This is a genomic window from Bacillus cereus group sp. MG20, from assembly GCF_040459885.1.
GTDB lineage: Bacteria > Bacillota > Bacilli > Bacillales > Bacillaceae_G > Bacillus_A > Bacillus_A cereus.
This window is the reverse complement of the sequence record NZ_JARVHF010000001.1, coordinates 2,537,233-2,767,918: the sequence shown is the minus strand read 5'-3', so window position 1 is coordinate 2,767,918 and position 230,686 is coordinate 2,537,233. Positions and strand designations below refer to the sequence as shown.

Genomic DNA, 230,686 nt, shown 5'->3' with positions numbered 1-230,686 from the left:
CTGCAGAAAAAGAAGAAAATACAGAAATGGTTATTGGACCAATTGTTATTAATCCAAATGCATATAGTGTAACGAAGCGCGAGGAAAATATCGAGCTTACACATCGTGAATTTGAGTTGCTACATTATTTAGCGAAACACTTAGGACAAGTTATGACACGCGAACATTTATTACAAACAGTTTGGGGTTATGACTATTTTGGAGATGTGCGCACAGTAGACGTAACAGTACGTCGTTTGCGTGAAAAAATTGAAGATAATCCAAGCCATCCTACTTTAATTGTAACTAGACGTGGAGTAGGGTATTACTTGCGTGACCCAGAGCAGGAATAGTATATGAAGAAAGTTGGTTTTTTTCAATCTATTCATTTAAAATTTGTGCTTATATATATGCTATTAATATTAATAGCGATGCAAGTTATTGGGGTATATTTTGTAAGGGAATTAGAGAAGAGCCTAGTACAAGGTTTTAGGGATTCTTTAACGCAGCAAACAAACTTATTATCATATAACTTGAAACAAGAATTTAAAAAAAGTTATACAAAAGCAGAAACAGAGTCAACAGATGAAACGATTAAAACTTCCATTCGAAAGTTTGCCTCTGATCAAAAAAAAGTTATACAAGAGGTAAGTGTATTTGATTCGCATAGAAAGTTACTGGCTATTTCAGATGAATCAAAGCAGAATAAGGTGAATAGAACATCAACTGATATAGCTGTTCAGCGAGTGTTGGTGCAAAAAAAGCCAGAAGTGAAAATTGAGAAGGATGGTAGTACAGGCCATCGTGTTCAAGTTATGCTTACTCCGATTCTAGATGATAATGGCAAGGATGCGCTTGGTGTTATATACATCGTTGCATCTATGGAAGATGTATATAAACAAATGAAGGATATAAATCAAATTTTTGCTACGGGAACAGTAATTGCCTTATTAGTAACGGCCGTACTTGGGATTTTATTGGCTCAAACAATTACAAGACCAATTTCAGATATGCGGAGACAAGCAATCGAAATGGCAAAAGGAAATTATTCGAGAAAAGTAAAGGTGCATAGCCATGATGAAATTGGACAACTGGCATTATCCTTCAATAATTTATCAAAAAAATTGCAACAAGCTCGTTCTTCTACAGAAAGTGAAAGGCGTAAACTATCATCTGTTTTATCTCATATGACAGATGGAGTAATTGCTACTGACCGAAAAGGGGATATTATTTTACTAAATGACCCTGCGGAAAAAATGTTAAATGTTTCTCGTGAAACAGCGCTCGATCAATCTGTTTTAGAGGTATTAGGGATACAGGAAGAATTTACGCTCGATCATTTATATGAAGAGCCAGATTCTGTTTTATTAGATTTTAGTACGAGAAATGAACCATATATTTTACGTGCTAGTTTCTCTGTTATTCAAAAAGAAACAGGGAAGGCAAATGGTTTAATTGCCGTATTATATGATGTAACAGAGCAGGAGCGTATAGAAAGGGAACGCCGTGAGTTTGTGGCGAATGTCTCTCATGAATTAAGGACGCCATTAACGACAATGCGCAGTTATTTAGAGGCACTTACAGATGGAGCATGGCAGGATCCGAATATTGCACCACAATTTTTAACGGTTACACAAGAAGAAACAGAAAGAATGATTAGACTTGTAAATGCGTTGTTACAGCTATCTAAACTTGATAGTACAGAGCACCGTTTAATGAAAGAATGGGTCGACTTTACTGATTTCTTTAATAATATTATTGATCGCTTTGAAATGTCTAAAGAACAAAATGTAAGTTTCAAACGATCTTTCTCTAAGAAGTCTAGGTTTATTGATATGGATACTGACAAAATTACTCAAGTGCTGTATAACATTATTTCTAACGCATTAAAGTATTCACCAGAAGGTGGAACAGTAACATATCGCTTACGTGATCGCGGTAATTTATTAGAAATTAGCGTAAGTGACCAAGGAATGGGTATTCCAAAAGAAAACGTTGATAAAATCTTTGAACGTTTTTATCGCGTAGATAAAGCTCGTTCAAGACAAATGGGTGGTACGGGACTTGGATTAGCAATTGCAAAAGAAATGATCGAGGCACATGGTGGCTCTATTTGGGCGAAGAGTGAAGAAGGAAAAGGGACAACTATTTATTTCACGTTACCAATGGCAGCAGATGAAGAGGACGATTGGGAATGAGTATGGAAAACTTTAAAACAATAGTTTTAATTAACCTAGTTGTAATTAGCCTGTTTCTTACTTTTAACCTATGGACGTATGTGCCAGATTCTACATCCATGCAAAACGCAAAATTTGTACAGGGCAATGAAGGAACGAATCAAACTAAAATTTCCGATGTTGTCCGTCCTACTTCTATCATCGTGCATAAAGATAAAAATCATTATGGGAGCAGAAGAGAGGCAGATATAGAATCAATCTATAAGCCTTTGGAAGTAGGGGAACTACATGAGTTTAGAGAGATATCAATCACTAAGGGTGATTTCCTATCCTATGTGCATGGTGAAGGGAAAATTGAACTTGTTTTCCCTACTGATATCCCATTTGATGCAGTTAAATCTATGTTTAACATGAAAGAGAAAAGTACAGATAAACCTAAACATTTTAATCGTATTCTCCTTGATCCTTCTAGGAGTAAGGATCAAGAAATTAAAATTAACTTTGTTTCTGATGGTGATAACTTTAAAATATATGAGGCAAAATTAAGTGGTGTGTATTTAAAAGATATTGTAAATGCTCAAAATCAATTTATAGTATCAGCAAAGCCCTATTTTGATTATCAAATCAATGATATGAAAAAGTTATTTTTACCAGATGGCACGACAGAGTTAAACAATATAACATATATTTCATCTAATTTAGCAGTTGATACGTTTAAGAATGCTCTGTTTAGTGATCCTCGTTATTTAAGTCCGATTACTGAGATATCGAAAGAAACATTTACAGATGGTATTAGATCCATGGAAATTGAAAACGATCGTCACATGCTAAAGTATAAAAACTCTTCTGTCTTAACTGAGAAAACGATAGATAATTTAATGCTGTTACAAAAAAGCTTTGAATTTGTAAGTGGTCACAGTGGAAGTTTGGATTCATATCGTTTGGACTATATGAATAAAGGAGAGACAGTATTTCGCTTACATGAAGATGGATATTCCGTATTCAATACAGATGGATTAGCTGAATTGAGACAAAAATGGGGATCAGAAGAAGTAATGGAATATGAAAGACCGTTGCTGTCTTTAAATACTAAAGGCATAGAACAGAAAGTTACTCTTCCGTCAGGGCATGTTGTAATAGCATCCCTAGAAAATAATCCAGAGATAAAGAAACAAGTAATTAAGGATATTGGTATTGGATACAAGTTATCACTAGATGGGCAAGTAGTTCGACTACAACCAATTTGGTATGTAAAGCTTGTTGAAGGTGAAACGGGTAAACAGCAAATCTATGAGTGGAGTGAGGGAGGACTAAATGGATTGGGATCGAATTAAAACCATATTTATTGTGACCTTTTTTGTTTTGGACCTCTTTCTCATTTTTCAATTCATTCAAAAGCAAGATAGTAATCAATTGGAGCTTATTGCAGAAACAAAGATAGATCAAGAATTAAAAGCAAATAAAATTACTATAGGGAATATCCCTAAGGAACCGAAGAAAGAGTCATTTATTAGAGCGGAAAATAAAGCCTTTAAAGAAGATGATATACAGTCTTTGAAAAATCAAACGGCGCATATACAAAATATGTACACGATAGAAAGTAAGCTAAAAGAGCCTTTTTTAAATACGAAATCATTATCAAAAGATAAGTATAATGAATTTTTGAAGAACTATGTATTGGATGGACAAAAGTATGAATTTGGAGCGGTGAAAGACTCTAAAATTTATTTCTTCCAAAAATATAAAGATAAGCCTATTTTCTATAATAATCAGGCGATGATTGTTGTGGAATTAAATGAAAAAAATGAACTTGTTTCATATACGCAGACAATGCTAACTGATTTAAAAGAAATGGGCGAAGGTGAAAAAACGAAAGAGCAAGAAATTATCACGGCTCAAACAGCTTTAGAAAATTTGTATTTAAAAAATAAAATTCATGGAAATACACATGTTAAAGAAGCGCAAATTGGTTATGCCACTCTTACCGCATCTACTTCTAATAACCAAGTACTTGCTCCAACGTGGAATTTAAAAACGGAGCAAAAGCAGGACTTCTTTGTGAATGCAATTGAAGGACAAGTTATGGAATTAGGGGAAAAGGAAAATCAAGTGGTTGATGAACATACTGGAGTGAGAAATAATGGGGTTGCATTTTAGCGTACTTGCAAGTGGAAGTACAGGAAATATGCTATACGTAGGAACCGATGAAAAAAAATTACTAGTCGATGCAGGTTTAAGTGGTAAAGCGACAGAGGCTTTATTTAAACACGCAGAACTGAATATAAATGATGTATCAGGTATTCTTGTAACACATGAGCATAGTGATCATATTAAAGGGTTAGGTGTATTGGCGCGAAAATATGATTTACCCGTTTATGCGAATGAGAAAACATGGAATGCAATGGAACATTTAATAGGAAATATCCCAACTGAGCAAAAATTCATTTTCTCAGTTGGGGATGTGAAGACATTTGGTGATATTGAAGTCGAATCATTTGGAGTTTCTCATGATGCGGCTGAACCGATGTTTTATGCTTTCCATAATAATAATAGGAAATTAGCGCTTATTACAGATACGGGATACGTAAGCGACCGTATGAAGGGCGTTATTAAGGGAGCTAATGCTTTCGTATTTGAAAGTAATCATGATGTGGAAATGCTTCGTATGGGACGTTACCCATGGAGCATTAAACGACGCATTTTAAGCGACGTTGGGCATGTTTGTAATGAGGATGCTGCATTAGCGATGGCAGATGTAATTACAGATGAGACAAAGCATATTTATTTAGCCCATTTAAGCTTAGATAATAACATGAAAGAACTAGCTCGTATGTCAGTATCACAAGTACTAGAGGAAAAAGGATTTGGAGTGGGTGAATCCTTTGAAATTCACGATACAGATCCAAAAATGCCTACAAAAATTCAATACGTATAATTCTTCATTTTAGTAAACAATAAAGGTGAATATAGTTGTTTTCAGGAAGATGGGTGAACAAATATGTCCTTTATTGATGAAGAAAATTATCGTATGAAACGTGCAGGAAAAAAGAAGCATAAAGGTATAGTTCTTTCTAGTATAGCGGGAACAATTGTAGGAGCTTCTTTATTTGCGTTTGGAGCTCCTTTATTTTCAAATTCTGCTGATACGCTTCCGCAAGCTGAAGCAAGCGGAAGTAATATGGCCGAAGCTCAAGGAATTAAACAGATTAGCTTTGTAGATGCTGTTGATCGTGCATCTGAAGCTGTTGTGGGTGTTATTAACATTCAACGAGATAACTTTTCAGAGGCAGATTCAGAGGCTGGTACAGGATCAGGAGTAATTTATAAAAAGACAAATGGTCAAGCTTATATTGTAACGAATAATCATGTTGTAGCTGGAGCGAATCGTATTGAAGTAAGTCTAAGTGACGGTAAGAAGGTTCCTGGAAAAGTATTAGGAACCGATGTAGTCACAGATTTAGCTGTATTAGAAATAGATGCAAAGCATGTGAAAAAAATAATTGAAATTGGCGATTCTAATACTGTTCGCAGAGGAGAGCCAGTTATTGCGATTGGAAATCCACTTGGACTGCAATTCTCTGGAACTGTTACGCAAGGTATTATTTCAGCTAATGAACGTATTGTCCCTGTAGATTTAGATCAAGATGGACATTATGATTGGCAAGTAGAAGTGTTACAAACAGATGCGGCGATTAACCCAGGGAATAGTGGCGGTGCGCTTGTAAATGCAGCAGGACAATTAATTGGTATTAATTCAATGAAAATTGCTGCAAAAGAAGTAGAAGGAATCGGACTGGCTATTCCAGTGACTAGGGCTGTTCCGATTATGAATGAACTTGAGAAGTATGGAAAAGTAAGAAGACCGTATGTTGGGATTGAACTTAGGTCATTAAATGAAATTCCAAACTATTATTGGTCAAAAACATTACATTTACCAGGTACTGTAACAGAAGGAGTTTGTATTTTGGATGTGAAAAGTCCTTCGCCAGGCGCGGATGCTGGTTTAAGAGAACATGATGTTATTGTGGCAGTAGATGGAAAACCGATTCGCGATATTATTGGATTCCGCACGGCCTTATATGATAAGGAAATTAATGATAAAATGACTCTTACGTTTTATCGTGGTACAAAAAGAGTAACAACAACAGTGAAATTAGGCATTCAAAAGTATTAAAAACAGGAGGGCCTACCTCCTGTTTTCTATTGTAGAAAAGTGAGGTGAAGAAAATGAATTTACCTTGTTGTTTAGAACATGTTGAATTAGCGTTAGATATTATTGTGGATGAGTGTGAAGTTGCGCCGGTTATCAACAGTGTGGATAACTCAGAAAAAGAGAAAAAAACATGTGAATTTTGTCAAAATGAGGCGACATATGTTGTATCGAACACAGATTCTCACACAATATGTGGGTAGTGTTTGTGGATATGTGGATAAGTTTTGTGGATAACATGTTTGTAAGGTGGAGGATACGTGTGAATATCTCGATTATTTCAATTGGGAAATTAAAAGAAAAATATTTGAAACAAGGTATAGCAGAATACTTAAAACGATTATCAGCATACGCAAAAGTAGAAGTAATTGAATTGCCAGATGAAAAGGCACCAGAAAATTTAAGTGAAGCAGAAATGTTAATTGTAAAGGAAAAAGAAGGTATACGTATACTGGATAAAATTTCTGATAACACGCATGTGATTGCATTAGCTATAGAAGGAAAGCAAAAGTCATCAGAAGAATTTGCGGTCAGTCTAGATCGCCTTGCTACATACGGAAAGAGTAAAGTCGCATTTGTAATTGGTGGATCACTCGGACTAAGTTCAGAAGTAATGAAGCGTTCAAACGAATCACTTTCTTTTTCAAAGATGACATTACCACACCAATTAATGCGATTAGTGTTGCTTGAGCAAGTGTATAGAGCGTTTCGGATTAATCGTGGGGAACCTTACCATAAGTAAGGTATTCTATGTAAAACAAAGGTAAGACGCTGATATTATCATATTTATTTTATTATGCCTATAACTGGAGGCTATGTGAATGGTAAGTGATCAGACGAGATATTCTAGGCTCGCGAATATAACAAAAATAATAAATACAAAATTAGAACTACGTGAAGTATTACAGCGTGTGACAATGGCGATATCAGAGGAGATTGTTAGGTGCGATGCTGTTGGAATTTATTTACCCCAGGAAGATGGAACATTTAGAGGGTTTGCAGGAAAACCAGAGACCATAAATGGCGTAACGCTCGATACTCAGGTAATTGATCCTGAAGTAGATTTACTGGCAAAAGAAGTTATTGAAACGAAAAAAACCATCTATATTCCTGATACCTCAAAGGATCATCGACCAGATCCGAGACCCGTTGATGCGTTTAAAATTAAGTCCTTATTAGCTCTGCCTATCTCATTTAGGCAAGAGTTATTTGGTCTGGTTTTTTTATTTGATTATGGGATTCCGATGAACTTAACAGATTCAGAAATTCAAAGTGTTGAAGCTTATGTAAATATGGCCGCGGTCGCAATTCAAAACGCAAATAATTTAACACAAAAGGAAAACCTTATTGCTGAGAAGCAGCTGTTACTAAATGTTACCCGTGATTTATCAATGTGTGCCTCAATACAGGAGAGTTTTGATAAATGCTTTTTTTACTTAGATCAGATTTTAGAAAGTAAAAATATGACTGCCCACCTTCTAGATCCGCTAGACAAAACAACGATTAAAACAACGAAATTAAGTAAGGGCTGTGATTGGACAGAAGCGGATTGGACAGAGAAAAGCTATGAAGCCAAGATCCAAGAGGTTATTCAAACAAAAAATATAGATAGTAAGGATTTATTGATGATTCCATTGGTTTCAATGGGAGAAGTATTAGGGGTAATCGTCGTTGGTAAAGAAGGAAAAGCTCACAATTACGATAATTCTCAAATTCAACTAGCAAAATCTATTGTTGATGCCACAGCCCCTACGTTTTCAAATTTGTTATATATGGATAAACTAGAAAGTATAGTGGAAGAGCGAACGGGAGAGCTAGCTGCTGCTAATGAAAAAGTTACAAGTGTGATTGAATGTATTACGGATGGATTCTTTACTTTAAATAATAAATGGGAATTTACGTACGTAAATAAGCACCAATATTTTCCGCAAAGAAAAACAGCAAAAGATGTATTAGGAAAGAATATATGGGATGTTTTCCCGAGTGACATCGACACAGTTATGTATAAGGAATTTCATCGTGCAATGTCAGAGCGAACTACAGTTCATTTCGAATTTCTTTCTACTGCAGATGAATATTGGCACGAAGTTATTGCATACCCGTATGATGATGGTATTTGCTGTATTTTTAAAAACATAACGGAAAAAAAGAAATATGAACAGGAATTGAAAAGATTATCTAACATTGATTTAATAGGGCAAATGGCAGCAGGTATCAGCCATGAAATTAGAAATCCAATGACAACGGTACTAGGATTTTTGCAGTTATTAAAAGAAGAGAATACCTATGAGAAACATAATAAGTACTTTCATTTAATGATTGAAGAACTTAACCGTGCCAATTCTATTATTACTGAATTTCTCTCAATGGGGAATACAAGGAAATTGGATTTACAGATGTTAGATTTAAATTCAATTATCCGCGATATTATTCCTTTAATAAAGGTTGATACGCACAATCAAAATAAGTATATTCAAGTCGATACAAATGACATTCCGGAATTACTTTTAAATCGTAATGAGATACGGCAATTATTAATGAATCTATATCGTAATGGCTTAGAAGCGATGGATACAGGGAAAGTTCTAACCATTAGAACCTACAAGGAAGGTCAAAATTGTGTGGTGCTTGCAGTGCAGGATCAAGGAAAAGGTATTAGGCCTGAAGTATTAGAGAAACTGGGTACGCCATTTTACACGACCAAAGATAATGGAACTGGATTGGGGTTAGGTGTATGTTATGCCATTGCTGCCCGCCATAATGCAAAAATAGAAATTAAAACAGGATCAGAAGGCACTACCTTTTTTGTTAAATTTAATTATGAAAATAATAAAAAATAAGCTTATTTAGAATAGTTATGATGAACCGTATCATAAATAAATTTATTCTTTGCATATAAAAAGGATAAAGAGACCATTGGACAAAAATTACCGATGGTCTTTTAAATATTATTAGATGGTATGTAGATTTCCTAAAATAAGTATGTTTCTATTTCCATAAAAATATGCTGTAATATGAAGAGGAAAAAAGTATAAGTAGTTAGAGAAGTGAGGAATTAAAGGTGAAGAAGTTTAAGAAGTTTTACTTGGAGATTACGAGTGTATGTAATCTTGCGTGTAGCTTTTGTCCGCCGACGGAAAGGCAGAAGCAATTCATTTCTGTAGAGGATTTTGCTAAAAGATTAGACCAAATTAAACCTCACACAGACTACATTTATTTGCACGTGAAGGGGGAGCCGTTGCTCCATCCGAAAATAGATCAACTATTAGACTTAAGTCATGAAAAAGGGTTTAAAGTTAATATTACAACGAACGGAACGTTAATTAATAAGAGAAGGCATAGGCTGTTAAATAAGCCCGCGTTAAGACAAATGAATTTTTCACTGCATAGTTTTGATGGACACCCAGGTTCGCAAGATAAAGAGGGCTATGTAAGGAGTATACTTTCCTTCATTAGGGAAGCGACAAGTCAATCAGATTTAATTGTATCGTTAAGGTTATGGAATTTAACTCAGGATAATAAAACAAATGCTGAAATTCAGAAAAATAGGGAGTTATTATCCATAATTGAAAATGAATTTGATCTATCTTATCAGATTGAAGAGAAGCTTACACCAGGAAAAGGTATAAAAATTGCAGAACGTGTCTTTATTAATCAAGACTATGAATTCCAGTGGCCAGCATTACATGAAGAAGAGGATGATGGGAAAGGATTCTGTCATGGACTTCGTAATCAAGCAGGGATTTTAGCGAATGGGACGGTTATTCCTTGTTGTTTAGATGGTGAAGGGATTATTAACCTTGGAAATATTAATAACGATTCATTTTCTAACATTATAGAAGGTGAAAGAGCAACAAACATTGTCGATGGATTTTCCAAAAGAGTTGCGGTTGAAGAGCTTTGTAGGAAATGTGGATATCGTAAAAGGTTTGGGAAGTAAATATGAAATAAGCCCTCATAGAGCGAGGGCTTATTTTTTATTCTTGATAAGAATGCTCTAATTCATCAATTAATGAACCAACGTAAGAAACAGCTTGACGGATTGCATCTGGTTTTGACATATCTACTCCGGCATGTTTCATTAGTTCAAGTGGTTTCATTGTACCACCAGCGCGAAGCACATCTAACCAGCGATCAATAGCAGGTTGTCCTTCATCTTTAATCATTTGAGCTACTGCAGTAGATGCAGTGAGGCCTGCGGAATATGTGTAAGAATATAGACCCATATAATAATGAGGCTGACGCATCCAAGTTAAGCCCGCACCTTCATCGATTTCTACAGAATCTCCCCAGAATGTCGAAAGGACATTTGTTTTAATTTCAGTTAAAGTTGTAGCTGTAAGGGGCTGTCCTTCTTCTGCTAGAGCATATACTCTACGTTGGTATTCACCCTCAAGTAAATGAGTAACAAAGTTGTGATAATATGTGCCGAGTAGTTGTAGAATGACCCATCTGCGCATCCTCTTATCGTCAGTAGTCGCTAGTAAATGCTGAGCTAATAGTAATTCATTCATAGTTGATGGTGCTTCAACAAAGTACATAGATGGGCGTACGTTCATGATACGTTGGTTTTTATTTGCTAAATAGAAATGACCAGCATGTCCAAATTCATGTGCTAATGTGAAGCATCCACGCATCGTATTTTGCCATGTAATTAAAATATAGGGATGAGAGCCGTATGGACTTGAGCAAAATGCCCCTGTTGATTTGCCTACGTTATCTGCAAGATCTACCCATCTTTCTTTGAATCCTTTTTCGATTATGGAACTATATTCATCGCCTAATACTTTTAAAGAATCTTGAATGAGCGTGGCTGCTTCTTCATAAGTAATCGTCGGATTAAATTCGGGATCTAAAGGTGCATGTAAGTCGCAGAAAAGCATTTGATCGAGTCCTAATGCTTTCTTTTTTAAATCTGCAAAACGGCGCATATGAGGTGCTAATTCTTTATAAATAATATCAAGTTGGTTGTTATACATTTCAAGTGGAACCTTTTGTGGTTCTAATAGCATATGGGTAACGGATTCATATTTACGTAAACGAGAAAGTGTTACTTGTTTTTTTACTTCGGTAGCATATGTTGTTGCAACTGTATTTTTATATCGTTTCAAGGTGGAAACAAATGATGAGTATGCTTTTCTACGTATGTATGCGCTTGGAGAAAATTCATATTTGCTTTCAAATAATGCGAAAGAAACAGGGAGTTCGTTTCCTTGTTCGTCTTGTATAGAAGTGAAATCCATATCTGCCAATTTAGTCATGCCGTAAATTTTGTATGGAGAACTATGAACTTCGCCAAGTGCAGCAAGTGCTTCTTCTGTTTCAGGAGAGAGTGTGTGCTGCCTTTTTTTGAGTATTTCTAGTAACGACTTACGGAAAGGTTCGAGTTTTGTTTCTTCAGTTAAATATTTTTCAATTGTTCCTTCGTCGAATGAGAGGATTTCATTATGAATAAAGGATAGTGCAGTATGTACTTTCGTCCATAAAGCAGAAATTTTGGAAGAGTTCGCTTGAATAACTGGATTTGTACGATCAGTAGATTCTTTTAAATTTGCATATGAGTACAGTTTTGTTAACTTCATTAAAAGCTCTTCTTCTAAAAGTAGGCAATTTAATAAAGTTGTGGAGTTAGTATGTAAACGTCCTTTAAATGCATCAAGTTTCTGTATATCATTTTCTAATATGTTTAATGCGGTATGCCACTCATCATTGGACTTATACAAATCAGACAAATCCCATTTTAGTTCGTTAGGTACTTCCGCACGAACAAGACGATTCTCAATTATAGTTTTCATGTCTTATATCCTCCTTATTAAAAGCATCTAAAAATATGATACTAGAAAATTCAGTAAAATAAAAATATTTAACATTTTTATATATGAAAAAGAAGGAGAAGCATAGGAATGCTTCTCCTTCTTTTTAAATTTAAGAATTAATATACTTTGTCACCATTAAAAATTGAGTTTTTCACGACAACATAATCTACAGTACGAATAGCATCTAGTTTTGTTCCACCAGCGTAAGAGATAGAAGATTGAAGATCTTGTTCCATTTCGATTAACGTATCTTCTAAAGAACCTTTATGCTCAACGAACATTTTCTTACCTTCAACGTTTTTCTTCTCACCCTTTTGGAATTCAGAAGCAGAACCGAAGTATTCTTTATAAAGTTTGCCATTTCTTTCAATTGTTTCCCCTGGAGACTCTTCGTGACCAGCGAATAGAGAACCGATCATGACCATAGTTGCCCCAAATCGAATAGATTTAGCTACGTCGCCGTGTGTACGAATACCACCATCAGCGATAATTGGCTTACTTGCAGCTTTTGCACACCAACGAAGTGCAGCTAGCTGCCAACCACCAGTTCCGAAGCCTGTTTTAATTTTAGTAATACAAACTTTACCAGGTCCAATACCAACTTTTGTTGCATCGGCACCAGCATTTTCTAATTCTCTTACCGCTTCGGGAGTTCCAACGTTTCCAGCGATAACGAAGCTCTCTGGTAAATGTTTTTTAATATGTTGAATCATGTTAATCACAGCATTAGAATGACCGTGTGCGATATCAATCGTGATATATTCAGGTGTAAGTTGCTCAGCAGCTAATTGTTGTACGAATTCATATTCGTCCTCTTTTACACCAACGCTGATAGAAGCGATTAATCCACGTGATTGCATATCTCTAATGAATGAGATTCGTTTCTCTGGTTGGAAACGATGCATGATATAGAAGTAATTGTTTTCAGCTAAATAAGTTGCGATTCTTTCATCAATAATCGTTTGCATATTTGCAGGCACGACAGGTAATTTAAATTTATGTTTTCCTAAAGTGACAGTTGTATCACATTCAGAGCGGCTATTTACAATACATTTTGCAGGAATTAATTGAATATCTTCATAGTCGAATACGTTTTCCATCATTTACACCCCTAAAATACGAATATTTTATTTTTATTAATCAAAAATGTTCGTCCATAGGATAATTTACATTATTTTTATTAAGAAGTCAAAGGATTTCTTAACATTTTTTTAAAAAGTAGATTTTATATCTGAAAAAAAACGTTAAAAACGAATTTAAAACGTTTTTTCAATTGTATTGTTCGTTTATGAAAAAGGTTGAAAAATTGAGATAATTATACAAGGTTGTATGTATTCTTTTTATTTTTTGGTAGGGTGAGGGTACTATGAAAGGGTTAATGCTAACAATACGAGCAAAAGATGTTATCAATTAGTTGAACAATATATGAAATGATAAGGTTTATTTCTATATAAAAAGATGAATCTGATATGATCCACCTTTTTATGTGAGGTTTCAAGTATAATAAGTAGGGTGATAGTAACGTATACAAAAGATAAAAAAGAAAATAATACAGAATAAAATGAGGTTAATATATGAGTAAAAAAAGTTTTTCTGATTATAAATTAAGTAAGGAAATTGTAAGGGCGCTTACTGGGTTAGGATATGATCATCCAACAGAAGTACAAGGTGAGGTTATTCCAGTCGCATTACAAAAGAAGGATCTTGTTGTGAAGTCCCAGACTGGAAGTGGAAAAACAGCTTCATTTGGTATTCCGCTTTGTGAAATGGTGGAGTGGGAAGAGAATAAACCACAAGCATTAGTTTTAACACCGACGAGAGAGCTTGCGGTACAGGTAAAAGAAGATATTACAAATATAGGTCGATTCAAAAGGATTAAGGCTGCGGCAGTTTATGGGAAATCTCCATTTGCACGTCAAAAATTAGAATTAAAGCAAAAGACACATATTGTAGTTGGGACTCCTGGTCGTGTGTTGGATCATATTGAAAAGGGTACCCTTTCTTTAGAGTGTTTGAAGTATTTAGTTATTGATGAAGCAGATGAGATGCTAAATATGGGCTTTATCGATCAAGTAGAGGCAATTATTGATGAATTACCTATAAAAAGAATGACAATGCTATTCTCAGCAACACTTCCAGAAGATGTTGAAAAATTGTCTCGTACATATATGAATTCACCAACTCATATCGAAATTAAAGCAGCTGGGATTACAACGGATAAAATTGAACATACTCTTTTTGAGGTGATAGAAGACGAGAAGCTTTCACTACTTAAAGATGTAACAATGATTGAGAATCCTGATAGTTGTATTATTTTCTGCCGTACACAAGAAAATGTAGATCATGTATATAGACAGTTAAAACGAGCTAACTATCCTTGCGACAAAATACATGGTGGTATGGTACAAGAAGATCGTTTTGAAGTTATGGATGATTTTAGAAAAGGGAAATTCCGTTATTTAGTAGCAACAGACGTGGCTGCGAGAGGAATTGATATTGATAATATTACACATGTTATTAATTATGATATTCCACTTGAAAAAGAAAGCTATGTACATCGTACTGGAAGAACGGGACGAGCTGGAAATAGTGGAAAAGCTATTACATTTATAACACCATATGAAAATAGATTTTTAGAAGAGATTGAGGATTATATTGGTTTTGAAATTCCAAAGGCAATTGGACCTTCAAAAGAAGAAGTTATGAAAGAGAAAGCTGCATTTGAAGAAAAGATACATGCTAAACCAATTATAAAGAAAGATAAAAATGCTGACATAAACAAAGGCATTATGAAGCTGTACTTTAATGGCGGAAAGAAAAAGAAAATTAGAGCGGTAGATTTCGTCGGTACAATTGCTAAAATTAAAGGTGTTACAGCAGAAGATATAGGCATTATTACGATACAAGATAACGTTTCTTACGTTGAAATATTAAATGGAAAAGGACCACTTGTCTTGAAAGTCATGAAGACTACAACGATTAAAGGGAAACAATTAAAAGTGCATGAGGCAATTAAGTAAATAAAAAACTATCCACTTTAATAGGTGGATAGTTTTTTATTTATGATTTTTTCAAATCATCAACTAGTTGCTCTGCTAAACGTCTATACATATTACTCATAGTCACAAAGGATGTTAGTAGTAGAAATTTTTCTAGCTTTGTATCTTCTAAGGAAGAAATCTCATTTACTTCTGTAACACGTTTATTTACGTCTTGTTTAAAGCTTTCGACATTGCTTTCAGTAAGAGCAAGATAATTTTTATATACCGCATTTAATTCGAATGAATCATCGTTTAATAAGGAGTCATTTATATTTTCTAATGAACTTTTTATATCGTTAATGGAGAGTGCGCCCTTTAATTGGTAAATTAGGCTAATTAAAATCATATGCTCTTTTGAATACTTTTTATTTTTGATAGGGATAAATAGTTTCCCTTTTGCGTAATTATTAATCATCGTTTTTGTTAATACTTTTTCATCGTCAGTTCTTGTTGTATCTGCATAAGTATTCTCAAATAGTTGGACAACTTGGTCTACATATAAGTCAACATTTGGAATATCCTCAAGTTTAATATTTTTTTCTAAATGTAATGTCTCAAGTAATTCATTTATATTTTCCACGTAAAATCCCTCACTTTTATAACTTAGTGGAACTTAATGTTTAATATATCTTTAAATATGGTATTACGAAACAAATGAATTGTAAATGTTGACCTTAAAAAGAAATGTGTATATAATTACATGTAGTTATTAAAACTACATGTAATTATATGAGGGGTGTTATTATGAATACTTATGTAAGGGAACCAGTTAACGCATTTACTCACTTAGGTGGAGCGATATTATCATTTATTGCCTTATTAGCTATGCTTGTGAAAGTTTCTATTAAGATGCCATCATTTGCTGCAATTACAGCTGTTATTTTGTTTGGTATTGGAATGATGGTCCTTTATACGGCATCAGCTGTGTATCATAGTGTTGTGGCCAATGAACGTGTTATTTACTTCTTTAGGAAGCTAGATCATTCTATGATTTTTATATTAATTGCAGGTACATATGCACCCTTTTGCTTAATTACATTAAATTCAGCAAGTGGTTTACTATTATTTTGTTTAGTTTATGCAACTGCGATTTGTGGCATTGTATTTAAGATGTTTTGGTTTAATTGTCCAAGATGGTTATCGACAGCAATTTATATTACGATGGGTTGGTTAATTGTTTTATTCTTTGCACCGTTAGCTGAAAATTTAAGTACAGGAGGCATTATTTTCTTAGTACTTGGAGGCATTTTTTATACAATTGGTGGATTTATTTATGGAACAAAGCCAAAATGGTTAGAGTTTAAATATATGGGGCATCATGAAATTTTTCATGTTTTTGTATTATTAGGTAGTCTTGCGCATTTTCTAAGTGTATATTGTTACGTAATTTAATAAAAAAACGCCACATAATAAAAATTATGTGGCGTTTTTTTATTACCTGATTAGAATCATATATGTTATAAAATTATTATGGGATAAAATGTAAGTTTCTGTGTTCGCATGTTAAACATAGGATAAGAAATATGTGATATACTTTGAGAAGTTTATAATGAATGAAATATGGAGGACTATAATTATGGCAATACTTGTAACAGGTGGAGCAGGATATATTGGTAGTCATACATGTGTAGAATTACTAAATAGCGGTTACGAAGTTATAGTAGTGGATAACCTTTCGAATAGCTCGGTAGAATCTATAAATCGAGTGAAAGAAATAACAGGAAAACAATTTAAGTTTTATAAAGAAGATGTTTTAAATCATGAAGCAATTGACGCAATTTTTGAAGAAAATGCAATTGACGCAGTTATTCACTTTGCAGGGTTTAAAGCTGTAGGGGAGTCAGTAGCGATTCCATTAACATATTATCATAACAACATTACAAGCACGTTAGTGCTATGTGAAGTAATGCAGAAACATAATGTTAAGAAGATGATCTTTAGTTCATCTGCAACTGTATATGGTATTCCAGAAACGTCACCGATTACGGAGGAGTTTCCATTAAGTGCAACAAATCCATATGGTCAAACGAAATTAATGATTGAGCAAATTATGCGTGATGTAGCATTTGCAGATGCAGAATGGAGTATCGCATTACTTCGCTATTTCAATCCATTTGGTGCACACGAAAGTGGGCGTATCGGAGAAGATCCAAATGGAATTCCAAATAACTTAATGCCATATGTAACGCAAGTAGCAGTAGGTAAGTTAAAAGAATTAAGTGTATTCGGAAATGACTATCCAACGAAAGATGGAACGGGAGTCCGTGATTACATTCATGTTGTGGACTTAGCAAATGGTCACGTAAAGGCGCTTGAGAAAGTACTGAATACAACAGGAGTAGATGCTTATAACCTAGGCACAGGCATGGGCTATAGTGTACTAGAGATGGTTAAAGCGTTTGAAAAAGTTTCGGGCAAGAAAGTTCCTTATAAAATTACAGAGCGTCGCCCAGGTGACGTGGCAGTGTGTTTTGCTGATGCATCTAAAGCAAAGCGTGAATTAGGCTGGGAGGCAACACGCGGATTAGAAGAGATGTGTGCAGATTCTTGGAAATGGCAATCAAATAATAAAAATGGCTATTTAGAAGTTTAATGATGAATAAAAAAATGACCTTTGCATAAAAGCAAGAGGTCATTTTTTATTAAGTTTATTAGCGAACCTAGAAAAGAACGTTTGCTGTTTTAAATGATATGATTTTACAATATCTTATGCTAGAAGATAGTAGAATGAGATAGAGGAATGTATTATTTTATTAATTTTTTATAGAAATTGAAAGCGTATTATTGAAAAGTATTCCAACACTTGTATCATTGCTAGAGTCCGTTTATAATCAAGGAATCCTATTTCATATTTTGATAGGATTATTTATTATTGAAAGCGTTTTAAGTTTCCTCTTTTTTGAAGTAGGAGGTCTGACTTATTCAGATGAAAAATTATGTATGTAGTTTTAAATGGGAAGAAAAATAATATCAGTATCACTTTATAGTGTGGGGAGGTTAAAAGTGTGAAAGGTAAAGATTTTCACACGAATATATATGGGTTATATAGGATTATTACTTTCAGGGGCAGCTTTATTTTTAAATAGTCTTGTTATATTAGGGAAAGCAGAGATGAAAAGTGCGGGTGTTTTTAATTTATTTGTGGGTGCACTACAAATTATTATTCCGTTTTATTTGATCATGATTTCTGACCAAAGCAATTGGACAGTGTATTCATATGCGGCTACTTTCTTATTTGGATTAACTTATTTATATGTAGGTGTTACTTTTATAAAAGGAATGGATAGTAGTGGTCTAGGATGGTTTTGTATTTGGGTAGCAATTATTGCTTTATTCTATATGGTTGTTTCATTTGTTCAATTCCATGATGTTGTTAATGCATTAACGTGGTTTATGTGGGCATTACTTTGGTATTTATTCTTTGTATTAAATACACAAAAGAAGAACATCAATCAATATCTTGGAAGGATTGCCTTCGTACAATCATGGGTAACATTGACTTTACCTTCACTATTTTATTTTATGGGAGTATGGGGAGAGAGATTCGTATATGAACTATGGGTTTATGTATCAGTAATTTCTATTTTGTACTTCTGTTATTGTATTTATAAATATCGAGTACGTTAATATATGATCTGCATAAAAGCATGGAATCGTTAAACTGATTTCATGCTTTTTTATATATTAGCGTTTTATAATAAAAGAGGTGGTATCTCATAAATCATGAAAATGGGGATGATGAAATTGAAGAAGGTGTTGGTGCTAGGAGGAACAAGGTTTTTTGGTAAACATTTAGTAGAGTACCTTTTGCAAGCTGGACACGATGTAACAATTGCCACAAGGGGAGTTACTGAAGATTCTTTTGGTAGCGCAGTAAAAAGAATAATTGTCGATAGAGAAGATAGAAAGCTACTAGAAGAGCGTCTAGAAGGAAAAAGTTATGATATTGTATACGATAATTTATGCTATAGTTCAAATGCAGCGAAAATGGTATGTGAAGTTTTGAAAGGAAAAACGAAGAAGTATATTATGACATCTTCAATGGCTGTCTATGAACCTGCATTAAGTTTGTTAGAAGAGGACTTTAATCCATACGAATATGCAATTACATATGGAGATAGAAATGATTTTAATTATAGTGAAGGAAAGCGATTAGCCGAAGCGGTTTTATTTCAATATGCAACATTCCCAGTCGTTGCAGTGCGTTTTCCAGTTGTTATTGGAGAAAATGACTATACGAAAAGGTTACAATTTTACGTTGAATGTGTTGTGAACCAAAAACCTATCGTTGTGGATCATGTAGATGGAACTTTGTCATTTATACATGAAAAAGAGGCAGGAGAGTTTCTAGCTTGGTGCGGAATGGAAAATGTGAAAGGACCAATTAACGCCTGTAGTAACGGGGTAGTTTCTACGGAAGAAATTATTCATTTCATAGAAGAGAAGACGGGAATAAAAGCACTCATCCAGGAAGCTGGAGAAAATATAGCTCCTTATAATGAGGTAACTAACTGTACGTTACATAATGGAAAGGCTCGTAAATTCGGATTTTTGTTCCGAGAGCTGAAACTAGAAATAAAAAATGTTTTAAAACATTATATAAATACAATGAAGTAATCATAAATCCCCCGGTGGCAATCCGGGGGATTCTGGAGGATTTCGACAATACTGATTTTACATTACCAAATTTACCTTATACATACGACTAATGTTTTTGTGATTGAATTGCTTGTAAATACTTCTCGTTTACTTGGTCCCAGTTTACTGTATGCCACCAATTGGTAACAAACTCTGGGCGCCGATTTTGATACTTTAAATAATAAGCATGTTCCCATACATCAATTACGAGTAAGGGGATTTTCCCTTCTTGCAAAGGCGTATCTTGATTTGGTGTACTCATAACAGAGAGTTCCTCACCGTCAAGAACAAGCCATCCATAGCCACTTCCAAAACGACTAATAGCTGCTTTGGAAAGTTGATCTTTTAAGTTGTCAAAGGTATTGAAATAATAATCAATTACTTTTGCAACGTCTCCATTAGGCTCACCGCCACCTCGTGGGCTCATCACTTCCCAAAAAAGACTATGACAATAGTGACCACCACCGTTATTTCTTACAGCTGTAACAATTTCCTTCGGTAAAGCATCTAAATTACATAGCAATTCTTCTAAAGATTTATTATGTAATTCAGTATAATTTTCTAAAGTAGCATTTAAATTGTTTACGTATGTCGCATGGTGCTTTCCATGATGAATGGAAAGTGTATTGCTATCGATATGTGGCTCTAGTTCATCATAGTCATATGAAAGCTTTGGCAATTGAAATGAAGACATAACATTACCTCCTTTCTATTTAAAAAAGTTGGTCTAGGTAAAAATACTTTACCTGAGTCAAAAATACACCCATTTTCCATATAAGTCAATAGTAAGTCTGTTAATTTTCTGAAAAATATTACAATAAAAGTAACACTCTCAATTTCATTTGTGACTCCTATCCTTTTTGCTTATACTGTAAAGTAGCAAGGTTTTGTTGAAATAGAAGGAGATTGTTTATGAGTAAAACGAAACAATTAATAGAGGAAGCAAGTAATTTTATTACGATTTGTTATAAGGAGCTTCATAAAGAACAATTGATAGAAGAACGTATAAAAGAAATTCAAATTGAGATAGAGAAGACAGGGACATATGAGCATACATTTGAAGAACTTGTTCATGGTTCACGAATGGCATGGCGTAACAGTAATAGATGTATTGGAAGACTATTTTGGAGTAAGATGCACATATTAGATGCGCGCGAAGTAAATGATGAAGAGGGTGTATATAATGCATTAATTCATCATATTAAATATGCAACGAACGATGGAAAAGTTAAACCAACCATTACGATTTTTAAGCAATATCAAGGTGAGGAAAATAATATACGAATTTATAATCACCAATTGATTCGATATGCAGGATATAAAACAGAAATGGGAGTGATCGGTGACTCGCATTCCGCTACATTTACGGACTTTTGTCAGGAGCTTGGCTGGCAAGGAGAAGGTACGAATTTCGATGTATTGCCACTTGTATTTTCTATAAACGGGAAGGCGCCTACATATAAAGAAATTCCGAGGAAAGAAATAAAAGAAGTGCCAATTGAACACCCAGAATACCCTATTTCATCACTTGGAGCAAAATGGTATGGGGTTCCAATGATTTCAGATATGCGCTTAGAAATTGGCGGTATTTCTTATACAGCCGCTCCGTTCAATGGATGGTATATGGGAACAGAAATTGGGGCGCGCAACTTAGCGGATCATGATCGTTATAATTTACTTCCGGCTGTTGCGGAGATGATGGATTTAGATACATCGAGAAACGGTACGTTATGGAAGGATAAGGCGCTAATTGAGTTGAATATTGCCGTACTACACTCTTTTAAAAAACAAGGAGTTAGTATTGTTGATCATCATACTGCTGCACAACAATTTCAGCAATTTGAGAAGCAAGAAGCTGCTTGTGGTCGTGTTGTAACAGGTAATTGGGTGTGGCTTATTCCACCATTATCTCCAGCTACCACTCATATTTATCATAAACCGTATCCGAATGAAATTTTGAAGCCAAATTTCTTTCATAAATAATATTTAGTGCAGTTTTTTTCTGCAAAATATATTTTTTTTAATTACTGTTATGTAGCAAATGGAAGCCTTTACTCTCGGTTATTTTTGGAAGAGGATTTTTGAACCAAGGAGTTCCTTATGTTATAATCAAATTTCTGTTTCGAAGACCTTATAGAAATATAAGGTCTTTTGTTTTGCTTTTTTATGTAAGAGAAAGAGATTTTTTCTTTTTAATAAGGGATTTGGCATATTTTTAGGGACAACATAAGTATGTGGGAAGTCGATAAAATGTTATGCATATATAATTATTGTGTTTTGGGTTTAAACAATAAAACATAATAGAGTTGTTTTTTTAGATTGCTGAGGAAGGAGGAAGTGTAAATGAGGATGAAGAGTCGAAAAACTGATTGGCCTGTATTTATTATTAGCGGTGGTTCACTTTTATTATTTGTAATTGCAGTTTTTTTGAACAAGGATTATGTAGAGAGTGCGATTAATAACAGTTTCGCTTTTTCAATTAAATATTTTGGTGCCTTCTGGCAAGTTTTATTATTAGGTACATTTATTGTTGCGATGTGTATGGCGTTCTCCAAATATGGGAGAGTTAAACTTGGGGGATTAGAAAAACCTGAGATTAGTACGGCAAAATGGCTTGCTATTATTATGTCTACATTACTTGCCGGAGGTGGCGTTTTTTGGGCAGCAGCAGAGCCAATGTACCATTTGATGACGGTGCCACCAATACATGATGGTATATCTGCTGGAACGAAAGAAGCAGTTATGCCTGCTTTAGCACAAAGTTATATGCATTGGGGATTTTTAGCATGGACGATTTTAGGTACAATTAGTGCGGTAGTTATGATGTATGGACATTATCATAAAGGTATGCCGCTAAAACCTCGAACGCTTTTATATCCTATTTTTGGGGAAAAATTAAGAAAGAGCCTGCTTGGAACGATAATTGATGCAGCTGCAATTATTGCAGTAGCTGCAGGTACAATTGGCCCAATTGGATTTTTAGGTTTACAAGCAAGTTATGGGTTACAAGAATTATTTGGAATTTCTGATGTATTCACTACTCAATTAACAATTATTGTTTGTGTAGTGGCCGTGTCTACCATATCGGCAGTAACAGGTATTGATAAAGGGATTCAAATTATAAGTAATTTAAATGTTAGATTAGCAATTTTGTTAATGGCATTCATATTACTATTTGGGCCAGGTGGATTTATTATTGATTCGTTTGTTTCTTCGTTTGGATTTTATGTAAGTGAGTTTATACCGATGAGCACATACCGTGGTGATACAAGTTGGTTAGGATCTTGGACAATCTTTTTCTGGGGATGGTTTATTGGATACGGACCGATGATGGCAATTTTAGTGAGTCGAATTTCAAGAGGGAGAACGATTCGAGAAATCATCGTTGCAATTGGAATTATCGCACCTATTATTACAACGTTTTGGTTTACTATATTAGGTGGATCAGGTGTGTTTTATGAGTTAATGAATCCTGGTTCTATCTCGGACGCATTAAGTGAATCTGGTATGCCGGCAGCTATGATTGCAATTACAGGACAATTGCCACTTTCTAATATTATTGGACCAGCATTTCTTTTATTAACAATTTTATTTGTAGTGACAACAGGAGATTCAATGGCGTATTCCATTTCAATGGCAGTGACTGGAGACGGAGATCCTAGAATTAGTTTGCGAATTTTTTGGTCGCTTATTATGGGAGCAGTTGCAGCAATTCTTTTATATATGGGTGAAGGAAGTATTAATGCGCTACAATCGTTTATCGTAGTGACGGCAGTTCCGGTATCAATTTTGTTATTCCCGATGCTATGGTTAGCGCCTAAAGTTGCGGGAGAATTAGCATTAAAACAAGGTATTGTAAAAGAAGAAGATAAAACTGCATTCTTATTTCAGAAGGCTAGTAAATCAAAATAAATAAAAACGTAAAAGAGGAAGCATCTTAAATGAGATGCTTCCTCTTTTACGTTTAATCTAATACTTTTCCCTTTGTTTCTGGTACACATAGTAGCATTGTAATTAACCCGATTGGGTAGATGATAAAAATCAGGGACAATGCTCCAAGTAGGTTGCCACCTGTAGCGAGTAAGCCGATAATAACAGGCCCAAATCCAGCTAATCCACGCCCTGTACCGAAAATAAAGTTTTCTGCGGTAGAGCGAGCTTCAGCAGGATAGTTTTCAGCTAAAATTGCCCCAAATCCTCCCATCATTCCATTTGCAAAGAATCCAAGCAATGCACTTCCCCATAATAATAATGTTGAATCTGTGAATAAGAAGAAGTAAATGAGACAGTATACTGTACCGCCAATATAATAAATTGCAAAAGTTTTACGACGACCAATTTTATCAGCTAGAATACCAAAGGTTGCAATTCCAATTAGCATACCGATGGTAGAAATGAACATCCAGCCACTTGCTTTTGCTAATGTATAGTTATATTTATTTGCTAAAATAGTTGGCATCCATGTGAAGATTCCGTAATATCCGAAGTTCTGGATAAATGACATAATAATAAGACCGATTGTTGTGATTGTTACTTTTTTACTGGCAAATAACTTTCGAAGTGGGAATTTTTTTATATGTTTTAGTTGTTCTGCTTCAGTAGGTGTTAATTTACCTGCAGCTTCTTTTTGCAATAGTTCTTTTTTGTAGCGTTGTTTTTGCTCCCATATTTTCGGTTCACTTAAACTTTTACGGACATAGACGGCTAGTAAAGCTGGAATTAATCCAAATAAGAAAACGGCTCTCCATCCAAAATGCGGGACAATAAATGCTGGAAGGAGTGAAGCAACCAGTACACCAAATTGCCATCCAAGTGCAACAACAGATGTCGCTTTAGCGCGCATTTCTTTAGACCATGTTTCTGTTACAATGGCCATTCCGATTCCGAATTCACCACCAACTCCCATTCCAACTAAAAAGCGAAGAATTAATAATTGCCAGTAGTCTGTTGCGAAATAGATGAGTGCGGTTGCTAGTGAAAACAGTAAGATTGTGAAGGCCATTGTACGAATACGTCCAAATAAATCAGCAATAAATCCAAATAAATAAGAACCAATTAACATCCCTATTGTGGTAGCTAATGTTAAGTTTCCACCTTCAACAGGACTTAAGTGAAACTCTTTTAAAATATAGACAAGTACGAAAGATAATAGCAACATATCTAAACCTTCTGCTGCATATCCTAGCGCAGAACCAAATAATGTTTTATATCTTTTCGCTTTCGTCTCCTCTGTTATTTGTTGTACATCAGTAGTGACGTTCATTATTACTCCTCCTTATTTTCTACAGTCGCTATGGAAGAATAACAAAAGGCCTTCTCACCTGATATGATGAGAAGGCCAAAAAAGCATACGTATCCCAAAAAAAGAACATACGTATATTGTATTCCGACTTCCTTCTCAACCTCACGGGGTTGGGTTAAAGGACTGTATTATATTACTTTATTTTTAGCACTCTTCTATTGTATTGTCAAATAAAGAGGAAGTTATTATGTGTAAAATATTTCAAAAAATATTTCGTTCTTCTTGACGCCGACTTCATTATTTTCCCATAATAAAACTAACTAAATAAAAAGGAATGAATCAAAGATGCTAAATTTAGTACTCATGATGATTGAACGAGTCGGACTTATAGTTATTTTAGGATTTTTACTCTCTCATATTAAAACTTTCAGACGTCTCCTTCATAAACAGGATGGCTATGTAGATAAGCTTAAGCTTATTTGTATTTTTTCGGTATTTACAATTGTAAGCAATTACACTGGGATTGAAATAGCAGGAAATACGATTATGAATGAAAATTGGTTACAAGGTGTTTCTTCGTCAAGTACAATTGCGAATACGCGTATTATGGGTGTTGGTATTAGTGGCTTACTTGGTGGCCCTATCGTAGGGGTTGGAGTAGGGTTTATTGCTGGTATTCATCGTTATATGCTTGGTGGTACGACAGCGCTAAGTTGCGCAATCTCTTCTATTTTAGCGGGGATTATAACTGGTTATATCGGATATATTTTCAAAAAATATAATCGTACAATTACTCCTAAGTTTTCAGCAGTTTTAAGTGTTTTTATCGTATCTTTAGAAATGGTTATGATTTTATTAATTATAGAGGATGGAATTAGCGTTGTGAAAACAATAGCGATACCGATGATTCTTGTAAATAGTTTTGGAAGTTTTATTTTACTTTCTATGATACAAGCTATTTTGCGTCAGGAGGAGAATGCAAAAGCACTTCAGACTCATAAAGTATTGCGTATTGCTGATAAAACGTTACCGTATTTTCGTCAAGGTTTAACAGAAGAATCGTGTAAGCATGTGGCACAAATTATTCACCGCTTTACAGGAACGGATGCGGTATCTTTAACAGATACAGAGAAAATATTAGCGCACGTTGGATTAGCATCAGATCACCATATTCCTTCACATAGTTTAATAACTGGTTTATCAAAAGAGGTTTTACATACAGGGCAAATAATGAAGGCGAAATCACGTGAGGTTATTAATTGCCAACATGAAAGCTGTCCCTTACAAGCCGCTATTGTTATTCCACTAACTTCACATGGAAATACGATAGGTACATTAAAACTGTATTTCAAAAATTCTAACCAGTTAAGTCGCGTTGAAGAAGAATTAGCAGAAGGGTTAGCAAAGATATTCTCCACGCAGTTAGAGTTAGGAGAAGCTGAGTTGCAAAGTAAATTACTTCAAGATGCGGAGATAAAAGCATTACAAGCACAAATTAACCCGCACTTTTTATTTAATGCGATTAATACAGTATCAGCTTTATGCCGAACAGATGTAGAAAAAGCAAGGAAGTTATTATTACAGCTGAGCGTGTATTTTCGTTGTAATTTGCAAGGGGCACGTCAGTTATTGATTCCACTAGAGCAAGAATTAAACCACGTACAGGCATACTTATCATTAGAACAAGCAAGGTTCCCAAATAAGTATGAGGTAAAGATGTATATTGAGGATGAGCTAAAGACAACTTTAGTACCACCATTTGTTCTTCAACTATTGGTTGAAAATGCACTGCGACATGCTTTTCCGAAGAAGCAACCAATATGCGAAGTGGAAGTGCATGTTTTTGAAAAAGAGGGTATGGTTCACTTTGAAGTAAAAGATAATGGACAGGGAATTGAGGAAGAACGTTTAGAACAATTAGGAAAGATGGTAGTTTCATCAAAGAAAGGGACTGGAACAGCTTTATATAATATTAATGAACGTCTTATTGGGTTATTTGGGAAAGAAACGATGCTTCATATCGAAAGTGAATTAAATAAAGGGACGGAGATTACCTTTATTATTCCAAAAAAAGTAGGGGAGGAAGAGCCGGGTGTTAAAAGTATTAGTAGTTGACGATGAAATGTTAGCACGTGATGAACTAAAGTATTTATTAGAGAGAACGAAAGAAGTTGAGATAGTTGGTGAGGCTGATTGTGTGGAAGACGCATTAGAAGAACTAATGCAAAGTAGACCAGATATTGTGTTTTTAGATATTCAATTATCCGATGATAACGGATTTGAAATCGCGAATATATTAAAGAAGATGAAAAATCCACCTGCAATTGTATTTGCTACTGCCTATGATCAATATGCGCTGCAAGCATTTGAAGTAGATGCGTTAGACTACATTTTAAAACCATTTGATGAAGAACGTATTGTGCAAACATTAAAGAAGTATAAAAAACAAAAACAAGCGCAAATAGAAACGAAGCACGAAATAAAGGGGACAGATGTAGCAGCAGAGATGCATAAATTAGCATTACCAATTGAAGAATCAATCGTACTTGTGAATATTGAAGACATTATATATGTAGGGCTTGTAGATGGGAAAGTAACAGTAAAAACAATGAGGGAAACGTATGTAACACATGATACACTTGTAATTTTAGAGAAGAAGTTACCACAAGCAAGCTTCATGCGCATCCATCGTAGCTTTATTGCGAATATTAATCATATTACTGAAATTCAGCCATGGTTCAATTCTACTTATAATTTAATCATGAAAGAAGGATCGAAAGTACCTGTTAGCCGTACATATGCAAAAGAACTCAAGAAGCTGCTTCGTATTTAAGAAGCAGCTTTTGTATTTCATCCTTTTATATTTGTAACTGATTCTGTATATTTGACGTTCTGTTATGTAAACGCTTACTTTAGTGTTTATATCCTATACAATAAAGGTACCAAATCGAAAGAGGTGGCCAAAATGAGTACGAAAAAAGTATATAGTTTCTTATCACAAGCATTTATATTCTCAGCTATTATGTTAATTTCAAATATTATTGCAACGCATTTACCAATTCCAATGCCTTCATCGGTAATCGGGTTAGTTATTTTATTTAGTCTATTATGTTTAAAAGTAATTAAATTGGAGCAAGTTGAATCACTTGGAACAGCTTTAACCGGCATTATCGGATTCCTTTTCGTCCCATCAGGTATTTCAGTTATTAATTCTCTTGGTGTAATGGGGCAATACTTTGTACAAATTTTAACTGTAATTGTTGTAGCAACAGTTATTTTACTCGCTGTAACAGGATTATTTGCACAATTCATTTTAGGAAAAGATGAAAAAGAAACAGAAGATACAAAAGAATTGAAAATAGTAAATAAAGGACGCAAGCACGGAAAGGTTGCGTAACCATTGAATTTATATATTGTTAGGAGGTAATGAACATGGCAAGCACAATGACTCCATATTTCGGAATCGTCGTTTCATTAATCGCATACGGAATCGGAACATTATTATTCAAGCATTCAAAAGGGTTCTTCCTATTTACACCATTATTCGTAGCGATGGTATTAGGGATTGTCTTTCTAAAGGTAGGTAACTTTACTTTTGAAGAATATAATACTGGTGGAAAAATGATTAGTTTCTTCTTAGAGCCAGCAACAATTGCATTCGCTATCCCACTATATAAACAAGTTGATAAGTTGAAAAAATATTGGTGGCAAATTTTATCAGCTATCGTGGTTGGATCTATTTGTTCAGTAATTGTCGTGTTCATTGTTGCAAAAGCAATCGGTTTAGATACAGCAGTAATGAATTCAATGCTACCACAAGCAGCAACAACAGCAATTGCGTTACCAATTTCAGAAAGTATTGGTGGTATTCCTGCAATTACATCGTTTGCGGTTATTTTCAACGCAGTTATCGTATACGCATTAGGAGCATTATTCTTAAAAACATTTAGAGTGAAGCATCCGATTGCAAAAGGTTTAGCACTTGGAACAGCGGGCCATGCATTAGGAGTTGCAGTAGGAATTGAAATGGGTGAGGTAGAGGCAGCGATGGCAAGTATCGCTGTAACGGTAGTTGGGGTTGTAACAGTAGTTGTCATCCCGATGTTCATGCCATTCATTGGATAGTAAAACTTACTTAAAAAATAAGAAAAGCAAGCTATTTGTAGGACAGATTTCTACTGATAGCTTGCTTTTTATGTTACAGTAGTGGTAAGACCTATTTAAAAAAATGTAAGTTTCCTTAAATCTTCATTAATACTATGTAGAATACGTTTTGAATTAGGTCATTGTATTGTAAAATAAGAAGTAAGCTACTATATACCTGTTAAGGTAGGCATATAATGAGTTTATAAAAATCTTAATATGAATGAATAATTAAAAGTAGAAAAGAGAGAGAAATCTACTTATTAACGTTTTAGTTTATAGGACAGGAGAGAGTATTCGTCGATTATGCAAATAAAAAACCTGTTTCAAAGCAAAGGATTTCAGAGGTTACTCGTATTAGTAATACTTGCTCTCGTGTTATACGGGCTGCAAAGTATGTTGAATTTAATATTAATTACGTTTATTCTCACGTATTTAATGGATCGATTCCAAAAGTTTATTTCCCGCAAATTAGATCATTTCATGCCTATTAATCGAAAAATTATTATAGCATTTCTATATGTAATGTTAATTGGTGGAATTGCTATTACACTATTTAAATATTTACCAGTATTAACGATACAAATTTCACAATTGATTTACCAATTCAATGTATTTTTAAGAAACCCACCAGATAGTGAACTAATTAAGTATGCAGTTAATGCTGTCAATCATATGGAGCTTTCTAAATATGTAGGACAAGGCGTAGACATTTTGTATAAATCAATTACGAATGTTGGTAAATTTGGTCTTCAAGTTTTACTTTCTTTAATTTTGAGTTTGTTTTTCTTACTAGAAAAATCTCGTATTGTTGGTTTTACTGCAAAGTTTAAAGAAAGCAGGCTTGCAATTTTCTATACTGAAATTGAGTACTTCGGTAAGAAATTTGCACGTTCATTCGGAAAAGTAATCGAAGCACAATTTTTAATTGCAGTTGTTAACTGTGTTTTATCCGTGATTGCACTATGGATATTAGGATTCCCGCAATTATTAGGTTTAGCATTAATGATTTTCTTGCTTGGATTAATTCCAGTAGCGGGGGTTATCATTTCGTTATTCCCACTTTGTATGATTGCTTACAATATTGGCGGTATTATGTACGTTGTTTATATTTTAGTTATCGTAACAGTGATTCATGCGCTTGAAAGTTACGTATTAAATCCGAAGTTTATGTCGCAAAAAACAAATTTACCGATTTTCTATACTTTTATGGTATTAATTTTCTCAGAGCACTTCTTAGGTGTATGGGGACTGATTATCGGTATTCCAATCTTCATTTTCTTACTAGATGTTTTAGACGTGACAAGTGATGAAATTGAGAAGGATGTTGGAACAAAATAAAGTGAAGTAGAGAAAAAGCATCGATGTTCGATGCTTTTTCTTTTATAACATTATGTTTCTTATGCCATACTGTAAGGAGAATATAGAATAGGGGTGAAGTAATGGCTGTAAATGAAAAGGTAGAATTGGCTACATTTGCTGGAGGGTGTTTCTGGTGTATGGTTTCTCCATTTGAAGAGATGGAGGGAATTATACAGGTTGTTTCAGGTTATACAGGCGGTCATAAAGAGGACCCAACGTATAAAGAAGTGTGCTCAGAAACAACAGGACATTATGAAGCAGTACAAATTACATTTGATGCAAATAAAATGCCGTATGAGGAATTGTTAAATATATATTGGAGACAAATTGATCCGACTGATATTGGGGGACAATTCCACGACCGCGGGCAGTCTTATGAAACGGTGATTTTTTATCATAATGAAGAACAACATAAAAAAGCTGAGGCCTCAAAAGAAGAGCTTGAGCAGAGTGGACGCTTTTCAAAACCAATTGCGACAAAAATACTACCAGCAGCTACATTTTATCCAGCTGAAGAATATCACCAAGGATATCATAAGAAAAACACATTCCGCTATGAGTTATATCGTAAAGGCTCAGGACGAGATGCTTTTATTAAGCAACATTGGCCAAAGGATAATGCTCATTTAAAAGAAAAACTCAATGAGATGCAGTTTTATGTAACACAGGAAAATGGTACAGAACCACCATTTCGAAATGAGTATTGGAACCATAAAGAGGAAGGTCTTTATGTAGACATCGTTTCAGGTGAGCCGCTGTTTACTTCTCTAGACAAATTTGATAGTGGATGTGGATGGCCTAGTTTTACAAAACCAGTTATGTCAGCAAGTGTGAAAGAAAAGATGGATGTGAGTCATAATATGACACGTACAGAAGTGAGAAGTAAAGAAGGAGACTCACATCTTGGGCACGTATTTCCAGACGGTCCAGGACCAAATGGCCTTCGTTACTGTATTAATTCCGCAGCTCTTCGATTTATTCCAAAAGAGGAATTAGAGAAAGAAGGCTATGGCGATTTCCTAATCTTGTTTGGAAATAAAAAATAACCTCGCAGTTAGCGAGGTTATTTTTTTGTTATTTTACTTTTTTCTTTTTGAACTTGCTTAATACTTCATAAACGATTGGAACAATAAGAAGTGTTAATAACGTTGAACTTGTTAATCCACCAATTACTGTTACACCAAGTCCTTTAGAAATTAAGCCACTACCTTCAAATCCTAATGCAAGCGGGATAAGAGCACCGATTGTTGCAATTGCAGTCATTAAAATTGGACGAAGGCGTGTTGCACCAGCTTCTAATAAAGCTTCACGTGTTGATAGACCTTCATTTTCTTTATGAATAACGCGGTCGATAAGCACGATTGCGTTTGTTACAACGATACCGATTAACATAAGCGCACCAATCATTGCAGATACACTTAATGTTTCACCAGAGATTAATAAGGCAACAAGAGCCCCAATAATTGTGAATGGTAGCGAGAATAAAATTGCGAATGGTGCAAGAGCACCGCCAAATGTAACGACAAGAACGAAGTATACAATGGCAATCGCAGCTAACATCGCTAAGCCCAGTTGTTTGAATGATTCTTCAATATCTTTAGTAACACCGCCCATAGAAACATCTACACCGGAAGGAAGATCCATTTTATCTACTTCTTTTTGGACTGCAGCAGATGCTTTTGAAACGTCATCAGATGTTAGTTTTGCACTAACCTCTGCATAAACACGTCCATCTCGGTGTGTTACTGTATTCGATGTTTCACCTTCTTTTACAGTCATAACATCTTTCACAGCTACTTCATTACCAAGTGGTGTTGTAATTTTGCGATTTGTTAAGTCATCGATTGTTTCATAATTTTGTTTTTCAGCTTCTACATATACATTGATATCTTTACCGTCTTTTTTAATTGTTGTCAGAACAGGGCGATCATGTTGATTAGAAAGTCCCATTCCAATTTGAGCAGCCGTTAAGCCCATTTTACTTAGCTTTTCTTGATCTGCGACTAAAGTGTACTCTGCATATGTTTTTGCAATACTAGAATCTATATCTTTTAAGTCTTTATTTTTCTTCATGATATTTTGAATATCTTTTACGACAGGCTTAATGTCTTCTGAGCTATCTCCGTAAACGTATAGTTTAATTTCATTACTACCGCCACTTGCTCCGAAGTCTTGGTTTTTCCATTCGCCTTTGCCAGACATCTTCTGTAAATCTTTAACGACTTGTTCTTTCTCTTTTTCGAAGTTTTTCGTGTCGTTATCATATTGCACGAAGAACATTGCTTGGTTTGATTGACCAGGACTCATTGGATTCTCTCCACCTAATGAGAACTGAATTGTTTTGACGTCTTTATTATCTTGGAAGTGCTTCTCAGCTTTTGTTGCAATTTTTTCAACGTCTTCTAACGTTTGACCTGGTTCAGGATTATATGTTGCAATAATCATTTTTTCTTCTTCAGAAGGTAAGAAACTTACACCGATAACTGGTACAAGTGCAAGACTACCAACCAATAGAAGGACAGCGATACTTGATGTAATAATTTTGTGATTTAAAGCCCATGCAAGTATGCGTTTATAACCATTTGCTAATTTACTTGGTTTTTCTTCATGATGTACTTCTTTTTCCCTCATACTCTCTTTCTTAAATAAAGAGTGAGCTAGCATCGGTACGATTGTAACAGCTACTAGTAATGATGCTAATAAAGCGAAGACGATAGTTAAGGCAAATGGTAAGAACATTTCACCAATCATACCTTTTACTAGTCCAAGTGGTAAAAATACAGCAATTGTTACAATGGTAGAAGACATAATTGGGATAAACATTTCTTTCGTAGCTTCACGAATTAAATCTTTTCCGCGCAATTTCTCTTCTGATAACGACATACGTCGGTAAATATTTTCAATAACAACAATTGAGTCATCGACAACGCGGCCTATAGCAACGGTCATTGCTCCAAGTGTCATAATGTTAAGCGTAATATCCATTTGCTTTATGACTAAAACAGCAATTAATAAAGAAAGTGGTATTGAAACGACAGAGATTAACGTTGTTCGAATATTTCGTAGGAACAGCATAATAATAACAATCGCAAAGATAGCACCGAAAATTGCTTTGCTTAGCATTGTTTCAACTGATTTTTCAATAGGTGCACCTTGGTCGAATGTTGAAATGATCTCTAAATCTTTATATTTTTTCTCAAGATCTTTTACTTTATCTTTTACTGCATTTACAACATCAACTGTATTTGCATCAGAGGCCTTCACAATTTGAATTCCAATTGCTTCTTTTCCATTTGTTCGAGAAATGGATTCTGCTTTCCCAATTTCTTTAATGTCAGCAATTTCGTCTAATGTAACTGTTGGAATCCCGTTCATAGCAGCTGGATTCATTTGCGGCGTTTGTGCACCAGCGCCAGCATTTTGACTACCTTGACCGTTAGGTGAGGAAGGTATAGCTGGAATTTTAAGTTCTTTTAATGCTTTAATCGTTGTAATATTGCCATCTACAACAACTGATTTTTCCGTGTCTTTAAATGTGTATAAGCCAAGTGGTAAAGATACATCCGATCCCTTAATCACATTTTTTACAGTATCTTCACTTAGTCCTAGTTCTTTCATTTTATCTTTCTTGAAGACAAGCTGTACTTCATCTACTTGTTGGCCAGCAATTTGGACAGATGCAACACCATCAAGTCCTTTTAATCCTGGTACAACATTTTTTTCTACATTTTCAGTTAAGGTAGCTAAAGATTCATTCTTGCTTGCTACGCTTAACGAAATAACTGGGAAAGCATTGAAGTTTACTCGTGAAACTTTAGGATCTTTAACACCTTCTGGGAGTTTTACATTTGTGAGAGCTTCTTTAATTTCTGTTTCTGCTTTTTCCATATTTTTATCAAAATCGTATTCTACTTGAATAGAAGATGCGTTTTGAAAAGATGATGAGCTTACAACGTTAACACCGCTTAAATTTTGTAGTTGTTCTTCCATCGGCTTTGAAACTTTATCAGCTACTTCTTCTGGTGTAGCACCAGGATAGACCGTAGTTACTGTTACAATCGGTGTTGTAATATCAGGAATTGTTTCCAGCTTCATATTGAGTCCAGAGTAGATCCCTGCAATAGTAACAATAATGGTTAGTAGCCAAACTGCGAACTTATTTTTTAACGAGAAATTGATGATTTTGTTCATGTTTGCGCTCCCTTTTTATTGTATTGACCAACTGGTCAGTCTAATACATAATATAACTGACCAGTTGGTCAATCGTCAATAAAAAGAGATGGTATAATACATTTATAATAAGATGCGAGATTAAATTTAGGAGAGAAGATATGAAAGAAAAAGAGCGTTTAATTATAGAAGCGGCTATGAAGTTATTTGCGACTAAGGGTGTAAATGCAACGTCGGTACAAGAAATCGTCACCACTTGTGGTATTTCAAAGGGAGCTTTTTATTTGTATTTTAAATCAAAAGATGAGCTTTTATTAGCGACGCTTCGATATTATTATGACAAAATCCAAAAGAAAATGCTGGATATTGAAAAAGAGTCTTTACTACCACGTGAAAAATTTGAAAAGCAATTATACTTTCAGTTTACTGATGTGCAAAAACATAAAGAATTTATTATTATGCATGCAAGAGAAAATGCCATTCCGTTTAATAAAGAAGTAGAAGAGTTTATGCTACGGATGAAGTTAGAATCTCATGCATTTTATCGAGGTAGCTTACTGTCTATTTATGGTGAAAAGGTCAGTCCATATTTATTAGATTTAGTAATTATGGTAGAAGGTATATGCCATGGTTATTTACAATTAATTATTTTAAATGAACCAGAAATTGATTTCGCTCATGTTGCTTCATTTATTTTAAAAAGAGTAGATGATTTAGTAGAAGGGCTTCTAGAATCTTCAGAAGGGCCTGTTTTAAATGAAGAAAAAATGGGAGAGTTTTTTTGTAGCTCAGAGCTTATTAAAGAACAAGTGAAAGAGCATTTTTTAAATGAAATTATTATATTAAAACGAACATTAGCAGACCAACTAGAAAATGATGAGGTTTTAGTTACTTTAGATGTTTTAGAATCCGAAATGAGAGTGCCGAATCCAAGGATTCCAGTTATTCGAGGGATGTTAGCGAATTTAGAAGCGTATAATGATTTGAAGGATTTTAGATTGAGATTAGCTCGATATTACTATATAAATTAAGGCTTTAATCAGTGGGGGTTCATTCCCACTGATTAAATTTGAAAATAGTTTTTATTTTACATTTTGAAATTTATACATGTCACCATAAGCGTTGGTGTCGTTGTATATAAACAATACAATATCTGCATTTTGTTCTTCTAGTTGCTGCTTCACACTTTTTCCTTGCGTGTAACGAGGGTCAATAAAAGTTGTTTTAGCAAAATTACGTGCAAATAAAGGATATGTAGCATCAGCATACGAATCTTTTAAGATAACAAGGTGTAAATCATTGTCCGCCTTTGTATTAATGATATTTATTTCAGGGAAATCTGTTTGATAAACATTAGCATATCCAGGAGCAGGAATATCTTTTTCTTTTCCATAAAACTGATTCATTGATTCCTTAGCGGTATCATCTTTAATAGCGCCGTAGTAAACTGTGTAGTCGTCCCAAGATTCACCGAAATTATAGTGGACATATGGAATTTGTACGGATGAAGTATCGATTAAGCGGTACAATTGATTATTCCAGCTACCAACAAACTTTCCTTTCGGTTTTTCCCAGTTAATAGTGTAGTTGTCTTTCTTTATTGGTTGTCCTTTATATTTGTTTGAATGAGAATTAATAAAGTTCATCGTATCCTCATATGCATAAAAGGCACCTTCCATATTCCAATGATGATCTGTAGTTAAATACATTCGTTCTAGTTTTTCGTTAGTAAATCTTTCTTTAAACATTGGTAATACATCAATAATATGGAATTTCGTTGCTGTCAATTTCTCAGCAAGGTGATCCCTAAGAATTTGTTCGTAACCAAGATTTAGGTAAGAGGGAAGCTTATACTGTAACGCTGTCTGCTTACTAGGAACTAAAGAGAAATAGAATTCTGTTTGTGGAAAATCTTTTTTCAAAGTGTTTAATTCCTGAACACCAGCATCAACATCATTTAAATGATTTTCCATATTAGGTCTATTAAAAATAAATTGATCGTTTGTAACATGAATGTTGTTTACGAATGTTCGATTCATAGAGAGTTGGAATTTTATATAGCTTTCAAGAAAGAGATCCCTAGGTCCAACATGGTCTGTAAAGTGTGTTTCGATACCTTTGAATAACTCTCCAGTTTTTATGGTAGAAGCATTTACAGCAGGTCTAATTGCTAAGTTTCTGTTTTCAAATTCAGAAAATGTTTTTTTATCTATAAGGATAACTTTTGCTGTCCAAATACCCACCCCAAAAATAACTGTAAGGAACCCCATTATTAAAGTGAGGTTTTGAAATTTTTTCATAGTGAACCTCCTTTAAAAACGGAAATAAATAAATGGATTATAAGTTGCATTTGTTAGGAATACTAAAACAATGACTAGAATACTTAAATAATATACTGGCGATAAAACAGCAAATCTTTTTGTCGATAACATTTTTTGTAACCATGGGAATACGGGTGCTGCAGTAATAATAGCTAATAAGAAAATTCCCCAATAATTCATTATATAGAAGTAACTGTTAATATCTGTTAACGGACCGTTAAATCCGAACATGGATTTTAGGAATTCAAAGCAATAACTGAAGTTATCTGCACGGAAAAACACCCATCCAATAATAACTAAAAACATCACGTAAATATGTTGAAGAGGACTCCATAATTTTTGAAGTAGGTTTTCGAGTCTAGCTTTTTCAAGTGCAATTAGAACCCCATAATAAATACCCCAAATCATAAAGGTCCAACTAGCACCATGCCAAAAACCGGTTAGTCCCCATACAATGAAGAGGTTACGGTAAACTTTCCAAGTTGTAACGCGATTTCCTCCAAGTGGAATATAGACATAATCACGGAACCAAGAACCGAGCGAAATATGCCAACGACGCCAAAATTCAGAAATGGATTTTGAGATATATGGATAATTAAAGTTTTCTAGAAAATCAAATCCAAACATCTTACCTAATCCAATTGCCATGTCACTATATCCAGAAAAATCAAAGTAAATTTGTAGCGTATAGGCAATGGCTCCCATCCAAGCTAATGATACACTCATATCAGAAGGATTCATTGCGAAGATCTCATCGGCTATAACACCTAATTGGTTAGCGATTAAAACTTTTTTACCTAAACCAATAATAAATCGGCGGACACCTTCAGAGAATTTGTCGGCATCAACAGTTCGCTCGTGTAATTGATGAGAAATTGTATTATAACGAACAATTGGTCCTGCTACTAACTGTGGAAATACAGTAAAGTATAAGGCCAAATCAAAGATATTTCGTTGAGCATCGACTTTTTTCTTATAAATATCGATAATATAACTCATCGCATGGAACGTGAAAAATGAAATACCAATTGGTAAAGGTATTTTTTCAAGAACAATATGGGTATGTAAGATAGAGTTAATATTATCTACTAAAAAGTTTGCATATTTAAAATATCCTAAAATAGCGGTGTTCATTACAATTGCAAACGTTAGTAATAATTTTCTTTGACCATTTGTGAAGCGACTATTCCCTAATAAAATCCCAAACCAATAGTTAACAAGGATAGAGAACAGCATTAGGAAAACATAAATGGGTTCGCCCCAAGCATAAAATACTAAACTAAAAAATAATAAAACTATATTTTGTAGTTCTTTGCGTACAGCATAATAAATTAAGAGTACGGCAGGTAAAAATAAACATAAAAAGACAAGGTTACTAAATACCATTTCAATTAATTCCTTTCCTATTTTATCTAAATAATACCAAAAATATCATTGAAATGTAATAATTTAAAAACTAGGATATGATTAACATATTTAATTTTTATATTGTGGGACATATAAAAAATCCTTGTTTATAAAAAAAGGCCGTCCCTAAATATTTTTAGGAACGGCTTTTTTACCAATATGAAATAATTTAGTTATTTTTTTCTGACCATTTTTCAACATCCCAAACCTTTGTGATCCAATCTTCATAGAATTCCGGTTCGTGACATACAAGGAGAATTGTTCCTTTATATGCTTTCATAGCCTTCTTAAGTTCTTCTTTTGCTGTAACATCAAGATGGTTTGTCGGCTCATCAAATAGTAGCCAGTTACTTTCTTCACCCATTAACTTACATAAACGAACTTTTGCTTGTTCTCCGCCACTTAATTGACTTAATGGGCGAGAAATATGTTCATTTTTTAATCCGCATTTTGCTAACATCGCACGAATTTGATGCTGGTCTAGGCCAGGGAATGTATTCCATACATCATCAATTGGTGTTATATTATCAGCTTTAACTTCTTGCTCAAAGTATGCAGGCTCTAAGAAGTCACCAAGACTTGTTTTACCGTTTAAAGGTTTAATTTTACCTAAGATTGTTTTTAGTAACGTTGATTTACCAACACCATTACATCCAACAATAGCAATTTTTTCACCACGCTCAATTGTCATTGATAGCTTTGGTAGTAGCGGATGTGTATATCCGATTTCTACATTTTCACCTTCAAAGACGAAGCGACTACTTGCACGACTTTCTTTAAATGAGAATTCAGGTTTAATTGCTGTTTCCGGACGATCAATAAGTTCCATACGATCAAGTTGTTTTTGACGACTCTTTGCACGACCTGTCGTTGAATAACGAGCCTTGTTCTTTGCAATGAAGTCTTCTTGCTTTTTGATAAACTCACGCTGCTTTTCATAAGCGTTTATATGTTGATTTTTATTGATTTCTGCTAGTTCTAGGAATTTTTCATATGTCGCTGTATAGCGCGTCATTTTTGTGAATTCTAGATGGAAAATAACATCAACACATTTGTTCATAAATTCTGTATCATGAGAAATTAATAAGAATGCATGTGGATATTCTTTTAAATAAGTTGTTAACCAATGAATATGTTCAACGTCTAAATAGTTAGTAGGTTCATCAAGCAATAACACTTCTGGTTGTTCAAGTAATAGCTTTGCAAGCAATACTTTTGTACGTTGTCCACCACTTAGTGCTGAAACATCACGATCTAAACCAATAGCATCAATTCCAAGACCACGTGCAGCCTCTTCAATTTTCATATCTAGTAAATAGAAACCACCTGCTTCAAGTGCATCTTGTATTTCTGCCATTTGTTCAAGAAGTTCTTCTAGTTCTTCTGGTGTAGCAGTTCCCATTTTTTCTGTAACTTCATTTAAAGCTGTTTCCTTTTCGAATAACGGTAAAAATGCATCCGCTAGTACGTCACGAATTGTACGTCCAGGTGTTAAAACCGTATGCTGATCTAAGTAACCGTAATGTGTGCCTGGTGTCCATTCTACACGACCTTCGTCATGAATAAGCTGACCAGTAATGATATTCATGAATGTTGATTTACCAACACCGTTTGCACCAACTAATCCAACGTGCTCACCTGCTAATAATCGCATAGATACATCTTTAAATAATGTACGATCGCCAAATGTATGTCCTAATTTTTCAACTGTTAATAAGCTCATAGTATCCTCCGTCCAACTTGAAATAGTACCTTGAATCATGATACTAAATTCTTTCATATAATGCCATCATTTCAAAATGTATATTTTTTCAAAAAAAGGGTTGTATTAATTTTCTGAAAATATATAATATAATTGAACAGTGGTTAATTAAATGTGTGAGGTATGAAATATGTCGCCAAGGAAAGCCGTTAAACAAGAACTAACAAGAGAAATGATTATGAATGTAGCTAGGGGGCTATTTATAGCACAAGGATATCAACATACTTCAATGCGCAAAATTGCAACAGAACTTGGATATAGCCATGGTTCGATTTATTATCATTTTAAAAACAAAGCAGAGCTATTTTACGCAATGGTGGAACAGGATTTTCAATTATTAAATAAAAAGTTAGATGAAATTTGTAATCAAAAATTATCGAGAGAAGAGCAACTAAGAGCAGTTTTATTCGGTTTTATTGAATTTGGTCTAAGAAATCAGAGTCATTATGAAATTATGTTTTTAATTAAAGATGTCGAATTAAAAGAGTGTTTGGCAAATAGTCCTAATGTTAGCTATGAAAAATTTGCGAAGGTTATTTCTTCTTTATGTGATGGGAAATTAAATGCGATGATAATATGGTCTGTTTTTTTATCATTACATGGATTTGTAGCACATTATTGCAGAAGTGGTCAAACGTTTGAAGAACTACAAGGTTTGGCTAAAGTACATGTAGAGTTTATTTCAAAATCGCTTCTTATGTAAGTGATTTTCTTTTTAACATTAATTGAACGGTGGTTAATTAATTTAGGAGGGGATTTATAATGAAGAAGGCTTTAGTATTAGGTGCTTCTGGTTCAATGGGTTATGCAATTGTAAACGAATTATGTGGCCGAGGGATTCATGTAGTTGCTTTTGCAAGAAATAAGGAGAGATTAGGTGCATTATTTTCTGGGAACAAACATGTAGAAGTTGTAGCAGGCGACGTATTTATACAAGAGGATATAATGAATGCTGCTAAAGATGTTGATATTATATTTCATGCTGTAAATATTCCGTATTCAGATTGGGAGAAACAACAAGAGAAATTATTAATAAACATATTAGAGGTATCGAAACATTACGGTATCAAACTAGGAATAGTTGATAATATTTATGCGTATGGAAGGCAAGGGGAAGGGCTTGTAAAAGAAGATGCTAAAAAGAGATCACAAACAAAGAAAGGGAAGATTCGTTTACAACTTGAAGAGATGGCAAAACAAGCTAATGTACGAATGTTTATTGCTCATTTCCCAGACTTTTATGGTCCAAATGCAGAAAATACACTTGTCCATCATACATTAAAGGGAATACTTGCAAATAAAATGTCTAGCTTTGTTGGAGATAAAAAGATTGCCCGTGAATATATTTTTACACCAGATGGTGCAAAAGCGATGGTTGAATTAGCTTCACATGATGAGGCCTATGGACAAAATTGGAACATACCGGGTTATGGTGTCATTACAGGTGAGGAAATGATTCAACACATACGGGAATTAACGGGATATACCAAACGAATAATAGCTGTAAAAAGAGGAATGATCCAGTTCATTGGTCTGTTTGATAAGCAGATGAAAGAATTTGTGGAAATGCTATATTTGACGGAAAAACCAGTTGTATTAAGCGGGGAGAAATATGAGAGGTGTATCGGGGAGATACCAAAAACTTCGTATTATAATGGGCTAAAAGAAATGATTATATCTATGCAAAAAAAGGGTGTGTAAATGTTAGGATATAAAAAAGTTACTTCTACCTATAGAAGTAACTTTTTTGTTATGCCTTTTGTTTAACTTCACTAACTTTCTTTTCAGCTACAATAAAATGTGGTCTACGTTTTGTTTCATAATAAATACGACCGATATATTCACCAATAACCCCTAGGAATATGAGTTGAATACCGCCAATAAATAGTATAGCGGAAATGAGAGTAAAGTAACCAGGAACTTCCACACCACCAAGGATGATTTGAACGAACGTAGTGATTACATATAAAAGTCCAAAAATGGTTGTTAGTAATCCGAGATATATAGATAGACGTAACGGTTTATTATTGAATGAAATTACACCATCAATTCCGTAATTTAATAATTTCGAGAAGGTCCATTTACTTTCTCCATCAGAACGTAATACATTTTCATATTCAATGATTAATTCGTTATAACCAATCCAAGAGAATAAGCCCTTCGAAAATCGGTTGTATTCACTTAAAGATACTAAAGAATCCACTGCTCTTCGGCTTAAAAGTCTAAAGTCACCAATACCATCTACTAATTCAATATCTACAAATTTATTCATTACTTTATAGTAAAGACGAGAGACGAAAGAGCGAACGGGTGAATCACCAGTTCTTGTCCTTTTTGCAATGACTTGGTCGTAGCCGTCGTTATATCCTTCTAACAGTTCTTTTATTAATGTAGGAGGGTGTTGTAAGTCAGCATCCATAATAACGATTGCATCGCCTGTAGCATATTTTAAACCTGCTAACATTGCAGCTTCTTTTCCGAAGTTTCGACTAAACGATATATAGTGTACCGATGAATCTGCACTAGCTAAATCACGTAAAATATTTAAGGTATCATCTTTACTACCATCATTAACAAAAACAAATTCATAATCGGTAGTTAATTTATGAATTTCAAGAGAAGTCTCTGAATAAAAGGCACGAAGCACCTTTTCCTCATTGTAGCATGGTACTACTATTGAAAGGGTCATGTTAGGACCTCCTTAGGTGTAATTTTAAACTGGGCATGAAGTAAAAGTGAAGCAATCATCTTCAACTTTTACTTCACTTCATTTTAATAACTTTTTTTAAAACGATTTTTTAATTTTGAATATCTTTTCGTATCTCCAAGAACTAGAAGCGAGATGCAAATGATAAATGAAATGATAGAAATAACGAGACCCATTTTGAAATAAGGTGTGACGTATTTCATTTCAACTACATGTTGCCCTTTAGAAATAGGAACGCCAATAAAGGCGGAATTAGCCTTCGTAAATTCCGTTTCTTTACCGTCAACTTTTATTGACCATCCTTTACTATACGGTACCGATAAATATAGTAATCCATCCTTAGTGGAATTAATCTCACCTTTTAAGGAGTTACCTTCATAGTAAATGTTTTGTAGACTATTTTCTTTTAAAGTATTTACTTTTTTAGGGACAGTCTGATAGTTAGTACTGTTGATTTGTAAGTCTTTCAACTCATATTGACCAGGAGTAGGAATAGAAATGATTAGTTCGGTTGGCTTCGCATCTTTTCCTAAGTTGTAAACAAATTTTTCTAACGGATAAGCATAAGCTCCATCCTCATTACCTTTTATCATAGATTTGTCATTCACGGTAACTCCAAATGATTCCTTGTTTATATTTCTAATTTTAATTTCAACAAGAAGATCACCTAACATATCGTTATTATCAATAGGTACTATTATACGCCCATTTTCATGAACAGTGAGTATATCTTTCTCTTTCTCTATATTTTCCCACTTCATTTTATTTGGATTAATCTTAATTTGTTTTGAATCTAGCTGTTTTGTATTAAATTGTTTTAATGGAAGACTTCCAACATCATTTACAACTACAGCATCTAATAAAAGTTGATCTTTCTCGGCAAAATTAAGTTTTGAAAATTCTTCATCACTTATTCCAGCTTCGTATACATAGCCTAATGGTAGTGCAAATTCATTTTTATAAATGTTGTAAGGACCTACTTGTTGTAAATGCTTATAGCCATAAGGAATTTCGGTTTTATTAGCACCTTCACTTAGTACATAATATTTTACCCCTAGCATGTTCTCAAGGAATAATCGTTTATCTAACTGGAAGAACATAGATGGGCTATCATATCCTTGGAAAACATTGTACTTATTCTTCATAAAGTCATGAACATGATAATTGACTAAGCTTTGATAAGTACTTGTACCATGATAACCTTGCAACATCGGCGTATTTTTATAATTATTGTTTGGATTGATAATTCGATAAAAATCTTTATCTTGATTTTGTATATAACGAATTGCGTCAATTTCATCCTTATTATCAAGACCTGGCCCATGTAATGATTCTTTTGTCACGCCTGCTTGATTAAAGTGTTTACTAAGAGCAAAATCTGAATAGAAGTAATTAATAAATATTACATTGACGAGTACATTTAATACAATGAAACATTGTAAGGCTACTTTTGATAAATAGCGCCATAGTAATATTGTAATAATAGATAATACAGTAGTGCAAATTAAAATTTTATCAATCGTTTGTAGCGGCTGTGCGTTTATATTTACTTTTCTATAGAATGCGTAAATAAATAATGCTGTTGCTAGCAAAGGACCTATTAAAGAATTGACATTCTTTTTGTGGAGCAGCATCCAATCTAAAATGTAGGCGGCAGTTTGCGCAACCACAAATGCAAATAAGTAAAACCATCTGTATTGCATAGCAGAAAAGCCATTAAATACGGAATACGTATATGGAAGCATATATAGCACTAACATAAACCCAGTAAAGAGCAATTTATTTGTGACAAGTTTATTGCGTATTAGAAGCGCGCTAGTAATAAGGAAGAGGATGAAAACAGGGAATGCAAGCTGATAATCCTCTGTATTATTAATGAAAAAGATACTTTCCATTAAGTTTTTATAAAACGTATCTTCAAAAAATAACGGTATAGTAAATTTTGTAGCAAGTCGATCGGAACTGAATACACCATTTACAGATGGTATAAAGCAAACAGCAGATAAACCTAGTGATAAAGTATATAGAAAAGCAATTCTAATATAATAAATTATAAATGTTTTAATTGTTTTGTCCTGCTGTGTAGCGAAATATTGGAAAAAGGCATAAATATAGATAAAAATACTAGTAATGAAAGCGAAATAGAAATTTGATGCAAGCATAAGTGCTGTTGCAAACAGGAATAGTCCCTTTTTTCGCTCTAAAATATATTTATCTAATCCCCATATTACTAAAGGTAAAAATACTATAGCATCTGCCATGAAATCCCATAATAAAGAATGGCGAATGAAAGTTACACATCCTCCATATATAATGGCAGAAATGAAAGAAGAAAAAATAGTTTTATTGTGATAACGTAAAGAACCATACATGAATAACATCGCTAATGTACTTTTTAAAATACTCATATATAGCTTCATCTCAAAGATTTGGTCAAAATTTAGTTTAGGAAGTAGAAGTGTAAGCCAGAAAAATGGTGCTGTACTATAGTAATAACTAAATTCTCCGAATAAATCTCCACCTAATCCATAATCCCAAGACCAAAATAAATTCCCATCTTTAAATGCGTGTTGTAAAAGGAATGTAAAGAAACTGAATTGTGATAATGCATCTCCCGTACTAGAAAATACACTGTCTGATTTTAGGAAAAAGTAATGAAAAGCAAATGCACATATTATTAATAATGGAATAATAATAAGTGTGCTTTTACTGAAAAATGTTCTTTTATTTACTTCTGAAGTCATTAAATAAATAAGCCTCCTTAAATGCAATTGCCACATTCTTCATCTCTGGATATCGTTTTAGGATGAAGAAAAACTATGTATGAATCGGCGATTTTTAATAGTATTAATAAAGTGTTCATTTGTGCAATTTGTGTTAAATTTAGGGCGTGAATAGTTAATATTTACATGAAGAATTAACTATGAATTACCTTAATAATAGCTGTTGTACATCTAGTGCTGTTCGTTTCCAAGTATAATCATTCCAGAAAGGCAAGTCAATTTAAGATATAGATTGGAAAAGGGCTCATTTTTTAAGTGAAGAAGATAAAAATAAAAACTTCAAATTTGATTTGAAGTTTTTATTTTTATTTATTTTCGAGCCAGTTTTTTATTTATAAATCCTAAAATCAATCCGCGTATTTGTGGATCGATTGCAAGACCGATAATACCGTATAATATACCAGTAATTGTTAAAGCAACTAGTGGCGGTAAGGTAATTAATATTGTACGGTATAGAATATAGCTGATTATAAAGGCTAAGGTATTGAATATAATCCCTTTAAATAGTAAAGAGAAGCCTTTACGAACAAATAGAGTGAATCCGATTAATAACGTAATCTCGGTAAGGATAGCGGCAATAGCGGCTCCCATCATTCCAAACTGACCACCTAAGACGATGTAACTTATAACGGCAACAGCTAGTCCGATTCCCATTGTTGTTGCGCGTTTCCATTGTTGACCAATTGTCGTTAAATTATCAGCAAGTGGATAGTTAATAGATTGTAGAATGACCATAAAGGCTAAAATGGCAAGAGCATCACCAGCTGGAGCATATTCTTCACCTAATAAAGTAACAATCCAAAAGCTTGGATCAGCGATAAATGGAATGGAGATCCCCATTCCTAAGAAAGACATCAGTTTTAATTCAAACTGAGATAGTTTTCTATGTTCATCAATATTCTTTTCATTTCCAAACGCAAATAATTTTGGATAGAAGGCTGCTGCAATTACACCAGGTATTTGATAAAGGACTGCAGGTATTTTCGATGCAGCTCCAAAGAATCCAACTTGCTCATACGTCGAAACTTTTTCTAATATAATAGGGCCTAACTGTGGTAAAAGCATAATGATAATGCCATTGATTGTGAAAATCAGCAGTTGATCTAAAATTCCTTTGTCCCAGCCCTTATGAACTGTTGTATGGCGCAGTACCATTATGAAGGCGATGACTCCTGTTACAAGACTAGATATCCCGTACATGGCAGCGACTGTCATAAGTGACCATTTCAACGACATTCCTAGTAGAAGCGCAGCTGCGGCTGTTACACCTTGTAGTACAGAAATAATCGCTGTAAATTGCATACGTTCTGTTACTTGGAAATAAGCCATTCCAACGCCTTGTAAAGTTGCTCCAAACATTGTCGGTAGTACAACCCAATATACCATGGCACGTAAGTAGACATCCGTATAGAAGAACTGAGCAAAAATAGCGAAGAGTACAGAAATTACGACAGCTAATACGAAACGAATGCGTAAATAACTACTGATTAGTACGCTAATATTTGCATCCTTTCTTGTTCCTTCACGCATAAACGTATGTGTCAAACCTGCATCTGTGAAATAACAAATAACAGCGGAAACTGCTAATGCAGTTGTAAACATTCCATACTCACCAGGAGAAACGTATCTTGCAAAGAGAATCGTCGCGATAGCAAGTACAAATCGAACAGTAATATTTCCTACAAATAGGTAGGAGGCATTTTTAAGAATCTTATTTGTTTTCATGAGAAAAAACCTTTCTATTCTTTAGGACTTTTTTAGTTTGTCCTATTTGTAAATTTGATTTGTTTACGGAAAGAGAGGTGAGTACTATATTTTCGGTTTAAGAAAACAGAAATTTAATTCGCACAAACCAAAGCATTGCATATAGTTTTTTACTACGCTTTCCGTTTTTTGAATAGATTTTACGGCAATATTTCTTTATATCTTTTTTGATTAATTGAACTTGAGCATTATCCAATTGAGAGTTTTCTTTAATGTATATACAAGCATTATTGATAACCGTATAAGGGAATAAATAAGTCTCAAGAATCTCAATAAGTGACTGAGGGTCTTTCGTAATGAAGTCTTGAGATTTATTATGTACCCAGTCTTTCATACGATTGAATACTTCCAGTTCTTTAGTGGTTTTTAATTCGTAATCTTTATATTTAGAAGAAAGATTTCCTTCCGATAAGATTCTATAATATGTTAAGTATTCATCGACATAGCATACATTTGTCACACTCATTAGTTTAAATAAAAACTCCAAGTCTTCTCCCCAGCTACATCCTGGTGTAAAACGGATATTATAATTCATTGCGATAGAGCGTTTGAAAATCCAAGTACTTGTTTGAGCAACAACTTGGTGTGTTAAGAATGCTTTTGCCATATCACCTTTAATAAAGTTTGTTGTATGCTCAACCTTTTCACCTGTTTCTTCGTAGAAATTCATATAACCACAATAGCACGCGTCCATGTTGTTTTTATGCATACTCTCGATTTGTTTCTCAATTTTAGTTGGATGCCATAAGTCATCACTATCAAGGAAAGCGACATATTCTCCGCTAGCATTTTCAATCCCTGTATTACGAGCTACTGAAACACCTTGGTTTTTTTGGTGAACGTATTTTACTTGACCCGGATATTTTTCTGCAAGATTTTTTACGATAGAAGGTGATTGATCTTTACTTCCATCATCTACAATTACAATTTCAATGTTTTTATATGTTTGATCCAGTATTGACTGCATTGTTTCTTCAATATATTTTTCTGTGTTATACAGGGGTATGACAACAGAAACAAGTTGTTTTTGTTCCATCATAGAATTTTTATCTCCTCAAATTTTTTATGTCTTGCACCATATATACAAGCCTTTTGAAAGGAAGAAGATTACAAGAACATCTGTATCAGTTTAACGCATATAAACTTTGTAAATCAACTTTCTATTATTGTACTTTGTATAAAAAGTATTTATTATAGAATATATTGTCTTGTAAAAATATAGAAATATAATTTGAAAATTATGTATTTGAAGGGAGAAGATGAGATGTTAAGGCGATTTACTCGCAAATCTAATGTAATCCTTTTAGGGATTATTATGATAGTCGGTTTTGCGCTTCGTTTTGCAACTTTACAAACACATGGTGCAGATTTGACTCTAGCTAGCGATGATCTAGGCTATCAAAAAACGGCAAATATTTTATTGGAAACAGGAATGTTAACATATCATGAGCCGGATAAACCAACTATTCATATTATGCCAGGTTTTCCAGCGTTTTTAGCTACTGTATTTTACTTTTTTGGAAATGGCAATGAAGGCCTTTTTGTAGCTAAATTAATTATTATCCTATTAGGGGTACTTAGTATTTTACTAATTTATAAGATTGGTACTTATTTATTGAATCCCGCTGCAGGATTAATAGGTGCTTTCTTATTAGCTGTGTATCCTCCAGAGATTGTTGTGGAAAATTTAACTTTAACAGAAGGACCGTTTCTATTCTTTTCGTTGGGATTATTATATTGGAGCTTAAAATTAGCTGATACTCATAAAACGAAACATTTTCTAATTGTATTAATTTTCTACTTTTTAGCATTGTACTTACGCGTACAAGTTGCTTTATATCCAATACCATTATTTATATATCTCTTAATGAAGCGCTATCCATTCCGCATTATGATGAAGCAAGCGATTATAAGTATAGGAATAGGACTTATCGTACTTGGACCATGGTGGGCCCGCAATTACATTCAATTTGATAAGTTTATTCCACTAACTGCTGGGGCAGGGAATCCGTTATTACTTGGAACGTATCAAGGGAAAGGTTACCCAGAAGGTAAGAATATGGCAGAACTTGAAGTAGAATTACACGCCAAGTACCCTAATCTGGAAGCACATGAATTTATGGAATTAGAAGAAAAAATAGCGAAGGATAAAATGAAAGAATGGTGGAAAACAGATAGGAATTCCATGATAGAGAGTTATTTAATCTTGAAGCCAGAAATTATGTGGAAAAAACCGTATTATTCTATAGAGCATAATATTGAAGTATTTAATGTTTCTGCAAAGGATATGAATGAAATACATAATTTTATTAAGACGATGTTTTTAATATGTACAATACTTTCATTTATCTTCCTTTTAAAAAGGTGGAGAGAGACTACATTTTTATGGTCAATTCTTTTACTGCAAACAGCTTTAACCTGTTTTTATGCCGCATATGAAAGATATGCATTACCATTAATTCCATTTTTATTTATTATAATTGGAGTAGGAACTGTGGCAACGGTTATGAAAATTAGTAAATTATTAATTAGTAAAAAATAGTTTGAAATAAAAAAACATCTTAATTTTTTAAAGAAATTAAGATGTTTTTTTATATATATTCATATTTAAATAGAAAACTATTCGTTATCAGTTTCAGTTTGTGTTTGTGTTACGTTTAATTTTTGCTTTAATAATGTATAATCTTGCGTTAATGTTACAAGTTGATGGTGTAGCTTAGAAATTTTTCTTGTTAGGTCAAAAATTAAGATGAAACAGAATAATAATCCAAATAAGAATAAGATGGATGGTGGATATTCTACTTTTAATAGTTTTCCAATCCAATTTATAATTTTATCAGTAGAACTTAAAATAGCCATTGCAACACAAACAAAAATCCACAAAATAGCATATTTTGTTTCTAAAGCCCCGCGACGAATGGAATTAATAATTAAGAAGAATAATAACAAAATAAAGATGAATGAAAAGGTAATTATATGCATTCACTATCAACCTTTCACGATTTTTTGCATCAATATAGCAAGGCTTACTTTAATCATGTAATATGCAGATTTAAGAGGTGTGATGGAAGATTGTCCACCTTGTCGCTCTTGCATATTTACAGATATCTCATTAATGCGAAGTTTTTTCTTTTTTAAATGAATAAGAACTTCTGGCTCTGGATAATCTTTTGGATAATTGTGTGCAAAAATCGTAATTACTTCTCGATTGATAGCACGATATCCAGAAGTTGGATCCATAAATGTTTGTTTCGTTAAAACTTTCAGTAGGGCAGTAAAATAAAAAATACCGATTCTCCTTGAAATACTACCTTTGTAAGCTGTTTTTTCTGTAAAGCGTGAACCTAGCACCATATCACATTGGCCTTCAGCAATAGGCTGTATAATTTTGTATAAATCATCCGGATTATGTTGTCCATCAGCATCGAACTGAATTGCAATATCATATCCGTTCTCATATGCGTATTTATAGCCAGTTTGTACAGCTGAACCGATGCCCAGATTATATGGTAGATTAATAAGATGAACAGGGAAATTTTTTACGATTTGAGCTGTTTTATCTTGTGAGCCATCATTAATAACGCAAATGCTTAAAGCTGTAAAATGTTGTTTTAGTTCTAGTAATCTTGTTAATGTATCTGCAATTGCTTCTTCCTCATTATAGGCTGGAATAATAATCAAAGTTTTTGGTATTGAAATTGGTACCTCGATAGACATTACCGCACCACCCCTTACATATTTAACTATATTATGGTTATTTATAAACAACTTTACTTAATATACCATTAAAAGTATAAGAAAATAAAGGAAAAACTGATGGGTGATTTTAGGAGGAAGCTACTGATACAAAGGCAAGCGATAGTATTTTTTTATAATAAAAAATACATGCAAGGAAGGACCTGTGCATGTATGATGAGAAGATTATGTTAAATATTCCAAGGCTTACTTAAAGTTAAAACTTCAGCCATCTCTTTACTTTTTAAACGTCCCTTTTTTCGGTTTTCTGCGCGTTCTAAACCGGTTGTGTGTAACCAATGTTCTTCCTGAGTTTCAGGTAGTACTTGTGGTACGGACGAAGGTTTTCCATCTTTTATAGCCACAAATGTAATAAAGCAAGTAGCAGCAATTCTACGCTCGCCTGCTAATAAATTTTCTGCGATTACTTTTACGAAAACTTCCATTGAAGATTTCCCTGTATAACACACAAATGCTTCATAACAAACAGAATCAGCTTGGTGAATTGGAGTTAAAAAATCAACTGAATCAATAGATGCTGTTACGCAATGTTTACGACTATGTCTTGCAGCCGCAATTGAAGCAATACTATCAATTTCTGCTAATAATTTCCCTCCAAAAAGTGTTTGGTGATTATTTAAATCGTTAGGAAAAACACGTGTTGTCTTAATTGCTTTAGATTCTCGCATGAATTTCTTTTCCATATATTCAGCCCCTATAGTCTGTTTTCAATCAGAATAATATGTGTAAGTGGAGTACTCATATTAGATATTTAATGAAGTAAAGTGTATTCCAAAAGAGGATTATTTAAACTTCTGTATTTGTATTCATGTAACTGAAAGAAAATTTATTTTATCTAAAATGTAGTGTAAAAGAGGATTCGCTTACATTGCAAGTAAAAAGTAATGACTATGTATTCGTCATAGAAATTCCCTATCAGCCGTGTACCCATTCATGATAGAATCATTTTGTTATGAATGGAAATAGAGGTGCAATGGACATATGAATCATATACAAACAAATTTTTCATCTTTCTTCAATAAAATTACGATCGGTGCGATGCTCGCATTTTTCGTTTATAGTTGTTGGGTAGCATTTGAGACAAGTAAGCAATTCTTTGGAGGAAGTACAACAAGTGTAACAATCATATTGGCAATTTTCGTCATACTTATTTTGTTAGTGGCATCAATTCTACAATATCGTTTTACAGATAAACAATTTCTTATTTTTCTTATAAGTATATCTATAGTTGTGAGGCTTAGTATGCTGTTATTTGTAGATGCTCCAATAATTGGTGATATGAAAGTGATGTATGAGTCTGCAAAGCAGATTGCAATTGGTAATAATATAGGGACTGTAACTCATTTGCCTTTTATTATATATGAGTCAGTAATCATTCGTATATTCGGTGATACATTATTCGCTTTACAACTATTTAATGTGTTATTTTGCGCAGGAACCGCATTTTTTATTTATCGTATTGCGGCAATGGTTTTTGGAGAAGAATGCGGTCGTATTGCTTCTATATTTTATGCTCTGTATATTCCAAATATATTGCTGAGTTCCGTATTAACTCCTGAGTCACTTGCAATATTTTTATTTTATTTTGCTTGTTACATACTTTTATATAAAGGGTTAGATCATCCTTATATGTGGGTGTTTTCAGCGGTTTTATTTGCATTTAGTAATATGATTTTCCCGATAGGATTATTTCTTCCTATTTTTATCACTGTATATGTATTATTAATTGAAGTGTCTCAATCAGCAACGAAACAAAAAGTGTTACTAAAGATGGTAGGGATACTTATTCTATTTTATAGTACTCATTTTGGTGTGAATTATGGAATTAAGGCAATGGGATTGTCACAATATACGATTTCGAATGAGACGTATGTTCAATCTGTCTTAATTGGAAAAACGAAACATGAGGAAAAAATATCGAAAAATCAAAGTGTAACAGAGCATATTGATCAAAAGTTAAAAGAGATTGAGGGAGAAAGATTTAAACTTTTAGAACCGATGATAAATCAGTTTTCAGATGAGGGGATAAATTCTATTCTTTTCAAATGTGAAAAACTGATATATATAGCCGTAACATTGTTTATGACTATAGCTCTATTGCACTTCCTTATTAAGAAACAACAAAATGAAGGGTATATGTTGTTCTTATTTTTAATTAGTGGCTACGTATTGTTAAGGCTTTTCCAAGTAGATATGGCATATTACAATGTAATTATGCCGGCATTGTTTATTTTGCAGAGCTTTGGTGTTTATATGAGTTATGTGTATTGTCAAAAAATATTTTTCAGAAAATAAAAAGAATCCATTCTGGATTCTTTTTTTTGATGGAAGATGAAATTTAGTAGTCAGTGCAAAATGGAAAGTATGCCGGACCTGAATTTTATTCCGCTATTTTCCGGACAGTCAGACCCCACCTCAAAATCAGCGAAAGCAAAGAAGTTAGGTGGGGGCGGACTGCCTGTAAAAGCCCGATTGTTGAGGGCTGATTAAAGTTTCACTTTATCTTATCGATTTAGTTCTAGTTGTAAATTATCGGCTGTTAGAGCCATTTGTGAGGAATCATCTTGAATTCCTTTCATTACTTGTGAAATAGCTTGTAGCTCATGTTCAATTTTCTTATTCTGTTCTTTTGAGTTAGACATATCTTTTACAATTTCTTGGAAGTATCGATCTGTTGCCGACATACTATCCGTTCCTTCTGATACGAGAGAGCTAATTTGTTTCACGGAAGACGAGACACGGATAATTTGTTCATTTGTTTTTTCGACGAGCTTTGTAACGTTAAAGATAGATTCTTTCGTTTGCTCTGATAATTTTCGGATTTCACCAGCAACAACAGAAAACCCCTTCCCAAATTCTCCGGCACGTGCAGACTCGATAGCAGCATTTAGTGCGAGTAAATTTGTTTGCTCCGCGATTGATTTAACGATATCTATGATTTCGTTAATTTTGTTAGAAATATCAAGAAGTTCATGAGTATCTGTAATAATCGTTTCCATATTCATTTGAATAGATCCCATTCGTTTGTTTTGCTGGTTTAATTGTTCTTTCCCTTTATTCGCTTTTTCTTCAGATGTTGTAGCTAATGATGTACCTGTTTTAGCAATCTTTACAATAGTTTCAGACTTAGTGGTTAGTTTTTGAATAGAAGAGCTTGTCTTTTCAGATACAGCAGCTAGTTCTGTTGCGATATGCATAATTGTCATAGCAGTTAGTTCTTTTTCTTTCTCATGCTCTTTTTGCATTCTTTCATATTCAGATTCATAAGCTGCAAGAACAAGTTCTTGTTCAAGAGTGAATAATTTATTTATGACATTTATAGAATAGGAAAAATCATCGATTGTTGTTATTTTTGTTTGCAAAATCTTCATGATAGAGCGGAATAATTCTTGATAAGCAGCAGTATACCATTTTCGATGTAAACCAATTTGCACATGTCTTTTGGCGATTCTAACACGCTGTTCAATGAAATCTTCATGCATATTGCCGCTGAATAATTCTTTAATATGTGTTTTTAAAGTTTGTTTTAGTTTTGGAATAGAGCTGTAACGTTCAATAATAGTAATTAAATTAGGTTGTTTTGTAATGTTGGCATAGAATTTTTCAGTAATCCAATCAATTTCTGCATAAATAAAAGGCTGTAGTACTTTTACAACTTGTAAATCTTCTTTTGAAATATGTAGCATATCCATTTGAATTTTCAATTCAGAATTAGTAGGTACATTAAAAGTTATTTGTTGGTCCTTACTTAATTCGATTATACTGGCATTTGTTTTATTAATATTTTTTCTGAAAACCCCAAGCATCATTCTTCCCCCTGTATATAAAACGTTTTCAATTTTAAAACTAATATAGAGTAATTATATATGCTTATATATAATTACTCTATATTAGTTCGTTGAATAGTATATAAATTAAGAGAATTCTAGATAGAATTCTCTTAATGGCCTTTATTAATTTTAGCATGTGTTTTAAAGAAAACAGGGAAATGCACATTATATATTACAGTGACGACACGAATAACGAATGTTACTAATAAACAAACATAGAAAGCTAATACGTGCGCCCCCATAGCGTATGTGATTAGGAAGCTAATTGCTCCTAAGATAGAAGCGATTGCGTAAATCTCTTTTCGGAATACGTAAGGGATATCTTGAGCACAAATGTCACGCAAAATACCGCCTCCAATACCTGTAATGACTCCCATTGAAACAACTAGAAATGAGGCGTCAACATGATGTGACATTGCCGCATTTGCACCAATAGCTGTAAAAACGCCTAATCCAACAGCATCAGAAAGCATAATAACGACTTGAAGTTTATTGATACGCTCAAAAAACATACAAGTAAATAATGCTGATAATACACTTACGAAAAAGTAAATGGGTTTTACAAATGCGACAGGGGGCAGGTTACCAATCATGATATCACGAATAATACCGCCGCCGAGCGCAGTAGCTACAGCTAAACAAAGGACACCAAATAAATCTAAATCTTTTTTTAAACCAACTAATGTACCAGAAATGGCAGCGGCGATAATGCCAAGAAACGTAAATATATCGATTAATAACATGGCCTTAATCCCTTTCTCTTAAAGATGTTCCAGAGAAAAAATATACACTAAAGTATTGGAAATAACAATTACTTTTCGTTACATGTATAAAAACGGATAAAATACATAAAGAAAGCGTTTGAAAATGCTTAGGAGAAAACGAAGCAAGGTTAATCTTTAGTTGTAGGATAGCCGAGTGGGTGTTTGTATGTAATTATTAAATTTTATATACTTATAAATAAATTAACAAATGTTACTATAATGCTGATAATAAGTGGAAGAGTGTTAGATAGTTTTTATAGAGATAGGGAAGAATAGCTAAAGGATAATGTTTTCTAGCACTACTTAAGCTGGATTTGGTTAGTTTCGGCATAAAAATAAGTTCTCAATTTAAATATGAGTTATGTTATAATTGCTAGGTGTGTTTTAACGATAATAAATTATGATTAAAAGATAATGTTAAGATTTTGTATGGAGGTCTTGGAATGTTAGCAAATCAAGCTAGGGTTAGATTTGAGCATTTTTTGCTCTTTTTTATTATTTTACAGCCTGTTTTAGATTTATTAACGTCTCTTAGCATCACTTTATTAAAGTCAAATGCTACCGTTGGAATTTTAGTAAGATTCCTTATTATGGCTGTTGGTGGTATTTACATTTTAATTCAGGCAAAAGAGAAGGAAAATAGAAAGTTTTTAATTTATCTTATATTATTAGCCGGCGTTTTAGGGATAGGATTTATTAATAACAAACTAGTTAAGGATCCTATTGTACTTGGTGAAGAAGTTAAATTCGTTGCGAAAGCATTATATATATATATTATGCTGGGATCATACATTTTAGCTTTAAAATCATTGAAAACGAAAGTTAATATTAGTGATAAGGTTCGAAATAGTATTGTATATTCTACATTAATCATTAACGCAATTATGGTTATTTCTATTTCAACATCTACTGACTTTGGTAGTTATGAATGGATGAAGGTTGGTTCTCGAGGTTGGTTCTATGCAGGGAATGAACTAGGTTCAATCTTAGCTATTATTTTCCCTATTGTGGTACTATATTCTATTCAAAAAACAAAGAGCTGGAAACATATTTTATATTGGATTCCATCACTTTTAATGATTTACTCATTAATTCAAGTTGGTACAAAAGTAGGAATGGGCTCAATTGGTGCTACGTTGGCAGCAGCAATCGGGATCATTGTACTACAATTATTATTTAATAGAAAAAATCCGAACAAAAAATCTCTTGTACTTAACGCAGTAATTGCTATTGTCCTATTAGCTGGTGTAGTTGGGACGTTTAAACAAACACCATTAGCACAAAATATGGGCATTCATAATAATTATTTATCAGAGCAAAATGTGGCTCAGCAAGGCCAAAAAGAACAAGAAATTAAAGATAAGTTGAAAAAAGAACAAGAACTTAAAGCAAAAGAAGAAAATCATCATAAAGTTGAAAAGCCAGAAGAAAAGGCGAAGATAGAAGAGGAAGTTAAGAAAGAACTTGAGAAAGAGCAAAAGAAAGAAAATCAAGAAAACCTTATTTTCAGTGGACGTCAAGTATATGAAGAAAGACATAAGCAGTTCTTTAAAGAAGCGCCAATGTCACAAAAGTTATTAGGAATGGGTTATGCAGGTAACTTTAAATACAATGAACAAAAGCAGCCAGATCCAAAACTAATTGAAATGGACTTCCATGATTGGTTTTACGATTTCGGAATTATTGGCTTTGTATTACTAATGATTCCATTTATTTATTACGGGCTAAGAATTCTACTAGCATTTGCTACGAGATTTAAGGACATATTTAATATAAAATATGGAATGATTTCAGCAAGCTTATTGTTAGCGTTAGGTATTGCTTATATTGCAGGACATATTTTAACAGCACCAGGAGTTGGAATTTACTTTGTAGTGGTGTTAGCTTATCTAATAGTAGACCTAGAAATTGAATGATAAAAATAAAAGCTAACTTTTGTTAGCTTTTATTTTTTAGTACAGTAAAATAAAAATAGATGGAAACGTAGCGAGGATTTAAAGGAGGAAAAAATATGAGAATATTGCATATGAATGCAGGAGCAGAAGATGGGGGAGGGAAAACACATATTATTTCACTTCTCGATCAGTTTCCAACTGGTGAAGTAGAATTAGCAGTATTTGAAGATGGAATTGTTGCGAAGGAAGCAAGGGAGTTAGGGATAAAAGTCCATGTGTTTTCACAAAAATCGCGCTATGATTTATCCATTTTAAAGAATATAAGTGAATTTATTAATAAAGAAAAATTTGATGTAGTTCATACACATGGTCCTAGGGCTAATTTCTATGTTTCTTTAATGAAAAAGAGAATAAAGGCAAAATGGGTAACGACTATTCATAGTGATCCATTTCAAGACTTTACTAAACAGGGCTTAAAAGGTTGGATTTTTACGAAATTAAATTTGAAAGCCTTAAAAAATATAGACTTATTTTTCGTTGTAACAAATAGATTGAAAAAAAGCTTGGCAGCATTAGGCATTTCAAATGACAAGATGCATGTTATTTATAATGGAATTGAATACGATCAGGAAAAAGCAGAAGGCTATAATAAAAAAGAAATGTTCAATATTGATGAAGATGTATTTACGGCAATCCAAGTAGCACGATTACATCCCGTCAAAGGACATGAAGTTTTATTCGATGCGTTACAACAAACAAAATTAGAGAAAATTAAAGTATTATTAGTTGGCGATGGCCCATTAGAAGAAAATCTAAAGTCATTAGCTACTGAAAAAGGGATTAACGATAAAGTAGAGTTTTTAGGACATCGTCAAGATGTAAAACAATTATTTGCGTCGTCACATGTAAATTTATTAACTTCCCATAGTGAAGGGTTCCCACTAGTTTTATTAGAAGCGGCAAACCAACGTGTACCATCAATTGTGACTAGGGCTGGAGAAATTGAGCCATTAATCGTAGATGAAACTTACGGATGGATTGTGCCAACAGGTGATGGAAAGGCATTAGCATTAGCTTTAGAAGAAGCGTATGATAAGTGGAAAACGGGAGAATTAGCAGCAATGGGTAAACATATTTATGAGCATGCTACTATGAACTTCTCACTTCAAAAACTATATGAAGATACAAAAGAAACATATAAGCAATTAATAGCGAAAAACTTGTAATGATAGAGAGGATAGTTAACTATGGCAGTACAAACAGTTGATATTCTAGGCGTTCCTTTTTCTACAATGACAATGGATGAAACGGTCCAATATTTAAAAGAACAACTAGAAGCGGAACGAACTCATACGTTTCAGGTAGTAACAGCAAATCCTGAAATTGTTATGTGCGCAAAAAAGGATGAAAAGTTCTATCAAACATTATTGAATACAGATTTAATTACACCTGATGGTATTGGGGTTGTAAAGGCAAGTGGTATGCTTGGTACACCTTTAAAAGAGCGTGTAGCAGGTTTTGATTTAATGTGTAATTTACTTGCGAAGTTATCAGAAGATAGTAAACCAGTATCTGTTTTCTTATTAGGTGCAAAGCCGCATGTTGTACAAGCTGCAGCAGAACATTTAACAAAGACATATTCAGCTGTATCCATCGCCGGTACACAAGATGGTTATTTTAAACAAGAAGACGAAGAGAATATTATTTCTCGCATTCAAGAAGCAAAACCAGATTTATTACTTGTTGCACTCGGTTTCCCGAGACAAGAGAACTTTATCCAAAACAATAAGCATCGTTTAGAAACGAAAATGGCTGTTGGAGTGGGTGGAAGTTTAGACGTATGGGCTGGAGAAGTAAAACGTGCACCAAAATGGATTCAAGCGATTCATTTAGAGTGGTTTTATAGATTATGCAGTAATCCAACACGCTGGCGTCGTCAGTTAGTATTAGCGGAATTTTTAAAAGAAGTAATGCGTTCGAAAAAGTAGCGAAATATCGCTGCTTTTTTTATTTGTTCATTTTTAATAAATTGAAACTTTAATCAGTGAGGCATCCCTACTGATTATTAGCCCTCACCAATCGGGATAGACGTTTTACTTTTTGGGAATGATGAAGGAGAAATTTTTTACACAAAAGTATTTTACTTATACAATTCACACATGTAAAATGATGTGTAAAGACACCTGTGTGAGGAGGACTTCTAGTGGGCAAGGTAAAAGAAATTTCGAAGCGCAAACTACTTGGTATAGCTGGGCTTGGATGGCTATTTGATGCAATGGATGTTGGAATGCTTTCATTTGTAATGGTAGCCTTGCAAAAGGATTGGGGATTAACGAGCCAGGAAATGGGCTGGATAGGTAGTATTAACTCAATCGGTATGGCAGTAGGAGCGCTTATTTTTGGGATACTATCAGATAAAATAGGGCGAAAATCAGTCTTTATTATTACATTATTATTATTTTCTATCGGTAGTGGTTTAACTGCGTTAACGACGACACTCGCGATGTTTCTCGTTTTACGCTTTGTAATTGGTATGGGGCTTGGCGGAGAGCTTCCGGTTGCCTCTACACTAGTATCAGAGAGTGTTGAAGCACATGAGCGTGGGAAAATTGTTGTGTTATTAGAAAGTTTTTGGGCAGGTGGATGGTTAATTGCAGCTCTTATCTCGTATTTTGTTATTCCGAAATATGGTTGGGAAGTTGCGATGGTATTGAGTGCAGTTCCAGCACTATATGCTTTATATTTAAGATGGAATTTACCGGATTCCCCAAGGTTCCAAAAGGTTGAAAAAAGACCATCTGTTATTGAAAATATAAAATCAGTTTGGTCTGGGGAATATCGTAAAGCAACAATTATGCTATGGATTCTATGGTTTTGTGTTGTCTTTTCCTACTATGGAATGTTCCTTTGGTTACCGAGTGTAATGGTGCTAAAAGGGTTTAGTTTAATAAAAAGTTTCCAATACGTACTTATTATGACGTTAGCTCAACTTCCAGGGTATTTCACCGCTGCTTGGTTTATTGAACGTCTCGGTCGTAAATTTGTTTTGGTTACGTATTTAATCGGGACAGCTTGCAGTGCCTATTTGTTTGGGGTTGCGGATTCATTAACAGTATTAATCGTGGCAGGTATGTTACTATCCTTCTTTAACTTAGGTGCTTGGGGAGCATTATACGCCTATACACCTGAGCAGTATCCAACCGTTATTCGTGGTACAGGTGCAGGAATGGCAGCAGCGTTTGGGCGTATTGGTGGTATTCTTGGACCACTATTAGTGGGGTATTTAGTTGCCTCAGAAGCTTCACTATCATTAATATTTACGATTTTCTGCGGATCAATTTTAATTGGTGTATTCGCTGTAGTAATACTTGGACAAGAAACGAAGCAACGAGAATTAGTATAAAGTGAAATTTTAAATGTATGCCTGATCGTTTATTACCCTACACTACTCGGCTCTTTCTAGGCAGTTAATGTAGGATAAAGGGGGAGAGGAAACCGAAGGGGTTTCCTTTTTTCTGTTTTTTTAGATAAATAATGGTATAGTAAGAAAAAGGGATTATTTCTTATAAAAGCGAATGTATACAGCAGGACATATGGACAAAGAATTAGGTGGTTGAAGAAATGAAAATTTTACTGATCATGGAAGAGGCAGAAGAGAGAAGAGAGTTAGCTGAAAATTTCACTGAAAATATGAGAAATGTAGAATGTTTTGAAGCAAAGACAGGAACAGAATCTTTATTTATGATGAAAAAACATATACCAGACTTTGTTTTTTTAAGTTCCAAATTACTAGATGGTACTGGTTTTGAATATGCAAGTTTATTACGAGAAATAAATTGCTATACAAAATTTATTTTTGTAGGTGAAAACATAGAGGAATCTATTACAGCTTTTCGTTTCCAAGCATTTTATTATTTATTACGACCATTTCGTGAAGAAGATTTACAATTTCTTTTATATAAAATAGGTAAAGAACAAGGTGAGAAAGCAAAGAGTTATTTGCGGAAACTACCGATAGAAAGTCAAGAAGGTATACGATATATGCTTCCAGAAGATATCGTATATGTAAGTAAAAATAAAGAAAATAAAACTGTTTCAATTTACACAACGAATAATCAGTATATTTCAACATATACACTTCAGGAATTAGAAAATAAGCTAAATGCATATGATTTTTTACGTGTGCATAAAAGCTATTTAATTAATATGTCATATGTAAAAGAACTGAAACCTTATTATAATGGCACGTATAATTTGTATTTAGATAGGTATGATGAGCAACCGATTCCAGTCAGTCGTAATTATGTAAAACGCCTTCGAAATAACATTGAATTATAGTAGGTAATGAGAGTATTTTAACATGATAAACTGAAAATCCTTCATGATAAGGAGGATTCAAGTTAAATATTCAGAAAATTTAGTACAATCTCCACTAAGAAATAGTATTGGGGGAATTGTATGTGAAGACATTGAAATCGATCTTACTTTGGGGCGTTATTACAGCAGTAGGAGCAGGTGCTTTTGGGGTAATAGCTTTATCACAAGGTGAAACCATTAATGCTGTATGGCTCTTAGTAGCTGCCGTATGTGTATATGCAGTTGCTTATCGTTTTTATAGTAGATTTATAGCGAGAAAGGTTTTTAATTTAGATGATAATCGGCAAACACCAGCCCATACATTAAACGATGGGAAAGACTATGTTCCGACAAATAAGTGGGTATTATTTGGACATCACTTTGCAGCGATTGCTGGGGCGGGACCTTTAGTAGGACCGATTTTAGCAGCACAAATGGGATATTTACCAGGGACCATTTGGATTATTGTTGGGGTAGTTGTTGCGGGGGCTGTTCAAGATTTTGTCATTTTATTTGCTTCGATGAGACGTAATGGTAAATCGTTAGGAGAAATGATTAAGGATGAGATTGGACCTGTTACAGGACTAATTGCAATGATAGGTATTTTAGGAATTATGATTATTTTATTAGCAGTATTAGCGTTAGTCGTAGTAAAGGCACTGATCGGAAGTCCTTGGGGAATGTTTACAATAGCAGCAACGATTCCTATCGCTATTTTAATGGGAGTTTATATGCGCTATATTAGGCCTGGTCGTGTTGGAGAAGGGTCAGTAATTGGTATTATCCTACTTATTTTATCTCTTATTGGAGGACAGTATGTAGCAGAAAACCCAACACTTGCAAGTATGTTCACATTTAGTGGTGAAACAATTGCTATTATGCTTATTGTATATGGATTTATCGCATCTGCATTACCAGTTTGGATGCTATTAGCACCACGTGATTATTTAAGTACATTTTTAAAAGTTGGAACAATCGTTGGATTGGCGATAGGTATTTTAATTGTAGCACCCAATTTACAAATGCCAGCAGTTTCGCAATTTATTGATGGAACTGGTCCTGTTTTCTCTGGTAATTTATTCCCGTTCTTATTTATTACGATTGCCTGTGGTGCGGTCTCTGGATTCCATGCTCTCGTTTCATCTGGTACAACTCCAAAAATGATTGAGCAAGAGGGACATGCACAGCCAATTGGTTACGGAGCAATGTTAATGGAGTCGTTTGTAGCAGCGATGGCAATGATTGCAGCTTGTGTATTAACGCCAGGAACTTATTTTGCGATTAATAGTCCGGCGGCACTTATTGGTACGGATGTATCACAGGCAGCTCAAGTTATTTCTTCATGGGGATTTGCTATTACACCAAATGAACTAAAAGAACTTGCTGTAAATGTTGGAGAGCAAACAATTTTATCACGTACAGGTGGCGCACCGACGTTAGCAATAGGTATGGCATATATTTTCTCACAAGTAATAGGTGGGACGGCGATGATGGCATTCTGGTATCATTTTGCCATTCTTTTTGAAGCCCTATTTATTTTAACAACGATTGACGCAGGAACGCGTGTAGGACGATTTATGATTCAAGATATTTTAGGGCATGTATATAAGCCTTTTGCGAAAACAGATTCTACATTAGCGAATGTAATAGCTACAACGTTATGTGTATTAGGGTGGGGATATTTCCTATACCAAGGGGTAATAGATCCGCTCGGTGGAATTAATACATTATGGCCGCTTTTCGGTATTGCAAATCAAATGTTAGCGGGTATCGCATTATTACTTGGAACGACAATTTTGTTCAAAATGGGGAAAAAGGCGTACGTTTGGGTAACACTTATTCCAACTGTGGGATTGCTTATTGTAACAATGACAGCTGGTTATCAAAAGCTATTTCATGAAAATCCTAAAATCGGATTTCTATCTCACGCAAAGGTGTTTCAGGGAGCGCTAGATGAAGGGAAAGTGTTAGCACCAGCTAAAAATGTTGCTCAAATGAAGCAAATTATTTTTAATGATTATATCGATGCAGCGCTTTGTGGGATTTTTATGATAGTTGTAATCGCTGTGTTAATTTCAGCACTTCGAATTTGGATACAAGTATTGAGAAATAAGCCAATGCCGTTAAAAGAGGCACCATATATTCCTAGAGATGAAAGTGAGTCGAGGAACTATGCTTAAAAAGCTGTGGCAAGTATGGGGGAAAAGGAAGCGCTTTATTAGTTTGCTCGTTGGGGTACCAAGTTATGAAGTATACGTAGAGCATATGAAAAAGCATCATCCTGAAGAAGAGGTTGTATGTCAAAAGCAATTTTTTGCTGAGGCACAAGAAGCAAGATTTAACGCAAAGGGTGGAAAAATATCACGCTGTTGTTAATGAAAAAGGGCGAGTTTTCGCCCTTTTTATTTTTTTTGCTGTTTCACGTGGAACAGCAAAAAAATAAACAAAAAACTTTGGGAATTATAGGGATTTCGTATACAATAAAGTGAGGAAGGGGATAGATGGAAAAGTAGGGAGATTATTTTATGTTAAGGGACTTATTTGTAAATACAACAATTATTATTTCCTTTATTTTTGTTGGAGGTCAGCTTTTAAGGGATAAACCGTTAAAAGAAGAATTCTCTTTTTTGCAGAAGTGTGTAATCGGTATTTTTACTGGAATATTAGGTGTACTGTTAATGCATTTTGGTGTACACATTGAAGATATTATGTTGGATTTACGTTATTTAGCCGTTATTTTGGCAATTATAGTTGGAGGTCCGGTAGCTAGTAGTATAACAGTTACTATAATTTTAATTACTCGGCTAATTTTTACTGAGTACTCTTTAGCTTCCGAATTGGCTTGCTATACAATTTTACTAAGTGGAATTGGTGTTATCTTTATTGCAAGAATACAAACTTCGATTACGTTAAAGTTAGTATGGTTACACGTATACTGCCTTTCTATTTTGATAGTACCGATGTATATATTATTTAATGATATATCTGTAGTTGTACTATATTTAATTTCAAGTATTACTACAGGTTACATAACATTCGTAAGTACAAACTATGTTTTACAATCCAATGAGTTATTTCAAAAGATGAAACAATACGCAACGATAGATGCATTGACAGGTCTAGGAAACGTAAGACAGTTTGATTTAGAGATGAATCATCATATTAGTAATAAGAACATGAAAAATGATTCGCTTTGTTTACTCCTTATAGATATTGATCACTTTAAGTATGTAAATGATACGTACGGGCATCCTGCAGGGGACGAAGTGTTAAAACAAGTAGGATGTATTTTACGAGAAACTTCACAATTTCCAGATTTGGCTTTTCGAAAGGGTGGAGAGGAGTTTGCGCTTTTGATACCGAATAAGGGATTAGCTTACGGAATTTGTATGGGCGAGCAAATTCGTACAGTTGTTGAAAGTCACCCATTTCAATTGTTAGATGGAACAAAAATAAAAATTACGGTTTCGGTAGGGGTTTCAGAGTATGAAGGGTCATCAGAGCAATTTATTCAAGCGGCGGATGATGCGTTATACTACTCGAAACGAAATGGTAGAAATAAGGTCAGCTCTGCATCTTAAAGATAAGATGACCAGAAGACATAAAGCTTATAAAAAACACTCACAGAGTCAATGTATGAACCTTGTGAGTGTTTTTATTTATATATTAGACAAGTTCTTTTGATACAACGAATTTACGATATGCACCATGGTGAGTTGGACCTACGTATTCGTTAATTTTGAATGAGTAACGAATAGCAGCTGTGATGAATTCTTTAGCAGTTTTTACTGCTTCTTTCACAGGTTTTCCTTTTGCAAGTTCTGCTGTAATTGCAGCAGAATATGTACAACCTGCACCGTGTGTATTGGTTGTATCGATTTTTTCTGATTCTAGAAGGTCGAATGTTTCTCCATCATATAGGACGTCGATTGCAGTTTCCGTACCAAGTTTGCTTCCGCCTTTAATTAGTACGTATTTGGCACCTAAAGCGTGGATTTTCTTCGCTGCTTCTTTCATGTCCTCAAGAGAATTAATTTTCACACCGCTTAATTGGTAAGCTTCAAATAAGTTTGGCGTTACAACTAATGCCTTTGGCACAAGAACGTCACGTAAGCAATCGTTCGTTTCAGGATGTAATGCTTCATCTGCACCTTTACATACCATAACAGGGTCAACTACTACATTTTTGAAATTGTGCTTTTCGATTGTTTCTGCAACCATTTCAATAATTTCTACCGATCCAAGCATACCTGTTTTTAAAGCATCTACGCCAACACCTTCAATTGTTGTTTCTAATTGTGGTTTTAATGTAGAAGCTGGGATTGGAAATACGTTATGTGCCCAACCGTTATGTGGATCCATCGTTACGATTGTTGTAAGAGATGTCATTCCGTATACGCCAAGTTCTTGGAATGTTTTTAAATCTGCTTGTATACCAGCACCGCCACTTGTGTCAGAACCAGCGATAGTAAGTGCTTTATTTAATGTCATTATGAAAGCCCCCTCAAGTGATATAATGAAAACTATGTTTTCACCATTATATCAATGTTACGAATAAGTACAAAGTGAAAAGTAGATGATTTATTTTAAGGGCTATTTAAAATCTTGTATGCAGGAGACTGAGTATGTTTCGAGATAATCGTACAAATGAATTAGTTATATTAAAGGAAATTGCAGAAACATTAAATACATCAAATGATACGTATCATGTATTGCAAGCTGTCCTAGAGAAATTACTAAGTGTGACAGGCTTAACGACAGGATGGATTTTTCTTGCAGATGAAAATGGGAAGTATACGAAGTTGATTGATTACCAATTACCAGAGGCACTTACATATGGAAATAAACGCCCGATGTGCGAAGGTGAGTGTTGGTGTTTACGAGGTTTTGTAGATGGGAAATTAGAGAGAGCCGTTAATATTATTGAATGTAAAAGAATTAATAATGCAATTGAATATAATTGGGGAGATACGGAGGGCATTCTTCATCATGCTACGGTTCCTTTAAAAGCTGGAGGAGAAAAATTTGGGTTGTTAAATGTTGCAAGTCCGGGTAAAACACATTTTTCGGAAGAAGAATTAGTATTACTCCAATCGGTTGCTTTCCAAATTGGTACGGCTTTAAAGCGAACAAAATTATATGAAAATGAAAAAAGAAGAGCACATTATTATGTGAAATTAGAGCGTTTCATTCAAGATTTAAAAACGATTCATAAGTTTAATGTATTACCTGAAAAGGTGGTAAATCACGTAGGTGAAGTATTTCAATGGAATCAAGTAGCGCTTTTTATTAGGGAGGAAAAAGAATTATCTCTGCGAGCGTCTTACGTTCAGGAAGAGTTACAAGAGGATGTAAAAGAGGCGGCCAACAAGGCGTTAGAGCAAGATGAACCAGTTCTAATAAAACATCAAATAGGGCATAATGTGCATCTAAATCAAACTGTTATTGCTACGCCAATACATATTCAAAACCATATATTTGGTGTTTTATGTGTTAGCTTGAATAATGGAGAGTTTGATGCTAATACAATAGATGTAATTCAAGCGCTATCAAACCATGTTTCGTTAATAATAGAGAATTTGAGGTTAAACGAGCAGCGCCGTGAACTTGTACGAATGGAAGAAAGAAACCGATTAGCAAGAGATTTACATGATTCTGTTTCGCAAAAATTATTTTCATTAACCTTCATGACAAAAGGCGCCGAGGCAGTTTTAAAAGGTAAAAATGAAAAGGTAGATCAATCTTTGCATGAGATGCGTGAACTTGCACAAGGAGCTTTGAAAGAAATGAGGACATTAATTTGGCAGCTTCGTCCGGCAGGATTAGAAAAAGGGTTATTGCCAGCTCTAAAGCAGTACGGTGAAAATTTGGGACTGAAAATTAGGGAGCAAGTTACGGGTGTTCGTGATTTACCTCGTGTAGTAGAAGAAGCTTTATGGCGCATTGGCCAAGAAGCACTGAACAATATAAGTAAGCATGCAGGTGTAAAAGAAGCGACGATTTATTTTACAGTGAATGAGAAAAATGTATCATTAGAAATAGTTGATCAAGGAAAGGGCTTTGTGGAAAAGAATATAAAAGAAAAGAAATCACTAGGTATGACTACGATGCGTGAAAGAGTAGAATTAGTTGGTGGAACAATTAAAATCGTAAGTAGTAATAAACGAACGAGCGTAAAAGTAAATGTACCATTATGATGTGAAAATGAGGGAAGTTTGTGAAAATAAAAGTATTGTTAGTTGATGATCATACAGTTGTTTTAAAAGGATTAGCGTTTTTTTTAAGCACACAGGAAGATTTAGATTTAGTTGGAGAAGCGAATAATGGGAAAGAAGCGTTAGTGAAAGTAGGAGAAACAAATCCTGATGTTATATTAATGGATTTATATATGCCTGAAATGGATGGTGTTGAGGCGACGGCATATATTAAAAAAGAGTATCCAAATGTGAAAGTAATTGTATTAACTAGCTTTTCTGATCAGGCGCATGTGTTACCTGCATTAAGGGCTGGAGCAAGTGGGTATATTTTAAAAGATGTAGAACCCGATCAGCTTGTTGAGGCTATTCGAAGTGCATATAAAGGTAATATTCAATTACATCCGGATATAGCAAATGCTCTTCTCTCTCAAACATTACCTGTAGAAGAAAAGGAAGAAGAACATTCTATTCAAGTGGATGTGCTAACAGCGAGAGAAAATGAGGTGTTGCAACTATTAGCAAAAGGGATGAGCAATAAGGAAATTGCATCTGTTTTAGTTATTACAGAAAAGACAGTTAAGGCGCATGTAAGTAGCATTTTGAGTAAATTAAATTTATCCGATCGTACGCAAGCGGCGTTATATGCAGTGAAAAATGGAATTGTATAAGACAAAAGTCGTAAGACCTAGTTCGCCTTTAGAAGGTGGACTTTTTTTATGGAAAAATACGTCTATGTGAGGACGAAATTGTCTTTATATAAAGATAAAATATGATTGTAAGCAACAAAACAACAATTACAAGGGATACCTTTTTTGAAAGCATATAACAACATAAGAGTGAGTACTAGGAGGAAGAAATAATGGCAACAGTTTTATTCGTTAAAGCAAACAACCGTCCAGCGGAACAAGCAGTTAGTGTAAAATTATATGAGGCATTTTTAGCAAACTATAAAGAAGCACACCCAAATGATACAGTAGTAGAACTGGATTTATATAAAGAAGAATTACCATATGTAGGTGTAGACATGATCAATGGTACATTCAAGGCAGGTAAAGGATTTGATTTAACAGAAGAAGAGGCAAAAGCAGTAGCAGTTGCTGATAAGTATTTAAATCAATTCCTAGAAGCTGATAAAGTTGTTTTCGGCTTCCCATTATGGAACTTAACGATTCCAGCAGTGTTACACACATATATTGATTATTTAAACCGTGCTGGTAAAACGTTCAAATATACGCCAGAGGGTCCAGTTGGCCTAATCGGTGATAAGAAGATTGCATTATTAAATGCACGAGGCGGCGTATATTCAGAAGGTCCAGCAGCTGAGGTAGAAATGGCTGTTAAATATGTAGCAAGTATGATGGGCTTCTTCGGCGCAACAAACATGGAAACAGTAATTATTGAAGGACATAACCAATTCCCAGATAAAGCGGAAGAAATCATTGCTGCAGGTCTTGAAGAAGCAGCTAAAGTAGCAAGTAAATTTTAATTAAAATTATAATCGTCACTCGAAAAGGCAGCATTAACATGTAAACGTTAATGCTGTTTTTTTATATTTTTAGTTCATCAGCAAGTTTTTTTAATTGAATTCGATCTCGTATGTAATAGGTTCTTCCGTCTTTTTTTAAGTAATTTTGTTGGCAAAACTGATTTAATACATATAAAAGATGACGGTAGCTGACATTTAAATATTCCGAGGCCTCAGTATGCTTTTCTATATAACAATTATTTTGTTCTGTTAATAAAATAAAAGCAGCTAATCGATTTTCAAAAGGATAACTATAGTTTTTTGCGTAATTTTCAGTGCGAGTAATTGTCTTTTCTCCAATAAATTTGCATAAGTGCTGTAAAAACGTTGCATCTTGTAATAAAAGTTGCTGACAATCTTTAAGAGGAAGTGCCAAACAAACACAATCTTCTAGTACTTCAACGGACTTAGTAATATTTTCTACTCCTATTAAACCTAATTCCCCGATAAAAGATGGTGCTTGAATAAAATTAATTAATGAAACCTTCCCGTTTTTATGACTCATATATATTTTTGCCTTCCCAGAAATTAAGTAATAGAGATAAGGGAGAGTATTTCCTTCGCTACATATCATCTCTTTCGTTTGAAAAGAATGTAGCTCTACATATGGCAAGACATGAAATGAAAATAGGGTATGGAATTGATGGATTTGCATGTATTGATAAATTTCTTCCTCATTTTTGCTGATTTTCATATTTTCACCCCTATTTATAGTATGAGATATCTCCTATTATCTTTACAAGAAGGAATGATACGATTTATGTAAATTTGTTTTTGTAGAAAAGAGAGTGTGATGAGTTTATGAAAAAATATAAAACATTGCTATTTGATGTAGATGATACATTATTAGATTTCCAAAAGGCTGAAAAAGTGGCTTTACGGGTGCTTTTTGAAGAGAAGGGAATCCCTTTAACAGACGAGATAGAGGCTCGTTATAAAAAAATAAATAAAGGTCTTTGGGATGCTTTTGAAAAAGGGGAACTATCACGCAATGAAGTTGTAAATACACGATTCTCTCTGTTGTTTAAAGAGTATGGAGAAGAAGTAGACGGAATATTATTCGAAAATAATTACCGTAACTGCTTAGAAGAAGGAAATCAACTCATGCAAGGTGCGTTTGAATTTATAAATCAAATTCAAGGGGAGTATGAGTTGTATATAGTGACAAATGGTGTTTCTAAGACGCAAGATAAACGTTTGCGTAATGCAGGGTTACATTCATTGTTTAAAGATGTTTTTGTTTCGGAAGATACAGGTTTTCAAAAGCCGATGAAAGAGTATTTTGATTATGTTTTTGAACGGATTCCTAACTTTGCACCTGAAGAAGGGCTGATTATTGGGGATTCATTAAGCGCGGATATTAAAGGTGGATATGTAGCGGGAATTGATACTTGTTGGTTTAATCCAGAAAGGAAGTTAAATGATAGTGGGATTATACCGACATATGAAGTGCATAATTTTGAGGAGTTAGAAGCGTTATTAAAGCAGCATGTGTAATAAAAAAATAGACAGTGGAGCTTTCGTCTCCACTGTCTATTTTTGTTAATTTGTATTTTCGTTATGTTTTGGGAGTGGAAAGGCATTCCCAATAGCAGCTGCACCAAGCATTGGCAATAGTAAATTAAGCGGGAAAAACATAAGTAATAGCAATGTAATAGCTATTGGCTTTCGTAACGCATAGCTCGAAATTGCTGTCGTTACGATAGCAACGGATGCTACTGGATCTATAGGAAGAATAGATGCTATAGCGTATCCAATACTTGATCCGGAAAATATAATTGGGAATATATGTCCACCCCGCCACCCTGTGTTCAAACAAACGGCAGTAATACACAACTTTAAAATCCCTGAAAGAAGTAGTATCCAAAAAGATAAATGGCTCCATTCAACAACTAACTCTTTTAATTGATGTTCCCCTGAAAATAATGTGTACGGAAGAAAAGTTCCTGCAATTCCTAATAAAATGCCACCGATAATTCCGAGTGTCAGCTTGTATTCCCTAAAAGGGTGAATTAACTTCTCTAAAGTGAATTCTAACTTGAAATAAAAGAAACCAACTATAGCACCGATACTAGCAAGTGGAAGAAATGCAATCCATTCATTGAAAGAAAGTGCACCTTCCCCGAAATCAACAATAAAGGATCCACGATTATCGAGTTTACTCAGTAGTAAATAAACAGAAAAACCTGCGAAAGTAGTAGCTAAGTATACAATTGCCTTTTTTCCTTTAGAAAAAGCAGCAATTTGTTCCCCCTCATTTTCATTCGGTGCTAAATAACCGAATAATGGTGCGTTAAAAATGACACTTAAAGTAGCGCCAATTCCAATCTCGGTTAGCTCATTCATACCCTTTAAGGCAAATTTAAAGCGATCCCCTACCCATGTGCACAGTCCGCCTATAATTCCAACTAGTGCGGCTTCTGGACCAAGACTAGCTCCGAAAATTAAAACAATAATCGCTGTTAAAGTAGCCTGATGGACAAAGCGATATTCGATTCGACCAGTTTTTTTATATTCAGTCATCACTTCAGGCATAAGGCGTGGGTATGTACCGAAATATTTTTGTGATAGACCAACGAGGACTCCGCCAATTATTGTTACGCAAAGGGTGTAATAAGAGGGATAAGAGAGAACTTCAGGCAAGTATCCCCAAATAAAGTGGATTCCAATATTTATTGTGACTAAAAATAACCAGACTGTAGCTCCTACTATAGATCCTAGAAGAATGCCATATAGAGCAAGTATGTACTGCATATCTTTTTTATTTGTCATGTTATACCTCCGTTATGTAAATCTCAGTAGGGAAAAAGTGAAATATACTAGTGGAAAATGGATTGAATATATATAGTATCTTTTTGAGAGGACCGCCTATTCAACATATAGGCTGAATTTTAGAGAATTTGAATTTATAGGTTAAATTACTTATTTAATTTTATAGACTGATTTGAGTTTTTTAAAGGTCTTTTTTGAAATAGACTAGAATATATTTCTTTTGTTGCTTTATATGAAACTGTTAACATTTATTTTAGAACATTCAGAAAAACTGTTTGACATTAGGAAATTATTGCTATAAAATCAACGGTAATTGCATAGTCTTATCAAGAAAAGGTGGAGGGACAGGCCCGATGAAACCTTGGCAACAGCCGTATAACGGAATTGTGCCAAATCCTGCAGGTAGTAATCCTGAGAGATAAGAAAGAGCCTTTAGAGCGTGTTTTCAAACTGCTCCTTTCTTGTTTTCAGGAAAGGGGCAGTTTTTTATTTTGTATAAAAGAAAGGAGAATGAGAGATGGGAGAATCATGGGGAAAAGGAACGATTTGTGTGCAAGGTGGCTATACGCCAAAGAATGGTGAACCACGTGTTTTACCACTTTATCAAAGCACAACTTATAAATACGATACTTCGGATGATTTAGCAGCTCTATTTAACTTAGAGGCAGAAGGATATATTTATACGCGTATTGGAAACCCTACTCTAGCCGCATTTGAGCAGAAGTTATCAGATTTAGAAGGCGGTGTAGGAGCTGTTGCAACGGCTTCTGGGCAAGCAGCTATTATGCTCGCAGTTTTAAATATTTGTAGTAGTGGGGATCATTTACTTTGCTCTTCAACTGTTTACGGGGGAACGTTTAATTTATTTGGGGTGAGTTTACGTAAGCTTGGCATTGATGTTACGTTCTTTAATCCAAATTTAACGGCAGATGAAATTACGGCACTTGCTAACGATAAGACGAAACTTATCTATGCAGAATCATTAGGAAATCCAGCGATGAATGTTTTAAATTTCAAAGAATTTTCAGCTGCCGCTAAAGAATTAGAGGTACCTTTTATCGTTGATAATACATTAGCAACTCCTTATTTATGCCAAGCGTTTGAATATGGGGCAAATATTATTGTTCATTCTACGACTAAATATATCGATGGGCATGCGAGCTCTTTAGGCGGTATTGTAATTGACGGTGGAAACTTTGATTGGACAAATGGAAAATATCCTGAGCTTGTTGAACCAGATCCAAGTTATCACGGTGTAAGTTACGTTCAAAACTTTGGTGCAGCAGCATATATTGTGAAAGCACGTGTTCAACTATTAAGAGATTATGGAAATTGTATGAGCCCATTCAATGCATATATTAGCAATATTGGCTTAGAGACTTTGCATTTACGAATGGAGCGTCATAGCGAAAATGCTCTGGCAGTTGCTAAGTGGCTTGCTAATCATGAACGTATTGAATGGGTGAATTATCCGGGATTAGATAGTAATGAAAATTACTCGTTAGCACAAAAGTATTTGAAAAAAGGTGCTAGTGGGGTTTTAACATTTGGTATTAAAGGGGGATTAGAAGCAGCAAAAGAATTTATCGCAAATGTAAAACTAGCAACACTTGTAACGCACGTAGCTGATGCACGAACTTGCGTTATACATCCCGCTAGTACGACGCATAGACAATTAAATGCTGAAGATCAGCGTTTAGCTGGTGTTACATCTGATTTAATTCGTTTATCGGTTGGTATAGAAGATGTTTCTGATATTATTGCAGATTTGGAAGCAGCTCTAGTTGGAGGCAAAACACATGCCGATCATAATTGATAAAGATTTACCGGCTCGCAAAGTGTTGCAAAAAGAAAATATTTTTGTAATGACGAAGGAGCGAGCAGAAACACAAGATATACGCGCTTTGAAAATTGCTATATTAAATTTAATGCCAACGAAGCAAGACACAGAAGCACAATTACTTCGCTTAATTGGAAACACACCGTTGCAATTAGATGTTCATTTACTTCATATGAAATCACATCTGTCTCGTAATGTAGCGCAGGACCATTTAACGAGCTTTTATAAAACGTTTCGTGATATTGAAAATGAAAAATTTGATGGGCTCATTATTACAGGAGCACCAGTTGAAACTCTTTCTTTTGAAGAAGTAGATTATTGGGAAGAGCTTAAACGTATTATGGAGTATTCAAAAACGAATGTAACATCTACGCTCCATATTTGCTGGGGGGCACAGGCTGGTTTGTACTATCATTATGGTGTTCCAAAGTATCCCCTTAAGGAAAAAATGTTCGGTGTATTTGAACATGAGGTTTGCGAGCAACATGTGAAATTGTTACAAGGATTTGATGAATTGTTTTTTGCTCCGCATTCTCGTCATACAGAAGTACGAGAGAATGATATTAGAGAAGTGAAAGAATTAACATTGTTAGCAAACTCTGAAGAAGCAGGTGTTCACCTTGTTATTGGGCCAGAAGGAAGGCAAGTTTTTGCCCTTGGACATAGCGAATATAGTTGTGAGACGTTAAAACAAGAATACGAACGAGATCGTGACAAGGGATTAAATATTGATGTGCCAAAAAACTATTTTAAACATAATAATCCAGATGAAAAGCCGCTTGTTAGGTGGAGGAGTCATGGTAATTTATTGTTTTCTAATTGGTTGAATTATTACGTGTATCAAGAAACCCCTTATATATTGTAAAGAAAGATTGTGTAACACGTGGCAACGTTTTCCTTGTAAAGATTAACTTATATTTTTCCGAATGTTCAAAATACATTATTTTTCAGATTTTTTACTCATATAATTTCATCTAAACACAATTTTTGAGGGGTGGACAGTACTATGAAAGAAATTCAAGTTGGGTTATTAGGTCTTGGGACAGTTGGCAGTGGTGTGGTTCGTATTATTACAGATCATCAAGAACGACTCATACACCAAGTAGGTTGTCCAGTTAAGGTAACGAAAGTATTAGTGCAAAACATTGAGAAAGAGAGAGAGGTAGAGGTACCTTCTAATCTATTAACACAAGATGCAAATGAAATTTTAGATAATCCAAATATTGATGTTGTCATCGAGGTGATGGGTGGCATTGATGATGCAAAATCATATATTTTACAAGCTTTAAAAAGCGGAAAGCATGTTGTAACTGCAAATAAAGACTTAATGGCATTACATGGAGCTGAATTATTAGCGACAGCAAAAGATAATAAGGCTGATTTATTCTATGAGGCGAGTGTGGCAGGAGGAATTCCAATTTTACGCAGTATCGTAGAAGGACTTTCTTCAGATCTTATTACGAAAGTAATGGGAATTGTAAATGGAACGACAAATTTTATTTTGACGAAAATGTCAGACGAAGGGAGAGCATATAACGACGTGTTAAAAGAAGCCCAACAACTTGGATTTGCAGAAGCAGATCCAACATCAGACGTAGAAGGTTTAGATGCAGCAAGAAAAATGACGATTTTAGCTACTCTCGGTTTCTCTACAAATGTAGAGCTTGGAGATGTGAAAGTAAAAGGGATTACCTCTATTACAGAGGAAGATATTGAATACAGTAAGAGCTTAGGTTATACAATTAAATTAATCGGTCTTGCAAAACGAGATGGTGAAAAATTGGAGGTTACAGTTGAACCAACTTTACTTCCAAATACACATCCTCTTGCGGCAGTACAAAATGAATATAACGCTGTGTATGTGTACGGTGAAGCAGTTGGAGAAACGATGTTTTATGGACCAGGCGCAGGAAGTTTACCGACAGCGACAGCTGTTGTTTCGGATTTAGTTGCTGTAATGCAAAATATTAGATTAGGGGTAACAGGAAATAGTGCTGTAGTCCCACAATATCAAAAAGTATTAAAAGAGCCAGACGAAATTGTCGTGAAAAAGTTTTTAAGACTTCATGTAAAAGACGAAATTGGTGTATTTGCAAAAATTACTTCATTGTTCTCTGAGCGTGGCGTTAGCTTTGAAAAGATTATTCAAATGCCGCTTGAAGAGAAAGGAAAGGCTGAAATTGTAATTGTAACGCATCGTGCGTCTCTTGCTGATTATGATTATATTCTACATACGTTGCAAGGGTATGAAGAAATCGATTGTTTGAAAGCGAACTATCGAATTGAAGGGGATGCTAAGTAGTATCTCTTACCATAAAACAGAAAGAGCCTATTAAGCAGCTTGCTTAATAGGCTCTTTTCTATTTAAAATCTGCGTACCAACTTGAATAAATGCTTGGATAATCCAGCCTGTTGTAAAGGATAAGATGATTGTTCCAAAATAGATAGGTCCATCTAATAAAAAGCTTAACGTTAAAAATAAAAAGGCTAATGAAATCTCTGTTCTTCTAAACGTCCATTTTTTCTTTTCAGCAACCGTTAAAACGAAAGCTTCTTGAGGCGCTGCGCAAAGGTTTGTAGAGACGTAAAGACCAATTCCAGCTCCAACGAATAGATTTCCGCAAATAAGTGTTATATATTTTGGAAGAGAGCGGATAGCATCCATAATAGTTGTAATGGAACCAATCCAATCAACAAAAAGAGAAATAAGAACCATCGTTACAATTGTACCGATTGTAATTTGTTTTTTATTCCAAAAGAGTACGATAAGTGTAAAGGCAAAGTTAATCATGAAAATCCAAAAACCAATGCTTATCCCAAAATTTTGATATAGTGCAATAAAGAAGGAATCATAAGGACTAAGTCCAAAGGAAGTAATTGTTGTCATCATATTAATACCGATGGCAAGAATGAGTAAACCGCCAATGAAAAATATATATTCTAATTTGAATCGAAGCATAGTTGTATATCCTTTCTAAATGTATTTGCTAGGAAAGGATATATTGTGGAAAGCTTACCAGGTCAAGGGAGAATTTTTGTGAGAAGGGGAAAATGAGATGACAAATATAAGAAAGATTGCTGAACTTGCTGGAGTATCTGTTTCAACTGTTTCACGTGTACTAAATAATCATCCGTACGTAAATGAACAGAAACGAAAAGAAATTTTAGCAATTATAGAAGAATTAAATTACACGCAAAACGTGAATGCAATTCATTTAGTGAAAGGAAAAACGAATGTAATTGGCGTTTTATTGCCACACGTAAATGATCAATATTATAGTGCTATTATCGAGGGGATATCAAAAGAAACAGCAAAGAATAATTATAATATGATGCTTTGCCAGACAAATTATAGCGAAGAAAGAGAACTAGAAATTTTAAATATGTTAAAAATGAAAAAGCTTGATGGGGTTATTATTTGTTCTCGGACAAATAGTAAGGAGAAGCTTGAAGAATATACGAAATTCGGCCCGATTGTTATGTGTGAAGAAATAGATTCGAAGTATATTTCAAGTGTCCATATCGATTACTACAAAGTATTTTCACGTGGGATGAAAAGCTTAATAGATGCCGGTCATACACGTATTGGATATTGTATTGGAAGAAGTAATAGCGTTAATAGCCAAAGACGAAAGAAGGCGTACGAAGATTCGCTTCAACAGAGTATCGTAACATCGTTAGAGACCTGGAAATTTGAGGGATGTTTTACAGTGGAAGATGGACGCAATGTAATTAGAGAATGGGCTCATATGTCAGTAAAACCGACGGCGTTCCTTGTATCTTGTAACCATATTGCAGCGGGGATGGTTACAGAAGCAAAAAAACAAGGATTTCGTATTCCAGAGGATATTACGATTATCGGGTGTGATGATCAAGAGGTGGCAGATATATTGGGTATAACGACGATTTCGCATTCTAGTAAAAACGTTGGAGTGAAAGCGTTTGAATTATTATATGAAAAGATTAATGAAGAGAAATTAGATGTGAAGCATATAGAGTTATTACCAGAGTTAGTAGATAGAGAAACGACATAATTGAGAAGGTGTGAAAATCGCTTTTCAAAATTTCGTTTGGTATAATTATGGACAATCTATGAGGGCTAAAAGGGGTTTTGATATGAGATCAAAAGTAGTAAAAGTAATTCTACTCATTACAATTGCATCTTTCTGTTTATTTGCATATGGCTTTGTTTCAGGTGTAAATGATGTATTAAATCCGAAAGCTTCAAATTTAATTAAAAAGACCGATGTAGTGGCAAAAGAGAAAAAGAAAACGGGAACGTTACAAATCGTTAGTTTAGGTGATTCATTAACGCGTGGCGTTGGTGATAAAGAAGGAATTGGCTATGTTGGGCGAATGAAAGAGGATTTACAAAAAGATTATAAGCAAAAAATTGCATTAACAAATTTAGCAGTTAGTGGTGCAAAAATGCCCGATTTATTAAAACAAATTGAGAGTAGTGGCGCTCAATATTCAATTAAGCAAGCAGATGTAATCGTGTTAACGATTGGCGGGAATGATTTGTTCCCAGGCTGGGAATCGCTCGGGAAAATAGATTTAGAGACGTATCGTCCTGATACAGAAACGTTTCAAAATGAAGCAAAGAAAATTATAGAAGAAATTCGTAAATTAAATGCAAATAGTCCGATTTTTTGGCTTGGTTTATACAATCCTTTTGAAGATGTAGAAGATTTAAAAGGGTCTTCAAACATTGTTGTGGACTGGAATGCATCTTTAGAGAAGTTAGCGCTAAACGATAAAAATGTGTATATTACACCGACATTTGATTTATTCCAAAACCGCGGGAAAGATTTATTATACTCTGATCATTTTCATCCGAATGAAGTAGGTTATACGTATATGGCAGAACGTTTAGTTCAAAATGTTGTAAGTAAATTAAAACTAGAACAAGGAGGGGTAAAATGACGACGATACTTTCCGTACGAGACTTGAAGAAGGTAATTGGAAACAAGACTCTTGTAGAGAATATTTCCTTTGATGTAAAGCAAGGAGAAGTGTTCGGGTTCCTAGGACCAAACGGTGCTGGAAAGACGACTACCATTCGAATGTTAGTCGGATTGATTAAGGCGACAGAAGGTAAGATTTCTATCGGTGGTTATTCGATTAAGGAAAATTTCAGAGAAGCGATGCGTCAAATTGGGAGTATCGTTGAAAACCCAGAGTTGTATACATATTTAACAGGATGGGAAAATTTAAAGCAATTTGCTCGTATGTTAGGTGATATATCAGATGAACGTATTATTGAAATTGCTGAAATGGTTCATTTAGATGAAAGAATTCATGACAAGGTAAAAACGTACTCACTTGGTATGAAACAACGCCTTGGAATTGCACAGGCGCTCCTTGGGAATCCTAAATTGCTTATATTAGATGAGCCAACGAATGGTTTAGATCCAGCAGGGATTAGAGAACTTAGGGAATTTATACATAAGCTTGTGAAAGAAGAAAATATGAGCGTGTTTATTTCAAGTCACTTGCTAAGTGAAGTGCAAATGATATGCGATCGCGTTGCTATTATTCATAAAGGAAAGATGATAACAGTTGCCAAGGTTGAAGAATTAATTAAAACAGCAAGTGATCGTGTAGAATGGATTGTTACACCAATTTCTAAGGCGAAAGATATGCTAGAAGCGACCGAGGAAATAAGAGAAGTGAGTGTAAAAGGCGAGCGATTACTATGCCGCATGGATATTGCATCTATAAGTAGTTGGAATAAAAAATTTGTAGAAAATGAAATAGATGTACATAGCGTTAAGGAGCTTGTATTTACGCTAGAAGATTTATTTATTGAACTCACAAGGGGTGAGCAGCATGCGTGAATTTGCGAATCTAGTTTTAAATGAATCAGAAAAGATTTACCGTAAGAAACGTATTTTTGTTGTCATGCTTATTTTAGCAATCTTGATCCCGCTTTTTGTGTACGCGCAGTATCGTGAAATAGAAACGACACAAAAAAGACTCGGTACAACTGATTGGAAGGTTTCATTGCAACAGCAAATTGTTGATTCTCAGAACCGGTTGAACAATTCTAGGTTGCCAGAAGAATGGCGTGATTGGTTAAAGGTAAGAGTTGAGCAACAACAATATTATTTAGATCATGATATTAACCCGATGGCACCGGGTGCACCGACTTTTGTCAGAGCATTTATTGAACAAGGAATTACATTGTTTATTCCGCTTCTCGTAATGATTGTCGCTATTGATATCGTTTCAGGAGAACGAAGTGATGGGACAATGAAGATGTTACTTACGCGGCCGATTCGGCGCTGGAAAATACTCCTTAGTAAATACGTGACGATGTTATTTTTCATTTCGCTCATACTGTTTCTTGTAGGTTTGTTTGCTTACATATTATCAGGGCTTGTATTTGGATACTCGGGATGGAATTTACCTGTTTTAACAGGATTCGTCATTGATAAGGAAACGTTAAATACGAACTTTGTGCATCTGATTCCGCAGTGGCAATACATCTTAATGGCGTATGGACTAGCCTGGTTTGTTGCTATCGTTGTCGGAACTATATCATTTATGGTCTCTGTTTTAATTCGTAATACACCAGCTGGTATGGGCGTTATGCTAGCTGCATTAATTGCAGGCGGTATCTTAAGCTCGTTCGCAACATCTTGGGAAGGTGCGAAATATATTTTTAGCGTGAATTTATCATTAACGGATTATTTATCAGGAAAATTACCTGCATTACAAGGCTTATCAATGGGATTTTCTTTGATGAATTTAACTGTTTGGGCAGTTGTTTCCCTTATTATTTCGTTCTTAGTATTTACAAAACAGGATATGTTGAATTAATTAGACAGGAAGTGACAGTATGGAAAATGTTTTAAAGAATGATTGGGGACCATTATTGGCACCAGAATTTGAGAAAGAGTATTATCGTACTCTATCCAGTTTTTTGACAGAAGAGTACAGCACGCATGTTGTTTATCCGAAGGTAGAAGATATTTTTAAAGCTCTTCAGTATACAAGTTATGAAAATACAAAGGTTGTTATTTTAGGACAAGATCCATATCATGGACCGAATCAAGCGCATGGTTTAAGTTTTTCTGTACAACCTGATGTTAAAACACCACCATCATTGTTAAATATGTATAAAGAACTTCGAGATGAATATGGTTATGAAATCCCGAATAACGGTTATTTAGTAAAATGGGCGGAACAAGGAGTATTACTACTAAATACCGTATTAACAGTTCGTCAAGGCGAAGCAAATTCTCATAAGGGAAAAGGATGGGAGCACTTCACAGATCGTGTGATTGAACTGTTGAACGAACGTGCAAAGCCAGTTGTTTTCATATTGTGGGGGCGCCATGCGCAGGCGAAGAAGAAGTTAATTACGAATCCGAATCATCATATTATCGAATCTGTACATCCAAGCCCATTATCGGCAAGACGTGGTTTCTTTGGTAGTAAGCCATACTCTAAAGTAAATACGATTTTAGCTAATATGGGAGAAAGAGAAATTGATTGGGAAATTCCAAATTTATAAATAGAAAAGGTAGTTAACAGTCGTTAACTACCTTTTTATTATTGTTGTTCGTTCTTTAATTTTGCATCTAGTACAAAAGTACCAAATGGGATAACTGATGAAACGAATGCTCCAAGTGCCCATAAAATTGATTTACGGTGTACGATTGTTACTTGAATTACTGCAAAGATGAATAGAATAAACAGAACACCATGAGCCATGCCTGTAATTTTAACAGCTGTTGCAAATCCTGCGAAATATTTCAATGGCATTGCTACAAATAATAGTAATAGGAAAGAAATACCCTCAACTAGTCCAATTGCTCTTAATCGTCCGATTGGTGTAGATAACATAAAGTAGCCTCCTTTAACGTATGCTTGTATATAGTAAATTTGTATTCTTTTTCAAAATAAAATAGTCTATTTTGTTTCATTATATACAAAAAGAAAGTTTACACTACGAGAATAGTGCAAAGTTCAAAATATAGTCACAAAAGCATGAGAATTTAAATAAAAACCTATTTGAAGTATTTGACTTCAAATAGGTTTTGTGAATGAAAATATTAAACAAGTACATCCGTTTTTAAAACGAATTTCTCTACAACTTTTGCCACACCATCATTCATATTTGTATCTGTTACATAGTTTGCAATTTCTTTAATATCATCAGGTGCATTGCCCATTGCAACACCAAGACCAGCAAATTCAATCATTGCTTGGTCGTTATAGCTATCGCCCATTGCGATAACTTCTTCACGCTTAATGCCAAGCTTTTGAATCAGTTTGTTTAAGCTCGTTCCTTTTGTAACACCGGCTTCAGTAAATTCTAAGAAGAATGGTTTCGAACGCATCACGCTTAATTGGCCTTCTAGTTGTTGTTGAAGTTTCTTTTCAACTTCAACAAGGCGTTCAGCTTCTTTATTCATTAATACTTTTACTACAGGCTCTTTAACTGCGGCTTTAAAGTCATCTACTACAACAATTGGCATACCAGTAATATCGCCCTCAATTTCAGTATAAGGATTATTTTCTTCCGTTACGATACCATCGCCCATATAAGTATGAATCCATACATCTTCAGTTTTACTAATTTCAAATAGGTTGTGAACGATTTCAGGAGATAGTGTACTACTAAAGATTTCTTCGTTTGTTTTACAGTTAATAATTTTTGCGCCATTAAAAGATAGAATGAAACTGCCGTATTCTTCTAAGCGAAGTTCTTTGGCTACATTGCGCATACCAAACGTTGGACGTCCAGAAGCAAGTACAACCTTTACCCCTTGCTCTTGTGCAGTCATTAACGCTTCTTTCGTACGAGGTGAAATAGTATGGTCATCACGTAATAAAGTATCATCTAAATCTAAAACAATCATTTTATAAGTCATATAGAAAATTCCTTTCTTTAATTGAAATCAAAATACATGTTCATGAAGATGTTGAGGAATAATAGTAAGACATCAAACCTCTTTGAAAAGAAGTAGATAAATCATTATGAGTGTGTTGCTCATAATATCGGTTAATAATCATTGGGGATGGATAAAACCCCAATGATTCAAGTTTGATTTTATCGTAACAACTCTAAAGGTAGAGTGCAATAATGGAAGTTTTCCAATTTACGATATTTGTTTTGCTGTGGAACGAGAAAATAGTATTTCTAGCAAAATGGCCATTACAGATCCAAGAACGAGACCGTTACTTAAAAACGATGCTAGAAATGGTGGAAGTGTGGAATATGCTCCTGCTGGAACAAACATAACTCCGACTCCTGTGAAGATTGAAAGACCGGCTACTTTAAATAATTGTTCTTTATCCTGGACAGTTTCGTATTCTCGAAAGGCGAGGCCAATCATGCTTGCGAATACAGGATAAATAGCGGCATAACCAACTGCAACAGGGATCGCTGCAAAGAATGAAGTAATCTTTGGGAATATACTAACGACAATAATAAAGCTTGACCCTAATATAAAAGGGAGACGTTTATAAATATTAGTCGTTGCAATAAAACCTGCTGATCCAGAAATAGCGACAGGTCCAATAGCTGAAAACAGGCCGCCTAGCAATTGGTTGATTCCTGTTATAATGCCGGCTTGTTTAAAACGATCTGATGCAGCATTTTCTTCATATTTAGAGACAACCTTTTGTACAACGCGAATACTTGCTAACATATTTGTTAGAAGTAAGAGTGTAACAAATATGACCGTAATTACCATGTTCCATTCAACACGAGGCATGCCGAAAACAAATAAGGACGGAAAACGAATTATGTCTGTCACTGGTGTTATTGGATTAGATAATCCAAAGCATGCGAATAATATCCAGCCGCATATGATACTGAAAAGAACGGAATATTGTCCAATAATAGGTAGCTTCATGATGAAAAAGGATAGTAAAATAACAATGAGTGAAAGAATAAATACGTTAGGTTGTACTTCTGTATGTTCTCCATCAAGGCCAAACATTCCCTTTAAGAAGGATCCACTGAGTTGCGCGACAAGAAGAAATAAATACGTTCCAATGACTGTCGGTGTAAAATAGCGAACGAGTTTATCAATAAGTCCAAAAACGCTAAGAATAATACAAATAATACCGCTTAATAAGAAAGCATATTGAAGAACTTTAAGTGTCTCATTGCTTGATCCAAATAATACGACGCCTAAACTTGCGTAAAGGGAGAAAATTCCCCACCAAAGGCCAGCAGGACCTTCTTGAATAGGAAGTTTATGCCCAAATATAGCTTGCAAGAGACCAGCAAAGCCTAGAACAAATAATGTTCTTTGTACGAATGCAATGGCTTCAGCGCCATCAAGACCATAACTAGTTGCGACACTAATTGGTACAATAAGGCTTCCAGCTAAAATAAATAGTGCCCATTGTAAGGCGGAAAGAAATGTCTTCATTATATCAACCTCTTTCATAGATTCCGTATCTAGTATATACGTATTTTATTTCCACTGGCAAAGATTGTAGATAGAGAAAAGAGTTGAAACACGGTATGAATGCACGTAAGCAATTATGGATAGCAGTTATATGTATGACTTTTGTTGTAATTCTAGGAACGATAGGATTTATGATAATTGAAGAGATTAGTTTGTTTCAAGCATTTTGGATGACGATGATTACTGTATTGACTGTTGGATACGGAGATGCCGTTCCTGTAACGCAAGCAGGGAAAGTATTTTCGCTCCTTATTATTCCTGTTGGTGTAGGTATTGTTACGTATGCAATTGGGGTAGTGGCAGCTATGATTATTGAAGGGAATTTATTTCATGCAGTACGGAGGAAGAAGATGGATAAACAAATAGCGCAGTTGAAAAATCATATTATAGTATGTGGTTGCGGTAGAGTGGGGCTTCAAGTTGTACATGAATTGCAAGAAAAGAACATTCCATTTGTCGTTGTTGATAAAGATGAAAGTATATTGGAGCAGGAAAAGCTTTTATTTGTACATGGAGATGCAACGGAAGATCAAGTATTACATAATGCCGGAATTTTAAAAGCAGCTGGTTTAGTTGCTATTGTTGCAAATGATGCCGAAAATGTATTTATTACATTAACAGCAAGAGGATTAAACGATACGATTAAAATTGTGGCGAGATCTGAAAAGCCAGAAACTGAAGAGAAATTAAGGCGTGCTGGTGCAAATAAGGTTATTAATCCATCTAGTATGGCAGGTATTCATATAGCAAAAGGTATTGCAAATCCATTAACCGTTCATTATATTGATACAGTGTTGTATGGAGTAGAACAGTCATTTGTCATTGAAGAAATTCTAGTTGGCAAAGATTCAATACTAGTCGGTAAATCGTTACTAGAGAGTAATGTAAGGAATCAGTTTGATGTAACGATATTAGCGATTTCAAGGAATGGTAATATTATACATAATCCAACAGGGCAGGAAAAACTACAAGAACATGATATGATAATAGTATTTGGTTCAGTAGAGAAACTGGGACAATTTGAGAAAGAATTACAAAGTACGAGGTGATAAGGAATGCAAATATCTAGTGACAAGATTTTAAATAAAATGGCGAATGAAATTGCGAAGGCAAAAAGTAGCGAAGGACAAAAGTCAAAAGAACATTTATTAGTTGTGCGTGCTTTATGCGATTTACTATTAGATGAACAGGTTGAATCTTCTACGTATAGGGAGCCGCAAATTCAATCGCAAGTAATTGGATCACAGCCTATAACAACAGTTCAACCAGTTATACCAGTTTCTGGAGAACCTGTGTATATAAAAGAAGAAGGTGCAAATGGTAATTCTTTATTTGATTTTTAAGAATTAAATCGTTTGGCTTATATGAAAAAATTGCTTATGATAAAGGTAAAAAAGGGGAATTAAGATGAAAATTTTCTTTTTACTAGGTTGTATTGCAGCGGGGCTATCTGTTGCGTTAGGGGCCTTTGGAGCACACGGTTTAGAAAATAAAATTTCTGCGAAAATGTTAGAAGTTTGGAAAACAGGCGTTACATATCAGATGTTTCATGCAGGTGGATTATTCGTAGTTGCTTTATTGATGGATAAGGTTCAATCATCACTTTTAACTACTGCTGGTTGGCTAATGGTAGCTGGGATTATTATGTTCTCAGGTAGTTTGTATGCATTAAGTACGACAGGCATTAAGTTCTTTGGCCCAATTACACCTCTTGGTGGTGTAGCGTTTATTGTGGCGTGGATTCTAGTAGGGACTGCAGTTGTAAAAGGATTATAAAAAACAAAAGCTGGCATTTGCCAGCTTTTTTTATGGTCTTGGAGTATAAGTTGCTTGTTGACTAGGTAAATACGTAATTTCTTCTGGAAATTCTACGTAATCTAAGTAGATCATTAATAGTAAATAGCGTTTTCCTGATTGCGGTTCACTAATAACGATATGGTCACGGCCAGCTGCTTCAATAATACCTGTATAAGATTGTGTACCAAGGGAACTGCCACGTTCATAAGTCATTACAACTGTAGCTTGCTTACCTTTGTTTAAACGAAGGATATTTTCAATATAGGATTGCTCTAGAGGTAACATGCCTTGAGAAATTGCATATTGAGCTTGCGCAGCTTGAGCTGTTTGTTGTTGCATTGCTTGCTGTTGTTGTTGAGTCATTTGTTGTGGTTGGACATAAGTTCCAGATGGTTGATAAAAACCTGTTCCATAGTACGGATTTTGTTGCTGTGCCATTCAAAAATCCCTCCTCATTTTCATCTCTTAATATACGCTAGGACAGTCTTCACCAGATGGTTGGAAGAAGCAGTGCTTTTTGAAGCGACCAGAGTTTTGTTGGTTATACCAAGTTGGTGGACAAGGACCTTCAGGTCTAAAGAACCATAAGGCAAAGTTAGCGGGCCAAAAACGTTGTCCTTGAATAGTTCGCCTTGCTAAGGCGATATCTTGTTCACGGGCTCTTTGATAAAAATATCCTTTTTGTGTTGCCTCAAAACCACCAGGATTTTGATACACCATTTGACGTAAATTACGAATACTTTTAAAGTCTAAACAATTTCCGCGGACACGATTTACCCCAACGTTTCCGACCATTAACATTCCTTGTTGCCCTTCTCCTTCGGCTTCAGCACGCATCAGTCTAGCTAACAACTTTACATCTGCTTCGTTATAAGCAATAACACCCATTATGTGTCACCTCTCTTTTTGTAATACCTTTTGGAAAGAGGTTTATTTCTAGATGAAGTGTGGAACAATTACTAGTTCATACGTATGAGAAAAAGGACTCAGATATGACAACCAAACGAAGTTTTACATTGAGAGAGGAAAATAAAAAAAGCTAGCGTGAGCTAGCTTTTCATCATTAAAATACTTTAGACCATAAGTTTGAGAAGAAATCTCCAATAGAGCGCATTGTTAGCACAAACCAATTTGCTTTTTCAACTTCCTCTGTTGTTTTTGCAGTAACTTTCATACTTTTACTACCGTCTAAGAAACCATATTTATCAGTTGATTCTAAAGTAATTGAGCCTACTTTAGCATCTTTCTTAACAGGAGCAACTAAATGTCCATCTTCAGCAAGAGATTTATCTAATTCAGTCCCAATTTTATAAGGATCTTTGCTACCTTTTTTCGCAATTACTGTTATTTCTTTTTCAGGTGTAACCGTTACTTGATCTTCTTTCCCTTTTACTACAGAGATTGTGTTATTTTTATCAACCTTGAGCTTTTGTTTTTCGAAGTTATTAAATCCATATTCGATTAATTCACGAGATTCTGTGAAGCGCTCGTCCATTGATTTCGTTTTAATAATAACCGAGATAAGACGTAAATCACCGCGTTTCGCAGTAATAGTAAATCCATATCCAGCTGTATCAGAACTTCCTGTTTTTAAACCATCAGTACCTTCATAAGCGAAGGCAGCTCCTGGTAACATCCAGTTCCAGTTTTCCATACGAATTGGTTTTGGATGATTGTCTGGGAAGTTTCTAAATCTTTGTTTTGTATCCTCTAGCATTTCTGGATACTTTGTAATCATTACTTTTGAAAGTATACCCATATCGCGAGCTGACATAGAGTTTTCTGCATTTGGATCAGTACCCTCGGGATGTTTCCCTTTTAAGTCAGCGTTATTTAAACCAGTAGCGTTTACAAATTTATATTTCTTTAACCCTAGTTTTTTTGCATGTTCATTTGCAAGATTTAAGAAGTTTTTCTCACTTCCTGCAAGTAGCTCTGCTAAAGCAATACTAGACCCGTTTGCAGAGAAGATAACAATAGAATGATATAATTCTTTTACAGTATATTGACGTCCTTTCTCAAATGGTACGTTAGAGAATTCATTATTACGTGAGACTTCATAAGCGTAATCGGAAATATTTACTTTCGTATCCCAAGTAATTTTCCCTTCTTTAATTGCTTCTAAAACAGCGTAAACAACAATTAATTTTGACATACTAGCAATAGCTAGCAGTTCGTCTGGGTTTTGTTCATGCAGTATTTTCCCTGTATCTGCATCAAATAGAAGTGCAGCAGCAGCTTCTATTTGTATTTTTTCTTCCGCATGGGATGTTGTTACTCCTAAGGAAGAAATTGACAATAGAAGTGCTAGTAAAATAGACAAGATTTTCTTCATATAAATTATCACCTTCGCATCGTTATTAGCATATAGCTCGTACCATTTTAGCATGAATTTGGATATAGAAAAGTTACAATTTTGTAAGGAATTTGTCGGTTTTTGTTCGAATTTGCGGGAAAAAGGAGTTTTTTAAGGAGAAATATAGAGGGAAATAAAAAAAGGAACGAATTTCGTCCCTTTTTCAATATTATATGTGTAAAAATTTCTCTACTTTTTCGTCTGGTAAGATGTTTCCAACGAAGAATGTTCCGAATTCACCATAACGAGCACTTACTTCATCAAATCGCATTTCATATATAAGTTTCTTAAATTGAAGAACATCGTCAGCGAATAATGTTACGCCCCACTCGAAATCATCGAATCCAACAGATCCTGAAATAACTTGGCGTACTTTCCCTGCGTATTGGCGACCAATCTTACTATGACTGTACATCATTTTTTTACGCTCTTCCATAGGAAGCATGTACCAGTTGTCATCACCTTGGCGACGCTTATCCATTGGATAGAAGCAAATATGATTTGCTTTCGGTAATTCAGGATATAAGCGAGCTAAAATTTGTGGATTTTGATATGGATCCTCATCAGCTGGAAGGTAGTTGCTTAGTTCAACAACAGATACGTAAGAATATGCAGGAACCATATATTCAGCTAATGTTGTTTTATTCAATTCTGTCTCAATTTCATTTAACTCTTCCATTGTTGGACGTAAAATCATAAGCATAATATCAGCTTTTTGACCAACAACTGTATACATTGCGTGACTACCTTTTTTCGCAGTAGCTACTTCGTTCCATTTTTCAACGACATTTAAAAATTCAGACACTGCTTGTCCGCGTTCGTCGCTAGATAACGTTTTCCATGCAGCCCAATCAATAGAACGTAAATCATGTAAACAATACCAGCCATCTAACGTTGTTGTTGCTTCACTCATTCTATTCACCTCAGTTAATGATAGTTTTACACGTTAACTATAGCATATATAGTTTTAAAATCATCTATATAAAACCTTGGCGCATAAAATTGTCACATTTAAGTGTTTAAGCGAGGTGAATTTAACGGCTGAATTTTATGAAAATATAATCATTTTTATTTTATCTATTTTTTGGGAGCTATAAGTTTAAAATATAGAAGAAAAGCAGTATTCTTAAAGATAGAGTTTTTTAACATATGTAGGAGGGTTTATTCGTGAGCAACTTATTTACAACAGTAAAAGAAAAAGTTCAAGGAAAAGGCATTTCTATCGTACTTCCTGAAGGAACTGATGAAAGAATTTTAGGCGCTGCAGAGCGTTTAGCAAAAGAAGAGTTAGTAAAACCAATCTTAGTTGGTAATAAGGAAGAAATTAGCGCAAAAGCTGCTAGCATGAATTTAACATTAGCAGGCGTTGATATTTACGACCCAGCTACATACGAAGAAATGGATGCAATGGTAGCATCTTTCGTTGAACGCCGTAAAGGTAAAGCAACTGAAGAAGACGCTCGCAAAATCCTTAAAGACGAAAACTACTTCGGTACAATGCTTGTATACATGGGCAAAGCACACGGTTTAGTAAGTGGTGCAGCTCACTCTACAGCTGATACAGTTCGTCCGGCACTTCAAATTATTAAAACAAAACCAGGCGTTACAAAAACTTCTGGCGTATTCATCATGGTACGTGAAGAAGAGAAATATGTATTCGCTGATTGCGCAATTAACATTGCACCAAACAGCCAAGATTTAGCTGAAATCGGTATCGAAAGTGCGAAAACTGCTGAGTTATTCGGCATTGATCCACGTGTTGCTATGTTAAGCTTCTCTACAAAAGGTTCTGCGAAATCTCCAGAAACAGAAAAAGTTGTAGAAGCAACTCGCATTGCAAAAGAAATGGCTCCTGAGTTAACTTTAGATGGAGAATTCCAATTCGATGCTGCATTCGTACCATCTGTAGCTGAGAAAAAAGCTCCAGGTTCTACAATTAAAGGTGATGCTAACGTATTCGTATTCCCAAGCTTAGAAGCTGGTAATATCGGCTACAAAATCGCTCAACGTTTAGGTAACTTCGAAGCAGTAGGACCAATCTTACAAGGTTTAAACATGCCTGTAAATGACCTGTCTCGTGGATGTAACGAAGAAGAAGTGTACAAGTTAGCTTTAATTACAGCAGCTCAAGCACTTTAATTCTAAAATGAATTAGTATGGAAAATGACCACCCTTAGGGTGGTCATTTTTATTTTTCTAAGCCAAGTGCTTTATTATTACGATCAATAATACGTTGTAAATTCGTCTCATATAAAGGAATCTCATCTATTGTTAATTGAGATGGTGTTAACTTTGGAGCGAATTGCTGCAATGTTTTTAAAAGACGCATCATTAAATCTTGTACTGTAATGGTTTCGCCAAGTAATTCTGAGAGTGAGGCCATCGTACTTGGTACAATTTCAGGGTACGTAAAGCGTGTTTCTTTTCCTTGAATTGCTAGGTTGTAGAAATCACGAACGAGTGCGGCACGCTCAGAGCCACTTCCGGTAGCACAGAGATAAATTTGGACAGCGACACCGCCGCGAATACGACGTTGTGAAATACCAGCGAATTTTTGATCGCGAATACTTAAGTCATAACTACCAGGACAGTAAGAGCCAACAATTTCTTTTGCCTCGATAGTAACGTTGTAATCCTTTAACATCTCCTTAATTAAATGCCACATCGTATCGTATCCAAGATCAATATCGATACCTTTTTCTGTTTCTTGGAATAAAAGTGATACGTTTAAAACACCTTCATCAAGCACGACTGCAAGCCCGCCAGAATTACGAACAATAACATTGAAGTTGTGTTGTTTTAAAAAAGAAATCCCTTCTTCTAAATGCGGAAGGCGTGAATCTTGAATGCCAAGGACAATTGTATTGTGATGAACCCAAGAACGCATTGTTGCGGCTGACTTGCCATTTCCAATGCTTGTGCATAATGTGTCATCCATTGCGAATGACTGAAGTGCGTGGAATGTTGGTCCCAAACTAGACTGATCTACAATGCGCCACTCTGGCTGAGATAAAATGGAACGGGAATTGCTCATATAACTAACCCCTTATCTTTAAAATGACAATCTCTATTATAGCAAAAAATGAAGAATGGAGTTTTCTCACATATAAAGGGGGAGCTTAAAGGTGAAATAATAAAAAGGATGCATTACATGCATCCTTTTTATTCTGCAATTTTTTCTAAATTACCGTTTCGGTCCATTCGGAAAGATGTTTGAGAACGTTCTTCGTCATCCATGACTGCCAATTTACGAGCTCGGTTCATAATGTTCATAAGTGTTTCGTAATCTTCTTGTACAGTATGAGATTGCTTTTCTAACTTTTCTAGTTTCTTTTCTAGTTCCTCATTCCGAAGGATTTGTGCTTTAATTTCTTGTTTCAATCTCGTATTCTCGTTTTCAAGAGCTGTCACTTTTATATTTGAAGATCCGACTGTTTGTAAAAAATAAATAACATCTTGCATTGTCATAGAGCTTCTTGCAGCAGGAGCAGTAGATTCTTGATATGGAATAGCTTCTTTATATTGTACGATTGATTCCTCTTGTACTAATTCTTCATAATCAGTTATCGAATCTGAAGCTGGTGGTGTATAAAGTAAACGTTTTTTCGCTTGTTCACCGCTTGCAGCACGCATTTTATCTTTACGATGTTTTTTTGCTAGTTGAAGAGCTTGTTCATAGCTATAGCGAACGACAGCATTCCAGCGGAAACCACAAGCAGCAGATGTACGATTTAACTGATCTCCTACTTCCTCAAATGCATTTAATTGCGTACTTCCTTCTCGAACATGACGAAGTACCGTTTCAGCAAGTAATAAATCATCCTCATCTGTCCAAGCATCTTGTCTTACTTTCATAGATTCAACTCCCTTTCTTTTTATGAACTTCCTATTTTTATAATGGGCAAAAAAATAAACTTTTATACAAAGCTTTTAAAAATATGGTAGATTTCGATGAAAGGTAAAAATTTTCCCATGAATGGTGAGCGCTTCTGTAGGAGAGCATATAAATATGTAGCATTATGTAGAGAATAGGCTTTGTAGGGAAACTTGCAACGAGCTTCAAAGAGCGGTAAAATACCATTTAGTGTTTATTTTTAAACGAACTTGAGAAAAGTTTAAAATAGAGGAAGTGTTATATAATGGGAAACGAATTTCGCGTGTGCGATGACTGTCAGGCAACGAACGTTAAAACGTTAGTTCCGAAGTTAAAAAAAGTAGATTCATGTGCAACGATTGAAGTTGGATGTCAGTCTTACTGTGGTCCTGGTCGTAAAAAATCATTCGCATTTGTAAATAACCGTCCAGTTGCGGCTCCAACAGAAGATGAGTTAATCGTAAAAATTGAAGCAAAGTTAAATAAGTAAGAAAAAGAAGAGTGAAAAGATTACTCTTCTTTTTTTATGCCCATAAGAGGAAAGATTTATTCTGCGAAAGTACTCTTGTGTGGACGAACGTTTTCTAAAGGATGGATATAACTTTTGTATTAAAGTTCCAATTTATATAAATTTATATTTCAAAATAATGGTTGACAGTCTTTTAAAGCGATAGGTAGAATAGAAGTGTCTGATTCTGAGAATCATTATCAGGAAAATAACAATTCACCTAATTTTTTTATTACTATTTGAGAATAAATTTCATTTTAATAAATATATGTTGTTGGTTAGGATGGTTGAGGGATGGAAGCGAGCGCAAGCAGTATAGAACAGCAAGAAGAGAATGTTAAAGAGATTAAGAGCAGACCGCTCATCGCTTCTATTATTTTAGTAGCGGGTACAGTTTTGTTAGCTTTAAGCATGGCAGTTTCTATTTCTTTTGGGGCTGCAGATATTAGTTTAAAGACTGTATGGCAAGCTGTATTTCAGTTTGATGGATCTATTACACATCATAACGTAATTCAAGAGCTTCGCATGCCTAGAGCAATAGGGGGCGTAGTTGCAGGTGCCTTTTTAGCGGTATCAGGAGCAATTATGCAAGGCATGACGCGAAATCCACTTGCTTCACCATCGTTAATGGGAATTACAGATGGGGCTGTATTTGGAATTGCAATTATGTATGCATTTTTCCCTAATTCACCTTATTTAATGTTTGTTATCGCATCTTTTATTGGAGCTGCGTTTGGTGCAAGCATTGTATATGGAATTGGGTCTTCTTCACCAGGTGGATTAACACCTGTGAAATTAGCTTTAGCAGGTGCAGCTATTAGTGCTTTATTAGGGGCAATTTCATCTGGAATCGCATTGTATTTTAATCTTGCCCAAGAGGTGAGCATGTGGAATGCAGGCGGAGTTGCTGGAGTGAAATGGCAAAGTATTAATATGTTAGTGCCAATTGGCCTTGTTTGTCTTTTTATCGCAATTATGATGTCGAGATATATTACAATTTTGAGCTTCGGTGAAGAAATTGCAATTGGACTTGGTCAAAATACGACATTAATTAAATTTATCGGAACAGTACTTGTTCTTGTTTTAACGGGTTCCGCAGTTTCCATGGCAGGATCAGTAGGGTTTGTTGGTCTTGTAATCCCGCATATGACTCGTTTCCTTGTAGGCTCGGACTATAGATGGGTTATTCCATGTTCTGCGGTCTTAGGCGGGCTGTTAATTGAATGTGCAGATATGTTATCTCGCGTTATTAACCCGCCATTTGAAACGCCAATTGGAGCAATTACAGCGCTAATTGGGGTTCCATTCTTCCTCTACTTAGCACGTAATGAAGGGAGAGGAAAGATGTGAGGACGAGTGTCTTAACAAAAAAGAACATTTCTATATTAACGATTTTAGTAGGACTAATCGTTTCTATATTTCTTATTAGTTTAAATACAGGAACTTTTAAAATACCCCCAATGGACGTATTAAAGTCATTGGTTGGACTAGGGGCTGAAGATCAGTCTGTTATTTTATTTGAATTCCGTATGCCGCGTATGGTAATTGCTATACTAGTCGGATCTGCTTTAGCTATGTCAGGTGCGATTTTGCAAGGTTTATCACGAAATCCACTTGCTGATCCAGGTATTATAGGGATTAATGCTGGAGCGGGATTAACAGTTGTTATATTCGTCTACTTCTTCTTCGGGAAAGTAGGGACTGGTACATTTTTATCTGTATTCATTCTTCCATTTTTCGCACTAGTTGGAGCGATATTAGCAGCGGTAATTATTTATTTATTAGCATGGAAAGACGGCGTTTCATCGACTCGATTAATACTAGTCGGTATTGCCGTTGCAGCTGGATTTGGAGCTGTTAGTTTAATTTTCTCTATGAAGATGACATCTAACGATTTTCGTTTTGCTACGATTTGGCTGGCGGGAAGTCTATGGGGTACAGATTGGAAATTCGTATTAAGTGTACTTCCATGGATGGTTATTTTCTTACCGCTTGCTATAAGTAAAGCACACATATTAAATGTAATGAACCTAGGCGATTCTACAGCAGTTGGCCTTGGTGTAAATGTAGAAAAAGAAAGACGTAAATTATTATTTATTGCAGTTTGTTTAGCGGGTGCATCTGTTGCTGTTGCCGGTGGAATTGGCTTTATCGGTTTAATGGCCCCGCATTTAGCAAGGCGCCTTGTTGGTGGCAAACATCAAATCATGTTGCCCACAGCTGCGCTAATAGGAACGTTTTTACTTTTATTCGCAGACGTAATTTCAAGAAGTGTACTAACAACTTCAGAAATACCAGTCGGTCTTGTTATTTCTGTAATTGGTGCACCGTATTTCATTTATTTACTTATGAGGACAAAATAAAGGGAGGCTTTTCGTATGGCAACTTTAGCGGTTGATGCGGTATCTGTTGGCTATAATGAAGGTTTAATTATTGATGGATTAACAGTTGAAATTCCGGAAGGGAAAATTACAACAATTATTGGGCCAAATGGTTGTGGGAAGTCCACATTATTAAAAACGGCGTCTCGTATTTTGAAGGCAAAACAAGGTACTGTTTATCTTGACGGAAAAGCAATTGAGAAACAGCCAACGAAAGAAATTGCAAAGAAAATGGCGATTTTACCACAAACTGCAGAAGTACCAACGGGTCTTACTGTATTTGAGCTTGTGTCATACGGAAGATTCCCTCATCAAAAAGGGTTTGGCACGTTGAAAGAAGAGGATTATCGCTACATTAACTGGGCACTTGAAGTGACAGGAATGAAAGAATTTGCGAATCGTCCAGCAGAAGCGCTATCTGGTGGTCAACGTCAACGTGTTTGGATTGCAATGGCTCTTGCACAAGGAACAGAATTACTTGTATTGGATGAACCAACAACGTACTTAGATATGGCTCATCAATTAGAAGTATTAAACTTATTGAAAAAGTTAAATGAAGAAGAAGGTAGAACGATTGTTATGGTTATCCATGACTTGAACCACGCTTCTCGTTTCTCAGATCATATGATTGCATTAAAAGCAGGTAAGTTAATGAAACAAGGAACGCCAGATGAAGTTATGACAAGTGAAACACTTCGTAACGTATTTGAGATTGAAGCTCAAATCGTTCCATGTCCAGTAAACTGTAAGCCAATTTGCTTAACATATGATTTAGCGATGATTAGTAATCAATTGCGTAAAAAAGCATAAGTAGAACCCCCTCGTGAAGAGGGGGGACTTCTAATGGACGTTGAGCTTCTTATATAAGAATGGGAAGTTGAACGCCCGTTAGAATGGGGTATTAACAACAATTAATAAAAATATATTGATTAATTGTTATCTTCGTTTCTTATAGTTCATTGCAACTTATAAGATAAATACAGCTAGAAGGAGTGGGAACATGAAGAATTTTAAAATGGCACTATTAGCAATGGTATTAGTTGTGACTTCTGTACTATTTGCTGCTTGTTCTAACAAAGAAGAAGAAAAGAAAGCAGATGCAAAGACTGAAGAGCGCACTGTAAAACATGCAAAAGGGGAAATTAAAATTCCTGCAAACCCAAAGAAAATTGCTGACCTTAGTGGTTCAACAGAAGAATTATTAATTTTCGGTATGAAACCGGTTATTACTGCTAATACATCTCAAGAAAAAATTGATGCACACATTGAAAAGAAACTAAAAGACGTTAAACCAGTTGGTTCTGCTTGGGGCGATAAAATTAACATCGAAGCAGTAGCTGCTGCAAAACCAGATTTAATTCTTGTAAATAATCGTCAAGAAAAGATTTATGATCAATTATCTAAAATTGCACCAACAGTTATGTTAAACACTCCATTAGATCAATGGCGTCCAAAATTCGAAGAAGTAGGTCAAATCTTCGGTAAAGAAAAAGAAACAAAAGAATGGTTCAAAAAGTATGATGAAAAAGCAAGCAAATTACATGACAAAATCGTCGCTAAAACTGGTGAAGCAACATTCATGAAAATGGCTGCGTATCCAAATGCTTTCCGCGTATACGGTGACTATGGTTACGGTAGCGTAATCTTTAATGATTTAAAACTACCAGCAGTTAAAGGTACACCAACTGATAAACCACTAGTACAAGTACAAAAAGAAGCTTTAATCGATTACAACCCAGATTACTTATTCGTATTTACAACTGGTGACGGTTCTCAGCGCTTAAAAGAATTCCAAGAAGAATCAATTTGGAAAAACATGAACGCTGTTAAAAACAACCACGTATTCACAATTAAAAATGAAGACTTAAACAAAGGTTACTTCCCATTAGGGAAAGATATGATCTTAGACGAAGTTGCTGAATTCGTTTTAGGTAAATAATGTATAAAGGAAATCACTTTTACTTCGGTAAAGGTGATTTTTTCTTTTTATAAAGGTAATTAATACAGTCTTTCATTTCTTTCTGTTTCTCATTTCGTTTATAATATAAAGTAAGAATGTAGTAAAGAAAGGGGGATGTCGGAAAGTGGTATATTTAAACGACAAACTCAGCGAAACAAAAGTGTTTAAAGACCCAGTACATAAATATGTGCACGTGCGTGATCGTGTTATTTGGGATTTAATCGGAACGAAAGAATTTCAACGCTTGCGCCGTATTAAGCAGCTTGGAACGACATTTTTTACATTTCACGGTGCAGAGCATAGTCGCTTTACTCATTCGTTAGGTGTATACGAAATTATTCGTCGTATGATTGATGATGTGTTTGATGGCAGACCAAATTGGAATGCTGAAGATAGATTGTTATGTTTATGTGCGGCATTACTTCATGATGTCGGTCACGGCCCATTTTCTCACTCGTTTGAAAAAGTATTTTCATTAGATCATGAGAAATTTACGCAAAAGATTATTGTTGGCAATACGGAGATTAATGATGTATTAAGTCGTGTTGATAAGGAGTTTCCACAAAAGGTAGCAGATGTAATTGCAAAAACGTCTACTAATAAATTAGCAATTAGTATGATTTCGAGCCAAATTGATGCGGATCGTATGGATTATTTATTAAGAGATGCTTATTTTACAGGCGTAAAGTATGGAAACTTCGATATGGAACGTATACTGCGTGTAATGCGCCCGTATGGGGATCAAGTAGTCATTAAAAATAGTGGTATGCATGCTGTTGAGCATTACATTATGAGTCGTTATCAAATGTATTGGCAAGTATATTTCCACCCGGTAACGCGAAGTGCAGAAGTTATTTTAACGAAGATTTTACACCGTGCTAAATCACTGCACGAGAAGTATTATACATTTAAAAATCATCCTGTTCATTTCTATTCTTTATTTGAAGAAGAAGTAACAGTAGAGGATTATTTAAAGTTAGACGAGAACGTTATGTATTACTACTTCCAAGTATGGCAGGAAGAAGAAGATCCAATTTTAAGCGATTTATGCCGCCGTTTTATGAATCGAAATCTATTTAAATATGTAGAGTTTACAGATAAACACGGTTTAGATAATTGGATGGAATTAAGTAGTTTATTTAAAAAGATTGGACTTGATCCGGAGTATTATTTAGTAGTTGATTCAACATCAGACTTACCGTATGACTTTTATCGTGCAGGAGAAGAAGAAGAGCGTTTGCCAATCCTACTTCTTATGCCAAACGGAGAGCTTAGAGAGCTTTCACGTGAATCGGATATTGTTGAGGCGATTACAGGTAAGAAAAGAACGGACCAAAAGCTATTCTATCCACATGATTTAATCTATGAAGATGGAAGAAAAGGAAAATATAAAGAGAGAATTATTGAGTTGTTAGAAGGAAAGAAATAAGAAGCAGCTAGTGGCTGCTTCTTATGAAAAACTTGAAATTATTTGTCGCTTAAGCGTTTTCCGCCAACTGCATAATGATTCTTAGACATTTCTTCGATGAAAACAACGATGTTTTCTTCAGGAGCACCAGTTGTTTCGCTTACTGCTGCTGTTACTTTCTCAGCAAGAGCTTTCTTTTGTTCTTCTGTGCGTCCTTCTAGCATTTTCACGGTTACGTATGGCATGTACAATCGCTCCTTTTATGTAAGTTACACTCTTATTATAGCGGATTATGGGGAAGAACAATCGAAAAAACAAATAATTTCTTTTTTTGACATATGGAAGAGGAGATGAAGTATGGATCAGTTATTTAGATATCCATTGCACGAAATTCCGTTGGTAGCAATGGCGATTATTATTGCATTATCCGTTCATGAATTTGCACATGCATATGTTGCATATAAATTTGGGGACGATACAGCAAAGAGACAAGGGCGTTTAACGTTATCACCGATGGCTCATTTAGACCCTATCGGTTTGATTGCAGTATTAATTCTTGGATTCGGTTGGGCAAGACCGGTTCCTGTTAACCCATATAACTTTAAAAGACCGCGTCTTGCAGGCATATTAGTTTCAATTGCAGGGCCGATTAGTAACTTAATTTTAAGTGCAATTGGTTTAATTATTTTGTATAGCTTAGCAGTATTTGGAGTGTTAGATGCAGTTCCAGTTGCAGTAGCTGAAACATTAGGAAAGTTTTTTGAGCTCTTTATTATGTTAAATATTGTTTTACTTGTATTTAATTTATTACCGATCCCGCCACTTGATGGGTATCGTGTAGTGGAAGATTTAGCACCAGCAAATATTCGCGCGAAAATGACACAGTATGAAAAATATGGAGCGATTGCGTTATTAATTCTCGTTATTACACCGCTTAGTAATTACACAATTCAACCTATTTTCCAGGTAGTTATTCCGCATGTATTAATGTTTTTACAAAGTATCATTGCGCCTATTTTTGGCCTTTTATAATTTTTAAGTGAGGAGGATTTTACATATGACAGAGAAAAAGAAAAAAATCGGTTTTAATATCGTGAAAAATGATTCAACAGATGGACATGGTGGATTTGGTGTTGGGGCATTAAGCCTAGAAAACATTTCACCTGTATTTGTTGATGTACTAGAGAAAACCGCATTCGTTGATATCGGTGCGATGCATGCGCGTAGTACAGTAGAAAAAGGTATTAAGTTTTTAACAAATAAAGATGAAGTTCCAAACGGAAAACCATTTTGGCTTGTTTGGGTAACGATTGAAAGAACTGCAACTGGTGCTTATTACGCAGGTGTAACAGCTTGTGAAATGACAGTAGACCGTGAAATTCGTCGCGGATATAAATCACTTCCAGAACACGTAAACAAAATGGATAAATCAATGAAGCGTCACATTATGGTTGACCATATGGATGAATCATCTAAAAAAGTACTTGGTACGTTCTTGAAAGAACATAATGAAGCGATTTGGAACGAATCTAGTGAAGAATTGCGTCGTGCATTATTAAGTGAATAAAAAATAGCTGACGGATGCCCGTCAGCTATTTTTTTTACCAAGGAAGATATTTTTTCCACCAACTTGTTTTTTTCTTTTCTTCAGTCGTTTTTTCAAATTCTTCTTTATCATCGACGTGATCCATACAATATTCAGTCGGTTCGGTACCTTTAGCGAAATACATTTTCACAGAAATAGGACAATTTTTTGTAGCAATTTTACCGTTCTCTGGGTTGATATTAACCGCTACGACGTCATCTGGTTGTTTAAATTCTTTTTTTGGCTGTCCATCTAAGCCTTTCTCCATCGTATCAGTCCATATTTTCTTCGCATATCCTTGTTCTGCTACGTTTGAAATAGATTTAGGTTGATCATATCCGACCCATACACCTGTTACGATTTGCGGAGTAAATCCGATCATCCAACTATCCGTTTCAGTAGAACCAGATTTTCCGGCATATGTTCTTGATAATTTTGATAACATCGATTGGCCAGTTACAGCAGCATAACTGCTTAGTTTCTTATTAAACATACCGGTCATCATTTCTTCCATTACAAACGCTTTGCTCTTGTCGAGAACTTGTTTACTCTCTAAATGAGCATCGTATAATATATTTCCTTCATGATCCATAATGCGGCGAATGAAAGTAGGTTTTACTTCTTTTCCACCGTTTGCGAACATGCTATAAGCGTTAACCATTTCAATTGGTTTTACGGGTGATGTGCCGAGAGCTAGAGAAGGCACATCTTTTAATGCACTTGTAATTCCAAATTGTTTTGCTGTTTTTGCGAGTGCGTCATCTCCTAAAAATAAATTCGTTTTTACAGCATATATGTTATCAGAGACTGCGAGAGCTTGTGCCATCGTTACAAAATCATCTGCATAATAATCTTTATAGTTTTTTGGTTTATACTTTGAAACGCCGTCACCTAAAGTAAATACAGTATATTCGCTTTTTAAGCGCGTAGCAGGCGTGAATCCTCGTTCTAATGCTGCATAATATAGAAATGGCTTAAATGTAGAACCAGGCTGACGAACGGCTTGTGTAGCCCTGTTAAATTGACTCGTAGTATAATCAGTTCCGCCAACAAGAGCAGCCACTTCACCTGTCGTTGGATTCATAGAGACGAGAGCAGTTTGTATGTTTGTTGTGTCAGGTATATGATCTTTTACAGCTTGCTCTGCTACAGCTTGTAGTTTAGGGTCTAGCGTTGTATAAATTCGCAAGCCACCCCGTTGTAAAGCTTGTTCGTCTAATCCAACATCACGAAGAAGCGAAGCTTGTACAGCATCTTGGAAATATGGTGCGACCTCTGCTACTTTTTTCGTATCTAATGAGGCAAAAGTTAGTGGCTCTTTCTTCGCTAAGGATGCTTGTTTCTTCGTAATATATCCTTGTTCGACCATTTCATCTAATATGAGAGTTTGTCGTCCTTTAGCACGATCCTCTTTCAAAAAGGGAGAATAGACACTTGGCCCTTTCGGGATACCTGCGAGCATACTAGCTTCTGCTAATGTTAAATCTTTTGCTGTTTTATCGAAATATAGACGGGACGCAGCTTCGATTCCATAAGCGCCATGTCCGTAATAAATTGTATTTAAATATCCTTCTAAAATATGATTTTTATTATAGTTTACTTCAAGGCGGACAGTGTACATTGCCTCTAATAATTTCCGTTTCCACGTTTTATCATGATCTAAATACAGATTACGCGCGTATTGTTGTGTAATTGTACTAGCTCCTTGTACCTTTGCCATCGCTTTTAAATCAGCAACAATTGCACCTGCAATCCGTTTCACATCGAAGCCGTGATGTTTGTAGAATCGTTGGTCTTCGATAGATAGTGTAGCCTCTTTTACATAAGGAGAAATTTCATTGAGAGATACATTGTAACGTTTTTGAATTTCATTACTTTGTCCAATAACAGTATCATCGTTTGCGTAAAAGACGCTTGTTTGCGGGACCGCAACAGGAGGAGGTCCCATAATTTTTGCGACTATAATAATAACAAAAAAAGAAAAAACGAAGAAAAGGACGCAAGAAAACATTGCGGTGAAGAAAAGACGTTTATATTTTTTAAGTTTTGGATTCATAGTCTGATCCATCTTTTTTCAGCCCCTCATTAATACAAGCGTTATTGTATTAGTATTGAGGGTTTTCATTTATTTTAAACAATGAAATTTCGAAAATAAAAAGCTCCTTCCATTAAGAAAGGAGCTCAAAGGCACGTGCTGGCCAATCGGTAATGATGACATCTACACCATAATCAATCATAGTTTGTAAATCTTTGTATTCGTTAATTGTATATGGACGGAAAACATATCCTTGCTCTTGTGCTAATTGCACAAATTCTTTCGTTAATAGCTGGAAGTTTGGATGTAATCCACTTGCTTTTCTCTGTTTTGCTTCGGCAATTGGATCAGCAATCGGTGTATCATATAAAATTGCTCTTGGGATTTCAGGAGCAATTTCTGCTAATAATGAAACAGAGTCATGGTTAAATGATGAAAATACAATTTGATTAGAAAGATGATATTCGCGCACAAGTGCAACAGCTTTTTCCTCAATATTTGGGTAATGAATAACATCTGTCTTTAATTCAATATTTAGTTGTAAGTTCGTTGTGGAAAGCCAAATGAAAATCTCACGCAACGTTGGGATTTTTGCTTCATGGAAAGAAGGGTCTTTATAGCTACCAGCGTCCAATGATTGTAGTTCCTCTACCGTTTTTTCCGAAACAAGTCCAACGCCATTTGTTGTACGATCGACGGTTTCGTCGTGAATTACGACAAGTTCACCATCTTTTGATAAGTGGACATCGAGTTCAATTCCGTGAGCGCCAATGCGTTCTGCTTCTTGGAAGGCAATCATCGTATTTTCGGGATGTGTACCTTTTACTCCGCGGTGAGCGAAAATAAGTGGTTTACTCATGTGAAATTCTCCTTATTATCTCTTTTCTTTCATTATGAAACTGCTTTAGGGAAAATACAATTGAATATGATAAACATTTACAAAAGTCTAACAGTTGCAGAAAAGTTAACGTTAACGTAAAATGTAATAATCAAGTGAAGGGAGGAATAAACATGTATAAAATTGATGAAGTAACAAAGCAAGTCGGTTTAACAAAACGTACACTTCGTTATTATGAGGAAATTGGTTTAATTCATCCCCCAGAACGTAGTGAGGGGAATATTCGTCTGTATACGGATGAGGATATTGCCAGAATTAAAAGAATTGTAGAAGCGAAAGAAGTGCTAGGAATCACACTTCAAGAAATGCAGCATTTCTTATCACTAAAAGAAAGAATGGAGCAAAGAAGAAATAGCGAGAACCCTCGTGATCGTGAAGTGATTCAAGAAATTAAAGATATGCTTGAAAAACAAGTGCAAACGTTAGACGAAAAAATGGAGCAAATGCAACGTGTAAAGGCAGAACTTGAAGATAGTTTACATCGTGCAGTAACATTTTTAGAGAGCACAAAAGGAGAGTAATCAAAATGGAGAGCAAACAAAAACTAGGGAGATTGATTACAGTGGTGGCTACCTTCCTTGCCTTTTCGGGTATAGGAGTAGTCGACCCAATTTTGCCGATTATTGCAGAGAAAATTGGTGCAACGCATTGGCAAGTTGAAATGTTATTTACTGCTTATATTTTAACGATGGCAATCATGATGTTACCAGCTGGTATATTTGCATCAAGATTTGGTGATAAACGGATGATGACAATCGGTCTTGCGATTGTGACTGTATTTGCGTTTATATGTGGTATATCGCAAACGATTGCTCAATTATCTCTTTTCCGTGCTGGATGGGGATTAGGAAATGCGATGTTTTTTGCTACAGCAATGACGCTGTTAATAGCATTAAGTAAAGAAGTTCATGAAGCAGTAGGATTATACGAAGCAGCGATCGGCTTAGGTATGGCTGGGGGGCCGTTATTGGGTGGAATATTAGGTGGACATTCTTGGCGTTATCCATTTTTCGCGACGAGTATTTTAATTTTCTTAGCATTTATTTTAGTATTCTTTTTTGTAAAAGAACCGGAGCGAAAAGTGAAGCGTAAGGCTGCTGGCGTAGGAGAATTACTTAACCTGGTGAAGTATAAACCGTTTATGCAAGGTGCGATTTCAGGAATGTTATACTACTACGGATTTTTCGTTGTGTTAGCATATTCACCACTTATTATGCATTTATCAGCTATTCAATTAGGCTTTGTATTTTGCGGATGGGGATTAGCGTTAGCTTACGGTTCTGCAATTTTAGCACATAAGCTAGAAGGGAAATATGAACCAAAAACATTATTGAAGGGTAGTTTACTTGTATTTGCGATTTTCTTAATTGCACTATTCTTTGTGAAAATTATTTGGTTACAAATTACTCTTATCGTTTTATCAGGATTAGCATCTGGCTTAAACAATGCATTATATACAAGTTATGTAATGGATATTTCACCTTATGAAAGATCTGTTACGTCAGGTGTTTATAACTTTGTTCGTTGGTTAGGGGGCGCAATTGCTCCGATTTTATCAGGAATTATCGGTCATACTGTTTCACCACAAAGTCCGTTTTTAGTAGGTGGAATTGTGGTGTTAGTTGGTTGTATTATGATCCTAATTCCAATTCGTAAACCAGTAGAAATAGAGACAAAAACCCTTTCTTAAGAAAGGGTTTTCTTTATACATATATGTTAGAACCCTCTGACTAAAATATATTTTCGGTATTTTTGTACTTTTAACTATACATTTTGGATGTTTTGTTTTATTTTTGTTAGGGGACATTAATGATGTCCCTATTATAAATTTGCATTGAAAGGCGTGATTGTACGATGGAACTATGGTTCACTGAAAAACAAACAAAACATTTTGGGATTACGGCGCGTATTAACCGCACATTACATACGGAGCAAACAGAATTCCAAAAACTTGATATGGTTGAAACGGAAGAGTTCGGAAACATGCTTATTTTAGATGGCATGGTTATGACAACAGAAAAAGATGAGTTCGTTTATCATGAAATGGTAGCGCACGTACCTTTATTTACACATCCTAACCCTGAAAACGTATTAGTTGTTGGTGGCGGTGATGGTGGTGTTATTCGTGAAGTGTTAAAACACCCAAGTGTAAAGAAAGCAACTCTTGTTGAAATCGATGGAAAAGTAATTGAGTACTCTAAACAATACTTACCATCAATTGCAGGCGCATTAGATAATGAGCGTGTAGAAGTAAAAGTAGGAGACGGTTTCCTACATATCGCAGAAAGCGAAAATGAATACGATGTAATTATGGTAGATTCTACTGAGCCAGTAGGACCAGCAGTAAACCTATTTACAAAAGGCTTCTACGCTGGAATTTCAAAAGCGTTAAAAGAAGATGGTATTTTCGTTGCACAAACGGACAACCCTTGGTTCACACCAGAGTTAATTACGACTGTGTTTAAAGATGTAAAAGAAATTTTCCCAATTACTCGTTTATACACAGCTAATATTCCAACATACCCAAGTGGTCTTTGGACGTTCACAATTGGATCTAAAAAACATGATCCATTAGAAGTAAGTGAAGAGCGTTTCCACGAAATCGAAACGAAATACTACACAAAAGAATTACACAACGCAGCATTCGCATTACCGAAATTTGTTGGCGATTTAATTAAGTAAGAAAATCGAGCTTGAACAAATAAAGTGTGAGTAGCTCATTTAAGGTGTTTGTCCAGAAGACTTGAACATGCTAGCTACTTACACTTCTGTAGAGAAAATCGTCTTCTTGTTGTTAAAAAGAAGACCCGGTAAATCGAGAAAGAGGAGCAATTCGCTCCAAATTTGAGAAATAGTGAAAGGTTGGGATACCTTAAGTTCCACATAAGGAGGAAAAGAATATGCGTTTTGATGAAGCTTATTCAGGTAAAGTATTTATTAAAAGTCATCCAAGTTTTGAAGAGTCAAAGGTAGTTATTTATGGGATGCCTATGGATTGGACAGTAAGTTACCGTCCAGGATCTCGTTTTGGCCCTGCACGTATTCGTGAAGTATCAATCGGTCTTGAAGAATATAGTCCGTATTTAGATCGTGAATTAGAAGAGGTAAAATATTTTGATGCGGGTGATATCCCATTACCATTCGGAAACGCACAACGCAGCTTAGACATGATTGAAGAGTATGTATCAAAACTTTTAGATGCCGATAAGTTTCCACTAGGTCTCGGCGGTGAGCACCTAGTGTCTTGGCCAATTTTTAAGGCAATGGCAAAAAAATATCCGGATTTAGCAATCATCCACATGGATGCTCATACTGATTTACGTGAATCGTATGAAGGGGAGCCTTTATCCCACTCTACACCAATTCGTAAAGTGTGTGATTTAATTGGTCCGGAAAACGTATATTCTTTCGGAATTCGTTCTGGAATGAAGGAAGAATTTGAATGGGCGAAAGAAGTAGGTATGAACTTATATAAATTTGACGTATTAGAACCTTTAAAAGAAGTATTACCGAAACTTGCTGGACGCCCAGTCTATGTCACAATCGACATTGATGTATTAGACCCAGCTCACGCTCCAGGAACAGGAACGTTAGAAGCTGGCGGTATCACATCTAAAGAATTATTAGATTCCATCGTAGCAATTGCAAATTCAAATATAAATGTAGTTGGAGCAGACTTAGTAGAAGTAGCCCCAGTCTACGACCATAGTGATCAAACACCAGTCGCAGCAAGCAAATTCGTGCGGGAAATGCTGCTCGGTTGGGTAAAATAAAAGCGGAAGCGGCTCGCTCAGAATGTGAGGGGGATGGAGCTTCAGACGTAGAGGCTCTTTTTGCCTCGAAGGAAGAAGCGAAGCCACCGATCATTCTAGCCGCTGCAGCTAGATAAAATAAAAGTGAAGCCGACTGTTTAGACCCGGTGACTAAGGTTCTTTCCTGCAAAAGGTGCTTTTTACCTTTTGGCAGGGAAGGTTCTTAGACGCAAGGGTCTAGGAGGCGTAACTGGATAGAAATAAAAGCGGAAGCCACCGATCATTAGCCGCTGCAGCTAGATAAAATAAGAGCCCTCTATATGATTAGAGGGCTCTTATTTTGTCGTTATGTGTCGGTAAGTCGATATATTTAAAAAATCGCCGATATAATTTCATTTACCGTTATGTAACACAAAAAAAGCTATTCTCAAACGATGGGAATAGCTCTTTTTCTTATGCAACCTTCTCTTCCGAAGTAACTCCACGAATTTCATCAGCAGAGCGGATCGGATATTTACGGAACACAATAGACCCGATGTATCCGACAATAGTGGTAACGATTCCACATAGTACAGCAGCAATCGTTACTTTTATAACGTCATTAAATCCGAATAGGACAAGAAGACCTGGAATTGGTGATGCTGTTCCTGGTGCATTATTAACAAGCTGGAATAGCGATGTAATAATACCGGCAAGTGCACCGCCAACGAAGTTTGTTGCATAAATTGGAATTGGATTTGCTGAAACAACATCTGCTTGTGTTAAAGGCTCGATTGCTACAGCGATTGTGTCTTTCTTTGAGCAAATTTTTAGTCGCTTAAAGAAAATAAAGTTCATCGGGGCTGAGGCTGCTACGGCAAGACTACCAATTGCCATTGGTAAACCTGTTAATCCAAGCATTGCAGTTAGTGCCATAGAACTCAGTGGAGAGGTAGAAATAACTGTTATTAATCCACCAAGCATAATACCCATAATGATAGGACTTTCTGTAGTTGCAACTGATATCATAGAACCGATTTTACCAAGTGTTGCGTTAACGAGCGGATCCATAAGCATTGCCATTCCACGTGAGATTGGTGCAGCGATAAATAGGATTGCTAAAAATTCCACACCAGCTGGTAATTTCTTTTCGAGAAATTTCACGACGAAGGCACAAACGTATCCGGCGAAAAATCCTGGTAAAATACCGAATCCACTAGTAGCGATACCAATTAAAACAGCGTATACGGGGGAAACACCGATTGCTAATGCGACTAAAATCGCTGCTGCGACACCGCTCATACTACCAGAAGCTTCTCCTACTGATTGTAAAAAGTCATTATGAAACATTTCTCCACCTATATAACGGTGAAATGCTTCAATAAGAAAACTTGCGATTGCTGCATTAGCTAAAGCGCCCATCGCCTTCATTCCGTAAGGCGCACGGTAACTGAAAAGTGTAAATAGACAAAGTACAACAAGTAATAGTGCTAAACCTTGCAAGATAGCCATTTGAAAACTGTCTCCTTTGATTTTTGTAATAAAAATTCGTATCATTCAATAATAATATAAAAGTGTATGAAACGGAAAAATTTTTTCTTGGGAACTTGCTGTAAGAAAAAATCCCTTACAATAATGTAAGGAAAGTGTAAGACTTTTAGATAGAGTATAGTATGCTCTTTTCCGTATAATACAAGTATAGATATAATACTAGTGAGAAAGAAGTGCAAACAGGAGGCGCATGTATGAAATTGGTAATTAAAGTTTTAGCTGTATTCGCCATCATTTTAGGGGGAACAGCATATTATTTAAACACAAAAACAGAAGGTGTACATGCTTTTGTAGACAACTTCTTTTCAAATAAAGAAATACAAGATTATTATGCGGTTGTAGATAAAGGTGAGAAAAAAGACGGTGAATATTTGTATACATTTAAAGGGTATACAGAGGACGGAAAGCAACAAATTATTAAAAGAATGGTAAATCGTGAATTGCATGCAGGTGCTTTTATAAAAATTTATGCAAAAGGTATGCAAGGAAAAGGATGGGCTGAAATAACGAAAGAGTCAATCCCGCAAAAAGCGTTGCAAAAAATAGAAAAATCATAAAAGGAGCGAATCGTTCGCTCCTTTTTTAGTGCGTTAAAATAGTGATAGATGTATTTTCTTTGTTAGAAATGATTTTGGCATGTCCACCAATTGGAAAAGTAAAAATTGGAGTTGTATGTCCAAAATTTGCATTTGCAATGATAGGAATATGTGCAAGTTCAGGTTTTGAAGAAATCATTTCTTGAATGTCCGCTATCGTACATTCTGCTTCTTTTTGCATTCTTCCTATTACAATACCTGTTATATGTTCAAAATCAGGTTGCTGCATAAGGGAATGTAGATAGCGATCAAAAGTTTTAAGCGTTGATTTTCCTGTTAAACTGTCTTCTTCAAGGAATAAAATTTTGCCCTTTAAGTTTGGCATATATGGTGTGCCTTGTAGTAAATTAAGTGTGCTCATATTGCCACCGATAATTTCTCCTGTCGCTTCTCCCTCTTGAATTGGAACATACCCTTCATTTTTTATAAATTCTCGATTTTCCTGATCCATATACCAAGAATCATCGCTCCACGTTTCCGCCGGAATGATTTCAATAGGCTCATTAGTGGTTAAGCATTGTAAAAAGTAATCGTTTGTATACTCGAGCCCTTTCTCCATTCCAAATGAAGAGAAGTGGGGACCCGAATATGTAACAAGCCCTGTTTTTGTGTAAATTGCATTATTTAAGGCAGTAATATCAGAATAACCACAGAAAAATTTCGGGTTTTTACGAATTAGATCATAATCGAGATGTTTCAATAAACCATTGGAGTTGTATCCGCCAAGTGTCGTCAAAATAGCTTTTACATTAGGGTCTCCAAATGCTTCATGGAGGTCTTGAATGCGGGAAGAAATAGAAGAGGAAGCAAATTGATCTATCTCATCGGCATATTTTGAGAATGTAACTTGAAAGCCCATGTCAGTTAATCTTTTTATAGCAAGTTTTCTATTTTCATTTGAAACAATACTTAAACTACAGGATGGTGAAATCACGCGTATTTCATCACCCTTTTTTAACTTTGTTGGTATCACTGAATTCACCTCTATAATTAAAAGAATATTTAGATTTAAAAAATATTTTATCACATGAAATAAAGTAGAAGTGAATTATTTTTTGAAATGGAGTTTTCCTGATTTTTCAGCAGACAGACAGCGTCTTTTTTTGATATGATAGGAAAAGTGATTTATTATAAGTAGTATTTAATATCTATAACATTTGAAAGGTGTGCAAGACGTGAAGAAACAACTTGCAGGCTTGCCGGTACACGTTCATTTCGTAACAGAAATCCGTGAAGGGGCGAGGAAGGAAACCGTTGCTTTTGAAGCAAATGGTCAATACTATGTAAAAGGTCAAGGTACATATGTAACATTCCAGGAGCCGAACGAACAAGGCGAAGTGAAAACAATTATTAAAATTCAAGATGAACAAGTTCTCATTATGCGTTCAGGTGCTATTTCTATGCGTCAGACGCATGTGAAAGGTGAATGGACAACGGGTACGTATACGAGTGAACTTGGTACGTTTGCACTGCAAACGAAAACTGATAACGTTCTTTTTAAATGGTCGGATGAAAAGAAAAAAGGACAACTCTTCTTAACGTACGCATTGCTTCTAAGTGAACAAGAAGCTGGCAGATATACAATTACAATTAATTTGAAGGAGGCAAAATAATGAATTCCTTAGAACAGGTAAAAGGATTGATTAAAGAAGAAATTCAAGCTGCTGTATTAAAGGCAGAATTAGCGACAGAAGAACAGATTCCAAACGTTGTATTAGAATCTCCAAAAGATAAAACAAATGGTGACTTCTCTACAAATATGGCAATGCAACTTGCACGCGTTGCGAAAAAAGCACCTCGTATGATTGCAGAAGAACTAGTTGCAAACTTCGATAAAGCAAAAGCTTCTATTGAAAAAATCGAAATCGCTGGTCCTGGTTTTATTAACTTCTATATGGATAATAGCTACTTAACAGATTTAATTCCAACAATCGTAAACGCTGGTGAAGCTTACGGTGAAACGAACACTGGTAAAGGTGAAAAAGTACAAGTTGAGTTCGTATCTGCGAATCCAACAGGTGACCTTCACTTAGGACATGCACGTGGTGCGGCAGTAGGTGACACTTTATGTAACGTATTAGCAAAAGCAGGATACGATGTATCTCGTGAGTACTATATTAATGATGCTGGTAACCAAATTCATAACTTAGCTCTTTCTGTTGAAGCTCGTTACATGCAAGCATTAGGTTTAGAGAAAGAAATGCCAGAAGACGGTTACCATGGTGCGGATATCATTGGAATCGGTAAACGTTTAGCTGAAGAGTTTGGTGATCGTTACGCAAAAGCTGATGAAAAAGAAAGCTATGAATTCTACCGTGAATATGGTTTGAAATATGAGTTAGCAAAACTTCAAAAAGACTTAGAGAGCTTCCGTGTTAAATTTGATGTATGGTTCTCAGAAACATCATTATACAAAAACGGAAAAATCGATGCTGCACTTACTGTATTAAAAGAGCGTGACGAAATCTTTGAAGAAGGCGGAGCAACTTGGTTCCGTTCAATGACTTACGGTGACGACAAAAACCGTGTATTAATTAAAAATGACGGTTCTTACACATACTTAACGCCAGATATCGCTTATCACCGTGATAAATTAGAGCGTGGTTTCGATAAGTTAATCAACATTTGGGGTGCTGACCACCACGGTTACATTCCTCGTATGAAAGCTGCTATTCAAGCGCTAGGTTACGATAAAGAAACACTTGAAGTAGAAATCATCCAAATGGTACAACTGTACCAAAATGGTGAAAAAATGAAAATGAGTAAGCGTACAGGTAAAGCAGTTACACTTCGTGAGCTTATGGAAGAAGTAGGCGTGGACGCAATGAGATACTTCTTCGCGATGCGTAGCGGTGATTCTCATTTAGACTTCGATATGGACTTAGCTGTATCAAAATCTAATGAAAACCCAGTATACTATGCACAATATGCTCATGCTCGTGTATGCAGTATCCTTCGTCAAGGTGAAGAGTTAGGATTAGCTGCAGATGGAGACGTGAATTACAAACTTGTTACTTCTGAGAAAGAAGTAGAGTTACTGAAAAAACTTGGTGAATTCCCAGCTGTAGTTGCGGATGCAGCACAAAAACGTCTGCCACACCGCATTACAAGCTATGCATTTGAATTAGCAGCAGCATTACACAGCTTCTACAATGCAGAAAAAGTATTGAACCAAGATAACTTAGAATTAAGTAAAGCTCGTTACGAGTTAATGAAAGCAGTACGCACTACACTTCAAAATGCATTAGCAATCGTAGGAGTATCTGCACCAGAAAAAATGTAATTAAGAAAAGCGAAAGCGGCTCGTTTAGAATAGGAGGGGGATGGAGCTCCTGACAGAGAGGCGTACTTTGCCTCGGAGGAAGGCGCGAAGCCACCGAGTATTCTAGCCGCTGGAGCTGGACAATGAAGAAAAGCGGAGCCGATTTTTCGCTTTCAGTAAAAGGCAATCACACGATGTTGTGATTGCCTTTTTGTATGGAGATAATAAAAAAATAAAATTTTATCAAACAAAAGGATAATTTGCGTCGTCTTATATAAATGACAGGAGGCTTATGATGGAAGAAAAGGTAGAAGAATTAATTGATATATATAAGCAGCAAATATATTCCTTATGCTATAAGTTAGCGAAAACGAAAGAAGATGCGGAAGATATTTTTCAAGAGACGTGGATAAAGGTTTTTTCATCAAGGCACCAACTTTCTTATGTGGATAATTATAAAAAGTGGATTACTACAATTTGTGTTCGTACGTTTTATGATTTTTATCGTAAGAAAAAAAGGTGGAAAGATCGAATATTGGATTTGTTTCATAAAGAAGATGGTGGAGAAATAGATTTCGCAGATGAAGTGAATATATCAGAAGAATTTATTCAAAAAGTGGAAGCGGAAATGATACGGGAAGTAATACAGTTATTAAATGAAAAATATAAAACGGTACTCGTACTCTATTACTATGAACAATATTCTTACAAGGAAATGAGTGAAATATTAAATATACCGATTGGTACGGTGAAGTATCGTCTCAATTATGCGAAAAAGAAAATGCGAGAACAATTGGAGGGTTTCGTGCATGAAGGAAGATAAATTTGAACAGAAAATAAAGAGCAGTTTAGCGGGAGAGATGATTCCTAGCGAAGAGCTGATAAATCATACGAAACAGAGCGTGCGAAATGCTCGGAAATTAGAAAAGAGATGGGTTGTTTTCATTCATGCTATTTGGATGATTGTATTAACAGTCACCCTAGAGCAGTTTGTTAGTCATTTGGATCATAAAATATCTGTCATTATAACGATAGTTATTATGATGCACCTATACATTCCTATATACGTTGTCATACAGTCATTTTTAAAGAAGGAGTATAAATTACATGATAGAGTTCGCTAATCCATTTGTAGTATTTGAGATAGCTGGGATTACAATGTTTTTGGCTTTTATAGCACTTTTAGTATGTGTAGCATCATGGGTGTATACAGATGCGAAAACGTGTGGAATAAGTAAGTGGTGGAGTGTTATAGCGATTGTATTGCCATTTTTTATTGGAGTTTTGTTATATATGATACGAAGAAGTAACAAGAAAATAGAAGGCGAACATACGATGAAGGTTATGAAAAAACAAAAGATAACATTAGTTGTCATATTTGCAAGCGCGATGTTTGTATTACTTAGCGGCTTTGCTTTTGTTCAAACGCTAGATGATATGTGGAGAGCTGGTGATATATATTTAGAAAATGAGAAGCGAGGGGAGACAAGTTACGAGGCAAAATTCTCATCATGGGATATTGCTGGGAAAGGTATTGAACTTGAGTATGCAAAAGATACAGAAGTAACATTTTTTTATGAAACAGATGCAAAACGTGGTAACTTATGCTTTAGCTTATATGAAAGGAAAGGAGAAGGTATAAGAGAGTTAAAAGAAATCTGTGAATCGAAAAAAGGTACTTTTAAAGCTACATTAAAAGCAAATGAAAAGTACGTATTTAATATAAGTGGTTTAATGGTGAAAGATGGTTTTGTAAAAGTGAATTGGGAAGCAAAATAAAGGGCCCTTGAGAAAGGCCCTTTATTTTATTGGATTGTATAAGTAACAGAAAAACTAACAGGACTATAGTAAACGTAAGGTGCATGAAATTGAACGTACATATTTCCATCTGTTTTTGCAGTGAAAATTCGGCCGTAACCATCAGAATAACGTCCAATAAGGTTATGATTTGAGTCATAAACACTGTAACTAGGAGTTTTGCTGTTAGGTTGAATTGTTAACTCTTGTCCCTTTTGAAGGAAAACAGGTTCTTGTTCAGAACTACCTCCAGTTTGCAAAGAATAAAATTTTGTAAAGCTTTGTTCTTGAGCGGCAGCAGCGACTTTTGTTTCAGGAATAAACGCGGTAGCGCCGGTAATTCCTGCTAAAGTTAACGCACCTGCTAAAATCATTTTTTTCATAATAGAAAAAGCCTCCTTATAAGTTGTAATCGATATTGTTACAGTTAATATTGTATACGATAATGAGTAGGATAAAATATGCTTTTATGCATATATATTTTTTCTCAATAAAAGACCACTGATAAAAATCAGTGGTCTTTTATTGATTAAGCAGCTTTCTGTTCAGTTTGAGTAACAGGTTTTTGAAGCGAGTTATAAACCCCTGTTCCGATAACGTCTAATGCCATTTTCATTCGTTCAGGTGAAATATTTTCTAATACGTTATCTTGAGGTGTATGGTATACCTTCTCAATATGATAGATTAATGGATTCCAACTATCGACACCCATCCAAATAAATAGAGCAGCAGGAATACCAGCTTCAGCAAATGGAACATGATCACTAGAACCGAATTTACCTTGTAGGACGAGGTCATTATTTAGTTGTTTACCTGCTTGCAAGGCAGCATCTGTTACAAAGTTTGTAGAGCCATCAGGTGTCATAGCGTATAAATTCTTTGCTTTATCATAATTTGTTGCAACCATGTCTGCGTTAAAGACACCTAAAATTCGATTGCGTTCTTTTTGGGATAGACTATTAACGTAATAATCGGAGCCAAGTAAGCCAGTCTCTTCAGAACCAAAGGTAATAAACCGAATTTCCTTATCAGTTTCTACATTTTGAAAAGCACGAGCTAGTTCTAATACTAATCCAGTTCCAGAAGCATTATCATTTGCGCCAGGTGCTCCGACAACACTATCATAGTGCGAACTTACAACGACTGCTTTTTCATTACCGGTACTCTTTTTTGGTTTCTTTTTGGCGATAACATTTAGAGATGTTAATTTAGATTCATGTCTCGCTTTTAGGGAAAGAATTGTTGTCCCTTTTTTAGCGATTTCTTCTTTAAATGCATTTCCTTGCGCATAAGCAAGACCAAAGACAGGGATAGATTGCTTTTTCGTTAGGCGGGGATTGAAGGTTTGTCCATAATTTCCGCGTCCGCCAATTAAACTGTATAAAAGAACACCTTTTGCACCTTTGCTAACAGCATTTTCAACTTGTTTATTATAGTCTGTAATTGTCGTTCCTCTTTCAAATAAAACAATTTTACCGTTTACTTCATTTGGAATATCTTCTAATTTTGTCCCACCTTGAACAAAGATAAGGGGAGCTGTAACAGCTTCTGTAGAAATTAGTGAATTAGGAGCAGCACCAGCTTGCCAATTACGTTTTATTGATAGTGGTGATTCAATGAATCCAACGTACTGATCGGGCACCTGAAATGGCTGATATTCTACTTCATAGCCCATCGATTTAAGCTGCATACCAATGTAACGAGAAGCCCATTCTTCGGATTTTGTTCCACCGGGTCGAGGACCAATTGTTTCAGATAAGAAACGAACATGTTCAATTGCGCGGTTTGGATCAATCTGTTTTGTAATAGATGGAGTTTGTGTAACCTCTGACGTGGAATCCGCTTTTGCTTGCCCAATTGGAGCTAAGCTAACAGCGAGTGATACAGCAAGCAAAGAGCTTACTATTTTTTGTTTCAATGATTTTCTCATTTTTTCCTCTCCTATTCTTCTATTCTCTGTGACTGACAAAAGAAGACGGATAATGACTTTATTTTACCTTCGCGTCTTTTATTTTTCAATATTCTGACATTGAGAAATAAAAACAATATATGCATATTTGCATATTTTTGAGGAAGATATGTATGCTATCATTTTAAACGAAGGTTCGCTTTCTACTCTGAAAGCTCCTACATTGCATGAATCTAGTGTACCCAAACTTTAGATTATGTAGAGAAATGGAACCACTGTAGGGTTTCATTTCTCATGTTTGAATCAGTTGATGGTAATTATGTTTCCGCATTTCATAATTATTATCAGTGATATATGTAAGGCATCCATATGAAAATAAGAGGCTGTTCAAAGGTTTTCCGTACTTTTGGGCAGCCTCACCCCGTTAAAAGGACGATACTTTATGTATCGTCCTTTTTGTATAAAAAAACATCCAATCAATTGAGAGATTGATTGGATGTAAAAACATTATTAATAATGTTTTTTGCGTTTTGTAGCTAAAATACTTAATAATCCAGCTAGTAGAAGGACGATACCTACTGTTTGTGTAGGGTCTTCTTTATGACCTGTATTTGGAAGGTGTTTATCCGTATTTCGATCATCTTGCTGTTTGTTATCTGTTTCATTTGATGTTTCTTCGGAAGTTCCGTTTTTGTGTTTCTCAGATGTTTCATTGCCTTTGTTTTCTTCTTTATTTGGAGGAGTAACTGGCTTGTCATCTCCACCTGACGAAGATTCAATCTTTTTATTTGAAACTGTAATTTGTAGTGGTGTAGCTTGGGCTTTATCAATTGTAAAGTTTATTGGTGATGCATCTAATTGATAGCCTTTAGGAGCCTGTGTTTCTACTAATTGATAATTACCAGGTTTCAAATCATTTACGATTACTTTTCCGTGTTGGTCTGTTTTTAAACCTTCTCGGATGATTTTTCCATCTTGGTCTAAAATATTGAAAATGGCACCTTCAAGTGTTCCATGGTGATCAATATCAACTTTAGTTAACTCAATTGAACCTGTTGTTAAACTATTTAAAGCTGTAACAGAGGTAACCTGAGATTGTCCTTTCGTAATTGTGAAAGGAATTGGTTTAATGTTTAAATCATAGCCAGTTGGAGCTTTCGTTTCAATAAACTGATAATCTCCCGGACGTAAATCAGAAACAGAAATCTTCCCATCTTTATCAGTAGTTAAATCAGAACGAATATCCTTGCCGTCCATATCTACAATTTTAAAGATAGCCCCTTCAAGAGTAGTACCATCGATGTCATCAACTTTAGTTAATTCAACTGCGCCTTTAGTTAAGCTGTTAGTAGCAGTAACAGAAGCTTTAGCAGTTTGACTCTTTTCAATAGTAAACTTGATAGGATTTTGATTTAAGTCATAATGCTTAGGAGCTTTCGTTTCAATGAACTGATAATCTCCCGGACGTAAATCAGAAACAGAAATCTTCCCATCTTTATCAGTAGTTAAATCAGAACGAATATCCTTGCCGTCCATATCTACAATTTTAAAGATTGCTCCTTCAAGAGTAGTACCATCGATGTCATCAACTTTAGTTAATTCAACTGCGCCTTTAGTTAAGCTATTCGTAGCAGTAACAGAGGCGATTTTTTCTTGGCCTTTTTTAACTGTGAACTTAATAGGTGTTTTGTTTAAGTCATAGTGTTCAGGAGCTTTTGTTTCGATAAACTCATAGTCTCCTGGCGGTAATTCATCCACAACTAAACGGCCGTTTTTATCAGTAGTTAAATCGGTACGAACATCGTGTCCATCCTTATTAACAATTTTAAATACTGCACCTTCAAGTGTTGTGTTTTGCTTGGCATCATCAACTTTAATTAACTCAACACTACCTTTCGTTAAGCTATTAATAGCTGTAACGAAGACATGCTTTGTTTGACTTCTTTCGATTGTGAACTTAATTGGTTCTTCATTTAAGTCGTAATGTTTAGGAGCTTTTGTTTCAATAAATTGATAGTCTCCTGGTTGTAAGTCTTTAACGATGATTTTTCCGTCTTTATTGGTAACTAAATTCGTACGAATGTCGTTACCGTTCAGATCAGTAATTTTAAATACCGCACCTTCTAGCATTTCTTTCTTATCTATAGAGTCAACTTTCGTTAATTCCACGCCACCTTTTGTTAGGCCATTCTTAGCAGTAACAGAAGCGTGAGTTAGTTGACTTCTTTCGATAGTGAAGCTAATAGGTGTTTTATTTAAATCGTAATGCTTAGGAGCTTTCGTTTCAATGAATTGATAGTCTCCTGGGCGTAAGTTCGTAGCAGTAATCTTACCATCTTTATCAGTAGTTAAATCAGTGCGAACAATTTTACCTTTCGCATCGATGATGTTAAACACTGCATCAGAAAGTTTTGTATCTGGATTTATATCATCCACTTTTATTAATTCTACAGCACCCTCAGTTAAGCTATTTGTAGCAGTAACTTGGAGCTTTTCTTTTTGGCTTTTCTTAATTGTAAACTTAATAGGTGTACTATCTAATTTATAGTGTTCAGGAGCTTTCGTTTCAACAAACTGATAGTCCCCAGGACGTAAATCAGAAACAGAAATTTTTCCATGTACATCTGTTGTAAGCTCAGTACGAATCTCGTTACCATTCAGATCAGTAATTTTAAATACCGCATCTTTAAGAGCAGTACCATCTACATCATCCACTTTAGAAAGTTCCACAGCGCCTTTCGTTAAGCTATTTGTAGCTGTAACGGAGATAGGATCAGCTTGGCTCTTTGTAATTGTGAATGGAATTGGCTCTTTGCTTAAATCGTAGTGTTTCGGAGCCGTTGTCTCGATGAATTGATAATCACCAGGACGTAGGTCAGAAACGCTAATTTTACCTTGTTGATTCGTAACAAGATTTTTGCGAATTACAGTACCATTCATATCCACAATTTTAAATACTGCGCCTTCAAGAGTAGTGCCATCGACGTCATCCACTTTAGAAAGTTCCACGCCGCCTTTTGTTAAACTATTTTTCATAGTAACGGTAGCAATATCTTTTTGGCTTTTTTTAATTGTAAATATAATTGGTTTTTTGTCTAAATCATAGTGTTCAGGAGCCGTTATTTCAACGAATTGATACGTACCAGGACGTAAGTTTTCGATAACGATTTTACCTTCACTGTTTGTTTTTAAATCTGTTTTAAGTACTTTGCCATCTTGATCCAGTAAATTAAATACCGCATCAGCAAGTTTTGTTTGAGTGTTTAAATCATCAACTTTAAGTAATTCGATACTACCTTGTTTTAAGCTATTTGTAGCAGTTAAAGAAATAGCTTTCTTCTGTCCTTTTTCAATAGTGAATTTGATTGGTGTTTCATCTAAAACGTAATGCTTAGGAGCTTTCGTTTCGATAAATTGGTAATCACCAGGACGTAGGTCGTTAATTTCGATTATTCCTTGTTCATTTGTAACAAGGTCTTTATGAACTACATCACCGTTCATATTAACAATTTTAAATACTGCATCTTTAAGAACAGTGCCATCAACATCGTCTACTTTAGAAAGTTTAACTGCACCCTTTGTTAAAGCATTGGTAGCAGTGATATGAAGAGTTTCAGTTTGGCTCTTTTTAATTGTAAATACGATAGGTTTTTTATCTAAATCGTAATGTTCAGGAGCAATTGTTTCAACGAATTGATACGTACCAGGACGTAGGTTTTCAACAACAATTTTACCTTCATCATTTGTTTTTAAGCCTTCTTTAACTAGCTCTCCGTCTGCATCTAATAAATTAAATACGGCGTTAGCAAGTTTTGTAGTTATATCAATATCGTCAATCTTTGTTAGTTCAACGCTACCTTTTTTCAAAGCATTTTTGCCTGTAACATTGATCTCTTTCGTTTGACTTCTTTCAATTGTAAATGGAATCGTTGTTTCATCTAATACATAGTGCTCAGGAGCTTTTGTTTCAATGAACTGATAGTCTCCAGGGCGTAAATCAGAAACAGAAATTTTACCGTTTTTATCTGTAACAAGATTCGTATGAACTTCCTTACCATTCATATCCACAATCTTAAAGATTGCACCTTCGAGCATCGTACGATCGATGTCATCAATTTTTGTTAATGTTACTGCACCTTTCTTTAAACTGTTAGTAGCAGTAACAGTAATATTCTCTTTTTGACTTTTTTCGATAGTGAACGGAATAGGGTCTTTGCTTAAGGTATAGTCTTTTGGAGCTTTTACTTCAATAAATTGATAGTCTCCAGGACGTAAATCAGAAGCAGTAATTTTACCGTTTTTATCAGTTGTTAAACCTTTTCGAATTACCTTTTTAGTATCATGAGCGTCAACGATTATAAATTCTGCACCTTCAAGAGTAGTGCCATCAACATCATCAACTTTTGTTAAAGTGACGCCACCTGTAAGTAAACTATTTTTTACAGTAACAGGGATAGGAAGATCTTCCTTACTACCTTTTTTAATTGTGAACTTAATAGGTGTTTTGTCTAATTTATAATGTTCAGGGGCTTTTGTTTCGATAAATTGATAATCCCCTGGTGCTAAATCAGGAATAACTAATACTCCGTAATCATCTGTTGTTAAATCTTTCATAATTTCTTTGCCAGTTGCGTCTTGCAAGGTGAATACAGCGCCGGCAAGAGCTTTACTACTTTCCACATCATCTTCTTTAATAAGTTTAACTTTTCCTTTCGTTAAACTATTTTTAAATGTAAGTGGAAGGAGTTTTTGTTGTCCTTTTTCGATTGTAAATTCAATTGATTCTATATTTACATCGTAATAAGTTGGAGCCTTTGTTTCGATAAGTTTATAGTTACCAGGACGCAAGTCATCTACAACTAGCATTCCTTTACTATTCGTAACAAGGTCCGTACGAACATCTTCATTAGTATCTCTATTAACGATTTTAAATACTGCACCTTCAAGTGTTTCCTTTTCATCTGCAGCATTCACTTTTGTTAACTCAATACCGCCTTTTGTTAAGCTGTTTTTAGCGGTAACAGTAGCCTGAGTTGTTTGACTTTCTGTAATTGTAAATTTAATTGGTTTTGTATTTTTGTCGTAATACTTCGGTGCTGTTACTTCGATAAATTTATAATCGCCAGGGCGTAAGCCAGTAGCGATAGCTTTACCATCCGCACCAGTTTTTACATTTTCGCGAATGACTTTCTTTTCATCATTTGCATCAACAATTTTAAATACAGCACCTTCAAGAGCTGTACCATCGATATCATCAACTTTTGTTAATTCAACATCTCCTGGTTTTAAAGCATTTTCAGCTTTCACAAGTAGAGTTTCTTTCTGACTTCTATCGATTGTAAATTCAATAGGTTCTGCTCGTAAAACGTAATGTTCAGGAGCAGCTATTTCAATAAATTTATACGTACCAGGACGTAGGTTACTAACTTTAACTTTACCGTGTTTATCAGTAGTTAAGTTAGTGTGAGGGGAAACGTCATTATTATTTGTATCGACAAGTTTGAATACTGCACCTTCTAGTGGTTTTTTCTCACCAAACTCATCAACTTTTAATAATTCAACTTCGCCGGTTTTTAAGCTGTTATTTGCCGTAACAGTAGCAAGAGTTTGTTGGCTTTTATCAATTGTAAACTCGATAGGGTTTGTACTTAACGTATAATCTTTAGGAGCTTCTGTTTCGATAAATTTATAAGCACCAGGCTCTAGATCTTTAACAGTAACTTTTCCATCTGAACCTGTTTTTATATTTTCACGAATTACTTGTTTCTCGTCATTCGCATCGACAATTTTAAATACAGCACCTTCAAGGGCAGTGCCATCGACATCATCGACTTTTGTTAAAGTGACACCACCTTTAATGAGGTGATTCGTCGCAGTAACAGTAACTGCTTTCTTTTGACTTTTTATAATTGTAAACTCAATTGGTTTTTTATCTATGTCGTAATCTTTAGGTGCTTTTTCTTCGACAAATTGATAGTCTCCAGGGCGTAAATCTTTTGCTTCAATTTGTCCTTGATCATTTGTCGTTAATTTTTCATATCCACGAATTACTTTGTTATATCGATCGCGTACACTGAACTCCGCACCTGCTAAAGTTTTTCCATCTTTATCGAATTTTGTTAAAATGGCCGATCCTGGAATCAAACTGTTTGTTGCAGTTCGGTTTATTACTGTTGTTTGATCTTCTTTGATTGTGAATTGAATAGGTGTACTGTCTAATTTATAATGCTCAGGAGCAGTTGTTTCTTGTAAGTAGTAAGTTCCTGGTTTTAAATTATCTACAGTAATTTGTCCTTGATCATTTGTTGTTAATTTTTCGTGTTCTGAAATTATTTTTTTGTCTTTATCAAGTAGTGTGAAAACGGCACCTTGCAGTGTGACGTTTTTATTCAGGTCATCAGACTTTGTTAAAACTACTTTACCGACAAACTTCTTATTTGCAAGTTTATATGTTGTAGTCTCTTGTGTACCAAGTTCAACAATTTTCCCTTGTTTTAAATCCCAGCTAATTACATAGCCTTCAGGAGCCTTTGTTTCTTTTAATAAATATTTATCGCGTTTTAAATTATTAAATTTAGCGATACCGTCTTTGTCTGTTGTAATTTTACGGATAACAGTTTTACCTGTACGATCGTATAAAGTAAATTCTGCCCCAGCTAATAGTGCGTTCTTATTGTCGTTATCTACCTTTATAATTTCAAGGTTTCCACGGCCTTTAGTAGCAGATCCTCCGCCTGAACCAGAAGACATTCTCACTTCAATCGTTTCAGTAGTTTCTGTGTTTTTAACTGTCAACTTATTGCCTGTGATTTTCGCTTTATTACTTACTTTTTCTTTATCGTCTGCATTAATAAGTGAGCGATATTCTAAAATATAAGCTCGATCAATTTTTTTCAAGAAGGCAATTTCGAAATGTTGCTTTCCGGTATTATTGTCTGTTGTTATTTTGAGTTTATAGTCTGTTCCTTCTTTTAATTCGTTTACTGTATCTTTTGTTAAATTTCCATATGGATCAACAGTTGTAGGATATAAGTGGAATGAATCTTCCACAATTACCTGATTTTCGGTTGGGTCATCTGTTACAACGGCATCTGCAATGGTTGATTGGCTTTCGTTAATTGCGATACTCCAATTAATATAGTTGTCGTCTTGCACAGCTTTTTTAGTAACGAAGCTGCCACCTTTATTTACTTGAGTGTCACCTGTAAGGGTGTTTACGATTTTAGAACCATCTTTTAAATCTGCCTCGTTTTTGTAGGTGCCTTGGATAAGTTCACCATCAAGGCTTGTTTTAAAGATAATATAGTAAGGTGAATTAATTGATTGTTTGAAATGAACCTTTAGGGTGTTTTTATTTTTCTCTGTAGGTTCTTCAAGTTCATATTTCTCAGTTGGTACAGCATTACCAGGTTGTGCATTATCAGGATTTCCATTTAGAATCATATCGCGCACTTCAATGGATCCAGGCACTAATTTTTGTTTATCTTGTATTACGTCTATAACATAAGGATCTTTAATCTCAACATTATTATAGTTAAAGCCTATTATCCAAGTAATTTCCTTCGTTTGGGCGTTATAAGAACCGTATTTATAACCATTTGCCTTTGTGAAAGTATCAGGATCGAAATTAGCTTCAACTTTATTTGATTGTGGATTAGAATCCGTATCTATCCAAGAAAGGTTACCTGTATTTTTAAATGAATTTTTACCACTTTCTAGCTTTGTATAATCAAAGTCTGTCGTATATTTTACGACTAATGTCTTTGTCATATTAGACTGATACGTACCTATAAGAGTAATTTTGAAGCCTTTATCTGTTACATCTAAAACATAGTCAGTCCCAGCTTGAAGGGTATAATTTCCGTCTTTAATTTCTAGTTTCTTATCTTTTAATTGTAATCCACCATGATCAAAGGTGTCCGTAATAATCGCGTTGCTTAATGGATAGTTGTTATTATTTACTATAATTGTCCAAGTTGTTGTTTTGTCTTTATAATTTGTTTCAGCTTTATTATTAGATTTAATAATATTTTGCTGCTTGAAGCTAGCTTCATTTTCTTTACTTGAATCATTATCAGCTGTAACTTTATTTTTTACTTTTCCATCTTCTATAACTTTATTAGTTGGCTTGGTTTTATAGGTAATCACATAAGCACTATTAATATCATCATTAAACTGTAAATCGAATCCATTCTTCTTGTTACTTACAGTGTAATTATTAACAGCGTCTCCTGTTACAAGCGTTCCTTTTTCATTATATGAAGCGTTTTTTACAACAATAGAATTTGCATCTAGTTCGTGTGTATCGTCAAAAATATCTTTTAAAATCGCATCTGCTTTTTTGATCTCTCTTTGATCACCATTGTAAGTAATTGTCCACTCAATTGTTTGCGTCTTTGGATCATATTTACTTGTTTTATTTAAGTGTGTACCACGAGAAACCGTTACAGTAGAACTTGCGTTTTGTTGCTTTTGATTATCACTCGTTATCGTAACGTTATTTCGGAAACTTTTAATATTTTCATCAGTAATCTTTGTGGCATATTCGATTTGATATGCTTTATTGATAGAGTCTTTGAAAGCAATCTCCAATTTTGAGCCATCTGATGAAATAATATTGTAATCTGTTGGCTCAGCTTCTGCACCACGCGTTACATTCCCATTAACATCAACTTCTAAATAATAAACTTTAATAGAATCTTTATTTAAGCTTGTACCTTGTGGAATGTTATCTTTAAAAACAGCGTTTTTAAGGGTGTCTTTCGTTTTGTTCATCTCTACTTTCCAATTAATTTCATTTGTATTAATTGGTCTATCAGGTAAACCCTTTTTATTCGTAGCTGTTTGTACATTAGGCTTAAAATCAACTGTAATAGAAACATCCTTATCTTTAATCGGGAAAGGAATTTCTTGTGTTGTTGTACCTTTAATTTCAGCTTTATTAAATTCTGTCTTTAATTGTAGGTTACCAGCAACATCTGGATGCTCTTCAACATAATCGTTGAATGTCATCGTGACTTTTCCATCTTTTGTAACAGTGAAATTACCAATTTGATGGTTTTCACTATCATATAAAGGACTGTTAATTGTATTGTAAATCTTAAAATGTTTAGGAAGATCAAAAATATAGTAATCTCCATTTTTCACATTCATTGATTTTAAAAGTTCCCATGTAAACTCAATATTGGCAGGGGAATCTGTACTTGGACGGTTATCCTCTGTAAATGGTTTTCCGTCTTTATCCGTCAACTTTACACTGGTTAAAATGTTTGTTGTTATTTGCTTTGGACCTGAATTTGTATTCTCAGCAGGGGCGCTTGCTAGCTTTTGTTCTGGATTGTCAGTAGCAATTTTAGCTGCTGGGTTTTGTTCCGGATTATCAGTGGCAGTTTTAGCTGCTGGGTTTTGTTCCGGATTATCAGTGGCAGTTTTAGCTGCTGGGTTTTGTTCCGGATTATCGGTAACAGTTTTAGTTGTTGGGTTTTGTTTCGGATTATCAGTAACAGTTTTAGTTGCTGGGTTTTGTTCCGGATTATCAGTAACAGTTTTAGTTGCTGGATCTTGCTCCGGATTGTCAGTAACAGGTTTAGCTACTGGATCTTGCGCTTGTTTATTAGTATCCTGTTTGGTGCCATCTTCTTTAGAGTTTTCTACTTGAACAGGAACTGATATAGGCTGAACCATTGTTCCTAAAGGAAAAGCGATTTGAACTGATTTTTCCCCAGTTTTTAAAGTTGAGTTAAACACGGTATCAACTTTAATTTTTCCTTTAGCGTCTTTCAAATTTTCTACTTGATTATTAAATATTAATTTTAATTTATTATCTTTAGCTGTTATAAAATATTGACCAATATTTTTTTGATCTGTTACTAAATCCCCTTGCAAATCTTTAGATACTTTTAATGCAAGTGGTATTTGAACTACTGCTGTATCATTTGCGTGTGCAGCTTGTTGATCCTTTATTGACCAAGCGTATTCTACTTGAATGGTTGATCCTATCTTTATTAAATTGTTAGGATTTTTTGCTTCGTCAATAATATGATTCGTTGCATCTTTCATTTCAACAGTGTCAAATAAGGAATCTCCTGTTAAGATTTCCGCTTTTACTTGATTGTATGGAAAACTAGCAAGTTGCGAAAATAGTACGAATACAATTAAACATACATTAAAAAGTTTTTTCATTTTTCCTCCTCTGAACATTCATTTGTCCATTGGGGACTTATTCCACATGAACAAATGGAATATTAAAAGTATTTTTTATAAGCTATTTATTTTTGTTATCCCTCCGTTTCTATACGCTTTCTCAGACAAACAGAATTATGTTCAAAGTAATATTATTTAACGTAAAACAAAATGTATATTTACACAGTTCTGCGGAAATATACACAATTCGACAAAAAATGTCGAAAAAAATACTGATATAAAGAATGATATCAGACCTTTATATGTGAGATAGTTTTCATGTATATCTAGTAAAAAAGAATGGTTATAAAGGTAAGTTTTACGATACATACTAACCAATGTAGTGTATCCCTTTGTGAAGGCTAATTTTTGCCTTAAAGTTATGTGGAAATAAAAATCTAGATAGGGTTGGTTTTGGTCAGAATGAAGACAATATGTACTTTGAAAATAGTCATCTATTTTGTCTAAAGAGAGTTGTGCGATTAGTGGACCGAAGTTGAAAGATGATAGTTTCTTACATTGTTAGAGAAATATAAGAATTACAGAATATTCGACTAACACGTTACTACGGTCATTTTTGAGACTGTTTAAACAATAAGAAAGAAGTTGTTTTACTCCGTAGTCACAATATCTTTTTAGTAAAGATAAGCTGAAGTAACCTCCGCTAAAGATTATATACTTAAATGATAAAGAGTTCAACAATAGTTCACATATTTTCCCAAAAATAAAAACGGCTGTTTTATGTGGAATAAATCTACAAAACAGCCGTTTTTGGTATTAGATTTCTGTTAAGATTATTGGTTCACCGCGTGTTACGACAACGGTATGTTCACATTGTGCAACAAGACTTTTATCAGGTGTAACGAATGTCCAACCGTCGTCACCACGTTCAATAATATGATCAGCTTTCATAGAGATGAACGGTTCTACAGCGATAACAAGACCGTCTTTTAGAAGCGCATTATCCATTGGATCATAGTAACTTAAAATGTGATTTGGTGCTTCATGTAAGCTAAGACCAATGCCGTGACCAGTTAAGTTTTGAATAACATTGTATCCACTTTTATGTGCGAAGTTTGAAACAGCACGACCAATTTGATTTTGTTTTGAGCCAGCTCTAACCTTTTTCATTGCTGCCCAAAATGCATCAACTGCTGCTTGGCAAAGCTTTTCTTTTGCTTCGTCTTCTCCAAGAACAAATGAGATACCTGTATCTGCATAATAGCCATCAAGTGCAGCAGATACATCGACGTTTACTAAGTCGCCTTCTTTTAATACGCGATCTCCTGGAATACCATGAGCAACTTCCTCATTTACACTAATGCAAGTTACACCTGGGAAATCATATTCTTTTTCAGGTGCAGAAATAGCACCATGCTTATCTAATACTTTTTTACCGATCAAATCAAGCTCTTTCGTTGTCATACCTGGCTTCGCTTCTTTTTTCATTTCTTCACGTGCAAGCGCAACGATGCGGCCGATTTTTCGTAAGCCTTCTAAATCTTGTTCATTACGAATAATCATGAAAACCACTGTCCTTCCTCGAATATATATCTTAACCGATTGTATCATGTTTATTTTCGTCCTGCTACTCGCTTGCGGTATGCAGCTTGATTCCTCTCATAAAGAATACATGACAATTGTCATATCGATGTCATGACGCATCATACTGTTTCCTAAGTTTTCCAAGTAATACAATGTAAATATAAGAAACAGCGGGGGTGGAGAGATGGAAAAGATTATTGAAGTAAATGGTGTTTCTAAAACACTTAAACATAAAAACGCAGTAAATAATGTTTCATTTCATGTAAATAAAGGGGAAATAGTAGCGTTACTTGGTCCGAATGGTGCGGGGAAAACAACGACGATGTCGATGATGCTTGGATTAAAGGACCCGACAGAAGGTAAGGTCTTTATATTTGGAAAGAGTCCAAAGCATAGAGATGTTCGTAATAGTCTCGGTGCGATGCTGCAAGAAGTAAGTGTCATTGATAGTATTACGGTGGAAGAGGCAATCGAGTTATTCCGTAGTTATTATACGAATCCTATAGCGAAAGAAACGTTACTGCAGTTATCAAATTTAGAATCAGAGCGAAAGCAAAGATGTGAGAAGTTATCAGGTGGGCAAAAAAGAAGGTTGAATTTTGCGCTTGCACTTGCGGGAAATCCAGATTTGTTATTTTTAGATGAGCCGACAGTCGGAATGGATATTACGTCTCGAAGAATGTTTTGGGAAACGATTCGAAAGTTAGCAAGTGAAGGGAAAACAATTATTTTAACGACGCATTATTTAGAAGAAGCAGATGCTTTAGCAAATCGTATCTTATTATTTGCGAACGGAAAGATTATCGCAGATGGTACACCAGACGAAATGAAAGCGACGATTTCGCGAAAAACAATCACATTTTACTCGAAGGAAAGCATTCCTACAAAATTACTAAAGGAATTACCAAATGTAACAGAAGTAAAGTCAAGCGAAGGACGCTTCATTTTAACAACGGAGGATACGGATGCAACTTTAAAAGCCATTTATCAAAAGAGTTTACCTGTAACAGATGTTTCAGTTGAACGTGGAAGTCTTGATGAAGCATTCGAACAGTTTGTCGCAAATCAGAAGGAGGAAATCGCATGAGAGCATTATGGATGCAATGCAAAATAGAAATTTTACGTACATTCCGCAATAAATTATTTATCTTTTTCTCATTATTAATGCCTGTTATGTTTTACTACATTTTTACAAATGTTGTTCAAGTACCACAAAACGGAGATGCGTGGAAAGCACACTATTTAATTTCGATGGCAACTTTCAGTATCGTAGGGACTGCACTCTTTAGTTTCGGTGTGAGACTTTCTCAGGAAAGAGGACAAGGATGGACACATCTTTTGAAAATCACACCACTTCCAGAGGGTGCGTATATAACTGCTAAAATTATTGCACAAACAGTAGTAAATGCTTTTTCAATATTAGTTATCTTTATTGCAGGGATACTAATTAATCATGTTGAGTTAACGGTAGGGCAATGGATTGGTGCGGGATTATGGTTATTGTTAGGGGTAACACCATTTTTAGCATTAGGAACAGTAATAGGTTCCATTAAGAAGGCGGACGCAGCTGCTGGCTTAGCAAATATTTTAAATATGAGTTTAGCTATAGTTGGCGGGTTATGGATGCCGATTGAAGTATTCCCCAAAATATTAAGAACGATTGGTGAATGGACACCGACATACCATTTCGGAAGTGGTGCGTGGGATATTGTAGCTGGAAAATCAATTGGATGGGAAAATATCGCGGTATTAGGAGGTTATTTCCTTATATTTGTTGTAGTATCAATATATATAAGAAAAAGACAGGAAGCGGTATAAATGATAGAGAAGAAGAGGATTGAGATTTTTCCGAAACATATGGGATTCTTCCCGTATATGTGGTTTGTTTATCTATTATTTCCAATTTATCACTTAGCGCAGGCATCAGGATGGAAGCTTGTAATAGGAAGCGGTATGTTGATAATTTTTATCGTCACATACCGTCAGCTTTATTTTGTTCAGAGGACGTTTGTTTTTTGGGCGTGTATTCAAATGGTACTCATCTTTTTATTTGCTTTATTTTATAATCCTTTTATGATATTTTTTGGCTTTTTCACAGCAAGTGCGATGGGATTTGCGCCAAATAAGAAAGTATTTCGAGTGCTGTTATGTTCGTTAGTTATCATGCTTGGAGCATTTTTATTTGTAAATATGAATCAACTAACAACTACAAGTTTAGTAAATATCGTTCCAATGTTTATTTTAATGCTTCTTACGCCATTTGGTATGCGCAATTTTAATCAGAAAAAGATGTTAAGAAATCAATTGGATCAGGCGAACGAGCAAATTAAAGACTTAGTAAAACGTGAAGAACGGCAGCGGATTGCAAGAGATCTTCATGACACATTAGGGCATACGTTATCTCTTATTACTTTGAAAAGCCAGCTTGTAGAGAAGTTAATTGTGAAAAATCCAGAGCGTGCAAATGCGGAAGCTAAGGAAATTACACAAACTTCTCGTACAGCTTTAAAACAGCTGAGAGAATTAATTTCTGATATGCGTATGATTACGGTAGAAGAAGAGCTAGAGCAAATAAAAGCGATCTTACAAGCAGCTAATATTGAATTAGAAGTGAGGCAAGAAGCAAGATCGAGCTCGTTATCACCAATTGAACAAAATATTGTCGGGATGTGTTTACGTGAGGCCGTTACAAATGTTGTAAAACATAGTAAGGCAACGCGGTGCGCAGTTTCTGTATTAGAATCACAAGGTGAACTGATTTTGAAAGTAGAAGATAACGGAATCGGTTTAACAGATCAAAATCATGATGGAAATGGTATTCGCGGCATGAAAGAACGAATTGCTCTTATTGATGGATTTGTTGAACTAGGTACAATCAATCCAGGGACGTTATTAACGGTAAAAGTTCCAGTTGTTATTAGAACAGGAAAAGATGAGGTGAGGGCATGATTCGAATTATTATTGCAGAAGACCAGCGGATGCTTCGTGGTGCATTAGGGGCCCTGCTTGATCTAGAAGATGATATCGAAGTAATTGGGCAAGCTGCGAACGGGGAAGAGGCGTTAAAATTAATTGAATCGTTAAAGCCAGATGTAAGTATTATGGATATTGAAATGCCGATTCAAAGTGGATTAGATGTTGCTGAAGCGTTAAAAAAAGAAAAATCATTATGTAAAGTAATGATTTTAACAACATTTGCACGGCCGGGATATTTTGAAAGAGCAATGAAAGCTGGTGTGCACGGCTATTTATTAAAGGATAGCCCAAGTGAAGATTTAGCGGCAGCAATTCGTAATGTAATGAAGGGGAAACGAGAGGTCTCCCAAGATTTAATGTTTGGCTTATGGCAGGAGCAAAATCCGTTGTCAGATCGCGAAAAGGAAGTATTGTTGCTTGCGAAAGAAGGAAAGACGGCAAACGAAATTGCGAAGGCACTTTATCTTTCGCCGGGTACAGTACGTAATTATATTTCTGAAGTATTAGCGAAGCTCGATGCGAAAAATAGAATTGAGGCAATTACAATTGCGGAAGAAAAGGGTTGGATATAAAAAGAAGGTTACCTATGAGAGGTAACCTTCTTTTTATAATTATTGTATTTCTATTACTTGATTTACTTTCTGTAACGACTTGTAACCATGTGCTTCAAATGCCTTTGCAAATTCATTTGATACGGCAGTGCCATATAAATCTTTTGCAGCTTGTACGATATGAGATTGAAGTGATTCAAAGTCTTCAGCGGAAGTTGCATAATTTTGCAATGCACGCATAACAACTTTACTTACTTTTTCATTGCCTTGCTTTTGAACAGCAACATCGTTATATGTTTTACCTTCAGCTAATTGATATAATACGTGACTGATAATACCAGAATTCACGTGTGATTCTTGATTATTACCATCGTTATAGAAATCTTGTAAATTTGTATATAGTTTATGACCGCCGTCACCAATTTCCCTTGGGATATCACGAATTGTTAGGCCACCTAATGTATCGCCCATAATCCAGTTTCCTTTATCTTTCTTTACGTAATATTCAATTTGTGTACCCCAGAAATCCGCTAATCCCTCGTTTAGTGCAGATGTTTCAGCGCTTGGATATCTCACGACTTTATTTTTCGTCGTGCCACTGAATACAGCATGTCCAAATTCATGAGCTGTTACGTCAAGAGCGGATGTTAGTTTTCCGTCTAAACCATCACCAAATACCATTTGGTTCCAAGCGGGATGCCAAAATGCATTTACATAGTCTTCTTTTACACCATCACTAACTTCAGTAGAATCAAAACCGTGTACACTAGCAACAACTTTTGAATCTTTATTGTCGTAACTTTTTAGATTATGTTCTTTCTTAAAGTAATCGTAAATATCACTCATGTTCTTCATAGCGCCCGCGGCTTCTTTATCTGCAAAATTAGGATTGCTACTTGAAATTAGTGTCCCTGGATAACCAGCTTGACTATATCCTCCGAGGGAATCGGCGTAGTTTGCATTATAAATATAAATACCATTTCCGCGTGATAAATCCGCTAAATAAAATTTCCCATCAGTTCCTTTGGCAATATTGAAAGAGATGTTTTCTTGAAGTGCATTTTTCCCAGTTCCTTGCTCACTTGCAGGGGATAATCTAGGTGATGTTACTTGATTTATAGTCTTATTCTCTTTGTTTTTAATGAACTTTTCTTGGAAAAGTACTTCGCCAGTTTTTAGATCAACGATAGCATTGCCGTTTATAATTTGTTCATTGTTTTCATAAGTAAATGTAATAACAGTTGCGAATGTATAATAGCCATCTTTTTTCTTATAAACAACGGTTTCGCTAGAGAATTCTGTCTCAACTGCATCACTTGGAATTTGAACTATATTGCGTAATTTAGATTTTACTTCATTTTTCGACAAAAAATTTGTTATAGTAAGATTAGGTTGTTGATTTAAATTTTGAATAACTTTACCACTAACAGTTGTGATCACTCCATTTTTATCTACTTTTACAATGAGATCTTGGCCATATACTTTATAGTTTTTATATGTTTGTGCAAGGCGAACTTCGGTTTGATTTTCTTTGGTTTCTTTATTTGTAGGTTGGAAATCTACATTTTTTTCAGTAGTGACTTGTTCTTGTTGAGCTTTCGCCCCATTTACCTCACCCTTTAAATACTTTTTAGCAATATTTTCTTTCGTATCATTTTGAGGTTGTGTTAATTTCCCGATTGTTAAACCAGGCTGAGCAATTTCAACTTTGACTGCACTTTTGTCTAATTCTTGAGCATGAATAGCTTCTGTTGATAAAGGACAAAGAAGACCGAATGTAACGAAAGCACTAGCAAGTTTTCTATAATTCATCTATAACACTCCTAATCTATTATTGTATGTGAGATGAATTGTATGAAAAATTTGCCGAATTTTATATATATTATGCATTATTTCATATCAAAAATTGTCGAATTCACATTATTGTAGTGGTATGACAACTTAACAAATTAGATTGTTATAATGGGATGGTGAGTAAGTATGCACGCAGAGAAATTAGGAAGTGAAATTAAGAAAATTAGAGTGTTGAGAGGATTAACACAAAAACAGTTATCCGAGAACATATGTCATCAATCGGAAGTGAGCAGAATTGAATCGGGTGCGGTATACCCAAGTATGGATATATTGCAAGGTATTGCAGCAAAGTTACAAGTTCCCATTATTCATTTTTATGAGGTACTCATTTATTCCGATATTGAGAGGAAAAAGCAGTTAAAAGATCAAATCATTATGCTTTGTAAGCAAAAGAAATATAAAGAAATTTATAATAAAGTATGGAATGAGTTGAAAAAGGAAGAATATCATCCTGAGTTTCAGCAATTTCTTCAATGGCAATATCATGTAGCAGCGTATGTATTGAAGAAAAGTGATTATGAATATTGTATTTTAGAATTAAAAAAATTGTTAAATCAACAATTAACTGGGATTGATGTGTACCAAAATCTTTATATAGAGAATGCAATTGCAAATATTTATGCTGAAAATGGTTACTTTAAGAAGGGCATGGAGTTATTTGAAGGTATATTAAAGCAATTAGAGGCATTACCTGAAAATAAAGAGTTTGATGTGAAGGTAAGACATAATTATGCGAAAACATTATACTTAGATAATCAATATGAAGAGGCTCTTTATCAAATAAATAAAGCTATTGAAATATCGTGTCGAATTAATAGTATGGCATTGATTGGGCAGCTATACTATCAAAAAGGTGAATGTTTAGAAAAGCTAGGCTATGATGAGACAGAGAGTGAAGAAGCTTATGAAAAGGCTTATTTCTTTTTTGATATATTAGAAATGCATACGTATAAAGAAAAATTTATGAAAAAAATGACGAAATAAAATAACGCAAAAACTAAATATGCATAATTGCATAATGTATGGATAAATTTTCATGATATATTAAAAGAAAAAATGTGGGTGATGGAATATGAAGAAACTACTTATCGGTAGTCTATTAACGTTAGCAATGACATGGGGTATTTCATTAGCGGATACAGCTTTAGAGAAAAGTCAAGTAATTTCTCATGATGATCAAGAGGTACAATTAGCTTCAGATATGCCTTTTGAGTTTTAAAAAAACAACCGTCTTACTTAGACGGTTGTTTTTTTATGGAGTAACATCCAAACGTCTTTACTAGAAACAGGTTTGCTAATAAAGAATCCTTGAATGTGATCACAATTTTGTCTATGTAAAAATTCCCATTCTTCTTCCGTTTCTACACCTTCTGCAATCACTTCTAAATTTAGTTCTTTTGATAGTGTAATAATTGAAGAGACAATTGCTTCTTCTAAAGGGCTAGTTGTAATTCCACAAATAAACTCTCGAGCAATTTTTAATGTGTTAATTGGATATTTTGTTAAATAAGCTAAAGAACTATAACCAGTTCCAAAGTCATCGATTGAAATTTGAATGCCGAGATTTTGAAGCTGTTCTAGTTTTGCAACTACAGATTGATTTTGATTAATTGCGATGCTTTCCGTAATTTCAATATCTAGTGCTTCTGGTTTCAGTTCTGTTTCTTCCAACACCTTTGAAATAGTTGAGATTAAATCTGCATGGTTAAATTGAACAACAGATAAATTCACACCAACTTTTAAGTGAGAAAAACCTTGATTATGCCATCTTTTTGCCTCTAAACAGGCAGTACGTAAAATCCAATTACCAAGTTCAATAATAAAACCAGTTTCCTCTGCTAGAGGGATAAATTGGGCTGGAGATACGATGCCGAGTTTTGGATGCTTCCAACGTATTAATGCTTCAAAACCGATAATTTGTTTTGTTTTTGTGCTTACTTGTGGCTGGTATTCAAGGAAAAATTCATTTTGTTGTAATGCTTTTGAAAGTTCACCTTCTAAGAATTGAATTTCATTTTGAGCGATACTCATTTCTTTTGAGAAGAAAACAAATCTGTTTTTTCCATTTGCCTTCGCACGGTACATGGCCATATCAGCATTTTTCATTAACTCATTTACATCAGTTCCGTAATCAGGATACATCGCAATTCCGATACTTGGTGTAATAGAGAGTTCTTCGCCTTGAATGAAGAATGGTTTGTTTAAAATAGTTAAAATCTGTTCAGCTATAAAAATTGCACTTTTTTCTGAGTACATTTCTGGTAATAGAATGGTAAATTCATCTCCACCTTGGCGAGCGACGACATCTTTTGAACGCAAGCAACCGCGTAATCTTTTTGCTACTTCAATTAATAATAAATCTCCGACGTCATGACCAAGTCTATCGTTAATTTTTTTAAATCGATCTAAATCAAGGAATATGACGGCGACATCATTTGCGTTAGTTTGGGCTGTATTTAAAATGGCTTTTAAATCTTTTTCGAACTTTCGGCGATTTGGTAATCCAGTAAGTGCATCGTGAAAGGCTAAATGTTCTACTTGTTTTTGTTTTTCATATAAAGTGGTAATATCACGCGCTATCCCAAACATTCCGACCACTTCTTTGTTTATAAAAGTAGGGATAAGTGTAATATGGAGATAATAATAATAGCCTTCTTGTTCTTTTGTACGAACTTCTAACGTTTGTGGCCTACCTTCCTTTGTAATTTGTAAAGCCTTCTTTAGTAGTTCGTGGTCTTTTGAATCAATGAAGTGTACCAGAGAATAGCTTGCCACTTCGCAATAATAGGCAGTAAATAAGCTTTCGCATGCCTTATTAGAGTGTTGAAAAATGCCATTCATATTTAAAGAGAAAACGGCATCGGGATGATCTTCGAATAAAGATTTATAACGTTGTTCACTTTTTGATAATGCAAATGCACCTTCTTCAACTTCATCCTCTAGTTGTGTAGTCAACTGTTCATATGTATGGATTAGTGCTTGATTATCTTTCCACATGTAAAGTTGCCGCAAGAATAACAAAATAAGTGATAATACGAGACCGATTAACATGAACTTATCATCCCAAGGTTGAATGATAATAAAAGAAAAAGTAATAATTATACTAAAATAAGGTAGTATAAAACGTACATAATCGAATCGATAATATTTTGTTTTCGTTTCATGCTGCATTGGTTTATCCAAAATATATAGTATGGAAGAAAGTCCAATTAATAAAATAGAAGCAGTGTGTATTAAATAATTAATTTCAGCAGAAGTTTTCATCCCAAAGTTCAATTGAAACAGATGAATATAACCGTATATGAGTATAATAGTGAAGCCGATAATTAATGCGATTCTACTAGAAGAATATTGTTCTCTTCTATATAGGCTAATAACGGCGTAAATTACTAATGATTGTGCAATGAAATACCCAATTAAAATCCAAGTATCTTTTGTTAACATGCGGAAACTTGAAAGATCTAAGATAAAAGTTAAGGTGAAATAAATGTTCATAATAATAATAAAGATGCTATCGAATGAAAATTGCGAAAGCCCCTTAATAGAGTAATTCTTTATAAACTTTATAGCAAATCCAACAAAGAGTAAAATATATTGTATGATAAAAAAAGGCAATGCTTTATATGAAAATATAGATTGATCATGTATGGAAAGTGAACTAAGAAATAGGGTTATCTCCATAATTAATCCACATAGGCAAGTACATAGTAATAAAATCCAAAATAGTTTATCACTGCGTTTCATTTTCTTAATAGCTTTATATAAACAGTGGCAAGAAAAAAGTGCAGCGAAACAGAATAAGAAAAGAATCCCAATTTCCTTTATATGCGACTCGTTTGGAATAAAGAGTATCCAAAGAGCGAATATAGATATGTATATTATGACAAATTGTACATAATTTTTTTGACTAATCATATTATGACTCCGTTTCAATAAAGTTGAATCTCGAGGGAATGCTAATTTAAATAATAGCATATAAAATAGGATGTTTTTTACTATAAAAATTACTTTTTTGAAAAAATGGTGCAAAGTTACAATTTACCACTGTAACTTTGCACCACTTATTCTTTTAATTCCTCTTATAGCAGAAAGTTCATCTATTAATTGGAATAGTGCTAAGTCTTTTTGTTTACTTTCAATCATAATATCGAAATTATGATTGTTTTTTTTTGCAACGTGTAAGAAGGGCTTGATAAACTCTAAATCGATATATTCAGCATGAGCCCTAAATTCTTTTTCCGATCTCGGAGAGGAAATGTGAACTTTAGGAGAGATATTTGTATGTGACCAAGTTTCAAAAATTGCAGGAAGCAACTCTTCTAGTGGTTCCTCGCAAAGATTGGCCATATGATGATGATAATCAAATACAAATGGGATATTTTCTTTTTGGCAAATTGATAAAGTTTCAGAAGTTGTATATGTTTTATCATCGTTTTCAAGAGTCATTTGTTTTTTTATATGTGCAGGAAGTTTTTTTATGTTTTCATGGAAGCGCTCAATTGCCTTTTCTTTATTTCCATAGGCTCCACCTACATGAATATTAATGTAAGAGGAATCTGCAATGCCTATAGCATCTAATACTTTATAATGATAAGTCATATCCGTAATAGCGTTAGTAGTAATATGTGGCTTGTCGCTTGTAAATAGCGTAAATTGATTTGGATGAAAACTTATTCGTAAATTGTGTTCTTTAATTAAAGCTCCTATTTTACGCCAAAGTGGTGTGAATACCCCAATATAGTCAAACTCGACTTCGGGATGTGTTGCAAGTGGGACGATTGAAGACGATAGGCGATATAGTGGGATTTCATGCGCTATATTGTAATGTAGGATACGTATTGTGTGCTCTAAATTTTGCCTTATAACATGGTACAGTTTGTCTTCTCGCTCTTGCTTGCTGAGTTTCTTAAAGCTTGTAAACGTCATTGTTTTGGCAGGAGAACAGTCCCAGAGTGCCATTGCATGTGAGACATATCCAAACCGCATAATCATATAAGATACACCTCTTTTATTCATTGTCTTTCCTATAAAAAGAAAGCAAGCATTGTTCCAATCCATTCCTTTCCTCTATCGATAAGAGAAGTTGGGTTTACATCGCTATAGGAAAGTATGGATGCATTCTTTAGGTCTTCATGGAATTTATTTTTTACTGTTTGAACGAAATGTTTACTATATAACAGGCAGTTTATTTCATGGTTAATATATAAACTTCTCATATCAAAGTTTGCTGTTCCGATATCACAAATATCATCATCCACTATAATAATTTTGGCGTGAAAAAAACCTTGTTGAAATGCATAAATATTGCAACCAGCCTGTATTAATTTTCGGCAGTATGGGAATTTTGCTTCTCGAACGAGAGGGTGATCAGCTTTTTCTGGAACAAGAATTGTGATTTGAACCCCTCTTTCTCTTGCTTTTAATAAGGCATTCATAATTTTTTTTCCAGGAATGAAATATGGTGTACCGATACAGATTTCTTTTTTTGCTCCGTTAATTAAATGTAAAAAAGTATGCTGTAAATAAGCACCATCAGTCGGAATAAATTGATGCAGTATGGTACCTGGGTTTTGTTTTGGAAAATAAAGAGAAGCATTCAATAAATCCTGTTTCGTATCATCAAACCAGTCATGCAAAAATTGCTTTTGTAAATCTTGAACCCCTTCTCCTGTAAGACGTAAATGATAGTCTCGCCATAATCCTAAATATTCATTATGCCCCAGATACTCTTCGCCGATATTAAATCCCCCGATATAGCCAGTTTTCCCATCAATCACTGTAATTTTTCTATGGTTTCTTTGATTGGCAGAAAAGAAAAGCAGAGGAAATTTTACCTTATGACAAAATGAAAAAGATACACCATGTTTTCGGAGGGAGCGAATAGCTTCGTTTGATAAAGAATGGCTGCCAAATCGATCAAGTAAAAGTCGTACTTCAATTCCTTCCTGAGCCTTATCAATCAGCAAATTTAAAAATTCACGACTGATTTTATCGTTTTTTACAATGAAGAATAAAATATGAATGTGGTGCTGTGCTTGTTTTATATCAGTAAATAAAGCGTCATACAAATCTTTCCCGTATGTATAAAGGTGAAAATCACTTTGACGTAAAGGGAAAGTGCGAGAGCTTACCCGTTTTAAATGAAGAAATCTCCCGTATGAAAGATCAATTGTAATCCAAAGAGCAACGGATATTAACAAAAGAGATAAGTAGAGCATCAGTGAATTCCCTCCTTCGCATTCTTTTCACCTTCAGTGTGTTACAAATGATACGGGTAGCACGGCTGTTATTATAAATTTCATCAGATGATAGTATGTTGCACTGATTAAAGTTTCACTTTATAGTTTCACCGAAATAAACAGCTTTATGAAAAAATGTGTTGTTCTATAACAAAAAACTGTTGACTGAATGCTCACTCATTATATAATGGGGATAGGGGATATAATTCAGAAAATTATATATTTTTGAAGATTCAAAAAAGAAAGAGGGCTTACAAAGAGAGGGGTAGCATAAAAATGAATAGCTTACTGATCATTAATTGGCTGGCTGCCATTGCTGTTATTGCTTATGCAGGATATTTGTTTGTATATCTTATACGGACGAGAATGGCCTACATACAATTAGGAAAAAAATTTGAATTTGACCGTCGTTTTAAAGAGCGTTGGGATCTCCTTAAGGTCAATGTTTTCGGTCAGAAAAAGCTGCTGAAAGATAAGAAAAGCGGCATCATTCACGTTATGTTCTTTTACGGATTTATTCTTGTCCAATTTGGAGCAATTGACTTCGTTTGGAAAGGACTCGCACCAGGATCACATCTTCCACTTGGACCACTATACCCTGCATTTACATTCTTCCAGGAAATTGTCACACTTGTTATTTTAATTGCAGTATTTTGGGCTTTTCATAGACGTTATGTAGAAAAGCTTGTTCGTTTAAAACGTAACTTCAAATCAGGTCTTGTTCTTATCTTTATCGGTGGCTTAATGATTTCTGTGCTACTTGGTAACGGTATGGGACTTATATGGCATGGTGAGGAGCTTTCATGGAGTGAACCAATCGCTTCTGCAATCGCTTACGTTTTTAGCGGGATAAATGAAACCGTAGCTATTTCAGTGTTCTATTTTTCTTGGTGGGTGCATTTACTAATTTTGTTAACGTTTTTAGTCTATGTTCCACAATCAAAACATGCGCATTTAATTGCAGGACCAGCTAATGTATTCTTCGGTCGTCTTTCAAACCCAGGAAAGCTTGAAAAGATTGATTTTGAAGATGAAACACAAGAAACATTTGGTGTTGGTAAAATTGAAGACTTTAGACAAAATCAACTTATTGACTTATACGCTTGTGTAGAGTGTGGTCGTTGTACAAATATGTGTCCGGCAACAGGAACAGGAAAAATGTTATCGCCGATGGACTTAATTTTAAAACTTCGTGATCATTTAACTGATAAAGGAGCTGCGGTAACATCAAAAGCACCGTGGGTTCCAGTAGTTGCCTTCAATAATACACAAGGAAATCAGTTAGCGATGATGGCAGCTGGAAAAGGACAACAAGAATCAGCGGCTACAACTCTCGCTTACGATCCGAGTTTAATCGGAGATGTTATTACAGAAGAAGAGATTTGGGCATGTACAACGTGTCGTAACTGTGAAGATCAATGTCCAGTTATGAATGAGCATGTTGACAAAATTATTGATTTACGTCGATATCTCGTTTTAACAGAAGGAAAAATGGACGCGGAAGCACAACGCGCGATGACAAATATTGAGCGTCAAGGGAATCCGTGGGGTCTGAACCGTAAAGAGCGTGAAACATGGCGCCAAGGTGATGACGAAGTAACAGTTCCAACTGTAAAAGAAAAATCAAAAGCTGGGGAGGAATTCGAGTATTTATTCTGGGTTGGTTCAATGGGATCATACGACAATCGTAGTCAGAAGATTGCGATATCGTTTGCGAAGTTAATGAACGAAGCAGGCATTTCATTCGCAATTCTCGGTAATAAAGAAAAGAATTCTGGAGATACACCACGCCGCCTTGGAAATGAATTTGTATTCCAAGAGATGGCGACAAAGAATATCGAAGAATTTGAAAAGGCAGGAGTGAAGAAAATCGTTACGATTGATCCTCATGCTTATAACACATTTAAAAATGAGTATCCGGACTTTGGCTTGCAAGCAGAAGTCTATCATCATACAGAATTGTTAGCTCAGTGGGTGAAAGAAGGGCGCTTAAAGCCTGTTCACGCTATTGAAGAAACAGTTACGTACCATGATTCCTGTTATTTAGGAAGATACAACGAAGTGTACGAAGCGCCACGTGACATTTTGAAAGCGATTCCTGGAGTGAATCTTGTAGAAATGGCACGTAACCGTGAAACTGGAATGTGCTGTGGCGCAGGTGGTGGCTTAATGTGGATGGAAGAAACAACAGGTTCTCGTATTAACGTTGCTCGTACAGAACAAGCATTAGCTGTACAGCCATCCATTATCGGTACAGGTTGTCCATATTGCTTAACGATGATCAGTGATGGAACGAAAGCGAAAGAGGTAGAAGAGAAAGTTCAAACTCTTGATGTGACAGAGATTTTAGAACGATCTGTTATCGGACAGAAAAAAGAAGCGATGTAGTTTATAAGAATGTATACAACTTTAGAAAGAGGTGCAATGATTGCACCTCTTCTCAACGTAGGGATACCGAGCGAGCGCTCAGTGTTAAAAAATGAAATGGGGGAAAGAAACATGAGTAAAACAGTTATTTTAAGTGCTGCAAGAACACCAGTTGGAAAATTTGGAGGATCTTTAAAAGATGTAAAAGCGACGGAACTTGGAGGAATTGCAATTAAAGCAGCGCTTGAAAGAGCAAATGTTGCGGCTAGTGATGTTGAAGAAGTTATATTTGGAACGGTTATTCAGGGGGGACAGGGGCAAATTCCATCGCGTCAAGCTGCAAGGGCTGCTGGAATCCCTTGGGAAGTGCAGACGGAAACAGTGAATAAAGTTTGTGCATCAGGACTTCGTGCGGTTACGTTAGCGGATCAAATTATTCGTACTGGCGATCAATCACTGATTGTAGCTGGCGGTATGGAGTCGATGAGTAATACTCCTTACATTTTACGCGGAGCAAGATGGGGATACAGAATGGGCAACAATGAAGTTATTGATTTAAACGTTGCTGACGGTTTAACATGCGCATTTTCAGGTACACACATGGGTGTTTATGGCGGAGAAGTTGCGAAGGAAGATGGAATTTCTCGCGAAGCGCAAGATGAATGGGCATATCGTAGCCATCAGCGTGCGGTTTCAGCGCATAAAGAAGGACGTTTTGAAGAGGAAATCGTACCAGTAACGATCCCGCAAAGAAAAGGCGATCCTATTGTTGTTGCAAAGGATGAGGCGCCACGTGAAGATACAACGATTGAAAAGTTAGCAAAGTTAAAACCTGTATTTGATAAGGAAGCGGCGGTGACAGCTGGTAATGCGCCAGGACTAAACGATGGTGGTGCCGCACTTGTGTTAATGAGCGAAGACAGAGCGAAGCAAGAAGGAAGAAAGCCATTAGCGATAATTTTGGCGCATACAGCAATTGCAGTGGAATCTAAAGATTTCCCAAGAACGCCAGGTTATGCAATTAACGCATTGCTTGAAAAAACAGGCAAGACAATTGAAGACATCGATTTATTCGAGATTAATGAAGCATTTGCAGCGGTAGCAATTGCAAGTACAGAAATCGCAGGAATTGATCCAGAAAAATTGAATGTAAATGGCGGCGCGGTAGCGATGGGCCATCCAATTGGAGCAAGCGGAGCGCGCATTATCGTTACACTAATCCATGCACTTAAGCAGCGCGGCGGCGGAATTGGAATTGCATCGATTTGTAGCGGTGGCGGTCAAGGAGACGCAGTGATGATTGAAGTTCACTAATTAAAGTTCGAGGGTATAAAAATTATTAACAATTAAGGGGGAAGAAAAAATGGGTGTACAAAACATTGTTGTAATTGGTGCAGGGCAAATGGGATCAGGAATTGCACAAGTATGTGCAATGGCAGGGTATGACGTGAAGGTACAAGATTTAAAACAAGAGCAATTAGATAGAGGATTGGCTATCATTACGAAAAACTTAGCGCGCCAAGTAGAAAAAGGACGCATGAAGGAAGAAGAGAAGGAAGCGACATTAAATCGTCTTACAGTAACGCTTGATTTAGATTGTGTGAAAGAAGCGGATCTTATTATTGAAGCAGCTGTTGAGAAAATGGATATTAAAAAGAAAATCTTTGCGAATCTAGATGAAATTGCTCCAGAACACGCAATTTTAGCGACAAATACGTCATCTCTGCCAATTACAGAAATTGCAGCGGTAACGAAGCGTCCGGAAAAAGTAATCGGCATGCACTTTATGAATCCAGTTCCAGTTATGAAGCTTGTTGAGATTATTCGTGGTTTGGCTACAGATGATGCAGTATATGAAGCAATTGAAGATATTACGAAAAAAATTGGGAAAGTACCAGTTGAAGTAAATGATTTCCCAGGTTTTGTATCAAACCGCATTTTGCTACCGATGATTAACGAAGCAATTTATACGTTATATGAAGGTGTAGCGACGAAAGAAGCAATTGATGAGGTAATGAAGCTTGGTATGAACCATCCGATGGGGCCTTTGACGCTCGCTGATTTTATCGGTTTAGATACGTGTTTATACATTATGGAAGTGTTGCATGAAGGATTAGGAGATAGTAAATATCGCCCATGTCCGTTATTACGTAAGTATGTGAATGCAGGATGGTTAGGGCGTAAAACAGGTCGTGGATTCTACGTTTACGAATAAATGCCCCTTTTGTTACAAAATAGTGGTCTTACCAAATTGTTAAAAGGATATATAGCAAATGGAGGCGGAATATATGAACTTTCGTTTTAATGAAGAGCAGCAAATGATGAGGAAAATGGTTCGGGATTTTGCACAGAAGGAAATAGCTCCCTTTGTTCCTAGTATGGAACAAGGGGTGTTCCCGAAAGAGATTTTGCAAAAGATGGGTGATCTTGGATTAATGGGTATTCCAGCACCTGAAAAATACGGCGGGGCAGAAATGGATTTTATTTCTTATATTCTAGCAATTGAGGAAATCTCAAAGGTAAGTGCAACAGTTGGTGTAATTTTAGCTGTACATACGTCAGTTGGAATGAATCCGATTTTATATTTCGGAACAGAAGAACAGAAGAAAAAATATGTTTCTAAACTTGCAACCGGGGAATATTTAGGCGCATTTGCTTTAACAGAGCCAAATGCAGGATCAGATGCAGGGAGTTTGAAATCAAGAGCTGTCAAAAAAGGCGATCATTATATTATTAATGGATCGAAAGTGTTTATTACAAATGGTGGTGAAGCAAGTACATACATTGTATTCGCTTCTACAAATCCAGAGGCAGGGAAAAGTGGTATTTCTGCATTTATAGTAGAGAAAGATACACCTGGTTTAATCATCGGAAAAGATGAACATAAGATGGGGCTCCTCGGTTCTCGTACAGTACAACTTACTTTTGAAGATATGAAAGTGCCAGCGGAGAATTTACTTGGGGAAGAAGGACAAGGATTCAAGGTGGCGATGGCGAATTTAGATGTTGGGCGAATTGGAATCGGTGCACAGGCGTTAGGAATTGCTGAAGCGGCGCTTGCATGTGCGATTGATTATGCAAAAGAACGAGAACAATTTGGGAAACCAATTGCGGCGCAGCAAGGGATTGGCTTCAAGCTTGCAGATATGGCAACAAGTGTCGAAGCAGCAAGGTTACTCGTATATAGAGCGGCGTCTCTTAGGGCACAAGGATTACCATGCGGTAAAGAAGCATCTATTGCCAAATTATTTGCTTCTAAGACAGCGGTTGAAGTCGCGATTGAGGCGGTGCAAGTATTTGGTGGTTACGGTTATACGAAAGAATATCCAGTAGAACGATTTTTCCGTGATGCGAAGATCACGCAAATATATGAAGGAACAAGTGAAATACAGAAACTTGTTATTAGCCGTGCTTTATAAAAGGGCGAGGGGGAGACGGAGATGCATTTTAAACTATCAGAAGAACATGAAATGATAAGAAAAATGGTTCGAGATTTTGCTAAAAATGAAGTAGCACCAACAGCAGCTGAGCGTGATGAGGAAGAGCGATTTGATCGAGAGTTATTTGATCAAATGGCAGAGCTTGGTTTAACCGGTATTCCATGGCCTGAAGAGTACGGTGGAATTGGAAGCGATTACTTAGCGTACGTAATTGCGATTGAAGAATTATCTCGAGTTTGTGCTTCAACAGGTGTAACACTATCTGCGCATACTTCACTTGCAGGATGGCCAATTTTTAAATTTGGGACAGAAGAACAAAAGCAAAAGTTTTTACGACCGATGGCTGAAGGGAAGAAAATTGGTGCATACGGCTTAACGGAGCCAGCATCTGGATCGGATGCTGGTGGAATGAAGACAATCGCAAAGAGAGATGGCGACCATTATATTTTAAATGGATCAAAAATTTTCATTACAAATGGCGGTATTGCTGATATTTATGTTGTTTTTGCGCTAACTGATCCTGAATCGAAGCAGCGCGGTACGAGTGCATTTATTGTAGAAAGTGATACACCGGGATTTTCAGTTGGGAAGAAGGAGAGCAAGCTAGGGATTCGCTCTTCACCAACGACTGAAATTATGTTTGAAGATTGCCGTATTCCGGTAGAGAATCTACTTGGAGAAGAGGGGCAAGGATTTAAAGTTGCGATGCAAACATTAGATGGAGGTCGTAACGGTATTGCGGCGCAAGCTGTTGGTATTGCACAAGGGGCTTTAGATGCTTCTGTAGAATATGCAAGGGAGCGCCATCAATTTGGAAAACCAATTGCGGCGCAGCAAGGGATTGGCTTTAAACTTGCGGATATGGCAACAGATGTAGAAGCGGCACGCCTTTTGACATATCAAGCGGCTTGGCTTGAATCAGAAGGGCTTCCGTATGGAAAAGAATCAGCGATGTCAAAAGTATTTGCAGGGGATACAGCGATGAAGGTGACGACTGAAGCGGTGCAAGTATTTGGTGGTTACGGTTATACGAAAGATTATCCAGTAGAGCGTTATATGCGAGATGCAAAGATTACACAAATATATGAAGGAACACAAGAGATTCAGAGGCTTGTAATTTCTCGTATGTTAACGAAGTAGGAACGAAAGCGTAGGTATTCTCCTACGCTTTTTCCTTCCAAAAAATAATAGAGAGAGGTGAAGGAAATGGTTAAACATAATGTACATGCATCGGTGAAAGATGAAAAATTAGTTGCGTTAAGACGTGAACAAATGATTAAAGGTGCGGTGCAACTGTTTAAACAAAAAGGATTTCCGCGTACAACAACGAGAGAGATTGCAAAAGCGGCTGGATTTAGTATAGGGACACTTTATGAGTACATTCGTACAAAAGATGATGTTTTGTATTTAGTTTGTGATAGTATATATGAACATGTAAAAGAACGATTAGAGGAAGTAGTATGTACAGAAAAAGGGAGTATAGAAAGTTTAAAGGTAGCGATAACGAATTACTTTAAAGTGATGGACGAATTACAAGAAGAAGTATTAATTATGTATCAAGAAGTACGTTTTTTACCGAAAGAATCTCTCCCATATGTATTAGAAAAAGAGTTTCAAATGGTAGGAATGTTTGAGGATATTTTAGAACAGTGTACGGAAAATGGAACATTTATATTAAATAAAAAAGAAATACAGCTTCTTGCACATAATATTTTTATACAAGGACAAATGTGGGGGTTTAGACGTTGGGCACTGCAAAAACTGTATACGCTCGAAGAATATACAGAAATGCAAATTAGGTATGTGTTGCAAGGTGCCCATATGCTTCCGAAATAAGGAACAGACAAATTATTAATTTTATTACCATATAAAAGTTTCCCGTTTTTTTTGTAGCATATTTGTGCGACTTTTGTTTATAATGAATAGTATGGATTTTTTTAGGCAGACCGTTATATATAAGGTTATATTTGATGAAAGGAAGTGCCGCATAAGTGAATTTTAAGCAATATTCACCAGAAGAGCTAAAAGAATGTTCAATGATTGAAGTTGTACATAGCGTTTTAGGGGATAAAAGACAAGCAACGACATTCAACGAGTTGGTTCAAGAAATCGCTCAAGTGCTGGGACTATCTCAAGAGCAAGTTAATGCGAAACTCGCACAATTTTATACAGACTTAAACATCGATGGACGTTTCATTAATTTAGGAGAAAATCGTTGGGGACTACGCAGCTGGTACCCATATGAGCAAATTGATGAAGAAATCTTACCGCAGCCAAAACCGAAGAAGAAACGTAAAGTTGAAGAAGACGGTTTTGACGACTACATTGAAGAAGATGAAGATGACTTTGACGATGCAGACGGAAATGTAGACGAAGAAGATGATGTAGAAGATTTGGACAAGGTTCTTGAAGATGAAGACGGAGATGACGACGATCTTGATGATTTAGAAGAGGATGAAGACGACGACTTCGCTGAAGAAGAACTTGAGTATGATGAAACTGAAGAAGAAGAAGAGGAAGAACTGTAGTTCTTGACTTTTCATTATCGTCCATGTAGAATCATTTTTGGGCTCTTTAAAAAAGGACGATAATACTTTTAAAGTGTAAATATAAAAGAAAATTGCTCCCTACTTGTTACTTTATGTGATGAGGGGAGCAATTTTCTTTTTTGTTTTTTGTTTAGAAAATAAAAAGAGTCTAACAATAAGATGGATACAGTGTTATCTACATACGTTGCGCTTTGCAACGGTGATTATATAACAGCAAAATAGAAGGGAGCTTTTTCATGACTAAGTATATTTTTGTAACAGGCGGTGTAGTATCGTCTTTAGGGAAAGGTATTACAGCAGCATCTCTTGGAAGACTTTTAAAAAATCGTGGTTTAAATGTAACGATTCAAAAGTTTGATCCATACATTAACGTAGACCCAGGGACTATGAGCCCATACCAACACGGTGAGGTATTCGTAACAGATGATGGCGCAGAAACTGACTTAGACCTTGGTCACTATGAGCGTTTTATCGACATTAACTTAAACAAATACAGCAACGTAACAACAGGTAAAATTTACTCTTCAGTTCTTCAAAAAGAGCGTCGCGGTGAATATCTAGGAGGAACAGTTCAAGTTATTCCTCACATTACTAACGAAATTAAAGAGCGCGTATATCGTTCTGGCCGTGAAACAAATGCGGATGTTGTTATTACAGAAATCGGTGGAACTGTTGGTGATATCGAGTCTCTACCATTCTTAGAAGCAATCCGTCAAATTAAGAGCGACATCGGTCGTGACAATGTAATGTACATTCACTGTACGTTAATCCCGTACTTAAAAGCAGCGGGTGAAATGAAAACAAAACCAACGCAACATAGCGTTAAAGAACTTCGTAGCTTAGGTATTCAACCAAACATTATCGTTGTTCGTACAGAACTTCCTGTTTCTCAAGATATGAAAGACAAGCTTGCATTATTCTGTGACATCGATACAAAAGCAGTTATCGAAGCTCGCGATGCAGATACTTTATATGCGGTTCCATTATCTCTTCAAGAACAAAACATGGACCAAATCGTTTGTGATCACTTAAAATTAGACAATCCAGCTGCAGATATGACAGAGTGGACTGCGCTAGTTAACAAAGTACGTAATCTTTCTAAGAAAACAAAAATCGCTCTTGTTGGTAAATATGTAGAACTTCAAGATGCATATATTTCTGTTGTAGAAGCACTTCGTCATGCTGGTTACTCATTCGACACAGATGTAGAAGTAAAATGGGTAAATGCTGAGCACGTAACAGCAGAAAACGTAAAAGAATTAGTTGGCGATACAGATGGTATCCTTGTACCAGGTGGCTTCGGCGATCGTGGTGTAGAAGGTAAAATCGTTGCGATTCAATATGCTCGTGAAAACAAAGTTCCATTCTTAGGAATTTGCTTAGGTATGCAACTTGCATCAATCGAATTCGCACGTAATGTATTAGGTTTAGAAGGTGCTAACTCTTCTGAAATCAATCCTGATACGCCATATGCAATCATTGACTTATTACCAGAACAAAAAGATGTAGAGGACTTAGGTGGTACACTTCGTCTTGGTCTATACCCATGTAAGCTTGCTGAAGAAACAAATGCTTACAATGCTTATAATGAGCCGGTTGTATATGAGCGTCATCGTCATCGTTATGAGTTCAACAACCAGTTCCGTCCGGATATGGAAAAAGAAGGATTCGTATTCTCTGGTACAAGCCCAGACGGCCGTCTAGTTGAAATCATTGAATTAAAAGACCACCCTTGGTTCGTGGCAGCACAGTTCCACCCAGAACTTGTTTCTCGTCCAAACCGTCCACAACCATTGTTCCATGACTTCGTAAGAGCTTCTATTACGAATAAAGAGAGCAAGTAATAAAAAAAGCGCCTGAAATAAGGCGCTTTTTTTAATATTCATTTAACATTTCATCAATTATAAATTTGATTCCGTGATAAGCAAATAAAGCTACTATTAAGCTTGGGAACCCGTAGCGATTACCTTCATCGTCTGGAATAAGACCTTTTAACAATTTTGTATCAATATGTACGTCTGTATATTGTTCCAGTGATTCCGTACCTTCTTGAAGAGCAGAAATGCCGACAATAGAGTGTCCCTCTTCTTGTAGTTTTTTTGCAATTTCTACAACCGCTTCATCTGTTGAAAAACGGCTAATAAGAAGTACACGATCCGCAGAGGTTACTTCTGCTTCTTTACCATTTTCAAATAAGCGTTTTGCTTGCTTCATTGGTTCAGCACCGAATAGTGCTTCGGCAACAACGCCCTCCATTTCATTTGTACCATATAAATAAATGAAACCATCGCCAACTAGTGCTTGAGCAAGTAAACGAGCGCTATCTTCTATATTCATTTCTTCTTTTTGAGAAATTTTGGAGAAATAACCACTTAATTGAGTTGAAAAAATTTTTAACATAATATTACTCCTTTCGTACGTGCTTGCCGGCTTTCATTATAGTTTATTTTTTTAGAAAGGTGAAATCGTAGGGTAGCATAACAAAATAGGAAACGGTAAAATAAGAAAGAATAGGAAGGAATTTGCCAAAGAATAGCGAAAATAAATCGTTAAGATATAAGAAGCTTTAAATCTTGTACTTACACAGAAAGGTTGGGAATTATGGAAGGTAAAATTTTAATTGTTGATGATCAATATGGGATTCGTGTGTTATTACATGAAGTGTTCCAAAAAGAAGGTTATCAGACATTCCAAGCAGCGAATGGATTTCAAGCTTTAGATATCGTGAAAAAAGATAATCCAGATTTAGTAGTGTTAGATATGAAAATTCCAGGCATGGATGGTATAGAGATTTTAAAGCATGTAAAAGAAATTGATGAGAGTATTAAAGTCATTTTAATGACTGCTTATGGAGAGCTTGATATGATCCAAGAAGCAAAAGATTTAGGAGCTTTAATGCATTTTGCTAAACCATTTGATATTGATGAAATTCGTCAAGCTGTGAGAAATGAGCTCGCTGTAGAGGCGTAAAAATGAATTTTTTATAAAAAATATGGAAAAAAGCGTTTACATGGACTATTGTGCAGGTGAATACGGTTGAGTTTTTGAGTACAAGTTGTTATCCTATTGAGTGTAGAAAAAAGTCCGGTATGTAGATATACATATTTTACCTTATTCTGGTCATACTACCAGCGATAAGAACTTATCGGATACAAAAAACGTTTTTTAGGAGGATTCACCATGCCTTTAGTTTCTATGAAAGAAATGCTAAACAAAGCACTAGAAGGAAAATACGCAGTTGGTCAATTCAACATGAACAACTTAGAGTGGACTCAAGCTATCTTAGCTGCTGCGGAAGAAGAAAAATCTCCTGTAATCCTAGGTGTATCTGAGGGTGCAGCTCGTCATATGACTGGTTTCAAAACAGTTGTAGCTATGGTTAAAGCTTTAATCGAAGAAATGAACATCACTGTTCCTGTAGCGATTCACCTTGACCATGGTTCAAGCTTCGAAAAATGTAAAGAAGCAATCGATGCAGGTTTCACATCTGTAATGATCGACGCTTCTCACCACCCATTCGAAGAAAACGTTGAAACTACTAAACAAGTAGTAGAATACGCACACGCTCGTAACGTATCTGTTGAAGCTGAGCTTGGAACAGTTGGCGGACAAGAAGACGACGTAATCGCTGAAGGCGTAATTTACGCTGACCCAGCAGAGTGTAAGCACCTTGTTGAAGCAACAGGTATCGATTGCCTAGCTCCAGCTTTAGGTTCTGTACACGGTCCTTACAAAGGTGAGCCTAACTTAGGATTCGCTGAAATGGAACAAGTTCGTGACTTCACTGGCGTACCTTTAGTATTACATGGTGGTACTGGTATCCCAACTGCTGATATCGTAAAAGCTATCTCTTTAGGTACTTCAAAAATCAACGTAAACACTGAGAACCAAATCGAGTTTACAAAAGCTGTTCGTGAAGTATTAAACAAAGACCAAGAAGTTTACGATCCTCGTAAATTTATTGGACCTGGCCGCGACGCTATTAAAGCAACTGTTGCTGGTAAAATGCGTGAGTTCGGTTCTAACGGTAAAGCGTAAGAATAAAATTCCGTTTTGGAAACCGTCTAGTCTTTTAGACGGTTTCCTTTCGTTGTATAATGAAAGCGTGAACAAGTCGAAAGATTTTATCATTTTTGGTTTTTAAATAGAAAATAATGTGCATAGTCCTATTAATAAATGTGATAACGTATCTAAATTGATAAAGTGAATTCGATGAATAGTTGATCTTTATCTATTCGTGCTACAGGAGAAATGGAGATAATGGTTTCCTATTTATTGAGTTTTGGGATGGAAAGAGTAATTGAGATTCTTAAGGGGAGCTTTCTATGAAAAGATAGAAAGTAAATACATTCACAAGAAGGGAGCTCAATATGGAAAAATTGCTGATTGAAGGCGGAAGAGCTTTAAATGGAACAATTCGAGTAAGCGGTGCAAAGAACAGTGCCGTTGCATTAATTCCAGCGACAATTTTAGCAGATACTCCAGTAACTATTGGTGGTGTCCCTAATATTTCGGACGTGAAAATGTTAGGTGACTTACTAGAGGAAATTGGAGGGAAAGTAACTTATGGACAGGAGGAAGAGATGGTAGTCGATCCTTCTAACATGGTTGCAATGCCTTTGCCAAATGGAAAAGTGAAAAAATTGCGCGCTTCTTATTATTTAATGGGTGCGATGCTTGGCCGTTTTAAAAAAGCTGTTATTGGGCTTCCGGGTGGATGTCACTTAGGACCGAGGCCGATTGATCAGCATATTAAAGGGTTTGAAGCGCTAGGTGCACATGTTACAAATGAACAAGGTGCCATCTATTTAAGAGCAGATGAACTACATGGAGCACGTATTTATTTAGATGTTGTTAGTGTGGGGGCTACGATTAATATTATGCTAGCAGCTGTACGAGCAAAAGGTAGAACTGTTATTGAAAATGCAGCGAAAGAGCCCGAGATTATTGATGTAGCTACATTGTTAACAAGCATGGGAGCACGTATTAAAGGTGCTGGTACAGATGTAATCCGAATAGATGGTGTGGACTCTTTACATGGTTGTCACCATACTATCATCCCAGATCGTATTGAAGCTGGTACGTATATGATTCTAGGAGCTGCATCAGGAGGAGAAGTAACGGTTGATAACGTTATTCCTCAGCATTTAGAATCAGTTACTGCTAAGCTAAGAGAAGCTGGTGTTCAAGTTGAAACGAATGATGATCAAATTACAGTGAACGGTAATAGAAAGTTAAAAGTAGTTGATATCAAAACGCTTGTATATCCAGGTTTTCCAACAGATTTACAACAGCCGTTTACGACGCTTTTAACAAAGGCGCACGGGACGGGAGTTGTAACAGATACAATTTACGGTGCCCGTTTCAAACACATTGATGAATTACGTCGTATGAATGCTCAAATTAAAGTAGAAGGTCGTTCGGCAATTGTAACTGGTCCTGTGTTACTGCAAGGTGCAAAAGTGAAGGCGAGTGATTTACGAGCGGGAGCAGCACTTGTTATTGCAGGGTTAATGGCAGATGGAATTACAGAAGTAACAGGACTTGAGCATATTGATCGAGGTTATGAGAATATAGTGGACAAGCTTAAAGGGCTTGGAGCAAACATTTGGCGAGAACAAATGACAAAACAAGAAATTGAAGAGATGAAGAACGCATAAGTGATACTTCCGTAAGGGGGAAGCGAAGCATCACTACTTGCGGAAGTACACTTTATAGAAAAACACGGTTCACAAAATACGGCAGAAATATAAAGACTTAAAGGAGAGGGATTATTGTGGAAAGAAGTTTATCTATGGAGTTAGTACGTGTAACAGAGGCTGCAGCATTATCATCAGCGCGTTGGATGGGGCGCGGGAAAAAGGATGAGGCAGACGGTGCAGCAACATCAGCTATGCGTGATGTATTTGATACAATTCCGATGAAAGGTACAGTCGTAATTGGTGAAGGTGAGATGGATGAAGCACCAATGCTATATATCGGAGAGAAATTAGGTACAGGATATGGACCACGTGTAGACGTTGCGGTTGATCCTTTAGAAGGGACAAACATCGTAGCAGCTGGTGGCTGGAATGCTCTTGCTGTTATTGCAATTGCAGACCACGGTAATTTGTTACATGCTCCTGACATGTACATGGATAAAATCGCGGTTGGCCCAGAAGCAGTTGGGGCAGTCGACATTGATGCGCCTATTATTGATAACTTACGTGCAGTTGCGAAAGCGAAAAATAAAGACATTGAAGATGTTGTAGCAACAGTTTTAAACCGTCCACGTCACCAAGCAATTATCGAAGAAATTCGTAAGGCTGGTGCTCGTATTAAATTAATTAACGATGGAGATGTAGCTGGAGCAATTAATACAGCGTTTGACCGTACAGGTGTAGATATTCTATTTGGATCTGGTGGAGCACCTGAAGGTGTATTAGCAGCAGTTGCTTTAAAATGTTTAGGTGGAGAAATTCACGGAAAACTATTGCCACAAAACGAAGCTGAATTAGCACGTTGTAAAAAAATGGGCATAGAAGACATTAATCGTATCCTTCGTATGGAGGACTTAGTAAAAGGTGACGATGCAATCTTTGCAGCAACAGGTGTAACAGATGGTGAACTATTACGTGGTGTTCAATTTAAAGGTAGCGTAGGAACAACACAATCTCTTGTTATGCGTGCAAAATCAGGTACAGTTCGCTTTGTAGATGGTCGTCATAGCTTAAATAAAAAACCGAACTTGGTTATTAAGTAAAAGGTGGAAGCGGCTCGTTCAGAAAGGTTAAAATGGTCGATCTTTTTAACTATCGGAGCCGGAACTAAATTAAATAAGAAGCGAAGACAAATTTTCTTGTCTTCGCTTCTTGTATTTGTGTTCCAACGTATTGATTAAAACTAGATAAAAGGGTTACAATAGTGAATATTACCCTACTTGAACTTATTGCCTTTCATTATTAATTATTTGCCTTCCGTATTTTTTCCCTTTACCCATGAAAAAAGAGAATAACGTTAAAGTGTGGTGTCTGAATGAATTTGTCAATTGCAGCATTAGAAAACATGAAATTAAAAGAGTTATACGAGCTTGCGAAAGAATTTAAGATTTCGTATTATAGCAAGTTAACGAAAAAAGAGTTAATCTTTTCTATTTTGAAAGCTCGAGCAGAAAAAGAAGGTTTCTTTTTCATGGAAGGCGTATTAGAAATTATTCAATCAGAAGGATTTGGATTCCTACGTCCTATCAACTATTCTCCAAGCTCAGAAGATATTTATATCTCAGCTTCGCAAATTCGTCGTTTCGATTTACGTAATGGAGACAAAGTTTCTGGTAAAGTACGACCTCCGAAAGAAAATGAACGCTATTTTGGGTTATTACAAGTTGAAGCTGTAAACGGAGATGATCCAGATTCAGCAAAAGAGCGTGTGCATTTCCCTGCATTAACACCATTATACCCAGATCGCCAAATGAAATTGGAAACGGAACCGAAAAAGTTACCGACACGTATCATGGATTTAATCGCACCAGTTGGATTTGGACAACGTGGTTTAATTGTTGCGCCTCCAAAGGCTGGTAAAACAAGTCTATTAAAAGAAATTGCACACAGTGTTACAACAAATCATCCAGAAGCAGAATTAATTGTGCTTTTAATTGATGAGCGTCCAGAGGAAGTAACAGACATTGAACGTTCTGTTAAGGGCGACGTTGTAAGTTCTACTTTTGATGAAGTACCAGAAAATCATATTAAAGTAGCTGAACTTGTGTTAGAACGTGCAATGCGTCTTGTAGAGCACAAAAAAGATGTTATCATTTTAATGGATAGTATTACCCGTTTAGCGCGAGCTTACAACCTCGTTATTCCGCCAAGTGGTAGAACATTATCGGGTGGTATCGACCCAGCGGCTTTCCATAGACCGAAGCGTTTCTTTGGAGCGGCACGTAATATTGAAGAAGGCGGTAGCTTAACAATTTTAGCAACAGCCCTTGTTGATACAGGATCTCGTATGGACGATGTTATTTACGAGGAATTTAAAGGAACTGGAAATATGGAACTTCACTTAGATCGTTCGTTAGCTGAACGTCGTATCTTCCCAGCGATTGATATTCGTCGTTCTGGTACACGTAAAGAAGATCTATTAATTCCAAAAGAGCATTTAGACAAGTTATGGGGCATTCGTAAAACAATGCGTGATACACCAGACTTTGTTGAAAGTTTCTTACGTAAGCTTCGTCAAACAAAGACAAACGAAGAATTTTTACAAAACATTGTTGCAGACTCGAAAAGATATGTAACAACTAAGTAAAGGGAAAAGATTGGGACTCGCTTATTTTATAGTAAGCGAGTTTTTTATGCCTTTTAGGTGATATTAAAGAGAGAAATAAGTGGGAGAACCTTAGCTGGTCAGAGCTGAGCGAGCCCCCGCCACTTTTAAGTTAATATCCAGCTCCAGCGGCTAGAATGGTAGGTGGCTTCGCGTCTTCCTACGAGGTAAAAAGCACCTCTACGTCAGAAGCTCCATCCCCCTCCCATTCTGAACGAGCCGCTTCTGCTTTTAAATTGTATCTAGTTCCGACGGCTAGCTCTTCGTGTCTAAGAACCTCCCGCACTAAAGGTAAAAAGCACCTTTTGTGCGAGAGAACCTTAGCCAGTCAGAGCTAAACGAGCCGTCTACACTTTAAATTTCAAAAGACAAAAACAGGTAGTTGCAAAATGAAGTTAGCCTTGTTATAATTTCATCATATGTGTTTCATCAATATAGTTGTGTATGCAGCTGAAGATGAAAAACTCTGTTTCGAAAATGATTCAGGGCGGAAGGAGATGAAAAGAATGAAAGCAGGAATTCACCCAGATTACAAGAAAGTTGTATTCATGGACACAAACACAGGCTTCAAATTCTTAAGCGGGTCTACTAAAGGCTCTAGCGAAACTGTTGAGTGGGAAGATGGTAACACTTATCCATTACTAAAAGTTGAGATCAGTTCTGATTCTCACCCATTCTACACTGGACGTCAGAAGTTTGCTACTGCAGACGGACGCGTTGATCGCTTCAATAAGAAATACGGTATCAAGTAATAAAAACATAAAACAGGCAAGTGTATGTATTCGCTTGTCTGTTTTTTTTGTGAAAATATTATACCTTTACCCTACTTTTAACTAAAAAGTAGATGAAAGGAGAGCTTCATGTACTTAATAAATCAAAATGGCTGGATTGAAGTGATTTGCGGTAGTATGTTTTCTGGTAAATCAGAAGAGTTAATCCGCCGTGTGCGCCGTACGCAATTTGCGAAACAACATGCAATTGTATTTAAACCATGTATTGATAATCGCTATAGTGAAGAAGACGTTGTATCACATAACGGATTAAAGGTAAAAGCAGTTCCTGTTTCAGCTTCAAAAGATATATTTGAACATATCACTGAAGATATGGATGTAATTGCAATCGATGAGGTACAATTCTTTGATGGGGACATTGTGGAAGTGGTGCAAGTATTGGCAAATCGTGGCTATCGTGTCATTGTAGCTGGTTTAGACCAAGATTTCCGTGGTCTACCATTTGGACAAGTTCCTCAGCTGATGGCGATTGCTGAACATGTAACAAAGCTACAAGCAGTATGTTCTGCATGTGGATCTCCGGCAAGTCGTACACAACGATTAATTGATGGAGAACCAGCGGCATTTGATGATCCGATTATTTTAGTTGGGGCTTCAGAATCGTATGAGCCACGCTGTCGTCATTGTCATGCAGTTCCTACAAACAAAGATAAGTAAAACTCGCTGCGCAAGGCGGGTTTTTTTCAGAATAGAGAGTGTGGTTGGTGTGAGCCGCTTACGCTTTTAAATATAATTTGCGTTTTTTTGAGTAAGTACCATATACTATTTGTATTAGATACTAGGATGTAGAGGTGAATGATGTGTTAGATCGTTTGCAAGCTGTAGAAAATCGTTATGAGAAGTTAAATGAATTGTTAAGTGACCCAGAGGTTATTAGCGATACAAATAAACTTCGTGAATATTCAAAGGAACAGTCTGATATACAGGAAACGGTAGAGGTGTATCGTGAGTATAAGGATGTTCGTGAGCAATTAAAAGATGCGAAAGCAATGTTAGAAGAGAAGTTAGACGCAGAAATGCGTGACATGGTAAAAGAAGAGGTTTCTGAGTTAGAATCACAAGAAAAAACGTTATCAGAACGTCTGAAAATTTTACTAGTTCCAAAGGACCCTAATGATGATAAGAACGTTATCGTTGAGGTTCGTGGGGCTGCTGGTGGCGACGAGGCCGCTTTATTTGCTGGTGACTTATACCGTATGTATAGCCGTTACGCTGAGGTACAGGGCTGGAAAACGGAGATTATCGAGGCTAGCTATACAGAGTTAGGTGGATATAAAGAGATTATCTTTATGATTAACGGTAAAGGTGCTTTCGCGAAGCTGAAATTCGAGAATGGTGCTCACCGTGTACAACGTGTTCCTGAAACGGAATCTGGTGGACGTATTCATACATCTACAGCAACTGTAGCTGTATTACCAGAGGCAGAGGAAGTAGAAATCGACATTCACGAGAAAGATGTTCGTGTTGATACATTCGCTTCTAGTGGTCCTGGTGGACAAAGTGTTAATACAACGATGTCAGCGGTACGTTTAACGCATTTACCGACTGGTGTAGTTGTATCTTGTCAGGATGAGAAATCACAAATTAAGAATAAAGAAAAAGCGATGAAAGTATTACGCGCACGTGTTTATGATAAGTTTAGACAAGAAGCACAAGCTGAATATGATCAAAACCGTAAACAAGCTGTTGGTACGGGTGATCGTTCAGAGCGTATTCGTACGTATAACTTCCCGCAAAACCGTGTTACAGACCATCGAATCGGTTTAACGATTCAAAAGCTAGATCAAATCTTACAAGGTAAGTTAGATGATTTCATCAATGCCTTAGTGATGGAAGATCAGGCTCAAAGGATGGAGGCAGCTGAGTAATGCGTGTCTATGAAGCCCTGAAATGGGCTTCTTCTTTTTTACAGGAAAATGGACGAGATGAAAATGCGGGAGAAATTGTCCTTTGTCATGTATTAAAGATGAACAGAACAGGATTACTTATGAATATGCGTGAAGAAATAAATGAGGAACAAGAGGCAAGCTTTACGGAGTTTATCCACAAGCATGTAGAAGGTATTCCTATTCAATATATGATTGGTTATGAAATGTTTTATGGCCGGTCGTTCTTTGTGAATGAAGAAGTATTAATACCAAGACCGGAAACAGAAGAGCTTATAGTAGGAGTATTAGAAAGAATTGAGCGCCATTTTGGCGACAAGGAACTACATGTAGCAGATATAGGCACAGGTAGTGGAGCGATTTCTATTACGCTTGCTTTAGAAAATAAAAATCTCCACGTATATACAGTAGATATTGCACAAGAGTCGATTGAAGTTGCAAAAGAAAATGCAAAAGCTTTAGGTGCAGAAGTAACGTTCTATCACGGTGATTTATTGTCACCATTTGATAAAACGGGTCAAAAGCTAGATGTTGTTGTTTCAAATCCTCCATATATACCGGAAGAGGATTGGCGTGGTCTTTCTCCTGTTGTGAAAGAGCATGAGCCGAAGAGAGCACTTGTTGGTGGAGAAGACGGATTAGATTTTTATCGCCGTTTTATGAAAGAATTGCCGAATGTGTTGCAGGAGAAAGCAATTGTAGCGTTTGAAATTGGAGTAGGACAAGGTGAGGATGTAAAAAGATTGTTACAACAAGCTTTTCCACATGCCCATGTCGAGGTTGTTTTTGATATTAACGGAAAAGACCGTATGGTATTTGCAGAGATGGAGTAAGGTTCACACCTTACTCTATTTTTTTGTGGGAAAATTCATATAGATTTTGAATTTAATAGTTTAGAAATATGAAAGTCTGTCCACACTGTTTGTAGAAGGGACGGTGGAGGAAATGAAAAAACAAGTTATTGCTTATCTTCTTATATTATTAATTGGTGCACAGTTACTTGTGCAGTTTGGATATATGAAAGCTGATGCGAAAGGGCCTTCAGTCATTCCGAAAGAGGCCGTTCGATTGCGAATTTTAGCAAATAGTGATTCAGATAAAGACCAGGCATTAAAGCGTAAAGTGCGTGATGAAGTAAAAGCACAAATTGATGGATGGGTAGCGGATTTAACTTCATTTGAAGAGGCACGCAAAGTAATTCAAAGTCATATTCCAGAAATCGAGAAAACGGTGGAAAATACGTTAAAAAGAGAAGGAAGTAAAGAATCATTTCAAGTGAAATTTAGTAAGAATGTAAAGTTTCCTACAAAGGTATATGGGAATTTTATTTATCCAGCAGGAGAATATGAAGCAGTATTGATCACAATTGGAGAAGGTGAAGGGGCGAACTGGTGGTGTGTATTATTTCCACCAATGTGTTTCTTAGATTTTTCGAGTGGGACGGCTGTAAGAAAAGAAGAGCACGTTGTGAAGGCGGAATCTCCTGAAGAGGAGCAGGTGAAACAACTAGATGAGGAAGTAGTAAATACAGAAGAGAAGAAAGTGGATAAGGTAAAAGAAACGAAAGTTATAAAACAGGAAGTGGTAAAAAAAGTAACATCTTCTGAAAAGAAAGTAGTAAAAAATGAAACAAAAGTTGAAGAGCAGCCTGTAAGTAAAGAAGAAACAAAAACTGTGGAAAAAGTGGAGAAACCTGTGGAGAAAAAACAAGAAAAGCAAAATGAGTATGTAAAAGTAGAAGAGGAAGAAGAAAAACCAGAAGTTAAATTGTTTATTGTAGAAGCTTTTACATCTTTATTCTCTAAATAGTACTATTGATAAATCCCTCCTCATATATAAAAATGAGGAGGGATTTATTATGAAGAAAGTGTATTTTGCTACGAAAGCAGATGTGGAAAGATTACATTCTTTTTTCGGACAAGCTAATAAAAAAGATGATAAAATAAATGAGTTGTACGCACAATTTATGATTTTGGAAGAGGCGGAAGAAATAAGAGCTGTAATTGGTTATGAACAAAGTGGGGAAGATGTACTTATTCGTTCTTGTTTATTCACACCTCATGTGGATAAACAGACTTTCTTATATTTTTTTGAAACGTTTTTGCAGTATATGAAAGAAAAAAGTGTTCAACAATTGTACTTACTAACAAATCATCCACAATCTGTACCGATCTTTCAGTTTTTTGACTTTTTTGCTATAGAAAAGGATGAGGTTCCAGAGGGAATTCAACAGCTAGAACATTTTTGTAAAAATATAAAAGAGCAGAATGCAATAATACTAAATTGTCAGCTATTCACAAAGTTATCCACGGATTAATTAGGTTTATCCACATTTTGTGGATAAACCTTGTTTGTCTTTTGGATAAATCTCATAGTAAACTAAAAATAGACAAGTATTTAAGGGTAGAAAAGGACGTGGAAAAAAATGCATACAAATATGTGGGTTGTGGATAATGTTGTGGAAAGAAAAAAATATTATCCACAGTTACAAGAAGCAGCAAAATTATTAAGAGAAAATGAGGCGGTTGCTTTCCCTACGGAAACAGTATATGGGTTAGGTGCAAACGCGATGGATGATGAAGCAATCGCGAAAATTTTCGAAGCGAAAGGAAGACCGAGTGATAATCCACTTATTGTCCACATAGGTACAAAATCTCAGTTAGATGGGATTGTGAAAGAAATTCCACCAGTTGCAGAGAAGTTAATGGCGCATTTTTGGCCAGGACCATTAACAATTATTTTGCCGAGAAAAGAAGGGATTTCAGAGAGGGTGACGGCGGGACTTAATACGGTTGGGGTAAGAATGCCTGATCATCCAGTTGCACTTGCTCTTATTGAAGAGGCGAATGTACCTGTTGCGGCACCAAGTGCGAATCGTTCAGGGCGTCCAAGTCCAACACTAGCTTCTCACGTATATGAAGATTTGAATGGGAAGATTGCAGGTATTGTTGATGGTGGTGCAACTGGAGTAGGCGTTGAATCAACAGTAATTGATTGTACAAGCACGGTTCCAACAATATTACGTCCAGGTGGGATTACGAAAGAACAATTAGAAGCGGTGATAGGTACCGTTTCTTTAGATCCAGCTTTAAAGGATGAGAAGGAAAAACCGAAATCACCTGGAATGAAATATACACATTATGCGCCGAAAGCACCACTTAGTATTGTTGAGGGCTCACGTGAGTTTATTCAGCATCTTGTGGATGAGAAAAAGGAAGAAGGATTTAAAGTAGGTGTATTAACGACGGAAGAGTATCAGCATGTATATAACGCAGATGTTATATTGTCTTGTGGTGTTCGAAGTGACTTAGCTAGCGTTGCGACTAAACTATATGATGTACTTAGAACATTTGATGCAAGTGAAGTGGATGTTATTTTTAGTGAGTCTTTCCCTAATGAAGGAATAGGAAATGCTATTATGAATCGTTTAACAAAAGCGGCAGGACATCATATTATTATTGAATGATAAGGTAAGGTTAGCAAACAGAATATTTCTCCTTGGATAAGCATATTGTGAAGTAGCACGTCCAAGGAGGGGCATGAATGACGTTTGAACAGCTAATACCTTTAATAATTATGGCATTCGCCTTAGGGATGGATGCGTTCTCGGTGAGTCTTGGTATGGGGATGATGCCCCTAAAGTTAAGACAAATCCTGTATATTGGTATGACGATAGGGATATTTCATATTATTATGCCGTTTATAGGAATGGTACTAGGTCGTTTTTTATCAGAGAAATATGGAGATATTGCACATTTTGCGGGTGCTATTTTATTAATCGGACTAGGTTTTTATATCGTATATTCGACCATTTTACAAAATGAAGAGACTAGAACTGCCCCTATTGGAATTAGCTTATTCGTATTTGCATTTGGCGTTAGTATAGATAGTTTCTCAGTAGGGCTTAGTCTTGGTATTTATGGGGCACAAACAATCATTACAATATTACTTTTTGGATTTGTTAGCATGTTATTAGCATGGATTGGTCTATTAATTGGGAGACATGCGAAAGATATGCTCGGTACATATGGCGAGATAGTAGGTGGCATCATTTTGGTTGGATTTGGATTATATATCCTTTTTCCTATATAATTTTATGTAGGAGGGAATTATGAACAAGCTATTGGAATGGTACGTTAAGTTTTTAACCTTCTTTCCTCGATGGCTAAGAATACTTATAATTTGGGGTATTATTTTGCAAATTTCGATGTTAGGTTGGATTAAGTTAATTCGTGAATGGTGAGATGGTTCCTTTCTGTGAATATTTTGTTTGTACTATATTTATTGCACTAAAAATTACAGATATAGAAAGGATGAGATGAATGACGAGATTGAAGCAAGTTTTTGGTGTTATTATTAGTTTTTTTGTTTTTTGGTTTAGTATGCTCGGTGTACAAATGTTTGCTGAGTTTTTAGATATTGAGTCATTGAAATTTGTTGCGGGAAAGACTGAGGCGGCGCGTGCCTTTTACTCTCCGTACCCGTTTTTAATTGTTTTTCTTATTACACTGCTTTCCCTATACTTCTTCGTAATTAAGCTAGGGAAACCGAAAAAAGAAAAACTGCCTACTTTAGAGGAAAAGAAGGAAGAATTACAATGATAAAAATCCCCTGCTAAAAAGCAGGGGATTTTTATGTTTGAGTGATGGCAGGAATCGATTCTGAGCGAGCCGCTTCCGCTTTTAGATATTATCCAGTTCCAGCGGCTAGAATGGTCGGTGGCTTCGCGTCTTCCTGCGAGGCAAAAAGCGCCTCTACGTCAGAAGCTCCATCCCCCTCCCATTCTGAGCGAGCCGCTTCTGCTTTTAGATATTATCCAGTTCCAGTGGCCGGCTCTTCGCATCTAAGAACCTCCCGCACGAAAGGTAAAAAGCACCTTTTGTGCGAGAGAACCTTAGCTGGTCAGAGCTAAACGGGCCACTTCCACTTTTAAACTGGCCTAACCAATTCAAATTGTTCTCCTAATTTTGCATAGTTGTGTCCTGCTAGGCGGCTTATTGGTTTGAGTCCTTCTGCGTGAATGCGCCCTTTTTCATATAGATGTTCGGCAACGTGGAAACGAACGACGCGTCCAATTAGTAGATCACAAGCTGGTGAGTCTTCTGTTCCACCAAGTGGAATTGCACGTTCTAATACGCATTCCATTCGAATATTTGCTTCTTTTACACCTGGAACGGAGATAACTTCACTTTCAATTGGTGTTAGTTTTGCTAGTTCAATTTCACTTTCATTTGGCGGGAGATTAGCTGCTGTTTCATTAATTGCTGCTACATATGATTCGTCAGAAATATGTACGACAAATTCACCTTTTTCAATTGCGTTTCGGGAAGTGTCCTTTCTTTCTCCGGCTTTTCGTTGTACAGATACTGAGATAAGTGGTGGATTAGCAGCGACAATATTAAAATAACTATATGGTGCGCCGTTTAATACACCGTCTTTTGTTAAAGAAGTAACGAATGCGACAGGGCGAGGGATGATACTTCCAGTAAGTAATTTGTAATTATCTTTTTCAGTTTGTTCATTTGGATTAATGGATAACATGCTTGTAATCCCCTTTCTAAATATGAATACTTATTGTTTGTTTACAAGATAACGATGAGAAAATCCTGCTGGAAATAATATTTTGTTTCATAAAAAGAACTTACTTCAATTGTAATGAAGTAAGTTCTTTTTCAAGAATCTCAAATCTGAGATAAAAATTAAAGTAAAACGTATGCGCCAGGTCCGATTAAAGCTACACCAACAGCAACAGCGATTAACATTAAGTTATATTCATATCCATTTTGTGTTACCCAGTAACCATTTTTTCCGTGAACAGTGAAGATAGCCATTAACATTGTTCCAACGATAAATAATGAACCAACTACAATGAAAATACCTGATGCGAATAAGAAACCACCTAGTAATTCAGTTGCGCCAGCCATAAATGCCATAAATACACCAGGGCGTAAACCGATTGACTCCATCCAGCCACCTGTTCCTTTTAAACCGTAACCGCCGAACCAACCAAATAATTTTTGAGCGCCATGACCCATGAATGTAATTCCTATAATAAGACGAATAATAAGTAGACCGAAATCCATCATTTTTAAAAACCTCCTAAAAATTATTAACTTACCTTACGTAAGTAATAATAAAATAGTTACTTACTTTAGTCAAGTGGATTTTGAAAAAAGTTTGAATTAAATTTTACAAATTAACAACAAAAAATAAAATGTGGTAAAGACCTCTAGACAAGTTGGGCAAAAAAAGAGAAAATATAAATAGAAGTTAACTTCTTATTGTTATTCAGACAATCAGAATTGACTGGAATTTTGTGAAGCGCTACAATAAGAGTCTATTAGTAATGACGTAATTTATTTCGAAAGCGTTTTTACAGTATAATATTCGAAGTATGAAGTCTTACATGTATCCCGAGCTTTACTAGGGATTGCCCTATAAACTTTTAGGTAAATTATAAGGAGGACTATCCTATGTTTAAAAAATTATTCGGTCTTGGTTCAAAAACAAATGAAGAAACAATCGTAGCTCCATTAACTGGAGCAGTGAAAAATATTGAAGAAGTACCAGATCCAGTATTCGCTGGTCGTATGATGGGTGACGGTGTTGCAATCGATCCTACTGAAGGTGTAGTTGTATCTCCAGTTGATGGTGAAATCGTACAATTATTCCACACAAAACATGCTATCGGAATTAAAGCGAAAAACGGCACAGAAATTTTAATCCACGTTGGATTAGAAACTGTAAAAATGGAAGGCGAAGGTTTCGAAGCTCACGTTTCTGAAGGCCAAGCTGTAAAAGCTGGAGATAAATTAATCTCATTCGACTTAGAATTAATCCGTGAAAAAGCGAAAAGCACAATTACTCCAATCGTTATTACAAACACAGATGCAGCTGAGTCTATTAAGACAACTGTAGGCGTAACAGCTACAAAAGGTTCAACAGAAGTAATGAAAGTTACAATGAAATAATTGCTGTATAAGAGGAATCCGTTTCGTATGAAATGGATTCCTTATTTTTGTTGCATATTCAGTAGGTATGTTAAAATACTCTGGGCACTTGGAAATAGGGTTTCACATATATGTGGATAAGGCGCATTTTTCTTAGAAAAAATATAAGAGAAATGCGCCTTTTGTATATTCACATTTCTTTTGTTCTATTCTAATGTAAGTTATGATGAGTGGTAAGAAATCGAATATAGGGGTGGGTTTGGATGAAACGAGTATTATTTGTTTGTACTGGCAATACATGTCGTAGCCCAATGGCTGAGGCGTTGCTTCGTCATCACGGAGGAGATAGGTTTGAAGTACAATCTGCCGGTGTTTTCGCCTATCCTGGGAGCGATGCATCGGTACATGCGAAGGAAGCTTTAGCTGAAAAAGGGATTTCAATTGACCATACCGCGCAGCAAGTAAACGAAACTTTGCTTGATTGGGCTGATATTGTCATAACGATGACAGAAAATCATAAACAAATTGTACTTGGGCATTATCCGAGTATTGAAAAGAAATTGAATACGTTATATGGATTAACTGAAGGTATAGGCAAGGACATTTCAGATCCATTTGGAGGCTCGCTTTCTATTTATAAAGAAACGTTAGATGAGATGGAAAAACTTGTACAAACTTTACTGAAAAAACATTCGGTAGGTTGATGTTTCGTGTATAATACGATATTGGAGATCACTTCGTCCTATTGAGGTAGCGAGTGTGAAATGAAGATAATTGATTGAAACTTTGGAGGGGTAAAAATGAAAGTAGTAATAGCATCTGATCACGGCGGTATGAATATCCGCAAAGAACTTGTAAATTTATTAGAAGAGTTAAATATTGAATATATTGATTTAGGTTGTGAATGTGAAGCTGGTTCTGTTGATTACCCTGACTTTGCGTTTCCAGCAGCTGAAATGGTAGCGAATGGTGAAGTGGATCGTGGTATTTTAGTTTGTGGGACAGGCATTGGTATGTCAATCGCAGCAAACAAAGTAAATGGTATCCGTTGTGCGTTAGTTCATGATACTTTCAGCGCGAAAGCAACGAGAGAGCATAATGACACTAACATGCTAGCAATGGGCGAGCGTGTAATTGGTGCTGGTCTAGCGCGTGATATCGCGAAAATCTGGTTAACAACTGACTATGAAGGTGGTCGTCACGAAAACCGCGTAGGAAAAATTAAAACATACGAAACAAAGTAATACATTCTAACTATCAGTAGTGTGAAATATAATTTGGTGAACCAACCTGTGAAAGGAAGAGGCGTAATGACAGAAATCGTAAAGGTAAGAGAACAGCTACAAATGTCGCTTTCTGATTTCCAAGAACAAGCTTCATTACAAAGCGGTCAAATTTTTGTAGTGGGTTGTAGCACGAGCGAAGTGCTAGGCGAAAGAATTGGAACATCAGGAACGATGGAAGTAGCAGAGGCGATTTTTTCTGAGTTAAAACAATTTCAAGAGCAAACAGGTATTGAATTAGCGTTTCAATGTTGTGAGCATTTAAACCGTGCTTTAGTGGTTGAGAGAGAAGTAGCGATAAAATATCAATTTGAAATTGTAACAGTTACGCCTGTTAGATCAGCAGGTGGTGCATTGGGAACATATGCGTATCACAATTTGAAAGATCCGGTAGTAGTTGAGTTTATTAAAGCAGATGCAGGAATGGATATTGGTGATACGTTTATTGGTATGCATTTAAAACATGTAGCTGTTCCGGTTCGTACAAGTGTGAAGGCAATTGGAAGTGCACATGTAACGATGGCTAAAACACGTGGAAAACTAATAGGTGGAGCACGTGCTGTTTACGCGGTGGCGGAAGAGACTACCACTTGCAGTTAAATATGAGAAATTAGGAAGTCATATAGTAGCTGTTTATCATAAGATAAAAGGTATGTTGTCTGACTTTATAGTAGAAGAAAGAAAAGACCGATTTTCGGTCTTTTTTTTCTTTTATGATATAGAAAGTCATGTTAGAATGTAGTTGAAAACATGAAGGTTCGAAAGAATTACAACCTGAATTTTCGTTTTTTCTGAATAAATAAGAAAAAACTGTTGGGAATTGATGTAATTCGTTCAGAAAAGGGGGATTTTGGTGGATTATTTAAAACGTCAAGATGAAAAGGTATTTGCTGCAATTGAGGCAGAACTAGGAAGACAGCGTTCGAAGATTGAGTTAATTGCTTCGGAAAACTTCGTAAGTGAAGCAGTAATGGAGGCGCAAGGTTCTGTTTTAACGAATAAGTATGCTGAAGGATATCCTGGAAAACGTTATTATGGTGGCTGTGAACACGTAGACGTAGTAGAAGATATCGCACGTGATCGCGTGAAAGAAATTTTCGGCGCAGAGCACGTAAATGTTCAACCACACTCTGGTGCACAAGCGAACATGGCAGTATACTTCACGATTTTAGAGCAAGGCGATACAGTACTTGGTATGAATTTATCTCATGGTGGTCACTTAACACACGGAAGCCCTGTTAACTTCAGTGGAGTACAATATAATTTCGTAGAATATGGCGTGGATGCTGACTCTCACCGTATTAATTACGATGATGTATTAGCAAAAGCGAAAGAACATAAACCAAAATTAATCGTTGCAGGTGCAAGTGCATACCCTCGTGTTATCGATTTCAAGCGATTCCGTGAGATTGCAGATGAAGTGGGCGCTTATTTAATGGTTGATATGGCACATATCGCTGGTTTAGTAGCTGCTGGTTTACATCCAAATCCAGTACCACATGCACATTTCGTTACAACGACAACACATAAAACGTTACGTGGCCCGCGTGGTGGTATGATTTTATGTGAAGAGCAATTTGCAAAACAAATTGATAAATCAATCTTCCCTGGTATTCAAGGTGGTCCACTTATGCACGTAATCGCTGCAAAAGCTGTTGCGTTTGGTGAAGCACTTCAAGATGATTTCAAAACATATGCACAAAATATCATTAACAATGCGAACCGCTTAGCTGAAGGTCTTCAAAAAGAAGGACTTACACTTGTTTCTGGCGGAACAGACAATCACTTAATCTTGATTGATGTTCGTAACTTAGAAATCACAGGTAAAGTAGCAGAGCACGTATTAGATGAAGTTGGTATTACAGTGAACAAAAATACAATTCCATTTGAAACAGCAAGCCCATTTGTAACAAGTGGTGTACGTATCGGTACAGCAGCTGTAACATCTCGTGGTTTCGGTTTAGAAGAAATGGATGAAATTGCGTCACTTATTGCTTATACATTAAAAAATCATGAAAATGAAGCTGCATTAGAAGAAGTACGTAAGCGTGTAGAAGCGTTAACTAGCAAATTCCCAATGTATCCAAATCTATAATAGATTGAAGAAGACTGCCGAGACTTAATTGTTTTGGCGGTCTTTTTTGTGGACATATATTATTTTTAAAGTATGTATACAAATGATGAATAAATTTTGGCGATATAATGAAGGATACAGCTCCCATAATTGGTAAAGATACTAGATAGATTCATCGTAAAATCATGATTTTGCCAAATTTGCCCTTGAATATTAGTAGCGTTTTCTTTACAATCGTAAATAGTGTAAAAAAGCGTGCAAACGCATGAATATCATCTAAAGGAGAGATTCACATGGGAAAACTGTATGTATTTGATCACCCGTTAATTCAACATAAGATTACATATATTCGCGATAAGAATACAGGTACGAAAGATTTTCGTGAATTAGTGGACGAAGTAGCAAGCTTAATGGCTTTCGAAATTACTCGCGACCTTCCGCTTAAGGACATCGAAATTGAAACGCCTGTAAGCAAAGCGACAACAAAAGTGATCGCTGGTAAAAAACTTGGTTTAATTCCGATTTTACGTGCAGGTTTAGGAATGGTTGATGGAATTCTGAAATTAATTCCAGCAGCAAAAGTAGGACACGTTGGTTTATACCGTGACCCTAAAACATTGCAACCGGTAGAATACTATGTGAAACTTCCAACGGATGTAGAAGAGCGCGACTTTATCGTACTAGATCCGATGCTAGCAACAGGTGGTTCTGCGGCTGAAGCAATTAACTCTCTGAAAAAGCGCGGTGCGAAACAAATTAAATTAATGTGTATCGTTGCAGCTCCAGAAGGGGTAAAAGTAGTACAAGAAGAACATCCTGATGTTGATATTTATGTAGCAGCATTAGATGAGAAATTAAATGACCACGGATATGTAGTACCAGGTCTTGGTGATGCTGGTGACCGTTTATTCGGAACGAAGTAAGACAACTGACGAGCAGGGGAGATTCCCCTGCTCGTTTTTTTTTGCTGCAAACAAGTAGGGGAGGGGGAGGATAAATATACATCGTATATACAACATAAGTTGCATACACATCACATATAATATAGAAGTCTTACGTCTGAGGAACACTATATTATGGAAGGAAAGCGTTATATCTCGAAAATATAATAGTGACAAACTTGTGAACATTTCCTTCTATTATAAAGAGAAAACTGTTAGAAATTGCATATATGTAACCAGTATTTAGAAGGGGAACGTTTTCATTTTTGGGAGGAAATGCCTAATACTCAAATTTTTAGATTTTTTACGATTTCTCGTTGACACTGTTAATACCCTATTGTATGCTAACAACGGGGATAGATGGTAGGGCTTTCAGTGACAAAATTACATCTATTCCGTGACGAAAATGTAAACTTTTTGTTTTGTATAGGATTTATGCAAAAAAATGAGTTATTATTAACACATCGTGAATGAGGGTTACATATTGGAGGGATGAATCCTTGCAAAAAAACGATCGCAGCCATATAAAAGCATATGCTTTAATGTCAGGAATTCTTGCTCAGTTAGTCGGTTCTATACTTGTTGGAATCTTTGGTGGGCAGTGGATTGATAATAAGGTTGGAACGTTTCCATTGTTTCTTATTATAGGGTTATTACTCGGGTTAGGAACAGGGGTATACGCAATGATTCGACTCATTCGACATTACTATTCGGGAGAGCAATGATGATAGACGTACATGGACTTGTCCAAAGACAAAAGAAATATATGTACTACTTGCTTGCGCTTCTAGTGCTAGGATGGGGATTTACCTCTTACAAGGATGTATTTCTTGGGCTGATTATCGGAACGATTTTCAGTTTTCTTAGTTTGCGCATCATTGCACGTAGAACAGACAAGCTGTTAGATCGCGTAACAAATGGAGAAAACGTGAAGTTTAAGGCGACAGCTGTAAGTACATATTCAAGATTCGCCACGATTGGGTTATTAATTTTATTTGCAGCCAAATATCAAGAGTTAATTGCGATGTGGGGCTTAGGTGTAGGATTGCTGACAGGATACCTTGTCATGATCATAGATTTTCTTTATTTAGAGTATAAGAGCAGGGAAGAGAGGTGAATTACTAGTGGAACACGGTAAATTAGTTAAATTTCTAGGTTTAACGTTCGATTTGTCATCAGTTATGATGGTTACTGTAGCAGCAGTTATTGTTTTCTTAATCGCTGTTATCGGAACTCGCAGCTTAGCCCTTCGCCCAACCGGGATGCAAAACTTCATGGAATGGGTGTTTGACTTCGTGAAAGGGATTATCAATAGTACGATGGACTGGAAAACAGGTGGACGTTTCTTAACGCTTGGCGTTACGCTTATCATGTTTATCATCGTATCGAACTTCCTTGGTTTACCATTCATGTATTCAGCAACTGAAGCTGGCGAACATATTGCATGGTGGAGGTCACCAACGTCTGATCCAGCAGTTACATTAACATTAGCCGTGATGGTAGTTACCCTCACCCATTATTATGGAATTAAGATGAAGGGTACGAAAGAGTATGTTAAAGGTTATTTCCAACCTATGAAATTCTTATTCCCATTAAAGGTTATTGAGGAGTTTGCTAACACATTAACGTTAGGTCTTCGTTTATTCGGTAACATTTATGCAGGTGAGATCTTATTAGGATTACTTGCTAAGTTAGGCGGGGCATCATTCCTTGGAGCATTAGGTGCGCTTGTACCAATGTTAGCATGGATGGGATTCAGTGTATTCGTTGGATCAATCCAAGCATTTATTTTCGTTATGTTAACGATGGTTTATATGGCTCATAAAGTAAGTCATGACCATTAATATAATTTAAGTAAGAAAAAATTTATTTTTTTATAATACAAAGGAGGACAAATTAAATGAGTTTAGGTGTAATCGCAGCTGCAATTGCAATTGGTTTATCAGCATTAGGTGCAGGTATTGGTAACGGTCTTATCGTATCACGTACAATCGAAGGTGTTGCTCGTCAACCAGAATTAAAAGGCGCACTTCAAACAATTATGTTCATCGGGGTTGCTTTAGTTGAGGCACTTCCAATCATCGGTGTAGTTATTGCATTCATCGTAATGAACAAATAAGGGAGACTCCCCTTACATAGATGGCGAAGAGTGTTTTTCCGAACTTTCTTCGCCATTGCTTTATGAACGAAACGTATGTCTTTTTTTTCATATGATCAATTTAGATATTTTGAAGGGAGTGAATCCTTGTGCCAACTTTATTATTAGGAGCTGCCATTCCATTTGGAACGATTGCTTATACATTGTTCATTTTCTTAATTCTATTAGTAATGCTACGCAAATTTGCGTGGGGTCCTTTAATGGGAATTATGAAAGAACGTGAAGAGCATGTTACTAATGAAATCGACGCTGCAGAAAGAAGTAACGCTGAAGCGAAGAAGTTAGTAGAAGAACAACGTGAAATGTTAAAACAATCACGTGTTGAAGCACAAGAGTTAATCGAAAGAGCGAAAAAACAAGCTGTAGATCAAAAGGATGTTATTGTTGCTGCTGCGAAAGAAGAAGCAGAATCAATTAAAGCATCTGCTGTACAAGAAATTCAACGCGAAAAAGAGCAAGCGATTGCTGCTTTACAAGAACAAGTCGCTTCTTTATCTGTTCAAATTGCTTCTAAAGTAATTGAAAAAGAATTAAAAGAAGAAGATCAAGTTAAGTTAATTCGCGATTATATTAAAGAAGTAGGAGAAGCGCGATGAGCAATGGGATTGTAGCAAAACGTTATGCTGTCGCTCTTTTTAAAATTGCAAAAGAAAAACACGTATTAGAAATGTTTGAAGAAGAATTACGCCTTGTACAAAACGTTTATGTAAAGAACGGAGAACTACATAGCTTTTTAACGCAACCGAACATTTCAAAAGAGCAGAAGAAAACGTTTCTTGCAAACGTATTCGGATCTGTTTCTGAATCAATTTTAAATACGTTATATATTTTAATTGATAACAAGCGTATTGATATCTTACCTGAAATTGCAGATGAATATGTTGTTCTTGCTAATGAAGAACGTAACGTAGCGGATGCAACTGTATATTCTATTCGTCTTCTATCTGAAGAAGAGAAGCTTAACATTGCAGAAGCATTTGCAAAGAGAACGGGAAAAGATGCAATTCGCGTGAAAAATGTTGTAGATGAAGATTTACTAGGCGGAATTAAAGTACGCATTGGAAATCGCATTTATGACGGAAGTTTACAAGGAAAATTAGCACGTATTCAGCGTGAATTAATGAAGAATAGATAGGGGTGAAGCACATGAGCATCAGAGCTGAAGAAATTAGCGCACTGATAAAGCAACAAATCGAGAACTATCAGTCTGAAATCGAAGTTAGTGATGTTGGTACAGTTATCCAAGTTGGTGACGGTATTGCGCGTGCTCATGGTCTTGATAACGTTATGGCTGGTGAGCTTGTAGAGTTCTCTAACGGCGTTATGGGACTAGCACAAAACTTAGAGGAAAACAACGTAGGTATTATCATTTTAGGACCTTACACAGAAATCCGTGAAGGTGACGAAGTTCGTCGTACTGGTCGCATCATGCAAGTACCAGTAGGAAAAGAACTAATTGGTCGTGTTGTAAACCCATTAGGTCAACCAGTTGATGGTTTAGGCCCAATCAATACAACAAACACTCGTCCAATCGAAAGTCCAGCACCAGGTGTAATGGATCGTAAATCTGTTCATGAGCCACTTCAAACAGGTATTAAAGCGATCGACGCTCTTGTACCAATTGGCCGTGGTCAACGTGAGTTAATCATTGGTGACCGTCAAACTGGTAAAACAGCAGTTGCACTTGATACAATCATTAACCAAAAAGATGAAGATATGATTTGTATCTATGTAGCTATCGGACAAAAAGAATCAACTGTACGTAACGTAGTAGAAACACTACGTAAGCACGGTGCATTAGAGTACACAATCGTTGTAACTGCATCTGCTTCTCAACCAGCTCCATTATTATACTTAGCTCCTTATGCTGGTGTAACAATGGGTGAAGAGTTCATGTACAATGGTAAACACGTATTAGTAGTATATGATGACTTATCAAAACAAGCAGCGGCTTACCGTGAGCTGTCATTACTATTACGTCGTCCTCCAGGTCGTGAAGCTTATCCAGGGGATGTATTCTACTTACATTCTCGCTTATTAGAGCGTGCAGCAAAATTAAGTGATGCAAGAGGCGGCGGTTCTTTAACTGCACTACCTTTCATCGAAACACAAGCAGGGGACGTATCAGCATACATCCCAACAAACGTAATTTCTATTACGGATGGACAAATCTTCTTACAATCTGACCTATTCTTCTCTGGCGTACGTCCAGCGATTGATGCGGGTACTTCTGTATCTCGTGTAGGTGGATCTGCTCAGATTAAAGCAATGAGTAAAGTATCAGGTACACTTCGTCTTGACCTTGCATCTTACCGTGAGTTAGAAGCGTTCGCTCAGTTCGGTTCTGACCTTGATAAAGCAACTCAAGCGAAATTAAACCGTGGTGCTCGTACTGTTGAGGTATTAAAACAAGGATTACACAAACCGTTACGTGTAGAGAAACAAGTTATCATTCTTTACGCTTTAACACGTGGATTCCTAGATGATATCCCAGTAGTAGATATCACTCGTTTCGAAGAAGAATTCCATGCTTGGTTAGATTCTAATGCGACTGACTTATTAGAAGAAATCCGCACAACTAAGAAACTTGCGGATGACGACAAATTTGCAGCAGCAATTAACGGATTTAAAAAAGTATTCGTAGCTTCTGAATAATAATAAAAGTGAAGCCGACTGTTCAGCCCCATCGGCTAAGAGGCGGAACTAGATTAATAAAAGCGGAAGCGGCTCGTACAAGCCGCCGACGCTAGATAATATATAAGGCATCTCAGACTCTGAGATTGCTGACGGTTATGTAAAGGAAAAGAGTAGGTGCACCTATTCTTTTCCTTCAATCATGAGCAAGAATATCTTGCAACGTAGATTAGGAAGAGGATTCTTACTAATCGTGCCAACTTCCGGAAAAAAGGTGGTGAAAACCTGTGGCATCTTTACGCGATATAAAAGCGAAGATTACCTCGACAAAGAAAACGAGTCAAATTACGAAGGCGATGGAGATGGTATCTGCATCTAAGTTAAACCGTGCAGAGCAAAATGCTAAATCTTTCGTTCCGTATATGGAAAAGATTCAAGAAGTAGTAGCGAGCATTGCGCAAGGAAGTAAAGGAATTAATCATCCAATGCTAAATGCGCGTCCTGTAAAGCGTACAGGATACATCGTTATTACATCTGATCGCGGACTAGCAGGTGGTTATAACAGTAACGTATTACGTACAGTAAGTAACGTAATTCGTGAACGTCATAATATGGATTCAAATCAATATTCAATTATTGTACTTGGACGACTAGGACGTGATTATTTAAAACGTCGCGGCTTTAACATCATTGATGAAGTAGTTGGATTATCTGACCACCCATCATTTACTGATATTAAAGATCTTGCTTCTCGAGCAATTGCGATGTTCGCAGATGGTGCTTATGATGAGCTGTATATTTACTACAACCATTACGTAAGTAAAATTTCACAAGAAGTAACGGAAAATAAAATTTTACCGCTTACTGATGTGGCGTCTGACAAACCGACGACAGCTTATGAATTTGAACCTTCTGAAGAAGAAATTTTAAAAGTATTATTGCCACAATACGCAGAAAGCTTAGTGTACGGTGCATTACTAGATGGTAAAGCAAGTGAGCACGCAGCGCGTATGACAGCAATGAAGAGTGCTACAGACAACGCAATGGAAGTTATCGATTCACTTACACTTTCATTCAACCGTGCGCGTCAGGCAGCGATTACGCAAGAAATTACGGAAATCGTTGGTGGAGCAGCAGCGTTAGAATAGTAATAAAAAGTGGAAGCGGCTCGTCCAGAACAGGAGGGCATTGGAGCTCCTGACGAAGAGGCGTAGTTTGCCTCACAGGAAGGCGCGAAATGACCGACTGTTCTAGCCGCTGGAACTAGATTCAATAAAAAGTGGAAGCGGCTCTTTCAAAAGAGTCGCGTAAGCTAAACTAATAAAAAATTAAAAGCCGACTTCGCTTAGAGAGCTGGCTAATTAAAAGAAAGCTAGGAGGGAACCCGATGAATAAAGGGCGCGTTACGCAAATCATGGGTCCGGTTGTAGACGTTAAGTTTGATGGCGGAAAGCTACCAGAAATCTACAACGCCCTTACGGTAAAACAAAGCAACGAAAACGGAAGCATGAACTTAACATTTGAAGTTGCACTTCATTTAGGTGATGATACAGTTCGTACAGTTGCGATGTCTTCCACAGATGGACTTGTTCGTGGCACAGAAGTAGAAGATACTGGTAAAGCAATCTCTGTACCAGTTGGTGATGCAACACTTGGTCGTGTATTCAACGTATTAGGTGATGCAATTGACTTAGATGGTGAACTTCCTGCGGATGTACACCGTGATCCAATTCACCGTCAAGCACCTGCATTCGAAGAATTATCTACTAAAGTAGAAATTCTTGAAACTGGTATTAAAGTAGTAGACTTACTTGCTCCTTACATTAAGGGTGGTAAGATCGGCCTATTCGGTGGTGCCGGCGTAGGTAAAACAGTATTAATTCAGGAATTAATTAACAACATCGCACAAGAGCACGGTGGTATCTCTGTATTCGCTGGTGTAGGTGAGCGTACTCGTGAGGGTAATGACTTATACCATGAAATGAGCGATTCTGGCGTAATCAAGAAAACTGCGATGGTATTCGGACAAATGAATGAGCCACCTGGAGCACGTCAACGTGTTGCATTAACAGGTTTAACAATGGCTGAGCATTTCCGTGATGAGCAAGGACAAGACGTACTTCTGTTCATCGATAACATCTTCCGTTTCACGCAAGCTGGTTCTGAAGTATCTGCCCTTCTTGGTCGTATGCCATCTGCGGTAGGTTACCAACCAACACTTGCAACAGAAATGGGTCAATTACAAGAGCGTATTACATCTACAAATAAAGGGTCTATCACGTCTATCCAAGCGGTATATGTACCAGCCGATGACTATACTGACCCAGCACCAGCTACAACATTCGCTCACTTAGATGCAACAACAAACTTAGAGCGTCGTTTAACACAAATGGGTATTTACCCAGCCGTAGATCCATTAGCATCTACATCTCGTGCACTTTCTCCAGAAATCGTAGGAGAAGAGCATTATGAAGTAGCACGTCAAGTGCAGCAAACTTTACAACGTTACAAAGAACTTCAAGATATCATCGCTATCTTAGGTATGGATGAGTTATCTGAAGAAGATAAGTTAGTTGTACATCGTGCTCGTCGTATTCAATTCTTCTTATCTCAAAACTTCCACGTAGCTGAGCAGTTTACAGGTCAAAAAGGTTCTTACGTACCTGTAAAAAATACAGTTAGTGGCTTCAAAGAAATTCTAGAAGGAAAATATGATGACCTTCCAGAAGATGCATTCCGCTTAGTTGGTAGCATTGAAGAAGTTATTGAGAACGCGAAGAAAATGATGGCGTAAGGCCTTAGGAGGGACGAAGTATGAAGACATTTCCAGTCAGTATTGTAACTCCTGATGGACCGGTTTACGAAAAAGAAGTAGAAATGGTAAGTGTAAAAGCAGAGAGTGGGGAAATGGGGATCTTACCAGGTCACATTCCAACTGTTGCACCATTAAAAATTAGTGCAGTTCGTCTGAAAAATGGTGGACACACTGATTATGTAGCAGTAAGCGGTGGCTTTATCGAAGTTCGTCCAGATAAAGTAACTGTATTATCATCATCTGCTGAAGAAGCAAACCATATCGATATCCATCGTGCAAATGAAGCGAAGCGTCGCGCTGAGCAACGTATGCAAGACAAACAAGCACATGTTGACTTTAGACGTGCAGAAATGGCATTACAACGTGCTGTGAACCGTTTAAATGTTTCTGATATGAAGTAAAAAAATCCGTAAGGGCCTTGCCTTTACGGATTTTTTTTTGTGTATTTTATGGATAATTTTACAAAACTGGTATAATTATATTGATGCTTGTATAAGTAGAAGTGTACAACAATTTATATTTTATGAAGGGGATGAATCAATGATCGGTGAAATGAAACGAGAAGCATTGTACTCTTTAAAGGGGAAATGGGGACTAGGTGTTGGATCAACGATTTTATATTTTATTTTAAGTTATGTCGTTTCGATGGCTGCAATGCTTATATTATTAATTCCAGGAATTATTATATTTCTTTCAGTTGTAAGTGTGACTGGATCATTTGAAGCGGAAACGATGTCAATTGGAGCGGGTATTACCTTTGGAATTTTTTATTGCATTATGATAATTTTGAGTAACGCATCGTATGGGATTACGTCATATGGTTATACAAATGTATTTTTACAGATTAGTAAACGAGAAGATGCTAAAGTAGATTACTTATTCGAAGGATTTCGTGGCTTTAAAAGAATGATGAAAACAATGTGGGCAATGCTTGCGATTTTGTTATATACGGGTACATGGATTCCGATGTTGTTAACAGGTTTATTCATATTCTTAGGTGAAGAAGGAAATCTGTCGTTTACAATAGCTTTCTTCGTACTATTAGCAATTTCAATTGTTGGTATGATTGTGATGTATTTTTCTTATGCACTGACGTACTATGTGATGATTGAAAATCCAGAATATAGTGTTTCGCAGGCGATGAAGGAAAGTAAGAATCTTATGAGGGGTCATAAGTTAGATTTGTTTCTTTTATGGCTGAGCTTCATAGGTTGGGTTGTTTTAGCGCTTCTTACTTTTGGAATAGGATTTCTTTGGCTTAGTCCGTATATGAGTACAACGACAGCACACTTTTATCGCTACATTTCAAAAGGTGAATTTCAATAGGAACATGCTATACTAATAGAATTATTGTGTATAGGAGGCGAGGCTACGCATGATTAGTGATCTAAAAGGAGAAGCACTAGATTCATTAGAAGGGAAGTGGGGATTAGCTGTTGGAGCTACACTGCTCATTTCAATTCTTATCACGGCTTTTAGTTTTAGTGTTGATTGGGGATTTTCTTTAATTTTCGGTTGGCAAAAAACAAATGGTTCACTTTCAACGAATATTCTTACATTTTTTGTTACTGGACCGTTAACTTTAGGTGGATATTACCTTGGTTTAAATATCCTTCGTGAAAATCAAGCTAGTATCGGTAATGTATTCATTTGGTTTTCAGAGGGAAAGAGATTTCTAAAATCATTTTTATTATATTTATTAGTAAATCTTTATCTTTTCTTATGGACGTTATTGTTCATTATTCCAGGTATTATTAAATCATTTTCTTATGCGATGACATACTTTATTATAAATGATCATCCTGAATATTCACTGAACCAAGCTATTACAGAAAGTCGTCGTATGATGCATGGACATAAGATGGAGTATTTTATTTTATGTTTAAGTTTTATCGGTTGGTTTATATTAAGTTGTATTACATTAGGGATTGGATTCTTATGGTTAATTCCATATTTCTACACAACATCTGCGGCTTTTTACGAAGAGATCGCAGAAGAATATTATGAGAAAAATATTTAGCACTAAAAAACCCCCAGTATGAATTATTTGTTCATACTGGGGGTTTTTTGTAGAAACTTTATAAATTGATTGCTAGTAAGTGGTTTACTGAAATAGTAACCTTGCATATATTTACATTTATGTTTTTGCAGAAACTTAAGCTGTTTTTCGGTTTCAATTCCTTCGGCAACGACTGAAAGATTTAAAGTATTTGCGAGGGAAAGGATTGTAGAAACGATGGCTCGTTCTTCAGGACGATGATCAGCTAATTGTGTAAATTCTCTCGGTACTTTTAATGTGTCGATTGGAAAAATTGATAAATAAGCAAGAGAAGAATACCCAGTACCGAAGTCATCAATGGAAGTTTGGATACCGTATTCTTTTAATTGCTTCAGTCTTAATAACGTTTCTTTCTCGTCAATCATTGCAATTCTTTCTGTTAACTCAAGGGTTACATATTTTGGATCGACTTGCACGTCGTTTAATATTTGTGAAATGTTTTCGATTAATTGATCTTGCCGGAACTCTTTTGCAGATAAATTAACACTTATTTTTAAATTTTGGTAGCCAAAGGTATGCCATATTTTTAATTGGAGACAAGCTTCTTGTAATACCCAATGTCCAAGTGGGACTACTTGTGGCGTCTCTTCTACAATTGGAATAAACTCACATGGTGAAATGTCACCTAATAGCGGGTGTTTCCACCGTATTAAAGCTTCAGCACCGATAATTTTATTTGTTGTCGTATCAATTTGTGGTTGATAAACGAGATAAAATTCTTTGTTTACTAAAGCGATTGGCAAATCTTTTTCGATTCGAGCTTTTCGTTCCATTTTTTTATATAGTTCTTTCGTGTAAAGAGAGCTACCGTTTTTTCCTTTATTCTTTGCTTCGTACATGGCCATATCAGCATGCTGCAAAATGGATAGCGGATCTTCACCTGCTTCAGGATATATTGCAATTCCGATACTTGGTGAGATTTGTAAATGTTGATTTTCGATTTCAAATGGCTCATTCATGGCCGCTACAATCATATCAGCTATTTTTTGGACATCTGGCTTTTTTTTGTAATTCTCGATAAGGATTGTGAACTCATCTCCAGCTAGCCGCGCGAGTTTCATATTTGATGTTGATATTCTTTCGAGCCTTTTTGCTACTGCGATAAGCAATAGGTCTCCTACTCGATGACCGAGGGTATCATTAATAACTTTAAAACGGTCTAGGTCGAGAAACATAACAGCAAAAGACTTTTTCGATACTTTTGCTCGTGCAATTGCCTGTTCTAAATGTTTATGAAATGCACGACGATTTGCAAGCTCTGTTAAAGTATCATGGTATGCTAGGAAATTAATTTGTTCTTGTTGTTGTTTGCTTTCCGTAATATCTTTAATCATTAAATAAACTCCAGAAATTTTCTCCTTTAAAAAGATCGGTACGGCGGTAACGTGCAAGTAGTAAATATCTCTGTTTTTATGGTACGCCCGTATTTCTAAAGAGATAGAATATCCCTTTTTTACACGATGAAAGGCGTTAATCATTTCTTCTAAATCTTCTTCGTATATGAGTGAATAGTAAGGCTGGTTTAATAATTCATTCGTTTGATAACCGAGTAAAGTAGTACCAGCGTTATTTACTTTGAGAAAATTACCGTACAAATCTAATGTGAAGATTGGATCTGGATGATGCTCGTATAAAGATTTAAACATTTGTTGATTATGATAGAGTTCATTTTTCTGTTCTACTAAATCTTCTGTACGTAGTTCAATTTGTTTCTCGAGTTCTGAGTTGAATTGCATTTGAGCTAGCAATAATATTTTATTTTGTTTTCGAACTAAACTATGACGTATGAGAACGAAAGAGAAAGTTATTATAAGTCCGATTACTATAATAGGCGCAAAAACGTATTCGACTAATATAAAAACAATAAGCATTACTACCGAAATATACGGTAATGATAATCGGATTGCTTCACCAATTTTAAGTGTTAGTAGTACTTGTTCTTGTTTTTCAGGTTCTTTTGTATGGAGAATACAGGCAATTGCTACTAGTACTAAGGTTACTTGATAGAAAGGAGTAACTGTAAACATAGAATACTCTGGTATGAAGTATTTTATATAAGCATAAATCGCATCTGTAGTAGCATATAAAATTAAAGCACTGCCAAGAAGCGCACCAATCTTTTTAGGTAATAAGGATAGTGGTTTGAATAAAAGATTGATTCCTATTAAGAGAAAGAGTAAATCAGCCATTGGATAGGTAAGTTGAACAAATATGTCGATATAGGATGTTGTAAAGATGTGAATGGTTCGTTCAATAAGTAAGTAGTAACTTAAAGTAAATTGGGCTGTAACGATAATACAAATATCACATAGCATAAAAAGTTTTTCTAATGAATCTCGGTTATAAATGATTTCGTATAGAAAGGCAAATGCAAAACTAACTAAAAAAAGTAAGTAAAAAAAATCAGACGGATCAACGAACGTATAGAAGTCCTTTACAATTAAACGCTGATAGGCAACGACTATATCACCGATAAAATAAGAGAGAGCTCCAACAGATAATATGATCCAAAATAAACGAGGTAGCCCTTCTTTCATGTTTGAAAAGTAAAGAATATAACTACAAGCGATAATATCAATTAATAGGGTACTCGTTCCGATTAATAGCTGAAAAGGAAATGAGTATTCATATAGAAAAGGCATCGCTACGTAGTGAAGCGTTATGGACAGCAATACAATGCTTATAAGAATACTTACATGTGTTTGTTTTTTCATTTATATCACCTACGGTTCCTTGAAAAGCATATATAAGTTTTATATTTATTTTGCACAATTATAGCAAGTTGTAAAGATAGATTTTAATAATTCTTGTTTCTGTCTCCCAACATATCGACATAGGAATTTGAAGTTTGCTATAATGATTAGAATAGTTGCATTATTTAGAAAAATTTAAAAATAATAATTACTGCAACTAGGACATATTGTTTACTATGTGAACTTGTTCTTAATTTAGGGGGGAGGGTTTCACAATGGCAAGTGTATATGAAAATAGTTATATGATCGTTTTGATTTTCTTGCTATTAGGTATATTGCTGCCGGTAGTGGCTCTTACATTAGGAAGGATGCTGCGCCCAAATAAACCAAGTGCAGCAAAGGCGACGACGTATGAGAGTGGAATTGAGCCTTTTCATGATGCAAATATTCGGTTTCATGCTCGTTATTATATTTTTGCTTTATTGTTTGTGATCTTTGATGTAGAAACTTTATTTTTATATCCTTGGGCTGTTGCGTATGACAAGCTAGGTTTATTTGCATTAATTGAAATGCTCATCTTTGTTGTAATGTTGCTAGTTGGATTAGCGTATGCTTGGAAAAAGAAGGTGTTACAATGGTTATAAATTTTGAGGAATTACATCCAAATGAGCGAGCAGAATTAGAACGAAATATCTTTTTTTCTACATTGGAACAGTTGAAAGGGTGGGCGAGGAGCAATTCTTTATGGCCGATGACATTCGGACTGGCGTGCTGTGCAATTGAAATGATGGGAGTAGGCTCATCACATTACGATTTAGATCGATTTGGGTCATTTTTTCGGACTTCACCAAGGCAATCGGACGTCATGATTGTATCGGGAACAGTAACGAAGAAGATGGCTCCTATTGTTCGGCGTTTATATGATCAAATGCCTGAACCGAAATGGGTTATTGCGATGGGATCTTGTGCGACAGCAGGTGGTCCGTATGTAAATTCATATGCTGTTGTGAAAGGTGTAGACCAAATCGTACCAGTTGATGTGTATATTCCTGGTTGTCCCCCAAATCCGGCTGCTTTAATTTATGGAATTAATAAATTAAAAGAAAAAATTCGTTACGAAGCAAAGACCGGGAAGCAGGTGACGAATAAATGAGTAATCCAAACAAAGATTTAGAGGATCTGAAAAAAGAAGCAGCTAGGCGTGCAAAAGAAGAAGCGAGAAAACGCCTTGTAGCGAAACACGGGGCGGAAATAAGTGAGCTTGAGGCAGAAGATCGAGAAAAAGAGAAAGCGCTACCAAAAAATGATGATATTACTATAGAAGAAGCAAAACGACGTGCAGCAGCGGCTGCAAAAGCGAAAGCGGCGGCGTTAGCGAAACAGAAAAGAGAAGGGACAGAAGAAGTAACGGAAGAAGAAAAAGCGAAAGCCAAGGCGAAGGCGGCAGCAGCTGCAAAAGCAAAAGCGGCAGCGTTAGCGAAGCAGAAAAGAGAAGGAACAGAAGAAGTAACGGAAGAAGAAAAAGCGAAAGTGAAGGCGAAGGCAGCAGCGGCAGCAAAAGCAAAAGCGGCAGCGTTAGCGAAGCAGAAAAGAGAAGGAACAGAAGAAGTAACGGAAGAAGAAAAAGCGAAAGTGAAGGCAAGGGCAGCAGCAAAAGCGAAAGCGGCGGCGTTAGCGAAACAGAAAAGAGAAGGGACAGAAGAAGTAACGGAAGAAGAAAAAGCGAAAGCCAAGGCGAAGGCGGCAGCAGCTGCAAAAGCAAAAGCGGCAGCGTTAGCGAAACAGAAAAGAGAAGGGACAGAAGAAGTAACGGAAGAAGAAAAAGCGAAAGCCAAGGCGAAGGCGGCAGCAGCTGCAAAAGCAAAAGCGGCAGCATTAGCGAAGCAGAAAGCCTCGCAAGGTAATGGGGATTCGGGAGATGAAAAGGCCAAGGCAATTGCAGCGGCAAAAGCGAAAGCAGCAGCGGCTGCAAGAGCGAAGACAAAGGGAGCTGAAGGTAAGAAAGAGGATGAGCCAAAGCAGGAAGAACCGTCCGTAAATCAACCGCATTTAAATCAGTATGTTGAGGCTATTAGGGAGAAGTTAGGAGAGGGTGCATTAGTAGATTCCTATATTAATAAATTGTCAAAGGATGTGCCAACTCTTGTGGTGGATCCCGCAAAATATTATGAAGTGATGGAGTCACTGCGATTCCATGAGGGACTTGCTTTTGATTATATGTCAGAGCTACATGCGACGGATTTTGTGACACATATGGAAGTGTATGTTCATTTGTTTTCATATGGCAAGAAACAATCGGTAGCGGTGAAGGTAAAACTAGACCGGGAAGCGCCGCAAGTCGAGTCTGTGACAGCGCTTTGGAAAGGGGCTGACTGGCCGGAGAGAGAAGCGTACGATTTGCTAGGCATTGTATTTAAAGGGCATCCGAATTTAACGCGTATTTTAATGCCAGATGATTGGGTAGGATATCCGCTTAGAAAAGACTATGAACCGTATGATGTGGAGGTGTAGCTATGATCCGCACGGAAGAGATGCTTTTGAATGTAGGACCTCAGCATCCGAGTACACATGGTGTGTTCAGGCTCGTAATTAAGATTGACGGGGAAATTATTAAAGAAGCTACACCGGTTATTGGGTATTTGCATCGCGGGACGGAAAAGATTGCTGAGAGCTTACAGTATACGCAAATTATTCCTTATACAGATCGAATGGACTATTTATCAGCCATGACGAATAATTACGTCATTTGCCATGCTGTAGAGACGATGATGGGGCTTGAAATTCCAGAGCGTGCCGAATACTTGCGAGTACTTGCGATGGAGCTAGGAAGAATTGCAAGTCATCTCGTTTGGTGGGGGACGAATCTTCTTGATATAGGAGCGGTCAGCCCGTTTCTGTACGCGTTTCGTGAACGAGAGATGATTATAAATTTATTAAATGAATTATGCGGGGCACGGCTTACTTTTAACTATATGAGAGTTGGTGGTGTGAAGTGGGATGCGCCAGATGGTTGGATTGAAAAGGTGGAAGAGTTTGTTCCGTATATGAGAGAGCAATTGGCAGGTTATCATGATCTTGTTAGCGGTAATGAGATTTTCTTAAATCGTGTGAAAGGCGTTGGTATATATAGCGCGGAAGAAGCGATTTCGTATTCTTTAAGCGGAGCAAATTTGCGTTGCACTGGAGTAAACTGGGATCTTCGCAAAGATGAGCCATATTCGATTTATGATCGTTTTGATTTTGATATTCCTGTTGGAAGCGTGGGAGATGCTTGGGATCGCTACGTTTGCCGAATGCAAGAAATCGAGGAGTCTTTAAAGATTGTTGAGCAAGCGGTTCAACAGTTCCCGAAAGATGGAGCTGTGCTGGCAAAAGTACCGAAAATTATTAAGGCACCTAAGGGAGAAGCGTTCGTACGTATAGAATCGCCGCGCGGAGAGATTGGTTGTTATATCGCAAGTGATGGAAAGAAAGAGCCGTACCGTTTGAAGTTTCGTAGACCATCTTTTTATAACTTGCAAATTTTACCGAAGTTATTAAAAGGTGAAAACATCGCTAATTTAATTACGATTTTAGGTGGAGTTGATATTGTACTTGGGGAGGTTGATGGCTAATGATTGAGACGCTCTTACAATCACCTTCAAGCTGGACGAATTTCTTCATTTTTTTCGGATTAGCGGTGCTTCTACTATTTGCAGTCCTTGGCTTCGTTACATATGGAATTTTGGCAGAACGGAAAGTGATGGGGTTTATGCAAGGGCGGATTGGACCAAACCAGGTTGGAGGCCGATTCGGTTTACTGCAAACGGTAGCTGATGTTTTAAAACTATTATTGAAAGAAGATAGTATTCCGAAAGCAGCAGATAAACCGCTGTTTATATTAGCGCCTGTCATTGCATTTGCACCAGCATTTATGGTGCTTGCAGTTATCCCGTTCACTGATAAATTTCAATTTGCCGATATTGGAGTCGGGCTACTTTATTATATTGCTGTTTCCGGTATTACGACGATAGGTGTTGTAACTGGGGGATGGGCATCGAATAATAAATATTCCCTTTTAGGAGGGATGCGTGCGGCGGCGCAAATGATTTCTTATGAGATTCCGCTCGTAATGAGTGTAATTGGTATCGTTTTGCTAGCTGGTAGCCTGAATTTAAATGAGATTGTAGCGGCGCAGGAGAAGGTTTGGTACATTTTCGTACAGCCAATTGGATTCGTCGTTTTCTTAATCGCAGCAGTTGCAGAGTTAAATAGGACGCCATTTGATTTGCCAGAAGCGGAGTCAGAACTTGTTTCTGGATACCATACGGAATACTCAGGTTTTCGCTGGGCGTTTTTCATGCTTTCAGAGTACGTATATTTCTTCGGGATGGCATCGTTAATTACAGTGCTCTTTTTAGGAGGATGGAATCCAGTCATGTTTCTTGGATTTATCCCAGGTGCCGTATGGTTTGCTTTGAAATTTAGCAGTGTAGTCTTTCTATTAATTTGGTTCCGCGTTACGTTCCCACGTATAAGAGGTGACCAGTTAATGGAGTTTGGGTGGAAAGTATTATTGCCGATTGCACTTGCAAATATTTTCTTAACGGCATTGATTAAGGAGTTATTCTTCTAATCTATGAGGGGGGTGCCAGTAAGAGATGAAAGGACTATTTAAAGGATTAAAATATACATTAAGTAATTTGAGCAAGAAGAAGGTAACGTATGATTATCCAAATCAGCCGTTGCCGTTGCCAGACCGTTTTCGGGGGATTCAAAAATTTTATCCGGAGAAATGTATTGTTTGTAATCAATGCTCTAACATTTGTCCGACAGACTGTATTCAGTTAACAGGAAAGAAACATCCAGATCCTACGAAAAAAGGAAAAATTATCGACACGTATGATATTAATTTTGAAATTTGTATTCTTTGTGATTTATGTACAGAAGTTTGCCCGACAGAGGCAATTGTCATGACAAATAACTTTGAACTCGCGGAATATTCACGTGATGACTTATTTAAAAATTTGCAGTGGCTTGACGAAAACGACGAAAACGTCAGGAAGGAGAATAAGGCATGAATGGCGAGTTTGTAGCATTCTTTATACTATCCTTGTCTGCAATTATCGGCGGTGTTCTTATGTTGAACTTAACGAAAGTTATGCACATGATGCTAGCTCTCGTTCTGACATTTCTCAGCATTGCAGGTTTGTATTTTCTTTTATCAGCTGAATTTATAGGCGTTGCACAAATTTTACTTTACTCTGGTGCAATCACAATTATTATGATTTTCGGCATTATGTTAACGAAACATAACGCGGAAAATGAATCGCGTCTTACTCTTCGAAAATGGATTATCTTCTTTGCAGTTGTAGCATTTGGAGCGGTTATGTATTTCGCTGTTAATAATGTTGATTTTGCAAATGAAAGCACACAAGGAAGTTTACCTCTCCATGAAAACAACACACTTCAAATCGGTACGCTTCTCTATTCAAAATATATTATTCCATTTGAACTAACTTCAGTTATTTTACTTGTAGCACTCGTTGGCGCGATTATACTTGCGAAAAAGGACGAGAAAGAGGAGGATTCCAATGAGTAGCGTTCCGGCTTCTGCATATTTAACACTTGCGATTATTTTGTTTTGCATCGGTCTATTTGGAGCTTTAACAAAGCGGAATACAGTAATCGTATTAGTTTGTATCGAATTAATGCTGAATGCTGCCAATTTAAACTTAGTGGCGTTTAGTAAATTAGGCCTATTTCCGAATTTAACAGGTCAAATTTTCTCACTGTTTACGATGGCTGTAGCGGCAGCAGAAGCGGCGGTAGGACTCGCTATTTTAATTGCTTTGTATCGTAATCGTACGACAGTTCAGGTAGATGAAATGGATACGCTCAAAGGATAGCATTGTGACCGAAAAAGGGGGAAGGAAACAATGATCGATTATGCATGGCTCATACCGCTTTTCCCACTCGTTTCGTTTTTGTTACTTATTATATTCGGGAAGAAAATTAGAGAAGGAAGCAGCGTACTTAGTATTTTTTTCGTCTTTCTCTCCTTTATACTTGCGGTACTTGTGTTAATAGAAAGGTTTTCAGAAGCAAGCGTGAAGCATAAGTGGGTGTGGCTTAGAGCTGGAGATGTGGATATATCATTCGGCTTTGAGGTGACTGCATTAGGAGCTTTAATGTTATTTATCGTTACGCTTGTGAGTCTGCTTGTACATGTGTATTCGAAAGGTTATATGAAAGGTGATGAACGATTACCAACCTTTTACGCATATTTAGGACTCTTTACATTTGCGATGTTAGGGCTTGTTATATCAACGAATTTATTACAGCTTTATATATTTTGGGAATTAGTTGGCCTTGGCTCATTTTTACTTATCGGTTTTTATTTCTTTAAAGAAGAAGCGAAGGCTGCTGCAAAAAAGGCTTTTATTATGACCCGTATTGGGGATGTCGGTTTATTTATCGGGATGATTTTAATTTTTTGGTACGCAGGTAGTTTTGAATATGACGCAATATTTAGGGCGATTTATACAGGGGATTTACCTCCTTACATGATTACGATAATAGCGATATTAATTTTTATCGGGGCGATGGGGAAATCTGGTCAGTTCCCGCTTCATACGTGGTTGCCAGATGCAATGGAGGGGCCAACGCCTGTTTCGGCACTTATTCACGCCGCGACGATGGTTGCAGCAGGCGTATATTTAGTAGCGACGATGTTCCCTCTATTTTCAGCAAGTACAGTGGCGATGCAGACCGTGGCAATCGTTGGAGCTTTCACTGCAATCTTTGCGGCCTCTATCGGTCTCGTGCAAACAGATATAAAGAGAGTACTTGCTTATTCTACAGTTAGCCAGCTTGGATATATGATGCTTGCGTTAGGTTCTGCAGGTTATGTAGCCGGTGTCTTCCATTTAACGACACATGCTTTTTTTAAAGCACTACTATTTTTGGCAGCAGGAAGTGTAATTCATGCAGTGCATACGCAAAACATTAATAAAATGGGCGGTTTACAGAAGAAGATGAAAGTAACTGGTACGTTATTTCTAATAGGTACCCTTGCCATTAGCGGTGTTCCGCTCCTTTCCGGTTTTTTCAGCAAAGATGAAATTTTAGCGGCGACTTGGATGAATGGCAATTACGTTTTATTTACTTTAGCAGTAATTGCGGCGTTTTTGACAGCGTTTTATATGTTCCGCTTATACTTTCTTGTCTTTACCGGAGAAACGAAGACGAAGGAAGATGTGCATGAGTCGCCCCGCGTTATGACGTATCCAATGATTGTTCTCGGCGTTCTCGCAGTAGTGGCAGGATATATAAATACACCATGGTTCGGTACGTTTCTCGGAGATTGGTTGACGAAAGATGTAGGGTTCAAGGTTGAAGAAGCGCATGGACCAGTTTGGATTATGATTGTTGCGACGCTCGTTTCATTTGCGGGAATCGCTCTTGCATATTTCATATATGGCAAGAAATCAATTTCTAGAGATTGGGCTGGGGGTACGGAAACCTCGCTTTATAATCTTTTGAAAGAAAAATATTACGTGGATGAACTATACAACATGACGGTGATCCCTATTACAAAAGGAATCGCTCATGTGCTTCGCTTATTTGAAGTGTATGTAGTCGAGGGAATTGCAGTTTTAATTGGAAGCGTAGTTAAAGGCACAAGTAATCTTGGATCGAAACTTCAAAACGGGAATGTACAAGTGTACGGTACTGTAACGGCGGTTTCGCTCGCTGTACTCGTCATTATTTTGCTCTATACAGGAGGGGATTTACGATGAATGATTTGTTGTTAACGTTCTTCATTTTTTCCCCGCTTTTAGGAATTTTATTGCTTGTATTAACACCGAAAAAGGAATTGCGTACAGTGCGGGCGCTTGGCTTATTTGGGACGGCACTTCCATTTGGAATCGCTATCGTCCTCGCTTGTACATATGCTTCTGGAAAGAGTTTGTCACTATTTGATGAAAAGGTGAAATGGATTAAGTTCGGAGATTTTACAGCGGTAGATAAAAGGTGGTTTTCTATTTATTACGAGCTCGGTATTGATGGTTTGTCGCTTGTTATGATGGTGCTGACGGCTCTTCTAGCGATGCTCGCAGCAATTGCAGCCTTTTCTATTAAAAGAAATTTAAAAGCATTTTATATGCTGTTACTCATGCTAGAAATAGGGATGCTCGGCGTCTTTGCTGCTCAAAATCTAATGTTGTTTTTTATCTTCTTTGAAATTACGTTGCCACCAATGTTCTTATTGATTGGGAAGTGGGGGAAATTATCGAGCGAAAAGGCTGCGTATAGTTATTTAATATATAACGGTATTGGCTCAGCTATTTTGCTCATTGTTTTCTCAATTTTGTTCGCGAAAACAGGTACAACAAATATTGTGGAGCTGAAAGAGATATTAAGAAGCGTAAGTGCAGAAGGAGAACTCATCATCCCAAGTAGCTTGCAGCTTGGTGTATTTATTTCCATAATGATTGCCTTTGCAATTAAACTACCTGTTTTTCCGTTGCACCGTTGGATGGTCAATGTGCACATAGAAGCGCATCCAGCTGTAGTTATGCTTCATGCTGGAGTTTTGTTAAAGATTGGAGCATACGGTATTATTCGCTTCGGAAAAGGGCTATTCCCGGAATATTTTCACGATGTTGCAACATTAATTGCGATATTAGGTGTAATTAATTTATTATACGGTGCCTTTTTAGCGCTCATCCAAACGGACTTTAGGAAAGTACTGGCTTACTCTAGTATTTCGCATATGGGAATTGTGTTAATGGGACTTGCGTCACTTAATGCACCGGGTACACAAGGGGCGTTATTCCAGGTTGTATCGCACGGTTTAATTGCAGCCTTACTGTTTTTCTTACTCGGTGTTATAGAACAACGTTTCGGAACATCAGAAATTACAGCGCTTGGTGGACTCGCAAAAAGTGTCCCAGTACTTAGCGGCTTCTTCTTAGCAGGAGGAATGGCATCGCTTGGATTACCAGGGATGTCTGGGTTTGTTAGTGAATTTCTTGCCTTTCTCGGTTTATTTCAAGGAGAGCCCGTCATTGCTGCAGTCGGTGTGATTGGCATCATTTTAACCGCTGTATATGTATTAAGGGCGACACTTCAAGTGACATTCGGAAAGAAAGAGTGGGAAGCAAAATCTGATATACATGGATGGGAGTATGTCCCTGTTTTACTACTTATCTTTTGTATTATTGCAATTGGAGTTATGCCAGAGATACTAGGGGATCCGCTTCAAAATACATTGAAAACATTGGGGGTGAAGTAGGATGGATATGAATACGTTACTTAGCTTATCGTGGCATCTAATGGTGCCAGAATTTATTATTCTCGGGGCCGCCATCCTTCTGTCCATATGTGATTTGTTTTTTAAGCTGAACCATAGATATGTAGCTCTTGGTGCGATCGCTGCCATCGTAATAGCAATTGTGTCATTAATTACGCTATATAGCGAACCAGCTGGAGATATTTTAAATGGCTCGTTTGTGTTAGATGGATTTTCAAAAGGGTTTAAAACGTTGTTATTAGGCGCCTCAGCTCTCGTTTTATGCATCGCAATGAGCGATGATAAGAAGAATCCGATTGAAGATAAGGGCGAATATTATTACTTATTTTTAATGGCACTTCTTGGTGCGATGTTCATGGCTTCTAGTGTTGACTTTATCACCCTTTTCGTTGGTTTAGAGTTACTTTCACTTTCTTCTTATATTTTAGTAGGAATACGAAAAAAGAACCGTGCATCAAATGAAGCGGCAATGAAATATGTCATTAGCGGAGGAATTGGAACGGCGATCACGCTCTTCGGAATGAGTTATTTATACGGTATTACAGGTTCAACTAACATTGTAGATATGCAAAAGGTACTCACTGGGGAGCTCGCTAGTGGTATTCAGTTATTGCTAGCTCTCGCATTTCTTTTATTGCTAGTCGGTCTCTCATTTAAAATTGCCACAGTGCCGTTTCATATGTGGGCACCTGATGTGTATGAAGGAGCGACTACACCTGTTACTGCCTTTCTTGGAACGATTTCTAAAATTGCTGGGTTCCTACTCATTATTCGTTTGTTCCTTATGGTTTTTGCAAGTGTATTAATACAAGGAGATATGCAATCTTTATATGGGCATATGAGTATATATATTGCGGTGCTAGCAAGTATTACGATGATTGTTGGGAATGTAGTCGCGTTAAAACAATACAACGTAAAACGTTTATTTGCTTATTCAGGCATTGCGCATGCTGGGTATTTGCTCGTTCCACTTGTGGCATTATCACCATTTACGCTGGATAGCATGTGGTTTTATATGTTGGCATACATGCTTATGAATATAGGCGCGTTTGCCATTATCCACGGTTTAATCTTACAAAACGATAAGGAAAATATAACGATTTTCACCGGATTATATAAGAAATCACCATTTGCAGCGATCATGATGACAATCTTTATTTTATCGCTGGCCGGGATACCAGGGACGGCTGGCTTCATTGGAAAGATTAACATCTTTTTAGGCGCGCTTCATGTAGAGCCAGCACATTACGTACTAGCTTCGATTATGATGGGTACGACAGTTGTTTCATTCGTATATTATTTCCGTATTTTACAACAAATGTTTTTCCGCACCGGAGAGACAGAAGAGAGGATACGGTTACCATTAAATATAAAGGTTGTTATGAGCCTTTGTGCAATTTCGATTGTAATACTAGGGATTATGCCGATGATTGGGTACAATTTCTTTTATGAATATTTTCCATTAATGAAAGATTTCTTCTTCTTAGGGAACGTGGTACAATAGTGAAAATAAAAGGTGTGGAGTCAGTACTCTGCGCTTTTTATTTTGTGTTAACTTGTAATGTAGATATACGTTTTTTGAAAGAAAATCACGATGTAAAATGTAAGATGTCTATGTGCATTTGAAAAAGTGTGGCTCCTACTTATTATGGTATCGTTTTTATATTCTTTCATAAGTAGTAGCTGAGTAAAAAGGGGTCGATTTTTTGGCACAACTTTTAGGGCAACAAGCACTGATTGCCATTGTTTCGCATTTATTGTTTATTACCATTACGTGGTGGGCTTTGCAAGGCATTCACATTGAGCGTTTAATGAAGTCCGGAAAAGTGCTGCAGACGCGAGTATTACTCATCTTAATTACAATTGCAATTGGGACATCTGTAAGTAACTTTTTCCTTGATTATTTAGGCTATTCGAAGAGTTTAACGTATTTAGTAAAGTAAGTGTATAGAACCTCAAATCTCCGTTAACAATGGGGATAGGAGGGGATGAAATTGAAGCTTAAAGCCATTCTTATTGTTGCACTTAGTGTTGTTTTATTTTTGGTTGGATATAGAGAGATGAAACCGATAAGCGATGAACAGAAAATGGAGAGCATGATTAAGGCTTTAGAGAAAAATGATGCTAAAGTAGAAAAATGGTCATGGTTAGCTAGAGAAACAAAAACAATTTCTAATATACATACGTTTCAAAAGTTGTTAAACGATGTGAAGGACAAGGCAAATATTCAAAAGTGGGAAGTAGAGCAATCTCCAGATGGATATAAAGCTACATCCTATAAAAAGTTTGCTTCTCATGAAGAACGAGTAGTAGTAACTTGGAGTAAAGAAAATACTAAAGAAAACACTTTCATTATCTTTGAAGTAAGTGGGGCGAAATGGGACCCGAAGTATGTTCAAAAAGTAAATAAAATTTTTAGTGAAAAACCTATAATTTACACTTGTGTTCAAGGTGTACTGAATGATAAGATTGAAGGTGTTTTGCAAAATAAAACCAATCAGGTTTTGAAAGATCTTTCAGCAAGAGCGATCGAACAAGTAGAAGAAAGAGCATTTGTGTCAGTCTCCGCATACAATAAAAAGTGGGATGACGCTCTTTCAACAAATAGAGAGAAAATAAATGTGCAAATAGCAATACGTTCTACAGACAACAAAGATACAATTGTGGTTGGCACACCGATCATAACTTCTGAGTATTGAGTGAATAGATACTGAAAAAAGGACACGGAGGGGAATAATTTGGAAAAGATCATCGTCCGTGGCGGAAAGCGGTTAAACGGCACAGTGCGTGTTGAGGGCGCAAAAAATGCTGTATTACCTATAATCGCTGCAGCCCTATTAGCGAGTGATGGAAAGAATGTACTATCTGAAGTACCAGTTTTGTCTGATGTATACACAATTAATGAGGTATTACGTCATTTAAATGCTGAAGTCGTATTTGAAAATAATCAAGTAACAATCGATTCTTCTAAAGAACTAAACATTGAAGCACCATTTGAATATGTACGTAAAATGCGTGCATCTGTTCAAGTAATGGGACCATTATTAGCACGTAACGGTCGTGCTCGTATTGCACTTCCTGGTGGATGTGCAATCGGTTCACGTCCAATTGACCAACATTTAAAAGGCTTCGAAGCAATGGGAGCAAAAGTACAGGTTGGTAACGGTTTTGTTGAGGCATATGTTGAGGGAGAACTAAAAGGAGCTAAAATCTACTTAGACTTCCCAAGCGTAGGCGCGACAGAAAACATTATGTCTGCAGCTACATTAGCAAAAGGGACAACAATTCTTGAAAACGCAGCGAAAGAACCAGAAATCGTTGACTTAGCTAACTTCTTAAATGCGATGGGAGCGAAAGTACGCGGAGCTGGAACTGGAACGATTCGTATCGAAGGCGTTGATAAATTATATGGTGCAAACCACTCTATTATTCCTGACCGTATTGAAGCGGGAACATTCATGGTTGCAGCAGCAATTACTGGTGGAGACATCTTAATTGAAAATGCTGTACCTGAACATTTACGCTCAATTACAGCGAAAATGGAAGAAATGGGTGTTAAAATTATTGAGGAAAACGAAGGTGTACGTGTTATCGGCCCAGATAAGTTAAAAGCGGTTGATATTAAAACTATGCCTCACCCAGGTTTCCCAACAGACATGCAATCACAAATGATGGCATTATTACTACAAGCTGATGGAACAAGCATGATTACAGAAACGGTATTCGAAAACCGCTTTATGCACGTTGAAGAATTCCGTCGTATGAATGCTGATATTAAAATTGAAGGTCGTTCTGTTATTATGAACGGTCCAAACAGCTTACAAGGTGCTGAAGTAGGCGCAACTGATTTACGTGCTGCAGCTGCATTAATCTTAGCTGGTTTAGTATCAGAAGGTTATACTCGTGTAACTGAGTTAAAACATCTTGACCGTGGTTATGTAGATTTCCATAAGAAATTAGCTGCATTAGGTGCAACTATTGAACGTGTAAACGAAAAAGTAGAAGAAGTGAAAGAACAAGAAGTTTCTGATCTTCACGCTTAATTGAAATAGTCTCTATGTCTTTTGACATAGGGGCTATTTTTTTTGGGTTATTACTGTTATAGTCAATAAATTCCATACTTATGCACGTACCAGTAAAAATATTTAGAAAATTTACGTTTTATGCTCTTCCCCTTAAGTATGTTCTAAAAGAAAGAGTTGTTCCATAAGAATGAATGGAGTAAAGCTTTTATATTGGGGGAAAAATAGGATGAAATTTTCAAAGCCACTTTTTATTACAGTAGCGCTCTTAATAGCGCTCGTTATCATTGTACCTGCAGCCCTTGTTATCCCATTTGCGAAAGCAAAAGTAGGGGAAGAAACGGCCTCTAAAACTCCTCCAGCGATAGAAAGTATACCAGCTCCAGGAAAAGTAGATACAGCGGTTCAAGTTGCTGTATATCGTGAGAAACAAAAGAAGGTAGAATCATTACCTATGGAGGAGTATGTGACCGGTGTAGTAGCTTCTGAGATGAATGCCAGTTTTGAAATAGAGGCACTAAAGGCACAGGCATTAGCAGCAAGAACATTTGTAGTACAACGTATGCTAAGCGGAGGAAAGAAAAATAATGCAGACGTGACAGATACGGTGAAAGATCAAGTGTACAAAAGCAAAGATGAATTGAAGAAGCAATGGGGCAGTAACTATGAAAATAATTTGAAGAAAATCGAAGAAGCTGTTTCGAAAACAGCAGGACAAGTTTTAACGTATGATGGAAAACCAATTTCAGCATCCTTCTTTTCAACGAGTAATGGTCGAACAGAAAATGCAGCTGACTATTGGGGAAATGATTATCCGTACTTGAAAAGTGTAGATAGTCCGTGGGATCAAGCCTCACCAAAGTTTACGAGCGAGCAAACATTTACAGTAGCTGATTTTCAAAAACGTCTCGGTGTGAAAGTGCTAGCAGACGGGAAGGTTGGAAACATTAAAGACCTTACGGAAGGAAAGCGCGTAAAGGATGTAGCTTTTCAAGGAAAAACATTAACAGGAAAAGAAGTTCGTGAAAAGTTAGATTTACGTTCTTCTGATTTCACGTGGAAACAACAAGGAGATAAAATCATCGTTACGACGAAAGGCTTCGGTCACGGCGTTGGTATGAGTCAATACGGGGCGAACGGCATGGCAGCGGAAGGAAAGAAATATACAGATATCGTCGCTCATTACTATAAAGGCGTTGAAATAAAGACGATGAATGATTATGAAGGAAAATTGATGGTGAAGAAATAGGTGTCAGAACTCTGGCACCTATTTTTTTCTGTTTAAAATATCATAATTTTCCATTAACTGTTTGGTATAATAGGATAAAAAGTATTTGGGGGAGACGAAATGGCGCTACTGGAGTTGAAACAGTTAGGGAAAACGAACCAGTTACCGGCAATAGAGCTAAAGGTTGAAAAAGGGCAATGTGTTGTTTTGCAATGCAATAACCATACAGCTAAAGTGTTGCATCGTATCATTATTGGTGAAGAAGAAGCTTCAACTGGCAATGTGCTATTTGAAGGTAAAGCGATTGGAAAGAAAAATTATTCTCGCATCGGCTTTTGTTTTTTGAAAGATGAGGCATATGATCGTTTGAAGGTGAAGGAATACTTTAAGTTTTTACTAGGTCTTTATGAATCGAATATGAGTACGGAAGAAATTGTACAATATGTCGGTCTTTTAGATAAGTTAAACGTTAAGATAGAAAAACTATCATTTTCAGAGAAGCGTCGTCTTCATATTGGACGAATTATGATTCATAATCCGGATTTAATCATTTTGGAAGAACCGGAGCAAAATGTAGATACAGAGAGTACGGTTATTATTCGAAAAGCAATCATGAAAATGAAAGAACAAGGAAAGGCAATCTTTATTACGTCATCATTTCTATCGGATGCCCTTTCGTTAACAGAGGATGTATACATATTAAACAACGATGGTGTGAAAAAGATAGAAATTGAGCAAGAGGAAGTGGAAGAAGTCGATGAAGAAAAAGTCATTCAAATGATTCCGCAAATGAAGTTAGAAAGAATACCTGCGAAAGTGAACGATAAAATCATTTTACTTGATCCGATGGAAATTCATTTCATTGAAACGCAAAACGGAGTAACACATATTCACGTTCGTGAAGGGGATTTCGTATGCGCCTTAACATTAAGTGAACTAGAAGCGAGATTAACAGGTTTTGGTTTCTTTAGATGTCATCGCTCGTACCTTGTAAATTTACAAAGAGTACGAGAAGTGATTACTTGGACTCGTAACAGTTTTAGCTTAATTTTAGACGACGAAAGAAAAAGTTCAATTCCACTTTCAAAAGGACGAATGGATGAATTAAAAGGCGTGATTGGGCTATAAAAAGTGCTCCAATAAGTGCTCCAATAAGCTCAACATGCGATTCATTCACCGGTAAAAATACTCCTTTTACCGGTATTTTACTGCGTAAACCCTTTGTTTTTCATATGATTGAGTCAAGAAAAGCGAAACAAACAAACGAAAAGCGCTAAAGCGACTTTCATCTATAAAGAAGAAAAAAAGGGGGATGAAGAAATGACATTGGCAATTGAAATGAAAGATGTAATGAAAAGTTTCAGTGGAAAAACGGCACTTCGAAATGTAAATATTGAGGTGAAGCAAGGAGAGATATTCGGATTCCTCGGACCGAGTGGATCTGGTAAGACGACAACAGTAAAAATTTTAACTTCTCAATTGCTTCATAGTGTTGGAACGGTAAGAGTATTAGGGAAAGATATTACAGGACCAAGTAGCATCGATTACAAACGAATTGGTATTTTAACAGATAACAGCGGCTTATATGAAAGACTTAGCATTTATGATAACTTACTATTATTTTGTGACTTATACGATTGTAAAAAAGAACGAATCGATGAAGTACTAGCACAAGTAAATTTATTAGATGATAAAAAAACACCAGTAAAGAAACTATCAAAGGGAATGAAGCAACGCGTCACACTAGCAAGAGCAATCCTTCATAAACCAGATATCCTCTTCTTAGACGAACCAACATCTGCACTTGATCCAGTAAACGTACAAAACATTCATAAAATCTTAAAAGACTTAAATGAAGAAGGAACGACGATTTTCTTAACGACTCACAACATGGATGAAGCAGAAACGCTTTGTAACCGTATTGCCTTCCTTTGTGGCGGAGAAATTGTAGCGCTTGATACGCCAGAGAACCTGCGCTTACAATACGCTAAGAATCAAATAGAGGTCGTATTAAAAGATAAACAAAAAGCAGTAGTGCAAAAAGATGAATTAGGTGCAAAACGTATTTCAGAATGGATGAACAAAGGAGAATTACTATCCATTCATTCACACGAACCAACGCTAGGTGATATCTTTATTGAAGTTACTGGGAGGGGATTATAATGACATTTTCAATGAGAAGATTTTCAGCTATTTTTCGGAAAGAGTTACAAGATTTTAAAACGAATTCACAAACTTTAATTATGCTGTTAATGCCACTTGTCTTTTCGGTATTATTTAGTCGCTCAGATAATATGAGAGAAATAGGAGCGAATTCATTAACTGCGATGGCGTTAGTTATGGTCGGAGGCTTTGTACAGGCGATGCTTATCGCTGAAGAAAAGGAAAAAAATACGCTTCGTGTTCTTATGCTATCACCAGCATCACCTATTGAAGTATTAATTGGTAAAAGTTCATTAACAGGTATGATTACAGTTGCAATCTGTTTTATTAATCTACTTATTTTAGGTAAATTAGAAGGTAATTTTGCATTATTATTACTTATCTTTGTTCTCGGAATGCTAATATTTAACCTCATTGGTACTTGTATTGGATTATTAGCTCAAAATGTACCACAAACATCAACAATTGGATTGCCAATATTAATGATATTTCTTTTCGGTGATTTAATTGGAATGTTTGTGAAGAATGAAGTCGTTACAAAAATAATCGATTATTTACCAACTCGTCATATCGGTGTGGCAGTTAGCAGTGTTATAAAAGGGGGAGGTTTTAGTGCAATTACTAGTAATTTATTGAACATAATAATTTGGTTAGTTGCAGTACTTGTTATTACTCTCTTCGTGTATAGAAAAAAACAAATGGACTAAAAACTGAGCCGAAACGCTCAGTTTTTTCTTTTTTCTATCATTTCCTCGGAAATTTTACATTTCTTATACATATTTTTACAAATTTTGTCGAAAAGTAATTAGTTATGCGTTGTATAGGATACGTGAATATTGTTTAAAATGATTGCTGAGGTGATGATGGAATGCGAGGAAGAAATAATAAAAAGTCGCAAAAGGTAGTACATTTATTTCAAAAAAGATGGGTGTTTCCGGCACTATACATTGCTTGTGCAGCGGTAATCTTAATGGTTGCGCTATGGTTCCAAGGAGCTAATCCGAAGAAGACTCCAAACCACGATCAAGCAACACCGTATACACAATCGGAAGATCCAGCAGTACCAGTAACGAAATCTTCAGAAGTAGTGAAAATGCCAGCTGCCGCGAATGCGGAAGTAGTCGTACAGAAGAAATTCTATGAAGATGCAGCAACTGAGGCGGAACAAGAAAAAGCACTTGTCTTTTATAACAACACATATTCCCCGAACAAAGGAATTGACATTGCTGCGAAGAATGGAAAAGAATTCAATGTTGCCGCTGCTTTAAGTGGTACAGTAACGAAAGCTGAAAAAGATTCACTTCTTGGTTATGTTGTAACAGTTGATAGTGGAAATGGTGTAGCGGTATCTTATCAAAGCTTAGGCAGTGTGAAAGTAGAAAAAGGTGCAAGAGTTGTACAAGGTGAAGTATTAGGAACATCCGGTCTAAGTGCAATGAATAAAGAGGCAGGCTCTCACGTTCACTTTGAAGTACGTAAAGACAATGTGGCTGTGAACCCTGAACGTTACTTAAATAAATCAGTAACAGAAATTAAAGCTGATGCAGGTGCTGCAAAGGCTACGAATGCTTCTGGTAAAAAAGCTGATGACAAATCTCAAAAAGAAGAGAAGTCAACGAGCACGAAACCAGAAAATAAAACAGAAGACAAGTCTCAAAAAGAAGAGAAATCAACAAGCGGTTCAACTAGTGACAAAAAAGAAGAACCGAAGAAAGAAGAAAAATCAACAAACGGTTCTACAGAATCATCTAACGATTCTTCTTCACAAGAATAATAAAGTGAAAAAATCAGTTCTCATCAAGAGAATTGATTTTTTTATTTTTATATAAAAATAATCAATTTCGAGAAAAAAGTTGTAAAAACAAGGAAAAATGACGAGATTCTCGAATATATATTACAAAAGGGAGGGGATACTGTGTCATTTTTGTTTGTTCTGTCGACTGCTATTATTTTATTGTTTGTTTTATTCACTTTATATTATTATATTGCCGGTAAGAAAGAGGTTCCCCACCATCAGTTGTTAGAAGAAGAATTGGAACGAGAAGAATGACGCCTTTTATACAAGGTGTCATTTTTTTTGGCCATAATAGTCAGTTTTAACGTATTTCTCACAAAAAAACGTAATTTTTCTTAACTTAGTCCGCAAAAATAGTGAACATGTAGCATATATCAGTAGTGCGGGCAATACAATGGTATAAACCAAAGCAAAGAGAGTGTTTGAGGTGAGAAATCGTGAATCATTTCATTATAAATCCAAGAATGTTTAACGCTTACAAACAGCACTCACACTTACTTCTTAGTCATATGCAGCGAGGCTCATTTCACCCTTCTCACATCCAAATTAGGGAGGCGAGTGGTGTGCACGATTACATCAAAGAGAGAACTATCAAGATTGGTAAGTATATCGTGGAGACAAGAAAGACAGTGCGTGTCATTGCAAAGGAATTTGGGGTATCAAAGAGTACAGTCCATAAAGATTTAACAGAACGTCTACCAGAGATTAATCCAGAGCTCGCAAATGAAGTAAAAGAAATTCTTGATTATCATAAGTCTATTCGTCATTTAAGAGGTGGAGAAGCAACAAAACAAAAGTATAGAAAAGAAGATGTAGAGAAGCCTGTACGTCAATAATGTTACAGTAGCAAACATTCCGTTCACATTCGGTAATATTTTTCAGAAGAATTCTTTTTGCGAATATTACGTTTCTGTTAAATTTATGATAAAATCAGAAATTAGGTGAAAAGAATTCGGGTGTAACCTGATTTTGAATATCGAGGAGGAAAAAACGGGAATGTTTGCGCGAGATATCGGAATTGACCTAGGTACGGCTAACGTATTAATTCATGTTAAAGGTAAGGGTATTGTATTAAATGAGCCATCTGTTGTGGCCATTGATCGTAATAGTGGTAAAGTATTAGCAGTCGGTGAAGAAGCGAGAAGTATGGTGGGACGTACGCCTGGTAATATTGTAGCAATTCGTCCACTTAAAGATGGTGTAATCGCAGATTTCGAAATTACAGAAGCAATGTTAAAGTATTTCATTAACAAATTGGACGTAAAGAGCTTCTTTTCAAAACCTCGTATTTTAATTTGTTGTCCAACAAATATTACATCAGTAGAACAAAAAGCAATTCGTGAAGCTGCTGAACGTTCAGGTGGTAAAACAGTATTTTTAGAAGAAGAACCAAAAGTAGCCGCAGTTGGTGCTGGTATGGAAATCTTCCAACCAAGCGGTAACATGGTTGTTGATATTGGTGGAGGTACAACAGATATCGCTGTACTATCTATGGGTGATATTGTTACCTCTTCCTCTATCAAAATGGCTGGCGATAAGTTTGATATGGAGATCTTAAACTATATTAAACGTAAGTATAAGCTATTGATCGGAGAACGTACTTCAGAAGATATTAAAATTAAAGTTGGTACAGTATTCCCAGGTGCACGTAGCGAAGAACTTGAAATTCGCGGACGTGACATGGTAACAGGCTTACCACGTACAATTACAGTATGCTCTGAAGAAATTACAGAAGCATTAAAAGAAAATGCAGCTGTTATTGTACAAGCTGCAAAAGGCGTATTAGAGCGCACACCACCAGAATTATCTGCAGATATCATCGACCGCGGTGTTATTCTAACAGGCGGTGGAGCTTTACTACACGGTATCGATATGCTTCTAGCAGAAGAACTAAAAGTACCGGTATTAATTGCTGAAAACCCAATGCACTGCGTTGCGGTTGGTACAGGTATTATGTTAGAGAATATCGACAGATTACCAAAGCGTGCTTTGAGATAATTTGAAAGAACTAAGGCTGACGCCTTAGTTCTTTTTTTCGTTTTTATATTTTTTTATTTTGTTTTTTTGCGAAAATGGAAGAAAAATAGAGAAATATGAAGGAAACAGGTAAAATATTCATATATATGGTTAAATTTAATATTTCCTTAATTGAAAACGTTTATAATATAATGAGTCGAATACGACATTAAGGCAAATAATGTTTCAATACATATTGCCTTTCCCTAATTTGGGCATACACTCCTTTCCACCTCCGTGTCAGTTGCAAAAATGTGCAACTATTTTAATGGAATAGAGTGTGTGCATTTTTTTTTTTAGGAAGTTGTGCTAAATATAAAATGTTACTTTGTAATGACAAACAATAAACAAAATGGGATAATAGCAATATGTCCAAGTGGTAAGACCAATATTACAAAAGGGGCGATTGTTACATGCTAAATATAGAACAAATTAAAGAAATCATTCCTCACCGCTATCCATTTTTACTTGTTGATAAAATATTAGAAGTAGATGAAGGCAAAAGAGCGGTTGGGATTAAAAATGTATCCGCAAACGAAGAATTCTTTAACGGACACTTCCCTGACTATGCTGTTATGCCTGGTGTACTTATTGTAGAAGCATTAGCACAAGTCGGAGCAGTTGCAGTATTAAAGAAAGAAGAAAACCGCGGAAGACTTGCTTTCTTTGCAGGTATCGACAATTGCCGTTTCAAAAAACAAGTACGCCCAGGTGATCAGCTTCGTCTAGAAGTAGAAATGACACGCGTACGCGGCCCGATTGGAAAAGGAAAAGCAATCGCAACAGTAGATGGTGAAGTTGCATGTGAGGCAGAAATTACATTTGCGATTGGTGATAAAAAAGAATAGATAGTACTAAAAAAATCTCCTTGTAAAAAGACAAGGAGATTTTTTTAATTTCTGCTATATAACGATGAAACAATAATATACAAACTAATCAGAAAATATCTTGTAAATAGATGATAATTACCATATACTTACTTTATTGTTTATCTAGAAAACAGGATAAGTGATAAAGGTAATAAAGAAATAAGGGCATTGTCATATTGTTAAGGTACTTAAATAAGACAAAGTAGAATGTTATTGATTATGATGAAATGTGGGGAACTCAGCAAGAATATTAATTAGACGTATGAAATCGAGCATAAGAGAGAGAAAAGGGAAATGTCGCATTTCACAAAAGGAGATTATGAATATGTTCGGGAGAAAGAAAAGAAAACCATTACGACAATTAATTACACATAAAGAGCCTAAATCGCGTATTACAGAACAATACCGTAACATTCGTACAAACATTGAGTTTACATCTGTAGATAATCATGTTCGTTCTATTATTGTTACTTCGGCGGATCCAGGTGATGGGAAAACAACAACAATCTCAAACTTAGCAGTTGTTTTCGGACAGCAAGGAAAGAAAGTTTTATTAATTGGAGCTGACTTGCGTAAGCCGACGATACAAAACTTATTTGCCATTCATAGTTCAAATGGGTTAACGAACTTATTATCAGGACAAGCAAAACTTATGCAATGCATTCAAAAAACAGACATAGAGAACGTATACTTAATGGCAGCAGGTCCAATCCCGCCAAACCCAGCAGAATTATTAGGGAGCCGGGCGATGGACGAGGCGTTACTAGAAGCATATAACATGTTTGATATTATATTAATCGACACACCACCTGTCCTTGCGGTTACGGATGCACAAATACTTGCGAATAAATGTGATGGAATCGTACTCGTTGTACGCAGTGAAAAGACAGAAAAAGATAAAATTGTAAAAGCGAAACAAATATTAGATAAAGCATCAGGAAAACTACTAGGTGTTGTTTTGAACGATAAAAGAGAAGAAAAAGAGCAATATGGTTATTACTGAAATAAAAAAGCCAATAAGATACTTGTTGGCTTTTTTCTCATTTTGAAATTTATTTCTCAAGTTACATAGCATAAAAAACATGATAAAATAAAAAATTTGGAAAATCATTGGAATGTGTTGTCATATTTAAGATTATTTTGTAAGATTAAACTTGTTTCTTGTGAACAAATATAGAACTGAATTATTAAAAATAAAAAATGTAAGATTTATATGTTATAATTTTTCCTATGTGTAAATTTTAGAAAGTTGGAGGAACTTATGGAAGAAACAATTAGTCTAAAAGAGTTATTTCATATCTTAAAAAAACGTTTAGCAATGATCCTCGTAATCGCATTTGGTGCAGCTATAGTAAGTGCTATCATTAGCTTCTTCTTTATGACACCAATCTATCAATCTTCGACGCAAATTCTTGTTAATCAGAAGAAGCAAGAGGGATCGATGTTTCAAGCTGGTGAAGTTCAAACGAATATTCAATTAACGAATACATATAAGGTTATTATTAAAAGCCCAGTAATCTTAGAACAAGTGAATGAAAAATTAAATTTAAATATGACAGCGCAAGAGTTAACGAAAAAAGTTAATGTTGCGAATGAAAAGGATTCACAAGTAATCGCTGTAACAGCTGAGGATAAAGATCCTAAAATAGCTCGTGATATTGCGAATGCAACTGCAGATGTGTTTAAAGGTGAAGTTGCAAAAATTATGAATGTTGATAACGTAACAGTAATATCTAAAGCAGAAGTTGCAGAAAATCAATCTCCGATTAAACCAGCGCCAATGCTTAATGTAGCAATCGCTTTCGTTATTGGTTTAATGGCTTCAATTGGTCTTGCATTCTTACTAGAATACTTAGATAACACAGTGAAAAAGGAAGAAGATGTAGAAAACTTACTTGGCTTACCGGTGTTAGGTATTGTCGCTCGTATGGATGAAGAAACATTGAACGTGAAATCACACGCTCCATCATCAAGAAAAGTGAGGGGACAAACAATTGGCTCTTAATTTATTTAAAAAGAAAAAGAATCATCGTCAACGTCGTCAATTAATTGCGCATCAACAACCGAAATCACCAATTTCAGAGCAATATCGTAATATTCGAACGAATATTGAATTTGCAGCTGTTGATACGAATTTACATTCATTAATGGTAACATCGGCGAACCCAAGTGAAGGGAAAACGACAACGACAGCGAATATGGCAGTTGTGTTTGCTCAACAAGGAAAAAAAGTATTATTAATTGATGCGGATATGCGTAAACCAGCAATGCATCAAATGTTCCAAGTAGATAATATTTTTGGACTAACGAATGTATTAACACATAGTGAACGTTTAGAGAAATGTGTACAAACGACATCTATAGATAATCTAAGCTTTTTAGCATGTGGCCCAATCCCACCAAATCCGGCGGAATTATTAGGTTCAAAATCAATGAAAGAACTTCTTGGACAAGCATACAGCATGTACGATTTAGTTATTTTTGATATGCCTCCAATTTTAGCTGTTACCGACGCACAAATTATGGCAAATGTATGTGATGCTTCTATTCTTGTTGTTCGTAGTGAATCAACAGAGAAAGAAACAGCAGTAAAAGCAAAAGGGTTATTGGAGTCTGCAAAAGGTAAATTGTTAGGTGTTGTTTTAAATGACCGTGAACGTGAAAACGGCTTATATTATTATTATGGCGCAAACTAATTAAAAGGATGAGATATGTTTCAACCATATCTCCTTTTTTCCCTTGAATATGAGATGTCTCATATTCAAGGGAAAAAAGACTGATAGGAGAAAGGAAGGCTGAAAGAATGATTGATTTACATTGTCACATTTTACATGGTATTGATGACGGTGCACAAACCATGACAGATAGTTTAGCAATGGCACAACAAGCCGTATCAGAAGGAATACATACAATTGTCGCAACGCCGCACCATCAAAATGGCAAATATATAAATGAACGTACCTCAATTATTCATCACGTAAAACAACTCAATGATGAACTACAACAACATAATATTCCACTTACCATTTTACCGGGGCAGGAGATTAGGTTATATGGTGATTTATTAGAAGACTATGAAGCTGGTAAAATCGTTACTTTAAACGAAACAAATAAATATATATTCATTGAATTCCCATCTAATCACGTACCGCGTTATGCGGAACACCTATTATATGAATTACGTGTTAAGGGAATGATTCCAATTATTGTTCATCCGGAACGTAATGCCGAGTTAATCGAGCGGCCAGATAAGTTATATAACCTTGTAAATAAAGGTGCACTGACGCAAGTAACGGCAGGTAGTTTATTAGGGAAATTCGGTAAAAAAATCAAAAAGTTTTCACTTCAACTTGTAGAAAATAATTTAACACATATGGTTGCTTCAGATGCACATAACACGACATCAAGAGGATTTCATTTAGCGGAAAGCTATGAACTAATTGAGAAAGAATTGGGAATGAATGTTATGAGTGATTTGAAAGAAAATCCGTACTTATTAATTAGCGGGAAGGCAATTTACAAAGAAGATCCAGAACAAATTCGTCGTAAAAAATTGTTCGGTATTTTTTAAATAAATAATTGGTGATGTCTCCTAACCGTTATCAACGGGGGCACTCGGTCGTGCTGTGGGTAGAAATTTTATTTCATGCCTACCTTAGACGCTTGTCGTCGGGAGTATGGCGTGAGGATGGGTTAGATGCCCATAATTTATTTCTAATAGAAACTCTACCTATGGAGTTATAAAAATGACTCTATAGGTAGGGTTTTTGTTATTGTTACATACAAATAAATAGATTTATAGGGGGAGTATAATTGAAAAAAGTAAGAAAAGCGATTATCCCAGCTGCTGGTCTTGGGACAAGATTTTTACCAGCAACAAAGGCAATGCCGAAAGAAATGTTACCTATCGTCGATAAACCGACAATTCAATACATAATAGAAGAAGCGATTGAATCAGGAATTGAAGACATTATTATTGTTACTGGAAAAGGAAAACGTGCCATTGAAGATCATTTCGATCATTCTTTCGAATTAGAACAAAGCCTTTTAGAAAAAGGGAAGTATGAAATGCTTGAAAAAGTACAAGCTTCCTCAAAAATAAATATTCATTATATAAGACAGAAAGAACCAAAAGGTTTAGGGCATGCAGTATGGTGTGCACGTAAATTTATTGGAAATGAGCCATTTGCGGTATTACTTGGTGATGATATAGTACAAGCTGATACACCATGTTTACGTCAATTAATGGATCAATATGAAGGTACACAATCATCCGTTATTGGTGTACAAACAGTGCCAGAAAATGAAACACATCGTTACGGTATTATCGATCCAGTTGAACAAAATGAACGTCGTTATCAGGTGCGTCAATTTGTAGAAAAGCCAGTTCAAGGAACAGCGCCATCTAATTTGGCAATTATGGGACGTTACATATTAACACCAGAAATCTTTATGTTCCTAGAGAATCAGCAGACAGGTGCAGGTGGCGAAATTCAATTAACAGATGCGATTCAACGTTTAAATGAAATTCAGCGTGTATTTGCTTATGATTTTGAGGGAACTCGCTATGATGTTGGTGAGAAGTTTGGGTTTATTAAAACGACAATTGAGATGGCGTTACAACATAAAGAATTAAAAGATGAATTATTGGAGTATATGACTGAACTTATAAAAATAGAAAATATACATGTGTAAAGGTGAGGTGAAAAGGTTGGAAGAAAGAGGATTAATACATAAATCTGTGGAGAAAGAAATAAGTGTAGTGAAAAAAACATCAATTTTACATGCATTTTTTAAAAGGACACTGGATATTATAGGTGCTATTGTGGGTTTGATAGTATTTTCTCCATTTTTTATTATAATTCCTATCCTTTACATGCGTGGGGATGCAAAAGGACCAGTTTTCTTTAGACAATCCAGAATTGGTAAAGATGGTAAAGTATTTGGTATTTATAAATTCCGTTCTATGGTAGTTAATGCAGAAGAGAAATTAGAAAAAAATGAAGTTCTATATAAGAAATATGTAGATAATAACTATAAGCTTGAGCCAGAGGAAGATCCACGTATTACAAATATAGGGCGCTTTTTACGAAGAACAAGTTTAGATGAACTACCACAGTTTATCAATGTCCTTAAAGGTGATATGAGTTTAGTTGGTCCAAGACCAGTAATTCAGGAGGAATTAAAAGAATACGGCTCTAAAACTTCAGACTTTTTATCTGTGAGTCCTGGTTTAACAGGTTATTGGCAAGTGAGTGGTAGAAGTGATGTAGGATACCCAGAAAGGGTGGATATAGAATTATATTATGTATACAATCAATCTTTAAAATTAGATATTATTATCTTATTTAAAACAGTTTTATTGGTCGTATTACGTAAGGGTGCTTATTAAACATAATAATCACGTTTTTGAGATTATTCATAAATAGATTCCTTGAGAGAGTTATAGCTTGTTCTATCTGAGGGATCTATTTATTTTTTTATGTCAAATTTTTAGAAAGCTGAATAATATTAGATATATCATTATAAATATTAAATCTGATACATTTAATGGAATTAAGAGGTAATGTAAAATATGAGCGGAAAATATTTTCTTATAGGTCCTTATCCTCCTCCATTGGGGGGCGTGAGTATATATATATATAGGTATAGTAAATTTTTAGAAAAACAAGGTGAAGAAGTAGAATTTATCGATTTTGATAAAATGGGGCGTTTAGAAAAGTTTAAATTTTTAATGCGTTATTGTTTAATATCACCACAAAAGCATACTTTCCACCTTAATGAATTTAATACATTAACTATGATCGCTTTATTGTTACGGCCATTTCAATGTAGGATTATTTTACAAAATCATTCTATAAGAATTTTAGATACTTTTCGTAATATGAAAAAAATAATGACTAAATTATTTATAAAAAAAGTAGATTATTGTGTGTTGGTTGGAGAACATTTAAAAGATGGATATAGAAAGAATAACATACAACTACCAAAACGAGTCGTGGTAAAATCACCCTTTATACCACCTCCATTAGAGGATGAAGAACATATTTTATCGACGTATAGTGAAGAGGTTATAAGTTTTTTAAATAACCACGAACAAATATTAATAGGCAATGCCTCAAAGATTACATTTTATAAGAATATAGATTTGTATGGAATTGATATGTGTATAGAAGTAATAAGAATTTTAAAAAACAAGTATCCCAAAATAGGATTGATTTTTGCTTTGGCAGAAATAGGCGATGAAGAGTACTTCAAAAGTATTTTAGAAAAAATTAAAGAATATAAAATAGAGGGAAATATATTATTTCTTACAGGACAAAAAGAATTATGGCCTCTATTTAAAAAATCAGATATAATGATTCGACCAACTTATAGTGATGCTTACGGTATAAGTATTGAAGAAGCAATTTACTTTAATTGTAGAGCTATTGCAAGTAATGTTTGCAATCGACCAGAGGGTACGATATTGTTCGAAAATCGAAGTATAAATGATTTGGTATGTAATATTGAAAAGTGTATTGAAGATATGGATTTTAAGGAGAAATCATTATGATGCAGCCATTAGCAAAGCTGAAAGGGAAAATCCATAATAATATAATTCAACTAAGAAAAAAAGGTTTTTTTAGTTTATTATTAACAAAATTTTTAGTACAGTTTGTTGGGTTTGGAAGTGTTATTTTAGTTGCAAAATTTATTTCTCCTGAAAGTATGGCACAGATAAAAAGTTTGCAGACGTATTTAATACTAGCTGTTCTAATAGGTACTTTTGGACTCGATACGGCAATATTGAAATATTGTTCGGAACCTAGGGAGGACAGCGAAAAAAATTATCTCCTCTCATATGCGATTCGGAAAAGTATAATTTTTTGTGTGATTTCTGTAATATTATTTAACTTGTTTTTAATTTTTTCTCCGAAATACTCTGTATTTCAGTGGGGTGTATATACACTGTGTATTCCAATGCTTACTATGACAAATCTTTTGATGAATTATTTGTTAGCCCTGAAAAGAGTAAAAAGAATGGCTGTTATACAATCAATAATAAAAATTCAAAATGCAATATTTATTATTATAGGTACGTGGTTTTTCGGTATTAAAGGATTTATTATCGCAACAGTTCTAGGTTTAATAGTAGGATTATTTCCGCTGTTTAAAGAAGTAAATTCCATAAAAGTGCCTTATAATATGTCTGAGAAAATACCGTTTACATTTTGGAATGTTGCATTTTTTAGTTTTTTGGCGAATTTTACTAACAGTATAGGGAATTATACAGATATTATTATTATGGATAGTTTTATTACAAATCGAGTTGAGATGGGATACTATGCAATAGCAACTATATTTTTGTTAGGGGCAACGCAAGTTACCGCTACTTTACAGAATATCTATACACCTTATCTGACTGAAAGTAATAAAGATATTAGTAAGTTAAAACAGATGACTTTTAATATACAAAAAAAGACTTTAGTAGTGAGTATTTTTGTAGGGATTACAGTTTATTTAGGGGCAAAAATATTTGTTCCTATTTTTTATGGGAACTCTTATATAAATACTGTTACATATACTGGAATATTAATGGTTAAATACGTAATATATTCATCCTATGCAATTGTAGCAATTATGTTAATTGCCCTAGGAAGAATGAAAGAGAATTTTTTAGTAAACCTTATTTCTGTTCCCATCATTTTGTTAATTAATTATTTTATTGGAAAACATTTTTCTATCATTGGAATAGCATGGGCGCAAGTATTTAATGCTCTATTGGTATTGGTTATACAATATGCTTTTGTTTTTATAGTGATAAAGAAAGAGAGAAGATACGTTTAAGTTGTTTCTAGAAAAAATAGAGAGTTTTTATAGTAAAGAGGCAGGTGATAGCATATTGAACTATTTCAAAAAAATAGAAGGGTTGTCTGTAAAAGAAGTCCTAGAGAAAGCGAAAAGAAAAGTAGTTTATAAATCGTCAAGAAAGGTTGAATGTTGGAAAGATAGTATAGCTTCTAGTTACTCAAAAGAATTTTTTAATTATGAACTAGAGGAGATTTTATCAAAAACCTTGGAGTATGAATTTGACAAAAATGAAGTGTTACAAATTAGGGATTTAACTTCACTGTATATGAACCATTATTTTGATTTATTAGGATCAGGTTGGTTAAATGTTAAATATAACATGAAGTGCCGGGGATTGGAAAAATATCAGTATACTTCAAAGAAAATTGAAGTTGATAAGAATAGTGATTGGATAAAAAACTTAATTAATAAAGGAAATCAAAATTATAGTGAGTATGTTAGGAGTCATATATCTAGTAGTTATGTACCTATAGATTGGCGAATTGATTTTAAATCGGGGTATACGTGGGACTCAAAAAAACATTATTCAGAGTTGGCTCTTAATACAGTACCAGGGATTGATGTGAAAGTTCCTTGGGAACTTTCCAGAATGCAACATTTAATTCAATTTGTTTGGGCCTATATGCTAGCAGGTAAAGGAAACAAAGAATTTGAAAATCCTAAGGTATATGAAAGAGAATTTCAAGATGAAATTCTTGATTTTATATCTGCAAATCCTCCTAAATTTGGAGTGAATTGGACATGTACTATGGATGTTGCAATTCGAGCCGCTAATTGGATTTTAGTTTATGATTTATTTAAAGTACAGGGGGTAGAATTTAATAAGGAATTTAAAAAAATATTTGTACTTTCTATATATGATCATGGGAAATTTATTTTTAACCATCTAGAACGTAATAAAGGTATAAGAAATAATCATTATTTATCTAATATTGTAGGATTATTCTTTATTTCTGCATACCTTCCTGTTACAAAAGAGGTATCGACATGGTTAAACTTTTCATTCCAAGAATTAATTCAAGAGATGAGTTTCCAATTTTATGAAGAAGGTTCAAACTTTGAAAATTCTACTACTTATCATCGCTTATCTGGCGAACTTATGCTTTATGCAACAGCGGTAGCCCTAGCGTTGCCTAAAGAGAAAATAAAGATATTACATAGTTATAAATTGCAAGATCATATTGGGGTTTGTAAAAAACTAGGTTTTGAAATTGATCCGGATAAATTTTGGGATTTTCATAACGGGAAAGTATTTCCTGAATGGTACATGGAGAGATTAGAAAAAATGGCTGAATTTACAGTTGATATTACTAAGCCTAACGGAGAAGTTGCGCAGTTTGGTGATAATGATAGTGGGAGATTCTTTAAGACACAGCCAACGTATAATTTATTAACAGTTGAGGAGGCTAAGCAAAAATATTTAAATTTAAGTACTTATAATGAATTAAGTGATAAAGAAAAGTACTGGGATGAAGACTTTTTAGAACACCGCTCTTTAGTCGCGGGAATTAACGCTTTATTTAAAAAGAAGAAATTTTTTAGCTTTGTAAATAAACCTTCTATAGAACATACATTAATTAAAAATATAGTGAAAAATAACATTAAACGATATGAAGAATCTGTTTCACAGAGTTTAAAATATAATGTGTTAGAAGTTTCCATAAATGAGCACGAGAAAAATGAAATAAATAAATTAGAGCAACAAGAAAAATTTGTTCAATATATTTTTAATTCTAAATCAAATTTAGTTGAAGGTTTAAAAAAGATAGCATATCCTGACTTTGGTATGTATATCTTTAAATCTCAAGATTTTTATTTAGCTATTAGGTGCGGGAAATTAGGTACTAATGGAAAAGGAAGTCATGATCATAATGATCAGCTCAGCATTGAATTAGTAATTGATGGGGAAGATATTATAAAAGATCCTGGAACATACTTATACACCCCAATACCAGAGAAAAGAAATTTATTTAGGTCAACAAAAGCACATTTTACAATTCAATTAGGTGATATAGAACAAAATAACTTTTATGATGGATTGAGTGGCTTATTTAACTTAGAGCATAATACAAATAGTCAGTGCCTGGAATTTAAAAATAATAGTTTTATAGGGTGCCATAGTGGTTATGGTCAGAAAGTGTACAGGAAAATAGTGATATCTGACAAACAGATAGTGATAACCGATTTTGGAACGAGTATTGTTAATCAAGAATTCATTTACTATTCAAACGGCTATGGGCGGATTATGGAAAATAAATAAAGAGCATTTAAAATTAACATTTATAGGGCATAACCCTAGTGGATTAATGGGCTAGGGAGAAAAATATTATGTTATATGATGTATATTAAATGAATTTTAGAAGGGATTTATTACAAGAATATGAAGAGAGTAATGGTAATTAGTTATTGGTATTATCCGGAAAATGTGGCCCGTGCTTTCCATGTGAAGGGTATTGTATCTTCTTTGATACAAGAGGGTTATCATGTTGAGTTAATAATTCCTAGAAATAATATGTATCAAGAAATCGATGCTAGAGAATCAGATAATATAACTGTACATCAAGTGAAACCGGGCATTTTACTTCATAAAGAAAAAAATAGATGGGATGTGAATAAAAATATACTAAATAATTCCCAAAGTAATTTCCTTATTAAAGGTTTGAAAAAACTGTATGATGTACTTGTTTGGCCAGATCGAACAGTTGAGTGGGCAATAAATGCATACCGTTATGTGAAAAAAAATAAACTGCATATTAATAGTGAAGCTATGGTGACTGTTGGATTGCCGGTTTCTACTCATATTACAGGACATCTATTAAAAAAAGATGCTTCACATTTAAAGTGGATAGCTGATTACGGAGATCCATTCTCTTATAATCCAGATCGAGAAATAAGAAAATACGATAAGTTTTTGGAATCAAAGATACTTAAGAATGTCGATTCCATAGTAATCCCAACAGAAAATGCGGTAGATTGCTACACTAATCTTGGTGTAAATAGGTCGGAAATTCATGTTATCCCTCAATTATTTGAAGAACAACAGGGTGAAAGTAACTATAAAATAGATAAGAGTAAATTTAATATAATGTACGCAGGGTCTTTTTATAGAGGGATTAGGAGCCCAGTAGAGTTTATTCATGGTCTAGTATTAGCTAGTAAAAATAATCCAAAATTACATTTTCATTATTTTGGAAATGTAAATGCATTAGAAGAATTTTTAAAAGTTGAGGGATTGGATATAAAAACAATTCCTATTACGGTAAATACATTTAAAAATAGAAGTGAAATTATTAGCATTATGAAAAAAATGGACTTGTTAATTAATCTAAATAACAAGAGTACAAGTCAAATACCTAGTAAAATTATTGATTATTTGTATGCAAATAAACGAATTTTGAATATAGGATCAACTTTAACTGAACTATTTGATAATGTAAATAATCAAAAGGAACAAATTGCAGATAAATTACTTGAAATTAGTTTAGATAGTGTAGACTTTAACTATGCGGATTTAAAGGAATATTATAGTTATGCCTCTAATGCTAGAAAATATATGGACTTGCTTGATTAAATTTAAATAATAAATATGTTAATAAAGACGGTAGGAAGATAAATTAGTTAACTAAAAATATGGGAAGGGTTCTTGCGACATTAAAAATATATTTAATAGAGTAAGATTAAAGATAGGATGATATAAATAAATGCAAAAAGGTAGAATAGATTCACTTTTTTATAAGATATATATATTTATGGCAGCATTCTTGGGATTTTTATGGTTAAATCCATTTTTCACATGGAACAATAGCATAATACCTCTCTTTGGAATAATTCATATCTCAGTATTTTTATTATGGATTAGTATATCGGATTACAAAATTAATAAATCAAATATATTTAGTGCTTTTTTAGCTTTTATATTAATAGCAATTTTTAGTTTTAAGGACGAGAATATTATTCGTAACCTATGGCTATATTCTGTTTCACTTATCCCATTAGTTTTGATAAGGAATGAGGAACGTTTAAAGATTTATGATAATTTTATTAAAATAGTTGCCATATCTCTTATACCAGCAATAGCGATAGCTATTCTTTTATTTGTAGGAATAGATTTACAATGGTCTCAGTTATCTAGTACATCTTGGACAAAACCTTACTATAGGAATTACTTTAATTTATCTATCTACCACTTTTTTAACGGATCAGATCAAAGGTACTTCCTCCCTTGGGGAGGAAGTATTGATAGAATTTGTGGAATGTTTGATGAACCAGGAGTAGTTGGAACAATTAGTGGTTTAATCTTAGCATCTAAAGGATTTTCTTTGCGTAGAGGTTATGAGAAAATATTATTTGTAGCAGGGATATGCTCTTTCTCATTTGCTTTTTATGTAATTGTATTTTTATATCTTTTGATAAAGAAGTACAAATATGCTTTGCTATCAATAGGTGTGCTACTAATATTAATGAATACTGTACCTAAAGATACTTATGTATATGAAAAGATTCTTTACAGGTTGGAGTTAGGAAATAACGAATTAGAAGGAAATAATAGAGCGAACGCAGCATTCGAACAAATATATAAGGAATTTTTGCAAGATGGTAACTTATTGTTAGGGATGAAAGAAAAAGAGTATTTTTATAAAGCAAATGCTTATGGTTCAGAGGCATTATCTTGGAAAACCTTTGTAGTAGTAAATGGATTTTTATTATTCGTCCTTCATACCATATATTTTATGGGGCATGCTTTTGCTATGAGAAATAGGTATATCTGGATTTTTTGTATAATTTACTTCCTATCTATTTACCAAAGGCCATACGATTTTTCATTAAGCTATTGGCTTATATTTCTAGGGGGACTTGCTGCATTTAATAAGATGTCAATATCTAAATTTAATTCTTCAAAAAAGATTCGAGCGAACACAAATAGTCCTAATGCAGCTATTAATCAACTGGAGTAATTTAAGATATATATAACAGAATTAGGGATTGGGGAATCCAGATTAATTTAGATTCCTGTAATCCCTTTTTCTCATTTATATTAGAAAAATGATTGGAGCGAGTATATGTCAGAAATAGCTTTATTAATTCCTGTATATAACGATCAAGTTGGTTTAAATCAAACCTTAGAATCTTTATTGAAGGAAACAAAAGAGAAGGTAGATGTAGTAGTTGTTGATGATGGTAGTAAGGAACCAATCCTTGTTCCTAAGACTGTTGGAATTCACCATATTATTTTTATAAAATCTGAAGTTAATAAAGGAATTGAGCATGTCTTAAATTTAGGGTTAAAGTATATTTGTGATAATGGTTATACATTTGTTGCGAGGATAGATGCAGGAGATACTATTGAACCTAATCGATTTTATAAGCAAAAACAATATATGTTAGATAATCCAAATTATATGTTAATAGGGTCCAGCGTAAGACATACGGATATGGATGGTAAAGAAGTGTTTATAGAGCGTGTACCGCTTTCAACAGATGAGATAAAAAAGAAGATGCATATTAATAGCTGTTTCCCGCATCCATCAGTTATGTTTAGAACAGCAATTATTGAAGAGATTGGTGTATATCATACTGATTTTCCAGCGGCAGAAGATTATGAATTCTTCTTTAGAATAATGAATAAATATGAGGTTTCGAATTTAGATGAAGTACTTATTTGTAAAGAAATCAATCCAAATAGTATCTCATTAAGTAGGCGAAAAAGACAGTTGTACAGTAGAATAAAAATTCAAAAAAAATATTTTAATCCTCTAGTTTTAGAAAGCTACGTGGGAATAATAAAGTCTTTTATCTTGCTAGTAGCTCCTAACAAGCTAATTATTGGTATTAAATCTTTACTAAGTAGATCTAACTAATGATAAAAGGAGCAGTGAGGAATGAAAAAGGTTGTTTTTATATGTGAGGCATTAGGTGGGGGAGTTAGAAGACATTTAGTAGATGTACTCTCAAATTTAGACCTAAATAAATATGAAGTACATGTTATACATGGTACTCAGCGGGTAGATGATGTATTTCTATCGGCAAAAAATAATCTTATGAGAAAAGGGCTCTATTTTTACGAAGTCACAGAAATGGTGAGGGAATTATCATTTAAGAATGACATAGGAGCTACAAAATTAATTATAAAAATGCTAAGGGAAATTAAGCCGCAAATTGTTCATTGTCATAGCTCTAAAGCAGGTGCAATAGGCAGGATAGCAGCCAAAATATGTGGAGTGAAACAAGTGTACTATACGCCACATGCATATGTATTTCAAAACCCAAATTTATCAGCAAAGAAAAAGTTCATATATAAGAACGTTGAAAAACTATTAGGTTCTTTAACAACGAAGGTCCTTCATGTTTCCAAAGGTGAAGAAGGATTTGCTTTGGGACATAAAGTCATTTCATTAAATAAATCAATGGTAGTATATAATGGTATTTCTTCACCACCTACAGATAGTAAATTTCCTTTAAAAGATTGTAAAGAGAAATTGGTAGTAGGAACAATTGCGAGAATGGATTATCAAAAAAACCCATGGTTATTCATTCGTATAGCTGAGCAAGTTATTAAGGAAAATCAAAATGTTGAGTTTGTATATATTGGAGATGGAGAGTATTTTAAAGAAGTTTCTGATTATGTTAAAAGGAATAATTTAAGTGAATTCATTAAATTAAAAGGATTTCATTCAAACCCAGATATAGAATTAATTTGTTTTGATATATTCTTATCTACTTCCTTATACGAAGGTATGCCATATTCATTAATAGAGGCATTATCATATAAAAAACCCATTATTGCTACAGATGTTGTAGGTAATAATGAAATAGTGGTTGATGATTATAATGGTTATCTTTTTGATAAAGATAATGCTAGAGAAGGGACACAAAAAATATTAGAAATTATAAAAGATTATAGCCTATATGATAGGCTTTCTAAAAATGGCTTTAGGACATTTGAGGAACATTTTACGATTGAAAAAATGCTATCTTCAATAGAAGAGTTATATTCTAAATAAGAGACTATAGGTAGTAAAGGAATCCAAAATTAAGGCTTCAATAATCATTGATACGTAATAATAGAATTTAATTAACTGCAAGGATAATAAAGTATAGTGTGTCTATATGAAATTATTTGAGTGAGTTTAATTTTTTATGATTCTATATTTAATATAACGTTGATATATGAGTTGAATAATAAAAAAGATAAGGATTGGTGAAGATGAATAAAAAAGTTTGTGTAGTAGGTTTAGGTTACATTGGTTTACCAACTTCAGCTATTTTTGCAAAAGCGGGATATGATGTTATAGGGGTAGATGTAAACCCTGTTGCAATTGAAATGATTAATCAAGGTAAAGTTCATATTGAAGAGGTTGGATTAGGAGAATTAGTTAAAGATGTAGTAGAAAAGGGGAAATTGAGCGCTAGTGTAGAACCAACCAAAGCTGATGTGTTTATTATTGCTGTTCCTACACCACACAATGCTGATCATACTGCAAATTTAGACTATGTTGTAGAAGCTACTAAGTCTATTTTACCATTCTTACAGAAGGAAAGTATTGTAATTGTAGAATCTACGATTCCACCAAGAACTATTGATGATATAGTGGCTCCAATTATTGAGGAACAGGGATGGAAAGTAGGGAAAGAAATTTACCTTGCACATTGTCCGGAACGTGTGTTACCTGGACGTATTTTAATTGAATTAGTAGAGAATACAAGAATAGTTGGTGGGATTAATAAAAAATCTACGCAAAAAGCAGCCGAAGTTTACGGTTGTTTTGTAAAAGGGGAAATCCTTGAAACTACTGCTGTAACAGCAGAAATGTCTAAGCTTATGGAAAACACATTCCGCGATGTAAATATTGCATTAGCAAATGAATTAGCAAAAATCTCTGAAAAACTTGGCGTAAATGCTTTAGAAGTTATTAAATTAGCTAACCATCATCCTCGAGTAAATTTACATCTTCCAGGACCAGGGGTTGGAGGACATTGTTTAGCAGTGGACCCGTATTTTATTATTGAAAAGGCACCCGAAGAGTCTCAATTAATTTCTAATGCGCGCTTTATAAATAATTCTATGCCTGTATTTGTTGTAGAGCAATTAGCAAAAATTATTCCAGATAAAAATGCAAAAGTTGCAGTTTTAGGAATTACATATAAAGGTAATATCGATGATGTCAGAGAAAGTCCAGCTATGACAATTGTAGATTTACTTAAAGAACAGGGTTATGAAGTTGCTGTACATGATCCTCATGTTCATGAAAATCAGGTCCATTTTAATTTATATAGTCTAGAGAATGCTGTAAAAAATGCAGAATGTATTTTAGTACTAACAGACCATAATGAGTTTAAACAAATAGATGAACAAGTCATTATTGATAACGCAAGAAAGGCTATTATATTTGATACACGTAATTGTATGAATATAAGCAGTAAACAAATTTCTTATTACAATTTTAATAATCTATATGAACTAAGAAGTTTATCAAGCATAAGAGTATAATGAACTAATTGCAAATGGTTGGTTAAAAATATGTTTTATTAAATTAGATATTTTATACGAAGTGTATATAAAGATTTGAATTCTTGCAATTGAATGCATAAAGGAATTTGATTATTTATGATGACTATAGATATTTTGAGTGTATTTAGGCTATAATTGTAACTATGTTTTTTGAGAAAAGATTTCGATTTTCGAAAGAAGGTTAAAAAATGAAAAAGAAAATTTTATTCTGGGTTCTAGGTATTATTGGAATTCTTATTGTCGGTGGTGGAGTATATGCTTATACTGTTTATTCTAACGTTTCTAATACATTAGATGCTGTTCATAAACCATTAGATCGTGAGAAATCTGAAAAACGAGAAAAGAAGGTAGATATTTCAGATCAAAAACCAATATCTATTTTAATGATGGGGGTAGACCAACGTGGTGAAGACCAAGGAAGGTCGGATTCATTAATGCTATTTACATTAAATCCTACGACGAAATCTATGAAAATTGTTAGTATTCCACGTGATTCTTATACAGAAATCGTTGGAAAAGGTACAAAAGATAAAATTAATCATGCTTATGCTTTTGGCGGAATTGATATGGCTGTAAAAACAGTAGAGAATTTTCTTAATGTACCAGTTGATCATTATATTGAAGTAAATATGGATGGATTTAAAGATATTGTAGATGCTGTTGGTGGTGTAGATGTAAATAATGATTTAGATTTCACATATGAAGGAATTCATTTTGAAAAAGGAAACATTCATTTAGATGGTAGAAAGGCATTACATTATTCTAGGATGAGAAAGCTTGACCCACGTGGTGATTTCGGACGTCAAATGCGCCAACGTCAAGTAATTCAAGGAGTAATTAAACAGGGTGCTACAGTTTCTTCTCTAGCAAGTTACGGTGATGTATTAAAAGCAATTGAGAAAAACGTTAAAACAAGTTTAACGCAAGACCAAATGTTTGATATTCAAAAGAATTATAAAGATTGCATGCAGAATAGTGAAGAAATCCAAATTCCAGGTGATGGCCACAAAGCTGCTGATGGTATTTGGTACTACTATGTTCCAGATGCAGCGAAACAAGATTTAACGAATAAGTTAAGAGCGCATCTTGAATTGAATAAGTAATATGTAATAACCCAACTCCTTTGGAAGGAGTTGGGTTTATTTTTGCATGGATTTATATTAGTATTATATATTGTGAGATTAATAGATGAGGTGAATCGATGAATAAGAAAGCAGTACTTGTCCTTGTTATTTTTGTATTGTTTGTAGCTTCGATTGTGAGCGGTAAATTGTACTGGAATAAGAAGATTGCAAATGCAACAGGACAAACGAGTGAAGTAACGAAAACAAAAGCTGAAGTAAAAGATAGCGGAGCAAAGAAAGAAGAGAAAAAAGAAGAGAAAAAACAAGATGCGAAGTCATCTTTTAATGAGGCATACGCGAAGAACTTGCCAGATGCAGTGAAAGAGAAGTTAAAGAAAGCTGCTGAGGATAAAAAGGCAGTAAATCTTGTTATTGTTGGTGATGAAGCTTCTTCATCTGAAAAAGGTGCTTGGGCAGCTAAGCTAACGGCTAATTTAGAAACTGCTTATGGTAAAGGTTTATGGAATGTGACGGTAAAGGAATATAAGGGTGAAAGTACAGAAGAATTAATTACGAATAAACGTGATAAAGAGATTGCGAAAGAGAAGCCAGATGTGATTTTATATGAACCACCGTTTATTACTGATAATGGTAAAACTGGTAATGGGAATTCTGTCGCGAATACGCAGAAGTTCGTTCAAGCACTTTCTACTAGTGTAAAGGGTGCTACGATTATGATTCAACCATCAAATCCAGTGTATGGTGCGAAGAATTATCCGAAAGCGATTGAAGCATTAAAACAATTTGCTTCGCAAAATAATTATACATATGTTGATCATTGGGGAGCGTGGCCTGATGCAACAACAAAGGCTATCCTACCATATTTAAAAGAAGAATTTGGTTTCCCAAGTGATAAGGGACATGAAGTTTGGGCGCAATACGTAACTGATTATTTTGTAGCTAAGTAATGAAGGAGAGATAAAAGGTGTACGAGTTCCCGTATACCTTTTCCTTTTATAATTAAGAGATCTGAAAATAGTAGGAGGAAAACAATGAACTCAATCTTAATCTGTGGCGGAGCTGGCTACATCGGTTCTCACGCTGTAAAAAAATTAGTAGACGAAGGTTTATCGGTAGTAGTGGTAGATAACTTACAAACTGGTCATGAAGATGCAATTACGGAAGGCGCGAAGTTTTATAAGGGCGACCTTCGTGATAAAGCATTTTTAAGAGATGTTTTTACACAAGAAAATATTGAGGCTGTTATGCATTTTGCAGCTGATTCTTTAGTTGGAGTTAGTATGGAAAAGCCTCTTCAATATTATAATAACAATGTGTATGGTGCACTTTGTTTATTAGAGGTAATGGATGAGTTTAAGGTAGATAAGTTCATTTTCTCTTCTACTGCGGCAACGTATGGTGAGGTAGATGTGGATCGTATTACTGAGGAAACGATGACAAATCCTACGAATACGTACGGAGAGACAAAGTTAGCAATCGAGAAGATGCTTCATTGGTATAGCCAAGCTTCTAATTTACGTTATAAAATTTTCAGATACTTTAACGTGGCTGGTGCAACCCCAAATGGTATTATTGGGGAAGATCACCGTCCAGAGACGCATTTAATTCCTCTTGTGTTGCAAGTGGCTTTAGGTCAACGTGAGAAGATTATGATGTTTGGTGATGATTATAATACACCAGACGGTACTTGTATCCGTGATTATATTCATGTTGAAGATTTAGTAGCGGCTCATTTCTTAGGGCTTAAAGACTTGCAGAATGGCGGAGAGAGTGATTTCTATAACTTAGGAAATGGTAATGGTTTCAGTGTAAAAGAAATCGTTGATGCAGTTCGCGAAGTTACAAATCATGAAATTCCTGCTGAGGTAGCACCGCGCCGTGCGGGCGATCCAGCACGTTTAGTTGCTTCTTCTAAGAAAGCGAAAGAGAAGCTAGGATGGGATCCTAAGTATGTAAATGTTAAGACAATCATTGAACATGCTTGGAATTGGCATCAAAAGCAACCGAATGGATATGCTAAATAAATATAATAAGTGAAAGAGAGGGTATCGTCGACAAAATATGTTCGACAATACCCTCTCTTTTTTTATAAGATTTTTGCTATACTAAACTGTACTATAATACATGATGGAAGGAGGAAAATAATGAAAATACTTGTGGTTGATGATGAATCGAGTATTCGTAATTTGATTCGGATGCAGTTGGAGATGGAAGGTTATGAAGTATTGGCAGCGGCTGATGGGAGAGAAGCTTTAGAGCGATGGAATGAAGGGCCGGATGTATTGATTTTGGATGTTATGCTTCCGGATACGGATGGGTATGAGTTGCTTCGTTTGTTTCGTGAGAGGGATAGGGATATTCCGGTACTTATGTTAACGGCAAAGAGTCAGATGAATGATAAGTTGCTTGGATTGCAGCTTGGTGCTGATGATTATGTGACGAAGCCGTTTAATTATGCGGAGCTTATTCTTCGGGTTAAGAATATGGCGCGGCGTGTAAAGAAGACGGAGGTAGCTGTAAGTCATGAAGTAATTGAGGCTGGAGAGATAGTGATTTGTCCTAAGGAAAGAAAGGTACATGTGAGTGGACAAGAGATTCAGTTAACGTACCGAGAGTTTAATTTATGTCAGTTGTTTGTTTCAAATCCGCAGCGTGTGTTTATGAGGGATGAGTTGCTTGAGAAAGTATGGGGATTTGAGTATATCGGAAATACAAGAGCAGTTGATATTATGGTGCAGAGACTTCGAAAGAAGCTTGGGACGAGCGGAGAATATATTAAGACAATTTATGGCGTTGGCTATAAACTGGATTGTTAAGTGGTGATGGTATGTCTTTAAAGCGAAATATGGTGTTTGGAATAGTTGGGCTGTTAATTCCGATTTTTGTTCTTTTATATGCAGTTTTTTATATTACGTTAGAAAAGAATATGTATCATAACGCAGCAGGTTCTTTAGAAAAGTTAAGTGTAGAAGCACAAATTTATACGATGAATTATTTAGAGAAGGAAGCAGAAGTGGATACGCTTGGTCCTAATTCACTTTTAATTGCGTCGTATTTAGCGAAGCGTATGGATGTCCGTGTGCAGATGATCGGGAAGAATGGCGATGTTGTTGCAGATACACAAAAAGGAGCATTGATTCACCGTAACATCGACATTGAGAGTTCCTTGAAGGGAAAAAAGTCTTATGTTTTTGAGGAGGCGGATCCAGCTCCTATTCTTTTGTTTTCAAGCCCAGTATATTATGGAAACGATGTCATTGGAAGTATTCGTTTTATAAATGAGCTAACGGGTGAGAAGGAAGTTTTAACAAATGTGAGCTGGACGTTCTTAATGACGTCTCTTTGTTTAGTAGCTACCGGTATTTTCTTTGCGATTCGTTTGGCGAAGTCTCTTCATAAACCAATTGATCAGTTGAGACAAATGGCACAGAGGCTCGCGAATGGTGATTATAAGAGTAAGATTGAGTTAAATGAGTACGTGGAAATTGCTCAGCTTTCCGCATCTTTTAACGCGATGGCTGATGGAATTGAACTGCATATTAAGCAATTGCAGGAGGAGAAAGAGAAGCAGAAAGATTTCCTAGACCGCATTACGCATGAGCTAAAAACACCGCTAACGGCAATTATCGGTTATGTTGATTTAATTCCGAAGTTACAATCGAAAGAAGATGTACAGGAAAGTCTTCGTTATGTATCTGTGGAAAGTGAGCGTTTATTATCACTTGTAGAGGAACTGCTTAAGTCTTCGAAATATGGGAAGAGTACGTTTGAAGTGTCTCCTACAGTTGTGAATATAAAGGAATTGGCAGAAGAAGCAGTTTCAATTGTGAAGCCTCGCCTAAATCAATTTGAAATTGAAGTGATAAATGAGTTAACGGATGTACATGTTGTTGCGGATTTTGATAAGACGAAGCAAATTTTCTTAAATGTGCTTGATAATGCAATTAAGTATAGTGATGCTTCGCACATTCGTATGAATGTAATTGTAAATGAGCAGGAGGCGAAGGTCTTTGTTCATGATGATGGAATCGGTATAGATGAAGTGGTGCTTGCAGAGTGGAATGAGTCTCCGAAAGGAAAGGAACTTTCTTCTAGTTATGGGAATGGTTATGGTTTGTATATCTGTCAGGAGATTATGAGTAAGCAGGGCGGAAGCATGCGGATTGAGAGTAGTGAAGAAATAGGTACTACAATATTCATTACATTTTTGCTTCCGAGAAGGATGGAAGACATAAAAAACTTGAAAGCGGTTAAATGATACATTTATGAAACAATTATGCGGTATTTTCGAAACAACGTTTTTTTATCTTGGAGGTAGGCAGAAATGAAAAGGCTATCATTTCAAATTCTTATGTTTGTCATTTGTATGATTGTTTCTCTTGTTTTGTTTTATGTTATGGAGAAGCAAATCTATAATCGAATTAACATTGTAAATGATAAACAAGCCGTTTTACAAAGGGTGAATGAATCTCTTCCAATTGAAGTGAAAGTAAGACATGAAAAGTGGGGAGAAATTGTTGTAACGGATGAAGTTCGTTTGCATACGATTGTTTCATTCTTTGACCGAATTCGAATAGAGCCTGAGGGCGTTAAGAGCCAAGAACAAGTATTTACTGGAGAAGTAACGTACTTGAATGGACATAAGCGTACTTTTGCAGTAGGTGACTTGTTCCAGTATGGGGAAAATGTATACGGAAAGAATGGCATGGATCCGATGATTTCAGCACTTCAAACGTATTTATTAAGCCTGTATTACACGCCAGAGCGTATTAGTGATTTCTTTGCTTCAGCAAAGGACGTCGTAGTACGTCAAGGCGATGTGGTACGTACTATCAATCTTACGCACATACTTGATTCTATTCGGTACGCAAAGCAAATTACAGATTACGGAGAAATTCAGAAGTTATTACAATCGCAGAATGAACCGATTGCTTATATTACAGCTTATAAAACAGGTAAGCGCGTAAAAAATGATCGTGAAGATATTCTTACGATTTCTGTGTATCCATCGTACTTTGTTGTGCAATATCTCGGTGATAATAACGGAAATGTCATGTATATGAAAGGCTCTCTAGCAGAGTTATTCGTAAAGGAGAATGCGTCATGAGAAAGATAGCCTTTTTCTTCTTTTTGCTAGTAATTGGAGGAGCGATGTCTAGTTGCTCTCGAGATACAACCTCTATTAAATATAGTAAAAATGGTCTCCCTATTTTGGATGATCGTCATATTGTTGCGTATGTAGCGGCTCGTGAGGAAGTTGGTGAAGCGTTACTTTCATCATTTTGTAAACCGCGCGGATGTACGTATGAATTTATTCGTCTTTCAACAGAAGAACTTCTTCGTAGAGTGGAAGAAGAAGCTGGAAATCCGAAGGCGGATATTATTATTGGCGGTACAGTAGATGCGCATCAAATGATGAAGCAAAAAAATCTTTCTATTCCTGTGATAAGCCAACATGCAAATCGTATTTCAAAAACTGTTAAAGATAAAGATGGTTATTGGTACGGTTATGAAGTGGAGAAGCTGGCAATTGCGATTAATAAAGAGCGGTGGAATGAGGAAATAGCGCCGCTCGGTCTCTCGTATCCATTAAGATGGAAAGATTTATTGAATCCAGTATATAAAGGAAAGATTGTCATGCCCGATCCAAATGTTTCAGGTACAGCATATACATTTTTCCAATCACTTATTGATACGTTAGGTGAAGAGGAAGCGAAGAAATATGTGAAGAATCTGGCAGAACAAGTTGGAGAAGTAACAGTGAATGGTTACATCCCAGCAGAACTTGTTGCAAGTGGTGAATATATGATAGGCATCAACTTTATGGGAGATCAGAGAATGCTTCAAAAACAAGGCTTTCCGATTTTAAGTAACGAACCTGAGCAAACAGGGTTATCCGTTAATGCGATTTCTAAACTAAAACGTGCACCGAGTGGTATTATTGCGGATTTATTTATTGATTATTGTTTATCAGAAGAAGCGGGTCACATTTTAGAAAAAGTGTCGTTTGGCGTACCAACTATGTTTGCGAAGAATGAGAAAGAAATAGAAGGACAGCCGGTTAGAAGGACGAACCAAAATATATCAAATAGCGGAATAATCGAGATATGGAATAGACAGCGTCTCTCTCTGAAGTGAGAAAAGGAGACGAAAATATATGTTTAAATGGCTCAAGCCAGCACCTGCAATTGAAAGATTGCCAGCGGATATGATCGACCGTGTATATCGATTACTACGTATTCGTGTGTTAATCGGGATTTCAGTTGGATATGCTGCTTATTATTTAGTTCGTAGTAACTTTACGTTATCAAGTACGTATTTAGTACAAGAATATGGTTTTAGTACAGCTGAAATTGGTCTACTAGGTTCAGTAATGGCAATTGTTTATGGATTTAGTAAGTTCTTTATGGGTAATTTATCAGATAAAGCTTTCGCCCAGCGCTTTATCGCAGTCGGTTTATTCTTATCAGGGCTTGTAAATATTTGTTTCGGCTTTGCATCATCATTTGGGATGATTGTTACATTACTTGTTGTTAACGGTATTGTACAAGGTATGGGAGCACCACCTTGTAGTATTGTTATGACGAAATGGTTCTCGAAGAAAGAACGCGGTACGAAAACAGGTCTTTGGAATATTTCACATAACGTTGGTGGAATGCTTGTGCCACCACTTGTCGGAATTGGTGTAGGTATTTTTGGTGAAAACCATTGGCAAGGCGGCGTGTTTATTTTCCCTGCAATTATCGCAATGGTAATTTCAGTTCTTGTTTGGATTAATGCGAAGGATACACCAGAATCTGAAGGTCTTCCTCCAATTGATGAGTATCGTAATGACTATGAAAATCTTGAAAAAGCAGATAATGCTAACAAGATGTCACCAAAAGAAATTTTAATGAAGTATGTAGTGAAAAATAAATTTGTATGGTTCTTATGTATTGCGAATGCTTTTGTTTATTTAATTCGTTTCGGTGTTATTAACTGGGTTCCACTTTATTTAACGACAGTTAAAGGATTTTCAAAAGCAGAAGCGCATGCGGCATATGCAATCTTTGAAGGTATGGCAATTCCAAGTTCATTAATCGTTGGTTTTTTAAGTGATAAATTATTTAAAGGAAAACGTATGCCATTATGTATTATTAGTATGGTTGGAGTTGTTATTGGTACGTTTATATATTGGCAAGCAACTAGCGTACTTGTTGTAAGTATTGCAGTTTCTATTATCGGTTGTTTAATTTATGTACCACAGTTCTTAATCGGTTTAAGTGCGATGGAATTAGTACCGAAATTTGCAGTAGGTACGACAGTTGGTATGTGTGGTCTATTCGGTTATGTAGGCGGAAGTCTTGTAGCTAACGCAGCAATTGGTGTTATTGTTGATCGTTCTGGCTGGGATGGTTGTTTCATCTTACTACTAACAGGTGCGGTTTTATCAACAATCTTCTTATTTATTGTTCAACGTGGACATGAGAGAAAAGATCCTAAAGTAGCGTAATATTTTGTTTGAAAAAGCTATCCAATTATTATTTTGGATGGCTTTTTCTATATAATATAATCTTTCCTTAAATCTATCTTAAAAGATATAATGTCATATTTCTAATCATTGGAATTTTTGTTACAATATAAATGGATGTGTAAAACTTTGTAAAAAGATTGTAATAATATACAGTTTATTTTCAGAAAGTTTTATACAATTATGTTATTTATTAAACTATTAATTTATAAAGGGAGAGAGAATATGTTACCAAATACGGTTCGTACTCCAAACAAGAAGAAGAAATGGATTATTATTGGGGTTATTGCACTAATTGTTATTGTAGCGGCAATTAATATTTTTGTTATGCAAGGTAAGAAGAAGGGTGCATCAACAAATGCTGATGCTGTAAGTTTTGAGAAAGTGACAGAGCGTAAGCTGAATAATACAAAGTTAATTTCTGGTCAGGTGAAGCCCGGTAATATTGAAAGCTTCTATGCAGATCCTGCCAAAGGGAAAGTGAAAGATATTGAGGTAAAAGAAGGGCAAGAGGTAGAGAAAGGTACGAAGTTATTCTCTTATGATAATGAAGAGATTAACCTTCAAATGAAGCAAGCTGAGCTTGATCAGAAGATGGCAGATATGCGTTACGATCAAGGAAAAAAGAAGATTGATTCGTTGAAGAAAGAAATTAAGAAGGCGAAAGATAGCGGAGCTGGGAAAGAAGTAACGGATCCGATGGACGAGCAAGTAAACGAGTTAGAGATAGCTCAAAAGACAACTGATCTTGAGAAAGAAAAAGGAAAGTTGCAGAAAGAAGAGTTAAGTAAGAAGCAGAAAGAGCTTACGATTTATAGTAATTTTGCTGGTGTTGTTCAAAAGTTAGATAAAGATGCGGCACAAAGTTCATCTCAAGCGTTAGGTGGTCAAGGAAAAGCGTTTTTACAAGTAGCTTCTAAAGATCCATTCCAAGTTCAAGGGACGTTAACTGAGCTTCAGAAGTCACAAATCCAAAAGGATCAAACATTCACTGTAACGGCGAAAGCAAATAATAAGAAGAAGTGGACAGGTAAGATTACAGAGGTAAGTGAGTTCCCAACAAGTGCAGAGATGGCGCAAGCTGGCGGCATGGGTGAAGCAACTCAAAATATGTCTCAGTATACATATAAAGCAAGTCTTGATAGTCAAGACGGTTTATCGCCAGGTTACCACGTTTCATTGCAAGTAAACTTAGAGAATAAGACGATGATTGCTGTTCCAAGTAAAAGCATTGTAGAAAAAGGCGATGATGCATTTGTTTATGTTGAGGAAAAAGGAAAGCTTCGTAAACAAAATGTGAAAAAAGGTTCTACTGATGGAGACTGGACAGAGGTTGTAGAAGGCGTAACAGTGGGGCAAAAGGTGGTTAAAAATCCTTCCGACGATGTGTATGACGGAATGGAAGTGAAAGAAAAATGATTACGTTAAATAATATTGCTAAAACGTATTATCAGGGGAAATTGGCGGTGCCGATTTTGCATGGTATTAGTTTAACGATTCAGAGC

The 230,686-nt window shown here is 35.6% G+C and carries 213 protein-coding genes, 1 pseudogene and 1 riboswitch (2 of these 215 running past the window's edge); of the genes and pseudogenes, 165 read left to right on the top strand and 49 right to left on the bottom strand.

Annotated elements, in window-relative coordinates; all coding sequences use genetic code 11:
* The 10 genes from walR to QCI81_RS14105 form a co-directional block, all read left to right on the top strand.
* Nucleotides 1–332 carry the final stretch of a cell wall metabolism DNA-binding response regulator WalR gene (gene walR / locus QCI81_RS14150; RefSeq protein ID WP_000971865.1) on the top strand. 376 nt of this gene lie to the left of the window's left edge, so 332 of the gene's 708 nt are visible here — the last part of the coding sequence; its start codon lies beyond the left edge, outside the window; it ends in the stop codon at nt 330–332.
* A gap of 3 nt (nt 333–335) precedes the next feature.
* Nucleotides 336–2,177, top strand: a complete 1,842-nt coding sequence (gene walK, locus QCI81_RS14145) for a cell wall metabolism sensor histidine kinase WalK (protein WP_353810836.1) — start codon at nt 336–338, stop codon at nt 2,175–2,177.
* Complete coding sequence (locus QCI81_RS14140; RefSeq protein WP_000061569.1) at nt 2,174–3,490, top strand: YycH family regulatory protein; 1,317 nt, start codon at nt 2,174–2,176, stop codon at nt 3,488–3,490. The genes walK and QCI81_RS14140 overlap by 4 nt, the downstream gene beginning before the upstream one ends.
* Entirely contained in the window at nt 3,471–4,313 is an 843-nt protein-coding gene (locus QCI81_RS14135; protein WP_000383720.1) for a two-component system regulatory protein YycI, read from the top strand. Before QCI81_RS14140 ends, QCI81_RS14135 begins: the two co-directional genes overlap by 20 nt.
* Nucleotides 4,297–5,091 (top strand): MBL fold metallo-hydrolase, encoded by a 795-nt coding sequence (locus QCI81_RS14130; protein ID WP_353810835.1) that lies wholly within the window; start codon nt 4,297–4,299, stop codon nt 5,089–5,091. The genes QCI81_RS14135 and QCI81_RS14130 overlap by 17 nt, the downstream gene beginning before the upstream one ends.
* A gap of 63 nt (nt 5,092–5,154) precedes the next feature.
* Nucleotides 5,155–6,330 carry a S1C family serine protease gene (locus QCI81_RS14125; protein ID WP_000008032.1) on the top strand — a complete coding sequence of 392 codons (1,176 nt, stop codon included), beginning with the start codon at nt 5,155–5,157 and terminating at the stop codon, nt 6,328–6,330.
* Nucleotides 6,331–6,383: 53 nt separating this feature from the next.
* Nucleotides 6,384–6,569: a CxxH/CxxC protein gene (locus tag QCI81_RS14120; RefSeq protein ID WP_001052833.1), complete on the top strand. Its 186-nt coding sequence runs from the start codon at nt 6,384–6,386 to the stop codon at nt 6,567–6,569.
* 59 nt (nt 6,570–6,628) lie between these two features.
* Complete coding sequence (gene rlmH, locus QCI81_RS14115; protein ID WP_266132488.1) at nt 6,629–7,108, top strand: 23S rRNA (pseudouridine(1915)-N(3))-methyltransferase RlmH; 480 nt, start codon at nt 6,629–6,631, stop codon at nt 7,106–7,108.
* Between the two features lie 79 nt (nt 7,109–7,187).
* A complete protein-coding gene (locus QCI81_RS14110) occupies nt 7,188–9,206 on the top strand; it encodes a GAF domain-containing sensor histidine kinase (RefSeq protein WP_353810834.1) in 2,019 nt (672 codons plus the stop codon).
* Nucleotides 9,207–9,427: 221 nt separating this feature from the next.
* Nucleotides 9,428–10,306: a radical SAM/SPASM domain-containing protein gene (locus tag QCI81_RS14105; RefSeq protein WP_000713633.1), complete on the top strand. Its 879-nt coding sequence runs from the start codon at nt 9,428–9,430 to the stop codon at nt 10,304–10,306.
* A 37-nt stretch (nt 10,307–10,343) separates the two neighbouring features.
* On the opposite strand, the gene pepF is transcribed toward QCI81_RS14105, so the two are convergent.
* Together pepF and guaC are read right to left on the bottom strand one after the other, a co-directional pair.
* Nucleotides 10,344–12,161, bottom strand: coding sequence for an oligoendopeptidase F (pepF, locus tag QCI81_RS14100; RefSeq protein WP_353810833.1), 1,818 nt, complete (start codon nt 12,159–12,161; stop codon nt 10,344–10,346).
* A gap of 137 nt (nt 12,162–12,298) precedes the next feature.
* Nucleotides 12,299–13,282 carry a GMP reductase gene (gene guaC, locus QCI81_RS14095; RefSeq protein ID WP_353810832.1) on the bottom strand — a complete coding sequence of 328 codons (984 nt, stop codon included), beginning with the start codon at nt 13,280–13,282 and terminating at the stop codon, nt 12,299–12,301.
* A 474-nt stretch (nt 13,283–13,756) separates the two neighbouring features.
* On the opposite strand from guaC, the gene QCI81_RS14090 reads away from it, so the two are divergent.
* Nucleotides 13,757–15,202: a DEAD/DEAH box helicase gene (locus QCI81_RS14090; RefSeq protein WP_353810831.1), complete on the top strand. Its 1,446-nt coding sequence runs from the start codon at nt 13,757–13,759 to the stop codon at nt 15,200–15,202.
* Between the two features lie 40 nt (nt 15,203–15,242).
* Here QCI81_RS14090 and QCI81_RS14085 read toward each other — a convergent pair whose 3' ends face one another.
* Nucleotides 15,243–15,803, bottom strand: a complete 561-nt coding sequence (locus tag QCI81_RS14085; protein ID WP_000427876.1) for a DUF1836 domain-containing protein — start codon at nt 15,801–15,803, stop codon at nt 15,243–15,245.
* A 164-nt stretch (nt 15,804–15,967) separates the two neighbouring features.
* Here QCI81_RS14085 and trhA point away from each other — a divergent pair, with 164 nt between their 5' ends.
* The 4 genes from trhA (at nt 15,968) to QCI81_RS14065 (ending at nt 19,840) form a co-directional block, all read left to right on the top strand.
* On the top strand, nt 15,968–16,615 hold the full coding sequence (gene trhA, locus QCI81_RS14080; RefSeq protein ID WP_001099728.1) for a PAQR family membrane homeostasis protein TrhA: 648 nt from the start codon (nt 15,968–15,970) through the stop codon (nt 16,613–16,615).
* 184 nt (nt 16,616–16,799) lie between these two features.
* On the top strand, nt 16,800–17,816 hold the full coding sequence (gene galE, locus QCI81_RS14075; RefSeq protein ID WP_098852046.1) for a UDP-glucose 4-epimerase GalE: 1,017 nt from the start codon (nt 16,800–16,802) through the stop codon (nt 17,814–17,816).
* A 443-nt stretch (nt 17,817–18,259) separates the two neighbouring features.
* On the top strand, nt 18,260–18,850 hold the full coding sequence (locus tag QCI81_RS14070) for an AmiS/UreI family transporter (protein WP_098675377.1): 591 nt from the start codon (nt 18,260–18,262) through the stop codon (nt 18,848–18,850).
* 96 nt (nt 18,851–18,946) lie between these two features.
* Entirely contained in the window at nt 18,947–19,840 is an 894-nt protein-coding gene (locus tag QCI81_RS14065) for an NAD-dependent epimerase/dehydratase family protein (protein ID WP_100910525.1), read from the top strand.
* Nucleotides 19,841–19,928: 88 nt separating this feature from the next.
* Here the strand turns inward: QCI81_RS14065 and sodA are convergent, their stop codons facing one another.
* The gene (sodA, locus tag QCI81_RS14060) at nt 19,929–20,555 is read right to left on the bottom strand and encodes a superoxide dismutase [Mn] (RefSeq protein ID WP_000094037.1); all 627 of its coding nucleotides are present in this window, start codon (nt 20,553–20,555) and stop codon (nt 19,929–19,931) included.
* Between the two features lie 218 nt (nt 20,556–20,773).
* Here sodA and QCI81_RS14055 point away from each other — a divergent pair, with 218 nt between their 5' ends.
* Together QCI81_RS14055 and QCI81_RS14050 are read left to right on the top strand one after the other, a co-directional pair.
* A complete protein-coding gene (locus tag QCI81_RS14055; protein WP_353810830.1) occupies nt 20,774–21,844 on the top strand; it encodes a nitric oxide synthase oxygenase in 1,071 nt (356 codons plus the stop codon).
* A gap of 360 nt (nt 21,845–22,204) precedes the next feature.
* On the top strand, nt 22,205–23,773 hold the full coding sequence (locus QCI81_RS14050) for a BCCT family transporter (protein ID WP_081144057.1): 1,569 nt from the start codon (nt 22,205–22,207) through the stop codon (nt 23,771–23,773).
* 52 nt (nt 23,774–23,825) lie between these two features.
* On the opposite strand, the gene QCI81_RS14045 is transcribed toward QCI81_RS14050, so the two are convergent.
* On the bottom strand, nt 23,826–25,124 hold the full coding sequence (locus QCI81_RS14045; RefSeq protein WP_016513283.1) for an MFS transporter: 1,299 nt from the start codon (nt 25,122–25,124) through the stop codon (nt 23,826–23,828).
* Nucleotides 25,125–25,448: 324 nt separating this feature from the next.
* On the opposite strand from QCI81_RS14045, the gene lytS reads away from it, so the two are divergent.
* The 6 genes from lytS to msrB all read left to right on the top strand — a co-directional run bounded on the left by lytS (nt 25,449) and on the right by msrB (nt 31,654).
* Nucleotides 25,449–27,218 (top strand): two-component system sensor histidine kinase LytS, encoded by a 1,770-nt coding sequence (gene lytS / locus QCI81_RS14040; RefSeq protein ID WP_000933592.1) that lies wholly within the window; start codon nt 25,449–25,451, stop codon nt 27,216–27,218.
* Nucleotides 27,196–27,936, top strand: coding sequence for a LytR/AlgR family response regulator transcription factor (locus tag QCI81_RS14035; protein ID WP_000921848.1), 741 nt, complete (start codon nt 27,196–27,198; stop codon nt 27,934–27,936). Before lytS ends, QCI81_RS14035 begins: the two co-directional genes overlap by 23 nt.
* A gap of 132 nt (nt 27,937–28,068) precedes the next feature.
* Nucleotides 28,069–28,500, top strand: a complete 432-nt coding sequence (lrgA, locus tag QCI81_RS14030) for an antiholin-like murein hydrolase modulator LrgA (RefSeq protein ID WP_053563271.1) — start codon at nt 28,069–28,071, stop codon at nt 28,498–28,500.
* Nucleotides 28,501–28,535: 35 nt separating this feature from the next.
* Complete coding sequence (lrgB, locus tag QCI81_RS14025; RefSeq protein WP_000168869.1) at nt 28,536–29,228, top strand: antiholin-like protein LrgB; 693 nt, start codon at nt 28,536–28,538, stop codon at nt 29,226–29,228.
* 324 nt (nt 29,229–29,552) lie between these two features.
* On the top strand, nt 29,553–30,587 hold the full coding sequence (locus QCI81_RS14020; protein WP_001166009.1) for an AI-2E family transporter: 1,035 nt from the start codon (nt 29,553–29,555) through the stop codon (nt 30,585–30,587).
* Between the two features lie 101 nt (nt 30,588–30,688).
* Nucleotides 30,689–31,654, top strand: coding sequence for a peptide-methionine (R)-S-oxide reductase MsrB (gene msrB, locus QCI81_RS14015; RefSeq protein WP_000290179.1), 966 nt, complete (start codon nt 30,689–30,691; stop codon nt 31,652–31,654).
* 28 nt (nt 31,655–31,682) lie between these two features.
* Here msrB and QCI81_RS14010 read toward each other — a convergent pair whose 3' ends face one another.
* Nucleotides 31,683–34,799, bottom strand: coding sequence for an efflux RND transporter permease subunit (locus QCI81_RS14010; protein WP_071731546.1), 3,117 nt, complete (start codon nt 34,797–34,799; stop codon nt 31,683–31,685).
* A gap of 140 nt (nt 34,800–34,939) precedes the next feature.
* Between QCI81_RS14010 and QCI81_RS14005 the strand changes: the two genes are divergently transcribed.
* Nucleotides 34,940–35,809 (top strand): TetR/AcrR family transcriptional regulator, encoded by an 870-nt coding sequence (locus QCI81_RS14005; protein ID WP_353810829.1) that lies wholly within the window; start codon nt 34,940–34,942, stop codon nt 35,807–35,809.
* Nucleotides 35,810–35,860: 51 nt separating this feature from the next.
* On the opposite strand, the gene QCI81_RS14000 is transcribed toward QCI81_RS14005, so the two are convergent.
* The 3 genes from QCI81_RS14000 to QCI81_RS13990 form a co-directional block, all read right to left on the bottom strand.
* Nucleotides 35,861–37,078, bottom strand: a complete 1,218-nt coding sequence (locus QCI81_RS14000; RefSeq protein WP_353810828.1) for an alginate O-acetyltransferase AlgX-related protein — start codon at nt 37,076–37,078, stop codon at nt 35,861–35,863.
* Nucleotides 37,079–37,090: 12 nt separating this feature from the next.
* Nucleotides 37,091–38,485, bottom strand: a complete 1,395-nt coding sequence (locus QCI81_RS13995; RefSeq protein WP_353810827.1) for an MBOAT family O-acyltransferase — start codon at nt 38,483–38,485, stop codon at nt 37,091–37,093.
* 190 nt (nt 38,486–38,675) lie between these two features.
* Nucleotides 38,676–40,229, bottom strand: coding sequence for an ABC-F family ATP-binding cassette domain-containing protein (locus tag QCI81_RS13990; RefSeq protein ID WP_016079570.1), 1,554 nt, complete (start codon nt 40,227–40,229; stop codon nt 38,676–38,678).
* 169 nt (nt 40,230–40,398) lie between these two features.
* Here QCI81_RS13990 and QCI81_RS13985 point away from each other — a divergent pair, with 169 nt between their 5' ends.
* Nucleotides 40,399–40,971: a TetR/AcrR family transcriptional regulator gene (locus tag QCI81_RS13985; protein ID WP_065486003.1), complete on the top strand. Its 573-nt coding sequence runs from the start codon at nt 40,399–40,401 to the stop codon at nt 40,969–40,971.
* A 59-nt stretch (nt 40,972–41,030) separates the two neighbouring features.
* On the top strand, nt 41,031–41,969 hold the full coding sequence (locus tag QCI81_RS13980) for an NAD(P)H-binding protein (protein ID WP_098852039.1): 939 nt from the start codon (nt 41,031–41,033) through the stop codon (nt 41,967–41,969).
* A gap of 49 nt (nt 41,970–42,018) precedes the next feature.
* On the opposite strand, the gene QCI81_RS13975 is transcribed toward QCI81_RS13980, so the two are convergent.
* From QCI81_RS13975 to QCI81_RS13960, 4 genes are all read right to left on the bottom strand, one after another.
* Nucleotides 42,019–42,957 (bottom strand): glycosyltransferase family 2 protein, encoded by a 939-nt coding sequence (locus tag QCI81_RS13975; protein ID WP_043935117.1) that lies wholly within the window; start codon nt 42,955–42,957, stop codon nt 42,019–42,021.
* Nucleotides 42,958–43,040: 83 nt separating this feature from the next.
* Nucleotides 43,041–45,719 carry a YfhO family protein gene (locus QCI81_RS13970; protein WP_353810826.1) on the bottom strand — a complete coding sequence of 893 codons (2,679 nt, stop codon included), beginning with the start codon at nt 45,717–45,719 and terminating at the stop codon, nt 43,041–43,043.
* Between the two features lie 348 nt (nt 45,720–46,067).
* A complete protein-coding gene (locus QCI81_RS13965; RefSeq protein WP_029443701.1) occupies nt 46,068–47,483 on the bottom strand; it encodes an oligosaccharide flippase family protein in 1,416 nt (471 codons plus the stop codon).
* 97 nt (nt 47,484–47,580) lie between these two features.
* On the bottom strand, nt 47,581–48,561 hold the full coding sequence (locus tag QCI81_RS13960; protein WP_043935114.1) for a glycosyltransferase family 2 protein: 981 nt from the start codon (nt 48,559–48,561) through the stop codon (nt 47,581–47,583).
* Nucleotides 48,562–48,786: 225 nt separating this feature from the next.
* Here QCI81_RS13960 and QCI81_RS13955 point away from each other — a divergent pair, with 225 nt between their 5' ends.
* Nucleotides 48,787–50,064, top strand: a complete 1,278-nt coding sequence (locus tag QCI81_RS13955; RefSeq protein WP_353810825.1) for a glycosyltransferase family 39 protein — start codon at nt 48,787–48,789, stop codon at nt 50,062–50,064.
* Between the two features lie 77 nt (nt 50,065–50,141).
* Here the strand turns inward: QCI81_RS13955 and QCI81_RS13950 are convergent, their stop codons facing one another.
* The 3 genes from QCI81_RS13950 to QCI81_RS13940 form a co-directional block, all read right to left on the bottom strand.
* Nucleotides 50,142–50,504 (bottom strand): DUF2304 domain-containing protein, encoded by a 363-nt coding sequence (locus QCI81_RS13950; protein ID WP_353810824.1) that lies wholly within the window; start codon nt 50,502–50,504, stop codon nt 50,142–50,144.
* A gap of 6 nt (nt 50,505–50,510) precedes the next feature.
* Complete coding sequence (locus tag QCI81_RS13945) at nt 50,511–51,239, bottom strand: glycosyltransferase family 2 protein (RefSeq protein WP_000021473.1); 729 nt, start codon at nt 51,237–51,239, stop codon at nt 50,511–50,513.
* Between the two features lie 209 nt (nt 51,240–51,448).
* Nucleotides 51,449–51,961 carry an acyl-CoA thioesterase gene (locus QCI81_RS13940; RefSeq protein ID WP_000412126.1) on the bottom strand — a complete coding sequence of 171 codons (513 nt, stop codon included), beginning with the start codon at nt 51,959–51,961 and terminating at the stop codon, nt 51,449–51,451.
* 298 nt (nt 51,962–52,259) lie between these two features.
* Here QCI81_RS13940 and QCI81_RS13935 point away from each other — a divergent pair, with 298 nt between their 5' ends.
* Nucleotides 52,260–53,573 carry an ArnT family glycosyltransferase gene (locus QCI81_RS13935; RefSeq protein WP_053563280.1) on the top strand — a complete coding sequence of 438 codons (1,314 nt, stop codon included), beginning with the start codon at nt 52,260–52,262 and terminating at the stop codon, nt 53,571–53,573.
* Between the two features lie 209 nt (nt 53,574–53,782).
* On the opposite strand, the gene QCI81_RS27185 is transcribed toward QCI81_RS13935, so the two are convergent.
* The 3 genes and pseudogenes from QCI81_RS27185 to QCI81_RS13925 all read right to left on the bottom strand — a co-directional run bounded on the left by QCI81_RS27185 (nt 53,783) and on the right by QCI81_RS13925 (nt 55,851).
* Nucleotides 53,783–54,475 carry a methyl-accepting chemotaxis protein gene (locus tag QCI81_RS27185; RefSeq protein WP_445117603.1) on the bottom strand — a complete coding sequence of 231 codons (693 nt, stop codon included), beginning with the start codon at nt 54,473–54,475 and terminating at the stop codon, nt 53,783–53,785.
* A 63-nt stretch (nt 54,476–54,538) separates the two neighbouring features.
* Nucleotides 54,539–55,084: pseudogene (locus tag QCI81_RS27180) on the bottom strand (protoglobin family protein); the annotation flags it as partial.
* A 134-nt stretch (nt 55,085–55,218) separates the two neighbouring features.
* Nucleotides 55,219–55,851: a trimeric intracellular cation channel family protein gene (locus QCI81_RS13925; protein ID WP_000924377.1), complete on the bottom strand. Its 633-nt coding sequence runs from the start codon at nt 55,849–55,851 to the stop codon at nt 55,219–55,221.
* 464 nt (nt 55,852–56,315) lie between these two features.
* On the opposite strand from QCI81_RS13925, the gene QCI81_RS13920 reads away from it, so the two are divergent.
* The 8 genes from QCI81_RS13920 (at nt 56,316) to QCI81_RS13885 (ending at nt 65,704) form a co-directional block, all read left to right on the top strand.
* Nucleotides 56,316–57,788 (top strand): O-antigen ligase family protein, encoded by a 1,473-nt coding sequence (locus QCI81_RS13920; RefSeq protein WP_353810822.1) that lies wholly within the window; start codon nt 56,316–56,318, stop codon nt 57,786–57,788.
* A gap of 95 nt (nt 57,789–57,883) precedes the next feature.
* The gene (locus tag QCI81_RS13915) at nt 57,884–58,993 is read left to right on the top strand and encodes a glycosyltransferase family 4 protein (protein WP_053563282.1); all 1,110 of its coding nucleotides are present in this window, start codon (nt 57,884–57,886) and stop codon (nt 58,991–58,993) included.
* 21 nt (nt 58,994–59,014) lie between these two features.
* Nucleotides 59,015–59,755 (top strand): WecB/TagA/CpsF family glycosyltransferase, encoded by a 741-nt coding sequence (locus QCI81_RS13910; protein WP_053563283.1) that lies wholly within the window; start codon nt 59,015–59,017, stop codon nt 59,753–59,755.
* A 215-nt stretch (nt 59,756–59,970) separates the two neighbouring features.
* A complete protein-coding gene (locus QCI81_RS13905; RefSeq protein WP_000521106.1) occupies nt 59,971–61,170 on the top strand; it encodes an MFS transporter in 1,200 nt (399 codons plus the stop codon).
* 218 nt (nt 61,171–61,388) lie between these two features.
* Nucleotides 61,389–62,105, top strand: coding sequence for a LytR/AlgR family response regulator transcription factor (locus tag QCI81_RS13900; protein WP_000698259.1), 717 nt, complete (start codon nt 61,389–61,391; stop codon nt 62,103–62,105).
* 122 nt (nt 62,106–62,227) lie between these two features.
* Nucleotides 62,228–64,303: a carbon starvation protein CstA gene (cstA, locus tag QCI81_RS13895; protein ID WP_000854308.1), complete on the top strand. Its 2,076-nt coding sequence runs from the start codon at nt 62,228–62,230 to the stop codon at nt 64,301–64,303.
* Nucleotides 64,296–64,499, top strand: coding sequence for a YbdD/YjiX family protein (locus tag QCI81_RS13890; protein WP_023523602.1), 204 nt, complete (start codon nt 64,296–64,298; stop codon nt 64,497–64,499). The genes cstA and QCI81_RS13890 overlap by 8 nt, the downstream gene beginning before the upstream one ends.
* Before the next feature lie 149 nt (nt 64,500–64,648).
* A complete protein-coding gene (locus QCI81_RS13885; protein WP_353810820.1) occupies nt 64,649–65,704 on the top strand; it encodes a GGDEF domain-containing protein in 1,056 nt (351 codons plus the stop codon).
* Nucleotides 65,705–65,789: 85 nt separating this feature from the next.
* Here QCI81_RS13885 and pdxK read toward each other — a convergent pair whose 3' ends face one another.
* Nucleotides 65,790–66,614, bottom strand: a complete 825-nt coding sequence (pdxK, locus tag QCI81_RS13880) for a pyridoxine/pyridoxal/pyridoxamine kinase (RefSeq protein ID WP_000174252.1) — start codon at nt 66,612–66,614, stop codon at nt 65,790–65,792.
* Nucleotides 66,615–66,748: 134 nt separating this feature from the next.
* On the opposite strand from pdxK, the gene QCI81_RS13875 reads away from it, so the two are divergent.
* The 3 genes from QCI81_RS13875 (at nt 66,749) to QCI81_RS13865 (ending at nt 69,806) form a co-directional block, all read left to right on the top strand.
* Nucleotides 66,749–68,320: a GAF domain-containing sensor histidine kinase gene (locus tag QCI81_RS13875; protein WP_353810819.1), complete on the top strand. Its 1,572-nt coding sequence runs from the start codon at nt 66,749–66,751 to the stop codon at nt 68,318–68,320.
* A gap of 20 nt (nt 68,321–68,340) precedes the next feature.
* A complete protein-coding gene (locus QCI81_RS13870; RefSeq protein WP_063549203.1) occupies nt 68,341–68,988 on the top strand; it encodes a response regulator in 648 nt (215 codons plus the stop codon).
* Nucleotides 68,989–69,179: 191 nt separating this feature from the next.
* Nucleotides 69,180–69,806, top strand: a complete 627-nt coding sequence (locus QCI81_RS13865) for an FMN-dependent NADH-azoreductase (protein WP_000246721.1) — start codon at nt 69,180–69,182, stop codon at nt 69,804–69,806.
* A 61-nt stretch (nt 69,807–69,867) separates the two neighbouring features.
* On the opposite strand, the gene QCI81_RS13860 is transcribed toward QCI81_RS13865, so the two are convergent.
* Nucleotides 69,868–70,539, bottom strand: a complete 672-nt coding sequence (locus QCI81_RS13860; RefSeq protein ID WP_000703310.1) for a transcriptional regulator YeiL — start codon at nt 70,537–70,539, stop codon at nt 69,868–69,870.
* Nucleotides 70,540–70,646: 107 nt separating this feature from the next.
* Between QCI81_RS13860 and QCI81_RS13855 the strand changes: the two genes are divergently transcribed.
* Nucleotides 70,647–71,342, top strand: coding sequence for a YjjG family noncanonical pyrimidine nucleotidase (locus QCI81_RS13855; protein WP_353810817.1), 696 nt, complete (start codon nt 70,647–70,649; stop codon nt 71,340–71,342).
* A 45-nt stretch (nt 71,343–71,387) separates the two neighbouring features.
* Here QCI81_RS13855 and QCI81_RS13850 read toward each other — a convergent pair whose 3' ends face one another.
* Nucleotides 71,388–72,617, bottom strand: coding sequence for a chloride channel protein (locus QCI81_RS13850; RefSeq protein WP_065229615.1), 1,230 nt, complete (start codon nt 72,615–72,617; stop codon nt 71,388–71,390).
* A 320-nt stretch (nt 72,618–72,937) separates the two neighbouring features.
* Nucleotides 72,938–73,042, top strand: a riboswitch (SAM riboswitch).
* 92 nt (nt 73,043–73,134) lie between these two features.
* Here QCI81_RS13850 and QCI81_RS13845 point away from each other — a divergent pair.
* From QCI81_RS13845 to QCI81_RS13835, 3 genes are all read left to right on the top strand, one after another.
* Nucleotides 73,135–74,433, top strand: a complete 1,299-nt coding sequence (locus QCI81_RS13845) for a bifunctional O-acetylhomoserine aminocarboxypropyltransferase/cysteine synthase (RefSeq protein ID WP_000504786.1) — start codon at nt 73,135–73,137, stop codon at nt 74,431–74,433.
* Nucleotides 74,417–75,322: a homoserine O-acetyltransferase MetA gene (gene metA / locus QCI81_RS13840; protein WP_353810816.1), complete on the top strand. Its 906-nt coding sequence runs from the start codon at nt 74,417–74,419 to the stop codon at nt 75,320–75,322. The genes QCI81_RS13845 and metA overlap by 17 nt, the downstream gene beginning before the upstream one ends.
* Nucleotides 75,323–75,463: 141 nt before the next feature.
* Nucleotides 75,464–76,759 carry a homoserine dehydrogenase gene (locus QCI81_RS13835; protein WP_053563285.1) on the top strand — a complete coding sequence of 432 codons (1,296 nt, stop codon included), beginning with the start codon at nt 75,464–75,466 and terminating at the stop codon, nt 76,757–76,759.
* 30 nt (nt 76,760–76,789) lie between these two features.
* Here QCI81_RS13835 and QCI81_RS13830 read toward each other — a convergent pair whose 3' ends face one another.
* Complete coding sequence (locus tag QCI81_RS13830; protein WP_000943411.1) at nt 76,790–77,416, bottom strand: YczE/YyaS/YitT family protein; 627 nt, start codon at nt 77,414–77,416, stop codon at nt 76,790–76,792.
* A gap of 97 nt (nt 77,417–77,513) precedes the next feature.
* On the opposite strand from QCI81_RS13830, the gene QCI81_RS13825 reads away from it, so the two are divergent.
* From QCI81_RS13825 to QCI81_RS13805, 5 genes are read left to right on the top strand one after another with little or no spacing between them, the layout of a single operon-like run.
* Complete coding sequence (locus QCI81_RS13825) at nt 77,514–78,491, top strand: LacI family DNA-binding transcriptional regulator (RefSeq protein WP_053563286.1); 978 nt, start codon at nt 77,514–77,516, stop codon at nt 78,489–78,491.
* 10 nt (nt 78,492–78,501) lie between these two features.
* A complete protein-coding gene (locus QCI81_RS13820; protein ID WP_015055217.1) occupies nt 78,502–79,383 on the top strand; it encodes an SGNH/GDSL hydrolase family protein in 882 nt (293 codons plus the stop codon).
* Nucleotides 79,380–80,297 carry an ABC transporter ATP-binding protein gene (locus tag QCI81_RS13815; protein WP_053563287.1) on the top strand — a complete coding sequence of 306 codons (918 nt, stop codon included), beginning with the start codon at nt 79,380–79,382 and terminating at the stop codon, nt 80,295–80,297. Before QCI81_RS13820 ends, QCI81_RS13815 begins: the two co-directional genes overlap by 4 nt.
* Nucleotides 80,290–81,282: an ABC transporter permease subunit gene (locus tag QCI81_RS13810; RefSeq protein ID WP_001206475.1), complete on the top strand. Its 993-nt coding sequence runs from the start codon at nt 80,290–80,292 to the stop codon at nt 81,280–81,282. The genes QCI81_RS13815 and QCI81_RS13810 overlap by 8 nt, the downstream gene beginning before the upstream one ends.
* 19 nt (nt 81,283–81,301) lie before the next feature.
* Nucleotides 81,302–81,979, top strand: a complete 678-nt coding sequence (locus QCI81_RS13805; protein WP_053563288.1) for a uracil-DNA glycosylase — start codon at nt 81,302–81,304, stop codon at nt 81,977–81,979.
* Between the two features lie 38 nt (nt 81,980–82,017).
* Here QCI81_RS13805 and QCI81_RS13800 read toward each other — a convergent pair whose 3' ends face one another.
* The 3 genes from QCI81_RS13800 to QCI81_RS13790 form a co-directional block, all read right to left on the bottom strand.
* Nucleotides 82,018–82,311, bottom strand: a complete 294-nt coding sequence (locus QCI81_RS13800) for a DUF3817 domain-containing protein (protein ID WP_000953396.1) — start codon at nt 82,309–82,311, stop codon at nt 82,018–82,020.
* Nucleotides 82,312–82,520: 209 nt separating this feature from the next.
* Complete coding sequence (locus QCI81_RS13795; RefSeq protein ID WP_353810814.1) at nt 82,521–83,342, bottom strand: Cof-type HAD-IIB family hydrolase; 822 nt, start codon at nt 83,340–83,342, stop codon at nt 82,521–82,523.
* Nucleotides 83,343–83,570: 228 nt separating this feature from the next.
* Nucleotides 83,571–84,854, bottom strand: a complete 1,284-nt coding sequence (locus QCI81_RS13790) for a purine/pyrimidine permease (RefSeq protein ID WP_142340419.1) — start codon at nt 84,852–84,854, stop codon at nt 83,571–83,573.
* A 95-nt stretch (nt 84,855–84,949) separates the two neighbouring features.
* On the opposite strand from QCI81_RS13790, the gene QCI81_RS13785 reads away from it, so the two are divergent.
* The 3 genes from QCI81_RS13785 (at nt 84,950) to QCI81_RS13775 (ending at nt 86,669) form a co-directional block, all read left to right on the top strand.
* Nucleotides 84,950–85,942, top strand: a complete 993-nt coding sequence (locus QCI81_RS13785; RefSeq protein WP_353810813.1) for a potassium channel family protein — start codon at nt 84,950–84,952, stop codon at nt 85,940–85,942.
* A gap of 6 nt (nt 85,943–85,948) precedes the next feature.
* Nucleotides 85,949–86,236 carry a YwdI family protein gene (locus QCI81_RS13780; protein ID WP_001167346.1) on the top strand — a complete coding sequence of 96 codons (288 nt, stop codon included), beginning with the start codon at nt 85,949–85,951 and terminating at the stop codon, nt 86,234–86,236.
* A gap of 64 nt (nt 86,237–86,300) precedes the next feature.
* A complete protein-coding gene (locus tag QCI81_RS13775; protein ID WP_000688315.1) occupies nt 86,301–86,669 on the top strand; it encodes a DUF423 domain-containing protein in 369 nt (122 codons plus the stop codon).
* A gap of 30 nt (nt 86,670–86,699) precedes the next feature.
* On the opposite strand, the gene gerQ is transcribed toward QCI81_RS13775, so the two are convergent.
* The 4 genes from gerQ to hemQ all read right to left on the bottom strand — a co-directional run bounded on the left by gerQ (nt 86,700) and on the right by hemQ (nt 89,959).
* Complete coding sequence (gerQ, locus tag QCI81_RS13770) at nt 86,700–87,128, bottom strand: spore coat protein GerQ (protein ID WP_000068652.1); 429 nt, start codon at nt 87,126–87,128, stop codon at nt 86,700–86,702.
* Between the two features lie 27 nt (nt 87,129–87,155).
* Nucleotides 87,156–87,578: a cell wall hydrolase CwlJ gene (gene cwlJ / locus QCI81_RS13765; protein ID WP_000538155.1), complete on the bottom strand. Its 423-nt coding sequence runs from the start codon at nt 87,576–87,578 to the stop codon at nt 87,156–87,158.
* A gap of 175 nt (nt 87,579–87,753) precedes the next feature.
* Complete coding sequence (locus QCI81_RS13760) at nt 87,754–89,025, bottom strand: serine hydrolase (RefSeq protein WP_053563289.1); 1,272 nt, start codon at nt 89,023–89,025, stop codon at nt 87,754–87,756.
* 190 nt (nt 89,026–89,215) lie between these two features.
* Nucleotides 89,216–89,959, bottom strand: coding sequence for a hydrogen peroxide-dependent heme synthase (gene hemQ / locus QCI81_RS13755; RefSeq protein WP_001287595.1), 744 nt, complete (start codon nt 89,957–89,959; stop codon nt 89,216–89,218).
* A gap of 254 nt (nt 89,960–90,213) precedes the next feature.
* On the opposite strand from hemQ, the gene pta reads away from it, so the two are divergent.
* A complete protein-coding gene (gene pta / locus QCI81_RS13750) occupies nt 90,214–91,185 on the top strand; it encodes a phosphate acetyltransferase (protein WP_000067215.1) in 972 nt (323 codons plus the stop codon).
* Nucleotides 91,186–91,234: 49 nt separating this feature from the next.
* Here pta and lipL read toward each other — a convergent pair whose 3' ends face one another.
* Together lipL and QCI81_RS13740 are read right to left on the bottom strand one after the other, a co-directional pair.
* Nucleotides 91,235–92,080: an octanoyl-[GcvH]:protein N-octanoyltransferase gene (lipL, locus tag QCI81_RS13745; protein WP_000071945.1), complete on the bottom strand. Its 846-nt coding sequence runs from the start codon at nt 92,078–92,080 to the stop codon at nt 91,235–91,237.
* 128 nt (nt 92,081–92,208) lie between these two features.
* On the bottom strand, nt 92,209–92,901 hold the full coding sequence (locus QCI81_RS13740) for an RsfA family transcriptional regulator (protein WP_000868358.1): 693 nt from the start codon (nt 92,899–92,901) through the stop codon (nt 92,209–92,211).
* 284 nt (nt 92,902–93,185) lie between these two features.
* Here QCI81_RS13740 and QCI81_RS13735 point away from each other — a divergent pair, with 284 nt between their 5' ends.
* The 6 genes from QCI81_RS13735 (at nt 93,186) to QCI81_RS13710 (ending at nt 99,198) form a co-directional block, all read left to right on the top strand.
* Nucleotides 93,186–93,410 (top strand): YuzB family protein, encoded by a 225-nt coding sequence (locus tag QCI81_RS13735; protein ID WP_000526079.1) that lies wholly within the window; start codon nt 93,186–93,188, stop codon nt 93,408–93,410.
* Nucleotides 93,411–93,722: 312 nt separating this feature from the next.
* Entirely contained in the window at nt 93,723–94,778 is a 1,056-nt protein-coding gene (locus QCI81_RS13730) for a FecCD family ABC transporter permease (RefSeq protein WP_000388296.1), read from the top strand.
* Complete coding sequence (locus QCI81_RS13725) at nt 94,775–95,791, top strand: FecCD family ABC transporter permease (protein ID WP_001260757.1); 1,017 nt, start codon at nt 94,775–94,777, stop codon at nt 95,789–95,791. The genes QCI81_RS13730 and QCI81_RS13725 overlap by 4 nt, the downstream gene beginning before the upstream one ends.
* A 15-nt stretch (nt 95,792–95,806) precedes the next feature.
* The gene (locus tag QCI81_RS13720) at nt 95,807–96,619 is read left to right on the top strand and encodes an ABC transporter ATP-binding protein (RefSeq protein ID WP_000212068.1); all 813 of its coding nucleotides are present in this window, start codon (nt 95,807–95,809) and stop codon (nt 96,617–96,619) included.
* A gap of 190 nt (nt 96,620–96,809) precedes the next feature.
* Nucleotides 96,810–97,748: an ABC transporter substrate-binding protein gene (locus tag QCI81_RS13715; RefSeq protein ID WP_000787724.1), complete on the top strand. Its 939-nt coding sequence runs from the start codon at nt 96,810–96,812 to the stop codon at nt 97,746–97,748.
* Nucleotides 97,749–97,893: 145 nt separating this feature from the next.
* Entirely contained in the window at nt 97,894–99,198 is a 1,305-nt protein-coding gene (locus QCI81_RS13710; RefSeq protein ID WP_000262741.1) for an HD domain-containing protein, read from the top strand.
* 38 nt (nt 99,199–99,236) lie between these two features.
* Here QCI81_RS13710 and QCI81_RS13705 read toward each other — a convergent pair whose 3' ends face one another.
* Complete coding sequence (locus QCI81_RS13705; RefSeq protein WP_001147171.1) at nt 99,237–99,422, bottom strand: 2-hydroxymuconate tautomerase; 186 nt, start codon at nt 99,420–99,422, stop codon at nt 99,237–99,239.
* 112 nt (nt 99,423–99,534) lie between these two features.
* On the opposite strand from QCI81_RS13705, the gene QCI81_RS13700 reads away from it, so the two are divergent.
* Together QCI81_RS13700 and QCI81_RS13695 are read left to right on the top strand one after the other, a co-directional pair.
* Nucleotides 99,535–100,209 carry a site-2 protease family protein gene (locus tag QCI81_RS13700; protein WP_000372443.1) on the top strand — a complete coding sequence of 225 codons (675 nt, stop codon included), beginning with the start codon at nt 99,535–99,537 and terminating at the stop codon, nt 100,207–100,209.
* A gap of 25 nt (nt 100,210–100,234) precedes the next feature.
* Nucleotides 100,235–100,744, top strand: coding sequence for a YwhD family protein (locus tag QCI81_RS13695; RefSeq protein ID WP_000136683.1), 510 nt, complete (start codon nt 100,235–100,237; stop codon nt 100,742–100,744).
* Between the two features lie 34 nt (nt 100,745–100,778).
* Here QCI81_RS13695 and QCI81_RS13690 read toward each other — a convergent pair whose 3' ends face one another.
* The gene (locus QCI81_RS13690) at nt 100,779–102,830 is read right to left on the bottom strand and encodes a transglycosylase domain-containing protein (protein WP_353810811.1); all 2,052 of its coding nucleotides are present in this window, start codon (nt 102,828–102,830) and stop codon (nt 100,779–100,781) included.
* A 100-nt stretch (nt 102,831–102,930) separates the two neighbouring features.
* The gene (locus tag QCI81_RS13685) at nt 102,931–103,656 is read right to left on the bottom strand and encodes a glycerophosphodiester phosphodiesterase (protein ID WP_000042783.1); all 726 of its coding nucleotides are present in this window, start codon (nt 103,654–103,656) and stop codon (nt 102,931–102,933) included.
* A gap of 152 nt (nt 103,657–103,808) precedes the next feature.
* On the opposite strand from QCI81_RS13685, the gene QCI81_RS13680 reads away from it, so the two are divergent.
* From QCI81_RS13680 to speB, 4 genes are all read left to right on the top strand, one after another.
* Nucleotides 103,809–104,216: a MerR family transcriptional regulator gene (locus tag QCI81_RS13680; RefSeq protein WP_000276560.1), complete on the top strand. Its 408-nt coding sequence runs from the start codon at nt 103,809–103,811 to the stop codon at nt 104,214–104,216.
* A 5-nt stretch (nt 104,217–104,221) separates the two neighbouring features.
* Nucleotides 104,222–105,385 (top strand): MFS transporter, encoded by a 1,164-nt coding sequence (locus QCI81_RS13675; RefSeq protein WP_098976086.1) that lies wholly within the window; start codon nt 104,222–104,224, stop codon nt 105,383–105,385.
* Between the two features lie 164 nt (nt 105,386–105,549).
* Nucleotides 105,550–106,377: a polyamine aminopropyltransferase gene (gene speE, locus QCI81_RS13670; protein WP_000424696.1), complete on the top strand. Its 828-nt coding sequence runs from the start codon at nt 105,550–105,552 to the stop codon at nt 106,375–106,377.
* A 218-nt stretch (nt 106,378–106,595) separates the two neighbouring features.
* The gene (gene speB / locus QCI81_RS13665; RefSeq protein ID WP_001209831.1) at nt 106,596–107,468 is read left to right on the top strand and encodes an agmatinase; all 873 of its coding nucleotides are present in this window, start codon (nt 106,596–106,598) and stop codon (nt 107,466–107,468) included.
* A 432-nt stretch (nt 107,469–107,900) separates the two neighbouring features.
* Here speB and QCI81_RS13660 read toward each other — a convergent pair whose 3' ends face one another.
* Nucleotides 107,901–108,938 (bottom strand): PTS sugar transporter subunit IIC, encoded by a 1,038-nt coding sequence (locus tag QCI81_RS13660; protein WP_000996313.1) that lies wholly within the window; start codon nt 108,936–108,938, stop codon nt 107,901–107,903.
* A 233-nt stretch (nt 108,939–109,171) separates the two neighbouring features.
* Between QCI81_RS13660 and QCI81_RS13655 the strand changes: the two genes are divergently transcribed.
* A complete protein-coding gene (locus tag QCI81_RS13655; protein ID WP_000779932.1) occupies nt 109,172–109,534 on the top strand; it encodes a YxeA family protein in 363 nt (120 codons plus the stop codon).
* A 25-nt stretch (nt 109,535–109,559) separates the two neighbouring features.
* Here QCI81_RS13655 and QCI81_RS13650 read toward each other — a convergent pair whose 3' ends face one another.
* A complete protein-coding gene (locus QCI81_RS13650) occupies nt 109,560–110,546 on the bottom strand; it encodes a S66 family peptidase (protein WP_053563292.1) in 987 nt (328 codons plus the stop codon).
* A gap of 202 nt (nt 110,547–110,748) precedes the next feature.
* Here QCI81_RS13650 and QCI81_RS13645 point away from each other — a divergent pair, with 202 nt between their 5' ends.
* The 5 genes from QCI81_RS13645 to QCI81_RS13625 all read left to right on the top strand — a co-directional run bounded on the left by QCI81_RS13645 (nt 110,749) and on the right by QCI81_RS13625 (nt 114,614).
* A complete protein-coding gene (locus QCI81_RS13645) occupies nt 110,749–111,186 on the top strand; it encodes a YwiB family protein (protein WP_000744343.1) in 438 nt (145 codons plus the stop codon).
* On the top strand, nt 111,186–112,856 hold the full coding sequence (gene argS / locus QCI81_RS13640; RefSeq protein WP_053563293.1) for an arginine--tRNA ligase: 1,671 nt from the start codon (nt 111,186–111,188) through the stop codon (nt 112,854–112,856). The genes QCI81_RS13645 and argS overlap by 1 nt, the downstream gene beginning before the upstream one ends.
* A 274-nt stretch (nt 112,857–113,130) precedes the next feature.
* A complete protein-coding gene (locus QCI81_RS13635; RefSeq protein ID WP_353810810.1) occupies nt 113,131–113,658 on the top strand; it encodes an RNA polymerase sigma factor in 528 nt (175 codons plus the stop codon).
* Nucleotides 113,645–113,959 carry a hypothetical protein gene (locus QCI81_RS13630; protein WP_000656690.1) on the top strand — a complete coding sequence of 105 codons (315 nt, stop codon included), beginning with the start codon at nt 113,645–113,647 and terminating at the stop codon, nt 113,957–113,959. Before QCI81_RS13635 ends, QCI81_RS13630 begins: the two co-directional genes overlap by 14 nt.
* The gene (locus QCI81_RS13625; RefSeq protein WP_063549179.1) at nt 113,943–114,614 is read left to right on the top strand and encodes a hypothetical protein; all 672 of its coding nucleotides are present in this window, start codon (nt 113,943–113,945) and stop codon (nt 114,612–114,614) included. Before QCI81_RS13630 ends, QCI81_RS13625 begins: the two co-directional genes overlap by 17 nt.
* 26 nt (nt 114,615–114,640) lie before the next feature.
* Here QCI81_RS13625 and QCI81_RS13620 read toward each other — a convergent pair whose 3' ends face one another.
* The 4 genes from QCI81_RS13620 to map all read right to left on the bottom strand — a co-directional run bounded on the left by QCI81_RS13620 (nt 114,641) and on the right by map (nt 128,295).
* Nucleotides 114,641–115,015, bottom strand: coding sequence for a hypothetical protein (locus QCI81_RS13620; RefSeq protein WP_000738223.1), 375 nt, complete (start codon nt 115,013–115,015; stop codon nt 114,641–114,643).
* Between the two features lie 146 nt (nt 115,016–115,161).
* Nucleotides 115,162–116,562, bottom strand: coding sequence for a M28 family metallopeptidase (locus tag QCI81_RS13615; RefSeq protein ID WP_053563296.1), 1,401 nt, complete (start codon nt 116,560–116,562; stop codon nt 115,162–115,164).
* A gap of 489 nt (nt 116,563–117,051) precedes the next feature.
* Nucleotides 117,052–126,723 carry a SpaA isopeptide-forming pilin-related protein gene (locus tag QCI81_RS13610; RefSeq protein ID WP_353810809.1) on the bottom strand — a complete coding sequence of 3,224 codons (9,672 nt, stop codon included), beginning with the start codon at nt 126,721–126,723 and terminating at the stop codon, nt 117,052–117,054.
* A 777-nt stretch (nt 126,724–127,500) separates the two neighbouring features.
* The gene (map, locus tag QCI81_RS13605) at nt 127,501–128,295 is read right to left on the bottom strand and encodes a type I methionyl aminopeptidase (protein ID WP_142340417.1); all 795 of its coding nucleotides are present in this window, start codon (nt 128,293–128,295) and stop codon (nt 127,501–127,503) included.
* A 157-nt stretch (nt 128,296–128,452) separates the two neighbouring features.
* Here map and QCI81_RS13600 point away from each other — a divergent pair, with 157 nt between their 5' ends.
* From QCI81_RS13600 to QCI81_RS13585, 4 genes are read left to right on the top strand one after another with little or no spacing between them, the layout of a single operon-like run.
* Nucleotides 128,453–129,355: an ABC transporter ATP-binding protein gene (locus tag QCI81_RS13600; RefSeq protein WP_098852024.1), complete on the top strand. Its 903-nt coding sequence runs from the start codon at nt 128,453–128,455 to the stop codon at nt 129,353–129,355.
* Nucleotides 129,352–130,086 (top strand): ABC transporter permease, encoded by a 735-nt coding sequence (locus QCI81_RS13595; RefSeq protein ID WP_001202428.1) that lies wholly within the window; start codon nt 129,352–129,354, stop codon nt 130,084–130,086. The genes QCI81_RS13600 and QCI81_RS13595 overlap by 4 nt, the downstream gene beginning before the upstream one ends.
* Nucleotides 130,087–131,217 (top strand): sensor histidine kinase, encoded by a 1,131-nt coding sequence (locus tag QCI81_RS13590; RefSeq protein WP_098852023.1) that lies wholly within the window; start codon nt 130,087–130,089, stop codon nt 131,215–131,217.
* Nucleotides 131,214–131,816: a response regulator transcription factor gene (locus tag QCI81_RS13585; RefSeq protein WP_023523574.1), complete on the top strand. Its 603-nt coding sequence runs from the start codon at nt 131,214–131,216 to the stop codon at nt 131,814–131,816. The genes QCI81_RS13590 and QCI81_RS13585 overlap by 4 nt, the downstream gene beginning before the upstream one ends.
* Nucleotides 131,817–131,855: 39 nt before the next feature.
* Here QCI81_RS13585 and QCI81_RS13580 read toward each other — a convergent pair whose 3' ends face one another.
* Nucleotides 131,856–133,607, bottom strand: a complete 1,752-nt coding sequence (locus tag QCI81_RS13580) for a M4 family metallopeptidase (RefSeq protein WP_098852022.1) — start codon at nt 133,605–133,607, stop codon at nt 131,856–131,858.
* A 168-nt stretch (nt 133,608–133,775) separates the two neighbouring features.
* Here QCI81_RS13580 and QCI81_RS13575 point away from each other — a divergent pair, with 168 nt between their 5' ends.
* Together QCI81_RS13575 and QCI81_RS13570 are read left to right on the top strand one after the other, a co-directional pair.
* Nucleotides 133,776–134,633, top strand: coding sequence for a helix-turn-helix domain-containing protein (locus QCI81_RS13575; protein ID WP_023523572.1), 858 nt, complete (start codon nt 133,776–133,778; stop codon nt 134,631–134,633).
* Nucleotides 134,634–134,721: 88 nt separating this feature from the next.
* The gene (locus QCI81_RS13570; RefSeq protein WP_000734744.1) at nt 134,722–134,868 is read left to right on the top strand and encodes a quorum-sensing peptide PapR; all 147 of its coding nucleotides are present in this window, start codon (nt 134,722–134,724) and stop codon (nt 134,866–134,868) included.
* A gap of 17 nt (nt 134,869–134,885) precedes the next feature.
* On the opposite strand, the gene QCI81_RS13565 is transcribed toward QCI81_RS13570, so the two are convergent.
* From QCI81_RS13565 to cls, 3 genes are all read right to left on the bottom strand, one after another.
* A complete protein-coding gene (locus tag QCI81_RS13565; protein WP_098852020.1) occupies nt 134,886–137,564 on the bottom strand; it encodes a DUF4084 domain-containing protein in 2,679 nt (892 codons plus the stop codon).
* Between the two features lie 123 nt (nt 137,565–137,687).
* Complete coding sequence (gene uvsE / locus QCI81_RS13560) at nt 137,688–138,641, bottom strand: UV DNA damage repair endonuclease UvsE (protein ID WP_100910598.1); 954 nt, start codon at nt 138,639–138,641, stop codon at nt 137,688–137,690.
* Nucleotides 138,642–138,673: 32 nt separating this feature from the next.
* Entirely contained in the window at nt 138,674–139,867 is a 1,194-nt protein-coding gene (gene cls / locus QCI81_RS13555) for a cardiolipin synthase (protein ID WP_000966410.1), read from the bottom strand.
* 297 nt (nt 139,868–140,164) lie between these two features.
* Between cls and QCI81_RS13550 the strand changes: the two genes are divergently transcribed.
* The 8 genes from QCI81_RS13550 (at nt 140,165) to pyrG (ending at nt 150,088) form a co-directional block, all read left to right on the top strand.
* On the top strand, nt 140,165–142,276 hold the full coding sequence (locus QCI81_RS13550) for a (Fe-S)-binding protein (RefSeq protein ID WP_353810808.1): 2,112 nt from the start codon (nt 140,165–140,167) through the stop codon (nt 142,274–142,276).
* A 9-nt stretch (nt 142,277–142,285) separates the two neighbouring features.
* Nucleotides 142,286–143,569 carry an acetyl-CoA C-acetyltransferase gene (locus tag QCI81_RS13545; RefSeq protein WP_353810807.1) on the top strand — a complete coding sequence of 428 codons (1,284 nt, stop codon included), beginning with the start codon at nt 142,286–142,288 and terminating at the stop codon, nt 143,567–143,569.
* A gap of 49 nt (nt 143,570–143,618) precedes the next feature.
* Nucleotides 143,619–144,470 carry a 3-hydroxybutyryl-CoA dehydrogenase gene (locus QCI81_RS13540; protein WP_000538874.1) on the top strand — a complete coding sequence of 284 codons (852 nt, stop codon included), beginning with the start codon at nt 143,619–143,621 and terminating at the stop codon, nt 144,468–144,470.
* A 73-nt stretch (nt 144,471–144,543) separates the two neighbouring features.
* Nucleotides 144,544–145,674: an acyl-CoA dehydrogenase gene (locus tag QCI81_RS13535; protein WP_353810806.1), complete on the top strand. Its 1,131-nt coding sequence runs from the start codon at nt 144,544–144,546 to the stop codon at nt 145,672–145,674.
* A 21-nt stretch (nt 145,675–145,695) separates the two neighbouring features.
* Nucleotides 145,696–146,835, top strand: a complete 1,140-nt coding sequence (acdA, locus tag QCI81_RS13530; RefSeq protein WP_000545539.1) for an acyl-CoA dehydrogenase AcdA — start codon at nt 145,696–145,698, stop codon at nt 146,833–146,835.
* 66 nt (nt 146,836–146,901) lie between these two features.
* The gene (locus tag QCI81_RS13525; RefSeq protein ID WP_000238601.1) at nt 146,902–147,531 is read left to right on the top strand and encodes a TetR/AcrR family transcriptional regulator; all 630 of its coding nucleotides are present in this window, start codon (nt 146,902–146,904) and stop codon (nt 147,529–147,531) included.
* 155 nt (nt 147,532–147,686) lie between these two features.
* The gene (gene rpoE, locus QCI81_RS13520) at nt 147,687–148,223 is read left to right on the top strand and encodes a DNA-directed RNA polymerase subunit delta (RefSeq protein ID WP_023523567.1); all 537 of its coding nucleotides are present in this window, start codon (nt 147,687–147,689) and stop codon (nt 148,221–148,223) included.
* Nucleotides 148,224–148,480: 257 nt separating this feature from the next.
* Nucleotides 148,481–150,088: a CTP synthase gene (gene pyrG / locus QCI81_RS13515; protein WP_000170447.1), complete on the top strand. Its 1,608-nt coding sequence runs from the start codon at nt 148,481–148,483 to the stop codon at nt 150,086–150,088.
* A gap of 31 nt (nt 150,089–150,119) precedes the next feature.
* Here the strand turns inward: pyrG and QCI81_RS13510 are convergent, their stop codons facing one another.
* Nucleotides 150,120–150,644: a DUF2529 domain-containing protein gene (locus tag QCI81_RS13510; RefSeq protein WP_071731518.1), complete on the bottom strand. Its 525-nt coding sequence runs from the start codon at nt 150,642–150,644 to the stop codon at nt 150,120–150,122.
* Between the two features lie 201 nt (nt 150,645–150,845).
* Between QCI81_RS13510 and spo0F the strand changes: the two genes are divergently transcribed.
* The 15 genes from spo0F (at nt 150,846) to QCI81_RS13435 (ending at nt 163,826) form a co-directional block, all read left to right on the top strand.
* Nucleotides 150,846–151,214 carry a sporulation initiation phosphotransferase Spo0F gene (gene spo0F, locus QCI81_RS13505; RefSeq protein ID WP_000398594.1) on the top strand — a complete coding sequence of 123 codons (369 nt, stop codon included), beginning with the start codon at nt 150,846–150,848 and terminating at the stop codon, nt 151,212–151,214.
* A gap of 210 nt (nt 151,215–151,424) precedes the next feature.
* Entirely contained in the window at nt 151,425–152,282 is an 858-nt protein-coding gene (locus QCI81_RS13500) for a class II fructose-bisphosphate aldolase (RefSeq protein WP_001131856.1), read from the top strand.
* Between the two features lie 332 nt (nt 152,283–152,614).
* Complete coding sequence (gene murA / locus QCI81_RS13495; protein WP_000413248.1) at nt 152,615–153,904, top strand: UDP-N-acetylglucosamine 1-carboxyvinyltransferase; 1,290 nt, start codon at nt 152,615–152,617, stop codon at nt 153,902–153,904.
* A 116-nt stretch (nt 153,905–154,020) separates the two neighbouring features.
* Nucleotides 154,021–154,986 carry a class II fructose-bisphosphatase gene (gene glpX / locus QCI81_RS13490; RefSeq protein WP_000442336.1) on the top strand — a complete coding sequence of 322 codons (966 nt, stop codon included), beginning with the start codon at nt 154,021–154,023 and terminating at the stop codon, nt 154,984–154,986.
* Between the two features lie 272 nt (nt 154,987–155,258).
* Complete coding sequence (rho, locus tag QCI81_RS13485) at nt 155,259–156,530, top strand: transcription termination factor Rho (protein ID WP_001053903.1); 1,272 nt, start codon at nt 155,259–155,261, stop codon at nt 156,528–156,530.
* A gap of 524 nt (nt 156,531–157,054) precedes the next feature.
* A complete protein-coding gene (locus QCI81_RS13480; RefSeq protein WP_000643435.1) occupies nt 157,055–157,300 on the top strand; it encodes a type B 50S ribosomal protein L31 in 246 nt (81 codons plus the stop codon).
* Between the two features lie 108 nt (nt 157,301–157,408).
* Nucleotides 157,409–157,996: a thymidine kinase gene (locus tag QCI81_RS13475; protein ID WP_000280851.1), complete on the top strand. Its 588-nt coding sequence runs from the start codon at nt 157,409–157,411 to the stop codon at nt 157,994–157,996.
* Nucleotides 157,997–158,139: 143 nt separating this feature from the next.
* Entirely contained in the window at nt 158,140–159,207 is a 1,068-nt protein-coding gene (gene prfA / locus QCI81_RS13470; RefSeq protein ID WP_000887066.1) for a peptide chain release factor 1, read from the top strand.
* Complete coding sequence (gene prmC, locus QCI81_RS13465; RefSeq protein ID WP_023523566.1) at nt 159,207–160,058, top strand: peptide chain release factor N(5)-glutamine methyltransferase; 852 nt, start codon at nt 159,207–159,209, stop codon at nt 160,056–160,058. Before prfA ends, prmC begins: the two co-directional genes overlap by 1 nt.
* A gap of 112 nt (nt 160,059–160,170) precedes the next feature.
* Nucleotides 160,171–161,034 (top strand): stage II sporulation protein R, encoded by an 864-nt coding sequence (gene spoIIR, locus QCI81_RS13460; protein ID WP_043924870.1) that lies wholly within the window; start codon nt 160,171–160,173, stop codon nt 161,032–161,034.
* A 49-nt stretch (nt 161,035–161,083) separates the two neighbouring features.
* Nucleotides 161,084–161,542 carry a GNAT family N-acetyltransferase gene (locus tag QCI81_RS13455; RefSeq protein ID WP_000758441.1) on the top strand — a complete coding sequence of 153 codons (459 nt, stop codon included), beginning with the start codon at nt 161,084–161,086 and terminating at the stop codon, nt 161,540–161,542.
* 108 nt (nt 161,543–161,650) lie between these two features.
* Nucleotides 161,651–162,691, top strand: a complete 1,041-nt coding sequence (locus QCI81_RS13450; protein ID WP_000557356.1) for an L-threonylcarbamoyladenylate synthase — start codon at nt 161,651–161,653, stop codon at nt 162,689–162,691.
* A gap of 77 nt (nt 162,692–162,768) precedes the next feature.
* Nucleotides 162,769–163,317 carry a manganese efflux pump MntP gene (locus tag QCI81_RS13445; protein ID WP_000142475.1) on the top strand — a complete coding sequence of 183 codons (549 nt, stop codon included), beginning with the start codon at nt 162,769–162,771 and terminating at the stop codon, nt 163,315–163,317.
* A gap of 19 nt (nt 163,318–163,336) precedes the next feature.
* Nucleotides 163,337–163,468, top strand: coding sequence for a hypothetical protein (locus QCI81_RS13440; protein ID WP_023523564.1), 132 nt, complete (start codon nt 163,337–163,339; stop codon nt 163,466–163,468).
* Between the two features lie 79 nt (nt 163,469–163,547).
* Complete coding sequence (locus QCI81_RS13435) at nt 163,548–163,826, top strand: DUF3935 domain-containing protein (RefSeq protein WP_023523563.1); 279 nt, start codon at nt 163,548–163,550, stop codon at nt 163,824–163,826.
* Between the two features lie 328 nt (nt 163,827–164,154).
* Here the strand turns inward: QCI81_RS13435 and QCI81_RS13430 are convergent, their stop codons facing one another.
* Both QCI81_RS13430 and QCI81_RS13425 read right to left on the bottom strand, forming a co-directional pair.
* On the bottom strand, nt 164,155–164,766 hold the full coding sequence (locus tag QCI81_RS13430) for a flavin reductase family protein (RefSeq protein WP_000949046.1): 612 nt from the start codon (nt 164,764–164,766) through the stop codon (nt 164,155–164,157).
* Between the two features lie 158 nt (nt 164,767–164,924).
* Nucleotides 164,925–165,311 (bottom strand): DoxX family protein, encoded by a 387-nt coding sequence (locus QCI81_RS13425; RefSeq protein ID WP_000968616.1) that lies wholly within the window; start codon nt 165,309–165,311, stop codon nt 164,925–164,927.
* A gap of 387 nt (nt 165,312–165,698) precedes the next feature.
* Between QCI81_RS13425 and QCI81_RS13420 the strand changes: the two genes are divergently transcribed.
* The 19 genes from QCI81_RS13420 to QCI81_RS13330 all read left to right on the top strand — a co-directional run bounded on the left by QCI81_RS13420 (nt 165,699) and on the right by QCI81_RS13330 (nt 180,100).
* Entirely contained in the window at nt 165,699–166,196 is a 498-nt protein-coding gene (locus tag QCI81_RS13420) for a PTS sugar transporter subunit IIA (RefSeq protein ID WP_000473666.1), read from the top strand.
* A 242-nt stretch (nt 166,197–166,438) separates the two neighbouring features.
* The gene (locus tag QCI81_RS13415) at nt 166,439–166,879 is read left to right on the top strand and encodes a low molecular weight protein arginine phosphatase (RefSeq protein ID WP_097961431.1); all 441 of its coding nucleotides are present in this window, start codon (nt 166,439–166,441) and stop codon (nt 166,877–166,879) included.
* A gap of 96 nt (nt 166,880–166,975) precedes the next feature.
* Nucleotides 166,976–167,419 (top strand): ribose 5-phosphate isomerase B, encoded by a 444-nt coding sequence (gene rpiB / locus QCI81_RS13410; protein WP_000869538.1) that lies wholly within the window; start codon nt 166,976–166,978, stop codon nt 167,417–167,419.
* A 66-nt stretch (nt 167,420–167,485) separates the two neighbouring features.
* Nucleotides 167,486–168,058, top strand: a complete 573-nt coding sequence (locus QCI81_RS13405) for a TIGR01440 family protein (protein ID WP_000136377.1) — start codon at nt 167,486–167,488, stop codon at nt 168,056–168,058.
* 253 nt (nt 168,059–168,311) lie between these two features.
* Nucleotides 168,312–169,553, top strand: coding sequence for a serine hydroxymethyltransferase (gene glyA, locus QCI81_RS13400; RefSeq protein ID WP_327974720.1), 1,242 nt, complete (start codon nt 168,312–168,314; stop codon nt 169,551–169,553).
* Between the two features lie 272 nt (nt 169,554–169,825).
* Nucleotides 169,826–170,455, top strand: a complete 630-nt coding sequence (upp, locus tag QCI81_RS13395; RefSeq protein WP_000517539.1) for a uracil phosphoribosyltransferase — start codon at nt 169,826–169,828, stop codon at nt 170,453–170,455.
* A 378-nt stretch (nt 170,456–170,833) separates the two neighbouring features.
* Nucleotides 170,834–170,947: a DUF4024 domain-containing protein gene (locus QCI81_RS13390; protein WP_000232962.1), complete on the top strand. Its 114-nt coding sequence runs from the start codon at nt 170,834–170,836 to the stop codon at nt 170,945–170,947.
* 26 nt (nt 170,948–170,973) lie between these two features.
* Nucleotides 170,974–171,198 carry an AtpZ/AtpI family protein gene (locus tag QCI81_RS13385; RefSeq protein ID WP_001171223.1) on the top strand — a complete coding sequence of 75 codons (225 nt, stop codon included), beginning with the start codon at nt 170,974–170,976 and terminating at the stop codon, nt 171,196–171,198.
* A complete protein-coding gene (locus QCI81_RS13380; RefSeq protein ID WP_000567600.1) occupies nt 171,198–171,590 on the top strand; it encodes an ATP synthase subunit I in 393 nt (130 codons plus the stop codon). The genes QCI81_RS13385 and QCI81_RS13380 overlap by 1 nt, the downstream gene beginning before the upstream one ends.
* Before the next feature lie 7 nt (nt 171,591–171,597).
* Nucleotides 171,598–172,317, top strand: coding sequence for a F0F1 ATP synthase subunit A (atpB, locus tag QCI81_RS13375; RefSeq protein WP_000399879.1), 720 nt, complete (start codon nt 171,598–171,600; stop codon nt 172,315–172,317).
* 56 nt (nt 172,318–172,373) lie between these two features.
* Nucleotides 172,374–172,592: a F0F1 ATP synthase subunit C gene (atpE, locus tag QCI81_RS13370; protein ID WP_000052064.1), complete on the top strand. Its 219-nt coding sequence runs from the start codon at nt 172,374–172,376 to the stop codon at nt 172,590–172,592.
* Nucleotides 172,593–172,720: 128 nt separating this feature from the next.
* On the top strand, nt 172,721–173,227 hold the full coding sequence (atpF, locus tag QCI81_RS13365) for a F0F1 ATP synthase subunit B (RefSeq protein ID WP_001142615.1): 507 nt from the start codon (nt 172,721–172,723) through the stop codon (nt 173,225–173,227).
* On the top strand, nt 173,224–173,766 hold the full coding sequence (atpH, locus tag QCI81_RS13360; protein WP_000064682.1) for a F0F1 ATP synthase subunit delta: 543 nt from the start codon (nt 173,224–173,226) through the stop codon (nt 173,764–173,766). Before atpF ends, atpH begins: the two co-directional genes overlap by 4 nt.
* An 11-nt stretch (nt 173,767–173,777) precedes the next feature.
* Nucleotides 173,778–175,286, top strand: a complete 1,509-nt coding sequence (gene atpA, locus QCI81_RS13355; protein WP_000027521.1) for a F0F1 ATP synthase subunit alpha — start codon at nt 173,778–173,780, stop codon at nt 175,284–175,286.
* A 266-nt stretch (nt 175,287–175,552) separates the two neighbouring features.
* Nucleotides 175,553–176,413, top strand: coding sequence for a F0F1 ATP synthase subunit gamma (gene atpG / locus QCI81_RS13350; RefSeq protein ID WP_000157703.1), 861 nt, complete (start codon nt 175,553–175,555; stop codon nt 176,411–176,413).
* Between the two features lie 239 nt (nt 176,414–176,652).
* Complete coding sequence (gene atpD, locus QCI81_RS13345) at nt 176,653–178,059, top strand: F0F1 ATP synthase subunit beta (RefSeq protein ID WP_001032596.1); 1,407 nt, start codon at nt 176,653–176,655, stop codon at nt 178,057–178,059.
* 20 nt (nt 178,060–178,079) lie between these two features.
* On the top strand, nt 178,080–178,481 hold the full coding sequence (gene atpC, locus QCI81_RS13340; protein ID WP_000847215.1) for a F0F1 ATP synthase subunit epsilon: 402 nt from the start codon (nt 178,080–178,082) through the stop codon (nt 178,479–178,481).
* A 139-nt stretch (nt 178,482–178,620) separates the two neighbouring features.
* Nucleotides 178,621–179,406 (top strand): DUF975 family protein, encoded by a 786-nt coding sequence (locus tag QCI81_RS13335; RefSeq protein ID WP_088324962.1) that lies wholly within the window; start codon nt 178,621–178,623, stop codon nt 179,404–179,406.
* 49 nt (nt 179,407–179,455) lie between these two features.
* Entirely contained in the window at nt 179,456–180,100 is a 645-nt protein-coding gene (locus QCI81_RS13330; protein ID WP_053563313.1) for a DUF975 family protein, read from the top strand.
* A 23-nt stretch (nt 180,101–180,123) separates the two neighbouring features.
* Here the strand turns inward: QCI81_RS13330 and QCI81_RS13325 are convergent, their stop codons facing one another.
* Nucleotides 180,124–182,853 carry a putative bifunctional diguanylate cyclase/phosphodiesterase gene (locus QCI81_RS13325; RefSeq protein ID WP_353810805.1) on the bottom strand — a complete coding sequence of 910 codons (2,730 nt, stop codon included), beginning with the start codon at nt 182,851–182,853 and terminating at the stop codon, nt 180,124–180,126.
* A 254-nt stretch (nt 182,854–183,107) separates the two neighbouring features.
* On the opposite strand from QCI81_RS13325, the gene nuoA reads away from it, so the two are divergent.
* The 47 genes from nuoA to QCI81_RS13090 form a co-directional block, all read left to right on the top strand.
* Nucleotides 183,108–183,476, top strand: coding sequence for an NADH-quinone oxidoreductase subunit NuoA (gene nuoA / locus QCI81_RS13320; protein ID WP_000179273.1), 369 nt, complete (start codon nt 183,108–183,110; stop codon nt 183,474–183,476).
* Nucleotides 183,467–183,985: an NADH-quinone oxidoreductase subunit NuoB gene (gene nuoB / locus QCI81_RS13315; protein ID WP_000236331.1), complete on the top strand. Its 519-nt coding sequence runs from the start codon at nt 183,467–183,469 to the stop codon at nt 183,983–183,985. Before nuoA ends, nuoB begins: the two co-directional genes overlap by 10 nt.
* Nucleotides 183,982–185,343 carry an NADH-quinone oxidoreductase subunit C gene (locus QCI81_RS13310; RefSeq protein WP_353810804.1) on the top strand — a complete coding sequence of 454 codons (1,362 nt, stop codon included), beginning with the start codon at nt 183,982–183,984 and terminating at the stop codon, nt 185,341–185,343. The genes nuoB and QCI81_RS13310 overlap by 4 nt, the downstream gene beginning before the upstream one ends.
* Nucleotides 185,344–185,345: 2 nt before the next feature.
* Entirely contained in the window at nt 185,346–186,446 is a 1,101-nt protein-coding gene (gene nuoD / locus QCI81_RS13305; protein ID WP_000621434.1) for an NADH-quinone oxidoreductase subunit NuoD, read from the top strand.
* Entirely contained in the window at nt 186,446–187,447 is a 1,002-nt protein-coding gene (nuoH, locus tag QCI81_RS13300; protein WP_000573426.1) for an NADH-quinone oxidoreductase subunit NuoH, read from the top strand. The genes nuoD and nuoH overlap by 1 nt, the downstream gene beginning before the upstream one ends.
* A gap of 25 nt (nt 187,448–187,472) precedes the next feature.
* Nucleotides 187,473–187,892 (top strand): NADH-quinone oxidoreductase subunit NuoI, encoded by a 420-nt coding sequence (nuoI, locus tag QCI81_RS13295; RefSeq protein ID WP_000677191.1) that lies wholly within the window; start codon nt 187,473–187,475, stop codon nt 187,890–187,892.
* Entirely contained in the window at nt 187,889–188,413 is a 525-nt protein-coding gene (locus QCI81_RS13290; protein ID WP_001012812.1) for an NADH-quinone oxidoreductase subunit J, read from the top strand. The genes nuoI and QCI81_RS13290 overlap by 4 nt, the downstream gene beginning before the upstream one ends.
* A complete protein-coding gene (nuoK, locus tag QCI81_RS13285; protein WP_000100079.1) occupies nt 188,406–188,720 on the top strand; it encodes an NADH-quinone oxidoreductase subunit NuoK in 315 nt (104 codons plus the stop codon). Before QCI81_RS13290 ends, nuoK begins: the two co-directional genes overlap by 8 nt.
* A 30-nt stretch (nt 188,721–188,750) precedes the next feature.
* Nucleotides 188,751–190,613, top strand: coding sequence for an NADH-quinone oxidoreductase subunit L (gene nuoL, locus QCI81_RS13280; RefSeq protein ID WP_098852394.1), 1,863 nt, complete (start codon nt 188,751–188,753; stop codon nt 190,611–190,613).
* Nucleotides 190,610–192,112: an NADH-quinone oxidoreductase subunit M gene (locus QCI81_RS13275; protein ID WP_053563318.1), complete on the top strand. Its 1,503-nt coding sequence runs from the start codon at nt 190,610–190,612 to the stop codon at nt 192,110–192,112. The genes nuoL and QCI81_RS13275 overlap by 4 nt, the downstream gene beginning before the upstream one ends.
* 7 nt (nt 192,113–192,119) lie before the next feature.
* Complete coding sequence (gene nuoN, locus QCI81_RS13270; RefSeq protein ID WP_353810942.1) at nt 192,120–193,634, top strand: NADH-quinone oxidoreductase subunit NuoN; 1,515 nt, start codon at nt 192,120–192,122, stop codon at nt 193,632–193,634.
* A gap of 202 nt (nt 193,635–193,836) precedes the next feature.
* Complete coding sequence (locus QCI81_RS13265) at nt 193,837–194,073, top strand: DUF1146 family protein (protein WP_000057889.1); 237 nt, start codon at nt 193,837–193,839, stop codon at nt 194,071–194,073.
* A 51-nt stretch (nt 194,074–194,124) separates the two neighbouring features.
* Entirely contained in the window at nt 194,125–194,829 is a 705-nt protein-coding gene (locus tag QCI81_RS13260) for a YwmB family TATA-box binding protein (RefSeq protein WP_000767913.1), read from the top strand.
* A gap of 39 nt (nt 194,830–194,868) precedes the next feature.
* Nucleotides 194,869–196,173 carry a UDP-N-acetylglucosamine 1-carboxyvinyltransferase gene (gene murA / locus QCI81_RS13255; protein WP_000411275.1) on the top strand — a complete coding sequence of 435 codons (1,305 nt, stop codon included), beginning with the start codon at nt 194,869–194,871 and terminating at the stop codon, nt 196,171–196,173.
* Between the two features lie 208 nt (nt 196,174–196,381).
* Nucleotides 196,382–197,401: a stage II sporulation protein D gene (gene spoIID, locus QCI81_RS13250; protein WP_353810803.1), complete on the top strand. Its 1,020-nt coding sequence runs from the start codon at nt 196,382–196,384 to the stop codon at nt 197,399–197,401.
* A gap of 99 nt (nt 197,402–197,500) precedes the next feature.
* Nucleotides 197,501–198,508, top strand: a complete 1,008-nt coding sequence (locus QCI81_RS13245) for a LytTR family transcriptional regulator DNA-binding domain-containing protein (RefSeq protein WP_098852396.1) — start codon at nt 197,501–197,503, stop codon at nt 198,506–198,508.
* 192 nt (nt 198,509–198,700) lie between these two features.
* Entirely contained in the window at nt 198,701–199,543 is an 843-nt protein-coding gene (locus QCI81_RS13240) for an ABC transporter ATP-binding protein (protein WP_353810802.1), read from the top strand.
* Nucleotides 199,543–200,250, top strand: a complete 708-nt coding sequence (locus QCI81_RS13235; protein ID WP_353810801.1) for an ABC transporter permease — start codon at nt 199,543–199,545, stop codon at nt 200,248–200,250. The genes QCI81_RS13240 and QCI81_RS13235 overlap by 1 nt, the downstream gene beginning before the upstream one ends.
* 161 nt (nt 200,251–200,411) lie before the next feature.
* Nucleotides 200,412–201,317, top strand: a complete 906-nt coding sequence (spoIIQ, locus tag QCI81_RS13230) for a stage II sporulation protein SpoIIQ (RefSeq protein ID WP_353810800.1) — start codon at nt 200,412–200,414, stop codon at nt 201,315–201,317.
* A gap of 141 nt (nt 201,318–201,458) precedes the next feature.
* Nucleotides 201,459–201,593, top strand: coding sequence for a hypothetical protein (locus tag QCI81_RS13225; RefSeq protein ID WP_000008903.1), 135 nt, complete (start codon nt 201,459–201,461; stop codon nt 201,591–201,593).
* Nucleotides 201,594–201,901: 308 nt separating this feature from the next.
* Complete coding sequence (gene spoIIID, locus QCI81_RS13220) at nt 201,902–202,174, top strand: sporulation transcriptional regulator SpoIIID (protein WP_000544012.1); 273 nt, start codon at nt 201,902–201,904, stop codon at nt 202,172–202,174.
* A gap of 160 nt (nt 202,175–202,334) precedes the next feature.
* The gene (mreB, locus tag QCI81_RS13215; protein ID WP_000457978.1) at nt 202,335–203,336 is read left to right on the top strand and encodes a rod shape-determining protein; all 1,002 of its coding nucleotides are present in this window, start codon (nt 202,335–202,337) and stop codon (nt 203,334–203,336) included.
* A gap of 431 nt (nt 203,337–203,767) precedes the next feature.
* The gene (fabZ, locus tag QCI81_RS13210; protein ID WP_000931959.1) at nt 203,768–204,202 is read left to right on the top strand and encodes a 3-hydroxyacyl-ACP dehydratase FabZ; all 435 of its coding nucleotides are present in this window, start codon (nt 203,768–203,770) and stop codon (nt 204,200–204,202) included.
* Between the two features lie 346 nt (nt 204,203–204,548).
* Nucleotides 204,549–205,226 (top strand): CpsD/CapB family tyrosine-protein kinase, encoded by a 678-nt coding sequence (locus QCI81_RS13205; protein WP_000467956.1) that lies wholly within the window; start codon nt 204,549–204,551, stop codon nt 205,224–205,226.
* Nucleotides 205,227–205,484: 258 nt separating this feature from the next.
* Nucleotides 205,485–206,228 (top strand): YveK family protein, encoded by a 744-nt coding sequence (locus QCI81_RS13200; RefSeq protein WP_078994073.1) that lies wholly within the window; start codon nt 205,485–205,487, stop codon nt 206,226–206,228.
* Nucleotides 206,218–206,919, top strand: a complete 702-nt coding sequence (locus QCI81_RS13195; protein WP_078994072.1) for a CpsD/CapB family tyrosine-protein kinase — start codon at nt 206,218–206,220, stop codon at nt 206,917–206,919. Before QCI81_RS13200 ends, QCI81_RS13195 begins: the two co-directional genes overlap by 11 nt.
* A 107-nt stretch (nt 206,920–207,026) precedes the next feature.
* The gene (locus tag QCI81_RS13190; RefSeq protein ID WP_353810799.1) at nt 207,027–207,794 is read left to right on the top strand and encodes a tyrosine-protein phosphatase; all 768 of its coding nucleotides are present in this window, start codon (nt 207,027–207,029) and stop codon (nt 207,792–207,794) included.
* Nucleotides 207,795–208,036: 242 nt separating this feature from the next.
* On the top strand, nt 208,037–208,918 hold the full coding sequence (gene bpsC, locus QCI81_RS13185) for a UTP--glucose-1-phosphate uridylyltransferase BpsC (RefSeq protein ID WP_000757786.1): 882 nt from the start codon (nt 208,037–208,039) through the stop codon (nt 208,916–208,918).
* Between the two features lie 16 nt (nt 208,919–208,934).
* Entirely contained in the window at nt 208,935–209,615 is a 681-nt protein-coding gene (locus tag QCI81_RS13180) for a sugar transferase (RefSeq protein WP_078994113.1), read from the top strand.
* A gap of 183 nt (nt 209,616–209,798) precedes the next feature.
* Nucleotides 209,799–210,779, top strand: a complete 981-nt coding sequence (locus QCI81_RS13175) for a glycosyltransferase family 4 protein (protein WP_078994070.1) — start codon at nt 209,799–209,801, stop codon at nt 210,777–210,779.
* Nucleotides 210,776–212,053, top strand: a complete 1,278-nt coding sequence (locus QCI81_RS13170; protein WP_078994069.1) for a lipopolysaccharide biosynthesis protein — start codon at nt 210,776–210,778, stop codon at nt 212,051–212,053. Before QCI81_RS13175 ends, QCI81_RS13170 begins: the two co-directional genes overlap by 4 nt.
* Nucleotide 212,054: 1 nt before the next feature.
* The gene (locus tag QCI81_RS13165) at nt 212,055–214,337 is read left to right on the top strand and encodes an alginate lyase family protein (RefSeq protein ID WP_198946843.1); all 2,283 of its coding nucleotides are present in this window, start codon (nt 212,055–212,057) and stop codon (nt 214,335–214,337) included.
* A gap of 120 nt (nt 214,338–214,457) precedes the next feature.
* A complete protein-coding gene (locus tag QCI81_RS13160) occupies nt 214,458–215,648 on the top strand; it encodes a glycosyltransferase family protein (RefSeq protein WP_098852401.1) in 1,191 nt (396 codons plus the stop codon).
* Nucleotides 215,649–215,826: 178 nt separating this feature from the next.
* Nucleotides 215,827–217,032, top strand: a complete 1,206-nt coding sequence (locus tag QCI81_RS13155) for a transcriptional regulator (protein ID WP_353810798.1) — start codon at nt 215,827–215,829, stop codon at nt 217,030–217,032.
* A gap of 105 nt (nt 217,033–217,137) precedes the next feature.
* Nucleotides 217,138–217,935, top strand: coding sequence for a glycosyltransferase (locus tag QCI81_RS13150; protein WP_098033378.1), 798 nt, complete (start codon nt 217,138–217,140; stop codon nt 217,933–217,935).
* Nucleotides 217,936–217,956: 21 nt separating this feature from the next.
* A complete protein-coding gene (locus tag QCI81_RS13145) occupies nt 217,957–219,078 on the top strand; it encodes a glycosyltransferase family 4 protein (protein WP_353810797.1) in 1,122 nt (373 codons plus the stop codon).
* A 203-nt stretch (nt 219,079–219,281) separates the two neighbouring features.
* Nucleotides 219,282–220,565 carry a nucleotide sugar dehydrogenase gene (locus QCI81_RS13140; RefSeq protein WP_353810796.1) on the top strand — a complete coding sequence of 428 codons (1,284 nt, stop codon included), beginning with the start codon at nt 219,282–219,284 and terminating at the stop codon, nt 220,563–220,565.
* Nucleotides 220,566–220,774: 209 nt separating this feature from the next.
* Nucleotides 220,775–221,689: a polyisoprenyl-teichoic acid--peptidoglycan teichoic acid transferase TagU gene (gene tagU, locus QCI81_RS13135; RefSeq protein ID WP_353810795.1), complete on the top strand. Its 915-nt coding sequence runs from the start codon at nt 220,775–220,777 to the stop codon at nt 221,687–221,689.
* Nucleotides 221,690–221,787: 98 nt separating this feature from the next.
* Complete coding sequence (locus tag QCI81_RS13130; protein WP_078994064.1) at nt 221,788–222,618, top strand: SGNH/GDSL hydrolase family protein; 831 nt, start codon at nt 221,788–221,790, stop codon at nt 222,616–222,618.
* A gap of 84 nt (nt 222,619–222,702) precedes the next feature.
* Entirely contained in the window at nt 222,703–223,695 is a 993-nt protein-coding gene (gene galE, locus QCI81_RS13125; RefSeq protein ID WP_353810794.1) for a UDP-glucose 4-epimerase GalE, read from the top strand.
* A 120-nt stretch (nt 223,696–223,815) separates the two neighbouring features.
* Entirely contained in the window at nt 223,816–224,487 is a 672-nt protein-coding gene (locus tag QCI81_RS13120; RefSeq protein ID WP_000699557.1) for a response regulator transcription factor, read from the top strand.
* Between the two features lie 11 nt (nt 224,488–224,498).
* The gene (locus QCI81_RS13115; RefSeq protein ID WP_353810793.1) at nt 224,499–225,929 is read left to right on the top strand and encodes a HAMP domain-containing sensor histidine kinase; all 1,431 of its coding nucleotides are present in this window, start codon (nt 224,499–224,501) and stop codon (nt 225,927–225,929) included.
* 66 nt (nt 225,930–225,995) lie between these two features.
* Nucleotides 225,996–226,778 (top strand): DUF3919 family protein, encoded by a 783-nt coding sequence (locus QCI81_RS13110; protein WP_000826618.1) that lies wholly within the window; start codon nt 225,996–225,998, stop codon nt 226,776–226,778.
* Entirely contained in the window at nt 226,775–227,809 is a 1,035-nt protein-coding gene (locus QCI81_RS13105; RefSeq protein WP_353810792.1) for an ABC transporter substrate-binding protein, read from the top strand. The genes QCI81_RS13110 and QCI81_RS13105 overlap by 4 nt, the downstream gene beginning before the upstream one ends.
* Nucleotides 227,810–227,828: 19 nt before the next feature.
* Nucleotides 227,829–229,163: an MFS transporter gene (pgtP, locus tag QCI81_RS13100; protein WP_000477603.1), complete on the top strand. Its 1,335-nt coding sequence runs from the start codon at nt 227,829–227,831 to the stop codon at nt 229,161–229,163.
* A 243-nt stretch (nt 229,164–229,406) separates the two neighbouring features.
* Nucleotides 229,407–230,600, top strand: coding sequence for an efflux RND transporter periplasmic adaptor subunit (locus QCI81_RS13095; protein WP_048564255.1), 1,194 nt, complete (start codon nt 229,407–229,409; stop codon nt 230,598–230,600).
* Nucleotides 230,597–230,686, top strand: partial view of an ABC transporter ATP-binding protein gene (locus tag QCI81_RS13090; RefSeq protein WP_000631624.1) — the 5' end (the start) only. It continues 591 nt past the right edge of the window; 90 of the gene's 681 nt are visible here — the first part of the coding sequence; its start codon is at nt 230,597–230,599; the stop codon falls past the right edge of the window. The genes QCI81_RS13095 and QCI81_RS13090 overlap by 4 nt, the downstream gene beginning before the upstream one ends.

Excerpts from the sequence above, each read along its gene's own strand:
- QCI81_RS13445 (WP_000142475.1), top strand. The coding sequence starts at position 162,769 with ATGACGTTTGAACAGCTAATACCTTTAATAATTATGGCATTCGCCTTA.
- hemQ (WP_001287595.1), bottom strand. The coding sequence starts at position 89,959 with ATGAGTGAAGCAACAACAACGTTAGATGGCTGGTATTGTTTACATGAT.
- QCI81_RS13115 (WP_353810793.1), top strand. The coding sequence starts at position 224,499 with ATGTCTTTAAAGCGAAATATGGTGTTTGGAATAGTTGGGCTGTTAATT.
- QCI81_RS13775 (WP_000688315.1), top strand. The coding sequence starts at position 86,301 with ATGAAAATTTTCTTTTTACTAGGTTGTATTGCAGCGGGGCTATCTGTT.
- QCI81_RS13735 (WP_000526079.1), top strand. The coding sequence starts at position 93,186 with ATGGGAAACGAATTTCGCGTGTGCGATGACTGTCAGGCAACGAACGTT.
- QCI81_RS13815 (WP_053563287.1), top strand. The coding sequence starts at position 79,380 with ATGACGACGATACTTTCCGTACGAGACTTGAAGAAGGTAATTGGAAAC.
- QCI81_RS14090 (WP_353810831.1), top strand. The coding sequence starts at position 13,757 with ATGAGTAAAAAAAGTTTTTCTGATTATAAATTAAGTAAGGAAATTGTA.
- QCI81_RS13600 (WP_098852024.1), top strand. The coding sequence starts at position 128,453 with ATGGAAAAGATTATTGAAGTAAATGGTGTTTCTAAAACACTTAAACAT.
- nuoH (WP_000573426.1), top strand. The coding sequence starts at position 186,446 with ATGATTGAGACGCTCTTACAATCACCTTCAAGCTGGACGAATTTCTTC.
- QCI81_RS13480 (WP_000643435.1), top strand. The coding sequence starts at position 157,055 with ATGAAAGCAGGAATTCACCCAGATTACAAGAAAGTTGTATTCATGGAC.
- QCI81_RS13240 (WP_353810802.1), top strand. The coding sequence starts at position 198,701 with ATGACATTGGCAATTGAAATGAAAGATGTAATGAAAAGTTTCAGTGGA.
- QCI81_RS13795 (WP_353810814.1), bottom strand. The coding sequence starts at position 83,342 with ATGACTTATAAAATGATTGTTTTAGATTTAGATGATACTTTATTACGT.
- msrB (WP_000290179.1), top strand. The coding sequence starts at position 30,689 with ATGGCTGTAAATGAAAAGGTAGAATTGGCTACATTTGCTGGAGGGTGT.
- QCI81_RS13720 (WP_000212068.1), top strand. The coding sequence starts at position 95,807 with ATGGCAACTTTAGCGGTTGATGCGGTATCTGTTGGCTATAATGAAGGT.
- nuoD (WP_000621434.1), top strand. The coding sequence starts at position 185,346 with ATGATCCGCACGGAAGAGATGCTTTTGAATGTAGGACCTCAGCATCCG.
- pepF (WP_353810833.1), bottom strand. The coding sequence starts at position 12,161 with ATGAAAACTATAATTGAGAATCGTCTTGTTCGTGCGGAAGTACCTAAC.
- QCI81_RS14050 (WP_081144057.1), top strand. The coding sequence starts at position 22,205 with ATGAGGATGAAGAGTCGAAAAACTGATTGGCCTGTATTTATTATTAGC.
- QCI81_RS13200 (WP_078994073.1), top strand. The coding sequence starts at position 205,485 with ATGGAAGAAACAATTAGTCTAAAAGAGTTATTTCATATCTTAAAAAAA.
- QCI81_RS13435 (WP_023523563.1), top strand. The coding sequence starts at position 163,548 with ATGACGAGATTGAAGCAAGTTTTTGGTGTTATTATTAGTTTTTTTGTT.
- QCI81_RS13660 (WP_000996313.1), bottom strand. The coding sequence starts at position 108,938 with ATGGCTATCTTGCAAGGTTTAGCACTATTACTTGTTGTACTTTGTCTA.
- tagU (WP_353810795.1), top strand. The coding sequence starts at position 220,775 with ATGAAAAAGAAAATTTTATTCTGGGTTCTAGGTATTATTGGAATTCTT.
- QCI81_RS13160 (WP_098852401.1), top strand. The coding sequence starts at position 214,458 with ATGAAGAGAGTAATGGTAATTAGTTATTGGTATTATCCGGAAAATGTG.
- QCI81_RS13705 (WP_001147171.1), bottom strand. The coding sequence starts at position 99,422 with ATGCCATACGTAACCGTGAAAATGCTAGAAGGACGCACAGAAGAACAA.
- QCI81_RS13620 (WP_000738223.1), bottom strand. The coding sequence starts at position 115,015 with ATGAAAAAAATGATTTTAGCAGGTGCGTTAACTTTAGCAGGAATTACC.
- QCI81_RS13630 (WP_000656690.1), top strand. The coding sequence starts at position 113,645 with ATGAAGGAAGATAAATTTGAACAGAAAATAAAGAGCAGTTTAGCGGGA.
- QCI81_RS27185 (WP_445117603.1), bottom strand. The coding sequence starts at position 54,475 with ATGCATATCGCAACAGAACTAGCTGCTGTATCTGAAAAGACAAGCTCT.
- atpH (WP_000064682.1), top strand. The coding sequence starts at position 173,224 with ATGAGCAATGGGATTGTAGCAAAACGTTATGCTGTCGCTCTTTTTAAA.
- atpA (WP_000027521.1), top strand. The coding sequence starts at position 173,778 with ATGAGCATCAGAGCTGAAGAAATTAGCGCACTGATAAAGCAACAAATC.
- QCI81_RS14045 (WP_016513283.1), bottom strand. The coding sequence starts at position 25,124 with ATGAACGTCACTACTGATGTACAACAAATAACAGAGGAGACGAAAGCG.
- QCI81_RS13590 (WP_098852023.1), top strand. The coding sequence starts at position 130,087 with ATGATAGAGAAGAAGAGGATTGAGATTTTTCCGAAACATATGGGATTC.
- QCI81_RS13625 (WP_063549179.1), top strand. The coding sequence starts at position 113,943 with ATGATAGAGTTCGCTAATCCATTTGTAGTATTTGAGATAGCTGGGATT.
- QCI81_RS13915 (WP_053563282.1), top strand. The coding sequence starts at position 57,884 with ATGAGAATATTGCATATGAATGCAGGAGCAGAAGATGGGGGAGGGAAA.
- sodA (WP_000094037.1), bottom strand. The coding sequence starts at position 20,555 with ATGTCTTCATTTCAATTGCCAAAGCTTTCATATGACTATGATGAACTA.
- QCI81_RS13545 (WP_353810807.1), top strand. The coding sequence starts at position 142,286 with ATGTATACAACTTTAGAAAGAGGTGCAATGATTGCACCTCTTCTCAAC.
- upp (WP_000517539.1), top strand. The coding sequence starts at position 169,826 with ATGGGAAAACTGTATGTATTTGATCACCCGTTAATTCAACATAAGATT.
- QCI81_RS13550 (WP_353810808.1), top strand. The coding sequence starts at position 140,165 with ATGAATAGCTTACTGATCATTAATTGGCTGGCTGCCATTGCTGTTATT.
- QCI81_RS13950 (WP_353810824.1), bottom strand. The coding sequence starts at position 50,504 with ATGCATATAATTACCTTTTCATTCATCTTTATTTTGTTATTATTCTTC.
- QCI81_RS13325 (WP_353810805.1), bottom strand. The coding sequence starts at position 182,853 with ATGAAAAAACAAACACATGTAAGTATTCTTATAAGCATTGTATTGCTG.
- QCI81_RS13615 (WP_053563296.1), bottom strand. The coding sequence starts at position 116,562 with ATGAGAAAATCATTGAAACAAAAAATAGTAAGCTCTTTGCTTGCTGTA.
- QCI81_RS13675 (WP_098976086.1), top strand. The coding sequence starts at position 104,222 with ATGGAGAGCAAACAAAAACTAGGGAGATTGATTACAGTGGTGGCTACC.
- metA (WP_353810816.1), top strand. The coding sequence starts at position 74,417 with ATGCCGATCATAATTGATAAAGATTTACCGGCTCGCAAAGTGTTGCAA.
- QCI81_RS14000 (WP_353810828.1), bottom strand. The coding sequence starts at position 37,078 with ATGAAAAAATTTCAAAACCTCACTTTAATAATGGGGTTCCTTACAGTT.
- QCI81_RS13855 (WP_353810817.1), top strand. The coding sequence starts at position 70,647 with ATGAAAAAATATAAAACATTGCTATTTGATGTAGATGATACATTATTA.
- mreB (WP_000457978.1), top strand. The coding sequence starts at position 202,335 with ATGTTTGCGCGAGATATCGGAATTGACCTAGGTACGGCTAACGTATTA.
- nuoL (WP_098852394.1), top strand. The coding sequence starts at position 188,751 with ATGATCGATTATGCATGGCTCATACCGCTTTTCCCACTCGTTTCGTTT.
- QCI81_RS13565 (WP_098852020.1), bottom strand. The coding sequence starts at position 137,564 with ATGATTAGTCAAAAAAATTATGTACAATTTGTCATAATATACATATCT.
- QCI81_RS13965 (WP_029443701.1), bottom strand. The coding sequence starts at position 47,483 with ATGAAAACAAATAAGATTCTTAAAAATGCCTCCTACCTATTTGTAGGA.
- QCI81_RS13140 (WP_353810796.1), top strand. The coding sequence starts at position 219,282 with ATGAATAAAAAAGTTTGTGTAGTAGGTTTAGGTTACATTGGTTTACCA.
- QCI81_RS13235 (WP_353810801.1), top strand. The coding sequence starts at position 199,543 with ATGACATTTTCAATGAGAAGATTTTCAGCTATTTTTCGGAAAGAGTTA.
- QCI81_RS13845 (WP_000504786.1), top strand. The coding sequence starts at position 73,135 with ATGGGAGAATCATGGGGAAAAGGAACGATTTGTGTGCAAGGTGGCTAT.
- QCI81_RS13685 (WP_000042783.1), bottom strand. The coding sequence starts at position 103,656 with ATGAGTAAACCACTTATTTTCGCTCACCGCGGAGTAAAAGGTACACAT.
- QCI81_RS13865 (WP_000246721.1), top strand. The coding sequence starts at position 69,180 with ATGGCAACAGTTTTATTCGTTAAAGCAAACAACCGTCCAGCGGAACAA.
- QCI81_RS13155 (WP_353810798.1), top strand. The coding sequence starts at position 215,827 with ATGGCAGCATTCTTGGGATTTTTATGGTTAAATCCATTTTTCACATGG.
- QCI81_RS13500 (WP_001131856.1), top strand. The coding sequence starts at position 151,425 with ATGCCTTTAGTTTCTATGAAAGAAATGCTAAACAAAGCACTAGAAGGA.
- QCI81_RS13990 (WP_016079570.1), bottom strand. The coding sequence starts at position 40,229 with ATGAGCTTATTAACAGTTGAAAAATTAGGACATACATTTGGCGATCGT.
- atpD (WP_001032596.1), top strand. The coding sequence starts at position 176,653 with ATGAATAAAGGGCGCGTTACGCAAATCATGGGTCCGGTTGTAGACGTT.
- QCI81_RS13205 (WP_000467956.1), top strand. The coding sequence starts at position 204,549 with ATGTTCGGGAGAAAGAAAAGAAAACCATTACGACAATTAATTACACAT.
- speE (WP_000424696.1), top strand. The coding sequence starts at position 105,550 with ATGGAACTATGGTTCACTGAAAAACAAACAAAACATTTTGGGATTACG.
- trhA (WP_001099728.1), top strand. The coding sequence starts at position 15,968 with ATGAATACTTATGTAAGGGAACCAGTTAACGCATTTACTCACTTAGGT.
- lipL (WP_000071945.1), bottom strand. The coding sequence starts at position 92,080 with ATGAGCAATTCCCGTTCCATTTTATCTCAGCCAGAGTGGCGCATTGTA.
- QCI81_RS13310 (WP_353810804.1), top strand. The coding sequence starts at position 183,982 with ATGAGTAATCCAAACAAAGATTTAGAGGATCTGAAAAAAGAAGCAGCT.
- QCI81_RS13120 (WP_000699557.1), top strand. The coding sequence starts at position 223,816 with ATGAAAATACTTGTGGTTGATGATGAATCGAGTATTCGTAATTTGATT.
- QCI81_RS13440 (WP_023523564.1), top strand. The coding sequence starts at position 163,337 with ATGAACAAGCTATTGGAATGGTACGTTAAGTTTTTAACCTTCTTTCCT.
- QCI81_RS13425 (WP_000968616.1), bottom strand. The coding sequence starts at position 165,311 with ATGATGGATTTCGGTCTACTTATTATTCGTCTTATTATAGGAATTACA.
- lrgB (WP_000168869.1), top strand. The coding sequence starts at position 28,536 with ATGGCAAGCACAATGACTCCATATTTCGGAATCGTCGTTTCATTAATC.
- nuoK (WP_000100079.1), top strand. The coding sequence starts at position 188,406 with ATGAGTAGCGTTCCGGCTTCTGCATATTTAACACTTGCGATTATTTTG.
- cwlJ (WP_000538155.1), bottom strand. The coding sequence starts at position 87,578 with ATGGGTGTTATTGCTTATAACGAAGCAGATGTAAAGTTGTTAGCTAGA.
- pgtP (WP_000477603.1), top strand. The coding sequence starts at position 227,829 with ATGTTTAAATGGCTCAAGCCAGCACCTGCAATTGAAAGATTGCCAGCG.
- QCI81_RS13390 (WP_000232962.1), top strand. The coding sequence starts at position 170,834 with ATGGTAGGGCTTTCAGTGACAAAATTACATCTATTCCGTGACGAAAAT.
- walK (WP_353810836.1), top strand. The coding sequence starts at position 336 with ATGAAGAAAGTTGGTTTTTTTCAATCTATTCATTTAAAATTTGTGCTT.
- QCI81_RS13920 (WP_353810822.1), top strand. The coding sequence starts at position 56,316 with ATGTTAGCAAATCAAGCTAGGGTTAGATTTGAGCATTTTTTGCTCTTT.
- QCI81_RS13970 (WP_353810826.1), bottom strand. The coding sequence starts at position 45,719 with ATGACTTCAGAAGTAAATAAAAGAACATTTTTCAGTAAAAGCACACTT.
- galE (WP_353810794.1), top strand. The coding sequence starts at position 222,703 with ATGAACTCAATCTTAATCTGTGGCGGAGCTGGCTACATCGGTTCTCAC.
- QCI81_RS14010 (WP_071731546.1), bottom strand. The coding sequence starts at position 34,799 with ATGAACAAAATCATCAATTTCTCGTTAAAAAATAAGTTCGCAGTTTGG.
- QCI81_RS13960 (WP_043935114.1), bottom strand. The coding sequence starts at position 48,561 with ATGATGGAACAAAAACAACTTGTTTCTGTTGTCATACCCCTGTATAAC.
- rpiB (WP_000869538.1), top strand. The coding sequence starts at position 166,976 with ATGAAAGTAGTAATAGCATCTGATCACGGCGGTATGAATATCCGCAAA.
- QCI81_RS13655 (WP_000779932.1), top strand. The coding sequence starts at position 109,172 with ATGAAATTGGTAATTAAAGTTTTAGCTGTATTCGCCATCATTTTAGGG.
- QCI81_RS13940 (WP_000412126.1), bottom strand. The coding sequence starts at position 51,961 with ATGGAAAAGAAATTCATGCGAGAATCTAAAGCAATTAAGACAACACGT.
- QCI81_RS13805 (WP_053563288.1), top strand. The coding sequence starts at position 81,302 with ATGGAAAATGTTTTAAAGAATGATTGGGGACCATTATTGGCACCAGAA.
- QCI81_RS13945 (WP_000021473.1), bottom strand. The coding sequence starts at position 51,239 with ATGTCTATCGAGGTACCAATTTCAATACCAAAAACTTTGATTATTATT.
- QCI81_RS14125 (WP_000008032.1), top strand. The coding sequence starts at position 5,155 with ATGTCCTTTATTGATGAAGAAAATTATCGTATGAAACGTGCAGGAAAA.
- fabZ (WP_000931959.1), top strand. The coding sequence starts at position 203,768 with ATGCTAAATATAGAACAAATTAAAGAAATCATTCCTCACCGCTATCCA.
- argS (WP_053563293.1), top strand. The coding sequence starts at position 111,186 with ATGAATTCCTTAGAACAGGTAAAAGGATTGATTAAAGAAGAAATTCAA.
- QCI81_RS13890 (WP_023523602.1), top strand. The coding sequence starts at position 64,296 with ATGCTTAAAAAGCTGTGGCAAGTATGGGGGAAAAGGAAGCGCTTTATT.
- QCI81_RS13475 (WP_000280851.1), top strand. The coding sequence starts at position 157,409 with ATGTACTTAATAAATCAAAATGGCTGGATTGAAGTGATTTGCGGTAGT.
- QCI81_RS13695 (WP_000136683.1), top strand. The coding sequence starts at position 100,235 with ATGACAGAGAAAAAGAAAAAAATCGGTTTTAATATCGTGAAAAATGAT.
- QCI81_RS13430 (WP_000949046.1), bottom strand. The coding sequence starts at position 164,766 with ATGTTATCCATTAATCCAAATGAACAAACTGAAAAAGATAATTACAAA.
- QCI81_RS13980 (WP_098852039.1), top strand. The coding sequence starts at position 41,031 with ATGAAGAAGGCTTTAGTATTAGGTGCTTCTGGTTCAATGGGTTATGCA.
- QCI81_RS13245 (WP_098852396.1), top strand. The coding sequence starts at position 197,501 with ATGGCGCTACTGGAGTTGAAACAGTTAGGGAAAACGAACCAGTTACCG.
- murA (WP_000413248.1), top strand. The coding sequence starts at position 152,615 with ATGGAAAAATTGCTGATTGAAGGCGGAAGAGCTTTAAATGGAACAATT.
- atpE (WP_000052064.1), top strand. The coding sequence starts at position 172,374 with ATGAGTTTAGGTGTAATCGCAGCTGCAATTGCAATTGGTTTATCAGCA.
- QCI81_RS13535 (WP_353810806.1), top strand. The coding sequence starts at position 144,544 with ATGAACTTTCGTTTTAATGAAGAGCAGCAAATGATGAGGAAAATGGTT.
- spoIID (WP_353810803.1), top strand. The coding sequence starts at position 196,382 with ATGAAATTTTCAAAGCCACTTTTTATTACAGTAGCGCTCTTAATAGCG.
- guaC (WP_353810832.1), bottom strand. The coding sequence starts at position 13,282 with ATGGAAAACGTATTCGACTATGAAGATATTCAATTAATTCCTGCAAAA.
- QCI81_RS13985 (WP_065486003.1), top strand. The coding sequence starts at position 40,399 with ATGTCGCCAAGGAAAGCCGTTAAACAAGAACTAACAAGAGAAATGATT.
- QCI81_RS13790 (WP_142340419.1), bottom strand. The coding sequence starts at position 84,854 with ATGAAGACATTTCTTTCCGCCTTACAATGGGCACTATTTATTTTAGCT.
- QCI81_RS13455 (WP_000758441.1), top strand. The coding sequence starts at position 161,084 with ATGAAGAAAGTGTATTTTGCTACGAAAGCAGATGTGGAAAGATTACAT.
- map (WP_142340417.1), bottom strand. The coding sequence starts at position 128,295 with ATGATACAATCGGTTAAGATATATATTCGAGGAAGGACAGTGGTTTTC.
- QCI81_RS13540 (WP_000538874.1), top strand. The coding sequence starts at position 143,619 with ATGGGTGTACAAAACATTGTTGTAATTGGTGCAGGGCAAATGGGATCA.
- QCI81_RS13575 (WP_023523572.1), top strand. The coding sequence starts at position 133,776 with ATGCACGCAGAGAAATTAGGAAGTGAAATTAAGAAAATTAGAGTGTTG.
- QCI81_RS13525 (WP_000238601.1), top strand. The coding sequence starts at position 146,902 with ATGGTTAAACATAATGTACATGCATCGGTGAAAGATGAAAAATTAGTT.
- atpC (WP_000847215.1), top strand. The coding sequence starts at position 178,080 with ATGAAGACATTTCCAGTCAGTATTGTAACTCCTGATGGACCGGTTTAC.
- QCI81_RS13680 (WP_000276560.1), top strand. The coding sequence starts at position 103,809 with ATGTATAAAATTGATGAAGTAACAAAGCAAGTCGGTTTAACAAAACGT.
- gerQ (WP_000068652.1), bottom strand. The coding sequence starts at position 87,128 with ATGGCACAGCAACAAAATCCGTACTATGGAACAGGTTTTTATCAACCA.
- QCI81_RS13190 (WP_353810799.1), top strand. The coding sequence starts at position 207,027 with ATGATTGATTTACATTGTCACATTTTACATGGTATTGATGACGGTGCA.
- QCI81_RS13830 (WP_000943411.1), bottom strand. The coding sequence starts at position 77,416 with ATGCTTCGATTCAAATTAGAATATATATTTTTCATTGGCGGTTTACTC.
- prmC (WP_023523566.1), top strand. The coding sequence starts at position 159,207 with ATGCGTGTCTATGAAGCCCTGAAATGGGCTTCTTCTTTTTTACAGGAA.
- speB (WP_001209831.1), top strand. The coding sequence starts at position 106,596 with ATGCGTTTTGATGAAGCTTATTCAGGTAAAGTATTTATTAAAAGTCAT.
- QCI81_RS13760 (WP_053563289.1), bottom strand. The coding sequence starts at position 89,025 with ATGAAGAAAATCTTGTCTATTTTACTAGCACTTCTATTGTCAATTTCT.
- QCI81_RS13585 (WP_023523574.1), top strand. The coding sequence starts at position 131,214 with ATGATTCGAATTATTATTGCAGAAGACCAGCGGATGCTTCGTGGTGCA.
- lrgA (WP_053563271.1), top strand. The coding sequence starts at position 28,069 with ATGAGTACGAAAAAAGTATATAGTTTCTTATCACAAGCATTTATATTC.
- QCI81_RS13405 (WP_000136377.1), top strand. The coding sequence starts at position 167,486 with ATGACAGAAATCGTAAAGGTAAGAGAACAGCTACAAATGTCGCTTTCT.
- acdA (WP_000545539.1), top strand. The coding sequence starts at position 145,696 with ATGCATTTTAAACTATCAGAAGAACATGAAATGATAAGAAAAATGGTT.
- nuoN (WP_353810942.1), top strand. The coding sequence starts at position 192,120 with ATGAATACGTTACTTAGCTTATCGTGGCATCTAATGGTGCCAGAATTT.
- QCI81_RS13095 (WP_048564255.1), top strand. The coding sequence starts at position 229,407 with ATGTTACCAAATACGGTTCGTACTCCAAACAAGAAGAAGAAATGGATT.
- QCI81_RS13570 (WP_000734744.1), top strand. The coding sequence starts at position 134,722 with ATGAAGAAACTACTTATCGGTAGTCTATTAACGTTAGCAATGACATGG.
- QCI81_RS13420 (WP_000473666.1), top strand. The coding sequence starts at position 165,699 with ATGTTTAAAAAATTATTCGGTCTTGGTTCAAAAACAAATGAAGAAACA.
- QCI81_RS13975 (WP_043935117.1), bottom strand. The coding sequence starts at position 42,957 with ATGACCCTTTCAATAGTAGTACCATGCTACAATGAGGAAAAGGTGCTT.
- QCI81_RS13700 (WP_000372443.1), top strand. The coding sequence starts at position 99,535 with ATGGATCAGTTATTTAGATATCCATTGCACGAAATTCCGTTGGTAGCA.
- cls (WP_000966410.1), bottom strand. The coding sequence starts at position 139,867 with ATGCTCTACTTATCTCTTTTGTTAATATCCGTTGCTCTTTGGATTACA.
- QCI81_RS13810 (WP_001206475.1), top strand. The coding sequence starts at position 80,290 with ATGCGTGAATTTGCGAATCTAGTTTTAAATGAATCAGAAAAGATTTAC.
- QCI81_RS13800 (WP_000953396.1), bottom strand. The coding sequence starts at position 82,311 with ATGTTATCTACACCAATCGGACGATTAAGAGCAATTGGACTAGTTGAG.
- QCI81_RS14140 (WP_000061569.1), top strand. The coding sequence starts at position 2,174 with ATGAGTATGGAAAACTTTAAAACAATAGTTTTAATTAACCTAGTTGTA.
- lytS (WP_000933592.1), top strand. The coding sequence starts at position 25,449 with ATGCTAAATTTAGTACTCATGATGATTGAACGAGTCGGACTTATAGTT.
- QCI81_RS13335 (WP_088324962.1), top strand. The coding sequence starts at position 178,621 with ATGATCGGTGAAATGAAACGAGAAGCATTGTACTCTTTAAAGGGGAAA.
- QCI81_RS13875 (WP_353810819.1), top strand. The coding sequence starts at position 66,749 with ATGTTTCGAGATAATCGTACAAATGAATTAGTTATATTAAAGGAAATT.
- QCI81_RS13610 (WP_353810809.1), bottom strand. The coding sequence starts at position 126,723 with ATGAAAAAACTTTTTAATGTATGTTTAATTGTATTCGTACTATTTTCG.
- QCI81_RS14070 (WP_098675377.1), top strand. The coding sequence starts at position 18,260 with ATGGGTTATATAGGATTATTACTTTCAGGGGCAGCTTTATTTTTAAAT.
- QCI81_RS13450 (WP_000557356.1), top strand. The coding sequence starts at position 161,651 with ATGCATACAAATATGTGGGTTGTGGATAATGTTGTGGAAAGAAAAAAA.
- uvsE (WP_100910598.1), bottom strand. The coding sequence starts at position 138,641 with ATGATTATGCGGTTTGGATATGTCTCACATGCAATGGCACTCTGGGAC.
- QCI81_RS14130 (WP_353810835.1), top strand. The coding sequence starts at position 4,297 with ATGGGGTTGCATTTTAGCGTACTTGCAAGTGGAAGTACAGGAAATATG.
- QCI81_RS13635 (WP_353810810.1), top strand. The coding sequence starts at position 113,131 with ATGGAAGAAAAGGTAGAAGAATTAATTGATATATATAAGCAGCAAATA.
- QCI81_RS14135 (WP_000383720.1), top strand. The coding sequence starts at position 3,471 with ATGGATTGGGATCGAATTAAAACCATATTTATTGTGACCTTTTTTGTT.
- QCI81_RS13150 (WP_098033378.1), top strand. The coding sequence starts at position 217,138 with ATGTCAGAAATAGCTTTATTAATTCCTGTATATAACGATCAAGTTGGT.
- QCI81_RS13275 (WP_053563318.1), top strand. The coding sequence starts at position 190,610 with ATGAATGATTTGTTGTTAACGTTCTTCATTTTTTCCCCGCTTTTAGGA.
- QCI81_RS13825 (WP_053563286.1), top strand. The coding sequence starts at position 77,514 with ATGACAAATATAAGAAAGATTGCTGAACTTGCTGGAGTATCTGTTTCA.
- nuoA (WP_000179273.1), top strand. The coding sequence starts at position 183,108 with ATGGCAAGTGTATATGAAAATAGTTATATGATCGTTTTGATTTTCTTG.
- QCI81_RS13730 (WP_000388296.1), top strand. The coding sequence starts at position 93,723 with ATGGAAGCGAGCGCAAGCAGTATAGAACAGCAAGAAGAGAATGTTAAA.
- QCI81_RS13925 (WP_000924377.1), bottom strand. The coding sequence starts at position 55,851 with ATGTTATTAATCGATATATTTACGTTTCTTGGCATTATCGCCGCTGCC.
- nuoB (WP_000236331.1), top strand. The coding sequence starts at position 183,467 with ATGGTTATAAATTTTGAGGAATTACATCCAAATGAGCGAGCAGAATTA.
- QCI81_RS14120 (WP_001052833.1), top strand. The coding sequence starts at position 6,384 with ATGAATTTACCTTGTTGTTTAGAACATGTTGAATTAGCGTTAGATATT.
- QCI81_RS13145 (WP_353810797.1), top strand. The coding sequence starts at position 217,957 with ATGAAAAAGGTTGTTTTTATATGTGAGGCATTAGGTGGGGGAGTTAGA.
- QCI81_RS13170 (WP_078994069.1), top strand. The coding sequence starts at position 210,776 with ATGATGCAGCCATTAGCAAAGCTGAAAGGGAAAATCCATAATAATATA.
- QCI81_RS13740 (WP_000868358.1), bottom strand. The coding sequence starts at position 92,901 with ATGAAAGTAAGACAAGATGCTTGGACAGATGAGGATGATTTATTACTT.
- QCI81_RS13690 (WP_353810811.1), bottom strand. The coding sequence starts at position 102,830 with ATGGATCAGACTATGAATCCAAAACTTAAAAAATATAAACGTCTTTTC.
- QCI81_RS13885 (WP_353810820.1), top strand. The coding sequence starts at position 64,649 with ATGTTAAGGGACTTATTTGTAAATACAACAATTATTATTTCCTTTATT.
- QCI81_RS14020 (WP_001166009.1), top strand. The coding sequence starts at position 29,553 with ATGCAAATAAAAAACCTGTTTCAAAGCAAAGGATTTCAGAGGTTACTC.
- QCI81_RS13995 (WP_353810827.1), bottom strand. The coding sequence starts at position 38,485 with ATGGTATTTAGTAACCTTGTCTTTTTATGTTTATTTTTACCTGCCGTA.
- QCI81_RS13955 (WP_353810825.1), top strand. The coding sequence starts at position 48,787 with ATGTTAAGGCGATTTACTCGCAAATCTAATGTAATCCTTTTAGGGATT.
- QCI81_RS13130 (WP_078994064.1), top strand. The coding sequence starts at position 221,788 with ATGAATAAGAAAGCAGTACTTGTCCTTGTTATTTTTGTATTGTTTGTA.
- QCI81_RS13415 (WP_097961431.1), top strand. The coding sequence starts at position 166,439 with ATGAAACGAGTATTATTTGTTTGTACTGGCAATACATGTCGTAGCCCA.
- QCI81_RS13785 (WP_353810813.1), top strand. The coding sequence starts at position 84,950 with ATGAATGCACGTAAGCAATTATGGATAGCAGTTATATGTATGACTTTT.
- QCI81_RS14055 (WP_353810830.1), top strand. The coding sequence starts at position 20,774 with ATGAGTAAAACGAAACAATTAATAGAGGAAGCAAGTAATTTTATTACG.
- QCI81_RS13910 (WP_053563283.1), top strand. The coding sequence starts at position 59,015 with ATGGCAGTACAAACAGTTGATATTCTAGGCGTTCCTTTTTCTACAATG.
- QCI81_RS13290 (WP_001012812.1), top strand. The coding sequence starts at position 187,889 with ATGAATGGCGAGTTTGTAGCATTCTTTATACTATCCTTGTCTGCAATT.
- QCI81_RS13780 (WP_001167346.1), top strand. The coding sequence starts at position 85,949 with ATGCAAATATCTAGTGACAAGATTTTAAATAAAATGGCGAATGAAATT.
- QCI81_RS13380 (WP_000567600.1), top strand. The coding sequence starts at position 171,198 with ATGATAGACGTACATGGACTTGTCCAAAGACAAAAGAAATATATGTAC.
- QCI81_RS13935 (WP_053563280.1), top strand. The coding sequence starts at position 52,260 with ATGAATCATATACAAACAAATTTTTCATCTTTCTTCAATAAAATTACG.
- QCI81_RS13850 (WP_065229615.1), bottom strand. The coding sequence starts at position 72,617 with ATGACAAATAAAAAAGATATGCAGTACATACTTGCTCTATATGGCATT.
- galE (WP_098852046.1), top strand. The coding sequence starts at position 16,800 with ATGGCAATACTTGTAACAGGTGGAGCAGGATATATTGGTAGTCATACA.
- rho (WP_001053903.1), top strand. The coding sequence starts at position 155,259 with ATGAATTTGTCAATTGCAGCATTAGAAAACATGAAATTAAAAGAGTTA.
- nuoI (WP_000677191.1), top strand. The coding sequence starts at position 187,473 with ATGAAAGGACTATTTAAAGGATTAAAATATACATTAAGTAATTTGAGC.
- spoIIQ (WP_353810800.1), top strand. The coding sequence starts at position 200,412 with ATGCGAGGAAGAAATAATAAAAAGTCGCAAAAGGTAGTACATTTATTT.
- QCI81_RS13835 (WP_053563285.1), top strand. The coding sequence starts at position 75,464 with ATGAAAGAAATTCAAGTTGGGTTATTAGGTCTTGGGACAGTTGGCAGT.
- QCI81_RS13105 (WP_353810792.1), top strand. The coding sequence starts at position 226,775 with ATGAGAAAGATAGCCTTTTTCTTCTTTTTGCTAGTAATTGGAGGAGCG.
- QCI81_RS13110 (WP_000826618.1), top strand. The coding sequence starts at position 225,996 with ATGAAAAGGCTATCATTTCAAATTCTTATGTTTGTCATTTGTATGATT.
- QCI81_RS14110 (WP_353810834.1), top strand. The coding sequence starts at position 7,188 with ATGGTAAGTGATCAGACGAGATATTCTAGGCTCGCGAATATAACAAAA.
- pdxK (WP_000174252.1), bottom strand. The coding sequence starts at position 66,614 with ATGACATTAAATAAAGCACTTACTATCGCTGGTTCTGACACAAGTGGC.
- QCI81_RS13175 (WP_078994070.1), top strand. The coding sequence starts at position 209,799 with ATGAGCGGAAAATATTTTCTTATAGGTCCTTATCCTCCTCCATTGGGG.
- spo0F (WP_000398594.1), top strand. The coding sequence starts at position 150,846 with ATGGAAGGTAAAATTTTAATTGTTGATGATCAATATGGGATTCGTGTG.
- QCI81_RS14065 (WP_100910525.1), top strand. The coding sequence starts at position 18,947 with ATGAAAATGGGGATGATGAAATTGAAGAAGGTGTTGGTGCTAGGAGGA.
- QCI81_RS14005 (WP_353810829.1), top strand. The coding sequence starts at position 34,940 with ATGAAAGAAAAAGAGCGTTTAATTATAGAAGCGGCTATGAAGTTATTT.
- QCI81_RS13715 (WP_000787724.1), top strand. The coding sequence starts at position 96,810 with ATGAAGAATTTTAAAATGGCACTATTAGCAATGGTATTAGTTGTGACT.
- QCI81_RS13900 (WP_000698259.1), top strand. The coding sequence starts at position 61,389 with ATGAAAATTTTACTGATCATGGAAGAGGCAGAAGAGAGAAGAGAGTTA.
- QCI81_RS13595 (WP_001202428.1), top strand. The coding sequence starts at position 129,352 with ATGAGAGCATTATGGATGCAATGCAAAATAGAAATTTTACGTACATTC.
- QCI81_RS13510 (WP_071731518.1), bottom strand. The coding sequence starts at position 150,644 with ATGTTAAAAATTTTTTCAACTCAATTAAGTGGTTATTTCTCCAAAATT.
- pyrG (WP_000170447.1), top strand. The coding sequence starts at position 148,481 with ATGACTAAGTATATTTTTGTAACAGGCGGTGTAGTATCGTCTTTAGGG.
- QCI81_RS13330 (WP_053563313.1), top strand. The coding sequence starts at position 179,456 with ATGATTAGTGATCTAAAAGGAGAAGCACTAGATTCATTAGAAGGGAAG.
- QCI81_RS13860 (WP_000703310.1), bottom strand. The coding sequence starts at position 70,539 with ATGAAAATCAGCAAAAATGAGGAAGAAATTTATCAATACATGCAAATC.
- spoIIR (WP_043924870.1), top strand. The coding sequence starts at position 160,171 with ATGAAAAAACAAGTTATTGCTTATCTTCTTATATTATTAATTGGTGCA.
- QCI81_RS13580 (WP_098852022.1), bottom strand. The coding sequence starts at position 133,607 with ATGAATTATAGAAAACTTGCTAGTGCTTTCGTTACATTCGGTCTTCTT.